This window comes from Gloeobacter violaceus PCC 7421 (assembly GCF_000011385.1).
In the GTDB taxonomy this organism is placed as follows: Bacteria; Cyanobacteriota; Cyanobacteriia; order Gloeobacterales; family Gloeobacteraceae; genus Gloeobacter; species Gloeobacter violaceus.
This window is the reverse complement of sequence record NC_005125.1, coordinates 3838297-4065007: the sequence shown is the minus strand read 5'-3', so window position 1 is coordinate 4065007 and position 226711 is coordinate 3838297. Positions and strand designations below refer to the sequence as shown.

At 62.6% G+C, this 226711-nt stretch carries 217 protein-coding genes, 2 tRNA genes and 2 pseudogenes (2 of these 221 running past the window's edge); 116 read left to right on the top strand and 105 right to left on the bottom strand.

All coding sequences use genetic code 11. The features are described 5' to 3' along the window. Window positions 1–1358, bottom strand: partial view of an oligosaccharide flippase family protein gene (locus GLL_RS19870; RefSeq protein ID WP_164929391.1) — the 5' portion only. It extends 127 nt beyond the left edge of the window; only the first 1358 of its 1485 coding nucleotides appear in the window; it begins with the start codon at window positions 1356–1358; its stop codon lies off the left edge, out of view. A 56-nt stretch (window positions 1359–1414) separates the two neighbouring features. On the opposite strand from GLL_RS19870, the gene GLL_RS19865 reads away from it, so the two are divergent. The 5 genes from GLL_RS19865 to GLL_RS19845 all read left to right on the top strand — a co-directional run bounded on the left by GLL_RS19865 (window position 1415) and on the right by GLL_RS19845 (window position 6911). Further along, window positions 1415–2983 (top strand): oligosaccharide flippase family protein, encoded by a 1569-nt coding sequence (locus GLL_RS19865; protein WP_011143842.1) that lies wholly within the window; start codon window positions 1415–1417, stop codon window positions 2981–2983. Window positions 2984–3032: 49 nt separating this feature from the next. Beyond that, on the top strand, window positions 3033–3743 hold the full coding sequence (locus GLL_RS19860; protein ID WP_011143841.1) for a Crp/Fnr family transcriptional regulator: 711 nt from the start codon (window positions 3033–3035) through the stop codon (window positions 3741–3743). A 95-nt stretch (window positions 3744–3838) separates the two neighbouring features. Continuing rightward, the gene (locus tag GLL_RS19855; protein WP_164929390.1) at window positions 3839–4432 is read left to right on the top strand and encodes a hypothetical protein; all 594 of its coding nucleotides are present in this window, start codon (window positions 3839–3841) and stop codon (window positions 4430–4432) included. A 296-nt stretch (window positions 4433–4728) separates the two neighbouring features. After that, window positions 4729–6258, top strand: coding sequence for an AAA family ATPase (locus GLL_RS19850; RefSeq protein ID WP_197530049.1), 1530 nt, complete (start codon window positions 4729–4731; stop codon window positions 6256–6258). A 2-nt stretch (window positions 6259–6260) separates the two neighbouring features. Next, complete coding sequence (locus GLL_RS19845; protein WP_164929389.1) at window positions 6261–6911, top strand: DUF4276 family protein; 651 nt, start codon at window positions 6261–6263, stop codon at window positions 6909–6911. 4 nt (window positions 6912–6915) lie between these two features. Here the strand turns inward: GLL_RS19845 and GLL_RS19840 are convergent, their stop codons facing one another. The 3 genes from GLL_RS19840 to GLL_RS19830 are packed head-to-tail and all read right to left on the bottom strand — an operon-like array spanning window position 6916 to window position 10612. Then, window positions 6916–7776 carry a DUF1338 domain-containing protein gene (locus GLL_RS19840; RefSeq protein ID WP_011143838.1) on the bottom strand — a complete coding sequence of 287 codons (861 nt, stop codon included), beginning with the start codon at window positions 7774–7776 and terminating at the stop codon, window positions 6916–6918. 8 nt (window positions 7777–7784) lie between these two features. Next, window positions 7785–9104: an acetyl ornithine aminotransferase family protein gene (locus tag GLL_RS19835; RefSeq protein ID WP_011143837.1), complete on the bottom strand. Its 1320-nt coding sequence runs from the start codon at window positions 9102–9104 to the stop codon at window positions 7785–7787. 11 nt (window positions 9105–9115) lie between these two features. Next, window positions 9116–10612: an aldehyde dehydrogenase family protein gene (locus GLL_RS19830; RefSeq protein WP_011143836.1), complete on the bottom strand. Its 1497-nt coding sequence runs from the start codon at window positions 10610–10612 to the stop codon at window positions 9116–9118. Window positions 10613–10721: 109 nt separating this feature from the next. Between GLL_RS19830 and GLL_RS19825 the strand changes: the two genes are divergently transcribed. Further along, complete coding sequence (locus GLL_RS19825; RefSeq protein WP_011143835.1) at window positions 10722–11564, top strand: hypothetical protein; 843 nt, start codon at window positions 10722–10724, stop codon at window positions 11562–11564. A gap of 104 nt (window positions 11565–11668) precedes the next feature. Then, window positions 11669–12336 (top strand): annotated as a pseudogene (locus GLL_RS23825) (glycosyl transferase family 1); the annotation flags it as partial. A 45-nt stretch (window positions 12337–12381) separates the two neighbouring features. On the opposite strand, the gene GLL_RS19815 reads toward GLL_RS23825, so the two are convergent. The 5 genes from GLL_RS19815 to GLL_RS19795 all read right to left on the bottom strand — a co-directional run bounded on the left by GLL_RS19815 (window position 12382) and on the right by GLL_RS19795 (window position 17231). Continuing rightward, entirely contained in the window at window positions 12382–13113 is a 732-nt protein-coding gene (locus tag GLL_RS19815) for a Uma2 family endonuclease (protein ID WP_011143833.1), read from the bottom strand. A 514-nt stretch (window positions 13114–13627) separates the two neighbouring features. Further along, the gene (locus GLL_RS19810) at window positions 13628–14212 is read right to left on the bottom strand and encodes a tetratricopeptide repeat protein (RefSeq protein WP_164929388.1); all 585 of its coding nucleotides are present in this window, start codon (window positions 14210–14212) and stop codon (window positions 13628–13630) included. Window positions 14213–14287: 75 nt separating this feature from the next. Next, on the bottom strand, window positions 14288–14536 hold the full coding sequence (locus GLL_RS23345; RefSeq protein ID WP_011143831.1) for a DUF4351 domain-containing protein: 249 nt from the start codon (window positions 14534–14536) through the stop codon (window positions 14288–14290). Between the two features lie 211 nt (window positions 14537–14747). Beyond that, window positions 14748–16547 carry an S-layer homology domain-containing protein gene (locus tag GLL_RS19800; protein ID WP_011143830.1) on the bottom strand — a complete coding sequence of 600 codons (1800 nt, stop codon included), beginning with the start codon at window positions 16545–16547 and terminating at the stop codon, window positions 14748–14750. A 108-nt stretch (window positions 16548–16655) separates the two neighbouring features. Further along, complete coding sequence (locus GLL_RS19795; RefSeq protein WP_011143829.1) at window positions 16656–17231, bottom strand: DUF2808 domain-containing protein; 576 nt, start codon at window positions 17229–17231, stop codon at window positions 16656–16658. A 288-nt stretch (window positions 17232–17519) separates the two neighbouring features. On the opposite strand from GLL_RS19795, the gene GLL_RS19790 reads away from it, so the two are divergent. Both GLL_RS19790 and GLL_RS19785 read left to right on the top strand, forming a co-directional pair. After that, complete coding sequence (locus tag GLL_RS19790; protein WP_011143828.1) at window positions 17520–18767, top strand: glycosyltransferase family 4 protein; 1248 nt, start codon at window positions 17520–17522, stop codon at window positions 18765–18767. Window positions 18768–18770: 3 nt separating this feature from the next. Then, entirely contained in the window at window positions 18771–19520 is a 750-nt protein-coding gene (locus GLL_RS19785) for a sucrose-phosphate phosphatase (protein ID WP_011143827.1), read from the top strand. 30 nt (window positions 19521–19550) lie between these two features. On the opposite strand, the gene rpmB is transcribed toward GLL_RS19785, so the two are convergent. Further along, complete coding sequence (gene rpmB, locus GLL_RS19780) at window positions 19551–19796, bottom strand: 50S ribosomal protein L28 (RefSeq protein WP_011143826.1); 246 nt, start codon at window positions 19794–19796, stop codon at window positions 19551–19553. A 121-nt stretch (window positions 19797–19917) separates the two neighbouring features. Between rpmB and mfd the strand changes: the two genes are divergently transcribed. The 3 genes from mfd to GLL_RS19765 all read left to right on the top strand — a co-directional run bounded on the left by mfd (window position 19918) and on the right by GLL_RS19765 (window position 25409). Further along, window positions 19918–23382 (top strand): transcription-repair coupling factor, encoded by a 3465-nt coding sequence (gene mfd, locus GLL_RS19775; protein WP_011143825.1) that lies wholly within the window; start codon window positions 19918–19920, stop codon window positions 23380–23382. Window positions 23383–23561: 179 nt separating this feature from the next. After that, a complete protein-coding gene (locus GLL_RS19770) occupies window positions 23562–23789 on the top strand; it encodes a helix-turn-helix domain-containing protein (protein ID WP_164929387.1) in 228 nt (75 codons plus the stop codon). 51 nt (window positions 23790–23840) lie between these two features. Continuing rightward, a complete protein-coding gene (locus tag GLL_RS19765) occupies window positions 23841–25409 on the top strand; it encodes an IS1182-like element ISGvi6 family transposase (protein WP_011140155.1) in 1569 nt (522 codons plus the stop codon). Window positions 25410–25512: 103 nt separating this feature from the next. Here the strand turns inward: GLL_RS19765 and GLL_RS19760 are convergent, their stop codons facing one another. Genes GLL_RS19760 through GLL_RS19745 form a run of 4 tightly spaced genes read right to left on the bottom strand, consistent with a single transcriptional unit; the run spans window position 25513 to window position 27890 of the window. After that, a complete protein-coding gene (locus tag GLL_RS19760) occupies window positions 25513–25794 on the bottom strand; it encodes a DUF167 domain-containing protein (protein ID WP_197530048.1) in 282 nt (93 codons plus the stop codon). Between the two features lie 19 nt (window positions 25795–25813). Then, window positions 25814–26260: an ABA4-like family protein gene (locus tag GLL_RS19755; protein ID WP_011143823.1), complete on the bottom strand. Its 447-nt coding sequence runs from the start codon at window positions 26258–26260 to the stop codon at window positions 25814–25816. 23 nt (window positions 26261–26283) lie between these two features. Further along, window positions 26284–27174, bottom strand: a complete 891-nt coding sequence (locus GLL_RS19750) for an alpha/beta fold hydrolase (RefSeq protein WP_011143822.1) — start codon at window positions 27172–27174, stop codon at window positions 26284–26286. Window positions 27175–27185: 11 nt separating this feature from the next. After that, entirely contained in the window at window positions 27186–27890 is a 705-nt protein-coding gene (locus GLL_RS19745; protein WP_164929385.1) for a DUF6816 family protein, read from the bottom strand. 59 nt (window positions 27891–27949) lie between these two features. Between GLL_RS19745 and GLL_RS19740 the strand changes: the two genes are divergently transcribed. Next, the gene (locus GLL_RS19740) at window positions 27950–28594 is read left to right on the top strand and encodes an antibiotic biosynthesis monooxygenase family protein (RefSeq protein ID WP_011143820.1); all 645 of its coding nucleotides are present in this window, start codon (window positions 27950–27952) and stop codon (window positions 28592–28594) included. Window positions 28595–28597: 3 nt separating this feature from the next. Further along, window positions 28598–30337, top strand: coding sequence for a hypothetical protein (locus GLL_RS19735; RefSeq protein ID WP_011143819.1), 1740 nt, complete (start codon window positions 28598–28600; stop codon window positions 30335–30337). A gap of 326 nt (window positions 30338–30663) precedes the next feature. On the opposite strand, the gene GLL_RS19730 is transcribed toward GLL_RS19735, so the two are convergent. Together GLL_RS19730 and GLL_RS19725 are read right to left on the bottom strand one after the other, a co-directional pair. Continuing rightward, entirely contained in the window at window positions 30664–31728 is a 1065-nt protein-coding gene (locus GLL_RS19730; protein WP_011143817.1) for an NADH:flavin oxidoreductase/NADH oxidase, read from the bottom strand. A gap of 168 nt (window positions 31729–31896) precedes the next feature. Further along, complete coding sequence (locus GLL_RS19725) at window positions 31897–33051, bottom strand: iron-containing alcohol dehydrogenase (RefSeq protein ID WP_011143816.1); 1155 nt, start codon at window positions 33049–33051, stop codon at window positions 31897–31899. Window positions 33052–33343: 292 nt separating this feature from the next. Between GLL_RS19725 and GLL_RS19720 the strand changes: the two genes are divergently transcribed. Next, window positions 33344–33913 (top strand): TetR/AcrR family transcriptional regulator, encoded by a 570-nt coding sequence (locus tag GLL_RS19720; RefSeq protein ID WP_197530047.1) that lies wholly within the window; start codon window positions 33344–33346, stop codon window positions 33911–33913. Between the two features lie 28 nt (window positions 33914–33941). Here GLL_RS19720 and GLL_RS19715 read toward each other — a convergent pair whose 3' ends face one another. Beyond that, window positions 33942–35582 carry an alkaline phosphatase D family protein gene (locus GLL_RS19715; RefSeq protein WP_011143814.1) on the bottom strand — a complete coding sequence of 547 codons (1641 nt, stop codon included), beginning with the start codon at window positions 35580–35582 and terminating at the stop codon, window positions 33942–33944. 129 nt (window positions 35583–35711) lie between these two features. On the opposite strand from GLL_RS19715, the gene GLL_RS19710 reads away from it, so the two are divergent. Next, complete coding sequence (locus tag GLL_RS19710; RefSeq protein WP_011143813.1) at window positions 35712–36500, top strand: fumarylacetoacetate hydrolase family protein; 789 nt, start codon at window positions 35712–35714, stop codon at window positions 36498–36500. Window positions 36501–36703: 203 nt separating this feature from the next. Continuing rightward, the gene (locus tag GLL_RS19705) at window positions 36704–37927 is read left to right on the top strand and encodes a dihydroorotase (RefSeq protein WP_011143811.1); all 1224 of its coding nucleotides are present in this window, start codon (window positions 36704–36706) and stop codon (window positions 37925–37927) included. Between the two features lie 35 nt (window positions 37928–37962). Here the strand turns inward: GLL_RS19705 and GLL_RS19700 are convergent, their stop codons facing one another. From GLL_RS19700 to GLL_RS19680, 5 genes are all read right to left on the bottom strand, one after another. Then, a complete protein-coding gene (locus GLL_RS19700) occupies window positions 37963–38448 on the bottom strand; it encodes a hypothetical protein (RefSeq protein ID WP_011143810.1) in 486 nt (161 codons plus the stop codon). 53 nt (window positions 38449–38501) lie between these two features. After that, window positions 38502–39110, bottom strand: coding sequence for a hypothetical protein (locus GLL_RS19695; RefSeq protein WP_164929383.1), 609 nt, complete (start codon window positions 39108–39110; stop codon window positions 38502–38504). An 8-nt stretch (window positions 39111–39118) separates the two neighbouring features. Then, window positions 39119–39406 (bottom strand): hypothetical protein, encoded by a 288-nt coding sequence (locus tag GLL_RS19690; protein WP_011143808.1) that lies wholly within the window; start codon window positions 39404–39406, stop codon window positions 39119–39121. 87 nt (window positions 39407–39493) lie between these two features. Further along, complete coding sequence (gene alr / locus GLL_RS19685) at window positions 39494–40639, bottom strand: alanine racemase (RefSeq protein WP_011143807.1); 1146 nt, start codon at window positions 40637–40639, stop codon at window positions 39494–39496. Window positions 40640–40765: 126 nt separating this feature from the next. After that, complete coding sequence (locus GLL_RS19680) at window positions 40766–41803, bottom strand: CobW family GTP-binding protein (protein ID WP_011143806.1); 1038 nt, start codon at window positions 41801–41803, stop codon at window positions 40766–40768. Between the two features lie 112 nt (window positions 41804–41915). Between GLL_RS19680 and GLL_RS19675 the strand changes: the two genes are divergently transcribed. The 3 genes from GLL_RS19675 (at window position 41916) to GLL_RS19665 (ending at window position 43953) form a co-directional block, all read left to right on the top strand. Next, the gene (locus tag GLL_RS19675) at window positions 41916–42974 is read left to right on the top strand and encodes a hypothetical protein (protein WP_011143805.1); all 1059 of its coding nucleotides are present in this window, start codon (window positions 41916–41918) and stop codon (window positions 42972–42974) included. A gap of 142 nt (window positions 42975–43116) precedes the next feature. Continuing rightward, window positions 43117–43554 carry a hypothetical protein gene (locus GLL_RS19670; protein WP_011143804.1) on the top strand — a complete coding sequence of 146 codons (438 nt, stop codon included), beginning with the start codon at window positions 43117–43119 and terminating at the stop codon, window positions 43552–43554. Between the two features lie 24 nt (window positions 43555–43578). Further along, window positions 43579–43953, top strand: coding sequence for a (2Fe-2S) ferredoxin domain-containing protein (locus GLL_RS19665; RefSeq protein WP_011143803.1), 375 nt, complete (start codon window positions 43579–43581; stop codon window positions 43951–43953). Here the strand turns inward: GLL_RS19665 and GLL_RS19660 are convergent. Beyond that, window positions 43947–44525, bottom strand: coding sequence for a Uma2 family endonuclease (locus tag GLL_RS19660; RefSeq protein WP_011143802.1), 579 nt, complete (start codon window positions 44523–44525; stop codon window positions 43947–43949). The genes GLL_RS19665 and GLL_RS19660 overlap by 7 nt on opposite strands. A 132-nt stretch (window positions 44526–44657) precedes the next feature. Between GLL_RS19660 and GLL_RS19655 the strand changes: the two genes are divergently transcribed. After that, entirely contained in the window at window positions 44658–46031 is a 1374-nt protein-coding gene (locus GLL_RS19655) for a Uma2 family endonuclease (RefSeq protein WP_164929382.1), read from the top strand. Window positions 46032–46095: 64 nt separating this feature from the next. On the opposite strand, the gene GLL_RS19650 is transcribed toward GLL_RS19655, so the two are convergent. From GLL_RS19650 to GLL_RS19640, 3 genes are all read right to left on the bottom strand, one after another. Next, entirely contained in the window at window positions 46096–46734 is a 639-nt protein-coding gene (locus GLL_RS19650) for a DUF4351 domain-containing protein (protein ID WP_011143800.1), read from the bottom strand. A gap of 329 nt (window positions 46735–47063) precedes the next feature. Next, entirely contained in the window at window positions 47064–47333 is a 270-nt protein-coding gene (locus GLL_RS19645) for a YciI family protein (RefSeq protein WP_011143799.1), read from the bottom strand. Between the two features lie 19 nt (window positions 47334–47352). Further along, window positions 47353–48933: a DJ-1/PfpI family protein gene (locus GLL_RS19640; protein ID WP_011143798.1), complete on the bottom strand. Its 1581-nt coding sequence runs from the start codon at window positions 48931–48933 to the stop codon at window positions 47353–47355. 181 nt (window positions 48934–49114) lie between these two features. Between GLL_RS19640 and GLL_RS19635 the strand changes: the two genes are divergently transcribed. After that, window positions 49115–49996 carry a helix-turn-helix domain-containing protein gene (locus GLL_RS19635; protein WP_011143797.1) on the top strand — a complete coding sequence of 294 codons (882 nt, stop codon included), beginning with the start codon at window positions 49115–49117 and terminating at the stop codon, window positions 49994–49996. Between the two features lie 106 nt (window positions 49997–50102). Here the strand turns inward: GLL_RS19635 and GLL_RS19630 are convergent, their stop codons facing one another. After that, window positions 50103–50444: a BON domain-containing protein gene (locus GLL_RS19630; protein WP_011143796.1), complete on the bottom strand. Its 342-nt coding sequence runs from the start codon at window positions 50442–50444 to the stop codon at window positions 50103–50105. A 307-nt stretch (window positions 50445–50751) separates the two neighbouring features. On the opposite strand from GLL_RS19630, the gene GLL_RS19625 reads away from it, so the two are divergent. Genes GLL_RS19625 through GLL_RS19605 form a run of 5 tightly spaced genes read left to right on the top strand, consistent with a single transcriptional unit; the run spans window position 50752 to window position 55125 of the window. Continuing rightward, window positions 50752–52362, top strand: a complete 1611-nt coding sequence (locus GLL_RS19625; RefSeq protein ID WP_011143795.1) for an AAA family ATPase — start codon at window positions 50752–50754, stop codon at window positions 52360–52362. A 13-nt stretch (window positions 52363–52375) separates the two neighbouring features. Continuing rightward, window positions 52376–52750 (top strand): DUF1257 domain-containing protein, encoded by a 375-nt coding sequence (locus tag GLL_RS19620; protein WP_011143794.1) that lies wholly within the window; start codon window positions 52376–52378, stop codon window positions 52748–52750. Further along, window positions 52750–52953 (top strand): DUF2997 domain-containing protein, encoded by a 204-nt coding sequence (locus GLL_RS19615; protein ID WP_164929381.1) that lies wholly within the window; start codon window positions 52750–52752, stop codon window positions 52951–52953. Before GLL_RS19620 ends, GLL_RS19615 begins: the two co-directional genes overlap by 1 nt. Continuing rightward, entirely contained in the window at window positions 52946–53593 is a 648-nt protein-coding gene (locus tag GLL_RS19610) for a helix-turn-helix domain-containing protein (protein WP_011143792.1), read from the top strand. Before GLL_RS19615 ends, GLL_RS19610 begins: the two co-directional genes overlap by 8 nt. Further along, entirely contained in the window at window positions 53590–55125 is a 1536-nt protein-coding gene (locus GLL_RS19605) for an Hsp70 family protein (protein WP_011143791.1), read from the top strand. The genes GLL_RS19610 and GLL_RS19605 overlap by 4 nt, the downstream gene beginning before the upstream one ends. A gap of 149 nt (window positions 55126–55274) precedes the next feature. Here GLL_RS19605 and GLL_RS23820 read toward each other — a convergent pair. Further along, window positions 55275–55377 (bottom strand): annotated as a pseudogene (locus GLL_RS23820) (cytochrome-c peroxidase); the annotation flags it as partial. Between the two features lie 1769 nt (window positions 55378–57146). After that, window positions 57147–58331, bottom strand: coding sequence for an MFS transporter (locus GLL_RS19595; RefSeq protein WP_011143789.1), 1185 nt, complete (start codon window positions 58329–58331; stop codon window positions 57147–57149). Between the two features lie 178 nt (window positions 58332–58509). Between GLL_RS19595 and GLL_RS19590 the strand changes: the two genes are divergently transcribed. Both GLL_RS19590 and GLL_RS19585 read left to right on the top strand, forming a co-directional pair. After that, window positions 58510–58752 carry a type II toxin-antitoxin system Phd/YefM family antitoxin gene (locus GLL_RS19590; protein ID WP_011143788.1) on the top strand — a complete coding sequence of 81 codons (243 nt, stop codon included), beginning with the start codon at window positions 58510–58512 and terminating at the stop codon, window positions 58750–58752. After that, entirely contained in the window at window positions 58736–59161 is a 426-nt protein-coding gene (locus tag GLL_RS19585) for a type II toxin-antitoxin system VapC family toxin (RefSeq protein ID WP_011143787.1), read from the top strand. The genes GLL_RS19590 and GLL_RS19585 overlap by 17 nt, the downstream gene beginning before the upstream one ends. 56 nt (window positions 59162–59217) lie before the next feature. On the opposite strand, the gene GLL_RS19580 is transcribed toward GLL_RS19585, so the two are convergent. The 6 genes from GLL_RS19580 to GLL_RS19555 all read right to left on the bottom strand — a co-directional run bounded on the left by GLL_RS19580 (window position 59218) and on the right by GLL_RS19555 (window position 63965). Further along, window positions 59218–60195 (bottom strand): YheT family hydrolase, encoded by a 978-nt coding sequence (locus GLL_RS19580; protein WP_407920000.1) that lies wholly within the window; start codon window positions 60193–60195, stop codon window positions 59218–59220. Between the two features lie 65 nt (window positions 60196–60260). After that, window positions 60261–60557, bottom strand: a complete 297-nt coding sequence (locus GLL_RS19575; protein WP_011143785.1) for a DUF3493 domain-containing protein — start codon at window positions 60555–60557, stop codon at window positions 60261–60263. Window positions 60558–60627: 70 nt separating this feature from the next. Then, window positions 60628–61173, bottom strand: coding sequence for a hypothetical protein (locus GLL_RS19570; RefSeq protein WP_011143784.1), 546 nt, complete (start codon window positions 61171–61173; stop codon window positions 60628–60630). A 32-nt stretch (window positions 61174–61205) separates the two neighbouring features. Then, complete coding sequence (locus GLL_RS19565; protein ID WP_011143783.1) at window positions 61206–61676, bottom strand: VOC family protein; 471 nt, start codon at window positions 61674–61676, stop codon at window positions 61206–61208. A gap of 33 nt (window positions 61677–61709) precedes the next feature. Further along, window positions 61710–62918 (bottom strand): hypothetical protein, encoded by a 1209-nt coding sequence (locus GLL_RS19560; protein WP_011143782.1) that lies wholly within the window; start codon window positions 62916–62918, stop codon window positions 61710–61712. Between the two features lie 90 nt (window positions 62919–63008). Continuing rightward, a complete protein-coding gene (locus GLL_RS19555; protein ID WP_011143781.1) occupies window positions 63009–63965 on the bottom strand; it encodes a GDP-L-fucose synthase family protein in 957 nt (318 codons plus the stop codon). Window positions 63966–64079: 114 nt separating this feature from the next. Here GLL_RS19555 and GLL_RS19550 point away from each other — a divergent pair, with 114 nt between their 5' ends. Further along, on the top strand, window positions 64080–65513 hold the full coding sequence (locus GLL_RS19550) for an undecaprenyl-phosphate glucose phosphotransferase (RefSeq protein WP_011143780.1): 1434 nt from the start codon (window positions 64080–64082) through the stop codon (window positions 65511–65513). 117 nt (window positions 65514–65630) lie between these two features. Here GLL_RS19550 and GLL_RS19545 read toward each other — a convergent pair whose 3' ends face one another. From GLL_RS19545 to GLL_RS19465, 17 genes are all read right to left on the bottom strand, one after another. After that, complete coding sequence (locus GLL_RS19545) at window positions 65631–66467, bottom strand: glycosyltransferase (protein WP_011143779.1); 837 nt, start codon at window positions 66465–66467, stop codon at window positions 65631–65633. 110 nt (window positions 66468–66577) lie between these two features. Continuing rightward, window positions 66578–67852 carry a right-handed parallel beta-helix repeat-containing protein gene (locus tag GLL_RS19540; RefSeq protein WP_164929378.1) on the bottom strand — a complete coding sequence of 425 codons (1275 nt, stop codon included), beginning with the start codon at window positions 67850–67852 and terminating at the stop codon, window positions 66578–66580. A gap of 23 nt (window positions 67853–67875) precedes the next feature. Beyond that, complete coding sequence (locus tag GLL_RS19535) at window positions 67876–69240, bottom strand: O-antigen polymerase (protein WP_011143777.1); 1365 nt, start codon at window positions 69238–69240, stop codon at window positions 67876–67878. A 24-nt stretch (window positions 69241–69264) separates the two neighbouring features. Continuing rightward, complete coding sequence (locus GLL_RS19530; protein WP_011143776.1) at window positions 69265–70089, bottom strand: glycosyltransferase family 2 protein; 825 nt, start codon at window positions 70087–70089, stop codon at window positions 69265–69267. Further along, a complete protein-coding gene (locus GLL_RS19525; RefSeq protein ID WP_011143775.1) occupies window positions 70070–71194 on the bottom strand; it encodes a glycosyltransferase family 2 protein in 1125 nt (374 codons plus the stop codon). The genes GLL_RS19530 and GLL_RS19525 overlap by 20 nt, the downstream gene beginning before the upstream one ends. A gap of 17 nt (window positions 71195–71211) precedes the next feature. Next, window positions 71212–73524, bottom strand: a complete 2313-nt coding sequence (locus GLL_RS19520; protein ID WP_011143774.1) for a GumC family protein — start codon at window positions 73522–73524, stop codon at window positions 71212–71214. Next, window positions 73524–74534, bottom strand: coding sequence for a polysaccharide biosynthesis/export family protein (locus tag GLL_RS19515; protein ID WP_164929377.1), 1011 nt, complete (start codon window positions 74532–74534; stop codon window positions 73524–73526). The genes GLL_RS19520 and GLL_RS19515 overlap by 1 nt, the downstream gene beginning before the upstream one ends. A gap of 188 nt (window positions 74535–74722) precedes the next feature. Then, window positions 74723–75562, bottom strand: a complete 840-nt coding sequence (locus tag GLL_RS19510; protein WP_011143772.1) for a 6-hydroxymethylpterin diphosphokinase MptE-like protein — start codon at window positions 75560–75562, stop codon at window positions 74723–74725. After that, the gene (locus GLL_RS19505) at window positions 75550–76932 is read right to left on the bottom strand and encodes a hypothetical protein (RefSeq protein WP_164929376.1); all 1383 of its coding nucleotides are present in this window, start codon (window positions 76930–76932) and stop codon (window positions 75550–75552) included. The genes GLL_RS19510 and GLL_RS19505 overlap by 13 nt, the downstream gene beginning before the upstream one ends. 103 nt (window positions 76933–77035) lie before the next feature. After that, on the bottom strand, window positions 77036–77920 hold the full coding sequence (locus GLL_RS19500; RefSeq protein WP_011143770.1) for an FkbM family methyltransferase: 885 nt from the start codon (window positions 77918–77920) through the stop codon (window positions 77036–77038). After that, window positions 77917–78894 carry a class I SAM-dependent methyltransferase gene (locus tag GLL_RS19495; protein WP_164929375.1) on the bottom strand — a complete coding sequence of 326 codons (978 nt, stop codon included), beginning with the start codon at window positions 78892–78894 and terminating at the stop codon, window positions 77917–77919. Before GLL_RS19495 ends, GLL_RS19500 begins: the two co-directional genes overlap by 4 nt. A 14-nt stretch (window positions 78895–78908) precedes the next feature. Further along, window positions 78909–79400 (bottom strand): hypothetical protein, encoded by a 492-nt coding sequence (locus tag GLL_RS19490; RefSeq protein ID WP_011143768.1) that lies wholly within the window; start codon window positions 79398–79400, stop codon window positions 78909–78911. Window positions 79401–79457: 57 nt separating this feature from the next. Then, window positions 79458–79721, bottom strand: a complete 264-nt coding sequence (locus tag GLL_RS19485) for a hypothetical protein (RefSeq protein ID WP_011143767.1) — start codon at window positions 79719–79721, stop codon at window positions 79458–79460. 4 nt (window positions 79722–79725) lie between these two features. Further along, window positions 79726–80463, bottom strand: a complete 738-nt coding sequence (locus GLL_RS19480; RefSeq protein WP_011143766.1) for an SDR family NAD(P)-dependent oxidoreductase — start codon at window positions 80461–80463, stop codon at window positions 79726–79728. Further along, window positions 80464–81396, bottom strand: coding sequence for a phosphoglycerate dehydrogenase (locus tag GLL_RS19475; RefSeq protein ID WP_011143765.1), 933 nt, complete (start codon window positions 81394–81396; stop codon window positions 80464–80466). It lies immediately after the preceding gene. Between the two features lies 1 nt (window position 81397). Then, the gene (locus GLL_RS19470; RefSeq protein ID WP_011143764.1) at window positions 81398–82099 is read right to left on the bottom strand and encodes an acylneuraminate cytidylyltransferase family protein; all 702 of its coding nucleotides are present in this window, start codon (window positions 82097–82099) and stop codon (window positions 81398–81400) included. Continuing rightward, window positions 82044–83021, bottom strand: a complete 978-nt coding sequence (locus GLL_RS19465; RefSeq protein WP_011143763.1) for a glycosyltransferase family 2 protein — start codon at window positions 83019–83021, stop codon at window positions 82044–82046. The genes GLL_RS19470 and GLL_RS19465 overlap by 56 nt, the downstream gene beginning before the upstream one ends. Window positions 83022–83481: 460 nt before the next feature. Here GLL_RS19465 and GLL_RS19460 point away from each other — a divergent pair, with 460 nt between their 5' ends. The 9 genes from GLL_RS19460 to pgeF all read left to right on the top strand — a co-directional run bounded on the left by GLL_RS19460 (window position 83482) and on the right by pgeF (window position 91630). Further along, on the top strand, window positions 83482–84417 hold the full coding sequence (locus GLL_RS19460; protein WP_011143762.1) for a UDP-glucuronic acid decarboxylase family protein: 936 nt from the start codon (window positions 83482–83484) through the stop codon (window positions 84415–84417). Then, the gene (locus tag GLL_RS19455; protein WP_011143761.1) at window positions 84410–85345 is read left to right on the top strand and encodes a hypothetical protein; all 936 of its coding nucleotides are present in this window, start codon (window positions 84410–84412) and stop codon (window positions 85343–85345) included. The genes GLL_RS19460 and GLL_RS19455 overlap by 8 nt, the downstream gene beginning before the upstream one ends. Window positions 85346–85361: 16 nt before the next feature. After that, window positions 85362–86366, top strand: a complete 1005-nt coding sequence (locus GLL_RS19450; RefSeq protein WP_011143760.1) for a radical SAM protein — start codon at window positions 85362–85364, stop codon at window positions 86364–86366. A 19-nt stretch (window positions 86367–86385) separates the two neighbouring features. Beyond that, window positions 86386–86865, top strand: a complete 480-nt coding sequence (locus tag GLL_RS19445) for an NAD(P)H-quinone oxidoreductase subunit N (protein ID WP_011143759.1) — start codon at window positions 86386–86388, stop codon at window positions 86863–86865. Window positions 86866–86874: 9 nt separating this feature from the next. After that, window positions 86875–87930: an LdpA C-terminal domain-containing domain gene (locus GLL_RS19440; RefSeq protein ID WP_011143758.1), complete on the top strand. Its 1056-nt coding sequence runs from the start codon at window positions 86875–86877 to the stop codon at window positions 87928–87930. 11 nt (window positions 87931–87941) lie between these two features. Continuing rightward, the gene (locus tag GLL_RS19435) at window positions 87942–89549 is read left to right on the top strand and encodes a R3H domain-containing nucleic acid-binding protein (RefSeq protein WP_011143757.1); all 1608 of its coding nucleotides are present in this window, start codon (window positions 87942–87944) and stop codon (window positions 89547–89549) included. Between the two features lie 88 nt (window positions 89550–89637). Continuing rightward, window positions 89638–90294: an ATP-dependent Clp protease proteolytic subunit gene (locus GLL_RS19430; protein ID WP_011143756.1), complete on the top strand. Its 657-nt coding sequence runs from the start codon at window positions 89638–89640 to the stop codon at window positions 90292–90294. 27 nt (window positions 90295–90321) lie between these two features. Next, window positions 90322–90915, top strand: a complete 594-nt coding sequence (locus GLL_RS19425) for an ATP-dependent Clp protease proteolytic subunit (protein ID WP_011143755.1) — start codon at window positions 90322–90324, stop codon at window positions 90913–90915. A 4-nt stretch (window positions 90916–90919) separates the two neighbouring features. Beyond that, the gene (gene pgeF, locus GLL_RS19420; RefSeq protein WP_011143754.1) at window positions 90920–91630 is read left to right on the top strand and encodes a peptidoglycan editing factor PgeF; all 711 of its coding nucleotides are present in this window, start codon (window positions 90920–90922) and stop codon (window positions 91628–91630) included. Here the strand turns inward: pgeF and GLL_RS19415 are convergent. The 3 genes from GLL_RS19415 to GLL_RS19405 form a co-directional block, all read right to left on the bottom strand. Further along, window positions 91601–92257, bottom strand: a complete 657-nt coding sequence (locus GLL_RS19415; RefSeq protein ID WP_011143753.1) for a ComF family protein — start codon at window positions 92255–92257, stop codon at window positions 91601–91603. The two genes, pgeF and GLL_RS19415, sit on opposite strands and share 30 nt — an antisense overlap. Before the next feature lie 161 nt (window positions 92258–92418). Further along, window positions 92419–92491: transfer RNA gene (locus GLL_RS19410), tRNA-His, on the bottom strand. A 152-nt stretch (window positions 92492–92643) separates the two neighbouring features. After that, a complete protein-coding gene (locus tag GLL_RS19405; RefSeq protein WP_011143752.1) occupies window positions 92644–93153 on the bottom strand; it encodes a cofactor assembly of complex C subunit B in 510 nt (169 codons plus the stop codon). A 321-nt stretch (window positions 93154–93474) separates the two neighbouring features. On the opposite strand from GLL_RS19405, the gene GLL_RS19400 reads away from it, so the two are divergent. The 3 genes from GLL_RS19400 (at window position 93475) to GLL_RS23815 (ending at window position 95608) form a co-directional block, all read left to right on the top strand. Then, window positions 93475–94563: an RNA polymerase sigma factor, RpoD/SigA family gene (locus GLL_RS19400; protein ID WP_011143751.1), complete on the top strand. Its 1089-nt coding sequence runs from the start codon at window positions 93475–93477 to the stop codon at window positions 94561–94563. 56 nt (window positions 94564–94619) lie between these two features. Next, the gene (locus GLL_RS19395; protein ID WP_011143750.1) at window positions 94620–95264 is read left to right on the top strand and encodes an alpha/beta hydrolase; all 645 of its coding nucleotides are present in this window, start codon (window positions 94620–94622) and stop codon (window positions 95262–95264) included. Window positions 95265–95365: 101 nt separating this feature from the next. After that, on the top strand, window positions 95366–95608 hold the full coding sequence (locus GLL_RS23815) for a hypothetical protein (protein ID WP_011143749.1): 243 nt from the start codon (window positions 95366–95368) through the stop codon (window positions 95606–95608). 31 nt (window positions 95609–95639) lie between these two features. Here the strand turns inward: GLL_RS23815 and GLL_RS19385 are convergent, their stop codons facing one another. Further along, a complete protein-coding gene (locus GLL_RS19385) occupies window positions 95640–96512 on the bottom strand; it encodes an NAD(P)-dependent oxidoreductase (RefSeq protein ID WP_011143748.1) in 873 nt (290 codons plus the stop codon). Between the two features lie 96 nt (window positions 96513–96608). Here GLL_RS19385 and GLL_RS19380 point away from each other — a divergent pair, with 96 nt between their 5' ends. Further along, window positions 96609–97523 carry a LysR family transcriptional regulator gene (locus GLL_RS19380; protein ID WP_011143747.1) on the top strand — a complete coding sequence of 305 codons (915 nt, stop codon included), beginning with the start codon at window positions 96609–96611 and terminating at the stop codon, window positions 97521–97523. A 318-nt stretch (window positions 97524–97841) separates the two neighbouring features. On the opposite strand, the gene GLL_RS19375 is transcribed toward GLL_RS19380, so the two are convergent. Continuing rightward, window positions 97842–99113 (bottom strand): glycosyltransferase, encoded by a 1272-nt coding sequence (locus GLL_RS19375; RefSeq protein ID WP_011143746.1) that lies wholly within the window; start codon window positions 99111–99113, stop codon window positions 97842–97844. A gap of 252 nt (window positions 99114–99365) precedes the next feature. On the opposite strand from GLL_RS19375, the gene GLL_RS19370 reads away from it, so the two are divergent. Continuing rightward, the gene (locus GLL_RS19370; RefSeq protein WP_164929373.1) at window positions 99366–99629 is read left to right on the top strand and encodes a hypothetical protein; all 264 of its coding nucleotides are present in this window, start codon (window positions 99366–99368) and stop codon (window positions 99627–99629) included. Window positions 99630–99640: 11 nt separating this feature from the next. Here the strand turns inward: GLL_RS19370 and GLL_RS19365 are convergent, their stop codons facing one another. After that, window positions 99641–100066 carry a hypothetical protein gene (locus GLL_RS19365; RefSeq protein WP_011143745.1) on the bottom strand — a complete coding sequence of 142 codons (426 nt, stop codon included), beginning with the start codon at window positions 100064–100066 and terminating at the stop codon, window positions 99641–99643. A 22-nt stretch (window positions 100067–100088) separates the two neighbouring features. Then, window positions 100089–100784 carry a DUF3120 domain-containing protein gene (locus GLL_RS19360; protein WP_011143744.1) on the bottom strand — a complete coding sequence of 232 codons (696 nt, stop codon included), beginning with the start codon at window positions 100782–100784 and terminating at the stop codon, window positions 100089–100091. 166 nt (window positions 100785–100950) lie between these two features. Here GLL_RS19360 and GLL_RS19355 point away from each other — a divergent pair, with 166 nt between their 5' ends. The 5 genes from GLL_RS19355 to GLL_RS19335 are packed head-to-tail and all read left to right on the top strand — an operon-like array spanning window position 100951 to window position 103740. Beyond that, entirely contained in the window at window positions 100951–101331 is a 381-nt protein-coding gene (locus GLL_RS19355) for a YraN family protein (protein WP_011143743.1), read from the top strand. Between the two features lie 29 nt (window positions 101332–101360). Beyond that, the gene (locus GLL_RS19350) at window positions 101361–101909 is read left to right on the top strand and encodes a DJ-1 family glyoxalase III (protein ID WP_011143742.1); all 549 of its coding nucleotides are present in this window, start codon (window positions 101361–101363) and stop codon (window positions 101907–101909) included. A gap of 57 nt (window positions 101910–101966) precedes the next feature. After that, on the top strand, window positions 101967–103085 hold the full coding sequence (locus GLL_RS19345) for an aldo/keto reductase (protein WP_011143741.1): 1119 nt from the start codon (window positions 101967–101969) through the stop codon (window positions 103083–103085). Window positions 103086–103090: 5 nt separating this feature from the next. After that, window positions 103091–103363 (top strand): DUF3288 family protein, encoded by a 273-nt coding sequence (locus tag GLL_RS19340; protein WP_164929371.1) that lies wholly within the window; start codon window positions 103091–103093, stop codon window positions 103361–103363. 2 nt (window positions 103364–103365) lie between these two features. Further along, complete coding sequence (locus GLL_RS19335; RefSeq protein WP_011143739.1) at window positions 103366–103740, top strand: hypothetical protein; 375 nt, start codon at window positions 103366–103368, stop codon at window positions 103738–103740. On the opposite strand, the gene GLL_RS19330 is transcribed toward GLL_RS19335, so the two are convergent. Genes GLL_RS19330 through GLL_RS19310 form a run of 5 tightly spaced genes read right to left on the bottom strand, consistent with a single transcriptional unit; the run spans window position 103741 to window position 108631 of the window. Beyond that, the gene (locus tag GLL_RS19330) at window positions 103741–104130 is read right to left on the bottom strand and encodes a hypothetical protein (protein WP_011143738.1); all 390 of its coding nucleotides are present in this window, start codon (window positions 104128–104130) and stop codon (window positions 103741–103743) included. 59 nt (window positions 104131–104189) lie between these two features. Then, a complete protein-coding gene (locus GLL_RS19325; RefSeq protein WP_011143737.1) occupies window positions 104190–105707 on the bottom strand; it encodes a TCP-1/cpn60 chaperonin family protein in 1518 nt (505 codons plus the stop codon). After that, window positions 105704–106291, bottom strand: a complete 588-nt coding sequence (locus tag GLL_RS19320; protein WP_011143736.1) for a ribonuclease D — start codon at window positions 106289–106291, stop codon at window positions 105704–105706. Before GLL_RS19320 ends, GLL_RS19325 begins: the two co-directional genes overlap by 4 nt. Before the next feature lie 25 nt (window positions 106292–106316). Then, the gene (locus GLL_RS19315; RefSeq protein WP_011143735.1) at window positions 106317–107456 is read right to left on the bottom strand and encodes an anhydro-N-acetylmuramic acid kinase; all 1140 of its coding nucleotides are present in this window, start codon (window positions 107454–107456) and stop codon (window positions 106317–106319) included. Between the two features lie 5 nt (window positions 107457–107461). Then, window positions 107462–108631, bottom strand: coding sequence for a pyruvate formate lyase family protein (locus tag GLL_RS19310; protein ID WP_164929370.1), 1170 nt, complete (start codon window positions 108629–108631; stop codon window positions 107462–107464). A gap of 224 nt (window positions 108632–108855) precedes the next feature. Between GLL_RS19310 and GLL_RS19305 the strand changes: the two genes are divergently transcribed. Both GLL_RS19305 and GLL_RS19300 read left to right on the top strand, forming a co-directional pair. Then, window positions 108856–110259 carry an IctB family putative bicarbonate transporter gene (locus GLL_RS19305; protein ID WP_011143733.1) on the top strand — a complete coding sequence of 468 codons (1404 nt, stop codon included), beginning with the start codon at window positions 108856–108858 and terminating at the stop codon, window positions 110257–110259. Window positions 110260–110382: 123 nt separating this feature from the next. Continuing rightward, a complete protein-coding gene (locus GLL_RS19300) occupies window positions 110383–110787 on the top strand; it encodes a hypothetical protein (protein ID WP_164929369.1) in 405 nt (134 codons plus the stop codon). Here GLL_RS19300 and GLL_RS19295 read toward each other — a convergent pair. Both GLL_RS19295 and GLL_RS19290 read right to left on the bottom strand, forming a co-directional pair. Beyond that, complete coding sequence (locus GLL_RS19295; protein ID WP_197530046.1) at window positions 110784–111476, bottom strand: response regulator transcription factor; 693 nt, start codon at window positions 111474–111476, stop codon at window positions 110784–110786. The two genes, GLL_RS19300 and GLL_RS19295, sit on opposite strands and share 4 nt — an antisense overlap. A 46-nt stretch (window positions 111477–111522) precedes the next feature. Further along, a complete protein-coding gene (locus tag GLL_RS19290; RefSeq protein ID WP_011143730.1) occupies window positions 111523–112446 on the bottom strand; it encodes a S1C family serine protease in 924 nt (307 codons plus the stop codon). Between the two features lie 140 nt (window positions 112447–112586). Here GLL_RS19290 and GLL_RS19285 point away from each other — a divergent pair, with 140 nt between their 5' ends. Beyond that, window positions 112587–113279 carry a dienelactone hydrolase family protein gene (locus GLL_RS19285; protein WP_011143729.1) on the top strand — a complete coding sequence of 231 codons (693 nt, stop codon included), beginning with the start codon at window positions 112587–112589 and terminating at the stop codon, window positions 113277–113279. Between the two features lie 5 nt (window positions 113280–113284). On the opposite strand, the gene glp is transcribed toward GLL_RS19285, so the two are convergent. Next, the gene (gene glp / locus GLL_RS19280) at window positions 113285–114493 is read right to left on the bottom strand and encodes a molybdopterin molybdotransferase MoeA (RefSeq protein WP_011143728.1); all 1209 of its coding nucleotides are present in this window, start codon (window positions 114491–114493) and stop codon (window positions 113285–113287) included. Between the two features lie 53 nt (window positions 114494–114546). Between glp and mraY the strand changes: the two genes are divergently transcribed. The 4 genes from mraY (at window position 114547) to GLL_RS19260 (ending at window position 120165) form a co-directional block, all read left to right on the top strand. Then, window positions 114547–115599, top strand: coding sequence for a phospho-N-acetylmuramoyl-pentapeptide-transferase (gene mraY / locus GLL_RS19275; protein WP_011143727.1), 1053 nt, complete (start codon window positions 114547–114549; stop codon window positions 115597–115599). After that, window positions 115592–116002, top strand: a complete 411-nt coding sequence (locus tag GLL_RS19270; RefSeq protein WP_011143726.1) for a VOC family protein — start codon at window positions 115592–115594, stop codon at window positions 116000–116002. Before mraY ends, GLL_RS19270 begins: the two co-directional genes overlap by 8 nt. 78 nt (window positions 116003–116080) lie before the next feature. Then, complete coding sequence (locus tag GLL_RS23335) at window positions 116081–118813, top strand: PAS domain-containing protein (RefSeq protein WP_011143725.1); 2733 nt, start codon at window positions 116081–116083, stop codon at window positions 118811–118813. A gap of 284 nt (window positions 118814–119097) precedes the next feature. Next, window positions 119098–120165 carry a fatty acid desaturase gene (locus tag GLL_RS19260; RefSeq protein WP_011143724.1) on the top strand — a complete coding sequence of 356 codons (1068 nt, stop codon included), beginning with the start codon at window positions 119098–119100 and terminating at the stop codon, window positions 120163–120165. Between the two features lie 61 nt (window positions 120166–120226). Here GLL_RS19260 and GLL_RS19255 read toward each other — a convergent pair whose 3' ends face one another. Together GLL_RS19255 and GLL_RS19250 are read right to left on the bottom strand one after the other, a co-directional pair. Beyond that, window positions 120227–120712, bottom strand: coding sequence for a rubrerythrin family protein (locus GLL_RS19255; RefSeq protein WP_011143723.1), 486 nt, complete (start codon window positions 120710–120712; stop codon window positions 120227–120229). A 112-nt stretch (window positions 120713–120824) separates the two neighbouring features. Further along, window positions 120825–121250 carry a Fur family transcriptional regulator gene (locus GLL_RS19250; RefSeq protein WP_011143722.1) on the bottom strand — a complete coding sequence of 142 codons (426 nt, stop codon included), beginning with the start codon at window positions 121248–121250 and terminating at the stop codon, window positions 120825–120827. A 65-nt stretch (window positions 121251–121315) separates the two neighbouring features. Here GLL_RS19250 and murD point away from each other — a divergent pair, with 65 nt between their 5' ends. Then, entirely contained in the window at window positions 121316–122707 is a 1392-nt protein-coding gene (murD, locus tag GLL_RS19245; RefSeq protein ID WP_197530045.1) for a UDP-N-acetylmuramoyl-L-alanine--D-glutamate ligase, read from the top strand. Window positions 122708–122991: 284 nt separating this feature from the next. Next, entirely contained in the window at window positions 122992–123864 is an 873-nt protein-coding gene (locus GLL_RS19240; RefSeq protein WP_011143720.1) for a M23 family metallopeptidase, read from the top strand. On the opposite strand, the gene GLL_RS19235 is transcribed toward GLL_RS19240, so the two are convergent. Genes GLL_RS19235 through GLL_RS19225 form a run of 3 tightly spaced genes read right to left on the bottom strand, consistent with a single transcriptional unit; the run spans window position 123859 to window position 125524 of the window. Further along, window positions 123859–124356 carry an HNH endonuclease gene (locus GLL_RS19235; RefSeq protein ID WP_011143719.1) on the bottom strand — a complete coding sequence of 166 codons (498 nt, stop codon included), beginning with the start codon at window positions 124354–124356 and terminating at the stop codon, window positions 123859–123861. The two genes, GLL_RS19240 and GLL_RS19235, sit on opposite strands and share 6 nt — an antisense overlap. Next, window positions 124349–124948, bottom strand: coding sequence for a hypothetical protein (locus GLL_RS19230; protein WP_011143718.1), 600 nt, complete (start codon window positions 124946–124948; stop codon window positions 124349–124351). The genes GLL_RS19235 and GLL_RS19230 overlap by 8 nt, the downstream gene beginning before the upstream one ends. A 3-nt stretch (window positions 124949–124951) precedes the next feature. Continuing rightward, window positions 124952–125524: a hypothetical protein gene (locus GLL_RS19225; protein ID WP_164929368.1), complete on the bottom strand. Its 573-nt coding sequence runs from the start codon at window positions 125522–125524 to the stop codon at window positions 124952–124954. Between the two features lie 95 nt (window positions 125525–125619). On the opposite strand from GLL_RS19225, the gene cobS reads away from it, so the two are divergent. Next, a complete protein-coding gene (cobS, locus tag GLL_RS19220; protein WP_011143716.1) occupies window positions 125620–126348 on the top strand; it encodes an adenosylcobinamide-GDP ribazoletransferase in 729 nt (242 codons plus the stop codon). Here cobS and GLL_RS19215 read toward each other — a convergent pair. After that, window positions 126345–126767: a hypothetical protein gene (locus tag GLL_RS19215; protein ID WP_011143715.1), complete on the bottom strand. Its 423-nt coding sequence runs from the start codon at window positions 126765–126767 to the stop codon at window positions 126345–126347. The two genes, cobS and GLL_RS19215, sit on opposite strands and share 4 nt — an antisense overlap. Window positions 126768–126889: 122 nt before the next feature. On the opposite strand from GLL_RS19215, the gene GLL_RS19210 reads away from it, so the two are divergent. Both GLL_RS19210 and GLL_RS19205 read left to right on the top strand, forming a co-directional pair. Beyond that, on the top strand, window positions 126890–127735 hold the full coding sequence (locus GLL_RS19210; RefSeq protein ID WP_011143714.1) for an arginase family protein: 846 nt from the start codon (window positions 126890–126892) through the stop codon (window positions 127733–127735). 53 nt (window positions 127736–127788) lie between these two features. Then, window positions 127789–129114: a dicarboxylate/amino acid:cation symporter gene (locus tag GLL_RS19205; RefSeq protein WP_011143713.1), complete on the top strand. Its 1326-nt coding sequence runs from the start codon at window positions 127789–127791 to the stop codon at window positions 129112–129114. Between the two features lie 116 nt (window positions 129115–129230). Here GLL_RS19205 and GLL_RS19200 read toward each other — a convergent pair whose 3' ends face one another. Then, the gene (locus GLL_RS19200) at window positions 129231–129473 is read right to left on the bottom strand and encodes a hypothetical protein (protein WP_164929367.1); all 243 of its coding nucleotides are present in this window, start codon (window positions 129471–129473) and stop codon (window positions 129231–129233) included. A gap of 864 nt (window positions 129474–130337) precedes the next feature. Here GLL_RS19200 and GLL_RS19195 point away from each other — a divergent pair. Next, window positions 130338–130739: a hypothetical protein gene (locus GLL_RS19195; RefSeq protein ID WP_164929366.1), complete on the top strand. Its 402-nt coding sequence runs from the start codon at window positions 130338–130340 to the stop codon at window positions 130737–130739. On the opposite strand, the gene GLL_RS19190 is transcribed toward GLL_RS19195, so the two are convergent. After that, on the bottom strand, window positions 130731–131006 hold the full coding sequence (locus GLL_RS19190; RefSeq protein ID WP_164929365.1) for a hypothetical protein: 276 nt from the start codon (window positions 131004–131006) through the stop codon (window positions 130731–130733). The genes GLL_RS19195 and GLL_RS19190 overlap by 9 nt on opposite strands. Between GLL_RS19190 and GLL_RS19185 the strand changes: the two genes are divergently transcribed. The 21 genes from GLL_RS19185 (at window position 131005) to rfbC (ending at window position 155368) form a co-directional block, all read left to right on the top strand. Then, window positions 131005–131298 (top strand): IS5 family transposase, encoded by a 294-nt coding sequence (locus tag GLL_RS19185; RefSeq protein ID WP_011143711.1) that lies wholly within the window; start codon window positions 131005–131007, stop codon window positions 131296–131298. The two genes, GLL_RS19190 and GLL_RS19185, sit on opposite strands and share 2 nt — an antisense overlap. A 64-nt stretch (window positions 131299–131362) precedes the next feature. Continuing rightward, window positions 131363–132022: a sugar transferase gene (locus GLL_RS19180; RefSeq protein WP_164929364.1), complete on the top strand. Its 660-nt coding sequence runs from the start codon at window positions 131363–131365 to the stop codon at window positions 132020–132022. A gap of 12 nt (window positions 132023–132034) precedes the next feature. Then, on the top strand, window positions 132035–132469 hold the full coding sequence (locus GLL_RS19175; RefSeq protein WP_011143709.1) for a PAS domain-containing protein: 435 nt from the start codon (window positions 132035–132037) through the stop codon (window positions 132467–132469). Window positions 132470–132529: 60 nt separating this feature from the next. After that, window positions 132530–133918 carry a UDP-glucose dehydrogenase family protein gene (locus GLL_RS19170; RefSeq protein WP_011143708.1) on the top strand — a complete coding sequence of 463 codons (1389 nt, stop codon included), beginning with the start codon at window positions 132530–132532 and terminating at the stop codon, window positions 133916–133918. A 26-nt stretch (window positions 133919–133944) separates the two neighbouring features. Further along, entirely contained in the window at window positions 133945–135003 is a 1059-nt protein-coding gene (locus GLL_RS19165; protein WP_011143707.1) for a glycosyltransferase family 2 protein, read from the top strand. A gap of 54 nt (window positions 135004–135057) precedes the next feature. After that, entirely contained in the window at window positions 135058–136029 is a 972-nt protein-coding gene (locus GLL_RS19160) for a polysaccharide biosynthesis/export family protein (RefSeq protein ID WP_011143706.1), read from the top strand. 13 nt (window positions 136030–136042) lie between these two features. Beyond that, entirely contained in the window at window positions 136043–138094 is a 2052-nt protein-coding gene (locus GLL_RS19155) for a GumC family protein (RefSeq protein WP_011143705.1), read from the top strand. Then, window positions 138091–139452 (top strand): O-antigen ligase family protein, encoded by a 1362-nt coding sequence (locus GLL_RS19150; RefSeq protein WP_011143704.1) that lies wholly within the window; start codon window positions 138091–138093, stop codon window positions 139450–139452. The genes GLL_RS19155 and GLL_RS19150 overlap by 4 nt, the downstream gene beginning before the upstream one ends. After that, window positions 139445–140647: a glycosyltransferase family 4 protein gene (locus GLL_RS19145; RefSeq protein ID WP_011143703.1), complete on the top strand. Its 1203-nt coding sequence runs from the start codon at window positions 139445–139447 to the stop codon at window positions 140645–140647. The genes GLL_RS19150 and GLL_RS19145 overlap by 8 nt, the downstream gene beginning before the upstream one ends. 23 nt (window positions 140648–140670) lie before the next feature. Further along, window positions 140671–141807 (top strand): glycosyltransferase, encoded by a 1137-nt coding sequence (locus tag GLL_RS19140; RefSeq protein WP_164929363.1) that lies wholly within the window; start codon window positions 140671–140673, stop codon window positions 141805–141807. A gap of 48 nt (window positions 141808–141855) precedes the next feature. Beyond that, a complete protein-coding gene (gene pssD, locus GLL_RS19135; RefSeq protein ID WP_011143701.1) occupies window positions 141856–142305 on the top strand; it encodes a PssD/Cps14F family polysaccharide biosynthesis glycosyltransferase in 450 nt (149 codons plus the stop codon). Continuing rightward, entirely contained in the window at window positions 142302–142778 is a 477-nt protein-coding gene (locus GLL_RS19130) for a glycosyltransferase (RefSeq protein WP_011143700.1), read from the top strand. Before pssD ends, GLL_RS19130 begins: the two co-directional genes overlap by 4 nt. A gap of 74 nt (window positions 142779–142852) precedes the next feature. After that, entirely contained in the window at window positions 142853–143911 is a 1059-nt protein-coding gene (locus GLL_RS19125; protein ID WP_011143699.1) for a sterol desaturase family protein, read from the top strand. Next, on the top strand, window positions 143908–145377 hold the full coding sequence (locus GLL_RS19120; protein ID WP_011143698.1) for a lipopolysaccharide biosynthesis protein: 1470 nt from the start codon (window positions 143908–143910) through the stop codon (window positions 145375–145377). Before GLL_RS19125 ends, GLL_RS19120 begins: the two co-directional genes overlap by 4 nt. Window positions 145378–145404: 27 nt before the next feature. Further along, entirely contained in the window at window positions 145405–146244 is an 840-nt protein-coding gene (locus tag GLL_RS19115) for an FAD-binding protein (protein WP_011143697.1), read from the top strand. Window positions 146245–146280: 36 nt separating this feature from the next. Then, entirely contained in the window at window positions 146281–147387 is a 1107-nt protein-coding gene (locus GLL_RS19110) for a polysaccharide pyruvyl transferase family protein (protein WP_011143696.1), read from the top strand. A gap of 126 nt (window positions 147388–147513) precedes the next feature. Then, window positions 147514–149487, top strand: a complete 1974-nt coding sequence (locus GLL_RS19105) for a hypothetical protein (RefSeq protein ID WP_011143695.1) — start codon at window positions 147514–147516, stop codon at window positions 149485–149487. Window positions 149488–149730: 243 nt separating this feature from the next. Further along, a complete protein-coding gene (locus tag GLL_RS19100; protein WP_011143694.1) occupies window positions 149731–152337 on the top strand; it encodes an Ig-like domain-containing protein in 2607 nt (868 codons plus the stop codon). A gap of 93 nt (window positions 152338–152430) precedes the next feature. Beyond that, window positions 152431–153630: a hypothetical protein gene (locus GLL_RS19095; protein ID WP_011143693.1), complete on the top strand. Its 1200-nt coding sequence runs from the start codon at window positions 152431–152433 to the stop codon at window positions 153628–153630. Window positions 153631–153719: 89 nt separating this feature from the next. Beyond that, window positions 153720–154703, top strand: a complete 984-nt coding sequence (locus GLL_RS19090; RefSeq protein WP_011143692.1) for a sugar phosphate nucleotidyltransferase — start codon at window positions 153720–153722, stop codon at window positions 154701–154703. 104 nt (window positions 154704–154807) lie between these two features. Continuing rightward, window positions 154808–155368 carry a dTDP-4-dehydrorhamnose 3,5-epimerase gene (gene rfbC / locus GLL_RS19085; protein ID WP_011143691.1) on the top strand — a complete coding sequence of 187 codons (561 nt, stop codon included), beginning with the start codon at window positions 154808–154810 and terminating at the stop codon, window positions 155366–155368. A gap of 36 nt (window positions 155369–155404) precedes the next feature. Here the strand turns inward: rfbC and GLL_RS19080 are convergent, their stop codons facing one another. Then, complete coding sequence (locus GLL_RS19080; RefSeq protein ID WP_011143690.1) at window positions 155405–155839, bottom strand: photosystem I reaction center subunit II PsaD; 435 nt, start codon at window positions 155837–155839, stop codon at window positions 155405–155407. A 175-nt stretch (window positions 155840–156014) separates the two neighbouring features. Between GLL_RS19080 and GLL_RS23565 the strand changes: the two genes are divergently transcribed. Together GLL_RS23565 and GLL_RS22875 are read left to right on the top strand one after the other, a co-directional pair. Beyond that, a complete protein-coding gene (locus tag GLL_RS23565) occupies window positions 156015–156101 on the top strand; it encodes a cytochrome b6-f complex subunit PetN (protein ID WP_011143689.1) in 87 nt (28 codons plus the stop codon). Window positions 156102–156107: 6 nt separating this feature from the next. Next, entirely contained in the window at window positions 156108–156272 is a 165-nt protein-coding gene (locus tag GLL_RS22875) for a hypothetical protein (protein ID WP_011143688.1), read from the top strand. A 66-nt stretch (window positions 156273–156338) separates the two neighbouring features. Here the strand turns inward: GLL_RS22875 and GLL_RS19070 are convergent, their stop codons facing one another. The 4 genes from GLL_RS19070 to GLL_RS19055 form a co-directional block, all read right to left on the bottom strand. Next, a complete protein-coding gene (locus GLL_RS19070) occupies window positions 156339–156566 on the bottom strand; it encodes a Calvin cycle protein CP12 (protein ID WP_011143687.1) in 228 nt (75 codons plus the stop codon). 105 nt (window positions 156567–156671) lie between these two features. Beyond that, window positions 156672–157226, bottom strand: a complete 555-nt coding sequence (locus GLL_RS19065; protein WP_164929362.1) for a CYTH domain-containing protein — start codon at window positions 157224–157226, stop codon at window positions 156672–156674. Window positions 157227–157274: 48 nt separating this feature from the next. Further along, window positions 157275–157970 (bottom strand): hypothetical protein, encoded by a 696-nt coding sequence (locus tag GLL_RS19060; protein WP_011143685.1) that lies wholly within the window; start codon window positions 157968–157970, stop codon window positions 157275–157277. Between the two features lie 55 nt (window positions 157971–158025). Next, entirely contained in the window at window positions 158026–159384 is a 1359-nt protein-coding gene (locus GLL_RS19055; protein ID WP_011143684.1) for a cobyrinate a,c-diamide synthase, read from the bottom strand. 191 nt (window positions 159385–159575) lie between these two features. Between GLL_RS19055 and GLL_RS19050 the strand changes: the two genes are divergently transcribed. Further along, window positions 159576–160916, top strand: coding sequence for a lamin tail domain-containing protein (locus tag GLL_RS19050; protein ID WP_164929361.1), 1341 nt, complete (start codon window positions 159576–159578; stop codon window positions 160914–160916). Between the two features lie 126 nt (window positions 160917–161042). On the opposite strand, the gene GLL_RS19045 is transcribed toward GLL_RS19050, so the two are convergent. The 4 genes from GLL_RS19045 to psbO all read right to left on the bottom strand — a co-directional run bounded on the left by GLL_RS19045 (window position 161043) and on the right by psbO (window position 165444). Then, window positions 161043–161116, bottom strand: a tRNA-Pro gene (locus GLL_RS19045). A gap of 29 nt (window positions 161117–161145) precedes the next feature. Next, a complete protein-coding gene (locus tag GLL_RS19040; protein ID WP_011143682.1) occupies window positions 161146–163473 on the bottom strand; it encodes an HD family phosphohydrolase in 2328 nt (775 codons plus the stop codon). An 81-nt stretch (window positions 163474–163554) separates the two neighbouring features. Continuing rightward, on the bottom strand, window positions 163555–164529 hold the full coding sequence (locus GLL_RS19035; RefSeq protein WP_164929748.1) for a beta-ketoacyl-ACP synthase III: 975 nt from the start codon (window positions 164527–164529) through the stop codon (window positions 163555–163557). A gap of 138 nt (window positions 164530–164667) precedes the next feature. Then, window positions 164668–165444: a photosystem II manganese-stabilizing polypeptide gene (psbO, locus tag GLL_RS19030; RefSeq protein WP_011143680.1), complete on the bottom strand. Its 777-nt coding sequence runs from the start codon at window positions 165442–165444 to the stop codon at window positions 164668–164670. 204 nt (window positions 165445–165648) lie between these two features. Between psbO and truB the strand changes: the two genes are divergently transcribed. The 3 genes from truB to GLL_RS19015 all read left to right on the top strand — a co-directional run bounded on the left by truB (window position 165649) and on the right by GLL_RS19015 (window position 169226). Next, on the top strand, window positions 165649–166527 hold the full coding sequence (gene truB / locus GLL_RS19025; RefSeq protein ID WP_011143679.1) for a tRNA pseudouridine(55) synthase TruB: 879 nt from the start codon (window positions 165649–165651) through the stop codon (window positions 166525–166527). A gap of 61 nt (window positions 166528–166588) precedes the next feature. Further along, a complete protein-coding gene (locus GLL_RS19020; RefSeq protein ID WP_011143678.1) occupies window positions 166589–168037 on the top strand; it encodes a carotenoid oxygenase family protein in 1449 nt (482 codons plus the stop codon). 187 nt (window positions 168038–168224) lie between these two features. Continuing rightward, window positions 168225–169226 carry a hypothetical protein gene (locus GLL_RS19015; protein WP_164929360.1) on the top strand — a complete coding sequence of 334 codons (1002 nt, stop codon included), beginning with the start codon at window positions 168225–168227 and terminating at the stop codon, window positions 169224–169226. A gap of 72 nt (window positions 169227–169298) precedes the next feature. On the opposite strand, the gene GLL_RS19010 is transcribed toward GLL_RS19015, so the two are convergent. Further along, the gene (locus GLL_RS19010; protein WP_011143676.1) at window positions 169299–170765 is read right to left on the bottom strand and encodes a M16 family metallopeptidase; all 1467 of its coding nucleotides are present in this window, start codon (window positions 170763–170765) and stop codon (window positions 169299–169301) included. Next, window positions 170762–172144: a M16 family metallopeptidase gene (locus GLL_RS19005; RefSeq protein WP_197530044.1), complete on the bottom strand. Its 1383-nt coding sequence runs from the start codon at window positions 172142–172144 to the stop codon at window positions 170762–170764. Before GLL_RS19005 ends, GLL_RS19010 begins: the two co-directional genes overlap by 4 nt. A 103-nt stretch (window positions 172145–172247) precedes the next feature. Here GLL_RS19005 and GLL_RS19000 point away from each other — a divergent pair, with 103 nt between their 5' ends. Next, window positions 172248–173066, top strand: a complete 819-nt coding sequence (locus tag GLL_RS19000; RefSeq protein WP_164929359.1) for a hypothetical protein — start codon at window positions 172248–172250, stop codon at window positions 173064–173066. 4 nt (window positions 173067–173070) lie between these two features. On the opposite strand, the gene GLL_RS18995 is transcribed toward GLL_RS19000, so the two are convergent. Further along, the gene (locus GLL_RS18995) at window positions 173071–173838 is read right to left on the bottom strand and encodes an HAD family hydrolase (protein ID WP_011143673.1); all 768 of its coding nucleotides are present in this window, start codon (window positions 173836–173838) and stop codon (window positions 173071–173073) included. Window positions 173839–173956: 118 nt separating this feature from the next. Between GLL_RS18995 and grxC the strand changes: the two genes are divergently transcribed. The 4 genes from grxC to GLL_RS18975 all read left to right on the top strand — a co-directional run bounded on the left by grxC (window position 173957) and on the right by GLL_RS18975 (window position 178001). Next, on the top strand, window positions 173957–174220 hold the full coding sequence (grxC, locus tag GLL_RS18990; RefSeq protein WP_011143672.1) for a glutaredoxin 3: 264 nt from the start codon (window positions 173957–173959) through the stop codon (window positions 174218–174220). Further along, entirely contained in the window at window positions 174217–175191 is a 975-nt protein-coding gene (gene gshB, locus GLL_RS18985; protein ID WP_011143671.1) for a glutathione synthase, read from the top strand. Before grxC ends, gshB begins: the two co-directional genes overlap by 4 nt. Before the next feature lie 59 nt (window positions 175192–175250). Next, a complete protein-coding gene (locus GLL_RS18980; protein WP_011143670.1) occupies window positions 175251–175562 on the top strand; it encodes a DUF6679 family protein in 312 nt (103 codons plus the stop codon). A gap of 207 nt (window positions 175563–175769) precedes the next feature. Then, entirely contained in the window at window positions 175770–178001 is a 2232-nt protein-coding gene (locus tag GLL_RS18975; RefSeq protein WP_011143669.1) for a TonB-dependent receptor plug domain-containing protein, read from the top strand. A gap of 253 nt (window positions 178002–178254) precedes the next feature. Here the strand turns inward: GLL_RS18975 and GLL_RS18970 are convergent, their stop codons facing one another. Together GLL_RS18970 and GLL_RS18965 are read right to left on the bottom strand one after the other, a co-directional pair. Further along, a complete protein-coding gene (locus GLL_RS18970; protein WP_011143668.1) occupies window positions 178255–179013 on the bottom strand; it encodes a hypothetical protein in 759 nt (252 codons plus the stop codon). A gap of 59 nt (window positions 179014–179072) precedes the next feature. After that, on the bottom strand, window positions 179073–180809 hold the full coding sequence (locus tag GLL_RS18965; RefSeq protein WP_011143667.1) for a tetratricopeptide repeat protein: 1737 nt from the start codon (window positions 180807–180809) through the stop codon (window positions 179073–179075). A gap of 109 nt (window positions 180810–180918) precedes the next feature. Here GLL_RS18965 and GLL_RS18960 point away from each other — a divergent pair, with 109 nt between their 5' ends. Both GLL_RS18960 and GLL_RS18955 read left to right on the top strand, forming a co-directional pair. Next, a complete protein-coding gene (locus tag GLL_RS18960) occupies window positions 180919–181827 on the top strand; it encodes an alpha/beta fold hydrolase (protein WP_164929358.1) in 909 nt (302 codons plus the stop codon). Between the two features lie 186 nt (window positions 181828–182013). Beyond that, entirely contained in the window at window positions 182014–182778 is a 765-nt protein-coding gene (locus GLL_RS18955) for a ZIP family metal transporter (protein ID WP_164929357.1), read from the top strand. Window positions 182779–182793: 15 nt separating this feature from the next. On the opposite strand, the gene GLL_RS18950 is transcribed toward GLL_RS18955, so the two are convergent. From GLL_RS18950 to GLL_RS18940, 3 genes are all read right to left on the bottom strand, one after another. Beyond that, complete coding sequence (locus GLL_RS18950; protein ID WP_164929356.1) at window positions 182794–184164, bottom strand: sensor histidine kinase; 1371 nt, start codon at window positions 184162–184164, stop codon at window positions 182794–182796. 751 nt (window positions 184165–184915) lie between these two features. Beyond that, window positions 184916–185800 (bottom strand): TRAFAC clade GTPase domain-containing protein, encoded by an 885-nt coding sequence (locus GLL_RS18945; RefSeq protein ID WP_011143663.1) that lies wholly within the window; start codon window positions 185798–185800, stop codon window positions 184916–184918. Between the two features lie 180 nt (window positions 185801–185980). Continuing rightward, window positions 185981–187141, bottom strand: coding sequence for a homocysteine biosynthesis protein (locus tag GLL_RS18940; protein ID WP_011143662.1), 1161 nt, complete (start codon window positions 187139–187141; stop codon window positions 185981–185983). Between the two features lie 67 nt (window positions 187142–187208). Here GLL_RS18940 and GLL_RS18935 point away from each other — a divergent pair, with 67 nt between their 5' ends. After that, window positions 187209–188945, top strand: a complete 1737-nt coding sequence (locus GLL_RS18935; RefSeq protein WP_011143661.1) for an ABC transporter ATP-binding protein — start codon at window positions 187209–187211, stop codon at window positions 188943–188945. Between the two features lie 40 nt (window positions 188946–188985). On the opposite strand, the gene GLL_RS18930 is transcribed toward GLL_RS18935, so the two are convergent. Further along, window positions 188986–189192, bottom strand: a complete 207-nt coding sequence (locus GLL_RS18930) for a hypothetical protein (RefSeq protein WP_164929355.1) — start codon at window positions 189190–189192, stop codon at window positions 188986–188988. 137 nt (window positions 189193–189329) lie between these two features. Between GLL_RS18930 and GLL_RS18925 the strand changes: the two genes are divergently transcribed. Then, on the top strand, window positions 189330–189788 hold the full coding sequence (locus GLL_RS18925) for a hypothetical protein (protein ID WP_011143659.1): 459 nt from the start codon (window positions 189330–189332) through the stop codon (window positions 189786–189788). On the opposite strand, the gene GLL_RS18920 is transcribed toward GLL_RS18925, so the two are convergent. The 5 genes from GLL_RS18920 to GLL_RS18905 form a co-directional block, all read right to left on the bottom strand. Next, the gene (locus tag GLL_RS18920) at window positions 189763–191085 is read right to left on the bottom strand and encodes a dihydroorotase (protein ID WP_164929354.1); all 1323 of its coding nucleotides are present in this window, start codon (window positions 191083–191085) and stop codon (window positions 189763–189765) included. The genes GLL_RS18925 and GLL_RS18920 overlap by 26 nt on opposite strands. A 62-nt stretch (window positions 191086–191147) precedes the next feature. Further along, window positions 191148–191333 carry a DUF6887 family protein gene (locus GLL_RS23810; protein WP_407919999.1) on the bottom strand — a complete coding sequence of 62 codons (186 nt, stop codon included), beginning with the start codon at window positions 191331–191333 and terminating at the stop codon, window positions 191148–191150. Continuing rightward, window positions 191326–191547 carry a DUF6888 family protein gene (locus GLL_RS18915; RefSeq protein ID WP_011143657.1) on the bottom strand — a complete coding sequence of 74 codons (222 nt, stop codon included), beginning with the start codon at window positions 191545–191547 and terminating at the stop codon, window positions 191326–191328. Before GLL_RS18915 ends, GLL_RS23810 begins: the two co-directional genes overlap by 8 nt. A gap of 26 nt (window positions 191548–191573) precedes the next feature. Continuing rightward, window positions 191574–192491 carry an NAD(P)H-dependent glycerol-3-phosphate dehydrogenase gene (locus tag GLL_RS18910; RefSeq protein ID WP_011143656.1) on the bottom strand — a complete coding sequence of 306 codons (918 nt, stop codon included), beginning with the start codon at window positions 192489–192491 and terminating at the stop codon, window positions 191574–191576. Beyond that, window positions 192491–192832 carry a hypothetical protein gene (locus GLL_RS18905; RefSeq protein WP_164929353.1) on the bottom strand — a complete coding sequence of 114 codons (342 nt, stop codon included), beginning with the start codon at window positions 192830–192832 and terminating at the stop codon, window positions 192491–192493. The genes GLL_RS18910 and GLL_RS18905 overlap by 1 nt, the downstream gene beginning before the upstream one ends. A 194-nt stretch (window positions 192833–193026) precedes the next feature. Between GLL_RS18905 and GLL_RS18900 the strand changes: the two genes are divergently transcribed. The 7 genes from GLL_RS18900 (at window position 193027) to GLL_RS18870 (ending at window position 205735) form a co-directional block, all read left to right on the top strand. Next, window positions 193027–193752 carry a hypothetical protein gene (locus tag GLL_RS18900; RefSeq protein WP_011143654.1) on the top strand — a complete coding sequence of 242 codons (726 nt, stop codon included), beginning with the start codon at window positions 193027–193029 and terminating at the stop codon, window positions 193750–193752. 231 nt (window positions 193753–193983) lie between these two features. Next, the gene (locus tag GLL_RS18895) at window positions 193984–195219 is read left to right on the top strand and encodes a sigma-70 family RNA polymerase sigma factor (RefSeq protein WP_164929352.1); all 1236 of its coding nucleotides are present in this window, start codon (window positions 193984–193986) and stop codon (window positions 195217–195219) included. Between the two features lie 68 nt (window positions 195220–195287). Beyond that, window positions 195288–196445, top strand: a complete 1158-nt coding sequence (locus GLL_RS18890; RefSeq protein WP_164929351.1) for a DUF1822 family protein — start codon at window positions 195288–195290, stop codon at window positions 196443–196445. Between the two features lie 162 nt (window positions 196446–196607). Beyond that, a complete protein-coding gene (locus tag GLL_RS18885; protein WP_011143651.1) occupies window positions 196608–197018 on the top strand; it encodes a PAS domain-containing protein in 411 nt (136 codons plus the stop codon). A gap of 127 nt (window positions 197019–197145) precedes the next feature. Then, entirely contained in the window at window positions 197146–202194 is a 5049-nt protein-coding gene (locus tag GLL_RS18880) for a caspase family protein (RefSeq protein WP_011143650.1), read from the top strand. A 37-nt stretch (window positions 202195–202231) separates the two neighbouring features. Then, window positions 202232–203089: a DUF928 domain-containing protein gene (locus tag GLL_RS18875; RefSeq protein ID WP_164929350.1), complete on the top strand. Its 858-nt coding sequence runs from the start codon at window positions 202232–202234 to the stop codon at window positions 203087–203089. Between the two features lie 39 nt (window positions 203090–203128). After that, window positions 203129–205735, top strand: a complete 2607-nt coding sequence (locus GLL_RS18870) for a CHAT domain-containing tetratricopeptide repeat protein (protein WP_011143648.1) — start codon at window positions 203129–203131, stop codon at window positions 205733–205735. A 48-nt stretch (window positions 205736–205783) separates the two neighbouring features. Here the strand turns inward: GLL_RS18870 and GLL_RS18865 are convergent, their stop codons facing one another. Further along, window positions 205784–207196, bottom strand: coding sequence for a glycerol acyltransferase (locus tag GLL_RS18865; RefSeq protein WP_011143647.1), 1413 nt, complete (start codon window positions 207194–207196; stop codon window positions 205784–205786). Between the two features lie 409 nt (window positions 207197–207605). Here GLL_RS18865 and GLL_RS18860 point away from each other — a divergent pair, with 409 nt between their 5' ends. From GLL_RS18860 to GLL_RS18850, 3 genes are all read left to right on the top strand, one after another. Further along, a complete protein-coding gene (locus tag GLL_RS18860) occupies window positions 207606–208343 on the top strand; it encodes a MerR family transcriptional regulator (RefSeq protein WP_011143646.1) in 738 nt (245 codons plus the stop codon). 238 nt (window positions 208344–208581) lie between these two features. Beyond that, window positions 208582–209034 (top strand): hypothetical protein, encoded by a 453-nt coding sequence (locus tag GLL_RS18855; RefSeq protein WP_407919998.1) that lies wholly within the window; start codon window positions 208582–208584, stop codon window positions 209032–209034. Between the two features lie 286 nt (window positions 209035–209320). Continuing rightward, window positions 209321–209533: a hypothetical protein gene (locus GLL_RS18850; protein ID WP_011143644.1), complete on the top strand. Its 213-nt coding sequence runs from the start codon at window positions 209321–209323 to the stop codon at window positions 209531–209533. 30 nt (window positions 209534–209563) lie between these two features. On the opposite strand, the gene GLL_RS18845 is transcribed toward GLL_RS18850, so the two are convergent. From GLL_RS18845 to GLL_RS18835, 3 genes are read right to left on the bottom strand one after another with little or no spacing between them, the layout of a single operon-like run. Beyond that, entirely contained in the window at window positions 209564–209836 is a 273-nt protein-coding gene (locus tag GLL_RS18845; RefSeq protein WP_011143643.1) for a hexameric tyrosine-coordinated heme protein, read from the bottom strand. Window positions 209837–209872: 36 nt separating this feature from the next. Then, on the bottom strand, window positions 209873–210385 hold the full coding sequence (locus tag GLL_RS18840) for a hypothetical protein (protein ID WP_164929349.1): 513 nt from the start codon (window positions 210383–210385) through the stop codon (window positions 209873–209875). Between the two features lie 32 nt (window positions 210386–210417). Beyond that, window positions 210418–211194 carry an SAM-dependent methyltransferase gene (locus tag GLL_RS18835; protein WP_011143641.1) on the bottom strand — a complete coding sequence of 259 codons (777 nt, stop codon included), beginning with the start codon at window positions 211192–211194 and terminating at the stop codon, window positions 210418–210420. Window positions 211195–211436: 242 nt separating this feature from the next. On the opposite strand from GLL_RS18835, the gene ileS reads away from it, so the two are divergent. The 5 genes from ileS (at window position 211437) to GLL_RS18810 (ending at window position 219478) form a co-directional block, all read left to right on the top strand. Continuing rightward, window positions 211437–214388, top strand: coding sequence for an isoleucine--tRNA ligase (gene ileS / locus GLL_RS18830; protein ID WP_011143640.1), 2952 nt, complete (start codon window positions 211437–211439; stop codon window positions 214386–214388). Between the two features lies 1 nt (window position 214389). After that, window positions 214390–215313: a glycosyltransferase family 2 protein gene (locus GLL_RS18825; RefSeq protein ID WP_011143639.1), complete on the top strand. Its 924-nt coding sequence runs from the start codon at window positions 214390–214392 to the stop codon at window positions 215311–215313. Between the two features lie 108 nt (window positions 215314–215421). Further along, complete coding sequence (locus GLL_RS18820; protein WP_164929348.1) at window positions 215422–215982, top strand: hypothetical protein; 561 nt, start codon at window positions 215422–215424, stop codon at window positions 215980–215982. Beyond that, window positions 215979–216407 carry a type II toxin-antitoxin system VapC family toxin gene (locus GLL_RS18815; protein ID WP_011143637.1) on the top strand — a complete coding sequence of 143 codons (429 nt, stop codon included), beginning with the start codon at window positions 215979–215981 and terminating at the stop codon, window positions 216405–216407. Before GLL_RS18820 ends, GLL_RS18815 begins: the two co-directional genes overlap by 4 nt. A 374-nt stretch (window positions 216408–216781) precedes the next feature. Continuing rightward, complete coding sequence (locus tag GLL_RS18810) at window positions 216782–219478, top strand: hypothetical protein (protein WP_164929347.1); 2697 nt, start codon at window positions 216782–216784, stop codon at window positions 219476–219478. A gap of 9 nt (window positions 219479–219487) precedes the next feature. Here GLL_RS18810 and GLL_RS18805 read toward each other — a convergent pair whose 3' ends face one another. Further along, entirely contained in the window at window positions 219488–220930 is a 1443-nt protein-coding gene (locus tag GLL_RS18805) for a glycoside hydrolase family 13 protein (protein ID WP_011143635.1), read from the bottom strand. A gap of 357 nt (window positions 220931–221287) precedes the next feature. Here GLL_RS18805 and cysQ point away from each other — a divergent pair, with 357 nt between their 5' ends. After that, window positions 221288–222112, top strand: a complete 825-nt coding sequence (gene cysQ, locus GLL_RS18800) for a 3'(2'),5'-bisphosphate nucleotidase CysQ (protein WP_011143634.1) — start codon at window positions 221288–221290, stop codon at window positions 222110–222112. Between the two features lie 196 nt (window positions 222113–222308). On the opposite strand, the gene GLL_RS18795 is transcribed toward cysQ, so the two are convergent. Then, a complete protein-coding gene (locus tag GLL_RS18795; RefSeq protein ID WP_164929346.1) occupies window positions 222309–223370 on the bottom strand; it encodes a hypothetical protein in 1062 nt (353 codons plus the stop codon). 393 nt (window positions 223371–223763) lie between these two features. On the opposite strand from GLL_RS18795, the gene GLL_RS18790 reads away from it, so the two are divergent. Beyond that, window positions 223764–225905, top strand: a complete 2142-nt coding sequence (locus tag GLL_RS18790) for an ATP-dependent helicase (RefSeq protein ID WP_011143631.1) — start codon at window positions 223764–223766, stop codon at window positions 225903–225905. Beyond that, complete coding sequence (locus GLL_RS18785) at window positions 225902–226693, top strand: PD-(D/E)XK nuclease family protein (protein WP_164929345.1); 792 nt, start codon at window positions 225902–225904, stop codon at window positions 226691–226693. The genes GLL_RS18790 and GLL_RS18785 overlap by 4 nt, the downstream gene beginning before the upstream one ends. A 3-nt stretch (window positions 226694–226696) precedes the next feature. On the opposite strand, the gene GLL_RS18780 is transcribed toward GLL_RS18785, so the two are convergent. Further along, window positions 226697–226711: the 3' end of an EcsC family protein gene (locus tag GLL_RS18780; RefSeq protein ID WP_011143629.1), read on the bottom strand. The gene runs 585 nt beyond the window's last position; the window shows 15 of its 600 coding nt (coding positions 586–600); the start codon falls outside the window, past its right edge; it ends in the stop codon at window positions 226697–226699.

Genomic DNA, 226711 nt, shown 5'->3' with positions numbered 1-226711 from the left:
ACACCGACCAGGGCGAGGCGGGGCAGATCCGGCAGCGACAGCAGCCGTGTGAGGGCGAAACCGGCCAGTGTGGCCAGCGTCCCGGCCACCGCGAGCGGCCAGAGTTCCCGCAGAAAGTTGATGCGAAAATCGCGGGCGGCCATCGCCATCAAGGCCAGGCTGGCGATGTGCACGGCGAGGCTTGCCGCCACGAAGCCCATTGGACCTATCGCCGGTACGGCAAGCCAGGTACCCAGCCACAGAAGCCCCAGCCAGCCGCAGTTGAGCGCGAAGTTGACCTGGGGGCGGCCCTGGGCCTGATACGCCTGAATCAGCGCAAAGACCGGCGCGAAGGCGAGGGAGGTGGGCAGCAATCCGTAGAAGTAAGGCAAGGCCGGTTGCCACTGGCTGCCCAGCACCGAGCGCACCAGCGGCTCGGCCAGCACGGCGAGCAGCGCGCATAGCCAGACGACTACCAGGCAATTGGCCTGCACCGAGCGCACCACCCACCGGCGCAACTGCTCAGGCTCGTCGCGTACGCGGCTCAGCAGCGGAAAAAACAACCGATCCAGGCTGAGGGGCAGCACCAGCGGCAGTAGCGCCACGGTCAGAGCCCACTTGAGATAGCCGACGGTCCGGGGAGCGAAGACCAGCGCCAACAGCAGCGGCAGCGTCGATTCTTTGAGCAGCGTGAGCAGGTTGCCCGCCTGGTAGGCAAGCCCCAATCGCCAGCTGAAGTGCACCTGCCACGGCCAGCACCAGCCGATCGGCCAGCGGCACAGGGCGTTTGCCACCAGCGCACCTGTGGCGAAGCGGGCCACCACACCCCAGGCGATTGCCCAACTGCCCCACCCGGCGATCGCTCCCCCCAGGGCCACCGCCACGAAGGCCACCGATTCGCTCACTTCGATGAGGGCAAAGCGATCGAGGGCGAGCCGCTGCTGCAGCAGCACCGCCGGAACGGCGCGAAAGGGGACCAGCAATAGTCCCCAACCCACCAGGGTGAGCACCCCCGCGTAGGGCGCGGGCCAGCCAAAATTGGCGACCGCCCACGGATCGGCCAGGGTCAAAGCGAGGGCCACCGCCAGACTCACCAGGCACTGCAGCGACCACAGACCCCGCTGTTGAGCGCGCGCGAGCGGCTCGGAGCAGCGGATGAGCGTTGCCCCCAGCCCCAAGTCCGCCACCAGCGCGTACCAATCGCGCAGGATCGCGATGACCGCGTAGAGCGCCAGATCCTCCGGCTGCAAAAAGCGCAACAGCGCCAGACCACCTACCAGCGTCAGAGCCTGGGTGACAATCTGGCGAACCACCAGCGCCACCCCACCGCGGGCCGCCTGCCTACTGAGACCTTGCGCCTGCGCCGCATCTTTCTCCACAGGCACAAAGATAACGCGAAAGCACAGTCTCTCTGCTGCGATAAGATGCCGCCAGGATGGATCGCACCCGCCGGGTATTGCTCAACGCCGTCGCCACGCTGGGAGCCCGGCTGGGAGCCCTGCTCATCGGCCTGGCCCTCGCACCCTACGCGATTGGCATCTTGGGCAGCGAAGCCTACGGTCTTTGGGCGGTGCTCAGTTCCGCCGTCGCCTATATCGCCCTGTTGGACCTGGGTCTGGGCACCGCCTGCATCCAGGCGGTCGCCACCTACACAGCCCGCGGCGAGTCCGCGCGGGTGCGGCAGGTGATCACCGCGGGGGTACTGTTTTTTGTGCTGGCCGGTCTGGCGCTCTCGCCTCTGGCGGTGGCCTGTGCCCCTGTGCTGATGGGCTGGTTGAAGTTGAGCCCGGCACTAGCGATAGAAGGCAGCCGTTTGTTCGTGCTGGTGTATGTCTGCGCCTTCGCAGCCAGTGTGGCGAGTGTGCTTGCGGCTTTGCTCGCGGGGCTCGAAAAAATGCGCATCGGTGCGCTGTTGCAAGTGGCAAGCCAGGTGGGCGGTGCGACCTCGGCCGCCCTGCTGCTGCCCAGGTTTGGTCTTTGGGCGATGGCCTTCGGGCTGTGTGTGTACCTGGCTTTGTACCTGGTGGGTCTGTACCTGAGCACCCGCCGGCTGTTTGGTCCTATCTTCACCAATCCCCTGCGCCTCGAAAAAGCAGTGCTCAAACCGCTCCTGGGTTTCGGCGGCTGGATGCAGGTCAACAACACCGCCGCCATCGTCAATCTGGAGGCGGACCGGTTGCTCATCGCCGGTTTTGTGAGCGTTGCGAGCGTCACCGCCTACGAAGTCGCCAACAAAATGGCCCTGCTCGCCCGCGCCCTGCCGCTGACCCTGTTGAGCGCGCTGTTACCTTCGGCAGCAGCGGTGGCCGCGAGCGATCCAGACAGACTTGATCGGATCTACCTGCGCACCAGCCGTTTTCTGGCCCTCGCGACCTTTGCGTTGGGAGGTTTCATCGCCGGAGCCGCCGCCCCGCTGGCCCGCGTCTGGATCGGCCGCGACTTTGCCTGGGTGCCTGCGATGACGGCATTATTAGTGGTGAGCTACGCCGTCAACAACCTCACCGGTCCCGGCACGACCTTGCTGCGCGCCCTCGGCCGCCCCCGCTACGAGTCGTACTATGCCCTCACGGGAGCGGCGCTCAACGTCGGAATCACCCTCGCTCTGGCGCCGCGCTTCGGGCTGGCGGGCATCCTGGGCGGCACCGCCCTGGGATCGCTCATCGGCTCGCTGCTTTTCCTGTGGCTCTACCACTTCGACCGGAAGCTCGGCTGGTGGGTCGCTTTGGGCAGCTGGCTGTGGCGGGTGGTGCTGCCTACGGGGTTGTCGGCGGCCACCCTGGCCGCTGTCGTCACCTGGCTGCCGGGGGTGTGGTTTGCGGAGCGGTTGGGGGGCATGGCGGTCCTGGCTGCATTGCTGGCCGCGTATGTGGGTATTCTGCTTGCTCTACTGCGGTTGGTGCGCTTCTTCGAGCCCGGCGATCTCGATCTGGTGCGCGGCTTGGTACCGGTGCGCTGGAAGGGTCTGTGCGATTGGCCGCCGGTGGTGTATCTATTCGGCGGCTGACACGGCAGGCAAACTCGGGCAGGATAGATCCGCTGAAGCGGGTCTATAGATGCAGGTGACTGTTGAGCAACTGGCGGCAGTGAGCGTATTCGCAGCCCTCACCCAGAAAGAGTTGGGACAACTGTGCTCCCATGCCCGCGTGCACATCTACCGCTCAGGAGAGATCGTTATCCACGAGGGCGATCCGCTCCCTGCGGCACTCCACGCCCTGCTCGAAGGCTCTCTGCGCATCACCCGGACCGCCGCCACCGGTAAAGAGACCATCTTCCGTGCGCTGGGGGCGGGGGAGATTTTTGCCGCCCCGGCTTTGTTCGGGGATGGGATCGCCCCGGCGACGGTGACGGCCGCGGGCGACTGCCGGGTCTTGCTCATCGAGCGCGAGGCGTTGCTTGCCGCTGTCCGCCAAACTCCGGAGATCACCCTGCGGCTGCTCGCCGTTTTCAACCAGCGCCTTCAGCAACTGCACGACATCGTCCACGGTCTGGTTTCGGAGCGGGCGATCGTGCGCCTGGCCCGCTTCGTGCAGTACGCCGCCTCCCGCCACGGCACCGAGATGGTGGACGGCAGGCAACAACTGAAATCGAGACTTTCTTATTACCAGATTGCCCGCAGTATCGGGATCACTTACGAAGAGTGCGTGCGGCTGTTCAAACAGCTCAAGCCTGCCCTCGCCTACGGCCGGGGTGGGCAAATCGCCGTCCTCGATGCCGGGTTGCTGGAGGTCATTGCCTCAGGGGATGAAGAAAACCCCAAGCGCTGAGCGGCCCTTGCTAGAGCTTCTCTCCGCAGGAAGATGAGGGCAGAATGCCATACCGCCCAGACTGGACAGGTAGACCGCTGGAAAAGGTGAGTACCGTGGCAGACAGTTTGAATTCCCAGCAGCGCAGCACGCTGCAGAATTACGTTGGCGACATGCTGGCCCTCGAGAAGCACCTGCTCGAAGCCGTCAAACACCAGCGCGAGGACGAAAACGCCAACCGTTACGCCGAGGCCATCAACCTGATCGGCAAAATCGAGGGCGTCCTGCGCGGCCACGTCGAGGAGACCGAACAGCATCTGGGTGCCCTCGGGGGCGATCCCGGTTCGGGGATCAAAGCAGCAATCTCGACGGTGGCGGGGATTGCCGCCGGGGTGATCGATCGGGTCCGGCCCGTCAACACCGTCTCAAAGATGCTGCGCGACGATTATGCGGGCCTGGGGCTCGACGCTATCGGCTACACGATGCTGCACACCACCGGTCTTGCTCTCAAAAGCGCGGCCACGGCGGATCTGGCCCTGCGCCATCTGACGGATCTCAGTCCGCTGATTGTCGAGATCAGCGAAGTAATTCCCCTGGTGGTGGCCAGGGAACTGGCGGACGACGGCGAAGCTGTGGACAGCACCGTCGGTCCCGAGGCTGTGCGCAATACCCAAACGGCCTGGAAAAACGAGGTCGTGCGCAACCACTGAGGCCGGCTGCGGGCGGCCTCAGGTGGCCGAACCCACGGTGAGTGGGTCTGCCGATGGTGACGCGGGTTCGCAAATCTGGTCACGATCCTCTTCGGGTGGCTCCGTAGCTGGCCATTCCGTGTCTGTCTAGGCAGATTCTCATGAGTTGGTCGATGGCAGATCCCGAGTGAGCTTTTGAACGGTCCGCCGGGCTGCCGACCTTGGAAACCTTTTAGCTTCCCAGCGGTACTCTGCGAGTTCACGCTCGGAATTCTTGCCGCAGGCGATAAAATCTGAAGGATAGTGCAACATTTTCGTTGCAAGTAACTCAGGACATCCCAAAGATGCTCACTCGGCTCAAAATCTCCGGATTCAAGAACTTGGTAAATGTTGATGTTCGCTTCGGCCCTTTCACATGTATAGCCGGAGCAAACGGCGTCGGCAAATCTAATTTATTTGACGCGATTACTTTTCTAAGTTCATTGGCTAGCTACTCTCTAATTGAAGCGGCCCTTCGAGTACGTGACGAGGGAGCGAGGACAGCAGACTTGCGGAGTATATTTCATCGAGTTGGCGATAGGCATACCGATGAAATGTCTTTTGAAGCGGAAATGATAATCCCTCCGATTGGCAGCGACGACTTAGGCCAAGAAGCAAAAGCGAGTACCACGTTCGTTCGGTATTCGCTCGCTCTTGCATACAGGGCTGAACATCCTTCAAGACCACAGGGCACGATCGAGGTTTTGAGTGAGGAGTTAACCCATATCAATGTTAGTGAAGCCCCAAAACATATTCTTTTTCCACATAGTTCGCAACACTGGCGTCGCTCTGCAATCACAGGACGACGCACCTCATCTTTCATCTCTACAGAGGGCTCAGGCAAAGATAGAATCGTTAAATTACATCAGGATAAAATACCAGGTAGGCCCTTCTCTCGGTCTGCTGCAAGTCTCCCAAGAACTGTACTTTCTACAGCGAGCGCAGCCGAGTCGCCAACCGCTTTATTAACCAGAAGAGAAATGCAGTCCTGGAGCTTGTTGCAGTTAGAACCGGCAGCTTTGCGTAAACCTGATGAATTCACATCTTCCGCAAGGCTTGGCTCAGACGGCTCACACCTAGCAGCAACCCTGGCCCGTCTCGAACGGACGAGTGGAATCATTGAAGGCGAGACCGAAGAGACCGCGAGATCGAGAACTTTTGCGCAAATTGCCAATCGACTTTCCGAGTTAATCGATGATGTCAGAAGAATTTGGGTTGATCGAGACGACAAGAGAGAGTTGCTAACTGTCCATGTCTCCGGCCGTGACGGTACACCTCATGCTGCCAAATCTCTTTCTGATGGAACGTTGAGATTTCTGGCACTATCTGTACTTGCTTTTGATCCAGAAGCCAATGGAGTGCTCTGTTTAGAAGAGCCCGAAAATGGTATACACCCTGAACGCATTCCTGCCATTTTAAGGCTTCTTGAAGACATTGCAACGGATCCATATGAAGAAGTTGGCAACGACAACCCTCTACGACAGGTGATAATTAATACCCATTCTCCTTCCGTAGTGGCACAAGTTCCAGATGACAGTCTGGTGGTGGCTGAACTTAAAGAAACTGTTGAGAAAGGTGATCGATTTAAACGGGTATGCTTCAGTTGCTTGCCGGATACTTGGAGAGAGAAAGCCTCTGAGAAACCAAGCATCGTTTCACGAGGTCAGCTGTCGGCGTACTTAAACCCTGTTTCTGTAGATACTAAGGGGTCAAATAATGGCTCAAATAGATCTCAAAGTAAACACAAAGTACGCCGTGTAATGGATAGAGAAGATTTGCAGTTGCTCATTCCGTTTTCACAATCATAGGTATGCAAGAGCTGAAGTACACGCTGCTATCAGACGGCAGTTCGGATCGGGCACTGATTCCGATATTGTCCTGGTTACTTCAACAGCACCTATGTGACATTTCTATTCAAGGACAGTGGGCCGACTTGTCTAGATTAAGCACAAGGCCAAGAACTTTGGTAGAAAAAATTGATAGAAGCATCTATTTGTACCCGTGCGATATTCTATTCGTTCACAGGGATGCAGAGCGCGAACCTTTGCAGAAGCGGCTTGAAGAAATAAATCGTGCTGCTGCAAATTGTAACACGCTTTGTACTCCTGTAATTCGGGTCATTCCTGTAAGGATGCAAGAAGCCTGGCTTCTTTTTGATGTGGCTGCTCTCAGGTATGCGGCCGGCAATCCATCGAGCAATGTACCTCTGGAGCTTCCAGGGCTTTCTCAAGTCGAATATTTGGCTGATCCAAAGCAAACCTTACACGACTTATTGCGGAGTGCGTGTGGGTTGCAAGGGCGAAGGCGGATCAGGTTTGATCCTAAACGGGCAGCTGTCCGCGTCACAGAATTTGTCGAGGATTTTTCTGCGCTTCGTGCACTCCCTGCCTTTCAAGCTCTTGAAGAAGAAGTGAAGCAGTTTGTCGCGATTAAAATGCCATCGCACTCGATAATCGCTTGAATCATTATTTTCGGGTCATCTCGAAGAGATTCTTAGCCTGCGGACCCAGGAACCCTTCGAAGCGCTCCATCCGGCCCGGGGCGACTTCGATTGGTCCGCGCTCGGCGATTTCGTAGTAGGCGTAGGTCCAGGGGATTTGCACCGGTTTGCCTGTGGCATCCTCGCGCACCGTGGCAGGCTCGCTGACCGCTTTGGTGGCGGTCTGCCTGAGGCCGCTGCCCCAACTGCCCTCGATCTCGCTTTTCATCGGTACTCCGAGGGCTGCCAGCCCCCGGGCGGTGCTCTCGATATCCGGGTAGGCAGCGGTGTTTTGGCGGTTGATGTAGCCGGTGAAATGGTTGACGGCGTACCCGTGCAGCAGCACCCAGGCGCCGTACTGGCTTGCGGCGTTGACCGCCTCGACGGCCGAGCGCAGTGGGGGTTGCCAGGGGCGATCGAAGACTGCCTCCAAAGCTTCCGGTGTGTCGGCCCGCTCGACTAGCTTTGCCCCCGCGACACTCGCGCGGATGATCCCGGCTGCGGGTTGCGGCAGGTCATCTACGACGAGTTCGCTTACGAACAGTTTCGGCAGGTCGAGGGCGTCCTGTTCGGGGTGGCGGTAGTGACGGGCGTACAGCGATTGGGTCGGGAAGACGTATTCACCGGCTGCTTCGTAGCCCAGGGGAAGCAAAAACCGCTCCAGATAGCCGAGGCCGAAGTCCTGGCCGTCCAGGATCAGCCTAAGGGAGCGAAAGGCAATGTGATCGTTGGCGAGCGTGCCGCCCGCCTGCTCGATCATCCGCTGGTAAGTGCGGGCGTAGGCGACCCGCGCCTGGTACTTCGCCCATAGCTTCGCCCACAGTTGTTGTGCCGCAAGAGCGTTCATTTATCTGTCTATTGCTCCTCGAAGATTTGACGGAGTATGTCGAGGGCGACCCGGACCTGGTCGGCGTCGATCACCAGCGGCGGGCAGAAGCGGATGGCCGCCTTGCCGCAACCCAGCAGCAACAGCCCCCTGTAAAAGGCCAGATCGACGATCTGGTCGCGCCGCTCGCGATCGAGGTTGCCCGCCGCGTCGAATAGATCGACGGCCACCATCAGGCCCTTGCCCCGAGAAGCCGAGACAAAGGAGAAGCGATCGGCCAATTGGCCCAGCCCCGCCTGGAGGACACGTCCCATGCGCTCGGCGTTCTCGATGAGCCCCGCTTCCAAAAGCTTGAGCGTGGCGTTGGCGGCGGCACAGGCGACCGGGTTGCCCCCAAACGTCGTCGCGTGTGACCCGGCGGGCCAGGTCATGATCTCGGGCCGCGATAGGATGGCCCCCAGGGGCAGGCCGCTCGCGATGCCCTTGGCGAGGGTGACGATATCGGGCTGGACCCCCCAGTGCTCGATGGCAAAGAGCTTGCCGGTGCGGCCCATGCCCGCCTGCACCTCGTCCACCACCATCAAGATGCCGTGGCGGGTGCAAATCTGGCGGATGCGCTCATGAAAGCCGTCCTCCGGCACGATATAGCCGCCTTCGCCCTGGATCGATTCGACGACGATGGCCGCTATCTCTTCAGGAGGCAACACCGCCGGGAACAGTTTGTCTTCGAGGTAGTCGAGGCTCGCGTGGGTGCCGTAGGGAATGTGGCTGATCCCGGGTACCAGCGGGCCGAAACCCTGGCGCTGCACGGCCCTGGAGCCGGTGAGCGACATCGCTCCGTAGGTGCGGCCGTGGAAGGCTCCCAAAAAGGCTACTACCTGCTGGCGGCCGGTGTAGTAGCGCGCCAGCTTCAGCGCCCCTTCGTTCGATTCGGCGCCGGAATTGCTGAAGAACACCCGGGCGCGGGGGCGGCCTGCCGCCGTCGGGAAGGGAGCGCGCTCGCACAGGGCCTCAGCCAGTTCAGCCATCGGTTCGTAATAAAAGTCGGTGCCCGACATGTGCAGCAGATTGGCGGCCTGCTCCTGGATGGCGCGCACGACCACCGGATGGGCGTGGCCGGTGGCGGTGACGGCGATCCCGGCGGTCAGATCCAAAAAGACGTTGCCGTCTACGTCTTCGAGCATGCAGCCTTCGCCGCGGGCGGCCACCAGTGGGTAACCGCGGGTGTAGGAAGGCGAGGTGACCGCTTCGTCGCGGGCAATAAGGGCCTGGGCGCGGGGGCCGGGTAGAGGTCCCACCAGGCGCGGGACGCGGGGCAAAGAAGCCTCTTTGGTGGGCAGACTGAGCATCGGGGTAGTCCTCACGAACGGTTGTCGATCTGGGCGCGCTGTAGTTGACCGGAAAAATCGACGTAGACGGTCTTCCATTCAGAAAACACATCCAGCACGGCGGCCCCGGCTTCGCGGTGGCCGTTGCCGGTTTGCTTGACGCCGCCGAAGGGCAGGTGCACCTCCGCCCCCGTGGTCGGTCCATTGATGTAGGTGATCCCCGCCTCGATGTCGCGGATGGCCCGGAAGGCCCGGTTGACATCGCGGGTGTAGACCGAGGAAGAAAGCCCGTAGGGCGTGTCGTTGAGCAATTCCACCGCTTGCTCGAAGGAATCTACGGTCATCAGCACCACCACCGGCCCGAACACTTCCTCGCGGGCCAGACGGCTGGCGGGGGGCACTTCATCGAGAATCGTGGGCTCAAAGAAGTGGCCGTGGACTAGTTCCTCGGAGCGGACCGGTTCGCCGCCAAGCAAGATCTTAAGCCCTTCCTGGCGGGCAATCTCGATGTACTCGTGCACGCGGCTCAGTTGGCTTTCGTTGATGAGCGGGCCGACTTCGGTATTTGGGTCGATGCCGGGACCGAGGCGCAGTTGGCGGGCCTGCTCGATGAGCTTTTCGGTAAAAACCTGCTTGATGTCGCGGTGCAAGATCAGGCGGCTGGTGGCGGTGCAGCGCTGGCCGGTGGTGCCGAAGGCGCCCCAGAGCGCTCCTTTGAGGGCCAGTTCAAGATCGGCGTCCTCCATGACGATCTGGGCGTTCTTGCCCCCCATCTCCAGGCAGACGCGCTTGTGGGTGCGGCCGCACACCGAGGCCACCTCCGCTCCCACCACCGAAGAACCGGTAAAAGACACCAGATCCACCCCCGGGTGGGCGACCAGCGCCCGACCCGTTTCCTCGCCGGTGCCGTGCACGAGATTGGCCACCCCGGCGGGCAAGCCCGCCTCCCGAAAGACGTCGATGAGGGCTGTGGCACAGGCGGGGGTGTCCTCGGCGGGCTTGAGGATCACCGTGTTGCCGCAGACCAGGGCCGGAAGGGCCTTCCAGCAGGGAATAGCGACAGGAAAGTTCCAGGGAGTAATTAGGGAGCACACCCCCACCGGTGAGCGCACCGACATCGCGAACTTGTTGTCCATTTCGGAGGGGGTGGTCTGGCCAAACAGCCGTCGCCCCTCCCCAGCGTAGTAGAAGGCGCAGTCGATCGCCTCCTGCACATCGCCGCGCGCTTCGACGATGGTCTTGCCCATCTCGCGGCTCATCAGTTGGGCCAGCGCTTCTTTGCGCCCGCGCAGAATCTCGCCGATGCGAAAGACAATCTCGGCCCTAGCCGGGGCGCTCACCAGCCGCCAGCCTCTGTAGGCTTTGCGGGCGGCAGTGACGGCGGCCTCGACGTCGGCCGCGCCCGAGCGCGGAAAAGTCGCCACCACTTCGCGGCGATCGGCAGGGTTCAGGTCTTCGAGCGTCTCGCCCGATTGGGCGGGTTGCCACTGGCCGTCGATGTAGTTGAGGCAGTGGATGGGTGTGGACATCATTTTTATGCACCGGGCCAAAACTTTTCTATAGTAGCGACCGGACCCGCCAAACCCGAAGCTTGCGAAAAACACGTTAATGTAGGCACGGAGTTGCCCCGACAAGCCCATGCCCGCGCCCCGTCCCCAGCCCATCCGCATCAACGGCAAAAACCGCGTCGCCGAGGCGTTGCGCCAGAGCCTCGAAAGTTCGCCACTACTGATCGCTTCGGAGGACGAGGCTGCTTCCGCCATGGTCGAGGTGCAGGACGGTCGCTTTGTCTATGTGCTGGACGGGCGACCTCTGGGCGCGGCGCGCTTCGCCGGGATGCGCCCGGAGCGGGGGGCGCTCGTCACCCTCGAACACCTGGCGGGCTACCTCAACATCCGCAACCTCACCAACCGCTACACCAAACTGAAGGACGCCCTCGCCGTCCAATTGAAGCGTCTGACCCGTGAAGCCGGCAAAGACAAGCCCGGCGAAGCCGAGCCGCTGCCGATGAACGGCGATTCGACCGTAATCGCCAGCGGCCGTTCGCTGGTGATTGAAGTCACCAACCAATCCCCAGTGCCGCTTTATATCTACATCGTCGATCTCGATCAGGATCTGCGTTTGGCGCCTTTGCACCCGCTTTCCGGCTACGGCAAACCGACCAAACTCGGCGAGACCCTCAAAATCGGTTACGGTCCCGAGGTGATTATTACGCTGAGCGCGCCCAAAAACCAGCCCGAAGGGTACGACCATCTGGTGATCGTGGGTTCGGTGGGAGCGGCGGATCTGAGCAACATTTCGCTGCCGGCTTTGGGCGAAAAACCGACTGCTGTCGACGACCTGTTCGGCACCGGCTCGCGCTTCGACCGGGACTTTCGCACCGCGCTGACCGGCCAGGTTCCCGACGCCGCCACCGCCCTCGACCCCAAGGACGACTGGACCGCCGTGCACCGCACCGTAGCGGTCAAAAAAGCCGGATAGGGCGATCAGTCTCGGCGCCTATCTTTAGGAAGTGGGGCAGCCCGTTTGGCCATGGTTTGTCCCTCACCGAGAATGTTAGGCATGGGGAATCTCTATCTTGATCGATGCGCATTCTTTTTTTGCACCCCAATTTCCCGGCCCAGTTTCGCCGCCTGGCAACCGCCCTCGCGGCCGATCCCCGCAACCAGGTCGTCTTTGGCACCAACCGGGAAGAAGGCGAGCTTCCCGGCGTCCACAAAGTGCTCTACGGTCCGTCGCGCCAGGCCCATGCCGAGGTGCATCCCTACCTGGGCGGCTTTGAGAACGCCGTGCTGCAGGGGCAGGCGGTCTACCGGTTGGTGAACCGTCTTAAAGAATTTGGATTTGTCCCTGACCTCGTTTACGGCCACTCGGGCTGGGGGCCGACCCTTTACATCAAAGACGCCCTGCCCGACGCGCGGCTGGTCTGCTACTTCGAATGGTTTTACCGCGCCCACGGGTCGGACGTCGATTTTGACCTGTCCGACCCGGCGAGCCCCGACACCCTGGCGCAGTTGCGCATCAAGAACGCGCCCATCTTGATGGACCCCTTGCCGCCTGCGATCTGGGCATCTCGCCCACCGTCTGGCAGCACTCGCAGTTTCCGGCCCCTTTGCGATCGAAGATCGCGGTTTTGCACGATGGGGTGGATACGGATTACTTCCGCCCCCGGCGGAGTCGTCTGGCGCTGCCCCGGCTGGGCCTGGATCTTTCGGAGGTGGAGGAGTTGGTCACCTACGTCGCCCGGGGCATGGGGGATGCAAAATAAAATCCGCACTGCGTCAGGTTCCTTGCGGCTTCAGTTTTCGTCGGGCTCGATACCCATCGCCCGCAGCCGGGCGGCCAGGCGCTCGGCACGCTGTCGCTCTTGCTCGGCGCGTTGCTGTTGCTGTTCTGTGAGTCGCTTCTGAGATTCGGCTGCTTCCTCGGGCGTGGCCAATCGGTGACCCTCTCGGTCGTACCAGTACAGCCACTCCTGGGTGCGGCCTTCAAAGCGACCCAACTCGTAGCCGATCCCCAGCTCAAGTTCGGGTATCCACACGGGGCAGCCCGGCAAACGTTCGTAGGCCCCATCGGTGAGCCGATACAGCTCGAAGCGCTCGTGCCGGTCGCGCCTGGTGTAATTGGGGTTGTAGACGAGGTGGTAAAGCACGCCAAGTTCAGCGTACTTGGCCATCTTGGCGTCGTACTCGCCGCCGGGGGTTTGAGAGACAATCTCAAGCACCCATTGTGGAACGATATTGTTCTCCTGCCACAGCACGTAACTGAGCCGCAGCTGCGGAGCGCGCCGGTTGCGGTCCACCCCCAGGCTCAAAAAGGCGTCCGGGACCAGCGGCGGCTGCTTGGGGTCATAGTAGACGCCCATATTGGCGCCAAAAAACCAGTCGGTCCGCTCCACCCACAGCAGCGCCAGAATGGAGCGCAGCAGGGCGGGAATGAGGACATGCAGTTCGTTGTCCACAGGCTTGCCGTCGGAATCCGGCAGTTCCTCATCGGTGGGCAGGGGCTGGAGCGGATTGTACTGGACCACGGCAACTCACTCGGTCGCGCTTTGAGAGCATCTTAGCCAAAGCCCCGTTCTCAAGCGTGCAATCCCGACGCAGTGGCCTCAGGCCGGCAGAAAAAATCGGGCGATTTCGAGCCGCGTCCAGGATCCGGCACCACGATAGTTACATCCGGCACAGGCTCGCCGTGATCGTCTGTGGCGACAGGCTTGTTGTCCTGAACAATCAGAGCCTTGGGAGAGGTGAGAACCCGTATGCCGTGATAAAGCTGCGGCATTTCCAACACTGGGCGGGGTTCCTGTGTCGCCATTTTAAGGAATGAAAGCTTAGAGATCTGCAGATGCAAAATGGGCGTTTAGGGAACTTGCCGGTTGCAATGTTTGGCCAACGGTCTCAAAAGCGGCCCAGCATCTATTTATTTTGAGACGCCACTTCAAAAATGAAGTGCACAGATTGAAAGGGTTCCCTGGAGAGACCCATAGAGGTATCCTGACGTTTACCAGACTGAAAGGAACCCCTATGAGCTACAGCCAGCTTACCTCAGCCGACCAGCCGCAGGACTTTGTCGAGGTTGCCCTGCGCCTGTTTGTGCAGGGCGAAATCGCCCTTCTCGGCAAACCACCGGGCGGCGGCGGCGAAGTCCGCCGCCGCTCCCACCTGATCCCCGAGTTTGTGGCGGGCGAGGCCGCGGTTGGAATACACCTCCGCGTAAGCCGGGTCGAGGCGCAACGCCTCGTCGTAGCTCTCCAGGGCCTCCTGGTGCTGCCCGAGGCGGTAGAAGGCATTGCCAAGTTTGCCCCTGGCGCAGGCATCGGAGGGACGCAGGCGTACCACCCAGGCGTAGTCTTCGAGCGCCCCGCTGGTGCTGCCCATCCGGCTGCGCATGTCGGCGCGGTTGAAGTGGGCCTCCGCGGAATCGGCGTCGAGCCGAATGGCGTGGTTGTAGTCTTCGAGCGCCCGCTGCGCGACGCGCAGACGGGCAAAGGCGTTGCCGCGCTGGCAGTGGGCCGATGCCGATTGCGGATCCAACAGGAGCGCCTGATTGTAATCTTTGATTGCCCCCTCGTAGTCGGCGCTTTTGAACTTGGCCGCACCGATCTTGAGCCAGTCCTTCGCATCGAGCATCGCGGCACCAGGATAGTCATTCTTCTCTATCCTCGCCCCGCCGCCCACGCCAGGCATAGCGTGGAGTAGTATTTCTTAAGGATCCTGCGGGAGCGCCTGGGGTTGGCGCTCGTTTGGATTCTCACCTGAAAGCATCTGGAAAGTCTCTAGATCCGGGGCATCGATCAAGGCTAGGCCCAGACGATCCAATGCGTCTCCGTCGGTAATCGTCTGTAAGCTTGTGCGCAGGTCTTGCGGCAGCGGCCCAAACTTGCGCTCCAGTAGGCGCAGCAGCAATTGAAATTTGCTCTGCTGAACAGCCTCCTGCCAACCGCAGAAAACCACTAGAGGCAACTGAGAAAATTTATGCAGCCGTGAGAACGCTTCGAAGACGCACTGCTTGTGGCCCGATTGCGCCCGATCACAAAAGCCCGGGTCTTTCGCTGGGGAACCGGGCTTGTCCGGCTCTCGCCATGAAATCTGCTCTGCCGGTGCTTACAGCTGATCACGGCTGGAGGGCTTGGATATTGGTGTGGATGTACGGCTGTGCCGCTGACTAGCGGTTCGAGGAGATGTTGATCGATTCGTTGATGTTGCGGGTGGTGCGCTGACCTTCGCGTTCGAGGGCCACCTCGATCGTGCCGCCCGGGACGTTGATGTTTTTGCCGATTTGCACGGTCGCTTCGTAGAAGCCGGTGGTGATTTCCTTCATGGTGATCGGGCCGGTGTAGCCCAGGATGCGGAAGGTGGCCTTGCCGCCGCCGTCCCCCTCAAGCGAGACCGTGAGCACATCGCCGCTGTGGAGCACCCGGTTGGCCGGATCGACGCTCACCTGGCGGATGCGCAGGCGATTGGGACGCTGCACCGGGTCGAAGGGCGAAGGCGGGCTGAACAAATCGCCGCTGCTGCGGCGGGTGATGATGGGCGGGTTGCCGTAGCCGGGGGTGCCGAAGGTACTGGAACCGGGAGGGCGGGTGCCGTAGTAGGGGCTGGTACCGAAGCTGCCGCCGAGGCTGCCGGGGGAGCGGTTGCCGTAGGGACTGGTGCCGAAGCTGCCGCTGCCGGGGCCGGCGCCGTAGGGGTTCGGGTTGCCGTAGCCGCCGCGGGTGCTGTAGCTGTCAAAACTGCCCGAGACACCCGCATTGTTGTTCGGGGGCGGGGCGGGCGGGAAGCCGTCGTCGTCGTAGGCGGGGCGGGGGCTGCTGCTTGGGGCGGCGGCTGAACGCGAGCCGTAGCTGTCGTCGAAGCCGCCGGCGCGCCGCGCCGAGCGCGAGGGCATCGGAGGCAGCTCGTCGTCGGGGTAGGTGTCCCGGGGAGCCTGGGCGGTGCGGGCATTGCCCACCTCCAGCTTGGCGATCCGCTGCGCCTGGGTGGTGAGGCCGCCCCGATCGAGGCGCACCGTCACCGTCGGGTTGATAATGGCGTCTTTGTCGGTGACTTTGTAGGTGCCGGTGTATTCGCCGGGACTACTCTCCTGCATCGCCACGTCGGTCGCCAGATCCGCCAGATCGAACTTGGCCTGGGCGCCGGGGGTGCCCTTGGCCGTCACCGTCACCGCCTGGCCGGGGGGGACTTTGGCGTCCGGCTGCACCTGAATCGAGGCGATCGTCGGCCGCTCGATCTTGATCTGAGCGACCGGGGCCTCCACAGCCGCCAGCTTCTTCTGATAGACAAGCGACTGGTGCATCAGCACCGCCACCTCGCCGCGGGTGAGCACATCGTCGGGGCCGAGCTTTTTGGCGTCGGGCACGTTAACTACCAATCCCGCCTGGGCGGCGGCGGCGATAAATTCGCGCCCCGCCTGCGGTACAGAAGCGGTGTCGCTGTACAGACCCAGCCAGCTTTCGACCGCCGGTTTGGAAGGTGCAGCCAGCTTGAGGGCGCGCCCGAAGATGGCGAGCGCCTCCAGGCGAGTGAGATCGCCCTGGGGCTTAAATAGATTGCCCGGATAGGTGGACATCACCCCGGCCTGCAATAGCGCCTGGACGTTGAGATAATCGGGGCTGTTTTTGGGCACGTCCTTGATCGGTGTGTCCTTCTTCTTGGCGACGGGCCGGATTTCAAAGACGTTCGTGAGCCAGCGGGCCAGCTCGATGCGGCTCATCGTCGCATCGAGGGATTCCCCCAGGATGATGAGATCGCTTTTGCTCTGCACCGCCTCGGCGTAAGGCTTCGTCCAGCGCACGTCCAGCTCGTCGCTGGCGGGGGCCGACGGGGCCGGGGCGAGGGAGGGTAACTCCGGCGGCGGTGCGCCGTCGGTTGTTGGGGGTGCCGCGGGCTCCTGGGCAAGCACCTGGGAGATGCCCCCGCTCAATCCCAGCCACAAACCCACATGTACAACCCAGTTGCGTTTCATGGCTTGCTATCCGTGCACTACCTGACTGATAGTGTAGCCAGACAAAAGTGCGGCGGCAGGGTTCCCGAAGGCAAGAAATCGGGTCACGGCAGGGCCGCCAGGACAACCTCAGAAGTTTGTCCCGACATTGAGGCGGGCAAAGCCCAGAAACTGGCCGCGCGGCGCGTCCCCGGCCGGATAGGCGACCACGTCGAACAGATAGGTGGCCTCGACATCCGGGTTGGAGGCCATCCACTCGATATTGACGGTGCTGCCGGGGGCAACCGGCTCATCGAAGGTGACCGCCAACTGCGACCCTTCGATGCGGGCCACGGAGGAGACGGCATCGCCGTAGCGCAAACCGGTGCCGTCCCCGACACGCACCCGCACCGGCATCGTTCGGCTGGAGGTCATCTGGGCCACCGACACATCGCCACTGCCGGGTACCGGCGCAATGACGTCGCAGTTGAGGGGATTGGCCAGACCGATGACGACCCGTCCCAGGGCAGTGTTGCTTTGCTGTGGAACCTGGATGCGGACGTTGTAGGTACCACGGGTATTGAATCCGCGGTCGACCAGATCCTGACCGACCAGACGCGGAATGTGGTCAAAGGCGGTCTCGCCGTCGGCAAACTGAATGGCACCGGCCGGAACGGCGACCAGCACCCCGAGGGCGGCAGCAGGGACAAGTGCGCGGTACATCATGGGGACACTCCTTGAATCGACTCCAAGTCGGCTCGCCCGGGAAGCTCGCCTCCGGCAGGACGAGCGCTACTTTCTTTACCTATTCTTAATCCTGATAAGGCAGCGACGCCGCCACTTCCCCCTAAAGAGAGATGGGACGGGTTCAATCCTGCCCATACGCAGAACGGCCTATTTGGAACGGTTCGACCATTTCAGCCCTGGGGCAGAAGAATTGCATGCATCGCGTGAGCCATCCTATAGTCAAGCTACCAAATAACAAAGCAACGACAGGCGTCTCGGAGATTATATATGTACGGACGGATTGCACTGATCTCTGTGAATGGCGACCCCTCGGCGGTCATCGGCGCAGAGGAAGCAGGTGGACAAAATGTCTATGTTCGAGAGGTCGGCAAGCATCTGGCAAGTCTCGGCCACCAGGTAGACATGTTCACTCGCCGTATAGATCCGTCACAAGAAGAGGTCGTCGAAGAAGCTCCCAACTGCCGCACGATCCGCCTCGCCGCCGGGCCTTTGGAGTTTGTGAAGCGCGACGACTTACACAGCTATATTCCCCATTTTGTGGAAAGCTTGACGGCCTACGCCCGGCGCCACTCCTACGACGCGGTACACACCCACTATTGGCATTCGGGGATGGTGGGGCTGGCACTGCGCGAGAAATTGGGTATACCCGTGGTACACACTTACCACTCCCTGGGTGCCGTCAAATACATGAACGTCGCAGAGATTCCCGCCTCGGCACAGCTGCGCCTGAACGGTGAGCGCCGGATTCTGGAGCAGGCGGACCGGGTCGTGGCCACCAGCCCTCAAGAGGCGGAGCATATGCGCTCTTACGTCTCGCGCAAAGGCTCGGTGGATGTCATTCCTTGCGGTGTAGACATCGGCCACTTCGTGGAGACCGATCGGGCCGAGGCGCGGCGGGTACTCGGCTGGGCTGAGCAGGAGAAAGTGGTGCTCTACGTGGGCCGCTTCGACAAGCGCAAGGGGATCGAGACCCTGGTGCGCGCGGTGGCCCAGATTGAGGAACCGGTGCGTCTGGTCATCGGCGGCGGCTATACGCCCGATCGCGGCGACGGCGTCGAGTTCGAGCGCATCCGCAGTGTAGTCGAGGAGGTGGGTCTAACCGGTCGGACCGAGTTTACGGGCCGCATCGACCAGGCGGATCTGCCCAACTATTACACGGCAGCGGACGTGTGCGTGGTGCCAAGCCACTACGAACCGTTTGGTTTGGTGGCCATCGAAGCGATGGCCTGCGGCACACCGGTGATCGCCAGCGCGGTAGGTGGGCTATGCTACAGCGTCGTCAACAACGAGACGGGTCTGCTGGTACCGCCGCGCGATGCCGAGCGCTTCGCCGGGGCCATTCGCCGGGTGATTACCGATGCCGGGTTGCGCGAGCGGTTGTCGCTCGCCGGTGTTCGCCGCATCCATGACCACTTCACCTGGGCCGGGGTGAGCCGCCAACTCGGGCGCCTTTATGCGAACCTGGCGGCCCGTCGGGTTTCTAATCGCCCGCAAAAGCAGCAGTCTGTGGCCTGATCGATGGCGAACCTGCCTTTTTTGTTCGTCAGCGATCTCGACGACACCCTGGTCGGTTCGCTTCCCGAGGACCGCGAGGCGCTGCGGGTGCTCAACGCGGTCCTCGCCGAACCCGAGGTCACAGTGATCTATGCCACCGGACGCTCGCCTGCTTCGGCTTTGACCCTGATTGCCGAGGCCGAATTGTTGATTCCCGATGCCCTGGTGACTAGTGTCGGGACGGCCATCTACTATTCAGAAGATCCCGACAGGCCGGATCATCGGTGGTGGGAGCTTCTGAAGGACGGATGGCAAACGGAGGCAATCGAAGCTGTCGCCGGGCTTTTCCCGGAACTGTGGCCCCAGCCTTCGGCTGAGCAAGGCCCGTTCAAGCGCAGTTATTTTCTCGATCCCGCCCACGCTTACCGCATCGCCGAACTCGAAGCACAGTTACTAAAGGCGCAGTTGCGAACGCGCGTGGTCTACTCCAGTTTTCGCGATCTTGACATCCTGCCCGCCAAGGGCAACAAGGGATCAGCGGTGCGCTACTTGCAGGAGCGCTGGAACTTCGACAGTCGAAATACAGTGGTCTGCGGCGATTCCGGCAACGATCAAAGCCTCTTTGAGACGGGCAACCTGGGAATCGCCGTCGGCAATGCCCGTAGCGAGCTGGTCGCGTGGATGACGGGGCAGCCGAAGCTGCCTATCTACGCTGCGAAGGGCCGCTGTGCTGAAGGCATCGCCGAAGGATTGCGCCACTGGCAGCTTATCTAACCGGTGCGGCGCGCAATCGTAAGCCTTGATTTATTTCACAACGTATTTGCTTAGATCCAGACCCGCTTCTTTGGCCAAAGCGTGCAGGCTGCGGTGCTCAAGGGTCTTGATCGCTTTGGTCGAGAGCTTCAAGCGCACGAAGCAACCCTGCTGATCGTCCCAGATCCGCTTCCATTGCAAGTTGGCCATCTGCAAACGCTTGTTGCGGCGGTGGGAAAAAGAAACGCTGTAGGCGTTGTTGGCTTTTTTGCCGGTGAGCATGCACTTGCGCGACATCGTCCGCACTCCGGATTTTGAACACAATCGCTAATTATTACACACCAGGAGGGTTCGCCGCACGGGTGTCGTGGCCGATGGGCTCAACGTTACAATAGATTGCCGATGCTGCCTGTCGTTCATGCCGCTCACCGCCCTCATCCAGAGTCTTAGGGGTTCTCCGTTTCTTGAGGAGATGTCCCAACGCCTCGGCAAAGCCCTGCCTGTCCGGCTGCAGGGCGGCAACCGGGTCGCCCGCGGCATTGCCGCCTCGGCCCTGGCCCGCCGCCAGGGCACGCCACTTTTGGTCGTCACCGCCAATCTTGAGGAAGCAGCGCGCTGGAGCGCCCAGCTCGAAGCGATGGGTTGGGGTTCGGTGTACCTGTATCCGTCCTCAGAAGCGACCCCCTACGAGCCTTTTGATCCGGAAGAAGAAGTCACCTGGGGACAACTGCAGGTGCTTGCCGAGCTGACCGGACGCAGCAGCGCCCACTGGGCGATCGTCTGCACCAGCCGGGCGCTGCATCCCCACCTGCCGCCGCCGGAGTATCTGGCGGAATATTGCCTGTCGCTGGAGGCGGGTGCGGGTCTGTCGATTGAGAAGTTGACCGGCGAACTGGTGCGGCTGGGCTATCTGCGGGTGCCCCAGGTCGAAGCCGAGGGCCAATTCTCCCGCCGCGGCGACATTCTGGACTTCTTTCCGGTTTCTGCCGAGATACCCGTGCGCGCCGAGTGGTTCGGCGACGAGTTGGAGCGCCTGCGCGAATTTGACCCGGCCACCCAGCGCTCCCTCGATGCAGTGCAGCAGGTGGCGATTACCCCGGTGGGCTTCGGGCCGGTGGTCCTGCCGGAGTTGCAGCTGCGGCTCACCCCGGCGCGGGTGGCCGAGTTGCCCAATAGCTGGCAGGAAGTCGTGCGCACCCAGATCCAGCAGGGCCAGGCTCCCGAGGGGTTGCGCCGCTGGCTGGGGCTGGCGTTTGACCAACCGGCCTCCCTGGTGGACTATCTGCCGGACGCGCTCACCGTCTGTGTCGATGAACCCGAGCAGGTGCGCTCCGCCGAGCACCGCTGGTGCGAGCAGGCCGAGGAGCAGTGGTCCCACCAGCCGGTGGGACCGGGGCCGCTGCACACCGATTTTGCGGCGATCACGGCGTCCCTCGGGCGCTACGCGCTCATCGAGATGCGCGAACTGGTTGCCGAGGGCGAGGCGTTCGGTCTGGGGGGCCGGCCGCTGCCGAGTGTGCCTCACCAGTTCGGCAACCTGGCGGAGCACCTGCGGCAGTACCGCGCCCAGGGGCTGCAAATCTGGATGCTCTCGGCCCAGCCGAGCCGGGCGGTGGCCCTGTTGGGCGATCACGACTGCCCCGCCCAGTTCATCCCCAACCCGCAGGATCTGCCCGCCATCGAAAAGGCGCGCTCCACCCGCACGCCCATTGCCCTCAAGTACTCGGGCCTTGCCGAGATGGAGGGGAGCATCCTTGCCACCCTGCGCGTCGTGCTGGTCACCGATCGCGAATTTTTTGGACAGCGGGTGCTCGCCACGCCCAACTTCGTGCGCAAGCGCCGCCGGGCCGCCTCCAAGCAAATCGACCTCGACAAGCTCAACCCCGGCGATTTCGTCGTCCACCGCAGCCACGGGATTGGTCGCTTCGCGAAGCTCGAGAAGCTGACCGTGAGCGGCTCGGCGCGCGAGTACCTGGTCATCGAGTACGCCGACGGCATCCTGCGGGTGGCGGCCGATCAGATGAATTCGCTCTCGCGCTACCGCTCCACCGGTGGAACGGTACAGCTGTCGCGCATGGGGAGCAAGAGTTGGGAGAAGACCAAGCAAAAAGTCAAAAAAGCGATCCAGAAAATCGCCTTCGACCTGCTCGATCTCTATGCCCGCCGCGCCCAGGAAAGCCGCATTCCCTTTCCGCCCGACCAGCCCTGGCAGCGGGAGATGGAGGAGTCCTTTCCCTATCCGCTCACCCCGGATCAAGCCCGCGCCATCCAGGAAGTGAAAATCGACATGGAGTCGGAGCGGCCTATGGACCGGCTGGTCTGCGGCGACGTCGGCTTCGGCAAAACCGAGGTGGCGATCCGGGCCGCCTTCAAAGCCCTCACCTCGGGTGTCCAGTGCGCCGTGCTGGTGCCCACCACGGTGCTCGCCTCCCAGCACTATCACACGTTTAAAGAGCGCTTCGCTCCCTACCCGATTTCGATCGGTCTACTCAACCGCTTTCGCACCGCGAGCGAGAAAAAAGACCTGCTCGCCCGCCTCGCCACCGGCGAACTGGATCTGGTGATCGGCACCCACCAGCTGTTGGGAGCCGGGGTGCGCTTCCAGAATCTGGGGCTGCTGGTTATCGACGAGGAGCAGCGCTTCGGCGTCGCCCAAAAAGAAAAAATCAAGACCCTCAAGACCCAGGTGGACGTGCTCACCCTCACGGCCACCCCGATTCCCCGCACGCTCTACATGTCGCTTTCCGGGGTACGCGAGATGAGCTTGATTACTACCCCGCCCCCGAGCCGCCGCCCGATCAAGACCCACCTCGCTCCCTACGACCCCGAGCATGTGCGCACGGCGATTTTGCAGGAGTTGGGCCGGGGCGGCCAGATTTTTTATGTCTACAACCGCATCGAAGATATTCAGGATGTCGCCGCCCGCCTGCAGGCGATGATCCCCACCGCCCGCGTCTGCGTCGGCCACGGCCAGATGGAGGAGGGCGAACTCGAATCGACGATGCTCGCCTTCAGCGGCGGCGAATTCGACATTCTCGTCTGTACGACGATCATCGAATCGGGCCTCGATATTCCCCGCGTCAACACGATCCTGGTCGAGAACGCCCACCAGTTCGGTCTTTCCCAGCTCTACCAGTTGCGCGGCCGGGTGGGCCGCTCGGGGGTGCAGGCCCACGCCTGGATGTTCTACAAGCAGGAGGAAGCCCTCACCGACGAGGCGCGCAAGCGCCTGAGAGCCATCCAAGAATTTACCCAACTGGGATCGGGCTACCAGCTCGCCATGCGCGACATGGAAATCCGCGGCGTCGGCAACTTGCTGGGGGCCGAGCAGTCGGGCCAGCTCAACGCCATCGGCTTCGACTTGTACATGGAACTATTGGAAGAGGCGATTCAAGAAATCCGCGGCCGCAAGCTGCCCAAGGTCGAGGACACCCAGATCGACCTGCGCGTCACCGCCTTTATCCCGGCCGACTACATCCCGGATCTCGAACAGAAGATGCGCGCCTACCGCCAGGTGGCCGCCGCCCCCGACCGCGCCCAACTGCAAGCTGCCGCCCTTGAATGGACCGAGCGCTACGGCCCTGTGCCCCCTGCCGCCCAGCAACTGCTGCGCGTCATGGAACTGAAGCAGGTGGCCCGCGCCCTGGGCTTTGCCCGCATCCGCCCCGAAGGCACCAACATTGTGCTGGAGACTCCCATGGAGGCTCCCGCCTGGGAGCAAATTCACCAGGCGTTGCCGGCGGAGGTGCGCGGACGCTTTTTCTTTCAGCCCGGCAAAGTCACCGTGCGCAACCTGGGTGTTCTCCCCAGCGCCCAGCAACTCGAAAATCTGGTGCAGTGGCTCGACAAGGTGCAGTTGCCGTCGCTGGAGATGGCGGGATAATCTCGCTTAAGCAGGAAAAGCCAATTAAACATCGGACTGGAGAAGAACCGTCCAGGTTTCGATCCACTCTTGGCACTTCTCTCACCAAGTCGGCGACCGTCCCTCCGCCAGCCGCTCCGACAGCCTCCGACAACGCACTGGCGCCCTTGGCGAACCCTGGCGAAGCACTGGCGGGACTGATGGCGATCCTCGATGGACTGGGATACCGGCGCGAGCGGCAGCAGCCGGCCGCCGCGCTCGGCGAGAAAATTCTGCTCACCCTCGGCGAGGCCCAGGCGCTCACCGGTCTGAGCCGCGATCACCTAAAGCGAGCCATCGCCGCCGGGGAGCTACGCGCTGGAAAGCTCGGCCGGGCTTGGCGCATCAAGCGCTCGCGCCTAGAGCATCGGTCCAGAACCAGCAGTTGACGGTAGAAGCCGCATCCTCTTTTCTGGAGACGACCTCTACCTCCTTCGCCTATGCAGCCTTCTGTCTGGCAGCCGCCAGTGGAACCCTCACCCGCTGAGCAGGCTATCCTCAAGCGTATCCGTCGCGCCAAGCTGTTCGTTTTCCTGCGCCGCATCCGCCATCAACTCTTCGACGCCGCCTTCCAGAGCGAACTGGCCGGCATCTACAAAGACAGCCCTTGCGGTCAGCCGCCCATCCCACCGGCTCAACTGGCCCTGGCCACTGTCTTGCAGGCCTACACCGGTATCTCCGACGACGAGACCATTGAAGTGCTCACCATGGACCGCCGGTGGCAGATGGTGCTCGACTGCCTCGATTGCGAGGAAGCCCCCTTCGGCAAAGCCACCCTGATACGCTTCCGCCAAGCGCTCATCGCCCACGGCCTCGACCGTCGCCTGATTGAGCGGACCATCGAGTTGGCCACCAGCGACGGCGGGTTCGGCTCACGGGCGTTGCGGGCGGCCCTCGATTCGAGCCCTTTGTGGGGAGCCGGGAGAGTCGAGGATTCTTTTAATTTGTTGGGCCATGCAATGCGCAAGGCATTGAGGATCATGGTGTGCCAGACGGGGGTGGGACTGGCGCAATGGGCTGAGCAGACAGGCACCACACTCGTCGCGGGCAGCAGTTTGAAGGCTGCCCTGGACATCGATTGGAGTCAACCGGACGAATGTGCCGAAGCTCTGGGAAGGCTGCTCGGGGCGCTCGAATCGCTGGAAAGTTACTTGGACGGGCAAACTCAACCCCCTCAGGCTGGGGTCGCACGGTGTCTGCAAGCGGCCGAGCAAGTCCACCAGCAGGACGTACAACTCAACTCGCGCGGACAGTTTGTCCTTCGGCGTGGAGTCAGCCGCGAGCGGCGCATCAGCATCGAAGACCCCGCGATGCGCCACGGCCGCAAAAGCCGGGCGGTGCGCATCGATGGCTACAAGCGCCACGTGCTCAAAGACATCGACAGCGGCCTGGTGCGCGCAGTGGGCATTACTGCGGCCAACCGACCGGAAGCGGCGGTGACAAGGGACATCGAGGCGGACCTGGAGCCTCAGCGGGTGAAGTTGATTGAACTGCACATCGACCGGGCGTATCTGAGCAGCGAGTGGGTCAGACTTCGTCCAGAAGACTTGCGTATTTACTGCAAAGCCTGGCCGGTTAGAAATGGGCCGTACTTCCAGAAGACGGCCTTCGTGCTCGACTGGGAGGCGATGCGGATTCGTTGTCCACAGGGCGTCACCCAGCCTTTTGAGGTGGGTGGGAAAGTGCGGTTTCCGGCCGCGCGCTGTCGGCGCTGTCCCCTACAGGAACGCTGCACGACCAGCCCCAAAGGTCGCAGTGTCTCGATCCATCCGGACGAACTTCTGCTGGTCGAGTTGCGCGAACGCCAGCAGACAAAGGAGGGTCGAGCGAAGTTGCGTGAGCGCGTGAGTGTCGAGCACAGTTTGGCGCACATCGGTCAGTGGCAGGGACGCCGAGCCCGTTACCTGGGCGTGCGCAAGAATCTATTCGATTTGCGTCGGGTGGCGGTGGTGCACAATCTGCATGTGCTAGCCCGACAGGAAGCCGCTGGGCGTTCACAGGCGGCTTAGGTTCTGGACCGATGCTCTAGGGCAGCTTAGCATCTCAGGTAGGATGAGCTTCCAGTTGGGAATTAAGTTGACTGCTTTTGCTATCCCTTTCGCGACTTACTGCCTACGAGAGTTTTTGCAAAGCGACAAGTAATAAGTCAGCAGGAGCTTCGATGCGGATTTTTTTATGACGTCCTTGCTGGCCCTGAACAAGGCTTACCTGTCGGCGGGGTACACCGAAAAACGCGGCGATCAAAGCGACGCACTCGGCATTGGCCTTACCTTCGACCGGCGGGGCGGCAAGACGCACTTTGAAGGCGTTCTGCTGCCAGCCCACCACCTCAGAACAGCTGGCGCGCGGCTGAGCCCAGACAGTGAGGGTGATCCCGCCTGCATCGACACTCACGGCTCCGGGCGGGAATGCCTCAGGGTCGGGCATCGGCGGAAGCGGAGAGCGCACCTTTTTGGCTGACCCAGGCGGTGAGGATGTGGGAGAGCAGCCCGAACGGGCCGAAAAATAGACACAAAATTAGCGAGTGGATCGTCCAGACTGCCGTGCGTTGACCTTCGAAGTAAATCCAGCGGCCGACGAATAAATCGAACACCAGATAATGTACCCAGCCCGCGGCGGCTCCCTGCTCGGTGCCAAAAAAGCGCGCGATGTCGGCAAGTTTTGGGTTGGACATTGCCTGGAGCGATTCGGTGTTGAGGCTTCCCGCCACCAGGTAAAGATATACCAGCGCCAGGGCGATGAAGGGTAGATAGGAGGCCATCACCCTGCGAGTCACCTTCCAGTTGGGAGCGACGATCATCAGCGCCCAAAAGGGCAGCACGAACAGGTTGGCCGCGTCAAACAGCAGCGAAACGGTCATGGGTCAGTCTGCGAGCACCAATTTCATTGAAGCGCGAATCGTAAAATGTGCCCGGCGGTAATGCCGGGACGCTCGATCTGAGGAACGTGACCGCAGGCGCCGATCCAGACGAGGGCACTATTTTCGATGGCTGCCAGGAACTTGAGGGCGTCGGTAGGTGGAATCGACTCGTCGCGCTCACCCCAGAGAATCAAGGTCGGTTGGCTGACCGCGCGGATCTGCTCCTCGGCGATGCGATAGCCGCCCCGGGCATTGAAATCGAGGATCGCCTCGCGCCAGTAGGGCATTTCCATGGGCAGCGAGGCGCAACGGATGAGTTCGGCAGTGGTGTGATCCCCCACCAATTCACTCCAGCCCAGGGCCGCGAGCCGACGCTGGCGAAAATACTCAACCGCCGCTTCGCGCAGAGGTTCCGCCAGACCCGCAAGCCAGGCCGGTGGACCGGTGAAGCCGGTGCTGGCGATGAGCACCAGTTTCTGCACTGCCTGCGGGTGGTTAACGGCAAAATCGACCGCCGCCGCCCCGCCCATCGAAGCGCCCACCACCAGCACCGGCCGCCGGATATGCGCCTGCCAAAAAGCGTGCAGATGGGTCTGGATTTCGGCCCGTCCGTAAGCGGCCCCGCTCTGACGCTCAGTGAAACCGAATCCCCACAGATCCACCGCCCAGGTCGGATGCCGCTGCCCCAACCGGGGCAGCACGAAGCGAAATTCAAGCGCAGAGCTGTCGAAGCCGTGCAGCAGCAAGATAGGCGGGTCGTCCGAACCGGCCGCGAAGGTCCAGGCGGTCTCGGCCGTTTGGGGCAAAAAAGGCACCGATACCGGGTCGCGCTGAAGGGTCTGCAACAGCCCGATCGAAGCGGGGTCGCGCAGCAGGGCGGCGGCGGGGGGCAAAAAAGCGGGCAGCGTCTGCATGGCAAGGGGCCTTAGGGGATAGAACGATTGAATTCGAGCCGGTAGCGGTAGACGGTGACGGCGCGGCCTTTGGCGTCGAAATAGGCCGGATCGCGCGGGTCGAGGTAGACCGCCGTGATTTGCTCAGCAGTGATCCCCGCCCCCTGCCGGGTATAGAGCGTCACCGTTTCGATGGCGCGCAGGTTGGGCACGCGGCTACCTGTAAATGTCTGCTGGTAAAATTCCGCCACCTCGAAGCGGTTTGCTGCGGGCTTCTCGCTGTGCCGCCGCAGTGTGACCAGTTCGCCGCGCCGGTCGCCTTTGAGCGCGATCACCTGGCGGTTCGGCTCGTCGGGGCGCACCTCCACGCCCAGCACGTTGGCGCGGCCGAAGTACGCCTCGGCGATTGAACGATTGTTAAAAGCCAGATCCGCCACCACTTGCTGGCGCCGGTTGCGCACGAAGCGCGCTTGAAAATCTACGGGTTTGCCTTTGAGTGTTTGGCTCGCAGCAAAGGCCTGGCGGTTGATTACTGTTTCACCCTGGGGTGCCGCCAGGTCCGCCAGCGTCGTGCGCACCCGCCAGGTACCCGCGAACCAGTCCGGATAGACCAACTCCCCCCGCGCCGCCGCCAGATTGAGTGCCTCGCCCACGGCCGGAAAAGCGCGCACCCGCTCGGCCAGGGGAGTGGCGGCGACCGGAACGGTCCACGACAACAGCAGCAAAATCCACAACAAAGGCATTGCGTCGGCGGTAAAGCTCAAGGTAGCGTCGGGGGGCCGCCAGGAAGAGCGCGATGCCGCCCACCATTGCCAGAAGCAACGGCCTGACCACCGCCATCATTATCTTCGCCGTGGAACCATCCCGGCAGGCGGATTTGCTCGCCAACATCGAACGGTTCTTGATGGCCACGGTCCAGTACCAGGCCGGTTTCGTCTCCGCCACCCTCCACAAAAGCCTGGACGGCGCCCGCGTGGTCAATTACGCCCAATGGCGCACCGAAGCCGATTACGACGCTTTCGTGCGCAACAGCGAAGTGCAGGCCGCCACCGGCTGGCTATCGCTGTTTGCCCCGTCCGACAGCCGCCTGTACGCAGTGGCGGCTTCTGAGCCCGAGAGTCCCGGCACAGTGCTGGCCCCGCATACGGGTGTGCTGGCCGACGTGGCCGTGTTCAAGACCACCCCCGACACCCAGGAGCAGGCGCTGGCAATGGCCTGCGAAGCTATCGATCTATTGCGGCTGCGGCCGGGGTTCGTCTCGACCCATATCCACCGCAGCTTCGACGGCACGCGGGTGATCGGTTACAGCCAGTGGCGCTCAGAAAGTGACTTTCGCTCGGTGACAGGCGATCTGCCCGCCCCAATCCGCAAGCTGTTCGCCGCGGCCGAGTACGAAGCCCAGCCGGCGCTGTTCGATGTCGCTCTCGTCTGGCCGAACTGAGCGATGCCGGATCTCACCCCGCGCACGATTGTGCAACTGGTGGCCCTCGACGAGACGGGCGATTCGTACTACCGGATGCGCTGGCCGGCGGTGCAGCTGGCCGCCCAGGCGCCGCACTGGCGGGTCATCAATCTGGATGCGACCGCCAGCGAGCGCTATGTCTGGGCGGAGATGGCCGACCTGCTCGTGCTCATCCAGTGCGCCGACCCGGACATGCTGCCGGTGATCGAGAAGCGCCGCGCACAAGGCAGGCAGACCCTCGTCGAGTACAACGACAACCACTATGACCCACCGGTCTGGTCCCCGGCGGCGGACCAGTGGGCCTCGCCGTTGTTGCAGCAAATGTACGAGCGCTTCATGGTGCACGGCGACGCCCTGGCGGTGACCGGCCCCGGCCTGGAGCGGCTGTTCAGAAGCAAAACCACCAAACCGATCCACATCCTCAAAAATCACTTTCCCGAAGATCCCCTGCCCTTTGCAGCGCTCCAGCAGGCCAAAGGCAACCAAATCCGGCTCGGGTGGGCAGGCTCACTCGGGCATATGGCGGATCTGCTGGCGGTGATGCCGACCCTCAAAAAACTCCTGGAGCGCTTCCCTGAGATCAAGCTCTGCCTGATGGGCAACGAGGCGATCCCGTCGCTCATCCGCGTACCCGAAGCGCAGCTCGAATTTCGCAAGTGGGGGACCATCCACGACTACTACGCCTTTGTCAAAACCCTGCACATCGGCATCGCACCCTTACAGGACACCGGCTACAACCGTTGCCGCAGCGACGTCAAAGCGGTCGAACTCGCCGCGCTGGGGGCGGTGCCGGTTCTGCAGAACGCCCTTCCCTATCGGGATTTTCTGAGCGAAACGGGGCTCGTGGGCTTCAGCAGCCTGGATGGATTGTTCGAGCGACTGGTGGGTTATTTGCTCCACCCGGCCGGTTTGGAAGCGGACGCCCGTTGCGCTCACCGCTACGTGCAGGCGCAACGGCTCGCATCACAGCGGCGCGAGCGCTACGAACTGTACGCAACTATGCTCGCCGCCACGCCCTCGAAGTACTTCTGGCCCCAGAGCGCCGGTTACCACGAAGTTTCCGGGACACCCGAGCCCGGCACCCCCTCGCAAAAATTGCTCCAGCACGGGCGCAACCTCTGGCAGCACGGCGCCCACCCGGCCGCTTTGCAGGTGCTGGGGGGTGCCGTCCAGGCCAATCCTTTTCACCCGGATCTGGCGCTCGCCGAGCTGCGCTTTATGCACCTGGCCGGACTCGCCGACGTTCCCGCCCGCCTGAGCGCCTATGCGCAGCGTTTTGCAGAAGATGCGCGCTTTGCTTTGTTTGCACTCGCCATCGAAAAAAATCTCCACAAGCGCGCCGGTTTGTGGAGCGACCTCGCCGAGCGGCTCGCCGGTTTGCCGCGCTGCGCGGCCGATTTTTACTTCGAGCAGATCTCCAAACTCTTTCTCAAAGATCTGCGCGCCGATCCCGGGATCTATCTCGAAGCGGGCGAGTGCTGGCTGCGGGTGTACCCGGGGCGGGCCGACCTGCGGCTCGAAGTGGCCCAGGCGGCGGAGCGGTGCGGCCGGTTCGCCCAGGCCCAGGACCATTACCGGTGGCTGCAGGGTGCCCTGGCGCTTTACACCGACAACCAGGCGTTTCTGGGCGGCGTGAGCCCGAAGACCGTGGCCGCCTGGAGTGCTGCGCTGCACGGCCGTCTGCACAGCGACTGGAGCCCCGCCGGGGAGGACATCTACTAGGTAGACACGCCGCTCATGATGGATAGAGGCGCTTCAGTTTCTTGCGAGCCTCCTTCGTCGTGAACCGCCAGTGAATCTGCACTTTTTGCCGATTGCGCTCCTCCTCCCACGCACCGTATGAGCAAGCCGGGGTGTGGAGGTTCAGGTTATCGAGCACCACATGGATCTTGTGCGCTCTTGAGAAGTGCTCGTCGGCCCATGCCCGTTAAGCTTGAGAAAGTTTTTTTAGGGTCCGGCGCACGCCCTGGCGGCTGATGGCGTCGACGTTGAGACCGGTATAGCGCAGGCGATGCTACCCGTCAATCACCCTGTGTCTGCCTACTGGCTCACGGTTTGGCCCGCTGGTACTGTTCGGGCCAGGGACCGGGAGCGCGCAATTCGACCGCCGCTTTGAGGGGCCAGTAGGGATCGCGCAACAATTGTCTGCCGATGAGCACCAGATCCGCCTGACCGGTGCGCACGATGTGGTCGGCCTGCTCCGCCGAGGTGATCTGCCCGACAGCGCCGGTGAGCATGTCCGCCTCAGCCCGGATGCGCTCGGCAAACCTGGTCTGGTAGCCCGGCCCCGCCGGGATGCGCACGCCAGGGATAACTCCCCCCGAGGAGCAATCGATCAGATCCACGCCGCTGCGGGCGAGTACCTGGGCCAGCAGCACCGACTGCTCGAGATCCCAGCCTCCCTCCGTCCAATCGGTAGCCGAGATGCGCACAAAAAGCGGCAGGCGCTCGGGCCAGACACCGCGCACCGCCTCCACCACCGCAAGCAACAGCCGGATGCGGTTTTCAAATAGTCCCCCCCACCGGTCCGTGCGCCGGTTGCTCAGGGGTGAAAGAAAGGAATGGAGCAGATAGCCGTGGGCGGCATGGATTTCGAGCACCCGAAATCCGGCTGCCAGCGACCGCCTTGCCGCCGCAGCAAACGCCTGCACAGTCGCGGCGATGCCCGCTTCATCGAGCGCTTCGGGCACCGGATACCCTGCGTCGAAGGGGAGGGCACTCGGGGCGACGCTGTCCGCCCAACCGCCCTCACCCTCGGTAAGTGGCCCGCCGCCTTCCCAGGGACGGGCTGTACTCGCCTTGCGCCCGGCGTGGGCAATCTGAATCCCGGCCACTGACTCCTGGCGATGGATAAAATCGTTGATCCGCCGCAAGGGCTCGATGTGCGCGTCGCTCCAGATGCCCAGGTCCTGGGGGCTGATGCGCCCGCGCGCTTCGACCGCCGCCGCTTCAAAAATGACCAGACCCGCCCCGCCCACCGCGCGGCTGCCCAGGTGAACGAAGTGCCAATCGTTCGCCAGACCGTCGATGCTCGAGTACTGGCACATCGGCGAGACGGCGATGCGGTTGCGCAGGGTGATGTCGCGCAGGGTCAAAGGTGCAAACAGGTGCATAGCGAATCCTGAGTGAGAGGTTTTGAAAATACCCGCAATCAGGAAGCATATCCTGGCTGCGGCAATGGACCAGAACAGTTCCAGTCGCCCAGACAACCGCAGGCCGACCGAAAACCCAATACGACGGTTCCCAACCCTGACGCCTGACACCGGCAACCTGACACCTGCCTAAACGCTGAGGGCCAGGACTTTGTCGACCGCCGCCGGGTCGATGTCGCCGTGCTCGCCGAGGGCAACCGCACCACGATTTTCGAGACGCTCGACGATGAGCGGGATCGTCTCGGTGGGCACACCGTAGTCGCCCAGGCGTGTGGGCACTCCCACCGATTCGAAAAAGGCGCGGGTGCGCCCGATGGCCGCGTCGATGCGCTCTTCTTCGGTACCGGTGGTGATCCCCCAGACCCACTCGGCGTACTGCAACAACTTGGCGCGCTTGCTGTCGCGCTTGAGGGTGAGGACACTCGGCAGCACGATGGCGAGGGTGCGGCCGTGGTCGATACCGTGCAAAGCGGTCAGTTCGTGGCCGATGGTGTGGGTCGCCCAATCGTGGGGAACACCGGCACCAATCATGCCGTTGAGGGCCATGGTGGCGCACCACATAAAATTGGCCCGCGCCGCGTAGTCGGTGGGATTGGCCAGGGTCTTCGGTCCTTCCTCGATGAGCGTCTTGAGAATCGCCTCCGCCATGCGGTCCTGCAAAGGCGCCCCGACCGGATAGGTGAGGTACTGCTCGGCAACGTGGGTAAAAGCATCGACGATGCCGTTGCCGATTTGCTTGGGCGGCAGCGAGAAGGTGGTCTCGGGGTCGAGCACCGAGAAGACCGGCATGACCAGGGGACTGCCGAAGTAGAGTTTCTCCCGGGTGGCGGCCCGGGTGACCACCGCCGTGCCGTTCATCTCGGAACCGGTGGCAGGCAGGGTGAGCACCGTTCCCAGGGGCACGGCAGCGGTGATCGGTGCCTGCTTGGCCAGGATGTCCCAGGGATCAGCTTCGAAGCGGGCGGCGGCGGCGATAAACTTGGTGCCGTCAGCCACCGAGCCGCCTCCCACTGCGAGCAAAAAGTCGATGTTCTCGGCGCGGACCACCTCGACTGCTTTGAGGAGCGTCTCCAGGTGCGGATTGGGCTCGATGCCGCCGAACTCGAAAACCGTGTGGCCGGCAAGGGCAGCTTTGACCTGGTCGTAGACGCCGTTGGCCTTGATGCTGCCGCCGCCGTAGGTGAGCAGGATGCGGGCTGTAACTGGAATCTCCGCAGCCAGACGGGCAATCTGACCTTTGCCGAAAAGAATCTTGACCGGATTGTAGAACGTGAAATTTTTCATAGGGCTGTGGCTTGCTCCAGAAGGTCTCGAATAGACCAGTCGTCTCAACTGCCCTCAGATTAGACCAGTCGTCTCTGAAAAGTCAATCCCGGCGGCCAAGATTCGCGTCTGCCTGCTGCAAAGTACTGACAGAGAGTCTTTGGGCGGGGGAGTGTGCTTGCGACCCTTGCAAAAATGAGACGACCAGTCTAATTTAGAGGGAGATTAGCGATTGATGGAGCAGCCCTACCTGCAGCCCATGACCAGAAGCGTAGAAACCACCGGAACTGCAAAAATCAGGGAAACCACGCGGTTGACCCTGATTCGTACGGGGCTGGGCATTATCCGCGAAAAGGGTTTCAACAATTCCGGCCTTCAGGAGATTTTGCAGGCGAGCGGCGTGCCCAAGGGCTCGTTTTATCACTTTTTTGCCAGCAAAGAAGATTTTGGCCTGGCCATCATCGAATACGACGCGGGCGAGCACCAGCGGGAGATGGAGCGCTTTTTAGGCGATACTTCCTGTGGTGCCGTCGAGCGGTTGCGCCGGTACTTTGAAGCCAAATGCCGCTATTTCGAGTCGCGCCGGCACCGCGAGGGTTGTCTGCTCGGCAATCTCGGCCAGGAGCTTGCCGATCAAAACGAGACCTTTCGGGTGCGCATCGAGCGGTTTTTTGCCGATTGGTGCGCGGCTCTGGCCGGTTGCCTCAAAGAGGCCCAGAAGGCGCGCGAGATCCCGGCGCACCTGAGCCCCGACAGCCTTGCGGCCTTTCTGGTCAATAGCTGGGAAGGGGCAATCACCCAGATGAAGATCACCAAGAGCACCGAACCGCTGCAGTTATTTATGGATTTTGTCTTCGGAATGCTCCTTAAACCCTCTTCCTGAGTGCACCAGGGAGCGCAGGCCAACGGCATTAGACCAGCCGGTGCACAAGGATGCTCTCGAAGTGAAAACCTTCAGCGTCGTCCGGAGCCGTTTTTTCGAGTAAAAAGTGACCCTCGCGTCGTTCGAAGGCCAGCGTGGCTATCTGATTGTCGAACCAGGGTTCGTGGTGGGTCAGCTGCCAGGCGACAGGTGGCGGGGCGACTCCGGCCGCGCGGGATAAGCGTTTGCCCACCGATTCCGCCCACCGCGACCAGGCGATCCGAAAAACGGTGCGCTCCCGCACTTCGAGGGCGTTGCGCATGGGTGAGCACACCGCCTGGTAGACAGCGCTCTGCACTGCGGCGCTTTCAAAGGCGGCCCGCGCCAGGTAGGCATGGTGCACATCGCCGGAGAGCACCACCATCGAAGCCGGCGCCCGGCCGCGCTCACCGGCCGCCACCGAGCGCAACAGTCCGACCAGGCGATGAAAAGAGGCTTCGAAGGCGGGCCAGTGCTCCAGATCGACGGCACGGCGCAGTTTTTCGGAGAGTTTCGCCGCCGTCTTGCCCCAGGCGCCTGCGCACAGCGCTTCGTTCCAGGCTTCCAGATGGTGAATTCCCGGCGCCATCAACAATGGCAGCGAGGTGGCAATCAGCAGGTGCTCACAAGGAGCACTGACCTGGCTTTCGAGCCATTGCCATTCCTGTTCGTCGAGCATCGAGCGCTTGGTGCCCTCCACCACTCGCCCCGCCCGCGCGTCGGCCACCACCAACCGCACTCCCCCAAAGCTGCGGCAGTAGCTCCAGCGCGTCCCCTGCACCTCCCGGTCGCTACGGAAAGCAAATTTGCGCAGCAGCGGCCCGGCGTCCGCCTCCGCGCGCACCCGCCCAAACAAACTATCCGCCTCCAATTCCGCCGGTGCGAGATTGCCCAGGTGCTGATAGATCCAGTACGACATGAACCCCCCTACGATCCGCGCGTCCCACCAGGGTTTTGCGCGCATCTCGGCGACCCACGACGCAGAGATGTTCCAGTCGTCGTGCATGTCGTGGTCGTCAAAAATCATCAGCGTCGAAACCGTCGAGAACAGCCAGCGCAACACCGGGTCGCTCCAGGCGTCCCAGTAGAGGTGCGTGTATTCCTCGAAATCGGCCACCTGCTCGCCCGGAGGCGTTTGGGGATCGCGCCGGGAGCGGATGAATTTGCGCGTCTCGGGGGAGACTTCATCGGCGTAGATCTGATCTCCCAATAGCAGTAGCACCTGCGGCCAGGTATCGGGCGCTTCGCGGGACATGCGAAAAGCGAGGGCGTACAGGGCGTCGATGCCCCGCCCGCAACCGTCCGCGTCCTTGGCAAGGGTGTAGGGGGGGGCGTGGGGCAGGGTCACCCGGCAGGAGCCGAAGACCAGCTTGAACGGACCGGCCGGATCGAGCGTGCGGACGGCGCTTGCCGGAAAGGGCGAATCCGGCGCCGGCCAGACTTTGCGGTCGTCGAGACGCACTTCGTAAGGGTATGCCCGACCAGGCTCCAGGCCGCTCACGCAGACCACCGCGTAGTGGTGACCCTCGACGTGAAAGGTGCGAGTGGCGTGGCCGAGCACTTCGACTGTGCAGGGACCGTCCGTCTCGACCCACAAAGTCGCGTCGCTCTCGCCCACATAGCGCAACAGTGGCCCAAGCAGGAGTTTCATGGCGGTTGGTGGTTGGTTGGGTGGGTGGGTGGGTGCGCTCCTTCAAGATGCCATACCGGCCGTGAGCCGCGTTTCCGCCGGTGGTTGGGGTGTGATTGAATGCAAGACATAGAAATTCTCAGCCGCCCGATGCACACCGTGCGTTTTTGCCACCCGCAGCTTCCCGACCACGCTCCTCACTACGGCCTGTTACACCCTGCCGGGACTATCGAGCGGCTCGACGGTGCCCCCTGGCTGGGGGGACAACCCACCGGCATCTGGTTCGATGTCGAGCAAGGACAACTGCTCGCCCCCTGCCTGCCGGGCAAAATTGTCTGCGTCGGCAAAAACTACCGCGATCACGCCGCCGAGATGGCCCAGTTGCGCGGCGACGCCGGGGTGCCTCCTGAACCGCTGCTCTTTCTCAAACCCCCCTCGGCCCTCGCGGCTCCCGGCGAATCCATCGTCTATCCGCCCCAGTCGGAGCGCGTCGATTACGAGGGCGAACTGGCTCTGGTCATCGGCCGCACCTGCCGCCGGGTGCCGGTGGAGCGGGCTCTGGATTATCTATTCGGCTACACCGCCGCCAACGACGTCACCGCCCGCGACCTGCAGGGCAAGGACAAGCAGTGGACCCGCGCCAAGGGTTTCGACAGCTTCTGTCCTTTGGGGCCTCTCATCGCCACAGAACTTGCTCCCGACGCCCACCTGAGCACCACCCTCAACGGCAAGACCGTCCAGTCGAGCAGCATCGACCGGATGGTCTTCCCGCCTGCGGTTTTGATCTCCTACATCAGCGCGGTGATGACCCTGCAGCCGGGGGATGTGATCCTCACCGGCACCCCGGCGGGGATCGGTCCCATGCAGCCCGGCGACGAGGTGGGCGTCACCATAGACGGCGTCGGCACCCTCACCAACCCGGTCGTCCGTGGGCTGTGAAGCAAAAACAAAACCAAAGACCCAAGCGGCCGGTTGCCCGCGGACGTTATCCTGTTTGAAAAAGCCGAAGTTATCGAACCCATCATGGTCAAGCTCGTCATTTTGGTTATTGCCATTGCCTTTATTCCGCTGGCGCTGTTCTTTGCCACGCGCAACGGCTTCTACAACACCGATCGCTACCACGGCAACGGTTCCGCCCACTAGTGAGCCGCGTTCTCTTTCGGCAGGTCCGCAGACTCGATCCGGATACCGGGACCGACTCGATCGCCGATTGGCTCTGGGACAGTGCGACAGGTCGGGCTGAGCCTACGGGCGATCCCGCCGTCCGGGCCGACCGCGCGATCGATGGCGCCGGCCGCTTGATTCTTGCCCCGACCCTGTGCGATCTGTACGTCCGCTCGGGCGAGCCGGGGCACGAGGAGCGCGAAGATCTCGCATCGCTCGCCGCGGCGGCGGCGGCCGGCGGCTACAGCCAGGTGGCGATTTTGCCCCACACCGAGCCGCCTGTCGACGACCCTGCCCAGGTCGATTTTCTGCGCAGGCACTTTCCTGCAGGACCGGTAGAAGCCCTGGTACTCGGGGCGATCAGCCGCAATTGCGCAGGGGAAGCCCTGGCGGAAGTGAGTAGTTTGCTGGAGGCGGGCGTGGTCGGCTTTACCGACGCGAGGCCGCTCGCCAACTGGGCGCTCCTGAGGCGCTTTCTCGATTACGCCGCGGTGCTGGAGCGGCCGGTGCTCGTCTGGCCCTGCTTTGCTCCACTGGCAACCGGGATTGCCCTCGAAGGCGACTGGGCCATTCGCCTGGGGCTTGCGGGCCGCCCGCCCCAGGCCGAGGGCATTGCCCTGGCCGGTGTACTCGAACTGGTGCGCCTCACGGGCACAGCCGTGCACCTGATGCGCCTCTCCACCGCCCGTTCCGTCGAGATGGCGGCACAGGCGAAGGCCGACGGGTTGCCCGTCACCGCGAGTACTACCGTTCATCATCTGGTCCACGCGAGCCCCGATTTGGCCGAGTACGACCCGAACCTGCGCTTCGAGCCGCCCCTGGGCAACCCGGCGGATCGCGCGGCCCTGGTGGCCGCTCTGGAGGCAGGGATCATCGACGCGGTCGCCTCCGACCATACCCCCTGGACCTATGAAGAGAAGACGCTTCCCTTTTCCCAGGCTCCCCCCGGTGCCATCGCCCTCGAACTGGTTCTACCGCTGGTGTGGAATCTGGTGCGAGAGGGCCGACTTACTCCTTTGCGCGCCTGGGAAGCCCTCAGCAGCGCACCGCGCCGCATCCTGGCGCTTAAACATCCCCAGGTCCTCGTGCTCTTCGACCCGGACAAGACCTGGGTTCCCGGAACCGACACCCTCCACAGCCGCTCGCTGGCGACCGCCTGGCTGGGCCGAACGGTGCAGGGCAGGGTACTCGAAGTCTTTTGATGGCACCTGCGAATATCAATGCACGTAAACCCGCCCTATTTCGGTCGAAAATTCAGTTTGATCTTGTGAGCAGATTGGTCTTTGGAACTTCCACCCACGATGATCTGGACTCCCGCTTCCTGGGTGATTTCGATACCGACATCGATACTGGCGCCATCCAGCTTGAACAGTGGTAAAGCCGCCCGCCGAGCCTGATCCATGGCAGCCGACAGCTCAAAGATTTTCTGCGCCAACTGCTCACTGGGTGCTTTACCCAGTTCCAGAATGCCCGCCGAGGGCACCAGGGTCAAAACAAACTCGTACACCCTGGTTCCTGTCCGCTCCATCGAAGCCTTGATCGGCATGAAGGCGACATCAAAGTCACCTCCTGCCTTTGCTTTGGTCTCTTCGACAAGCTTCAAATGCAGTTGGGCCGACTGCAGCACGATTCCCAACTCTTGATTGCTGCGCCTGCGCACGATCGCCAGGGCTTCTTGGATTTGTTCGATCAGTTGAACAACCTGTGCGTCCAGTTCCGCCATTGAATAGCTTTTGCTCCTCCAGCGCTCGGACAAGGACCTTTAGGGGCACCCCATCAAGGAACGTGCCGAATTCTCTGCTTGTTGTTGTTTGCCACGTAGGCCGCCTGGATGGCGTTTCTGCGGTATTTGAGTTTGCCCTGGCTAAAGGCATTGCTCAACCTGTCCCACTCATAGGCCAGATCGTTGACGACCTTGGCGGCGGGATCCCCTTGCACGAAGGCGGCTACGGAATCGATGACGACGTTGCGAAACTCGCTTTCATTGTCCTTTTCAAAACCAAAGGGTCGATCGTAGCCGATGTACTCGCCATGGCTGAATCGGTTGGCGTAAGCCGCCCCCAAACCGGTTACAGACCAGCAGCAGCAGGCGTAGACCTTGCGGCCGCTCAAAATATTGACCGAACTGCTATCGACCAGCGGTATCGAGGGGCGGTTACCCAGAGCCGGCAGCGCGGTCCATTCATCCTGCAGACCATGTCCGCAGTAGACGACATAGTCGACGCACTCGACGGCATCTTGCAGAGACAAGCCTCCCCTGCACAGGGCTGTTGCGTCGAGCAATAGACAAATGTGGCCCAAGCCGATCAGATCCGCCTGCAAAGTTGCAGCCCATGTGCTGGTGGAATAGGAGCCGCAGTCGTAGTTTGTCGCCAGGACCAGCACACTCGCCGTCATCCCTGCCCGTTCGCCTTGATAGCACGCGAGACCGCATCGACAGGCCGTTCCTCGGCTCGACGCGCCTGTGCGAATAAAAATCGCAAAAAGCCCAGGCCGAATTCGGTACGCTTTTCGACTTCATAAAAAAACTCGACAGGTGTCAGCGTTCGTCCCATCTCGACCAAAAAAGGCCGATTCGACCCAGGATGGCCGTAAGCCCATTCACGCAGGTAACTGAGAACACCTTCAAGTTCGTCGGGATCAAATTGTGCCTCATCGTACCCAGGAAAATCGTAGGTCATGGTCTTCTATCGCTCCACAGTCGGCAGACCGTAGAACAAAGCTACCACAAGCGCCAAGATGCCCTTCTTTGTGGTAACTGGCGGTCGCTAAACGTTAAATACCGGTGCCGTGGAGCGCACCACCCGTGGCAGGCGGTGCTTAAAACCGCAAAGAATTTCGTAAGCAATGGTACCCAGGGGGTCGGCCCAGTCGGCGGCGCCGATTGCTTCGTTGCCGTCGCGGCCCAGCAGCGTCACCACATCGCCCTCCTCCACCGCGCTCAGGTGGGTGCAGTCGATGACGATCTGGTCCATGGTGATCGCACCTACCTGGGGAGCCCGTCTCCCGTGCACCAGCACCTGCAGTTGGCCCGAGAGCCGCCGCGGCACCCCGTCGGCGTAGCCGATGGCGACGGTGGCCAGGCGGCTCGGGGTCGGGGTACGCCAGAAGTGGCCGTAGCTCACGCCGGTGTCCGCCGGCACTTCCCGCACCTGGGTGACCCGCGCCCTGACCTGCATCACCGGCCGCAGTTCGGCGGCTCCATAAAATTCGGGGGCGGGGTAGAGGCCGTAGAGGGCCACACCCACGCGCACCAGGTCGTAGTGCAATCCGGGATCGCCCAGGGCGGCGGCGGAATTGGCCAGGTGCACACACTCGGGACGCACCCCGGCGGCTTCCAGTTCGCCCAGCACCCGCTCGAAGCGGCGGTGTTGCTCGCCCAGGGCGGCGGAGTCCGGCTCATCGGCGGTGGCCAGGTGCGAGTAGACCGAGGCCACCTGCAGGCGGGGTAGCCGGTAGGCCAGGCGCACAAATTCGACGGCATCCTGCCAGGGTGCGCCCAGGCGGGTCATGCCCGTGTCGATTTTGAGGTGCACCGGATGGGGAGCACTCAGGTGTTCCGCACAGACGAGCACCTGGCGCGGCGTGCAAAGCGTCGGTTCCAACCGCCAGTGCTCGACTGCGGCAACTTCGGCGCCGGTGTGGATGGGTCCCAGGACGACGATCGGACAACCCAGGCCGCTCTCGCGCAACTGCGCACCTTCTTCGAGGGTGGCCACCCCCAGGCAGGCGGCCCCCGCCTCCAGGGCGGCGCGGCCGGCACTCAGGGCGCCGTGGCCGTAGGCGTCGGCTTTGACCACCGCCATCACCCGGCAATGGGACCGCAATCTTTGTCTGATTTGTTGAACATTGTGCCTGAGGGCATCGAGGTCGATCTCCACCCAGGCGCGTCGCGTCGCATCAAACCCGTCCACTGCTCACTCACCCACCTTGGCGCGCCGGGCAAAACCCGTTTGTCGCGCGATCTTGGATGTCAGTGTAACAGCAGGTCCATCAGGGCGATCTCCACAGGCAGAGGGAAAGGGCCATCCCCCGGTTCCTCAAGCCAGACACTCCGACCAGCGGGCCTTGAGCGCCTCGCGGTCAAAATCCTTGCCGATGAAGACCGCCTGATTCTTGCGTGCGCCGTCCCAGGTTTCGCGGTCGATGCGGATGCGGCTGCCCACCAGGTGAAAGATCACTTTTTCCGGCGACTCCGCCAGCCACAGGATGCCCTTGCCTCGAAAAACACCCTGGGGCAGATCTTTGAGGAACTGCTCGAATTGCTTGGCGGCAAGGGGCCGCTCGGATACCAGCGAGATCGAGGTAAAGCCTTCCGCCTCGATGTGGTTGTGGTGGTGATGGTCGTGATCGTGGTCATGGTGGTCGTGGCTATGCCCGTGGTCATGCTCGTGGTGATCGTGGCCGCAGTCGGGACCGTGGACGTGCCCGTGCTCCTCCGTCTCGGCTTCGGCGAATTGCTCTTCGAGCTTGAAGACGCCCACATCGAGGATCATGCGTAGATCCACTCGGCCGTATTCGGTGCGCAGGATAGGACCGTCCTCTTTGAGTTCGCGGATCTGCCCTTCGAGCCGTTCGAGCGCTTCGTGTTCGACGCAGTCGGTCTTGTTGAGCAAAATAATATCCGAGTAGGCGATCTGGTTGGCGGCGGTCTCGGAATTGAACAGCGTCGGGGCAAAATTCTCGGCGTCCACGACGCCGATGATGCCGTCGAGGCGGGTGACGTTGCGCAGTTCGGGACCCAAAAACGTCATCGCCACCGGCAGCGGATCAGCAAGGCCCGTGGTCTCGACCACCAGATAGTCGACTTTTTGATCACGCTCCAGAATGCGCAGGGTGGCCTGCACCAGGTCGTCGCGGACGGTGCAGCAGATACAGCCGTTCTCCAGTTCGACCATGTCTTCTTCGGTGGAGACGATCAGTTCGCTGTCGATGCCGATATCGCCGAATTCGTTGACGATTACGGCCGTTTTGATGCCCTGGTTGTTGCGCAGGATGTGGTTGACCAGCGTCGTCTTGCCGCTGCCCAAAAATCCGGTGATTACCGTGACAGGTAGGCCACGCTCTTGAATCTGCATGTGGGATTCCTCAGGGTGCTTCGCTTCGCCCTCTCTTTAGTATGCACCGGCCCGCCGTCGCTTCGCAGACCGCCCCCGGCGGTTACCCTGAAAGGGTCGCGCGGCACCTTCGATGCCCCTCAAGCTCTGCCTGTACAGCTCCGCCCACGGCTTCGGCCATACGACCCGGCTTCTGGCGGTGGCTAGCCGCCTGCGCGAACTTGAAGCGCACTCGCGCATCGTGCTGCATTCCCATGTGCCCGACTGGCTGGTCGCGGTGCACATGGCCAAGGGCCTCGAACGGCGCGGTACGCTCCTCGATGTCGGGCTGGTCCAATCCGACAGCTTCACCACCGACCGGGACGCCACCCTCGAACGCATCCGCGCCCTGCGGGCGCGCTCGGAGGAACTGGTGTGCGCCGAGCGCGAGTGGCTGGAGCAAGAGGATTTCGATATCGTCCTGGCGGACATTCCGCCTCTGGCAGGCAGGCTTGCGGACGCAAAGCGGCCGGTGTGGGGCATGAGCAATTTCGGCTGGGATTTTATCTACCGCCATATCGAAGACGAACGCTTTGCGCCGCTGGCCGCCTGGTCCGCGCAACTCTACCGCGGGTACTCGGGATTGTTCCGATTGCCCTTTGCCGAGGCGATGGACGCCTTTGCCGCCGTCGAGCCGGTGCCCCTGGTGGTCAACGAAGCGCGCTTCGGGCGCGACCACGTCCGCCACAGGCTCGGGATCGCCCCCGATCGGCCCACCGCCTTGATGACCTTCGGCGGTTTGGGGATGGCTGCTTTTCCGGCTGAGCGGGTGGCCGAGCACCCCGACTGGCAGTTCGTGGTCACCGCCGCCGCTCCCCCGGCCCCCAACCTCACGACGGTCGAGCCGGGCGCCTGGCGGCTGATCGAACTACTGGCAGCGGTGGACCTGGCCATCATCAAACCCGGCTACAGCACCGTCGCCGAGTGCTGCGCCCTGGGTCTGCCGGTGGCTTGCCTGGCCAGGCCGGGATTCGCCGAAGCCGATCTCCTCATCGACGGCATGTCGCGCCTGATCGATTGCCGCGTGCTCACCACCGAAGCGTTCTTGGCGCAGAGGTGGGACTTTCTGGACGGCTCGCTCGCTTGTCGTCCCCCGGTCCCGGCCCATGGCGCCCAACAGGTGGCCGAACGTCTGCTTGCAGTGGTGCGCTGATGCGGATCCGGGGGTGGTGCGTTCCCAATTGTTCGGAAGCGAGTAATATTGCGCATAGGGCAGGAACAATGGATCACAATTCCATCTGGGCCGGTCCGACCGCTGGATCCCACACACTCACCACTCACTGCACTGGATCGCTATGGGTTTTGAAAGGCTGTTTGCTGCACAGTGGCGAAGTCTGGGTCTGTGTTGGCGCCCGCTGCTGTTGCACATCGGCGTCTACGCCTTGTTGTGTGTAGTGTTGAACCTGACCTTCAGCGGCAACGACGTCTGGCAGTACCTCGACCGGATGATCCTGGTCATTGGTGTCGCCTCGGCGATGATCCAGGCTGGCGGCTTTGTGGCCCGTTTGCTCTGGCTCGGGGTGGCCATCGGTGAGGCGGGCGGATTAGTATCGCGCTGCACGGCCCTGGTGTTGCCGCAGGTGCCGGCGGGTCTGGTGCAACTCGCTTACGCCGGTTTGCTGCTCATTTTGTTTTTGTTGCTGGCGCGCTCCTCCAGCGGCGACGGCGGGCTTCCCACCCTCACCCCCGATGCGCCCTTGAGCCCTTCGCGCTCCCCTCTACGGTTACGCTAGAGCCAGTTGCAGGCACTTGCTGAAATGGGCTCGAACTTGACCGAGGTGGCCAGGAATCTCTCCATCGGTTCCTACCGCCGGCATTTGTTTTTGTGCGCCGACCAGACCAAACCCGCCTGCTGCGATAAAGCGGCAAGCCTGGTCAGCTGGGACTATCTCAAAGGGCGGCTCAAAGCCCTGGGACTCGACCGGGGCGAGGCGGCCGTCTTTCGCACCAAGGCCAACTGCCTGCGCGTCTGCCGCGATGGCCCGATTCTGCTGGTCTATCCGGGTGGTTTCTGGTACCACAGCGCCACCCCTGAGGTGCTCGAGCGCGTCATCCAGGAGCACCTGATAGGCGGGGTGCCGGTCGCAGAATTTCTGTTTGCCACAAACCCTCTGCTGGAAGAAAGTCACTGACGGCTGGAGCCACCCCGGCGAACTTCGCGGGCGCGATCGAAAATTTGCAGTGCACTCAGGCTCAGCCCCGGGGTCATCGGCTCGGCGAGGGGAGTCGCATTCTGGTAAACGGTTTTCTGGTTCGGGCTGAAGAGGGTGACTGTCTCGGCGCGCGGATCTACAACCCAGACGCTGCCCACACCTGCCTGCAAATAGTCGCCGGCTTTTTCTTCGAATTCTTTGGAGGTCTGGTCGGGAGAAATGATTTCGACTACCAGGTCCGCAGGCACCGGGCAGGGGGCATCTTCGTCCCACTCTCTGCCTAAGCGCTCGTAACTGACATAGGTCAGATCCGGTACCGGCACCCAATCGACGCCGCGCCGCCTCAAAACGACGGCCCATTCCGGCCCCAACCTGCCATGGTCCATCGCCCAACCGTCCAGCAGTTGGAGCAGCACCCTTTGCAGCGAAGCGTGAAAAAACTGAGGAGACACTTTGGCAACCGCCTGTCCGTCTACCAGTTCGAAGGCCGTCTCGCCCTCGGGCAGGGCAAAAAATTGCTCCAGTGTGAGATCGCTGCGCGTCGTTGCCATGCTTCCATACTAGACGTGGAGACTTCACAAGGTTTTCTGGTGCGTACCCCTTCTGCGCGCCGGTTTTGCGAACAGGCATCCGGGGACTGGTACTACCTGAAACACCTGTTGTACTGCAAGCGGGATAACACGATGAGTAGCGAACTATTTGATGAGTATGTCGAGCACGGTCCGGAGAACAAGCTGGAACTGATCGAATCGCGTCTTGTGGTCGGCAATTCGCTCCTCGGCAGTCGGCTTTTGTTGCGACAACTCCTGCAAGGCTGGAGCCCAGCTGCCGCGGTGGCCCTCGCTCCTGTGCAACTGTGGTTGCAAGCGTTGAAGATGCGTTACGGAGTGACTGTAGGCAACGACGACATTGCCGACCTTTCGTTGCACAATATCGGATACGAGCTTGAGGATTTAAGGGGTGGGTACAGAGGCGATGAACATAGTCACAATGGCGTCCGCCAGTATTTGAATACCAGTTTGTTCCGGGTTGCCCGGGAAGTCGGAGGCAATGCCCTGGGCCGCGATTTTGCAATGCGTCTGGGTGAAAACGGCTTCACACCGGATGCCATGTTTTTTACCGGCACAGGGCTCAACCGTTTGTGCAATTATTACCTGAACGGTCCGGCAGAGCTTGTAATCGAAGTTTTGCGACCTGGCCACGAACATGCCGATCGCGTTATCAAACGCAACTACTACCAAGCGGCCGGTGTACCGGAATATTGGATTGTCGATCCCCGTTCTCGGAGCGTCGAGTTCTGGAGTCGACGGGATGGCGTCTACTTGTCCCAATTTCCAGATCGCGATGGCCTGTATCGCCCCGGCAGCGTTGCCGGATTAGCATTCCGTCCAGAACCGCTATGGCAAGATGCCAACTGGTATGGTGGCAGTCTGGAGGAATTGTTCTTTCTCGAAGGCTCCCAGCAGCCTTTCGAATCTATCCCTCACATCCAAGAGGGAGCGGGATGGGGCAGTCTACCTTTTGTGCCGGATTTGCAGTTGGAGCCGGCTCCCATCGGCTTTGACCAGTACATCAGCTGGTGCCCGGAGGCAAAATTCGAGTATTGGGAAGATAGACCGCAGATCGGTGGAGCCGCCGGAGTCCGCAACCTCCTCGGTATGTTGTTGGCAACGTTCGGTCTTGTCGACGTTCTGAATGTACTACCACCCCAAAGTTGGATTGAGGCTCTGCAGGAGCGCATCGCCCAGGAGCAGCAGGATACCGAGCATAAGGCCCAATGGTGGCATCTGGTCCGCCAGGCCGCCGCGATGCTGCGCGAGAACTTTGGGATCGTCAGGTTGGGAGTGATCGGGGATCTGGTGCGGTCCCAACCTCTCAATTACTGGTCGGACGTTACCCTGGTCGCATGGGACGCGCCGCAGCAGCGGGAATACGAAATCTACCAGGCTCTCTCGGGACTTGGTGACAGTCCGCAGATGCGCTTACTCGATGCGGAGCGCGGCTTCAAGACGGCAGAGGAGCAACAGGCAATTGCTGAACAGTTGGTGCCCCTGTGAACAACAATCTTCAAGCCCGTTTGCCCTCCACCTGCCTTGGCGAAGGTAAGTTGAATCGACCGGACTACCGCTCGCTCAACCACTGGCTGAGCGACTCCGGGCCGTTAAAATCCAGCAACGCTTCGCCTAGCCGCTCCAACTGATCAACCGACAGCCCTTCGACTTGCTCGCGCTCAGAAGCTTCCAACGTTCCTATCCGTCGCACCAGCTGACGGAGCACAATATTGCGGGCCTCCTGCGCTCGGCCTTCCTCGCGGCCTTCCTCACGACCGCGCTGTTCGCCCTCGCGCAAAATGCGTTGGTAAATCACAGACTCACGCATCAGTTCCTCCCGCAGCAGCGCATCGATGATTGCTTCCGAGAAGCGTAGACCCGCCAGAATCTTTGCATACCCCAGCGTATTCGCCCGCAACCCCGGTTCTTCTATACTACCGATGCGCTCTGCAACCCGCTCCAGAAGTGCTTCGGCTGAATCTGTCCGGGCAAGGGCGGCCAGCGGCAGCAACGCCGGGCGCTGCAATAGCGGCACCGGATCTTTTTCCCACAGGCGCACCACCCGGTAGCGATGTACCATCCGACCGGTACGGTACTCCTCCTGGATCGTCGTGCTCACTGAAGGTCGCTTCAAAAGAACGATAAACTGCTCGACCTCGCGCAACGGCTCCCGGTACAGCCGCATCAGGCGGATATAGTAGTCGGCCATACGCAACGGCAGGGGCGGATCGGGTCAAGGCCCAGTTCTGTGGGCAGGACAGTGGTCTGGCGGAGGGTACGGCCTAAAAGCCAGGAGGCAAAAGCGAGCGGATCTTGCCGGGCAAGTTCTTTGCAAGCATCGTCGTAGGCCATGGACTTATCATGGGACACCCGGTGTCGGAACTGAAGCTATTGCTCCAGTCGGGTGCAGGCATCCCGGCGGAAGAACCAACGATTGGAAGCGGTGCGGGTAGCTACAGGCAAGCTACATCCCGCGTTGCCGTTTTTGCTGTTCTCGTGCGATTTCTCCGGCAAGCGCACCGGCACTCGGCTCCGGCATCACCTGCGCCAGGGGCGTATGACGGTCGAGGCGAAAACCTGACCCGAGGCGGTATAGGGCTCCTTTGCAATAAAGCGCTCCGCCCCGAGCGCATCGGCCGCGTCGATCACCAGTACCATCACCTCGGGCTTGCCCTGCGCATCGATGGTCGGCCCACCAAAGACAATCATTTCCCGGTGATCACGGATGTACTCAAGATGCCGCAACCGCAGCGCCATCCGGGCGGGATCGCTGTCTTTGCGCAGGGTGCAGAGGATTGCAAAGCGCATTGATGTTCTCCCTAGCTAGTTATGGCCGCCGGTACCCTGCAATCCCAACATCGAGGCGCACAATGCGGCCCGGCTGGACGGCATCCGCGCTCAAAAAGCTGACCCCGCCGTTGGTAGTCACGTAGAGCGATCGGTGATCTTCGACTGTGCGTCCAAAAGCTACGGCCGTGCTGCCAGTGAGTCCCTGTTCTGCCTCGGCCACGACGCTCACCCGCCGGTCGGGGCTGATCCGCACCACGCTGCTGTAGACGTGGGTGGTGCCGAAGATATTGCCCTCGATATCGAAGGCAAAATCGTCGAGGTTGAGGTTGGTCATAAACACCTCCAGCTCCCCCGGCGAATAGTCAACACCCAGTGGGACACGGAGGAGCATCTGCTGCTGCGTACTGGACACGTAGAGAGTGTCGTCGTGAATTTTGAGTCCGTTCGCCCCCGGAAACATCGGTACCGGATGGAAGGGATCTTTTGCGTGGGCCAACCGCTCGTGGCTAAGCCAGAGCGCCGCCGTCCGAGCCGCCAGATCCACCTCCCAAATGGCACTTTTGTAGGAGTCGGCAACCAGATACCGCTCACCCACCAGATGGGTCAGTCCGTTCAGAAAGACCGCTTCTTGCATCTCAATCCAGCACTCGACTGTGCCATCTAGACCGACCCGGTAGAGCGTCTGAGTCTTACCCGCGGAACCGGCCACGAGCAAGCTGCCGTCCGCAGCAAAACCGATGCCTGCGGCGTTGCCGTCCAACCGGGCAAGTTCCGCGATGTCTCCCTGCGGTGAGATCCGGAAGAGGCGGCCGTCGTCGTAACTGGTCACGAACAGATCCCCGCCCTCGCCAATGACAATGTTTTCCAAGAATGTGGGCACAGGGAAAGTAGCGATCTCCTGCGCTGCTGCTATCTGGCGGGGCACCGCCGCAAACTCGGGTTGCAGCGCTTTGTCGAGGGCGGCGACGATCGCCCGGGCGATGCTGGTGCTGGAATTGGGGTTCTGGCCGGTGATGAACTGTCCGTCGCGCTCGATATGATCGGCCTTGTTTTCGCGGGCAATGAAATGCGCCCCCAACGCGCGCAACCGGTCTTCGAGGATGAAGGGCACTTCCTTGTCGAGTTCGGCCGCCACTTCCTCAGAAGCGGTGTAAGAAGTCAAGGTCACTCCCGCGACCAGGGGCGCGCCGTCGGGACGTCTGGCACCCACCAACCCGGCCGGGCCGTGGCAGATGGCGGCAATGATCTTGCCCGCCTTATAAAATTCGGTGAGCAGACGGGCGAGATCCGGGTTGTCGGGCAGGTCGAACATGGGACCATGCCCGCCCGGCAGGAAGATGGCGTCGAAATTCTCCGAGGCCATACCCGCCAGCGGCAGGGTCGCTCGCGAGGCTTCGATCGCCGCTTGCCACTGCTGTTGCTGCTCAGGAGTCGGATTGCTGCGCGGGTCGACGGGCATCGCTCCGCCCCTGGGGCTTGCCACCGTGATCCCGATTTTGCGGGCGAGCAGTTCCATGTAGGGGACCGCGAACTCCTCAAGCCAGACCCCGGTCGGTCGGGGGTCCGGCCCTTCGAAGCGATCGTGGCTGCTGGTGACCATCAAGATGGTTTTCATCATTTTTCGGTCTTTGTACCGGCAATACCCGGCTATGGAGATAGAAACACGCCGGTGAGATCCACAGTATCCAGGGGTGGTTACCGCCGTCTTGCACGATCGTCCGCCTACAGCAGGCACCGCGCTTTTTCTGCAAAGCTGGGGGGCGCTGTAGAATCGATGCGTCCCGGCAAGAATAGCATCGATGGCTGCCCCCATACCCGGAGAATTCGAATACGATACCGAGAGGGCTCCGGTCCTCACCTCCAAACGGATACACGGATCCACCGGGATTGAGGTTGTCGAAGCGCTCTGTCCGGCGGGCGAATACCGCCACGGTGCAGCGGCCGCTTTCGTCTTGCGGCTGGTCCGCCGGGGACATTCTCCCGCGCGCCTGGAACTGGGGGCGGGAGTGTTCGATGCCTACACCCGTTCTGGTGACTTGCTGTTCAATCCGGCCGGGACGGCAACCCGGTTCGCCATCGAATCACAGCGGCAGATGCTTATCGTTTCGCTGAGCGAGGCGCTCGTACTGCCGCTTCTCAATGAACAGGGGGCCAATCCCGGGGACCTTGGCCCCTTGCTGCAAAGCCCGCTGCGCAGCGGATTGCTCACCTCGCTGTGCCTTGCGCTGGGCGAGGAGGCCGACAACGGCGGGCTGCGGGGTGCAACGTTCGCAGAGGCGACCGTTACCGCTGCAGTGGCCGAGTTGTTGTTTCTGGCGAAGCAACCCGTCGGCACCGCCGCGCCCACGGCCCCAGTTGCCCATCGGACAATCGCCCGCTGCCTGGAGCTTATCGAAGCGCGATTGGCCGAACCGTTGTTGCTATCGGAGTTGGCCCAGAGTGCGGGGATGGGGCGGAGTGCATTTTTGGGTGCCTTTCGGGCGGCTACCGGGCAGTCGCCCCACCAGTACATTCTTAGGCGGCGGGCGGAGCGGGCCGTAGCGCTGCTGCGCTCGGGAGACCTGCCCCTGGCCGAGGTGGCTCTGCTGGCCGGTTTTGCGCACCAGGCCCACATGACCAATGTCCTGTCGCGCCTTTACGGCCTGACGCCCGCCCGCATCCGCAACCGGGAGGACCGATGAGGTCCGGCTTCTCACTGTTCAAAAACCTGCACAAATAGGACCGGGGGAAAGAGCTATGGCCCTCTCCCCCAGCCTCATCATTTCCACAATGCTCGACCCACCGGAATTAGCCGACAGTCACCTGATTGGTCTCGACGGCCGTGGCACCGTTGACGGTCTTGGCCACGGTCACCATCTTCGTGAGGATCGCCTGGCTGGGCACTTTGCCCTTGAGCACGACGGTGGTGCCCGTCTGGGCCACGTAGAGCGTGTCGACATCGTCAAGTTCAGGATCGTTGTCGAAGGCGAGCGCGACGCGCTTGGCCAGGCCGCTTTGATCGTACTCCCCGTTCAAACCGACGCGCTCCGGCGGCACCGGCTCACCGGTGGGCGTCTGGGCGGGCTGCGCAGGTGCCTGGGCGGTCTGCTGCGGTTTTTCCAAGCCAAAAAGACGTTGAAGCCATCCCATATTGCACTTGTCCATGCGTAACTACCCAATCAGCATAGTAACCGTCCCCACCGGAAAAATGCCCCCCAGGACAGATATGAACATGTCGGGAAACCCTCGTGGATACATATGCATAGCTACATACCCATGGGTTGTCCAACGCACCGGGTACCCGGAAGGGCCGCGGGCCGTGGATGGGCCGCGACTGGGAGCGATTGGCTTGCAGGCTGACACCGTGGCGCGGATCGTGGGCGGCCTTCCGGGTACCGGGTTGCCCCTAGAATGAACGGGGGCACGCCCACCGTACCGCTTGCAAACCGCCGCTTCGATGTCCGATCTCCGCTTGACCGCCTGGGACTACGGGGGCATCGCCGCCCACCTCGGCCTGCTCATCCGGGCGCGTTATCCGCTGCTTTACATTGTCTCGGCGGAGGAAGGACCGGTAGAGGAGGTGCTGGAGCAGGTGGCGACCACCCTGCAGCCAACGCGCAAGATCCGCCGCTGGGACGTGGTGGCCGGTTGGGAGGATAGCGGCCAGGCCAAGGGTTCGGCCATCCAGGCGCTGGAGCAGGTGCGCGCCGCCCCGGACGAAGCGGTGCTCTTTGTGTTGCGCGACTTGCACCCGCCTTTGCTCAATCCCACCCTCGCCCAGAATTACCCGGTGGTGCGCGCCCTCAAAAAGCTCGCCATCGATCTCAAAGACAAGCGCAAGACGGTCATCGTGCTCAGCCACACGGCGGCGGTACCCGCCGAATTGCGCGAGGAGATGGTAGTCATCGACTTTCCCCTACCCGGCCCCGCCGAAATCCGCAAAATGCTCAAAGCCGCCGTGCCGCCCGCGCAACTCACCCTCCAGGGACTGGCGGAGGAGCAACTGGTGCGCGCCTGCCTGGGGCTCACCCGCACGCGCATCCGCCGCATCCTCGCCCGCGCCCTCGCCGAGCGCGAAAAAGTGAGCGAAGCGGACATCGATCTGGTGCTCGAAGAAAAAAAACAGTACGTCCGTCAGAGCGAAGTACTCGAATTTTTTCCGGCCCGCGCCTCCCTTAGAAATATCGGCGGCCTCGAAAACCTCAAAGCTTGGGTGCGAGAGCGGCGGGGCAGCTTTGGCGAAGGGGCGCGCCGCTACGGCCTGCCCAACCCCAAGGGGGTGCTGCTGGTGGGCATCCAGGGCACCGGTAAGTCGCTCTCGGCGCGCACGATCGCCTGCGAGTGGCGCATGCCGCTACTGAGGCTCGATGCCGGGCGCCTGTTCGGCGGCCTGGTGGGCGAATCGGAGGCGCGGGTGCGCCAGATGATCCAGATTGCCGAGGCGATGGCCCCCTGCGTGCTCTGGGTCGACGAGGCGGATAAAGCTTTCGGCGGGGTGGGCGAGAGCGGCGCGGGCGATTCGGGCACCAGCAAGCGCGTCTTCGGCAGCCTGATGACCTGGATGCAGGAGAAGACCGCCCCGGTCTTCATCGTCGCCACCGCCAACAACGTCCGGGTGCTGCCGGCGGAATTTTTGCGCAAGGGCCGCTTCGACGAGATTTTTTTCTTGAACCTGCCCAATACCGCCGAGCGCCAGGCCATCTTCCGGGTGCACCTGGAGCGCCTCAGACCCCAGCGCCTGCGCGAATTTGACCTTGTGGCCCTGGCCGGCCACACCCCACAATTCAGCGGTGCTGAAATCGAGCAGGCGATCGTCGATGCGATGCATCTGGCCTACAACAGCAGCCCGAGCCGCGAATTCTCGATGGAAGATATCTTCCATAGTGTCGAGCAGAGCGTGCCCCTCGCTTCGATCGCCCGCGAACAGATCGCCGAATTGAAGCGCTGGGCCGCCGAATCGGGGGCGCGCACCGCCTCGATCGACACCGAGCTGAGCCAAGAAATCCGGGCCATCGCCGCCCGCCGCGGCCTCGACGCGCTCGAAATCGACGACACTGACCTTGGATAAGCGACACCGGAACATGTCCCACTTCACCACCGTCCGCCTCGAACTGAAAAACCGCGCCGTCCTCAAGGCCACCCTTGAGCAATTGGGCTTTACGGTCGCCCTCGACGCCGCCGTGCGCGGCTACAAGGGCGAGACCACCCGCGCCGATCTGGTCGTGCGCCGCCCCGGCGGCTACGACATCGGCTTTCGCCGGGTAGGCGACCACCTGGAGATGGTGGCCGACTTCTGGGGTGTAGGCAGCAGCGCCGAGCGGCTGCTTGCACCTATCCGCCAGCGCTACGCCCGCAACGTGCTTATCGAAACGGCCGCCGCCCAGGGCTTTACGGTCGAAAGCGAGCAGGTGGGCGAGGCGGGCGAGGTGCGCGTCGTGATCGCAAGGTGGGCGTGATGGCCGAGTACCAGCGCATCGAGTACGTCATCGGCAAAGACGGCAAGATCACCGAGCGGGTCAGCGGCGTCGAAGGCGGGCACTGCACCGAGATAACCGCTGAGCTTGAGGCCGCCCTGGGTCGGATCGAACGGCGCGAGAGCGACGGTGCGCCGCCCCTCGAAGGCGAGGTGCAACGCCGACTCGACCAGGGCCATGCCTGAGCACTGCGAACCGCTGTTGCGCAGCTTCATGGAGGCGGTGGGGATCGGCAGTTGGCGGGGATTGGCCAGGCAGGCCGGGGTGTCGCCCGCGGCGGTGGGTGCGGTGCGCCGGGGAGAAGCCTTTCGGCTCAGGGTGGAGACGGCCCAAAAGCTTGCCGCCTGTTTGGAGGTGGAGCCGGCGGCTTTTTTGCAGACCTTCGCAGGGGTACACCTCGAGAGCCGTGCCGAGCGCGAGTGCGGGCAATGGCGCTCAGAATGCCTGCGGCTGCAGAAACAGCTCGAAGCGCAGCAGGCGGTGGCAGAAGCGCATTTTCGCCGTGAAACTCTCCAACGGCTGCTGCCGCTGCTCATCCAGGCGCCGACCCTCAGGCGGGCCGCCCAGGGCAACCCGACGCTGGGAGCGGCGGGCGCCCTGCGCTTGCTCTCGCCGCTGGAGGGCCTGCTGGCCGACTGGGGCTTCGAACCTATCGGTGCTGTCTGGGAGCCGGTGGCCTTCGATCCCGAGCTGCACCTGCCGGACGCGGCGGACATCGCACCGGGCGAGACCGTCTACGTGCGCTTTTTGGGCTACCGGGACCAAGCGGAGGTGCTCTGCCGGGCGAAGGTGAGCCGGACGTTGCCCGCGGGGAGCGGATCGTGAGCATCGTCGCCGTCGATTTCGGCACCTCCAACACGGTGGTATGCCTCGAAAACCGGGCCAGGGGCACCCCCGAAACCCTCGTCTTTCCGTTTAGCGCCCACTACCCGGGCGGACCGCCCCTGGTGCCCTCGGCGGTCTATATCGACAGCCGGGGCGAAGCGCTCATCGGCCGGCCGGCCGCCGCCGCCACCGACAAAAGCCGGCTCTTTCGAGGGTTCAAGCGCGACCTGTCCCAGGAATTCGAACCCTCGCCCCGGCTGGTGGACGGAGCGAGCTACACCTCGGCGCGGGTGGGCGAAATCTTTTTGGATCGTCTGTACGCCGCCCTCAACGCCCAGGGCGTCCTGCCTTCACAACTGATTTTGAGCGCACCGGTCGGGGCCTACGAACACTATCTCAACTGGTTGCGCGAAGCCTGCTTCCGGCTTGCCCTTCCCGAGCCGCTGGTGGTGGACGAATCGACGGCGGCGGCGCTGGGGTACGCCATCGAGGCGCCGGGAGCGCTGGTGCTGGTGGTCGATCTAGGCGGCGGCACCCTCGATCTCTCGCTGGTGCGCACAAGCCCCCTGCCCACAGGAGCGCGCGAGCAACGGGCGGAGGTGATCGCCAAATCCGACCGGCCCTGGGGTTGCGGGGGCGCCGATATCGATCAGTGGATCGCCGAGGATTATCTGGATAGAGCCGGTCTTACCCGCCGCAGTATCGGCGAAACCGCCTGGCAGAATTTGCTCCTGGTAGCCGAAGCGGTGAAGATCCGGCTTTCCGCTCAGCGCTTCGCCGCCGAGAGCTGGTTTGACGAGCAGAGCTTCGAGACCCACGAGTTGCGCCTCGATCGCGACGGCCTGGAGGCGATCCTGGAGCGGCAACAGCTCCTGGATCGCCTGCGCGAGGCGGTCGACGAAGTGCTCGATCAGGCCTACGGCCGGGGGGTGGCCAAAAAGGAGATCGCCCACGTCGTGCTGGTGGGGGGCACCGGCTTGATCCCGGCGGTCCGCAAGCAGCTAATCGGCCTGTTCGGCCGCGAGAAAGTCCGGTTCGGCAAACCCTTTGAGGCGGTGGCCCACGGCGCGCTCACCCTGGCGCGCTACGGCGCGGTGGAGGACCACCTGCGCCACACCTACGCCCTGCGCCACTGGAATCCCTATGCCAAGGCCTACGAATACCTGCCCCTGTTCACAGGCGGCACCCCCTACCCGGTGGCGGGCGAACCGATTTTGCTGCAGGCCAACGCCGCCGGCCAGAAGGAGGTGAGCCTGGTCCTGGGCGAATTGAGCGCCGGGACGACCACCGAAGTCTACGAAGATGCCGCCGGCATGCTGCGCACCCGCCCAGGCAGTGCCGACGGCAGCTTCCGGCCTTTGGGCAAACGCAATCAGGTGAATTTCACCCTCGATCCGCCCGGGGTGGCTGGGGTGGACCGCTTGGAAGTGCGCTTCGCCGTCGATGGCACCCGCACGCTGCGGGTGACGGTGCGGGATCTGTCCACCGGCCGGTTGCTCGTCGACGAGCAACCGGCCGGCCGGCTGAAATAAGCGCTCCTGCCCCTAGTCCAGGCCGTAATCCTCCTTGAGCGAGCGCATAAAGGCCGCGAGCGCCGCCACATCGTCCTGCACCAGGGCGATGCGCCCGATTTCGAGATCGGCATTGCGCACTTGAGCGGCACGGGTCTTTTGCGAGAACGACCGATAGAATTCGGCGACTTCTTCGAGCGTGCCTTTGCTGCCGTTGTGCAGGTAGGGAGCCGAGTCCGCCAGATCCCTGAGGCCCGGAGTCTTGAAGCGGCCGAGGGACTGGGTGAGGGCGGCGTCTTTACCGCTATTGGGCACTTTAGCCAACCCCATCAGTGCTTCGAGCTTCTCGGGGGGCACCTTGAAATCGGGATTGAGATAGACGTTCCAGGCTCCGAGATCCGCCAGGGCCGGGTTGGCCGAGTCGGCGGGCTTGCGAAAGACACCCGAGGCGTTGGGGTGAAGGGAGGTCGGGGGCAAATAGGCGTCGTAGTTGGTGTTGCGTTCCTTGAGTGCAGGGATCGGCAGATTGGCGAAGGCCCCTTCGCCGTGGGCGTCGTCGTACTCCTGCTGGCTGGCCCCGGTGTTGTGCAGGCTGAAGTCGGTGAATTTGGGTGCTACGTGGCAGACCATGCAGTTGCCCACCTTTCCCTGCTGCAACTCCGTGGCACCGACCGCGCGGCCCTGCGGTTCGGCCAGGAAGATCTGCAAGCCGACCAGTTCCTGCGCCCCAAAGGCAAAGGGTTGATCGCTCAGCTCAAAAGCGCCGTCCGCGGGTGTCACAAAGCGCGGCTGCTTGAGATTGGCGAGAAGCCCCCGCAGGCGGCGGCTGTAGGCAAGGTCCGATTCGCCGGGGGCGGGCCGGCGCGGCAGGCCGTTCTTTTGCAAGAACACGTCGTAGGGCGAACCTGCGAAGGCCCCTTCTTCGTCGCGGGCAAAGAACAGCGAATCCATGTAGGCCGCCATCAACCGGCCGACCGCGTAGAGAATCTGCTCGTCGGTCGCTCTGGCGACATCGAGGCGGTAGGACTCCGGCAGCACGAAGCGCGGATCGGGGCTCTTGCCGGCCAATACCAGCGCGTAGGCCCCGCCGTTTTGCTGGGCAAGTTCGCCCTGGCCGTTGTCGTTGCGGACGATCGAGGCGACGTGGCGGATGGCGGCCTGGCGCTCGGTGAGTTTCCAGCCGAAGTTGCGGTCCGTCAGGGTATCGGCCACCAGTTTCTCCAGATTCGGAAACTGGCCGTCCAAGTGATAAAGTTCCGCCGGGGCGGTGGTGTTGAGGGCCAGATTGACCAGGGAGGGACTGTTGCGGACGGTGACCTTCTCGCCGTCCCCCCGGTCCGGCACGGGGCTGCGCACGGCGAAATCGGCGTAGGTGCGAAACCCGCCGCCCGGGGTCTCGGCGGCCTGCGATTCGAGATGGCATTGCCTGCAACTCATCGATTTACCTGCGAAGGGACCGGCAATCGGTCCGTCGGGGGTCATCAGGGTCGCCACCACCGGATCGCCGCCACCGGGCAACGGCTCGGCATTGGCATCCCCGCCGCTATTGGCAAAATAAAACTGAGCGAATCGCGTCTCTTCAAATAGCCGTTCGCCAACTAGAACTTCCGCAGGTTCAGCCTCCTCAGCTTCGGCACTTTGCCGCGCGGGGGACGGCGGTTGCGCACTGATATCCATCGCTTTTGCAAAGATTCCGGCGGTGGCAAGCAGCGCCGCCAGACCCACCAAGCGCAAGGCGTGGGAATTGAGTCGAGTCATTCGATTGTTTCTCCTTCGCAGAGCGATTCCCACTGCCGATTCATCGAGCGAAATCGGCGAGTGATCGCGTAGAATTACCGCGCCTACAGATCTGACCGCGGCGCATTATTGAACTTAGACAACGAGTATCTTGGGGGACGCTCGGCAGAGTCTACCACGATTGTTTGCCGAGACTCGCAATATATTCACTGATTAAGGGGAGGCAACCGGCGCAGCCAAAATCGATGACATATAGATGCCTTGCAAACCTCTCGCTGTGCTCAATTAGGTTCCAAAATCACCTGTTAGTTTCTAACTCGAACTATTCCCGATAGGACCAGCAGGAGGGTTGCGGCCAGGGCGCAGCCTCCCCCGACCACAAACGGAGCCGCACCACCCAGTCCCTGCCACAGAGCACCCGCCAGCAGACTCGCAGGCAGCAGCGCCACTCCCGTGGCCAGGTTAAAAAAACCGAAGGCGGTGCCGCGCAGATGGGCCGGAACGCGGTCGGCAATCAGGGCGGAGAGGATGCCCTGGGTGATGCCCAGATAGAGGCCGTAGAGGGCAAAAAGCCCCCACACCTGCCAGGGGAGGGCGGCAAAGGCAAACCCCAGGTACACCAGTGCGTAAAGCAGCCAGCCGGCCGCAAGCAACCCCGGCCTGCCGATGCGGTCCGACAAGACCCCCACCGGGTAGGCGCTCAGGGCGTAGACAACGTTCATCACCAACAGCAACAGCGGCAGCAGCGCCGCGGCAACTCCGAGCTGCTGCGAGCGCAACAGCAAAAAGGCGTCGCTGGAATTGCCGAGGCTGAAGAGCAGCGCTGCCAGCACCAGGAGCCAGTAAGGGCGGCCCAGCGCCCCCAGATCCGCCCAACGCAACGGCCGATTCAGCCGGGAAGCGACCGCCGGCCTTTCCGGCTCGCGCACCCCGAAAACGAGCAAGGCCACCGCCGCAAACCCGGGCACCAGAGCCACCAGAAACACCAGCCGAAAATTGTCCCCCGAAGCGGCCATCAGAACGGCGGCAACGAGCGGTCCGATGCAGGCTCCGACTGTATCGAGAGATTGGCGCAGTCCAAAAGCCGCTCCGCGCAGGGGCGGCGGGGTTAGATCCGCCATCAGTGCGTCGCGCGGCGCCCCGCGAACGCCCTTGCCCAGCCGATCCGCGAAGCGGGCCACCAGCACCCAGACGGGGCTGGTGGCCAAAGCGAAAAGGGGTTTGGCCGCTGCCGAGAGGGCATAGCCCGCCACCGCCAGGTTCTTGCGTTGGCCAAGATAGTCGCTCAGGGCGCCGGAGAAGACTTTGACCAGCGAGGCGGTCGCCTCGGCGATGCCCTCGATCATTCCCAATACCAGGACACTTGCGCCCAGCTCGGCCACCAGAAACAGCGGCAGCAATGCGTGAATCATCTCGGAACTGGAATCGGTCAGCAAGCTGACAAATCCCAAGATCCAGATGGGACGGGGAACGCTTCCCGGCAATTTCATCGGTGTGCTCCCGCGGTGGTGATAGTCGCGCTCCCGTCATAGCGCATTGGCGGATACAGGCCGATGTCGCCGGGCACACGCCCCATCATCGGGGTACTGGACCTTGTGGCCAAACTTGCCGCGAAGCACTCAAGATAGTATTGTGACTATAGTCACATGACCATACAGGAGGCTTCCGATGGCGCGCACCCCCGAAGAAATTTCTGCGGCCGACTTTAAGGCCCGGTGCCTGAAACTGATGGATCAAGTCGAGCAGGAGCGCACGGAAGTGGTGATTACCAAGCGGGGCAAGCCGGTGGCGAAGCTGGTCCCGTTCACGGCAGAAGCACCGTCGGTCTTCGGATTCATGGCCGGCACGGGGGTCATCCGGGGCGACATCGAGGCTCCCATCGGGGGTCCATGGGATGCCGAACATGATTAAGGGGTATTTGTTGGATACCCATGTTTTTTTGTGGTTAATGCTCGGCTGCGCGCACCTTAAGGAGGCTCCAGTACGAACCCTTGCATCCGCCGCCGCGTCGGGGGGGCTGCGGGTGTCGCCGATCACCTGTTGGGAAGTCGCCATGCTGGCTGCTCGGGGTCGCGTCCACCTGGGGATGCCCTGTCAGGAATGGATAGCCCAATCCCTGAGTGCTCCCGGTCTGTCTGTGCTGGACCTGTCTGCCCAGATAGCGGTGGAGGCGGCCGAACTGCCGGGCCAGTTTCACGGCGATCCGGCGGATCGGATATTGGTCGCTTGCGCCCGGGTGAAGAACATCGCACTGGCCACAAGAGATGCCAAGATCCTCGCCTATGCCCAGGAGGGCTATTTGCAGGTTCTGCCTTGCTGAGCAAACCCTGCGGCGTTGGTCTGCACCCCAAAATGGTCCAAAAGGAGCAGACCCCCCTAGCGGGCAGCGGTCAGCTCATCACAAAATTCCAGTGTGCGGTTGAGGGCCCAAAATTCGTCTTCCTCGCCACTGGGCCGGCCGATATGGGCGACGTGGCCGCCTTGAGCAGTGATCACCAGGCGCGCGCAGCGGTTGGCGGCGCTGCGCTGCTCCAGTTCGCCCACGATACGCGGATCGAACATCGGGTCGTCGGCGGCATAAATAATCAAATGCGGCAGCGCCAGCTCTTCGAGCAGATACAGCCCGCTGGTTTTGCGGTAGTACTCCTCGACCGAGGCAAAGCCGTAGTAGCCAATCACCATCTCGTCGTCAAAGTCGCGGATGAAGCGAACTCGATCGAGCACTCCGGCCGGAACGGTCTCGGGGTAGAGTCGCAGGCGCCGGGCCACCTCGCGGCGCAACTCCTGCACCAGGGCCTCTTCGATCAGCCGACCGGTCCAGGTTTTTTGCAAATTGGCAAGGGACCAGTTCGATTCGAGGTTCGGACAGAGGACGACCGCTCCCGCCAGGACGTCGCTGTGCAGATCGCGGGCCGCCTTCAGCGACCAGAGGACCAGCTGCCCCCCGAGCGAGACGCCGAAGGCGACGGCCGGCGCAGCGCATCCCAGCGCAAGTGCCTGCTCGGCGATGCGCACGATATCTTCACCGTCGCGCCAGCCGTCGGAGGGCGGTACTGGCGAGAGTTCCGCCGTCTTGCCGTGGCCGCGCCAGTCGTAGAGCACCACGTCGTAGCCGCGGGCGTAAGCCTTGCGCGCCAGATAGTGCACGTACCAGCTGCCCTCCAGCGAACCGACGATCCCATAGCAACCGATGAGCGTTCCGCGCGGGCGGCCCGCTGTCTGGCGGGCGTAGCGCCCGGCAATCGGCACCCCTTCAGCTCCGGCAAAGACGTGTTCTTGCCACGGCGGCACCGGCAGCGGCGGCGCCAGGGGCGAGCGCTCGCCGTACTGCTGCCAGGCGTTGCTGTGCAGCAAGCTCACCGCGATAGTTTGCACAAAACCGTCCTGAAAGTACCAGGGAGCGCGGTAGGGTCGCATCGTCAGGCTCCGGGGCGGCGGGTTTCCTGGGCCAGATAGCGCTCGAACAACGCGTTCTCTTTGCGCGTCTCCAGCCGCCACAAAAAGACCATCAACGCAATCACCCCGGATTGCACGGCCAGGTTGGTGAGGCTCACCGGCAACTCCCGCCCCGCCAGCACCCGAAAAAAGGCGACGAAAAAGCCGACCACGCCGCTCGCACCGAAGGCCAGATACAGCCCCAGCCGCAGCTTGCGCCAGGGATGGCGCGATTCGACGCGCAGCGAAGCCCGACGGCGAGCGATTTCTTCTGCGTTCATGGCGCGCTCGTAACGGAACTTTACCAATTATGGCTGGGAAGCGTCGCCATGGCGCGTCCGCAAGCCGGGCTCAGGTGTCGATGCGCGACTGGGTAGGCTCGGTGAGCACGTACTGGTTGAGCAAACGCACCAGCAGGGCGGCGGTAAAACCGACTATCAACAGCAGCGCCAGACCGACCAGCGAGATGAGGGTCGAGAGGAGCAAATTGGTCACAAAGGGCGGAATAAAGCGCAGGAACGGCCCCAGGTAGGAAAAAGCAACCAGCCCACCCACGGCCACCGCTGTGTAAGTGCCCACGAAGGCGGCGGCTAGGGCCGCACCGGCCCAATCGACAGTGACCAGAGCGACCACTAGACCGAAGGCTACCCCGGCGGCAAGCCAGCCGACCGGGAGATTGCCCAGCCGCAGCCAGAACAGCGCCGCCACCAGAAAGCCGGTGCCGACGGTGGCCACCAGGGCGCTGCCCACGCCGATACCGGCGGCCACCGGAGTGCTTGCCGCCCGGGTGAGGGTGCGGATGGAGGCGCCCGCGTAGGCCCCGAGGGCGGTTCCGGCGAGGGCGGCAAGGGCGATGCCGAGCAAGACGAGCGGTAAAGAGGTGCCGATCAGGTCCATGGGCGTCTCACCTGAGAGCTTCGTTGTCTATGTTAGACTTCCGCTCCGCTCGCCGGTGGATTGCAGCGGATTTCGAGCATGAATCCGTCCGGGTCAAAAAAATAGATGCCCCGGCCGGTGGGACGGCTGACCGGTCCGTGGTCGATGGGCACACCGTGGGCCAACAGCACCGCCACTGCCTCGTCGAAGGCCTCCGGGGCGATGTCGAAGGCCAGGTGGTTGGCGCGGGTGAAGGCTTTGTGCGGATCCGGGTCGGGCGGTCCCAGTTCGGGCTCGAAGAATAGATCGATGACCGTGCCGTCCGGGGTGACGAAATTAGCAATTTTGCCCGCCGCCACCTGAGCGCGCAACGTCGAGGGTACCGCCTCGCCCGTGAGTTCCTCCAGGCCCAGCACCTCTGCGTAGAAGCGGCGCGAGGCGGCCAGATCCCGCACGTTGAAGGCGAGATGGTGCACCCGGCGCAGCGCACCGGGGGTGAGCACTTTTGCAGATACAGCGGACACTGGCGGGGCTCCCGAGACAGTTTGGCCACTACCTTAGCCGCTGGCGAGAATATCGAATAGTTCGCCGCTGCTCAACTCTTCTGCAAGGGCAACCAGACCGGAGCGCACCCGGTCCACCTCCGCCGTCCCGCCGCCGGTCAGCACCTCCATCCACAGCACGCCCGCCATCGCCACATCCACCTGCTCGACGCGCTCCCCCGCCTGGTAACCCAGCCGGATCGCCTCCACCAGGGATTGCTGCGCCGCTGTCCAGTCTTGTTGTTGACGGTGCGCTTCAAAAAGCGACAGCAGCGCGTGGCGCAGCAGGCCCACCGCCTGGGCGCGGCGAAAACACTCGCACGCCTGCAGGTACTGCGCCTCGGCCACGGTCCACTGCCGGCTCTGGTAGGAGATGTTGCCCAACAGCAAATACCCAAGGCCCAACTCCGAATCTTCGCCCAGCCGTTCGGCCAGGCGAATGCCCTGGGCGCACAGACTCTCGGCTTTGTTGGTGGCGGAAATTTCGATGAGCAAGTTGGCCTGGCGCAACAACTGCTGCAACAGCTCCGCTTCCCGGTTGGTCAATTCCAACAGTGCAATCGCCTGGGCGCGGGCGTAGATGGCCGCCTGCAGATCGCCGTTTTCTTCGTGCAGCTGGGCGAGCTGGTCCCAGGTACCCACCGCGCTGGGGGCCGACTCGGCTTCTATAAACGCCCGAATCGCCAACCGCAAACTCGCCATCGCCTGCTCCAGGTGGAGCGGTTGCTGCAAAGCGGCCATCTGGGTATACGTGCGGCCTTCGAGCAGCGAGCGCGAGAAGCCGGCTTCGAGCGCACTGCACAACAGCAGCACCCGCCGGCAGTAGACCATCGCCCGGGTGGGCTGTTCGCTGCGCTGCAACAGCAGCGCCCCTTCGAGCAGACAGTGGATTTCGCGCACCGGCAGATGAAAGCGCCAGGCCAACTCTCGGGCCTGCTCCAATTTCTCAAACGCAAGACCCAGTCCTGGGGAGCGCTCGTGGGCCAACCCTTTGGCCGATTCGACCACCAGTTCGATCAGATGCTCGACCACCGGGGTGTAGCGCCGCTGGAGCGCCTGCCAGTTTCCTGTTGCCCGCGGCAGGCTCAAATCCAGCACCATCCCCAGACCCGGATCGGGCGACTCGCTGTGCTCGAGGTGAGCCGCGAGCGCAGCGAGCGCGGCCGGCTCGTCAGGCTCCTGTTGCACTGCGCTCCAGAGCGCCGCGAGTTCGGTCGGTTCCATAGTTGGCCTGTCGATAACGGTAATCGTGAAAAAAAAGCCCGCGCCTGGCGCGGACCTTCAGAAAGTTCCTATAGATGCAAATAGATAGCGCTAGACGAGGCTCAGGCGCTCGCCGTGGCGGGCGTACCATTCGAGGGTGCGCCGCAGGCCCTCGGCCAGGCCGGTGCTGGCGGCAAAGCCGAACTCGGCGCGAGCCCGGGAGGTGTCGAGGCAGCGGCGGGGCTGGCCGTTGGGCTTGTCGGTCTCCCAGAGAATTTCGCCTTTGAAATCCATCAGCTCGCACAGCATCTCCACCAGATCCCGGATGGAAATCTCTGCGCCGGTGCCCAGGTTGACCGGCTCCGCTCCGTCGTAAGTGCGGGCGGCTTCGACGATACCGGCCGCCGCATCATCGACATAGAGAAACTCCCGCGTCGGACTGCCGTCGCCCCACACGGGCAACGTCTTCTGTCCCGCCTGTTTGGCCTGGGCGATTTTGTAAATGAGCGCCGGGATGACGTGGGAGCTTTTCGGGTCGAAATTGTCCCAGGGGCCGTAGAGGTTGACCGGCAGCAGGTAGATGCCGTTGAAGCCGTACTGCGCCCGGTAGGCCTGCAACTGCACCAGCAGGGCTTTTTTGGCGACGCCGTAGGGGGCGTTGGTCTCCTCGGGGTAGCCGTTCCAGAGATCGTCCTCGCGGAAGGGCACCGGGGTGAACTTCGGGTAGGCGCAGATCGTGCCCACACAGACAAATTTGCCCACACCGGCTTTGTAGCTCTGGTGGATGAGATGGGTACCCATCATCAGGTTGTCGTAGTAGAGTTCGGCCGGTTTTTCGCGGTTGAGGCCGATACCGCCCACCTTGGCCGCCAGGTGGATTACCAGGTCCATGCCTTCGACGGCCCGCGCGCAGGCGTCCGGCTCGCGCAGGTCCAGTTCGCCCGAGCGCGGGGTCACCAGGTTCTGCGCCCGGGCGCCCCGGGCCAGCAGTTGTTCGACGACGTGGCGTCCGAGAAAGCCGCCCGCGCCGCTCACCAGGATCTTGGCGCGCTCGAAGTCCGTTTGCATCGCGAAGAGGCCCCTCTCAGGTCGTAGATCAGTGTACCGTGCGCGGCCGTGGGCGGCCGAGTTTACCAAGCGGGCGGGAATGTCGTAGCATCGGTAGGTCTTTGAATACGCAGGATGCGCCAACAAACCGTACCCCGCTTCGGACGGCCCTGGCTGGAGGGTCTGGCGAACGGACTGACTGTACTCATTGTCGTCTCGACCCTTTGTTGGGATGCACTATCGGTGTTGTTTGCCTACTGGATGGCCTACGAAGTACGCGCCTCCAGTCCCAATACGCTGTACGGACCGGAATTTTATTGGGCGCTCGCGCAATTTAGCGTGATTTCCACACTGCTGGTCTTTGCCGCTTCAGGCCTGTACCGGGCACCGGGCTATCAGTCGCGCTTCGACGAAGTGGCCAAGGCACTCATCGGTCTTGTGCTCGCCTTTGCGATCGTGGTGGCGGGGGTGTTTTTCTTCCGCGAGGCTTCTTTTTCGCGCTTCGTGCTGCTTTATGCCTGGGCAGTGGCGGCGGTGTCGATCGTGGCGGGGCGGTTGGCGCTGCAGCAGATCAACCGCAGCCTCCGGGGGCGCGGCTTCGGATTGCAGCCGGTCCTCATCGTCGGCACCGGAGCACCGGCCGAATCGCTCAAGGCGTTGCTGGCGATGAATCCCCAGTGGGGTCTACATCTGGTCGGTCTGGTGGCCGAGGAGCCTGAGGCGGCGGCCGCAAGCGGTGAGGTGATTGCCTCGGTCGCGACGTTGGGACGTTACCTTACAACCCACGAGGTGGCCGAAGTCTGGGTGGCGCTGCCCGACTACCCACGCAGGCAGCTGCTTGAACTGTTGCAGGTAATTACTGCCGTGCGGCCGGTGCAGATCCGGCTGGTGCCTGGCATTCTCGAGTATGTGACCGCCCGTATGCAGGTGGATGTGCTAGGGGGAACGGCGCTGCTCACGCTGCAGGATACGCCGCTCAGACGTGCCTCCAATCGTTTTACCAAGCGATTTCTGGACATTGTGCTCTCCGGGTTCGGCCTGGTACTCGGGGCTCCTCTGCTGGTGCTGATCGCTGCGGCGGTCAAGTTCAGCAGCCCGGGACCGGTGTTCTACAAGCAGGAACGCATCGGCCGCGACGGGGCCGTGTTCTGGATTTATAAGTTCCGCACGATGCGGGAGGGTGCCGAGGGGCAAGGACCAGGTTGGACGACCCGCGACGATCCGCGCCGCACAGTGGTGGGAGCGTTTTTGCGGCGCACCAGCCTCGACGAATTGCCGCAACTTTGGAACGTACTAGTGGGCGAGATGAGCCTGGTTGGTCCCAGACCCGAGCGGCCTATCTATGTCGAACGCTTCAGCCAGGACATTCCCAAGTACCCCGACCGGCATCTGGCCAAGACGGGGATTACCGGCTGGGCGCAGATCCACGGCCTGCGCGGCGATACTTCGATTCCCGATCGGGTGCGCTACGACCTTTATTACATTGAAAACTGGTCGCTGCTGCTTGATTTGCGCATTATTTTGGTTACGGCCTTGCAAGTAGTGTTCCACCCCGAGGACGCCTATTAAACTGGACACGCCAAGTCGGCAACAATCTCTTCAGCGCAGGCCACACCCCCAAAGAGAATTAAAAGAAGGATTATCGGCAAGTTGCATCGGGCTGCTCACTACCCATCAGAAATCGGTTCAGTACAGTAGTTCGGGGTGCCTTGTAAAAAATTTAAACGCGGACACAGTATGTAATAATCTCAAATAGTTGAACGGCGAGCGAGTACTGGCTCTCTGATACTTGTGTATAGCTGTTGCCTGGGGATCGAACAAAACCCGAAACCCGTTTCTCCAGGCATTCAAGCAAAGATTGACATCTTCAAAATATAGAAAGAATCGCTCATCGAAAAGACCGTATTTTGAAATGTAGTCTCCAGAAACCATCATAAATGCGCCAATGCCCCAATCCACTTCACAGGGTATTTCAAAGTTGTATAAGTGCTCGTAATAATAACTGAAGGAGTAAAGTTTACGCTGAAGTTTTTCACCGATAAGGCTGCGCAGCAGAAAGTAAGTAAAAGTCGGAAAAGTTCGAACTGAAGGCTGGACAGTATGGTCAGGATAGAGCAATTTCGGACAGACAATTGCTACATCTCTCGACGCGACTAGAATACCGTGAAGCTTTAGAATGGTCTCCGGTTGAAAAACAACGTCTGGATTGATAAGAGCGTATACCTGGCTTGGAAAGTACTCGACGGCAAGATTATTGGCCTTGCCAAACCCAAGGTTGTTACTTGAATTGATCCCGATAAAAATGTCTGGATAGGCTCGATGGTAGTGATCGACAATCAAAGAGCAGCTGTCAAGCGATGCATTGTCTACAACAACAAGCCTGCCTCTCGATCCATAATGATGGTGGATTGTCTGCAGGCAAGACTCGATCGAATCGGTCAGTGTCTTCGCAGAATTATAGGTGACGATAACAAAAGTTATCTCTTTGAAAGGCTCGATCTGAAGCGACGGCTGACGGCTCATCAAAACTCACGTGTGTTGGTAGCAAACATTCGACAAATCACGAGTAAGTGTCTACGGACATGCAGGCACTTACTCGCAAGCAAATGGATCAGTTCCCTGTATCAGTTTCCTCAAAGACGTTGAGACTTTTGTGGAGACTTACTGACGAAAACTTTGTAAAGAGTGATGCCGGAAGATGTATTCCGACAGCCGTTGTTTTCCAGTCGAACATTGTCAGCTGCTAGAAAAATACAAGACGAGAAAAATCCACCAAGGCTTTGTCCACAGTCTTCGATCTGGTTGTTGCGGATAACAATGCCTTCAGATTTCGAGAATAGAACTCCGATTCCTTCGGCGTGGATATTGCGGATCTTATTACCCTCTATCAGAATGTCTTGAGGGAAATCGGCTGGGTTTTTGGGATCCAAAATGCGTCGAACATTGTAATCACTTGCAATTACAATGCCTCCATCACCCGAACCATCGATCGTGTTTCCCATTATTTTTACTCTCGATGTGCCAGCATTGATATTGATATTTTCGAGAGAGCGCCAGCCCACGAGTGTCACACGATCACCAGCTTGCGAAGGGTAGGGCTGTCCCTGCCGATCAACGAGAGTAACAGTGCGCTTATTACCGGTACCCTTCACAGTTGCAAAAACTGTGCCTCCCAGAACGCCTCCCTGGGGAGGCACGACTTTGTCGTTGAGCCGTATTCCTTGCCTGGCAGTGGGGTAGGGCAAGGAAAATTCAAAGGTGGATTGGCCTTGCACAGCAGTAAGCGTCGAAACATGACTGGGGTTAATGAAGTTATTTCTCAGAATTTCGCCGTCTTGGGACCAACGTGTCTGTAGATTGAATCCGGTGACATCCTTAAATTGATTCTCAATGACGGAGAACTGCTTAACTGCGCTAACCTCTACGGGTGCACCCTGGGAAGAACCCGCTCCATTAAAAACATTGCGAGAGATTGTAAGCCCAGTGGCACTGTTGCCCAGGATGTAGTGACCAATATCGCCAGAAAAAGAACTGCCGGTTACTCGGGTGCCTGGGGCAGAAGTGACGATACCGTATTTTACTTTGCGGTTACTAAAAACGAAGTTTATGCCTTCGATGGCAACGTTAGGCGCCCGAATCGAAAGTAGCGCCTCAGTCCCAGGAGCAGCTACCAGTTTGCCGCCACCAAAGATCTTCTGGTTCGCGGTGGTAACGTTTAGGTCTTTCGTAAAGTAAGTTTTCTTCAGTACAATATTTTTGCCCGACTGCAAAGCCTTTTGGAGGCTTGTAGTGTCATCTTTGACGCCATCACCGGCCGCCCCAAAATCCTCTGGAGACGCCTCGGTTTGGGTTGTTTGACTGAACGACCGTTCGGAAACGACTAGTAGCATCAACAGAAAGACAAACATCCACGAAATCGCTCTTTTACTACTCATGTCACTCTAGCTCCTTCAACGAATCGATCTTGCCCAGACAGAACCTTTGGACTCAGCTTTTCGTAACGAAGGCTCAGCGACAATATTCTAAAAATAGCGACCTGAAATATGATCGGTAGATAGAACCAAAAATTAACAAAGAACGAAAGCAAAGCGCAGAAGTAAAGAACCGCGAACGTACCAAGTTCGGTGAATGAAGGTGAGTTTTGGATTCGGCGGTAGTACCTGACCGTTAAAAAAATCGCCCCACCAGTCAGCAGCCATGTCCCGGTATAACCGGCATCGTAATAGACTGGAAACAGATAGGAAGAAACATTGAAGTAAATTACCTCCAGATAGCTCTCCCGTACAATCGACGGTCGCAAAAACGACGGGATCAGATTAATTACTGAAGTTCCATCAAAGTACGGTGCCTGGGACAAATTGATCAGATTATCGAGATTCAGAACGTTGAAGTAGCTGTAACTGTACAACCAAACAAATGGATTGGGAATAAACTGGTACTCGGATTTAATACCCGCAAGAACCTTGATGTCGCCACTACGAAAATCGCCAAGAACCGAAAAAGTTACAAGGAAGACCGCCGAAAGAAGCACAATACGTGTCAAGGGTATGGGTTTCTTTACAATTCCATAGAGAACTATTGCCTCAACAATCAACGACAAAACATTTTGCCGTGTCACAAATAGAACAAAAGTAAAAATGACGATAGCAAAAAATACAAGATAGCCTCTCTTCCCTGTAAGCAAATACGTATAGAAAGCAAGGAGGGCAAACGCATTCGCGTACGCACAGTAAAAACCGTAAAGCCCGTTAACTCCGAAGCTTAAGTAACCTGTATCTCCTTCGGTGATACCCTTGACAAGGGGAATATATCCAGCGATTGCAATGTTTACGGTAGTCAGCAAGAAGAACAGCAAAGCAAACAGTCTGAACCAGTCTTTTTTTATGGCCGCTACTTTCCACTCTTTCTTCCGCGACTTACCTTTTGGAAACAATCCAAACGTCGAAGTGGCAATGATATCGAAGAAAAAGGCTAACCAAATATTTGTGAGAATGAGTAGGTAGGTCTCCTTATTTGGGATTGTTGAGTAAATACTAATATCCAGGCTTGACAGTCCCACAATTGCAAGCCAAGGTAGGACAAATGCTACAACCGGATGCAAGTAATTCAATCGATGAAACAGAACAATCATTGTCAAAGCAATGATTGCACTTACGTAACCAAATTCTACTGTCGCGAAAGGAGACAGCCAGTAGAAAGCTACCACAGCTCCAAAAATTGATACTAATATCGCCTTGAACGATTGTTGGCGGCCTAACCAATTGGCTGCTGAAAAAGCATCGCTTATTGACGACATTCCACATCCTGTTCTGAAGAAGAGCTATTTTTTGTTTCTTAACAGTTGCTGTACTGCTCTAATTTTTGCTTTTTGCCTCGAAATAAGGAAATATACGCTGACATTTCGTGCGAAGCTCAATAGTGACGTAACCAGTCCGAGTGCATTCTTTTGGATTAGTTGCATCTCATGAAATGCTCGCATTGGGTTTTTGCGGCTTGTTCCATCATCGGCGCAGAAGGATACCACCCTTTCTAATGGCACAAAGCGAGTGCTGTTCAGCCAGAGTCTTAGGTTTAGTTCATAGTCAGCACAAATAGCATATTTCTCGTCGTAACGCAGCCCCATTTGCCTTAGTAAACGTGCTGAGTAAAAAGCTGACTGATGATGGACTGTATTATACATTTTTATGGAAGAGCTGACGTGAGAGATATGAACTTCTCCAGTGTCGTAGACCACAGTGCCAAATACACAGCCAGCTGCTCCACGTAGGTGAGGTGCGATGTCCGCGATTACATGTTTATCATGCAACAAATCATCTGCGTTCAAAAAAAACAGCCAATCTCCCCAAGCCAACTCAATCCCTTTATTCATAGCGTTGTAAATCCCTATATCTTCTTCGCTACGCCAGTAGGCAATGCTGGAATTGTAGTCATGAAGCAACTCAATTGTTCCGTCTTTGGAGCCTCCATCTAGAACAATGTGTTCCAGATCATTGGATGTTTGTTGAATGACACTTGTAATCGTTTTTTCGAGGGTTTTTCTGCCGTTACGTACTACGGTGATAATGCTTACTAGAGGTCTTGCTTTTACTGTCTGGGTTAGACGGTAGCCTCCTTCCGGTGAATTTTTAGAAGAAAGCGTGTCCATGCCTGTTGCCACCAAGAAGCCTTAGTTTTATATCACTCAACCTTTTTTTTGCTGCTGGACTGTTTAGTATTGAATCCATATTTATCAATAGCTCGAACGAGTTACAGCAGCGTAGGTTTTGTAGCAGTTTGCGTTTGCGCAAAGTCCCTTGTAGACCATACAAAAAATCACGCTTTGCTTTCAGGTAAACTGACATTTTTTTGGATATCAGCACCCAATACATAAAGGAAATTATCTCGTATAAGAGCTTTTCATGAAATGTCAGGGCCATGATTAACCAGGGTGTATTCTTTAAGTACACTCGATCGGCATTTAGGATAGAGTAGTAATTCGGAAGGGTACCCGCTTTGCTCATCGAGCTTGAAACTTTGTGCTCAATAACAAAGTCCGGCTCCAGCAAGATTTTGTACCCAGCTATCCGCGCTCGGTAAGAAAGGTCAGAATCTTCGTGGTTGATAAAAAAATCCTCGTCGAATCCCCCCACCTGAGTTAGCATCTGTGTGCTAATCAACGCCCCCCCTCCACAAAACCCGAAGACTGACTCGCGCGCCGTGACAGATCCCATAGGTTCCGCCTGGTGTCTCTTGTAGAACTTCCCTGGATATAAACACCCGTCTCCTGCCGAGTCGATAATCGCTGTCCCTGCTACGATAATCTTCGCTGCTATGGCGCCAATATCCTTATCCGTGGTAAACGCGTCAAGGGCTGCACACAGGCTATGCGGCTTGATCTCAGCATCGTTGTTCACAAGAAGCACGTAGTCGAAGTTGCTTCTCAAGGCGTAGTTGAAGGCAACGTTTATACCTCCTGCGAAACCCAAGTTTTCACCGTTTTGAACAAGGTAGATCGACATGCCTACATCGGCCGCCTTCTCGAACTCGTCGAGCTTGTATGTCTTGAATACCTTGGTACCGCCGCGATTCTGAACGTATTTTTCGAGAATTTCAAAGGAATTATCTCTAGAGTCGTTGTCCATGATGAGGATTTCCAAATGAACCATCTCGGGCAAGCGACACGACAACAATGATTCAAAACAATGAATTGTGTCCTCTACTCCTTTCCAGTTGAGAACAGCTGCGAGTATCCTTTTGACTTCAGCGGCCATGGATGCAATGTCGATTGTTATTTCTTACGTTGTCGGGTACCAGTCTGATTCTTGTCCGGTGTAGGTTGACCGTAGTAGTGGTAGTAATGCTGGGTGTAGTAGGAACGTCCTTCAGCTTCTTTTCGCACCCCGTTGGCGACAAAACCAACTGGTACTAATGATGCGGAGCGCAACCGTTCAAGGGCGCTCAAGACACCACCCCTTCTAGCCACTTCTAGACCAATCACGAAGACAAGACCATCTGCGCACTTTGTCAGAATAGTGGCATCGGCCAAGCCAATCATAGGGGGGCTGTCAATGATCACCAGGTCATATCTTTCACCCCACTGCTTTACTAATTCTTTCATGCGTAGTGAATCGAGCAAGGCTACAGGATCGGGCGGCAGGGGACCGGATGTCAGGACATGGACATTTTCGTCAATCTGGTTGACACAATTGCTCCAGTGCATCTCCCCTGCGAGCACTGTCGAAAGGCCGGGGCCATTTGACAATTCGAGTTTGTTGGAAACCGTGGGCCGTCTTAAATCGGCATCTACGAGTAAAGCTTTACGGTTGAGACCGCCTACTACCTTGGCCAAGTTGGTTGCAACGGTACTTTTACCTTCCCCAGGCATTGACGAAGAAACGACAAAAACTTTGAGCTTCCGATCGGAACTCAAGAAGCGCAGATTGGTCAGCAGCGATCGGAAAGCTTCCCGCAGCATCGATTTTTCTAAAGACGACTTTGGTAGGTCCGGCTTTTGCCTTTCCTTGGAAAATTGGGGTTGGCTGCTCGCCTGCAAATCCTCTTCTTCTGTAAATGGAATTGCTCCAAGCAACGGCAAGTTGAGTAATTCTTTAGCCTGGCTGATTGACTTGACTCGGTCATCGACCGATTCCAGCAGACTTGCTATCCCTAAACCGAAGACAAGGCCAAGCAGTGCACCGCCTCCGAGGGTCAATAGCGGTTTCGGCCAGATCGGTTTTTCGGGAATTGCAGCCGGTTCGATCACCCGCCATGGTGACAACTCCTGTGCAGCTTGAATTCGTAATTCCTGTAACCTTTCGAGTAGCCGGTTGAGACTGTTTGAGGCAAGATTACTATCTCGCACCAATTCTTGATACCGCTTCGCTAGGCTCGGTACAACTTTAAATTGACCGATCATGCGGTTTTTGACATTTTCCAGACCTGCAACTCTAGCAGTTTGAACTCGATAAGCATTTTCTGCTTTTATGAGCTCCGCCGCGAGATTGACTTGTAGATCACCGAGGCGATCTGTAATCCCTTTTGGCGAACCTGTGTTGTTCACGCTGTCAGCAATGCTGTCCTGCAAGGAGGCACCGCCGGAGACGATGGCTGGGACTGTGCGATCACCCAGAATTTGCTGGGCTTGGCTGGCCAGAACTTGGCGCAGCCGGTCGCGTTTCGATTTCAGGCTCTGGACTGCCGGATAGTCGTCGCGGAAACGCGCCTGCTCAAGAGCTAGTTGGGTTTCTACTTTTTGCAGCTGGGTCAGGTTTTCCTGGTATGGGCCGTCCTTGCTTAATGTTGCCGACGCCAGCGCCTGACCTGGAGAGATGCCTAGTCTCTCACTCAATGCCCAATAATGCTCCTTGCTAGCCTCCAGTTCCGCTTTGGATTGTTCGTAGTCACGGTTGAGGGTATTCAAGGTCGCAGCTAGTTCCGTTCCCTGCACTTGCGGATCCAGAATGCTGTACTGGCGGCGGAAGGTGCGTAGTTGTTCCTCTGCGCGTTCAACCTCTTTGCGGACAGGGGGCAATTCGTTTTCAATAAAGGCAATAGCTCCATCGAGCTTCGATTTTTGTATCTCAAGGCTGTAATCAATGTAAGTGCGCGATAGTTCGTCGAGGATGGCTTTGACCACTTGTGGATCTGTGTCTTCGAAGCTGACGACGGCGACTTGCGTTCGCTCTTCTCGGATAATCTCGAGACGCTTGGTGATATCCTCTGCATCCTGATCGAGAAGTTCTGGAAATTTTGGACGTAGCACCCGCAGAGCTTTCTCGATCAAGGGTCGACGCAGCAACACCTCAATCTGGGTGTTGATATCGGCCGAGTTGCTGGCAAAATAGCTCATAGGGCTGGCTTCATCCGCCAGCACCTTCGGTTGGGAGTTTCTGTCCTCAAGCAGCAGAAGCATCTCGCCTTCGTAGACGGGATTGCTCAAAAATGTATAAGCCGCCGCCAGAGAGAAGGTGGCAACGAAGACCCCAATAAATGCGTAGCGTCGGCGCCATATGGTCCTGGCGTACGTTTGCCAATCGAAGCTCGACTCCTCAACGACTTGTGCGGGCTTGTCGACGGGGTCTGCAAACGGCTGTTTTGTCATTAGCGCAGTGCTCTAAATAGGACGACGACGTTGGCAAGCTGGGTAAAAGGCCCGAGAACCGTGCTCACCCCATTAATTACATCGCCACCAAAGGAGCGTCGCACGACAATCATGTCGGATTGCCTGAGGGGAGGGTTGAGCTTGATGTCCGTAGGCTGCTCAAGACGGGCGTTGACTACGCGGCGTGTCACCGTACCGTCGCGGTTGGCACGGACGAGTTCAACCTGGGTCGGATCGGACAAATTCGTAAGTCCTCCGGCACCTATCAGGGCACTGGTTAAAGGGGCGCCGCTGCGAATTTTAACCGAACCGGGTTTTGCGACCTCGCCAATGACCTGCACTTCAATCTGCTCGGGGGAAAGACTCGATTGGGCAACCACATCGTAGTCGTAGTCCGGCTTGCCTTCTTCGGAGCGCGGGACCAAAATCGCGTCTCCATCTTGGAGATTGGGGTTTTGTGAGACATCCCCGTTTTGCAACAGTGCCCACAGATCAAGATTGCGCCGGACGGTCGCTCCCCCTGGCAGTCGCCGCACAAGGGTCACCTGCCGGACATTGGCACGCTCGGTTAAACCAGCAGCCTGAATAAGGGCGGTGCTGACCGTGATCCGGTTATACAGTGTCGCAGGGCTGGTGCCTCCAGAGAAGGTGACACTCTGTACCGGTTGAAAGGTATAGGGACCCGGCCGGTTGACCTCCCCACTGACGACAAGGGTGATGGGTCGCGGGCGCTCGACGGTCACATCTACCCGCGGGCGCGCCAGATAGGGACGGTAAAGTTCCACCAGCCTTTGCGAGAGTTGCTCCGCTGTAAGGCCCTCGGCCGCTATGCTGCCAATCAGCGGCAGCGAAAGGGTGCCGTCCGGCAGCACAGTCCTGGCACCGGATATTTCGGGAACGTCGTAGAAAGTTACTTGAAGGCCGTCTCCCGGCCCTAGACTGTAAGTCGTTTCGGTGAGTTGGGCTGCAAAGTTCGGTACCCCGAAGGACGGCGTCGGCTGCGCGAACACCGGCAGGCAAGGCCAGCTTGTAAATACAAGCAGCCAGGTTAGAGTGCGATGCAAGTCAGAAACGAAAGCACACTTCATGGGTTGGTAAGCCTTTGCAAGGTTGTCATCAAAAACCAATCGACAGATTTACAACTCACTACAGGGTACACCCTCATCTTCTTGCGGCAGCCCTTTACCGCTCACAAGAGTTAACTGCGGACAAAATTGTCCAACGAAATTCGGGGCAGCAGTTCCAAACGACCTCCTTCTGTACAGTTTACGAGCTTTCTGCCCGCCGTCTCGTAAACCACCAGAGCAAGGGAGTAAGCAGCTTCGCTATTGGGCAAGTCCGGCAGTTGCCATTTGACACCGCCGGCGAAGTAGTTGGGATCGAAATGGTTGTCGTCCCTTTTACCTGCTATGACAGTCTGATTGGCTGGGCCTGTGGTAGTGAAATTGTGATCGCAGCCGATCAAAGCGACTTGCCGGAAACCTATATGAAATGCGAGTTGCATGGCCACAAACGTCACGGTGGAGCCCTGGTAAATACTGATTGAACAATCTCTGGCGAACTTGCTCTGGCCCGCTGAGTGCAACATCGTCACATTGTCCCTTGCCCGCACGTCCTTAAGGGCTACTCGGTCCAAGAACAAAGGAATGTCCGTCTGGTTGAAAAAGTCGGCGTTTTGCTCAATGACGAAAGGATTGACAGATACAATACAGGAAGGACGAAATGTAGTTTTATCGAACAAAAGATTAATCTTATTGAGCCCGAAGGTGAAATAACCATCAAGCATGGACAGATCCGACTTTAACAAGCTAGGTCCGTTGCACAAAATGACAGCTTTTTTGTCGGCATACTTGTTTTTCCAGGCGCGAAGCTTAGCCCGCGAACGCCAGGATTCTGGGTTGAAATCCCAACGCAAGCGATTGAGTAATTCAAAGGCTGCGAACCGGTAAGGATTGAGGGTTGCACTCTGAGAAAAACCATCACTATCAGGACTGCTTTGTCTCACATTTTCGACCTTCTGCGTGCTCATCCGTTCCATGTTTTGCTCAACATCGGAAATAAAAATGACCCCAGTGAGTAGACCAGTGTGACCGAAAGGGGAACCAGGGATGTAGACTTCTCGAAAGACCACAGCTGCAGGTGGAAAGCTTTGTAGGAATGGGCAGCAGAATACCAGGAGTAAAAGCCTAAGTAGCCAGCCAGCAAGCCTCCGGGAATAGCATATGCGCCAACAAAGTTAAACGTTGCAAGGCTGACCGCCATAAAAATGGCACTGTGAACAAGAGCCACTGTGTGCCAGATGATGTGATTTGTGGTTGTATACAGCTGCAGGTGCATAGCGCCGTAGCGCTCGCAAAAGAAAACCAGGCCCATCAAAGCCCAAAGTTGCGGTTCCACGAAGCTGGTCTGGCTATCGAGTAACTTGAGCAGCGGCCCAGCAGAAGTTCCGATGGCCACAAATCCAATACTATATGCCCAGTATGAAAGCAACATGCCGCGGCGAGCGACATACACCTGTTCATCGAGTTTGCCCTCGCTGCGCAGGCGGGCAAGCAGAGGGGTCTTGCTGTAAAAAGGCGCCTGAGAAAATTGACTGACCGCCTGGATAAGGCGAAGGGCGATGAGGTAGGAAGCTACCTGCTGTACCGGTCCCCACTGGGCGTACAGCAAATTGCTCACCTGAACCAGACCGCCGGTGAGGGCGATGCCCACCCCGCTGCGCCAGGCACTCGGCCATACCGCCTGGAAGATCGGCCCATCCAGGCCCTGGTCGCTGCCGTAGAAAAAACGTCCTTGCTTGACGACACTGCACAGCCAGCGGTTGCGCAACGTTGCAATGACTAGCCAGATCTGGTTGGCAACCACTAGCGCTAGCAAACTCCCATCTACGAGCATCACTGCAGTGCTGGTTATCACCGCACCCACAGAGGTCGCGATTTCCCAGCGGCGCAGTAGAGCGATCTGGTTGATGCCCTGCAAATAGGCGCTGTAGGCATTGCCGCGGAAAGTGATCGCAGTGGTGGCGAGCACCACCGCCCACGCAAGCCAGGCCTCGGTGCGATCCGGCAGAGCTTCGATCGGCTTGTTAAGCGACCAAGTACCGAAGGAGGCAAGGGCGATCACGGATACAACCGTAAGCCGCCCATAGACAGTACCCATGGTGGAGCTGATGCGGCCGATCACCTCCCAATCAGGCTCACCACTGCCGTGAACGCGCTTGGGGTTGCGAAAATCCACAAGGTCTTTGGCGCCGCCCATAGCAAAAGCAATTACCCGCGAGAAGGTGGAGGCGAATCCCAGATCGGCGAGCATCTGCAATCCAATAATGCTGTTGAGCAACGACCAGACGACCACCTGTTCAGCGCTGAAGCGGGCCAGCACCAGTGGAAAAACAGCGACCAGACTCAATGTGCGCGCCGCAAAACTGCCCCAAGTCGTGATCGTCGGTGAGTGCCATAGCCTGAGCGGCAAACCAGCAAGGGAAAGGCGGGCTGTCGGTCGCACTGTGGTTTTAGTGTCTGAGTAGGGGACTGGTAGGCGGAACGACGAGCAAATCGCACCATCCGTCTCCGTCTGCAAGGCCACGGAGGTACTGGACAAAAGCCTGACAGTGTTCCGGGTCCAGCGCATCGTCCAGCACTGTAGAAAGCGAATCTCCCCGAAAGCGGGTGCGTTTGGGCAACTCCGCAACGACGTAGCGCTCTACCAGGTTTTTGAGGTGCATCAATGGATCTGTACCCTGAGAAGCCAACCATTTGGGGGCAAATTCGGTGCGCACCAGCCAGCGATTGTGCGAGCGCAAAAATGCGTCGGCACCCTGGAACACTCTTTCTTCAAAGCCCTGGGTGTCAACTTTAATATACGCAAAGGCATCGACAGCCACCGATTGCAGCAGCTCGGTGACGGTGGTGGCCGCCGCCGCGACAGTTTTCCAGGCCCGGGCCGGGGTTGACTGGTGGTCTTCAAAGACCCGGTTGTCCTGGCTACCCGCCAAATTGAGGGAAAACGGCATCCGGCCAGGCCGATCGGAGCACACAGCATCAACCAGTCGAAAGTTGCAACCTGCAGCTTCAAGATTTTGCTTTAAATAGGGCAACAGAGTGGGCGACGGCTCGACGGCGATAATTAAGCAACCGGGGTTACGGGCGGCATGAGCCAGGGCCGTAAATCCATAGTTGGCCCCCACATCCAAATAGACAGACGGGCGGAAGCGCGCAACAATTTCATTTTCGAGGGGACAGAGCAGGTCGCCGAAGTAATGTTTTTGATGGTAGGCAAGCCCGCCCGGATCGCGTGGATCGATGGTGAGCTTGAATTTGCCAAAATCGACGGTCTCACATGTAGAGACAATCCGCTTCAGGTGCCTATAGGCTTTGTGAGCCAATGGGTAAATCATTTGTTTGGACGTGTCCTGGATTCGGGGGCCAACACAGCGGTGTTGAAACGGGAAGCAGGAAGATCTGCGCTGTAGGTATTCATTTGGGGATAGCGGCTTGCAAGGGCTGTGCGGTTTGCGTGCAGGCGCTGATAAAGCCTTAGAGAGGAAGCTACAAATCGCAGAGGATTGCGCAGCAGCAGTTGCAACAGTTCGGTAGCCTGGGGAGCCAGTTCTGCAACAGCCCCTGCGTGCACAATGTGCTCGTTCTCGTATAACTGGCGGCTACGTTCGGTTGGTGGGTACGCCGGCGGCAGCAGGCCCTCGGGATCACGCACCAGAATGTTGACCCCATTCCACCAGCCCTCCTGCGCCGCGCGGCGTTGCGCTGGCGTCGCGTTGGCCGGATGACAGGCGGTGTAGGCATCAAAGACCAGCTTAAACTCCGGATGGGTCATCAAAAAATCGCGGTTGGCCTGGCGGACGTGGCGGTAGTTGCTGTCGTCCACCACGATCACGGCGTCGCGATGCAAATGGGGTAGCACCAGTTCCAGGCACATCAGCTGGCTGCGGTAGTCGTGGGGGCCGTCCACAAAGTACACTCCGACCTTGCGCCCGCCAGTAGTCTGGGCAAGGCTCTCCAAAGCATCTTCATAATCTTTGTTGATGACCGTAGCATTCCCGACGGCGAGTTTTGCCGCCCGCTCCCTGACGATGCGCAGGTTCTGCCCCTCAGGGTCAAAAAAGGCAAAATTGTCGATTCCGTAGCATTGCAGTGAGCGGCAGGCGCTTGCCACCGACAGCAGGGTCAATCCCTGAAAGACGCCCACTTCCAGGTAGCACCCGGCGCTGTCGCGCTCGAAAAGCAGGGCCAGCCGCTGGAGAGCGCCGACAAGTTTGTCGCCGGAAAAACCGGTCAACACATCCTTGCCCGCTTGCAGCAGTGGGCCTTCCGACTGGGCATCGCGAATGGCCAGGGCAATCTGTTCGATCATGGGTGTCATCGTAACTACTGGCGACCGAGGTGGGCAGAAAGGCTTCCCGTTGCCCTGCGTACCCGGGCGGCAAGTCTGGCCTTCAATGAGGGCTGTTTGATCTTGCGCTGTGGACGGGAAGGGTTGTAAATCGATTCGATGAGCGCAATCGTGGCACGCTCGCGGGGCGAGCACGGCGTTTCGCGCACAAACAGATAGTCTGCCTGGGAGGCAAAGGAATTTTGATAGCCGGTCCAACCGGCAACACGAAAACCACGCTCGGCCAGAAAGGTTTTGATTTCGTTCTCTAGAAACATCCCCTTGCAAAGGGGATAGCGGTTAAGTTCCAGCTCCAAAGCTAGGCAATCCTCGCGCAGATACTGCTCGGCTCCCTGCAGAACAAAGCCTTCGCCACTTTGGGTGTCACTTTTTAGAAAGGCGAAGTCGATTTTTCGCTCGAGCGAGCGGTAGAGTTCCTGCAGTATGGTGTCGAGTTTTTTGACCTGACAGGGAATCTGGCAAGTCACCTCCGAACGTTCGAACCAACTGCGGTTGAGCTGAGGATCGCCCTCTTTGGCGATGCGCTAATAATTTTGCCGCACCCAGTCAATATTTTGTTTGAGCAGCGAGGAACCCGTGCCGTGGATGCCCGAGACATGAAATGTCGCCTCGCCATCGAAGTTCCACACCGCGCAGTCATAGCGCAACCGCTTGCCGGTCAGTTGCGGCGGTTCGTTGAGCTCGAAGCTCAACACCCAGTCCAACTTGTCCTGGTGACCTTGCCAGGGCAGACCAAGGCCGCCCACTGCACCGATATCGATAAGGTTGATTTTAGGAGTAGCATGCATCGCTTTAAACCGGGTCGTGCAGGCGGTGGCTGATGCCGCCGTCGAGGTCGAGGGCTGTTCCGCTCACAAATGCTGCCTGCGGCGAGGCTAAAAACAACGCCGCACGGGCTACTTCTTCGGGTTCGGCAATGCGGCCCAGCGGGTGCATGCGGGCCAAATCCCGCCACTGCTGGTCTTTGCCCTCGAAGCCGGCTTTGAGCATCGGTGTAGCCACTGCTGCCGGGCAGACGGCGTTGACGCGCACGCGCGCACCAAGATCGACTGCGAGGCTGTGGGTGAGCCCCACTAGGGCGGCTTTGCTGGTGGCGTAGCTGACGAAGCCGGGTTTGGTCGCTTTGGCGTGCACGCTGGCGATATTGACCACCGAGCCGCCCGCCCGCTCCAACTCGCCAAGCAATCCCTGGATGAGCAAAAACGGTGCCGTCAGATTGACATCGAGGGTCTCACGCCAATCGGCCAGGGTGATTTGCCCGGTTGCACCGAGCCGTTGGACAGCGGCGTTGTTGATCAGGGCGTGGAGCCCCTCAGGGGGCAACTCGGCGCGCAATCGGTCCAGAAAGTCATCCCGGTAGCTCTCCTCCAGACATAGTTTTTGCAAATCCACCGGCACGAAGTGATCGCACTCGCACTCACCCTCCTGCACATCGAGAGCCACCACCCGGTGGCCGGCGGCCTTGAAGACCGAGCAGAGCGCCCGTCCGATACCGCCGTTGGCGCCGGTGATCACTGCGGTCGTCGGCACTCAGTCGATCCCCAAAAAACCGAACAGCAGCGCCATCGCCTTGAAGCTTGCGCGCTCGACGGCATCGGCGGTGTTCGAGGCGTTGTGGGAGCCGAAAATGCAGCGCTCGTGAGCGCGCAGGGGCGAATCGGCCGCGAGCGGTTCCACTTCGAAGACATCGAGAGCGGCCGAATGCACCCGGCCGCTTGCCAGGGCCACAATCAGCGCCTGCTCGTCGATGAGCGGTCCGCGGGCGACATTGACGACGCGCACACCGGGCTTGGTCAGCCCAAACGCTGCGACCCCGAGCATGTGACGGTTTTCGGGGGTGAGGGCGCAGGTGAAGACGATAAAATCGGCCTCGCCGAGGCGCTCGGGCCACAGGGCCGGCTCGACCGCCTCAGAACCCGCCTCCGGGACATAGCGCGGGTCGTAGGCGATGACGCGCATCTCGGCTGCGACAAGACGCCGGGCAGTGGCTTTGCCGATATCCCCAAACCCGACCAGAGCGACGGTTTTGCCCGCCAGTGAGACGCCGCAGGGCTTCGGCCAGCCACCGGCGCGCACCTCCCGGTCGACAGAAAACGTCTCGCGCGCCAGGGCCGTCACGTAGGAGACGGCCACATCCGCCACTTCGGCCCCGAACATCGCCGGGGTGTTGGCAATCGGAATGCCCAGAGCGCGGGCGGCGGCAAAATCGACGTTGTCGACACCCACGCCCCACTTGACCGCCGCCTTGAGCCGCCCGCGCACTCCGGCTGCGAAGACTGCCCGCGTCGCCGGGTCGTCGCCGATGATCCAGCCGTCGAAGCCGGGCAATAGATCGACCAGTTCAGCAACCGAGAGTGTCTGTACTACCGGCGGGCAATACACCTCGGCCCCTCGCGCTTCGAAGTGGTCTTTAAAGTGCTCGATGCGCCGCAGCATCGGCGGGCAGGTGACCAGGACGCGCATTTTAGACAACGGCAGGGTACAGGGTGCGGGCGATCATCTCGGCAATGTCCCAGCCTTCTTGATCGTCGATGTCGGCGGACTCGCGCCGGGGCGTCTCGAACATTGTCGGCCGCGTACCGATGCGCGCCCGGGTGGCGGCAAAACTCTCGGCACTAAAGATATAAAGATTGGAATTTTCCTCGAACCAGGCTTCTAGATCCTGGGTGCGCAGAAGTTTGTCCGGATCGTGATTGACGGGGCTGCCATCAGCCCGGTAGAAGCGCGTCTGGAAGCGGTTGACTGCAAAGAGCGAATCGGCGCGACCGGCGGCTTTGGCTTGCTGGTAGGCGGCAAGTGCCCCGCGAATGGTCTGGGCGCTCAGTAGCGGATTGGTCGTGTGGGTCATGAGATAAATATCGGCGGGCACATTCGCGACATCGTCTTCGAGTACCAGGTTCATGCTCACAAAATCGCCGCAGATCTTGGCTTTGCGATCGCGAATCAGGACTCGCTGGGAGTTCACCAGACCGTGTTCGGCCAGGATCGCCCGCGCGTCGGTGTTGATGACGACCTGGTCCACTTCCGGCATAGACAGGAGCGTATCGAGGATCCAGCGAAACAACGGTTTGCCGTTGAAAGCCCGGAAGTTTTTGCCCGTCACCCGGGCGCTATGGGCTTTCATGGGTAGCAGAGCGACGATCGACGCGGGTGGCGATGGCGGCATGGTTCTCTCCTGGAGGGACAGCCGCGGGGGTCGGACCGGCGGGCTTGCCCGGGTAAAAATAGCGTTCTTTTTTGGCCTTGGAGAGTTTCTGGTGTTCGTGGTTGCCACGGTAGGAGCCCCAGAACTGCATCAGGCGGAACATGAAAATCTCGCCGGCCAGATCCCCCAGCCGCCCCTGAACCAGGGCGCGGGTGCCGTCGAGCCACAGAGCGCTCAATAGATACCGGCCAAAATCAAACAAACTGATGTGTACCTCCGGCAGGATGTGCTGTAGGGCAATCGCCTCGCGCTCGTAGCGTCTGCGCACCTGCGCCCATGATTCGTGGTGGTGGTGGATCACCGGCGCCTCCGCCACGTAACCGACGCGCAATCCGGCCGTATACAGGCGCTTGGCCAGGTCCATGTCCTCCAGACCGGTGAGCGCTTCGTCGAAGCGGTAGCGCTCCCAGACAGAAGCAAGCAGGGCGGCATTGGCGTTGTTGCAGAAAAACCCCTCCTGGGGAAGGCAGCTGGTGGACGCAAAGAACTTGGCAAACAGTTGGTGCTCGCTGAAGCGGGTCGCTTCGCCTCCGACCTGGCGACCGTAGCACAGGGGCATCTGCTCACTCACCGGGGCCACTAGGTTGGCAAGCCAACATTCGTGCACGGGGATACAGTGCCCGCTCACAAACACCAACACCCGGCCATGGGCTGCCGCGCAGCCGATATTGAGCGAGCGGCCAAAGGAAAACTCGGCTTTAGGAATAAACTCCAACCGGCAGCCGTGGGCGCGGGCGATAGCGACGGTGTCGTCGGTCGAGCCTGAATCGACGACAATCACCTCACAGGCAAATCCATCGGTGCGCTGGGAGGCGACGGCTCCGAGCAACTGCGGCAGATAGCGCTCTTCGTTGAAGGTGCGGACAATGACACTCACCAACATGGGCTTTTCCGAACAAAAAGCGGCATTTAGTTGAAGACGATCAAGGCAGCCTGCCGCCGCTGTAGCCCGATTCGACCAGGAAAATACCCGCGTAGAGTAATCCTGGATCTCAATGTCCGCCAGGCGAGGTGAAACACTCTCAAGCCGTGGGGAGAGAAGGGGAGCGACCGCAGACGCCGGGAGAGCTTTTTGACTTTCATGTCAGGAAAACCTGACCATCCCGGAGCCCATCCACAAGCATTGTTACAGATTTTGCGCAAACAGCATCACTGTATTGGCGTGATTTGGCCCGCTCGCCGAGGTGCAAAGCCTCCCGGGCCAGGAGCGAGGCTACAGGCTCTCAAGCTCCAGACGGCAGTGCAGACGCCGCCCACACCCACCAGGTTCACCGGTGGGGAAAAATCGGCAGAAGGCCGCTACCGATGAGCTAGCATGACGTGCGATGCCAGGGAAGATGCCAATGCGTGTTCTGATTACAGGGGGGGCAGGGTTTATCGGATCGCACCTGTGCGATCGGTTGGTCAAAGCCGGAGACGAAGTAATTTGTCTGGACAATTATTTTACCGGGGCGCGCACCAACATCGCCCACCTGCGCGATTGCGCCAATTTCGAATTTATCCGCCACGACGTTACCGAACCGATTCGCCTGGAGGTGGACCGGGTGTACCATCTGGCCTGTCCGGCTTCTCCGATCCACTACCAGTACAACCCGGTCAAGACGGTCAAGACCAGCGTGCTGGGAACCCTTAACATGCTGGGCCTCGCCAAGCGGGTCAAGGCGCGCATTTTGCTCGCTTCGACCTCCGAAGTTTACGGCGACCCGCTGGTGCACCCGCAGAACGAAGATTATTGGGGAAATGTCAACCCCGTGGGCATCCGCAGCTGCTACGACGAGTCGAAGCGCCTCGCGGAGACCCTGATGATGGATTATCACCGCCAGAACCACGTCGACATCCGGATTATCCGCATCTTCAACACCTACGGCCCCCGCATGAACGAGGGGGACGGGCGGGTGGTCAGCAACTTTTTGTTCCAGGCGCTGCGCGGCGAGGCGCTTACTATCTATGGCGAAGGCAAACAGACCCGCAGCTTTTGCTACATCGACGATCTGGTGGAGGGGATGATCCGCCTGATGGACAGCAACTATATCGGCCCGATGAACGTCGGCAATCCGGACGAATTTACGATTCTGGAACTGGCCAATCAGGTGCGCTCCCTGGTCGACCCGCAACTGCCGGTGCTCTTCAACCCGCTACCGTCGGACGACCCGCGCCAGCGCTGCCCCGACATCGGCCGGGCGCGGCGGATTTTGGGCTGGCAGCCGACGGTGGCCCTGGGCGAGGGGCTCGCGCGCACAGCGGCGGATTTTCGCGCCCGGCTGATGCAGCATGCGTGAACCGGTGCCCCCGGCCTTTGAGCATTTGAGCCTGGCGGAGCGCATCTTTGCCACGCTGGCGCTGATCGAGCGCCGGGGCTTCTGCGTCGAGTTGGGCTGCCTGGCGGGGTGGCTGGTGGGCGGAGCGGTGGCGGCGGGCGAACTGCGCGCCGCCGTCGAGCGCACCGAGGGCCTGCACATCAGTGGCGACCTGGTGCACACCGACCGGCTCGATCCGACTGCGGTGCGCCGCGCCCTGGAGCGCCAGCAGGCCCACCCGGAGGCCGCCCGTCGCTGGTGGTCCACAGTCGAAGCGTACGTCGAACAGTTGGTGTCGCACTGCCCACAGATCCGCTGCGTGGCGCTGGCAGGCTCGATGGCCGCGGGCGGCTTCGTCGAGACCGACGATGTCGATTTCAATTTGTTTGTCGAGGACGACACCCGCTACACCACCTACCTGCAGGCAAACGTGATCGCCCTGGGTTTTAGCGCCCGCCACCGCAGGCGGCCCACCGACGCCCACACCCGTCGGCCGTTTTTGCCCAAGCTCATGAGCATCAACGTCATCTGGGCCGACGGTGAAGTGCGTCCGTTTGTGCGCCAGGACGGGGCGATGGCGTTGGAGCTGTTTTTGAGCCGACCGCTGTGGGGGGACGATTACTACCGCAGTGTGCTGGGTTGCAACCGCTGGCTCGATGGCTATTTTCCGCAATTTGGGGCAGCGGATTTTTTGTGCCCGGCAGCCCGGTCGCACCGGACGAGTCCCTGGTGCCGCTGGCGCGAGCGCTTCAGCTACGCCGCCGCCTACGCGGGCTGGCGGTGGGTGATGTGGACGCGGCGGCACAACCCCGAAGCCCTGGCGCGCGTCGAACTGGTGCGCAAGTACCAGCACCCCTACGCCCTTTTCGGTTCCTCCGACGCCGGGGGCGGGGTAGACTGCGTAAAGTAACCCGCCAGGTGCTCGGATGGCTCCGCTGGTCTGCAACTACTACGTCACCTACAAGTGCAACGCCCGTTGCCACTTTTGCGATATCTGGGCGCTGACGCCGCCGCCGGAGTCGAGCTACCAGACCATTTGCGCCAACCTGCGCGATCTCAAGCGCCTTGGAGTCAAGTACGTCGACTTTACCGGCGGCGAGCCGCTCCTGCGGCCCGATATCGTCGAACTTTACGCCGAAGCCAAGCGCCTGGGCCTGATGACCACCCTAACCACCAACACGATCCTCTACCCCAAAAAAGCCGAGGCGCTGCGGGGGTTGGTCGACTTTTTGAATTTTTCTTTGGACGGTCCCGACGCCGCTTCCCACAACCAGTCGCGGGGGGTGGACATCTTTGAGCGGCTGATCGAATCGGTGCATCTGGCGCGCGCTCTGGGCGAGTACCCGACGCTCAACTTCACCGTCACCGCCCAAAATTTCGCCCGCATCGGCGAGGCGGCCGAACTGGCCCGCGGCCTGGAGGTGCGCGTCTGGCTCAACCCGGCTTTTACCGCCCACGAACATTACAACAGCGCCAAAAATCCGACACCCGAGATCGTGGCGGCCATCCGCGGCGCGGCCGAGGGCTACCGGGGGACGGTGGGCTACAACCGCGCCGCCCTCGCCTTGATCGAAGCCGGGGGCAACGACACCGCCAAACCCCGCTGCAAAGCGGTCGATGCGGTGATCGTCATTTCCCCGGACGACAAGTTACTGCTGCCTTGTTACCACTTCGCCCAGCACGCGGCTCCCATCGGCGGTCGGCTTTACGATCTCTACACCGAAGGCGAAAAAGTCCAGGAGTACCGGGCTTCCCAGGGCAAGCTCAAAGTCTGCGAAGGCTGCACAGTCTGGTGCTACTTGATCCCGAGCTTTTTCAAGGGACTCGACCGCTACACGCTCCTCAACGGCTTCACCTATGCCGACGAGTTCTTTTCGCGCCGCCGGGGGCGGCGCGGGGTGGCCGCGCGAGCGGTGCTACACTCAAATTAACAATTCATTGCCCGCCGGTATGCCTCTGCTCAACCTGGTGCTCGACAACGGCAGCCGCTTTGTGGCGGATGTCGAGAAACATAGTTCCATCGCCCTCTGGGCGCCCCCCGAGGGTGGCATCGAAGGCAACTACCAGCGCCGGTTGCGGGGAATCGGCTACCGCACGCAGATCATTACCGCCAAGGGATTGGGGGATATTTCGCGTTTTTTGCTCGAGAGCCATGGCGTTCGCCCGGCCCATCTGGGCAAAAAGGACAAGCGCGTATTTACTTTGCCGCCGGAACTGGCGATCTACATGGACACACTGCCGGCGAGCGCCAAAGGTTTCGTGCTCTGGATCATCGAAGGCAAAGTGCTCTCGCTTTTTGAGCTGGAGTCTCTGGTCGGGCTGCCGGCGGCGGTCCCGAAACTGAAAGTGATCGTCGAGGTGGGCAGCGACTACAACATCCGCTGGATGCCGCTGGAACAGGCGGTGTCCAAGATGGCGGAGGGGCGTTAGAATACGGACGTGGAATGCCTGGCCCGTCCCTATGGTTCTTTAGCTGCCGGTAGCTGGTTCAAGCTCATTGGAGGAGCCAGTCTCCAGAATCTTCCGACCCTGTCCAATCTGGCACTTGTGTACACCCTGGCCGGGGCGGACTGCATCGACGTCTCCGCCGATCCGGCGGTGATCGCGGCAGTCGGTGAGGCAATGGTCCATGGTCACCGTTTGGCGGGCTTCTCCCCGGATGCGGGGCCGTTTTTGATGGTGAGCCTCAGCGATGGAGACGATCCCCATTTTCGCAAGGCCCATTTCGATGCCGAGCGCTGTCCGAGCGACTGTCCGCGTCCCTGCCTGCGCATCTGCCCGGTGGACGCCATTGCCGCGGGCGGCATCGAGGCCTTGCGCTGCTACGGTTGCGGGCGTTGCGCACCGGTCTGCCCGCTGGGATTGATTGAGTTTCGCGCCTGGCAGGCCGAGGTGGCCACCATCGGTGCGCTGCTTGCGGACTGTCCGGTGGATGCCGTCGAGATTCACACCCACCGGGGCAACCTCGAAGGTTTCAAGCGGCTGTGGAGGGGGCTTGCGCCCGTGTTGCCCCGCTTGAAGCTGGTGGCGGTGAGCTTTCCCGATGAACCGGGCATGCGTGAGCACTTGGCGGACCTTTGGGAGGTGATGCGCGCCGGTCCACTCTCGGATGCCGCCCGTTCGCACATCGTCTGGCAGATAGACGGCATACCGATGAGCGGCGATCTGGCCCGCGGTACGGCCAGAGCCTCGGTGCGCTTTGCCCGCGAAGTGAGTACCTGGCGACTGCCGGGGTATTTGCAGCTGGCGGGGGGCACCAACGACGCGAGCGTCGAACTGGCCCGGGCCGCCGGGCTGGCAATAGGCGGCATCGGCTACGGTTCCTATGCCCGCCAACTGGTCCAGGCTGAGACCGAAACGGGTCCGCTCGCCGAGGAGCCCGAGCGCTTGCGACGGGCCGTGGAGCAGGCCCGAGCGCTTGTCTGCCAACTCAAACCCCATCTTCAACAGGAGGGTGCCGCCCCATGGCTTACGACGACACCGCAACTTCGATGAATCACAACGAAATGCGCGTCACCGACGACCTGGAGAAGCTTCTGGCCATCCTGCCGGTACCGCTGCAGGAGCGTCTGCACGCCCACGAGCGCCTCGACGAACTGGTCGAGGTGGTACTGGATCTGGGACGGCGGCCGGAGGCGCGCTTTCGCGAAGGCAGCGATTATCTTTCCGAGATCCCGGTCACCCAGGACGAACTGGACGGGTGCACCGCCCGGGTGGGCGAATTTTCCGGCGACAACCGCGCGGGCATCGAGCGGACCCTCCACCGCATCAGTGCGATGCGCAACCGCCACGGCAAAATCATCGGTCTGACCTGCCGGGTGGGCCGGGCGGTCTTCGGCACCATCGGCATGATCCGCGATCTGGTCGAATCGGGACGCTCGATTTTGCTGTTGGGTCGCCCCGGCGTCGGCAAGACCACCGCCCTGCGCGAGATCGCCCGCGTGCTGGCGGACGATCTGCACAAACGCGTCGTGATTATCGACACCAGCAACGAAATCGCCGGCGACGGCGACATTCCGCACCCGGCCATCGGCCGGGCGCGGCGCATGCAGGTGGCCCGACCCGAGTACCAGCACCAGGTGATGATCGAGGCGGTCGAAAACCACATGCCCGAGGTGATCGTCATCGACGAAATCGGCACCGAACTGGAGGCCCTGGCGGCGCGCACGATCGCCGAGCGCGGCGTGCAACTGGTCGGTACCGCCCACGGCAACAAGCTCGATAACCTGATCAAAAATCCGACCCTAAGCGACTTGATTGGCGGCATCCAGACGGTGACCCTGGGCGACGAAGAAGCGCGCCGCCGCGGCACCCAAAAAAGCGTGCTCGAGCGCAAGGCGCCGCCCACCTTCGAGATCGCCGTCGAGATGCAGGAGCGCTACAAGTGGATCGTCCACAAGGATGTCGCCGAGACGGTCGACTACTTGCTGCGCGACCGCAAGCCCCTGCCCGAGACCCGTGCCCTCAACGGCGCCGGCAAAGTGAGCGTCACGCGCGAACTCTCCGAGGCGGAGTGGGACGAACCGCTCACCACCCGCACCGGCTCCTGGCACAGTCCGGTGCCGGTGGTGCCTTTGGGGGCGATGGAGATGGAGGCCGATTTTGACGGCAGCCGCGTGCGCATCTATCCCTATGCGGTCTCGCGCAGCCACCTGGAGCGCATCGTCAACACCCTGGGCTACCCGGTGCTGCTCACCAAAGAGATCGACGAAGCGGACGTGGTGCTCGCTTTGCGCTCCCATGTGCGCGACAAGGGCAAAATCGCCGCCGTCGCCCAGAACCGCCAGATCCCCGTGCACACGGTCAAGGCCAACACCATCCCCCACATCACCCGGGCGCTGCGGCGCATCTTGCAGATCGACGAACCCGGCATCCCGGGCGATCTGGACGCCGGTTTATTCGGTTCGCTCGATTCGGAGGACGAACTGGAGGCGATGGAGGAGGCCCGCCTGGCGGTCGAGCAGATCGTACTGCCCAAGGGCCAGCCGGTCGAACTTTTGCCCAGAGCCCCGCACATCCGCAAGATGCAGCACGAACTGGTGGAGCACTACCGGCTCAAATCCGAGAGCTTCGGCCAGGAGCCCAACCGAAGGCTGCGTATCTATCCGGAGTAAGTCCCAGGGGACTGTCAAGGGCGGATCTCCGCACCTGCGGGGGTCCAGCCCAGCTGTTATATTGGCAAAAAAGGCTGGGGAGTCACCAATGAGCGAACTTGCCAACTACGGGCCTGGTGCGATCCGGGCCGCTTACTCCGGGGACTACGGCTTTCGCACGCCTCCCCCGGACCTGCCCTCTTTGCTGCTCAACGAGCGCATCGTCTATCTCGGCACCCCGATTAACGACGTGGTGGCCGAACTATTGATTGCCCAGCTGCTCTATCTCGAGTCGGAGGACAACGCCAAACCGATCGAGATTTACATCAACAGCCCCGGCGTGGCCGGCTTCGAGACCAGCGCCTTCGCGGTCTACGACACGATGCGCCACGTGCGCATGCCGATCAAGACCATCTGCTTGGGCCTGGCGGGCGGCTTCTCGGCGCTGCTGATGGCGGCGGGCACCAAGGGTCAGCGCATGAGCCTGCCCAATTCACGCATCATTCTTTACCAACCCTACGGCGGTGCGCGCGGCCAGGCCACCGACATCAACATCCGCGCCCAGGAACTCCTCACCACCAAGCGCACCCTCAACCAGCTGCTGAGTATCCATACCGGCAAGACCGTCGAGCAGATCGACAAGGACACTGAGCGCCTTTTTTACATGTCCCCGCAGGAAGCCGTTTCCTACGGCCTGATCGACAAGGTGCTCGAACCGAGTGCGAACAAGCTCGCCAAGCTCAAAGCGGTCGGCGCCCCGGTCTAGTTGAAGCCACCTCAAAGGAGATTTGCCATGCCCATCGGTATTCCCAAAGTTCCCTACCGCCTGCCGGGTGGCCAGAGCCAGTGGATTGACATTTTTAACCGTCTGGCCCTCGATCGGATCATCTTTTTGGGCCGCGAGGTCGACGACGAAATCGCCAATGCGATCATCGCCTCGATGCTCTACCTCGACTCCGAAGACCCCGAAAAGGACATCTTCCTCTACATCAACAGCCCCGGCGGTTCGGTGTCGGCGGGGTTGGCCATCTATGACACCATGCAGCACGTGCGCGCCGACGTTGCCACCATGTGCGTGGGTCTTGCGGCGAGCATGGGTTCCTTTTTGCTCACCGCAGGCGCCAAGGGCAAGCGCACCAGCCTGCCCCACTCGCGCATCATGATCCACCAGCCCCTGGGCGGCGCCCAGGGCCAGGCCACCGACATCGGCATCCAGGCCAAAGAGATCCTGTACACCAAAGATCGCCTCAACCAGATTCTCTCCGAACGGACCGGCCAGCCTCTCGAGCGCATCGAGCGCGACACCGATCGCGACTTTTTCATGTCCGCCGAGGATGCCAAGCAGTACGGCCTGATCGATCAGGTCGTCCAGCACCGCCCGGTCTGAATCTGTGTGGCAGTTGATTGAAGATGGACCGTGGAGCCGCTGGCAGTGCAATTTGCTCTGCGATTGGCCCCACGGTTTTTTCACGCGCCACGCCCGGGGGGCGCCCCCGGGCGAACTGGCCTCGGCCCTTGGCTTGGAGCCGCACAGAGCCTATCGCCTCAAACAGATCCACAGCGCCCTGGTGCACCCGACGCCGGTGGAACCGGACGCATCGGGGGATGCGCTTTGGACCGGACGGGCGGGTGAATCGGTCTGGGTGGGAAGCGCCGATTGCACGCCGATTTTGCTGGCCGACCCGGTTTCGGGGACAGTCGCGGCCATCCACGCCGGTTGGCGCGGCACCGCCCAAGCCATCTTGCCCTTCACGATCGAGCAGCTGCGGCAGGCGGGGGCGGATCCGGCGGACCTGCTGTGTGCGATGGGGCCGGCCATCAGCGGCCGGGCTTATCAGGTCTCAGAACCCGTCGCTTTCGAGGTGACCGGCACGGTAAAGCAGGCGGAACTGGCTTTGCTGCCGGACGCTGAGCTTGGGAAGGTGCGCCTCGATGTGCGCGAAGTCAACCGCCAGCAGGCGTTGCAAAGCGGTCTGCGGGCCGAGCGCATTGCCATCTGTCCGGCCTGCACATTCAGCTCGCCCGATTGGCTCCACTCCTACCGGCGCGAAGGGGGGGGCAAAATTCAGTTCTCAGGCATTGGCCCGGGGCTTGCGGTCTAACGCCGGTCGGGCGACGACTGCGGCCTGGACCGCTCCGCTTCCTGCCTTGACCAAGGCGGCGGCGCAGCGCGCCAAGGTCGAGCCGGTGGTACAGATGTCGTCGACCAGCAAGACCGGTCGTGCTGCAGGTGCAGCACCGACAGCAAAAGCCTGCTCCAGTTCTCGGGCCCGCCGCTCGGGGTCGAGCCCGTGTAAAGCGGGGGTGGCGACGATCCGCCGCAGCCCATGGGGCCGATAGATAAACCCGGTGCGCTTGCAAAAGGCGCGGGCAATGCGATCCGCCTGGTTGTAGCCGCGCTGGGCCTGCCGACTCGGGTGCAGGGGCACAGCCACCACCTGAAAGTCGTGCGGCGGCTTGTCTTGATTCAACCACCAGCGCCCAAGGCGCTCTCCTAACCAATCACCCAACTCCGGCCGCTGTCCGTACTTGAGCACTTCGAGGGCGCGTCGAAGCGCACCGGTGTAGCTTCCCCAAGCATGAACACGTACAGAAGCGCAGATTTCTACCGGCGACTGCGGACGGCGGCACTGCTCGATGGCCGAACCGCAACCGGCGCACAGATAAGTGCTGGCGCGCCGGTCGCACAGAGGGCATCGGTGAGAAAATAGCCAAAGTTTCACAAGCATCAGCGCGGCTGCCCGTTCAATCTAGTTGGCCCTATCTTTTACGGTCCCCGGAAGCCAGTCTGCCGAGCGAAAATTTTTACCACACAGATCTCTAACCAAATGGCGACGCTCCCCTAGCAGAAGCAAGCTAGCCTAAAATTGTGGGGACAAGATTAGTGTAGGGCGGACGATGGGACTTGAACCCACGAATAGAGGATCCACAATCCTCTGCCTTAACCCCTTGGCTACGCCCGCCGCGGTCGGCCATTTCCTATGCTACCACTGCTCTCCCCTAGTCCCGCAAGGGTCGCATTACCAGATGTTAACTGCTTAGTGAACAGGTGAAGAAGCCAGTGTATAATGCTACATTAGAAGATTGCAGGATGTGCAGTGCAGAACGGGTGAGGTCAGCCGTTAACGGTTTCCAGAGTGTCCTTCAAGACCAGGATTTCGTCACGGTGAGCCTGGATGACCAACTTTGCGCCCTGGGAGGTAGCGACGATTCGGGCAACCACTTGTTCGGGACGTCGGGCTCTGCTCCAGTAGAACAGCCCCGCCAGGGGACTCAGCAGGGGCAACAGGGCAAAGGCCCATCCCCCTGCAGGCAGCAAAACGGCAAGCACCAGCGCCAAGCAGATCAGACCCAAAAGCGCAAGGAGCGTCAAAAACACGGCCAGAAAACGGCTTGGGGCGACCACGCCCGAGAAGACCAGACGGCGCTCCTGCTCCTCGACCAAGCGGTAGGACCGACCTTCGAGGTAAGCGCGCAGAGAGTGGGCGAGTTGCTGCGGCTGGGAACTGAAGTCCAATTCTGCCTCTTCGGTACGATCTTTGACCGAGGCGCGCAGGAAAAAGAACAGTCCCACCAGCATCAGCAGCGTCAGCACAAGGGTCGAGAGGATGGTCACCTGCTGCATGGCTACTATTATCGCCCCGGGAAAACCGTTTTGCCCAGTCACCCGCTTGTTTAGACAAAGTCTTTTCTTGGACTTGATATTAGGGGTATAATAAAATTTGAGAGGTTAGAGAGCAATTGAACTTAAGCACATGCACTCAAGATAGAGATTTTTGGCCGGTCTCCCCCGGCCCACAGTCGGGGAATGCAAAGCAGGAACACGGCGGGCCGCTTCGATGGTCTAGACAGATAGAGCGATGGCTCCCACGGGTGTGCACCAAACCGTTTCCAGTTTCCCCGGTTTGTTTTCAAGGCAATCACGTTACCGAAGGTTGAACGAAAAATGCACATTGTCGATATCGATAGAATGGCGACCCCGGACGAGCTGGAGGGGGGTCCGGACCCGGTGCTTGATCCCCAGACGCTCGAAGCCTTTGTGCAGGTGGACATCACTGACGAACGTCCGGCTCGCCCGGGTAGCTCCACGGATCTGGTGCGCGTTTACCTGCAGGAGATCGGCCGCGTGCCGCTGTTGGGTCGCGACGAAGAAGTCGAACTGGCCCAGCAGGTCCAGAAGCTCATGAAGCTCACGGCCCTCAAAGAGTCGCTCCAGACTTCTTTGGGCAGCGAATACAGCGACGAGCAGTGGGCCGAGGCGGCCAAGGTCGGCCTGTTCGAACTCAAACGACAGGTGCTGGCCGGCAGCCGGGCCAAAAAGAAGATGATCGAGGCCAACTTGCGTCTGGTGGTCTCGGTGGCCAAAAAGTACCAGAACCGCGGTCTGGAGCTGCTGGATCTGGTGCAGGAGGGCACGCTTGGCTTGGAGCGGGCGGTCGAGAAATTCGACCCGACCAAGGGCTACCGCTTCTCGACCTACGCCTACTGGTGGATTCGCCAGGGGATCACCCGCGCCATCGCCACCCAGTCGCGCACCATTCGCCTGCCGGTGCACATCACCGAAAAGCTCAACCGCATCAAGAAGACCCAGCGCAAGCTTTCGCAGAACCTGGGCCGCACGCCGACCATCTCCGAAATTGCCGAAGAACTGGAAATGGAGCCGGCCCATGTGCGCGAGTTGATGAGCCGCGTGCCCCGCTCGGTCTCGCTGGAGACCCGCGTGGGTAAGGACAAGGATACCGAACTGGGCGAGTTGCTCGAAGCGGAGGAGGTCTCCCCCGAAGAGAGCGCCGTCCAAGAATCGCTGCGCCGCGACGTCAAAGAGCTGCTCGACGATCTGACCCTGCGCGAGCGCGATGTGATCACGATGCGCTACGGGCTATTGGACGGCCGCACCTACTCGCTCTCTGAGATTGGCCGGGCTCTGGATCTCTCGCGCGAGCGCGTGCGCCAGATCGAATCGAAGGCGCTGCAGAAATTGCGCCAGCCGCGCCGGCGCGCCAAGGTGCGCGATTATCTGGAGCTGATGGAATAAGCCCTGCGCTCAGGGTGTTACATTGAGGGCCGTCCCGTCGGGCGGCCCTGCTTTTTATGCTCAAATGCGACACCCTCGAAGCCTCCTGCGGTGCTCCGCAGGCCACCGTGTTTATGCTGCACGGCCGGGGAGCCGATTGCACCGACCTGGTGCCCCTTGCTGAAGCTTTGGAACTACCGGGGGTGCGCTACTGCTTCCCGAACGCCCCGTTCGGCGTCGAAGGCTATAGCCCTGGCAGCCAGTGGTACGCTTTCGGCCCGAAGCACGCCGAGGGGGTAGCCCAAAGCGCCGTGTTGCTCAAAGCGCTGGTTGAACGGGAGCGCGAAGCTTGTCCACAGTTGCCCTACGCGTTTATGGGCTTTTCGCAGGGGGCGGTGATGGCCCTAGGTGCCGGTCTCCTTTTCGAGCCGCCGCCCGCTGCGATCGTCGCCCTCAGTGGATATCTATTCGAGCCTGAGGCGCTCTGGGCGAAGCGTCCCCGGGATCTCGCCCCGCCGGCTGTCCTGATCGCCCACGGCAGTCAGGATCCGATCATCCCGGTGCGGGCCGGCCAGGCCGCCGCCGCCGCCCTGGCCGGTAAAGGTTTCCCGGTGCAGTACCACGAATTTGCCATGGGACATCAGATCAACCAGGCCGAAATCGAGCTTGTGCGGGACTTTTTGCAGCACACCCTCGGTCTGAGGGCGGGTAAAATTCAGTAAACCATGCCTCAGGCGGCCTGCCGACGCGCTGATTGCGGCGCGATTGGCCGGATTTGCGCGCCTACGACCCGCTCGCCGCCGCCCGCACTCTGAAAACTCCAATGCTCATTCTCCAGGGCGAACGCGATTACCAGGTGACCCGCACCGATTTCGAGCTTTGGAAACAGGCTCTGGCTGGGCGGTCGAACGTCAAGTTCAACCTTTACTCGCAGCTCAACCACCTGTTCATGGCGGGCGAGGGCCAGATTTTGCCCTCGGAGTACCTGACGAGCAGTCACGTCGTGCAGGTTGTCGTCGATGATGTAGCTGATTGGATCACAAGCTCGGCCGGCAAACGGCCTTAAAACATCTTCTTTGTTGGTCTCCAACCGCTGCTCACGGTCCTTGCCAGTACAGCTGGGCTACACCGGTCATGTTGTCTTCGCCGTACCCCCGGCTCATCGCTTCGCCAAATACGCTTCGGGCAGCTTGGGTCAGCGGAGCGCGCGCCCGGTGCGCTGCAGCCATATTCTGCAAGTAACCGAGATCTTTCTCCATCAGGGCGCTTGGAAATAAGGGCGCGTAATTGCCCACTGCCATAGCGCTTGCGGCACCTCTGGCCGCGGGGCTGCAAACGGAGGTCGAGCCAATGATTTCGACAGCCCGGACCTCGTCGATCCCACAGTGGCGCAGCAGTGCGATCAGTTCGCCCATGGCCGCCACCTGTACTCCTAACAGGGCGTTGATTGCAAGCTTGACGGCAGCCCCGTTGCCAAGCGGTCCGGCGTGGTGGACTGTCCCACCCATGGCGTTTAGTATCGGTCCCGCCTTCGCAACCGCACCGGCGTCGCCGCCGACAAGAAAAATCAGCTGCCCCGCCTCCGCCTGGGGCCGGGAGCCCGAGACCGGAGCGTCCAGCAAAGTCTTCCCCCTTGCCTGGAAGTGTTCAGCAAGCTCCTGCACCCCGGCGACACTCAGCGTCGAGCTTTCGATGGCCACAGCATCTGCCGGAAGACCTGCAAGCGCCCCGGTCTCAAAATCGAGCCAGACGAAGCGCGAGGCCGCGTCGTCGCGGACCATGCAAACGGCAAAATCGACTTCCTCCACGGCCGCCCGAGGAGTCTGGGCGGCTTTTGCTCCCATTTCGGCTAGCGGAGCGGTTTTCTGCGAATTGCGGTTCCAGACGGTCACTTGATGACCTGCCTTCAGTAGCGCTGCGGCCATACGCGAGCCCATGGCACCCATTCCCAAAACGGCGGCTTTCGACATGTGCTTGCTCCGTTGCTTCTCGAAGCCATCCTAATCCTGTGCATGCAGACAAATAAACTAGGATCCAAGCATTGTATTCGTGCAGCTAATGCAGCAATGGAAACCGAAGCGTTGCGTCTGTTTGTCGAGGTGACCCGTCGCGGCAGCTTTGCCGCCGTCGCCAGAGACCGCCGTATCGATCCGTCGCTGGTGTCGCGGGCGGTGGCTTCGCTGGAGCACGATCTGGGTGTGCGTCTGTTGCAACGCACCACCCGGCGGCTCGCCCTGACCGAAGCCGGGGAGCGCTACCTGGGCCGCATCGAGCCTCTGGTGGACGAACTGGACCGCGCGCGCGAAGCAGTCCTGGTCCTCAGTACCGGTCCTATCGGCACATTGCGCCTCACTGCCTCGGTGGCTTTTGGTCAAAGATGCCTGGTGCCGCTGCTGCCGCAATTGCGCTCGTCATTCCCGCAACTCAGGCTCGAACTGCTGCTCACGGATGCGAAGCTCGATCTGGTAGGCGAGCGCATCGACCTGGCGATCCGCCTGGGACCTGCGGTCCCGGGCGACGGGGTCCGCGTCAAATGGTTCGACACGCACTACCGAGTGTGTGCGAGTCCGGCTTATCTGCAGCGGGCACACTCCCTGCGCGATCCCGCCGAATTACCTGCCCACAGGTGTCTACTTTTTGCCCTGCCGGAATTTCGCTCGCAGTGGCGCTTCCGGGATGCCGAGGGAATCGTGAGCGAAGTGCCCGTCGACGGCGATATCGTCATCTCCAACGCGCTCGCGCTGCGTGAATGTACCCTGGCGGGCATGGGACCGGCGCTGTTGGCCCACTGGCTCATCGACGAAGATATCGCCCAGGGGCGGCTGGTGGACTTGTTTCCGGCGTATCGGGCGAGTGCGACGGATTTTGAGACTGCCGCCTGGCTGATTTATCCGAGCTGGACCTTTCTGCCCTACAAGGTGCGGGTTGTAGTCGACTTTTTGAAACAGTACCTCGCGGAACTGCAGCCAAGGCTTGAATGATGTCGAATCCGCAGAGACAGGCGCGCAAAGGCTCGGCAAGAGAACTGCCGACCCTCCGGCTTACCGGGTTGCTCCCGGCCTTGACCGCCACCGCCCCGGCCATCGGCAAGCTTGCCGTATCGTCCCCAGCCAAGCTTCTCGGCGCAGTTGCCACGCAAAGCGTGCACGCACCGGAAACGTCCGCCCATCCCACCCACCGAACCCTCCCGCCCACCGGGCCGTCGAGTCCGGTGGGGTGTCGGGAGGGGTACACCCGCGAGGCGGGGAGGCGGGGAACCCGAAGGGGGTCCACAGACTGTCTTGCCAAGCACCGAATGGTCATAGCAACGCTTCGATGGCGTTGCACGCTCCCGCGACGCCGTCTTCGCTCTGGATGCGGCTCGCCACCGCTGTCGCTTTTTTAAAAGCCGACTGGTCCTGCACCAACTCTCCGAGGGTGCGGGCAACGCGCTTCCCTTCGTAGGACCGACGGGCAATAACGCGGGCCACCCCAAGGCGACGGGCGCGTTCGGCGTTGTCGGGCTGATCGTGGCTGAAGGGTACAACCACCATCGGTCGACCGGCGCGCAGGACTTGGGCGGTGGTGCCGATGCCCCCCTGGTGCACAACGGCGAGGGAACGCCCGAACAGCTCCGAATAGGGCGCGTACTCGCCCACATGGATGCGCGAAGAGGCGAGGTCGGGAAAATCGATTTTCGGATTGCGGCCCACCAGCAGCACTGCCCGCAACTGCAGCGCCTCCGCTGCCGCCGCGCTTTCTTGGTAGAAGTTCCCCGCAACCCAAACAGCGGCCGACCCCAGGGTGAATACGACGGGCGGCTCCCCGGCATCGAGAAACTGCGCAAGCCCCGCGTCCAGGCCGCTCTGCCCCGGTTCGGCGCGGTCATAAAAAGGAAACCCCGTCACCTGCGTTCTGGGCGGCCAGTCCGGTTGCGGCTCGGCCAGCACCCGCGAAAACCAGGCCAGTGTGCCGTGGGGCGAAAAGGGGTGCATCAGCGGGTGCCGCTCGCTTTTGGGCAGGCCGGCCCGGCGGCGCAGGTTCTCGATCGGAGCAAGCCAGCCGTCGGCCACCCCCTCCAACAGCCGAAATAAAACGGCGTAGGGAAGCGGTCCGAGAAACCTTAACTGCGCAAGCCAGGGTGCGATCGGCAGCACCGGCGGGTCGTAGCACGACAAAAAGCCCATCGGCTGCAGGCCCACCGACAGCCACCGGATGCCCAGCTTCTGCGCCACAATCGGCACCGCGAAGGCCAGAGGGTGACCGACAATCAGATCCGTTCCGTCGCAAACCGCGAGCAGGCTCTCGTAACTTTGCTCCAGATAAGGCAAAAACAGCGAGCGCACCACAAATTCGGTACCCGTGCGCAGATCCATCGATCTGCGGATAGCCTGCGGATCGTCTTCGAGCAGACCCAGATCCGGGGGCACCGGCTGAAAGGCGATCCCCTCCTCCTCCACCCTGGCGCGGTAGTTCTGCGAAGTGGCGAGCACGACGTCATGACCACGCCCCTGCAGACCGAGGGCGACCGCCAGGAACGGGTGCAGATCCCCCAGCGAACCGTAGGTGACCAGGACAATCCGCTTAATCACTGGGATAGCTGTACAACGACGTCAACTCCATTTATACGGATTCTTATTATCAAGGTGCAATCTGTCAATCCAACACGGGGCAACGGAGATTGCTGCTCTTTCCAGGTTCTTCACAATCGAATGCTTAGCTGGAAAAAACAGCGAAGTCGAGAGTTCGGACTTTGCCGACCGAAGCCTGTGGCCCGCGGCGCACCCCGAGCGCGTGTCCGGGTTCGGGCTACACCCACCAGCACTTCAGGAGTTGAGAAGCTGATGAAACGCGCATTGCTGACGGTTGCCCCGGCAGTGGCATGGCTGGCTCTATCCGCCGCTGCCAGTTTTGCTGAACCTGCCCCGATTGTCTATTCGGGCGAGATACAGACGAGATCCTGGACGGCCGGCGAACTTTTTCTGGTGCGCCATCCCTACACGAACGTGCTTGAAAAAAGTGCGCGGGTGCAGGTCCCAGGCAAGACTATTCAGGAAATCAAAGATCTGCAGCGCACCCTCAGAGAGCAAACGAGCACCCGCGCCTAGCTGTTGTTGAATCAGGACGCGGCTTTTTGCCCTGCTTTGAGCAGCAAGTCGGGGTAGCGGTAGCTGTAGTAAAAATAGCGGGCGTCGTCAAAAGGCTGCAAATTCCAACCTGCCTGCTGCACCCTCTGGTAGTAGGCGAGAAACTCCTGCAGTTCCTTGCGTACCTCTTCATCGAGGGTTTTCTTTTGCTCCAACAGGGCGCCGCGCTCGGCCTGCTTGGTGGAGCCGACGGCGCGCTTCAACTTGAGGTTGGTGTTCTCGATTTCGGCCACCGACTCGTCGATTTTGTAGAGCAACGCCCGCGAGGCTTTTTGGGCGTCGCGCTCGGAGGTAACGGTGATCTGCCCCTGCAGCGGGGTGCGCACTTGCACGCTGCCATCGGAACAACCCACCACCAGCGCCAGCACCAGCGGCGCCACCAGATACCCCAACCGCATAGGAACCTTCAGCAAAAAACCTTCAGGATCCTAGCAGGAAAAGATTCACCGAGGCCCAGAACAAGCCATCCACCAGCAGCGTGCTGAAGACCGCACCGCCAAAAGCCCACCAGTGCAACTCCCGCGAACGCGTTGCCCACGTGGTAATGGCCATCAGCACCAGGCATGTCCCGGCGGCCGTCACAGCACCCAGAGGGGTGTGCATCTGCGCAAGAGCGGCGGGCAGCACCCGCACCAGATCGACGCCGCTGTCCTCGGCCACCATCATTCGCTCCCACCAGGGCATCAAGCCCACCGCCATGCAGTAAAAATCTGTGATGCAGGTGCCCAAGAACGAACCGAGAAAAAACAAACTGCCCACCCGGAAGTAACCGAAGGCCAGGGCCGCCAGGGCAATGGGCACCGGAATCGCCTCCACCGGCAGATGCAGCATCGGGTCGGTGCGCAGCCAGCCCCAGTACAGGCTGCCCGCCCACCAGCTGAGCGTAAAGCCGAACAACAAGTCGCCCCAGACCTGAAAGCGCGTGCGCGCCCACAGCCACAGGCTGAATCCCAACCAACCCAAAGTCGCAAGCAAACTCACCGCCGGGGCGACCCGCACCAGGGGCGCCTGGAAGAACACCGGCACCGACACCAAAAAGACCGATACGGCAAACACCTGCCAGCGGGAAGGCTGCAAAGCGAGCGGAGCGGCGACGAGGCGGTCGAGTAGGAGCACGGGCTTTACAGGTTGGGGTCTTTCGTAACCAAGCTTAACATTGGTCTCACGTTCCAGCGCATCGAATCTGTTGTCCGGCGGCGGGATAGTGTCCGGCGTCATCTAAAAAGCGCCGCTGGACCGGGGCCGCAGGGATACTGTACCGCATCCCCTCCCCGGGTATGCGATGGATCGGCGGCACCGCTTCGCTTTACAGGCAGAAATATGGGTGGCCGACCACCTGGCGGCGCAGGGAGGGCTGGTGCTCGCTCGGCGCTGGCGCTGCCGGGGGGGCGAGATCGACTTGGTAGTTCGGCTGGGTGGGGTGCTCTGCTTCGTCGAGGTCAAAGCCCGCGGGGGCAACAGTTGGGACAGCGCCGGATGGGAGGCGGTGGGGGCGGTCAAACAGCGGCGGCTGCTTCTGGCCGCGGCGCTCTTCCTGGCTGCGCACCCCGAATTGGCGCGCTCCGTGTGCCGCTTCGACGTGGCGCTGGTGGGGCGCGACCCGGGCGGTGGCGTGCGGTTGGTGGCCTATATCGCCGGTGCTTTTGAAGGCAGCGGGCGCTAGGATCGAGCCGCAGCGCTTGGGAGACCCTGATGATCAAGGTGCTCGTGCCTTTGGCGGAGGGCTTCGAAGAAATCGAAGCGGTGACGATTATCGACGTGCTCAGGCGCGCGGACATCGAGGTGACGGTGGCCGCCCTGGCGGACCTCGCGGTGCAGGGTTCCCACGGGATCACCTTGGTGGCTGATACGCGACTGGATGAGATCAATCCCCTTACCTTTGACGCAGTGGTGCTGCCGGGCGGACCGGGGGTGGCCAGGCTGCGCGCCGACGAGCGCGTCCGCAAATTGCTTTTGGAGATGCGCGCCGCCGAGCGGTGGACCGCGGCCATCTGTGCCGCCCCGACGGTGCTCTCGGACGCAGGTCTGCTCGCCGGGGCGCGTGCTACCAGTTACCCCTCGGTACGCCCCGAACTGACCGTCGGCGAGTACCTGGAGACCAGCGTGGTCGTAGACGGGCGGATCGTCACCAGCCGGGGTGTCGGAACCGCGCTCGATTTTGCGCTGAAGCTGGTGGCGCTTTGGGAGGGCGAATCCAAAGCCCAAGCGCTGGCGCGGGCCATGGTGGTCGGCAGCCCCTAAATTCCCGAACGGCCGAGGGTCGCATACATTAGGTAAGAACCATCGGGATCGCTCCGCGTGCTTTACCGTCGCTTCGGCAAAACCGATCTGCGCCTGTCGGTGTTCACCTTCGGGGCGATGCGCTACCTCGACTCCAAAGAAAACGCCGTGAATACCGTCAAAGAAGCGGTGCGATTGGGGATCAACCACCTGGAGACGGCCCGGGGCTACGGCGAGAGCGAAAAATTTTTGGGGGCGGCCTTTCGAGCCGGTGTGCCTCGCGACAAAGTCTACGTCACCACCAAGATCCCGCCCACCCCGGACGGCGAGACGATGCGCCGGCAGATCGAAGAATCTCTCAGCCGCATGGGGATCGACCGCATCGACATCTTCGACCTGCACGGGATCAACACCCGCGAACATCTGGAGCTGTCGGTGCGCAAGAACGGCTGCCTGGAGGCCATCCGCCGGGCCGTGGCCGAGGGGCTCATCGGCCATTTGGGCTTTTCCACCCACGGCCCGCTCCCACTGATTCTCGACACGATCGCCACGGGCGAATTCGAATCGGTCAATTTGCACTATTACTACTTCAACCAGCGCAACGCCCCGGCCATCGAGCTGGCCCACCGCCTCGACATGGGCGTGTTTATCATCTCGCCCACCGACAAAGGCGGGCAGCTGTTCAAACCGCCGGCCCGCTTGGTTGAGCTGTGTGCTCCCTACACGCCCATCGCCGTCAACCACCGCTTTTTGCTCTGTGATCCGCGGGTACACACGTTGAGTCTAGGGGCGGCAAATCCGGCCGAATTTGCGCCGCACCTGGTGGTGGCCGACATGGGCGGCCCCCTCAGCGAAGCGGAAGCGGCGATTATTGCCCGCCTCGACCGGCAGTTCCGCGAGATCCCTTCGGCCTGCGAGCAGTGCTACCAGTGCCTTCCCTGTCCCGAAGCCATCCATATTCCCGAGGTGCTGCGGTTGCGCAATCTGGCGGTGGGCTTCGAGATGGACGACTTTGCCCGCTACCGCTATAACATGTTCGGCAATGCCGGCCACTGGTTTCCCGGCACCAAGGCCAACGGCTGCACCGAGTGCGGCGATTGCCTGCCGCGCTGTCCGGTCGGCCTCGATATTCCCGCCCTGCTGGGGCAAACCCACCAGATGCTGCACCAGGGCGAACGCAAACGCTTGTGGGGTTGAGCACCATGCACCAGACCCATCCGCAGTACCACAAAGACCGCCAGGCTGTGAACCAGCTGATGCAGGACGCACCTGGCGATTACCCTCTGGCCGAACTGGCGCGGCTGTTGATTCGCTATCGGGGCTTTCCGGGGGCCGAGGACATTCAGCGCGACCTGCAGGGAATGCTGAAGACCTGGCAGCTCACCGAGGAAGCACTCTTTGAGCGCACCCGGCTTATCCACACCAGCCGCCCTGTCTACCGCAACTCCGACGCTTCCCAGGAAGACTGGTTCTGACGATGCACCTGGTGCGCTGGCCGTTCGGGTTTTGTCTGGCGCTGACGCCCGTTGTCTTTGTGCCTCCAGACTTTGACCGCTGGCACCCCATCTACCGGGAGGCGATCCTCGCCCACGAGCGCGTCCACCACCGCCAGCAACGCGCCCTCGGGCTGGTGCGCTTCTGCTGGCTCTATACCTTCGATGTGCGCTTTCGCTGGCGCATCGAGCGGATGGGCTACGAGCGCGAGATGTACGAACTGGCGCGCCACGGCCTCAAAGTGCACCCCGAGCGCTATGCGCGCACCGTCTCCTCATCTTTGTACTGGGGGATGATCGACTATGCGGAGGCGCAGCTGTGGGCTGAGACCTTCGCCCACTCGCTGCGCTGGCGATAGCTAGGGCCTGAGCACCGTGGTCCACAATCGGCGCTTGGCGTCCCAGAACGGGGCGTTGGTGCGGCCGATGATGCTCGGCCCCCAGTAGCGGCGCGAACCGTCCACCGTAAAGATGGTGATCACGTCCCCTTCGCCCAGCACAATCGGCCGGTCGGCCAGGGCCAGACGGATCCCCTCGGTACCCCCTTCGCCGGGGGCAAAATCCCAAAAAGCGCCTTCGAGCGAGCCGTCCGCCTTGGTCACGACCACTCGCACCGGGTAGGGGGTCTTGTTGCCGACGCGCACTTCGCCGTTGCGGATCGCTTTGGGTTGGGCGAGAGCCATTCCACAGCCGAGCAGCACTGGAAGGGTGACAAGTGCCGCCACTTGCACCGGGTTGAGCCGCGACATAGCGCGCTAGGATCCTTTGACGCCTGGTAGAGTCGATCTTCGCCTATTTTTTGGGCAATTCAAGCGCCCCCGGGAGGAGTTTCGCGGCGGCGCACGACGGTCTGGATGCGCAGGATGCGTTCGGCGATTTCGGCCGCCGCTTCGAGGGCGCAGGTCTTGACCGCCAGCGGGTCGATCACCCCGGCTTGCCACAGATCGACCACCTCGCCGTTCTCGCAGTCGATGCCCAGGTGCGGGTTGGCGGTGCGCTGGTGCATCGCCTCCAACTGGGCAACTTTTTCGAGGGCCGAATAGCCACTGTTGCTCACGATCTGCTCCAGGGGCCTGCGCAGGGCGGCGGCCACCGCCTCGATGCCGTAGCGCACCACCCCCTCGGTGCGCGCAGCCAGGGCGCTCACCGCCCGGCGGCTCGCCAGTTCCGCCACCCCGCCGCCCGTCACCACCCCCGAGGTGAGGGCGGCCTGCAGCGCGCTGCAGGCGTCGACGGCGACGCGCTCCAGTTCGGCGGCCACCTCGGCGCTCACCGCACCGACGATCATCGCCGCCAGGGGCTCCCCACCCCCGGCGCTGAGGACGAGCTTCTGGGAAGGGCGTTCGTAGCGCACCGTCGCCTTGCCCAATACCGGGGCCAGGGCGGTCGCCCCCCGGGCCAGCTGGCCCTGGCGCACCGGCACCGCGCCGCTGAAGCCGGCCGTCCGCTCGCTGTCGCGGCGCAGGATTCGCTGCAGGGCCACGATCCCCGCCTCGGCCAAGAGCGGTTCGGCCGTTGGGGAAATGCTCTTTTCGCACACCAACAGCACCACCCCAGCCTCGACGAGGACCTGCACCCGGCGGCGCAACTGCTCCTGGGCTTCGAGGTAGCGGGCAAACCCCCCCTCGGTGGCGAGCACCTGGGCATCGAAGCTCTCGGATTCGAAGGGGTCAGAAAGTACCAGCACGCCCCCAGTCCGGGAAAAACCCTCCGGCGGCAACTGCAGCGGCTGCTTGGCAAGGACCAGGCCTTCGATCCAGCGGTGGGATTCGCCCACGCGGGAGCTGACCAGTTCGCCGAGGCGCACGCGCCCGGCGCGCAGGCGCTCGAAGCCGATGTGGTTCGCCGCCTCCCAGACGATCCGGGCAATGGCCTCGTCGCCGCGCGCGGCGATGCGGGTGACAGCCGGCACCCGCGGATCGGCCAGGTCCGTGACAGGCACAGCGGCGCTGCGCAGAGCGTCGAGGGCCGCTTGCACCCCGGCGCGCAGACCCGCGATCAGCGCATTGATGGCGATGCCCTGCTCGACGCGCTCCAGGCAAGCATCGAGCAGCGCCCCAGCCAGGACCGTGGCGGTGGTGGTGCCGTCGCCGACGCTGCGGTCCTGGGCCTCGGCCACCTGGATGACCAGGCGGGCGGCCGGATGCTGGGCGTCGAGCTGCCCGAGGATTTCGACGCCGTCGTTGGTGAGGGTCATGCGGCCCGCATCGTCCACCAGCAACACGTCGAGGCCCTTCGGCCCCAGGGTGCCCGCCACGGTCTCGACGATCGCCCGCACGGCGGCAATATTGGTGCGCAGCACCTTCAGGTGTCCCTCGGCGGTCACACCAGCAACCCCTCGAAGCCTTCGTTCTCAGGCTCCACCAGCGCCCGCATGTGCTCCCAGATGTGAAAGGTCACCCACGGGTCGAGGGCGGCGTAATCGAGCTGTTCGGCCGTGAGCGGCCTGAGGGCCCAGTTGCTCGCCTGGTAGCGCTTGTCCAGTTCGATGCCCAAAAAGTGTGCGCTCAGGGCTTTGAGGGAATTGCGCTCGAGGGCACCGCGTCTGGATGTGGGGATCGACCGCGCCATCTGCAGCGTGCAGACCACCGAGCGCGCTTGGGCGGCTCCTCCCAGGTAGGCCAGGTCGTAGGGAGCGTTGTGGATGAGCTTGACAATTTCCCAGTTGCGCATGGTCTTCTCGACAAAGGCTGTGAGGTCCACCGCGAAGCAATCGATCACCGAGACCGCCTCGCTCGTCCCGTCCCAGACCTGCAGCAGCGATACGCGGTTCTTGCCGGTACTCACCTGGTGCCAGTGGGCCGTTTCGGTGTCGACGGCGAGGACTTTGCGGGTCTGCCAGCGATCGACCAGTTCCGACAGCTGGGCCGTTTCGGTAACTAGAACATAGGGAACCTGGTGGCGACCCATAGACCACAATCCTTTACTTGATACTTTACCCGGCGGGATGCACGTCGCCCAGGGGAACCGCCCGCCCGGCCCCGGTCACCGCGGGCAAATTCCCCGGCGCCCCGGTACAGCGTAACCAGGCGAGCAGCGCAAAGGCCATCGCCTCTTTGAAGTCCGGATCGATGCCGGCTTCGTCGCTGACGGCGACGCGCGCCGGGGCGAGCAATCGCCCGAGGCGCGCGCGGATATAGCCGTTGCGTGCCCCGCCCCCGCACAGGAACACCTCATCGGGAAGCCGGGGCAAAAAATCGCGGTAGGCCCGTTCGATCGAGCGCACGGTCAGTTCGCTCACCGTCGCCACCCGGTCGGCCACCGGCAGATGAGCGCTCTCCTCGGCCAGCCGCCGGGCGCGCGCGTAGCCGAAGTACTCGCGGCCGGTCGATTTGGGGGGCGGCCGGCGAAAGTACGGATCGGCCAGCCACCGCTCCAGGCAGTCCCGGTCGACCGTGCCTTGCAGCGCCAGGCTGCCGCCCCGGTCGAAGGGTTCGCCCAGGGCAATCTGCACGGTGCCGTCGATGAGCAGATTGGCCGGGCCGGTGTCGAAGGCGATCACTTCCTCAGGGCCGCCCCCGGCGCGCAAGTAGGTGACATTGGCAATACCGCCCAGATTCTGGATGCAGCGGTCGCGCCGGGCGTCGCGCAACAGCAAATAGTCGAGGATCGGCACCAGTGGGGCACCCTGGCCACCCGCCGCCATGTCGCGGGTGCGAAAGTTGCCCACGGTCGTCACCCCGGTGCGCTCGGCGATCCAGGCGCCGTCGCCCAACTGCAACGTGTGTCCCGCTGCGTTGTCGGCCGGGGGCTGGTGATGAACGGTCTGGCCATGGGAGCCGATGCAGGCGATCTGCCCGCAGCGAAAGCCCGCCTGCTCGATAAGTTGCAGGGCGCAGTCCGCAAAGGCGAGGGCGACATCGCGGTGCAGCGCACTCACCTCGGCCACTGGAACGGGTTTGCCCTCCGCCAGATGCAACAGCCGCCCGCGCAGCCCTGCCGGGTAAGGTAAGGCGAGCGTGGCAAGGGTTGTTACCGCCGGCTGCTGCGCGCTGCCTGCAATTTCTACCAGTGCCCCGTCCATGCCGTCTAGCGAAGTGCCGCTGATCAGCCCGACCGCCAGCGTTGGATCCACGCGCCTTACCTTTCGAAGCTTCCCAGCAATTGTAGAAGTACCTGGCGCCGTCCGAGCGGGCTGAGGCTGTGCAGATCTACCGCCCCTTCGGCAAGTTGCACGGTCAGATGGGCAAACTTGTTGGGACGGGTAAGGGTCGAAAGCAATGCTTCACGGCCAAAGACGTTGATTCCCAGGTGATCGCCTTCCGGTTGCCCGTCGAGCCAAAGGCCCAGGTTCTCGACTTGCTCGGTGCGGGTGGCGCCCAAAGCGTCGGGACTGAAAGTGTGGGCCAGACCCGTCTGCGGCAGCGGTAGTGCTCTGGCGTAGCGCAGCGAACTGGTGTCGATGGTCACCTCGCCGCAGAAGCGCCGGAACGCCCCGCTCAAGGCCGCCGACCAGAGCACCAGCAGGTGCGGTTCGGCGGCCGGTCCCAGGTTGTAACAGGTGTTGACGAATCGAAAGTCGGTGCGGGTGACCAGCGGCCTGCCTTCTGGGTCTACGCCCGCAGCCAGGGGCAGGTACAGTTCGCTCAGCGTCGGCTGGGGCAACCGCAACTTGATCATCAGGTCGTCTACCAGTTCCTGGGCTTCTTCTTCGACCAACAAACCGCGAGCGAGGTCGCGCTGGAAGTAAACATCAAAAAACGTGTCGAGACCAGTGACGCTACGGCGCCGGCCAAAAAGCGGATCGCGGGTGGCCAACAGCGCCAGATACGTCCACTGGATAGCCTGCTGGGCGGTGGCCGCCGGTCTGCCGATATCGAGGCCGTAGCAACCGGCGAGCGCTTCGACCGTCTCGACGGCCCCCAACTGCATGCCCAATCGGCGCAATCGCTCCGACCCGTACAGGGCCAACTGCCGACAATCGCTCCCCACCGGCAGCTGCTCGACATCGAGCGGATCGATCAGGCCATAGATCAGTTCTTCGCGCCGATCGAGGTAGTCGGCGCCGAACGCGCCTGCCGGGGTTCCGCCTGGACCGGCACTGCGCCGGGCGGTGGCCCGCGCCGCCTGCTGAAGCATCTGCGCCTGCACCCAGAGCGCCTGGGTGCGCTCGGTCGGACCGGTCAAATCGCTGTCGTCGCCCAGGTAGGGGTCGCAGTTGGCGGCAATAAAATTTTCGACATCGGTGCGCACCTGCCAGTTGCCTGGTCGGAAGCCCTGCCAGGGATCGGCGGGTATAGGTTTGGGCACAGCTCTCGACACCGTAGGAACCAGCGCAACCGATGCCCCCAGTATCGAGAACATCGCCCCGAAGCGACCGGCTTCCCAACGTAATTTGAAGAAATTTGAAATCGGTTTGAATAAGTTCTTATTTCTTAGTGATCCCTGGGGTTGGGGCAGCAATTTTGCCGCCATGCCCCCTGCGCAAGTCCACTTCCTTGCAGTACCTTTGTTTAGAATCATTCGGAAGGGGCATGGCCGTAGTGCAGCATTGGACCACCGGCAGTTTTGTCTGGGGATTTCTTGAATCTCTGGCATTTGCGGATGCGCCGCTTCAGCGCTGGTGGCGGGCGAGCTTGCCGGGCCGGGTGCAGCAATGGCTGCTGCACTGGGCCGCAAGCGGCATGGCGGCGCGGGTGGCGGAGCCGGTGGCCATGGGAGTGTTCTGCCTGCTGCTGTTGATTTCGCCTTTTGTGCCCACGGCGGCGGTGGGTGCGGTGCTGGCCGTGGGTCTTGCTTTGGTGGTCCTGCTTTTCTGCGTGCGCGCCCGGCCGCTCTCGCCGCTCGCTTTGCCGGTATCGGCCTTTTGGCTGAGCGGCTGGGTGGCGCTGATCGGCTCGCCGCGATTGCTGTCGAGCCTGGATGGCTGGTTGAAGATGACTCTGTACGCGGCGGGCTTTGCTCTGGGAGCGCACCTGCTGCAAAAGCCGCTTTATCGTACCCTGGCGGTGGGCACTTACCTGGCAGCCACCCTGCCGGTATCGATCTATGGGTTATTGCAGTACGTGAACGGTGCCCCGCCCCTGGCCACCTGGGTGGATCCCGAGTCCCCCCTCGCGGACACTACGCGCGTTTACAGTTTTCTGGGCAACCCGAATCTGCTTGCGGCCTATCTGATCGCCGCGATCCCGCTCGGGGTGGTGGGGGCGCTGGTTTGGAAAAACTGGGCAGCCAAGGCGATGGCCGCCCTTGCCGCCGGGGCGGGGGCGCTTTGTCTGGTGCTCACCTACTCGCGCGGCGGCTGGATCGCTCTGACGGCAACCGTTCTGGTGCTGGCGGTTCTGCTGTGGCCGTGGTTGGCCGAGCGGCTGAAGCCCGAGTGGCGGCTCTGGGTGCCGGTGGTGATCCTGGGGACGGTGGCAGCCGCCCTGGTGGTGGCGGTGGTGGCGGTACCGGCGGTGGGCGAGCGGGCTTTGAGCATCTTCGACGGCCGCGACGATTCGAGCAACAACTTTCGGATCACCGTTTGGGGTGCGGTCTTCGAGATGATCCGCGCCTACCCGCTCACCGGTATCGGCCCCGGCAACCTGACTTTCGAAGCGATTTATCCGTTTTTCCAGCGCCCCAAATTCGATGCGCTGAGCGCCTATTCGATCGTGCTCGAACTTACGGTCGAATTGGGGATCGTCGGGCTTCTGGCTTTTCTGTGGCTGGCAAGCGCCATGTTGGTGCAGGGCTTCACTGTCTGGGTGCGGCGTGCGGAACCGGTCGGGGCGCTCTGGTGTGCTGCCGCCACCTGTGCGGTGGTCGGGCTGTTGGTCAACGGTCTGACCGATACCGTCTGGTTCCGCCCGTCGGTGCAGGTGGTCTGGTGGATGCTGTGCGCCCTCATCGGCGCGGAATACCTGCGCGCCGCCGGTCAGGCCGATCAAGATTGAGCTTCGACAGGAGCAGGCAAAATTGTGCAGTGATTCTGCTGGGGAACAGCAGTGCCTGGCTTTGTTCGCTTGCCGCGGGGTGTGCAAGAATGTCTCTACCCACGTGCGCAGGGAGCGACGAAGATGCGAACGGTGTACACTCTGGTGTTTGTCCTGGCAGGGGCGCTGCTGGTGCCTGTCACCGCCTCGGCCCAGATCACCACCACGCCGGGTGCAACGAACGCCGCCGGCACGACCACCACGACCGGTACCACGACCAGCACGACGGCCGCGCTTTTTATCAATTCGACCGTCTCGACCGCTCCTCCCGTCTACGCCGGTCCGGTGCAGCCGGGGCCGACCTACAACGGTCTGAGCTCCAGCGGCGTCTACAACTCCAATGGCACGATCGTTCCCGGCACCAATGCTCTCAGTAACGGCGTCTACTCGGGCCTGCCCGCCCCGACACCAAACTTCAACTTCACCGCCACCAGCGGCGGTACGCTCGCGCCGACCAACGCCCAGGGAACGACCCAACCGACCCGCTAGAGCATAATCAGTCCCCGCCTGACGCCCAGGGTGACAGCTTCGGTGCGGCTTGTGGCCTCGAGCTTGCCGAAAATCGAGCCGATGTGAAATTTGACGGTGTGTTCGGAAATTTGCAGGCGGCGGGCGATGGTTTTGTTGCCGAGGCCCTCGGCGAGCATCGAGAGCACCTCCACTTCGCGCGGTGTGAGGGGCTGTTCGGGCGCTTCGGTGGGTGGGCGCGGCTGGCCGGGTAGAGCGCAAAGCATCGCACCCAGCAAGTCGGGATGAATCGCCACCAGCGCACCCGCTGCCGCTGTGATTGCGGCGGTGATCTCACCGGCGGTGGCGGTGCGCGGCAGCAGGGCACGCACGCCGGAGCGCAGCACCTCGGCCATCCAGCTTCCTGCGGTTTCCTCGGTGAGGATGACCAAAGAGACAGCCGGGACGCCCTCTCCTTCGATTGGAGATGGGACAAGACCGGGAAGCCAGTCGAGCACTGCATCGTCGGCGTCATCTTCGAGGTCGACCAGCACGACCTCGGGCTGCAGTTCCTCCAAGAGTTGCGGCAGCTCGGCGAGGGAAACGGGGTGACCGACAACAGTCAGATCCGGGCTGGCCGCAACCAGGGCGGCCAGCCCGGCGCGCACGACAGCAGCATCGGCCGCCACCGCCACCCGAATCATGCCGCACTCCGCCCGCAGGCGATCCAAAATCCTGCCGCCTCCAGACTTTCTGCTTGCTCTGGGTGCCGGGTATTCACGTCCCTCTCCGCAGCCGTTCGCCGACAGTGACGGACACCTCGACCAGCTGACCGCCCCGGACGATCTGCACCGGTACGCTCTTGCCGACCCGCTCGGGGGTCAACAGGGCCAGCACCTCCTCGGTGTCCCCGACGGTGTGGCCGTCGATCCCGATGAATACATCGCCCAGCAGCACACCGGCGCGCTCGGCGGGGGCGTCCGCTTCGAGGTTGACGACGATCACCGCACCCGTACCGGGCAAATTGAGGGTGGCGCGCAGGCTGTCGGGCAGGCGCACCGGCTGCATGCCGATGCCCAGATAGCCGCGGGCGACCCGCCCGGTGGCCAGCAGCTGGTCCACCACCCGATCGACGGTGGCGGCCGGAATGGCGATCCCGGTGCTGCGCGAGAGCGCGGCGGTGTTGATCCCGACGATGCGGCCTTCGGTGTCCACCAGGGCGCCGCCGGAAAATCCCGGAAACAAGCTCAGATCCAGGCGGATGAGCCGGTCGATCTGTCCGCCGCGCCAGGTGCGCCAGGGACCGCCCACGTTGCAGACGGTGCCGAGGCTGGCACTCAGGCCGTGCTCGCCCGGGCGGGCGAGGGCGAGAGCCAGATGCCCGACTTTGAGCAGTTGGGCATCGCCAAAGGGCACCTCGGGGGCGGGGGCGTCCGCCAAGCGCAACACCGCCAGATCGGTGCCGGGATCGCGCCCGGCCAGCGTTGCTGCCACCGTGCGCCCATCGTGCAAAGTGACCGTTATTTCGTCGTCGCGCTTGAGCAGGTGGTCGGCGGTGACGACAACCCCTTCGCGCCAGAGCACGCCGCTGGGCGTGCTGCGCGCGTGGGTGTCGACGGCGACCACCGCCCGGCCGGCCGCTTCGACGGTATCAGCCAGGGCGTTGGAAAAAGCTAGCAAAGCACCTGTCGGTGAAGTCATGGTGGGCTCCGCAATGCGAGTGAGACAGGCTGGTGGCTGTCCTGTACTTCAAGCTTGTCGTACCGTGGAGACGGATACCATCGGCGGATCGGCTAGCGGCCACCCGGAAGATTGGTTAGGAAGTGGGGGAGACCAACAGCATGGCGGAGCGCATCACCATCGACTCGAAGGACGGCAGCTTCGGCGCCTACGTGGCCAGACCGGGTGCGGGCTTCGGCCCCGGCCTGGTGGTCATCCAGGAAATATTTGGCATCAACGCCACGATGCGGGCCATCGCCGACGCCTTTGCCCGGGCGGGCTACATCGCCGTGGTGCCGGATTTGTTCTGGCGGCTGGAGCCGGGAGTTGAACTGATTGACCAGGGCAGCGATCTCGAAAAAGCCTTTGGACTCTACAACGCCTACGACGAAGATCTGGGCGTCACGGATCTGATTGCCGCCCTCGGTGCCGTCCGCCAACTGGAAGGCTGCACCGGCAAGGTGGGCACGGTGGGCTACTGCCTGGGAGGCAAACTCGCGTATCTGATGGCCACCCGCTCCGACGCCGATGCCAACGTCAGCTACTACGGCGTCGGTATCGAACGCAACCTGGAGGAAGTGGGCAACATTTCCCGGCCACTGCTGTTGCATATCGCCGGGGAGGACGAACTGGTCGCCCCGGCCGCCCGGGGGCGCATTCTGGATGCCGTGGCGCAAAATCCGCTCATCACCACCTATCTCTATCCAGGTCTGGGCCACGCCTTTGCCCGCGTGGACGGCACCACCTATCAAAAGGAAGCCGCCGAGCTGGCCAACGGCCGTACCCTCACATTTTTGAGCAGCCACCTGGGCTAGAGCTTTCAGCGGTTCACCAGTTCGCCTACCACCAAAACCGGCACCGTCTCCCCTTCGCAGGCACCCGTCACCCCGGCTTCCAGCCAGGCAAAGGCGTTGATGCCAAGCAGGCTCACCAGGTCGCCGGAGTTGTCGGTGCGGTACGGAGCAAAGCGCCAGACACCGGCTTCGAGGGCCAATTGGCCGCGCAGGTAGGCGCGCCGGTCGCCCTTCGAGCGCACCGGCGCTTTCAGTTGCGCCGTTACCACCGGGTAACGCCAGCGCTCGGGCGGGTAGCCCATGAATTTGCGGATGGCGGGCCGCACAAACTGCCAGAAGCAAAACAGCGACGAGACCGGGTTGCCGGGCAGGCCCCAGATGAGTCGGCTGCCCAGCCGGGCGAACATCAGCGGTTTGCCCGGCTTCATGTTGATCTTGTAGAGCACCACCTGCGCACCCAACGCTTCGAGCACCTGTGGGGTGTAGTCAAATTGCCCGACGCTCGCCCCGCCCGAGAGCAGCACAAAATCGGCATCCAGGGCAGCCAGCAAGCGCATGCGGATTGCCTCGGGATCGTCGGGGGCGATGCCCAACGCCCGGGGATCGCCCCCCGCCTCGCGCACCTGGGCGACGAGGCCGTACTGGTTGGAATCAACGATGCGCGCCCCTGCGAGCACCCCGTCGATACCCACCAGTTCGTCCCCCGTCGAGACGATCGCCACTGCGGGCGGGCGGTGGGTGAGTACGAAGGCGCGCTGGGCCGCCGCCAAAAGGGCAATTTCGCCCGGCTGCAGGACTGTACCCGGCGGCATCAGGGGTGAGCCCGCTTTGTGAAAGGCGCCGCGGTAGCGCACGTTCGCTCCGGGGGCAGGGAGCTTTTCAAACGTGAGGGTGTCTCCCTCCAGGCGGGCTTCTTCTTGAATGAGAACCGCGTCGGAGCCCTCAGGGAGCACCGCCCCGGTCATGATCCGGGCGGCCTGCCCCTCGGCGAGGGGATGGGTGGGCATCCGGCCCGCCGCGATCGTTTCAACCACTTGCAGCTTCCCAAAACCGGTATCGGCGGAGCGCACCGCGTAACCGTCCATCGCCGAGTTGTCGTAGGGCGGAAAATCTGTGCGCGCCAGGATGGTCTCGGCGAGCACCCGGCTGCAGGCAGCCAGCAGATCGACCCGCTCGGGGGCGCCGACCTCCACCGCTTCGAGGATGAGCGCTTGTGCTTCTTCGACGGAAATCATAAATATGATGTAAGGCGCTGCCTTCTAGCCTAGCGCCAACCCCAATCCACACCATGGAACTGGTTTCACGCCCTCCTACAGGCTGGCTCTCCGCCCTCGCGGCGGGCGCTATCGTCAGCGCCGCCATCGCCTGGCTCGCTCCTGCCCAACTGGTTGTATTCGGCCTCACGCTGCTGCTGGTGGCCCTCACCGGCTTCGCGGCCGTGCCTTTACTGCGACGCTGGAAGGCGCGGCAATTCATCCGCGAGGACGGCCCCCGGTCGCACCTCAAAAAAGCGGGCACCCCGACGATGGGGGGGATCTTTTTTATTCCCTGGGCGCTGGTGGTGCCCTTTGCCTTTGCCGGCTGGAATCCGGAACTGATCGCCGCCGTCGCCCTGGCCACCTCCTACGGGTTGGTAGGCTGGATCGACGATTTTCAGATCATCCGCCGGCAGTCGAATAACGGCATTACCCCCCGCCAGAAGATGCTGCTGCTGATTGGCGCCGGGGTGGCTTTTTGCCTTTTTCATGGCCTGAGCGGCCACGGCACCGCCACTTTCGGCCTGGGAGAGTTGGGGATTTTGTTCTGGCCGCTGGCGCTTTTAGCCCTCACCGGCACCGCCAATGCCGTCAACATCACCGACGGCCTGGACGGTCTGGCGGGGGGAACCGGCGCCATCGCCGCCACCGTCCTCGGGTTGATTGTGATCGCTACCCACCCGGCGCTCGCGGTGCTCTGCTTCGCCCTGGCCGGCGCCTGCCTGGGGTTTTTGGTCCACAATCGCCACAAGGCCACGGTCTTCATGGGCGACACCGGCTCGCTCGCCATCGGCGGAGCGCTCGCGGCGGTGGCAGTCTTGAGTGGTCAACTGGTCGCCCTTGCCCTTGTGGGGGGGGTCTTTGTGGTCGAAGCCCTCTCGGTGATCGCCCAGGTCGGTTACTTCAAAGCCACCAAGGGACCGGACGGCAAGGGCAAGCGCCTGCTGCGCATGGCCCCGCTGCACCACCACTTCGAACTGGGCGGTCTGCACGAGACCCAGGTGGTGGCCCGCTTTTATCTGGCGGGGGCGTCGTTGGCCCTGCTCACCTGGTGGCTGCATACAGGATGGCCACCCAGTGCCTGAACCGATGGACATCTACTCCAGCAGCGGCACTTTGGCCGCGCTCACGGTCACCAGCCTTGCGGAGTCGCTGCGATGGTACAGGGATGCCCTCGGTTTCGAGGTGGTCTCGACGCTGCCCGGAAGCGACGGCCTGCCGGTGCGCGCCCGCCTGCGCTGGGCACCCAACGCCGAGATTGTCTTGCTCGAGCAAGATCCGGCTGTCCGGCTGGAGGGCGAGCGCGGAATCGGCTTCTCGGTGACTTTTTGGGCGGCAGGCCGCGGCGTCGAGCCCATCGCCGAGCAAGCGCTCGCCCACGGTGCGGATATCGTGGGCGAGCCGCGCGATCAGCCCTGGGGCCTACGCGAAATCACGATCTACGATCCGGACTGCTACCGTCTGGTCTTTGCCGAACCGCTCGCTTGAGCAAACTCCCGCTGGAGAAAGATTTCGATAGTTTGCTCTTCGCCCAATATTGAGGGTGGACCGTCTACGTATACGAATGTGGACGGCGTAGTGAGCGTCATGAAGCGCGCAGCGACGGGCAAATTTATCCAACACTGGGCCGGGGAGTGCAAGCAACGGGTGAATCTATCGCTCACGGCGACCGCCTGGGAACGGTTGCGGCGGCAGGCGGCGGAGCGCGGGATCTCGCGCTCGGAGATTGTCGAGCAATTTGCCCGCGCTGAGGAGCCGGACGATTCGAGTTTGGAGCGGCGGGTTCTGGATCTGGAGCGGCAGAACGAGCAATTGCGTCGCGAACTGGAGCAGGCCCGCGGCGAAGCCGCCGAGCGCCACCGGGTGGAGACCGCCTTGTGCCGCAGCGAGGCGCGCTTTCGGCAGCTGGTCGCGGAGAATCTGATTGCCATCGGCTTTGGAGACTGCGCAGGAATGATCGTCGAGGCCAACGACGCTTTTTTGCAATTGGTGGGCTACAACCGCGAAGAACTGGCGGCGGGCCGGGTGCGTTGGGCGCAGATGACCCCGCCGGAGTATCGCGAGCGCGACGAGCAGGCCATGGCCGAACTGGCGAGCACCGGCGCGTGTCGGCCCTACGAGAAGGAGTACATCCACAAAGACGGACGCCGTGTACCGATTCTCATCGGTGCCACGCTGCTTGAAGGCGGAGAGAGGGTCGCCTGCTTTGTCTTCGATCTGGGAGGACACCGGCGCGCCCGGGCGGACCTGGAGCGGGCGAATGAACGGTTTCAACTGGCGGCGAAGGCGGCGGGCTGTTTGGTTTACGACTGGGATCTCGAGGCGAACCGCGTCGAGCACGCCTACGGTCTGCTCGAGCTGCTGGGCTACAACGCCGAGGAAATCAGCGAACCTGCCCACCTCTGGTGGGCGGAGCAGATTCATCCCGACGACCGGGAGCGCGCCAACGCAGAAGTCTGGGCTGCTCTTCAAGACGCGGAAATGCCGAACTACGCCATCGAGTACCGGGTCCGCAATCGCCAGGGCCACCACATCAACGTTTGCGACCGCGGCGTTGTCCGCCGCGCCCCCGACGGCCGGGCCATCCGGGTGGTGGGCTGCACCCTCGACCTCAGCGAATCGAAAAATCTCGAAGCGCGCGTGCGCAGCACCGATGAACATTATCGTTTTCTGGCCGAGTCGATTCCGCAGATCGTCTGGACTGCCCGGCCCGACGGTGCCCTCGACTACTACAACCGGCGCTGGTACGACTACACGGGCCTCACCCCCCAGCAGAGCGAGGGCTGGGGGTGGCAGCCGGTACTGCACCCGGAAGATCTAGATCGCTGTCTGAAATACTGGCGGCAGGCAGTGGCCACCGGTAGCTCCTACGAGATCGAATACCGCTTTCGGCGGGCGGGCGACGGCGCTTACCGCTGGCACCTGGGCCGGGCGTTGCCGATGCGCGACCGCGAAGGACAGATCGTCAAGTGGTTCGGCACCTCCACCGACATCGACGATCAAAAGCGGGCGGCAGCCGAATTAGCCGCCCGCGAGCAGGCCCAGCGCTTTTTGGCGGAGGCCGCCTCGATTCTGGCTTCCTCGCTCGATTACACCGTGACGCTCGATCGCGTAGCCCAGTTGACGGTGCCGCTGCTGGCCGACTGGTGCTCGGTGGACATGGTGTCCGAAGACGGCGGCATCGAAAAGTTGGTCATCGCCCACGTCGATGCCCAAAAAGCGCTCCAGATCCGTGAGTTGCAGCGACGCTACCCCTTCGACCCGCGGGAGGCAAGCGGGGTCGCCAATGTCCTGCGCACTGGGCGTTCGGAATTCTACCCGAAAATTACCGACGAACTGCTCATCGCCATCGCCCGCAGCCCGGAGCATCTGGAGCTGTTGCGCAAAGCCGGCTTCAGCGCGGCGCTGCTGGTGCCGCTGACCGCCCGCGGCCGCACCTTCGGCGCTATCACCCTGGTGATGTCCGACTCCGGACGCCGCTACGGCCGGACGGATCTGGCCCTAGCCGAAGACCTGGCCTGCCACGCGGCCATCGCCATCGACAATGCCCGGCTCTACCATCAGGCCTGGGAGGCCAACCGGATCAAAGACGAGTTTCTGGCCACCGTCAGCCACGAACTGCGCACCCCGCTCAACGCCATTTTGGGCTGGACCCAAATCCTCCGGCGGCGCAAGCTCGATGCCGAGTCCCAGGCGCGGGCGCTTGAGACCATCGAGCGCAACGGCCGGGCTCAAAACCAGCTCATCGAAGACATCCTCGATGTCTCGCGGATCATTACCGGCAAGCTCAAGCTCGACGTGCGACCGCTCGATCTCGCGGCGGTGATCGAGGAAGCCCTCGACTCGGTGTGCCTGGCCTCGGAGGCCAAGCACATTGCCCTGCACTGCACCCTCGATGCTGAAGCGGCCTCGGTTAGCGGCGACCCGGCCCGGCTGCAGCAGGTGGTCTGGAATCTGCTGTCCAATGCGATCAAATTCACCCCCGAGGGCGGTCGCATCGACGTGCGCCTCGCAGCCGACGGCGCCAGTGCGCTGCTCAGTGTGCGCGACAGCGGCGTGGGGATTACCCCTGAAGCTTTGCCCTACATCTTTGAGCGCTTCCGCCAGGCCGACGGCTCCAACACCCGTGCCTTCGGCGGTCTTGGACTGGGTCTGGCGATCGTGCGCCACCTGGTCGAACTGCACGGCGGCACCGTCACCGCCCACAGCGACGGCCCCGGCCGGGGGGCTTTATTTGCTGTCCGCCTGCCCCGGCGGCGGCCGGGCGGGGATCGCGCCGAGGGTGGCCTTGCGGCCTAAATCGATAGGCCCGATCGATGCGTCGGATGGTTGGTTGTACCGCCGATTGCTGATACTATCGCAATAGATCTTAAGAATCTGCCTGACCTGCAACCTGCCGCACCCGCGGGAGTACTCTTTGCAAGCGGAGGGCAAGGTCACTGCGGGTCTACGTCGGCTGGGCCGACAGCTTCCATCCCTATCCTGAACGTTCGGGTTCGTGGCGCTTTCGCCGCTTCGGCGGCCGGAGGCTCACTGCGCTGTGCCCAGCTTTCGGGGTCAAGCAACCGCAAGAGGAGTGAGCGTTGACGATCGATACGCCGGCGGCGGGCATCCGCACGCACAACCGCAAGTTACTGCGCCAACTGGAGCGGGTGACCTACCGCGAGGTGCTCAGTACCATTCCCAAAAAATGCTTCGAGCGCGACACCCTGCGCGGCCTGGGGGCGGTGGTCCTGCACCTGGGGGTTCTGGCCGGTTCTTACGCGCTTTTTGCCGTCTCTCCGATCTGGCTGGCGCCGCTCTTTTGGGTGTGGATCGGCACGGTGCTGTGGGGCAACTTCGTGCTGGCCCACGACTGTGGTCACCAGTCCTTCTCGCCCTACCGCAGGCTCAATGCGCTGGTGGGCCATGGGCTGCTGCTGCCGACGCTCTACCCGTTTCACAGCTGGCGGATCATGCACAACCGCCACCACGCCTGGACCAACCACCAGGACAACGACAACAGCTGGCGGACGATCGCCCCCGAGACTTACGCGGGTATGAACGACTTCAACCGGTTTTTTTATCGGCATGTCCACACCTGGGCCTGGTGGTTCGCCTCGGTCATTCATCTGTTCATCTTCCACTACGACCAAAAGAAATTCCTCCCCCAGGAGCGGCCCGAGGCGCGCTTTTCGATTGCAGTGAACGTCGTGTTTGCAGCGGTCGCCCTACCGGGCTTGTTCTGGCTCACCGGTTTTGGGGGGGTGCTCAGTTACTGGGTGCTGCCGTGGCTGGTCTTTCACTTCTGGCTGAGCACCTTCACCCTTATCCACCACAACCATCCGGACATTCCCTACTTCCCGGAGGGCGAGTGGACGCCGCTGAAGGCGCAACTGTTCGGCACGGTCCACTGCGAGTACCCCTGGTGGGTCGAACTGGTGGCCTACCGCATTGGCGTGCACATCCCCCACCACCTCTCGACGGCGATCCCGTACTATCACCTCGACGAGGCCCACGCCGCCCTCAAAGCCCGCTGGCCGGAGTACGTGCACGAGGCGCGCTTCACCTGGCCGTATCTCAAATCGATCGTCACCACCTGCCACCTGAGCGGTCCGGAGGGCTATCATCTGCCCATCAAACGCGCCCGGGTCGTAAGGGGCCGCAAATAAAAGCCCCGGCGGCTCAAAGCCACCGGGACCAACAGAAGAGGTGTAGCTATCGAATGGGGGGTTAACCCTGGCGGACCGCTTCGAGGGCGTCAAGGTAGCGCTGGGCGTGGGCCTTCTCGACGGCACCGAGGGCGCCGAACTGCTTGGAGGCGCGCTTGAGCATCTTCAAGAAGCGCTCGGCATGCTCGCGCGACTCCTCGGCCTGCTCGGCGAATTCCGCCGCCGCCGCCTGCTCGTGCTCGGTAACCGCCTCCTGCTGAAAGGTCGGGTACATCTCGTTGGTCTCGTACAGCTCGCCCTCGGCCGCCAGCTCCAGGAGCTTCTCCACCGTCAGGGTGCCGGGCGGATGAACCAGGCGCAGGTGGGCAAAGGCGTGGCCGGTCTCCTCCTCAGCGGTCTTCTCAAAAAGTTTGGCCACCTCTTCGTTGCCCAATTCGCGGGCGACCGAGGCGAAGTAGAGATACTTGCGGTTGGCCATCGACTCGCCTGCGAAGGCGGAGTGCAGGTTTTCCTGGGTCTTGCTGGTGTTGCCGTTGGTGGTGGTCATGGTTATCTCCCTGGTGTATGGCGTTGCAAACTAGAACAAGTCTTAAATAAGAATCGTTCTATGACTGGTCCCTGAAAAAAGGTCGCCTGGGCGACCTTCTGGGAATAGTGGATTACTGGCCGTGGCTGGTGGCCTGGCATTGGCGGCAAACGCCGCGCACGATCACTTCGACATTTTCGATGTGCGGATAGCGCGCGGCGATCGGGCTGAGATCCAGCGACCGGAACGACTGCCAATCGATATCGTCGAAGCGCCCGCACACGCGGCAAATAAAGTGATGGTGGGGTTCGATGTTGGCGTCGTAACGCAGCACCCCCGCCTCGTGGGTGACTTCGCGCACCAGCCCGACATCGCGCAGGGTGCTGAGGGTGTTGTAGACGGTAGCCCGCGAGGTCATCGGCAAATTGCGGTTGAGTTGCTCGACCAACTGATCGGCGGTGGGGTGGTCCTCGGTCTGCTGCAAAAAACGCAAAATCGCGTAGCGCTGGGGGGTGACCTTCAGACCTTTTTGCTCAAGTAGCACTGCGGGGTCGACCATCTTGCCTGTCCCGGCAAAGGGCCGGGTTTGCGATTACAAATTTAGAATAGATCTAATTTGAGAGTGTGTCAAGATCGGTTGGCAAAAATACCCGTACACTGGCGTGGCGATGGTGCGAGGTGGTGCCCTTTATGGCGGCGGTAGCGGTGGTCGGAGCGGGCAAATCCGGGCAGGCGGCGGCGCGGTGGTTGGCGCTTGGGGGAAGACGGGTAGTGCTCTGGGATGGCCGCGACAGCGAGGCATTGCGGGTAGTTGCCGGGGCATTGGCTCCGTTCGGTGTCGAGGCGGTGCTCGGCCGGGAATTCGTGCCCGAGGAGCCGGATTTGAGCCTGGTGGTGGTGAGCCCCGGGGTGCGTTGGGATCATCCGGGCTTGGTGGCGGCGCGGGCGCGGGGAGTCACGGTGACCGGCGAGGTGGGCCTTGCCTGGGAATCGCTCTCGCATCGCCGGTGGCTTTGTGTGACGGGCACCAACGGCAAGACGACCACCACCGCCCTGGTTGGCCACATCCTCAAGACGGCCGGTTTGCGGGCACCGGTCTGCGGCAACATCGGCCGTCCCGTCACCGACTTGCTGCTGGAGCCCGAAGATTACGACTGGATCGTCGCTGAATTGAGCAGCTTTCAGATCGAAAGCGCTCAGGGGATACGCCCGGAGGTGGCGGTGTGGACGACCTTTACTCCCGACCACCTCAATCGCCACGGTACCCTGGAGCGCTACGCGGCGATCAAAGCCGGGTTGCTGATGCAAGCCCGGCGCGCCGTGCTCAACGGTGACGACGCCTACCTGGGGGCCCGACGCTCCGCCTGGCCCGACGCCTGGTGGACGTCTACGCAAGCTCCGGCGGCGGTCAGTCTCGCCGGGAAAGACATTTGCATCGAAAACCGGCCTGTACTGCCGGTGAGCGCCGTGCGCCTGCCCGGGGCGCACAACTTGCAAAACGTGCTGATGGCCGTGGCCGCCTGTCATCTGACGGGAGTCGGCGACGCAGCGATTGCCTCGGGTGTGGCGAGCTTTATAGGGGTGCCCCATCGCCTTGAAGCAGTGGGCGAATACCGGGGAGTGCGCTTTATCAACGATTCGAAGGCCACCAACTACGACGCCGCTCTGGTAGGGCTCACCGCCGTCCCGGCCCCGAGCGTGCTCATCGCCGGCGGTCAGGCCAAAACCGGCGAAAGCGGACCGTGGCTCCGGGCCATCGCCGAGCGCTGTGCGTCCGTGGTCCTCATCGGCGAAGCGGCGCCGCTGTTTGAAAAGTGGCTTCGAGCACAAGATTATCGGGCCGTCTACACAGCCCATACCCTGGAGCGGGCGGTGCCTATGGCTTTCGAGCAGGCCCGCGCCCAAGGGGCACAGTGCGTGCTGTTTTCACCCGCCTGCGCCAGCTTCGATCAATTTCGCAATTTTGAGGAGCGGGGCGATCGCTTCCGCGCCCTGATCGCCGCGCTCGCAAGCTAGGACGGGTCGCGCTCGATGATAAAAAGCAATGCCGCCGCCGCCATAAAGGGCACCACCAGGGTGGTGATGATCACCAGGGCCGGGAACACGTTGTAGGACTGCATGGTAGACCTCCTGCCGGTGCTTCAGCCTCAGAGTATAGCGCCTCGGGCGGCGCAGGCCGTCTGCTTTACAACTTGTTAAGAAGCCGACGCGCCAGCCCGGCGACTGCGCTCTTGACCCGGTACCGCCGCCTGTGGCATGCTCCCCTGAGCAGTTTGGCAAGCAAAGTTCAGGAGGAAAATATGGAGCCCCGTCATCCCGAGCACTGGTCGATCCGCATAGCCCGTCCAGGGCGCGAACCGGTGATCACCGACGTGAGGCCGGCGGCGGCAGTATGCGCGGCGGTGCTGGCGCTGGTGGGGCTTGTTGCGGGAGTGCGTCTGGCGCTTAACCATTTCGAGCGCACCGTGAGCGGCTTTGAGCGCACGGTGACCAGTGAGCGCGAGCGCAACGCGGCACTCGAGGTGCAGGCGGGCCGCCTATTGGGTAAGCTCGAGCAACTCGAAGCGGAGGTGCGCTCTTTGCAGCGCCAGGCGAACCTCGCCCCCACCATCGACGCTACCGGACAGGGCGGAGCGGGCGGCGCCGAACCGGGGGCCGGAGCGGGAATGATGCTTTCGATCGCCAATTTGCGCCTCGACAAACTCTCAAAGGCGATGCGCGCCAAAAAGACGATCGCCCTGGCCCTGGCGGAGCGCTCCGCCCGCCCGGCGGGATTACCCGTGGTGGGTGCCCGCCTTACCTCGGGCTTCGGGCCGCGCCGCGATCCGGTGATGGGTGGCGTCGAATTGCACAGTGGCCTCGATTTTGCCGGCCCCTACGGTCTGCCCATTCGCGCCACCGCCCCCGGCCGGGTGAGCCGGGCGGGCTGGGGTAACGGCTGGGGTCAGCATATCGTCATCGATCACGGCTACGGCTTTGAAACGCTTTACGCCCACCTTTCGCGCCTCGAAGTGCGTGCAGGCGACAGCGTGGGGCGCGGCGAAGTGGTGGGCCGCATGGGCAGCACCGGCCGCTCCACCGGCACCCACTTGCACTACACGGTCTACCTCGACGCTCAGGCGGTCGATCCGAGCCCGTACCTGGGCGAAGCGCCGCCTGTTCCGGCGCTATGACATGCCGATCACGTACTTGCGCCACTCTTCGTTAATGCCGCCGCGCAGGTGTTTGGTGATCTCGAAGTGCAACGAACTATGGGGCCGGCGCGGCATGGTGGTCAGGGGCATGGCCGCCTCCTTGGGGGTGCGGTTGCCTTTTTTGATGTTGCAGCGCACGCAGGCGGTTGTCACGTTCTCCCAGGCGTCCTCTCCCCCCTTCGACCGGGGCACGACGTGGTCGATGGTGAGATCCTCTTTGGAGCCGCAGTACTGGCAGGTGTGACCGTCGCGGTGCAACACGTTGCGGCGGGTGAGGGGAATTTCTTTATAAGGGACCTGTACGTACTGCCTCAGGCGGATCACCGTGGGAAGCGGAAAACTGCTTTTGAGGATCCTGCCGTTGTGCTCGACCTGCTCCGCCTTCTCTTTGAGCAACAGCACCACCGCCCGACGCCAACTGGTAATATTCAGCGGTTCGTACGAAGCATTGAGAACGAGCACTTTACCCATATATGGATGTTAGAGCAGTGCTGTACAAGGTTTGCCAGATCTTAACATGTTGTCGAGCGAACCACGGCACGGTCATCGATACACGGCTGCGCGCTTTATTTTTTGGCGGCGGTCGCCTGGGCAGCGGCGGTAGCGCAGGCGGCGGCGGCAATTGCAATAAAGTCGGAACGCCTTTCGCAGCAGCGGGCGGCGGCGAATCGGGCATGGGTGCGGCAGGTGGCTTCCAGAGCACCCCGGGCACAAAAAGCCGCTCGCCCATCCGGCAGCCGTTCAGCTCAAAAAGCACCTCGCCGCGCACGCGAAAGCGCGCCGCTACCTCCGGGAAGCCTTCGCCCGGCTCCGGACGGTACAAGATGCCGTCGCGCGGCAAGATCACCAGCGCGTCGCCGTTGCGCACGGGCCGCTTCTGGATGGCGGGGTTCGCCCCCAGCACGGTTTCGAGCTTAAGGGCGCGGGCGCGGGCGATCGAAGCGGCGCTCTCGCCCCTGGCGGCAGTGTAAGTTTCAATGGGCAAGCCGCCGCAGGCTGCCTCCGGCTGCACCTGGGCCAGCGCCGCCCCCACCCCAATCGCCACACCCCAGGCCCATTCCATCGGCTAGTTTTGCGGTGAGTCGGCTTCGTGCCACAGGCGCGTCAACTTCAACCGCCAGACCTGCAGCGTCAGCTCGCGGTCCTCGCGCGTCGACTGCAAGGTGCCGAGCACCCCTTCGTCGTAGAGCCGCTCCAGTAGTTGCAACGCCTCTTCGAGGGTCTTGGCCTGGTCCTGCAGGGCCACCACGATCTGGCGCAGCTTGGCGTCGGCCAAATCTTCAAAAGCTTGCTGGAACCCCCGATCGTGCAGTTGTTGCAGTTGCTCGACGGCCGCTAGGAGATCTTCGCTGCCGATCGTGGAGAGGCGGTGCTGGTACATGCCCCATAACAAACCGTTCTGAAAGGCAAAGCGCGCCTCGCGGGTGCGGTCAAAATTGGCTTCCAACAGCTGCGCGGCCAGAGGCATCGCCTCCTCCTGGGGCACCAGCGGAATCATCATCCGCAGCCAGTCGCGCTCGACGCTGGTGAGCACCAACAGCCGCCACTGACCGGTTTCGATCTGCCACTGGCCGGGGGCCATCTCGCTGAGGGTGCCGCCGGCCACTGCCAGGGTCTGTTGCAAGGCCGTCAAATCCAAAGGGCGCCACCAGAGAATATTTACCCAATTTTACCGCCCGGTAGTCGAACGGGCCTGCACAGGAGACACTGTAACCTGACCTTTGCCCTGATCCAATGCGCGACTGGCTTGCCGCTTTGTTGTTCTATACCGCTTTACCATTGCCCCTGGGCCCGGTGTCCTTCGATCGCATCGCCCGCTGGCTGCCGGCGGTGGGCCTGGTGGTGGGCGGCCTGAACGCCGGGGTGTACGCGCTGCTGTTGGCGCTGGGGTTTGCAGCCCACCTGGCCGCGCTGCTTGCGGTCGTGGCGGGGTTGTGGATCACCGGCGGGCTGCACCTCGACGGGCTCATCGACACCGCCGACGGTTGGGCCGCAGGCCCCGAGCGGCGTCTTGCCGCCATGGCCGACAGCGCCGTGGGTGCCTTCGGGGTGATGGCCGCCGTTGCCCTGTTGGCCGCCAAGACCTCTGCCCTGGCCGATCTGGCCGGTGCTGCCGCCCCCGCGGCCCTGGTGCTCGCGGCGGTCTCCGCCCGCTGGGGACAACTGGTCACCATCGGTTGGTTTCCCTATCTCAAAAGCGAAGGCAAGGGCAAGTTCTTGAAGGACAACACCCACTGGCCCGCCGACGGCTGGTTCGGTACTGCCTGGTGGCTGGCGAGCCTGATCGCCCTGGGGAGCGTGTACCCGGCGGTGGCCCTTGCCGCCGGAATCGGAGGGGCACTCGGTGCCCTGCTGGGCGGAGCGCTCGTCGCCCGCCGCTTCGGCGGCCACACCGGCGACACCTACGGAGCGGTGATCGAAGTGGGGGAGGCGGTGGCGCTGGTGCTTGCCACCCTCGTCTAACCGACCTGGGACAATCCCGCCAACGCCCTGAGTTTGCGTTCGCTGCGCGCAGTGGTGACGTGACCCGTCGCTGCGAACCCGGTAGAGAAGAGCGGTTCATCGGCAGGCGCATCGCTTACCGGAGTGACGATCGGCTGCCAGACTTCCTTGAGCACCAGGCGCTGAAATTCGCGATCGAAACTGAGGCGAGGTTGACCGCGCCGCTGCCAGCAACGCAAAATTTGACCGACAGAGGTCAGTTTGTAGCGGCCCTGGTGCAGCGATTCGACGATGGCGAGCAGTATCCACTCGCGCCCGTACTCCACCTCCCAGTCGGCCAGCACGATCCCCAACCGGCTGGAATTGAACTCGAACCCAAAGGAGTGCAGTACTTCCTTGGCATCGGTATCCTGCAATACAGGCTTGTTAGGAGTGAACATACGTTAAGGCATTTTTAATTCCAAGTATTTTAACACCGTTTTGCAAGGATGTTATCCACAAAACAGAGAATTGGTACCGCCCAAACTGCTAGGCTTTGGGCGTTATCGACGAGGGTAGGAGCATGGTCCAGGCGAGTGCCGCGCGCCGGGCGAAAGTGGTGTTGATCCCGGTGGTTTCTGAGGGAGGGCCGGAGGCAGCCCAGGGTATCCAGGCTGTGCTGGAGGCCAGCCTGGTCATCGAAGCATTCGATGAAGAATTGCGCGCCGATCCGTTCGCGGTCGGCATCGATGCGATGCGCGCCTTTTGGGACGAGCCGCCCTTTGCCAATGCCGAGCAGGCGGTCGGGATTGTGCTCGACCACCGACAGTTTGCCCTAGTGCTGGCGGGGGAGCGCACCCTCAGCCTCGGAGCGGTGCGGGCCGCCTGGAAGCGCCACCGCGATCTGGCCGTGGTGCAGGTGGCCGCCCACGCCCAACTGCGCAGCGAGGTCGAAGGCGATCCCTACGGCCCCTGGTGCCTGGCGGCCCGACTCGGAGACTGGGGGTTGCCGGTGGTGCAGGTGGGGGTCCGCTCCCTCAGCCGTGCGGAATGGGATTGGTACGAAGCCCAGGGCCAGGATCGCCACCGCATCTTCTGGTCCCGGCAATTTCGCGCCCACTGCCCGGAGGCCCAAAGTTGGGATGTGCCCGAAGTGCTCGCAGCGATTGAACCCGAACGCCCGCTCTATTTGAGCATCGACATCGGCGGCCTCGACGCTCCGATGGCGGCGATGGCCGAGCACCCCGAGCCCGGCGGACTGGGTTGGTTCGCGCTGCTGCGGCTTTTGCGCGCGCTTTTCGAGCGCCACGCAGTGGTGGCCTGCGACCTGAGCGGCTTTGGCGCCGAGGCTTCCCCGGCCGCCAGTGCCCCCCTCGCCCGTCTGTTGCACAAGATCGTCGGCTACAAGTTTTACGGCGGCCGAGGCTGACTTGACGGCGGCTATCCGCGGACGCCATGCTGTGCCCAGCATTGGGATGACCTATGAACCGCGAAGCCGGAATGCCTCTGCATACGCGTATATTTATCGGTCTGGCCGTCGGGCTGGGGCTGGGGCTGCTGTGCAACATTGTGCTGCCCGGTGACCCGCGCGTGCAGTGGGTGGTGGCCAACGTCGCCTACCCGGCGGGCCAGATCTTTTTGCGCTCGATCTTTATGATCGTTATCCCTTTGATTTTCACCGCCATCGTGCTGGGAATAGCCGATCTCGGCGACATCAAAAAAATCGGCCGCATCGGCCTCAAGACACTGCTGTTTACGGTCGTGATTACCGGCATCTCGGTGCTCATCGGCCTGACGTTGGTCAATACCGTCAAGCCGGGTGTGGGTCTATCTGAACAGAGCCGCACCGCGCTGATTGGTGCCCTTAGCAATAACGAAAAAGTTTCGGGAATCGTCACCTCCGCAGGCGAGGCGAAGACACCGATCCAGACGCTGGTCGAAATTATTCCCCGCAACCCGCTTGCCGATGCGGTCTACGCCTTTGATCCCGAATACCGCGGCGGCGGGTTGCTGTCGGTGATGTTCTTTTCGGTAGTCTTCGGTGTGGCGCTTGCCGTGAGCGATCCCCGGCGCACCGCACCCCTGGTGCAAGGGTTACAGGGGCTCTACGACGTGATCATGAAGATCATCGAATTTGCCATGAACCTCGCACCCTACGGCGTGGCGGCCCTTATCTTCACAACAGCCTCCCAGCTCGGTTTTGAAGTCATCCTGGTGTTGCTCAAGTACGTGCTGGTGGTGATCGCTGCCCTTGCCATCCACCAGTTTGTCACCTACGGTCTTATCGTTCGTTTTTTCGCTCGCCTCAATCCGCTCAAATTCTTTCAAAGCATCCGCGAGGTGATGCTGACGGCTTTCTCCACCAGCTCCTCCAATGCCACGCTGCCCACGGCCATCCGCGTCAGTTCCAACGAACTCAAACTCAACCGCGACATCGCCAACTTCGTGCTGACCGTCGGCTCGACCGCCAACCAAAATGGTACAGCTTTGTACGAAGGAATCACGGTTTTGTTTCTTGCCCAGTTCTACGGTGTGGAATTGACCATTGGCCAACAATTGACCGTCGTGCTCTTGTCTATCCTGGCCGGGGTGGGCACGGCGGGCGTTCCCGGCGGCTCGCTGCCCCTGGTGGTTCTGGTGCTGCAGACAGTCGGAGTGCCTGCCGAAGGCATCGGCATCATTCTGGGGGTGGACCGCATTCTCGACATGTGCAGAACCGTGGTCAACGTCACCGGCGACATTACCCTGGCCGCCTGTGTCGATGCCAGTGAGAACAGGGCCTCCGCCAAAGATACCGGTGTGGCCTGAGAGCCGCGCGTATCGGTCGCGTCCGCCGTACGCACCTCCCCCACGATCGCCTCCCCCGGGTGTTCCCTCTTACTTTAAAAACAGAAAATGGTATTGGCCTATAAGTACCATTTTCACTAAAAGACTGGACAAGCTTGCGTATGTTGCTTAAGTATTGTTCCATAGGCAAGTTCAAATCGCCCAGTGAAAGCTGCGGTTTCTGCCGAGGTCACCCGATACAGCCTGTGCAAGTTTTTATTGGTTAATTCATCGATTACTTCTTGAACAGGAGCTAGATCGAGTCCATCTGTTTTCTTCGTTGCATTACAAACTGTCTTGTATTTACTGGCAACACCTTGTTGATCTGCCTTCCTACGCATGTTCTGTGATTGCTCCGTGTCCTTCCAAAACGTAAGAGGTGTGTTGTGCGCCGAGGATTCCTAGATAACTTCCTACTCCGTTTGTTTCTAATCGGTCTACATCGGCTTCTTTGTTCTGATGGGCAGCGCCTTTGTGTTGGGCCTGCTGCACTGCAGGAGGAGCCGCAGACGTGTCAGGTATAATTTATTTTTGGCCGCGGATGGCTTGCTGTCGCTAAAAGTCCCGCCCCAGGGGGCTGTCCATAGCCTGTGTTGAACTGCGTTGCAGGCGGTTCGGCCGATAAATCATCGCATTTTGCATCCGTCGACTGGGCCGTCATCATCGCAGAACCCTCCTCTCGGTGGGACCCTGTCGTCTATAACCGTTGCTTCGTCCGCCCAGATTGAACACCTTTGAGTGCGCTGGGCAGGCAAGTTGACCGAAGCTTTCGGCAGATTTTCTGCTCGATAGGCTCGGCGCAAGCGTTCACTCCAATAGTTTGCAAACCAATCCATAGAGTTAAATCATTCGGTTGTTTTCTTGCCAAACTAATTACCCTCAGTCGTTGGCACTTCACAAACACCGGCAAAGAATAGTACTTAGGTGCTAACTTCGCTATAGTACTGGACAAAACGCGATTTATTGATTCAGTATTATCGCAAGGAGACAGGCATAGTTGGCATAGGATTCCAACCCGCTCTTCGACAGTCTTTGCGAAATTTTATCGACTTGCATGCCAGATTTGGGCGATGCCTGTCTTGCAAAGCATGCGCCGTTACTGCCTATTGGCGAGCGAACGCGGCATCGATTTTTTGTCCCAGACGTTGATTGAATTGCCACGTAAAAGATTGGCCATTTGTCCCTTTCCGACACGAGGAGTAGTCATGCCCGGAAAAAGAGCGCACTACGCCCGAGCCCTCGCCGCCAAGTGTCCCTATTGCGGACAGCGCGTTCATCGCCTCAACAGCCAGAAGTTTTATTTGCAGTCGGAGGAGAGCGCGGACGCCGATGCTCCCGACGCCGATGCTGCGAAAACCGAGGCCCAAAAGGTCACCCCGGACCGCAGTTGGATCGAGGAATTCTACTGTCCGGAGCACGGCCGATTATGGCTTCACATCGAGCGCCTTGCCGATGGAACGGTGCGTTCCCGGCTACCGGAGGCCTCGGAGTGGAAAAAGACGAAGCTCACGATCGACCCCGACCACATCAATCCCTCCGTCAGCGCCTACACGCTGCGCCACAGCCGGCAGGCCAGCCCACGCCTGCTGCAGCGGTATTTATCCTGATTTGGGCAAGACTAGTTCGCACTTCTTGAATTCTCGGTATCCTCGTCGGTTCAGATTGAACACCAGCTGAGTGCGCTGGACCGGCAGGAGGGAACTTGCATCCGCATGGATGGGGTTCCAGAAGTGCGCCGGAAATCTCTTTTGCCGAAGGGGAGTCAGCCGACGGCTCTTTCTCTCGACACCGCCCTTGCAGTTGGACATTTTGATGCCCAATGCCGCCCCGAACAGGCGGTTTTTTGCTGTTTTTGCCTTGGAGGAAATCGCCATGCAAACCCAAGCGTACCTTTTTGATCTGTCGGAATATCAGTGGCAGTTGATTGCGTCGTACATTCCGCCTGCCAGGTTCGGCGGCCGGCCGCGCTCCGCCGACACCCGCGCCGTCGTGAGCGCCATCTTTTACAAAGAGATGACGGGCTGCCCCTGGCGGCAACTTCCGGCCGATCTGCCGCCGTGGCCCACGGTGTATGCGTATTTTCGCCAATGGCAGGACAGCGGTGTCTGGCGGCGCATCTGCAGTGTGCTCGACACACGCTTTGCGCGGGAAAGCTCCGCAGCGTAGCCCGAAACGGCAGGCGCATCGAGTAGGGCTAGGTATTGATAATTACTGTACTCTCACACATCCCATGGAAATTCTCACACGCAAATCCGAGTTGCGCGGCTTTGCTCCCTCGCCGGCGAACAAGCGCCTTCTCGATACGTTGGCGGCCCTGGTGGGCCTGGTGTTGCTGGCGCCCGTGTTTGCCTGCATCGCCGTGGCCATTCGTCTCGATTCGCCCGGTCCGGTGTTTTTCCGCCAGGGACGTCGAGGCCTGGGCGGCCGGACCTTTCGCGTCTGGAAGTTCCGGACGATGGTCATCGACGCGGAGGCCCAACTGAGTCGCTTGGAGCAGTTCAACGAATCGGAAGGCGGAGTGCTTTTCAAGATGAAAGACGACCCGCGCATCACCCGTCTGGGCCAGTTCCTGCGGCGCACCAGCCTTGACGAGTTGCCGCAACTGCTCAATGTGCTGGCAGGCGAGATGAGCCTGGTGGGACCGCGACCGCTGCAGGAGCGCGACTGCCGCAAAGCCGGCGCCGGTTTTGACAGCAAGCGCCTCGCTTTGCGCCAATCGGTCCGGCCGGGAATCACCGGCCTGTGGCAGGTGCGCGGCCGCAGTGAGCTGAGCTTTGAGCAGATGTTGCAACTGGATCTCGAATATATCGACAACTGGTGCCTCAGCCAGGATCTGGCGATTCTCTGGCAAACCGTTGTCGTGGTGTTGGCTAAAAAAGGCGCCTACTAGGAAAAACCTGCCATGAACGATGTGCAACCCGGCGATTGGCGCACCCGCTATCTGCTTGAATGCATTCCGCAAATCAGTTGGATGGCGCGTGCGGACGGCTGCTTCGAGTGCGGCAACGGCCGCTGCTTGGAGTTTACCGGTCTGAACCTGGAACAACTGCGGGGCTCGGGCTGGCGCTCGGTGGTGCACCCGGAGGATCTGGGCCGATGGATGGTGCATTGGCAAGCCGCGGTGCGGGTCGGCGAACCTTACCGGTTGGACTACCGCCTGAGGCGCCGCGACGGTGTTTACCGCTGGCATCTGCTGCTGGCTCGACCGGTCTACGACGGCGACGGCCTGGTGATCCGCTGGTTCGGCACCTGCACCGATATTCACCGCTACAAACTTCTCGAATTGTCGGTGCACGAGCGCGAAATTGGGCCTGGGCTTTCTGACGACCCTGCCTGACAGCGAGCCGACCTGATTTGTCCGTGTCCACATTATTTATGCCCATCGCAAGGAGCATCCATGAAAGTAGGGGTTATCGGCACCGGTTACGTCGGCCTGGTCACAGGCGCCTGCCTGGCCACCATCGGCCATCATGTCGTGTGCATGGACAACAACACCGCCAAAGTCGAAGGCTTGCGCCAGGGCGTCATGCCCATCTACGAACCCGGGCTCGACGCGTTGGTCGCCGCCGCCGTCGCTACGGGGCAGCTGCAGTTCACCACCGAGATGGCCGAGACCGTTCGCCCGAGCGATGTGGTCTTCATCACCGTCGGTACCCCCTCCAGGGCGGACGGCTCACCGGATCTTTCTGCCGTGCGCGCCGTGGCCCGCGCGATCGGCGCCCACCTCGACGGACGCTTTCGGGTGGTGGTGAATAAATCGACCGTGCCGGTGGGCTCCGGTAACTGGGTGCGCATGCTGGTCGAAGACGGCGCGAACCTCGCCGCCGCCACCGCCGGAAGCAGCCACTACACGGGTAACGGTCTGGCGGTGCTCTCGCCTGGGGAGCCGCCGAACTTCAGTGTGGCGAGCAACCCGGAATTTTTGCGTGAAGGCAGTGCCGTCTGGGACACCTTCAACCCCGACCGCATCGTCATCGGTGCGGAAGATGTCAAAGCGATCGCCGTCATGCGCAAGCTCTACGCTTACTGGCTTGCCCCCGAGCAAGCCGATCGCGAGCCGGTGCCGATGGTGGTGACGGACTTGGCCTCCGCCGAGATGATCAAGTACGCCGCCAACGCCTTTCTGGCCACCAAAATCAGCTTCATCAACGAAATCGCCAACATCTGCGAACGGGTCGGTGCCGATGTCACCCGCATTGCTGAAGCGATCGGACTCGACAAGCGCATCGGCCGCTCGTTTCTGAACGCCGGGGCGGGCTGGGGCGGTTCGTGCTTTCCAAAAGACGTCTCGGCCCTGGTCTCGACGGCGGCTGAGTATGGCCACGACTGCGAGTTGCTGAAGGCGACCTTGTCGGTCAACGAGCACCAGCGCCAACTGGTGATCGAGAAATTGCAGCGGGAGCTGCGCATTCTCAAGGGTCGGACGGTGGCGCTGTGGGGATTGGCCTTCAAACCGCACACCGACGACATCCGTTGCGCGCCGGCGTTGGCGGTGGCGGAGCATCTATTGAATCTCGGTTGCCGGGTGGTGGCCCACGACCCGGTGGTGACGGCGGCCCAGGTGCAAGGTCAACTGCCGGACTTGCAAGTGGCGGGTAGTGCTCTGGAGGCTGTCCAGGGGGCCGATGCGCTGTTGGTGATGACCGAGTGGCCCGAGTATACGCGGGTGAATCTGGGGGTGGTGGCGGCGGGACTGCGCCAGCCGGTAGTCATCGACGCGCGCAACTGCCTCGACCCGCAGCAGGTGGTACAGGCGGGTATGCGTTACTCGGGCGTCGGTCGCTAGCCACAGGCATCAAGGGAGCGAAATCCATGACGATATTTAGGCAAGCGCGCTTTCCGGTAGTCCATCGGCCACCTTCCAGTGGCGGCGAACCGCTGGTCAGCGTGCTCATCTGCAATTACAACTACGGCCGCTTCGTCGGTGAAGCGATCGACAGCGTCCTGGAGCAGACCTATCGCAACATCGAACTCATCGTGGTAGACGATGGTTCCACCGACGACTCCCGCCAAGTCATCGGTGCGTACAGCGGCAGGCTGAGGGCCGTCTTTCAGCAAAACGGCGGCCAAGGCGCAGCCTTCAACAGCGGACTGGCCGAGGCCCGCGGCGAGATTGTCTGCTTTTTGGACGCGGACGATTACTTTCACCGCGAAAAAGTTGCCCGGGTCGTGCGGGCTTTTGCCGAGCACCCCGAATGGGTGCAGCTTGCCCACAACTGGATTTCCGTCGACATCGACGGCCGGCCGATGGGCCGCAACCCGGTGCGGCGCTTCACCCGCGGCGATATCCGCACGCTGCTGTTGCGCTGGGGCCGCTACGGTTGGGGGATCACCTCCGGACTGAGCTATCGGCGGGTGGTGCTCGAACAGGTGCTGCCCATCCCCAAGCGTCCGCGCGCCGCGGATACCTATCTGACGGCGACGGTGCCTTTTTATGGCCAGGTGGGCGGGATCGCCGACCAGCTGATGTACTACCGGGTGCACGGCAAGAACCGGCGCGCCCGCAGCGACAACCTGCCCTACCTGCTCCAGCAGCGCGAGGACACCTGCGTCTGCATCAACACCGCTGCCCGCGACTCGGGATTGGCGGAGCGCTTCGACATCCGCTGCGACGGAGATTATCGGGGCTTCAAGGCCCTCGAAAGCGGCGGCGGCTCCTGGAGCGATGCCTTCGGAATTTGCTGGTTGTCGCTGCAGGAATTTGCCGCACTGCGGCGCAAGCCGGCCGAAGCACTCGCCAGACTCGCCCAGCGCCTCGGTTGTGTGCTGTTGCCGCCCGAGCAGTCCCGGGGGCTGTTGCGCCTCGGGTTGCAGGGCTATGTGCGCTCGCGGCTGTTCGGTGCGCAGGCGTCTTCGGGAAAAAGCTCCTGAACTTTCCGCCAGGACGAACCACCCAACCGCTTCATTTATTCATGAGGAACAGTCATGGTCAAACGCTTTGCTGCCGCTCTGCTCGCCGGTGTGCTGGGCGGCGCCTGCCTGGCTCCCGGAGCCGTCGCAAGCACCCTCAGCGCCTTCGACCGGATCTCGGTGATCGTCACCAACGGCGAAGAATTCAGTTCCCAAAGAGGCGGCCGCGGCGATGAAGGCTACCTGGTCGGCGCCGACGGCAACATCTTTATCTACCGCCTGGGCAGCATTGCAGCTGCTGGCCGCGAGGAGGTCGAACTGCAACAGGAGATCACCGAGCGCCTGCGCGAGTACTTCAAGGTGCCCGAGGTGACCGTGCGCCTGATTGGTGTCAGCCCAATCAACGTCGATGTCGCCGGAGCCGTCTACCGGCCGGGGCTGATTACCGTCAAAGCCAACGGCGACACCCCGAGCGGCGCTTCCTCGCGGACGGTCTTCAACGCCATCCAGAGCGCGGGCGGCGTGCGGCCGGACGCGGACCTGTCGCGCATCCGCCTGGAGCGCGCGGGCCAGTCGCTGGTCCTGCCCCCCGGGCAGGACGCCCCGGTGATCTACGGCGACCGCGTCATTATCGATCGGCTCGCCGCCGGTCAGGCGCCGGTCCTGCACGTCGCCACCCAACTGACCCCGGCAGAAATTACCGTCTACGTCTCCGGCACCGACGCGCGCGAAAACCAGGGACCGGTGAAGGTCAAACCCGGCACGACCCTATCGGGGGCGCTGACCGCTGCCGGCATCTCAGGAGAATCCTACCTGCGCGAGGGCCGCAAAGTGGCGCTCATCCGCCGCGACCCGGTCGAAGGCAAGCGCGAGGTGACCTCCTACGACATTGCCGGAGTGATGGGCGGTGAGAGCGACCCGCCCTTGTGGGACGGCGACGCGATTGCGATCACCGCCGGTCCTTCCCAGAACACGATGGGCTTTTTGGACATGCTCAGCCCCCTGCTCAATCCTTTGGGATTCATGCTTCGCGCCTTTATCCGCTGACGGAGAAACAACCATGCACGTAATTCAGGTTCTCAAGCGGCACTGGCGGCCGTTGCTGGTGCTCAATGGCCTGGTGCTGGCAGCCACGATCGGGGTGGCCTGCTACTACCCGCGCACCTGGACGGCCACCACCCGGATCATCCTCCCCAGTACCAACAAAAATGCGGAAATCAGCCTCGGGGCTTTGGGCGAAGTGCGCGAGACCGGCACGTCGTTTTCGAGTGAAGTGAACGCCCTCAAGGTGCAATCGGCAATTCTGACCAGCAGCGAGGTACTCTCCAAAGCCTGGCAGGCCGACCCGCAGCGCGAGAAATATCCGCAACTGGGTAGCTATGAGAAGTTGTTCAAGGCCGTTCCCCAAAGCCAGACGACGATCCTGGCGGTGGAAGCCAAAGGCAATGCGCCCGAGGTTGCCGAGGCGCGGGCGGACCTGGTGGTACGCTCCTACGTGGCCCGGCTGGAGGAGTTGCGCAATGCCTACGCAGCTTCGCGCGACACACTGTCGCAAAAAGAACTCGATCGCGCCCGCCGCGAACTGACCCGGGCGGAAGCTGCCCTGGCCCGCTTCAAGCGTTCGACCGGACTGGTCAATACCGATCAGCAGACCGGCGGGTTGGTGGGGGTGATCAGTTCTCTGACCACCAGCCAAGCCCAGGCCGTCGCCGAGGGCACCGCCGATAAAGCGCGCGCCCAGATGCTCACCGCCCGCCTGGGCATGGATGCCCCCCAGGCGATGCGCGCCCTGCGCCTGGGGGAGAGCAAAGAGTACCAGGCGATGCGCCTGAAACTCAGCTCCCTCGATACGGCCCTGGCGGAGGCCAGGGGGCTCTACACCGAAAAACACGCCCGGGTGCAGTCGCTGCTGGTGCAGCGCGAGGAACTGCAACGCTCGCTGCGCGAGCTGTTGGCGAAGGTTGTTCCGGCAAGCCGCACCGAGCGTGCCCTGGACGATTCGCTCGCCGGCGGCGGCAACCGCGACAGCCGCATCGACTTAATTTTGTCGCTGCTTGAAGCCGAGCGCGCCGCCGAGGCCCGCTCACGCCAGAGCGCCCAGTTGGGCCGCACCATCGAGCAAGCCACCGAGCGGCTGAGCGCCATCTCGACCCGCCAGGCGACCTTGCTGGATCTGCAGCGGCGCTACGAACTGGCGGAGGCGGCCTACAAAGCGATCGTCGCCCAGATGCAGCAGGCCCGCCTGAGCGCCTTCAACGCCTTCCCGGATATCGAAGTGCTCGATAAAGCCTACTCCAACCCGAAAGAAGCCAACCCGAGGACGCTGCTTATCGCCCTGGGCGGGCTGGTCGCCGCCGTCTTCGGCAGCCTGGGACTGATCTTGCGCAAAGAAGCGATCAATCCGCTCCTGGGCCCCAAGGACCTGCAAAGTGTCGAATTGCCGGTGCTCGCGCGCCTGCCCCGCACCAAGGGCTTGTTGCCGTCGGGCGATCCGCCCCGGCTCGAATCGCGGCAGCTCGCCTCCACCGTCAGCCTGATGGATCTGCCCAACCGGCGGCTGATGATCACCAGTTCCACCGCCGGGGAAGGCAAGACGACCCTCACCCTCGGGCTGGCCAACGCCCTGGCGGAAATGGGTTTTCGGGTGCTGCTCGTCGATGCCGATTTTCGCCAGGCGAGCCTCAGCCGTCTGCTGGGCCATGGTCCCCAGGTGGAGGGAACCCAGGCGGAGCCCGTCTCGGTCATTGCCGATCTCGATCTGGTACCGGCGCTCGCCATCGAGGACACCTCGACCGCCTTTTTCGTCCAGGGTGGTTTCGAACGTTACCTCGACGATGTGCAGACGGACGGCTACGACTACGTGCTGGTGGATAGCCCCCCCATCAGCCTGACCAGTGAGGCGGCCTTGATGATCCCGGCGGTGCGCAACGTCTTGTTTGTCGTCCGCCCCGGGGTGAGCGGCCGCGACGCGGTGAGTGAGAGCCTCGATCGCCTCGTCCGCCACAATGCTCGTCTGGTGGGGCTGGTGGTCAACGACGTGACGACCCGCCAGGAGGGCTACCGCTACAGTTACGGGCGCTATGGGCGGCAGAGCCTCGAGGTGGCCCCATGAACCAGGCCGTCTCCACCGCCATCCGCCGCCGGCCCTGGCAGGAGATCAAACTGCCGGGTCTGGGGATCAGCTGGTCGATGCTCTCTGCCGCCGAGCGGCTGGTGATGCTCTATATCGCCCTGCTGCCGGCCTGGTGGGTGAGCGGTCTGTACCGCTATATGCCCGCTTTGACCCTGGCGGGGGTGCTGTATGTCACCATTCGCCGGGAGGGCCGCTGGCCCTTTGGGCGTCCGAGTCCGGCGGTGGTGGCCCTGCTGGCCTTCGCCGGTTATCTGTTGCTCTTTCCCGCCCTGGGCGGCACCCTCGCGCCTGGTTTCATTCTGCAGACGGTACTGTTTTATGTGATGCCGGCTCTGCTGCTCTGGTGCGTCCAGGGCAGCGGCGTCAAAGTCCGCTTCCCGGTGGCTGCCTGGGCACTTTCGGTGAGCGTCCTGCAGATGGTCTTGATCTGGTTGGTCTTTCACTTTGTCCTGGGGGAGCCCAGCTTTACCCCGCCGCGCACGCTGCTTGCCACCCTCAACGACAAACCCACCGACTACGACTTTCACGATTACGGCGAGGGCAGCGGCAAGGCGAACTACCTGTACTTCTACAGCGCCGGGGATCGGGCCTTCGCCGGGTTGACCCGCTACATGTTCTTCTTTTTGACCCCGGAAATCTTTGGGCTGGTGGCGGGGTATCTGGTGCTGGTCGCCCTGGATCTGAAAAATCGCCTCTGGTCGCTGGCGCTTTTGGGCGGCAGTTTGTTCCTGCTGCTGCTCAGCGGCTCGCGGGCGGTGCTGCTGGCGATGCCGCTGGTGCTGCTGTTGCGCTACGCGGTTTCACTGGGTAAAGAGCGCGGCCCGGCACTTTTGTGCATACTGGTGGCAGCGCTGGGCTTTACCTGCCTGGCGGTGCCGCCGGTGACCAATTTTCTAGTCGACACGACCGTCGGCACCGTCGAAGCGGCCAACGACTTTCGGGCCGGTTCGACCCGCGTGCGCATGCTCATCTACGAGCGTACCCTCGATCGTATCCCCGATGAGCTGTGGACCGGCCACACCGAGCCGGGCGAGCCGGTGTTTTCCTCCTTCAGCCTGGGCCGGGTGGGCAGCCATAGTTTTATTTTGGGCAATCTGCTCTACCGCTCCGGGGTACTGGGCACGGCCCTGTTTGTCCTCTTCTGGTCGGCGCTGTGCTGGTGGTTTTTTCGCACCCGCCGCGGACGGCCGCTTTCGAGCTTCGGGCTGTTGCTGCTGCTGGTATTGCTCTCGCCGCTGATGGTCTTCGGCTCCGAGCTGGTGGGCATGCTCATTTTGCTTGCAGCTACGGTCTACACACCTTCCACTTCTTCCCCAGGAGGAACCCGCCGTGGATAAACCCTCGGCCCTACCACGCAAATTGTTGATCCTGCCTGGTTATTGCGATTCGCTCGGCGGCACGATGGTGACGCTGGAGGCAATCTTGACGGGATTTCGAGCGGTCCGCGCCGAAGGACAGCTCTGTGTGCTGGTCCGCGCCGGCTCGTTTATGGAGCAGTACCTTCAGGAACGGGGGCACACCTGCGTGGTGGCCCTGCCCTCGGCGGACCAACCGCGCTTCTGGCTCGACGCCCTTGGGTGGGCGATGGCCCAGCCCAGCGATCACCCGCTGCTGTTGGAGCACTGGGTGGATCGGCGCATGCTGCCCTTGCTCGCCTCGGTGGCTTTGCGCCTGCGCTTGAGCGGCAGGCTGGTGCTGCACTCCTGCCACGATCTGGCCCTTTCTTTTCAGCCGTTGGGTTTCTGGGCGCGCCGACTGACCTTCGCGTTGCTCGCCCCCCGGGTGATCTGCAACTCGCTCTATACCGCCAAGCACGTGCGGGCGCTCATGCCTCGGATCGAAGGAATTTTGCACCCGCCTATCGACACCGAGCGCTTCAGCTGCCGGCCTGTCCCGGTTGTACCGCCGGAACTGCTGCCTATCCTCCGCCCGGGGGTGCGGTTGATGCTTACCCCTTCGCGCATCAGCTCCGCAGGCCGGATGAACGACAAGAACCTGCGCGCCCTGCCGCGGGTGCTGGCCAGCCTCAAAGCCGCCGACCGACACTACCACGGGGTGGTGGTCGGCGACGATTTGTCCCCCGGCAAGGTGCAGACGCAACTGCTCATCGAGCAGGCCGCCCACGAGGGGGTCGGCGATCGCTTTACGGTGCTGCCGCGCACCACCGCCATCGAGCGGTACTTCCAGTGCGCCGATGTCGTGGTCACCCTCGCCCCGCGCGAGCCGTTCGGGCGGACGGTGGCGGAGGCGGTGGCCTGCGGGGTGCCCGTCGTGGGCAGCAACAGCGGCGGTATCCAGGAAATTCTTCACCACTTCGCCCCCGAGTGGACGGCGGATCCCGCCGATCCCGCCCAGGTCGCCCGGACCATTCTCACCGTGGCGAGCGACCCCGCCACCCCCGAGCGGCTGGCCCGCGGTCGGCGATGGGTAGAACAAAACTGCAGCGCCGTCCACTACGCCCGCCGTCTGTTGGCCCTTACGAATCTGGCCGCCGGCGAGGACCGTCCCGTCCCGTCGCTCACCCGCCGCTGACCCACCGACAGAGAATCGCCCCGATGCTGACCAAAACCCAGTCCAGGCTCCGCGAAGTGGGTATTTACCGCCGGGTCTACCCGCTCGCCTCCGAAGCGTTCATCACCGAACAGGCCAGCAGCCTGGTGCGCTACCGGCCGACGTTCATTCTGTGCACGCAGCTGGCAAACGCCGCCTTCCCGAGCGTCGCCCTCAACCGGCGCGACCGGTGGGGGCTGCGCCAGGCGCTGTTTTTGCTCACCCGCTCGCCGCGCTTATTTGAAGGCCGCGATTTTGGACGATTGGATCTGCTGCACGCCCACTTCGGACCGGACGGCATCTACAGCCTGCCTCTGGCCGAGCAACTGGCCATTCCGCTGCTGGTGACCTTTCACGGCTACGACATTACCGTGAAGCGCAACTGGCTGGCCTTTCGCAGCCCGCTGTTCTATCAGCTGATGCTGCACGAGCGGCAATTGCAGCGCAAGGCGGCGGGCTTCATCGCCGTCTCCCGCTTTATCAGAGCGAAGTTGATAGCGGGCGGCTACCCGGCGGAGCGTGTCGTCCAGCACTACATCGGGGTGGACACCGCCAAATTTGCCCCCGGCTGCGAGCGGCCCGCCGAGCGCTATATTCTCTGCGTCGGGCGGCACACCGAGAAAAAGGGCCTCGACACGTTGCTTGCCGCCTTCGCCCGCATCGCCCATCGCCACCCCGACGTCTCGCTGGTGCAGGTGGGTACCGGTGCCCTCACCCGCCAGTTGCACGCGCAAAGCGCCGCCCTCAGGCTCGCGGGACGGGTGCGTTTTTTAGGAGCCTTGCCCCACGCCGAAATCTTGCGCTGGATGCGCGGGGCGGAGATCTTTGCTCTGCCCAGCCAGACCGCCCGCGACGGCGACAGCGAAGCGCTCGGCATCGTCTTCAACGAGGCGGCGGCCTGTGCCGTACCGGTGGTCTCCACCCGCCACGGCGGCATCCCCGAAGCGGTCCTGGACGGCCAGACCGGATTTTTGGTCCCCGAGCGCGACAGCGCAGCACTTGCCGAGCGGCTCGAAACCCTGTTGGCCGACCGCGCCCTGGCCCGGACGATGGGGCGCCGTGCCCGCGAGTTCGCCTGCGAGATGTTCGATATTCGCAAACAGGCCAAAAAGCTGGAACTCATCTACGACAGTCTGAAGTAGAACCGTTCGGCTTGCAAAATAGTATTTCTAATCTGCGAGGAGGTTGCGGTGAAGATACTGCTGGTCTGCAATCCGGGTGGGCATTTTGCGACGATGCAGTCGTTGCGCAAGTTCTGGTCGGCCCACCAACGCGAGTGGGTCACCTACGAGCGCTTCGATACCCTGCAGTTGCAGGAAAAAGAACAGGTGCACTGGGTGATCAAGCAGGAGGCTCGCGAAGTCTGGCGGGCCTTCGCCAATTTTGGCAAGGCCCTGGCCATCCTGCGCCGGAGTCGGCCGGAGCTGATCGTCTCCACCGGTGCCGGTCTGGCGGTGCCCTTCGTGTTGGCGGGCAAGCTGCTTGGGATCAAGACCGTCTTTATCGAGAGCATCTCCCGCGCGGAGGATCTGAGCCTGAGCGGCAAACTCATCTACAACCTCGTCGATGAATTGTACGTGCAGTGGCCCGAGTGCACTGTGCGCTACCCGCGCGCCCGTTACATGGGAGTAGCAATATGATTCTGGTGACGCTGGGGACGCAGTTTTTTCCGTTCGATCGCTTGGTGCGCTGGATCGATGAACTGTTGGCGCAGGGGGTGATCGACGAACCGGTACTGCTGCAGCACGGAGAGACCACCCCCACTCGGCCCATGCATCCGCTGGTGACGGCGATCTATTCGCTCGAAATCGGCGAGATGCAGGAGGCGGTGCGCCGTTCTTCGCTGGTGGTCTCCCACGCCGGGCAAGGTTCCGCCCGCATGCTGGCCCGCCTCGGGGCGCGCTTTGTCCTGCTGCCGCGGCTGAAGCGCCACGGCGAGCACATCGACGATCACCAGTTGCTCTTTGCCCAGGCCGTCGCCCGCCTCGGTGTGCCCCACTGCACCAGCCGCACCGAACTGGCGCGCTATATCCTGCAGCCGCCCGCCCCCTTCGAAGGCGAATTGTTCAAAGCCCCTTCGCTGGCCGACCACCTGGTGCTGCGCTTCGGCTAGAGGGGCCTTCCCGGCAAGGTTGCCTGCTTATCCAGTCCCGATTACCGCCGTTCCACACTTTTTGAGCATTGCCCATGAACCCGCTCGCGCGCGTCCTGCCTTTTCTGCCGCCCGAATTTGCCGAAGCGATCCACTGGCTGGGCTGGGCTACCGATCATTTTTTCCCCCTCAAGATGGCGGCGCTGCTGGCCCTGCCGCTGGCGATCGCCAGCGCGATCCTGGTGCTGCAGGTGCACGTCGCCCGCACGCACAGCTGGCCAAAAATTTGGGCCGACCTGCGCCAGGCCCACCAACTGACGCCCTCGTTTCGGGTCGAATTGGGGCTGATGGCTCTGGGGATGGTGGGCATCGTGGGCTGGGCCACCGCCCTGGGCGATCAGGGCCGCCGGGTCACCCAGGGCGCGGTCGCCCAGTTTCTGCATCAGTTCTACCCGGAGCAGTGGACCCTGGCCGCTTTGGGTCACCGCTCCTTTGGGGGCACCTTGCTGGCGCTGGTGTTCTACATCGCGCTGTTCGATCTGATTTTGTATGCCTCCCACCGCATCAAGCACAGCCGGCTGCTCTGGGACCTCCACAAGATCCACCACTCGCCGACGTCGTTCAATCTGGTCTTTGCCGTCTACAACCGGGATCGATCGATTATCCCCACCTACGCGCTGCTCGATTGGATTCCTTTTGCTCTGCTGTTGCCTTTGGGCACGCCGGTGGGGGAGGCGACGATCTATTTCGCCATTTACAAAGTCCTCGACAAAGCGCGCAATATCTGGATCCACATGCCTTTTTACACCAGCTTCGGCTGGCTCGATTACCTGTTCGTCTCGCCCGCTGTGCACCAGTGCCACCACGGAGCCGACACGATTTACCACGGCAAGAATTTCGGCTCGCTGCTGTCGGTGTGGGACGTGCTCTTTGGCACCTACGCCAAACCGCCGGCCGAGCCCCCGGCCCTCGGTATCGGCGAGGACGGCGAGCGGTTGCACCGCAACCTGTTCGCCTTTTTGTGGCTGCCAATCCACGATCTGGGCCGCACCTGGATGCGCACGGCCGGATCGCTATTGCCCGCACGGCGTCCTCCGCCGAAAATGGCCGCCCCGGTGCTGCCTGTCCCCTCGAAGGAGCCTTCCCTCAAATGAACTTGCGCCAGAAAGCCGTCAAAGGTGTGGGTTGGTCTGCCATCCGCAACCTGGGCAGCCAGGGTATTTCGCTGGGTGTCTACTTTGTGCTGGCCCGCCTGCTGGGGCCGGAAGCCTTTGGCCTGGTCGCCCTTGCAGCCATCTTCGTCTCCTTTGTCCAGATTTTCCTGGAACAGGGTCTGCCCCAGGCGATCGTCCAGAGGTCGCAGCTCGAAAAAGCCCACCTGGATACGGCCTTCTGGGCCAACCTGGCGGTGGGGACACTGCTGACCGCGCTGTGCTTCGCCAGCAGCGGTCCGGTGGCGAACTTTTTCCACGAGCCGCGGGTGGGTCCGGTGGTCTGCTGGCTCTCGTTCAGCCTGTTCATCGGCTCGTTCAACGCTGTGCAGCAGGGCATTCTGACGCGCGAATTCGCCTTCAAGTCCCTGGCCATTCGCTCCTTGATCGCCACTGCCGTCGGCGGGATCGTCGGCATCGCCATGGCACTGAGCGGCTGCGGTGTCTGGAGCCTGGTGGGACAGCAACTGGTCAGCCAATTGATCGGGGTGGTGACCCTGTGGCAGGTGAGTTCGTGGCGGCCGGGTTTTGCCGTCTCGCTCAGGCACCTCGGCGAACTGCTCAGCTTTGGGGTCAACGTGACGGCGTTCAACTTGTCCAACTTCTTCAACCGGCGCGCCGACAGTTTTTTGATTGGCTACTTTCTCGGTCCGGTGGCCCTGGGCTACTACACCATTGCCTATAACATTCTGCTGGCGATGACCCAGCTTTTGACGGCGACCACCACCCAGGTGGCCCTACCGACGTTCTCACGGCTGCAGCACGCGCCGGAGCGACTCCTCTCGGCCTTTTACACCGTTACGCAGTTTACCAGTCTCATCTCCTTTCCGGCCTTTCTGGGGGTCGCCGTTCTCGCCCCCGAACTGGTCGCGGTCTTGTTCGGCGAGCAATGGACCGCCAGTGTGCCGGTGATGCAGGTGCTCTCGTTGGTCGGCATCCAGCAGTCGGTGTTCTTCTTCAACGGCACGGTGCTCATGGCGATGGGCAAGCCGTCCTGGCGGCTGTGGCTCAATGTGCTTAACTCCATCGTCGGAGTGGTCACTTTTGCCGTCGCCGTGCCCTGGGGGATCGTGGCGGTGGCCGCCGCCTACGTCGTCAGGGTCTACTTGCTCTCGCCGGTGGCCCTCTGGGCGGTCAACCGGTTGATGCCCATCGATCTGGGCAAGTACCTGCGCCAATTCGCCCCGGCCCTGGTCAGTTCGCTGGGCGTGGTCTGTACCGTCTGGGCCGTCCGGGTGTTGTTTGGGAGCGTGCTGCCGCCGCCGGCGCTGCTCACCCTGGCCAGTGTCGTCGGGGCGGCGGTCTACGCCCTCGCCCTGCGGCTGAGCGCGCCGGATCTGTTCGCGCGTGCCCTCGATTATGCGCGCCTGTTGGTGCCGCTCGGTGCGGGCAGCCGGGCGCCGTCTTAAGCGTCGTTATTTTGGAGTGCCTTGCATATGGTCGCCGTTACTGCCTTCGACACCAGCCAACTTTCGACGTTCCGAACCCACCACCACTTCGAGCGCTACGGTGAATTCAAAAGCGCCGAAGAATTCGCCGAGTACTGCCGGTGGGCGGACGGACACAGCGCCCGGGTTTATATTCTGGGCAACGGCTCCAATACCCTGTTTGCCCGCCCCTCGGTGCGCTCGCTGGTGCTCAAAAACAGCCTGCCCAGAACGATTCGATCGCTGGGCGACGGTCGGGTGGAAGTGTCCTCGACCGTGCAGATCAACGAAGTGCTGAACTATTGCTATCAGCACGCCCTCGATTCGTTTTACTACCTGGCCTCGGTGCCCGCTTCGATCGGTGGGGCGCTCGCGATGAACGCCGGCCGGGGCAAAACCCACCACTGCACGATCTACGATTTTGTCGAAAGCGTCACTTACGTTCACGAAGGTGCGGTGCAGACCCTCTCGAACGCTGAGATCCAACGGGGTTACCGCAGGACGATGTTCACCGGTATCCAGCGCAGCTTGATCCTCAGTGCGGTTCTGCGCTTCGACGCGGCGCACTTCGAGCACAATCCGCTCACCGAGAGGCGGCAGTGGGCCAAAGAACACCAGGATAATACCCTGCCCAACTGCGGCACGGTCTTCAAGTACGCGAGCTACCCGATCATGAACCGCCTGCGCGGTCTGCGCATTGGTGATGCTTACTTTTCTTCGAAGACGAGCAACTGGATATTGAACAAATCCAGCAGCAGCGCTCCGATTCTCACTTTGATCAAAGTTGCCAAAGTCCTGCATTATCTAAGTTTCAAAAAGATCGACCTCGAAGTGATTGAAGTCGATTAGCGGTTGTTTTGCATTCTTTTCGAGGGATCACACAGCATGAAAATCGGGATTGTCACGTTCCACCACACTACCAACTACGGCGCCACTCTGCAGACGTATGCGCTGTGGAAGAGCCTGAGCCGCCAGGGACACGCAGTCGAAATCATCGACTATCAACCGACCGCAGCGGTCAAGTACTACCTCAAAGAGTTTCTGCCCGGCCGGCCGGTGCTCAGCAACCTGCAAAAGGCCTGGAAGATGAGCGCCTTCTTGCGCTCGCAGATGCGTCTGGGTGCGAAGACCTGCTACACGCGCGAACAGCTGAAGCGCCGCCACGGGCAGTACGACGCGGTGATCTGCGGCAGCGATCAAATCTGGTGCATCGACGCCTTTCGTGGGTACGACCCGTCGTTCTTTCTCGACTTTGTCGATGGGCGCACGACACGCAAAATCAGCTACGCGGCGAGCGCCGGTTATACCCGGACGCTCGGGGAGCGCCAGGGGGCCATACGCGACCTGTTGGCAGACTTCTGGGCACTTTCGGTGCGCGACGCCAATACCGCCGGTCTTGTCGAGCGCGAATGCGGGTTCACCTCGACCCACGTGCTCGATCCGACTTTTCTGGTCGATTATGGCGAATTCCTCGCGCAGCCGACGGCGGGCAATTATCTGCTCATCTACAAGATGGGTCCGATGTCGCGGCCCGAGGAGCAATCGATCCTGGCCCTGGCAAAAGTGCGGGGATTGAAAATTGTCTCGGTGGGCTTCGAGCACCGCATCGCCGACCAGAACCTGATCGGCGCCGGCCCGGTAGAGTGGATCAATGGTTTTGCCGGTGCCCGGTTCGTCTTCACCGACACCTTCCACGGCACGATCTTCTCGATAATCTTCCGCAAACCTTTCTACACTTTTATTTCCAAGAACAAGGCGGCCAAGATCGGCGACTTGCTGCACAACCTCGGCCTCGCCGAGCGGATGATCGACGCCCAATCCGAACCGGTGGTCGATTTTGGAGATCTCGATTACACCGCCGTCAACCCGCGGCTTGAAGAGCGCATCGCCGGGTCAAAAGCTTTTTTGCGACAGGCTCTGACCAGCGCCAGACCGATTTTGCTCCCGCGCCCCCACCCGGCCGCAGTGCTCTACCGGCCGGCGCTGGGCTGAAGCGCCCAACCCCTCCACCGTGTCGATGCCGAGCGCGGCGACAGCCTGTCCGAGTTTTGCCCTGCACCCTTGACCCGCCCCGGTGTCGGCCGGGGGTCCCATTCATTTCGTTAGGAGAGTCGAGCCATGTTGAAACGATTGGGTTGCACCTTGCTGGTGCCGCTATTGGCCTGTCTGCAGGCGGTGCCCGGTTCTGCCGAGCCCCGGCCGGCGGCTGTCAGGGCCGCCGCCGGCGGCAAGATTCTGGTGGAGACGCTCGCCCCCGACGCGAATGTCGTCAAAGGGCGCCTCGTCTTCAGCACCGTCAACGAAGAGATTCGCCCGGCCAAAACCGTGCGGATCACCAATACCGGCACCGCCACGCTGCAGGTGAACAGCCTCAGCCTCGGGCAATCGCTGGATATGGTCAATGCCGTCGCGGGCCGCTCGAAGGACCACACACGGGAAGAGGATTTTATCCTGGTCGATCCGCCCGCCCTGCCCCTCGCGCTCGCTCCGGGGGCATCCTACGACCTCGCGGTGCAGTATGCCCCGCAGCGGACCGCCACCTTGCGCAGCTCCGGGCAGCCCACCCACACCGAAGATGGCGAGAGCTACGCCGCCCTCACGATCGCAAGCAGCGATCCGAAAGCCTCGGCAGTCGTCGTCGGCCTGGCCGGGATCAATGCCTACGACTTCGAAGGCAACAACGAAAACTCCCTAGCCGAGATTGCCCGGGCTTTCGGCTGGACCGTCGACATCGGTTCGGAAAAAGGCGACATCGGCGGGCAGAAAACCCTAATGGGCGATGAGGTCTACTCGCCCTACTGGCTGCGCGCCGACACCAACCGGCCGGTGTTGCTGTGGCCCCTGGCCCGTTACTCCGGCCGCAGCGACAGTGCCGGCGGTTCGCAGCGGTGGGAAGCGAAGGCGGGCAGCGGCGGCAACCTTTACCAGTTCGCTGGCCGGGAGCAAGACGACTCGCCGGAGGGCTGGGAGGTGCCGGGCAGCGACGATCTCAGCGGTGGCGAAAACCAGAAGGTGCTGCTGAAAATTCTGCCGTTCAACAGCGGCAGCTACAGCAAGACCAACACGGTCCCCAGCCAGGATGCCGTTGACTTCAAACCCTCGGCGGCCTTCTCGCTCAAGAACTCCGGCGGCGGATCTTCCACCGACGACAGTCTCAACGGCGCAGATCAACTGCACAACTGGCGGCTCTATCCCGTGCGCGACGGCAACGGCCAGTTGCTTGCCAACACCTGGCTGGCCGCGCAGGACAACGGCATCGACGGCGAGTTCACCAAAAATTTCGACTACAACGACGCCGTCTTTTTGTTGACCAATGCCAAACCTGAGCAAGCTGAACTCGATCCGGCCGTGCCGGCCGCCGCTCCGGGCGCCGCGGCCGTCAAACTCTACTTCAGCTCAACCTACGCAGGCACGCTCACCGACGACAACGGCGATACCCTCGGATTCACCGATGTTCAACTCAACGGACAGGACGGTTACACCCCCACCAATTCCTACCGCCCCGATCTGCTCGATCTGACCCGCGGTGATCCCGGCACCCTCAAGGTCACCTCGACCGAAGGGACCAACGAGGGAGATTCCAACTCGTTGGTCAATGGCCTACAACTCAAATTCGACGGGCGCAGCACCAAATTCAAGGTCTCCGCCCGCCTGCTGGGACCCTTGAGCCAGATCAACATTCCCAACCAGCGCGCCGGGATCATGCTTGGCCCTAACCAGGACAACTACCTCCGGCTGACCGCCTCGGCGCGCAGCAACGGCAGCCTGGTGCTGCAATTCGTCTTCGAGCACAAAGGCGATCCCGTCTATGTCGGGTCGAGCGTCTACATCCGCGATCCCGATAAACTCCAGTACCTGGAACTATTTTTGCTGGGCGATCCGAACGCCGCCCAGGTGCAGGCCGCCTACCGGGCGGTGTACACCACCGGCGAGGACAGCGGTCAGGTGGCTCTGGCCACGCCGGTCACCCTGGCGGGCGGTCAGGTCGGTCACTTCTTCGCCGCCCAAAGCAAAGCGGGAATTTTTGCCAGCAGCAAGGATGCCCCGGCCATCACCATCACCTACGACAACTTTGCGGTGAGTGCCAACTGAAGGGCGAACCCGGGCGGCTTCGCACGGGTTCAAAAACAAACCCGCCGCGCAAACACAGGCAACTGCATTTGCGCAAGAATGTACATTTCCCCTGTTTGGGGGGTATATAAGTTGGATGGAGCAAAGTAGCATCTCGGTGGACTTCGCCTTCCGGAAAGTATACGTCGCTCAGACGGCTCCAAAATGGACCCACTCGGGCAGTCATCTTTTCAGATTTAATCACAAATTCCACCGAGAACTATTATGCCGACATTTCAGCCGCGGGCCGGGCGTCTGGCCGCGGGCGGATTCATTGTACTTGTGTTGTCTTTTTTTCTGGTAAGCCCGGCTGCGGCCGCTCGCAACTGGTGGGTGTTTCTTTCACCCACCGAGGCCGAACTGCTCTACAAAGCGGCGAGTTTCAGCGCGATTAAAAGCGAAGTGGACAACGACTATCTCAACGGTCTGAGTGAACCTAAGACCTGCCTGGATACCCGTTCGCCGTGGGTGCAGCAGATGGCCGCCGCCCAGGAAATGCTCTCAGCCACCTACCTCGCCCTCAAATGGGGCAAATACGGCGGTGCCGACAACAGCGAACTGGACGCCTACCGCGAGCGGATCGCCGACAACTGGAAAGCCATCCTCGAAGCCGGACCGATCGACCTCTGGCAGGACAACTTCGACGGTGTCACGCGCCAGTTCGTCGCCGGCGGCTGCGATTATACCCAGTCCTACCAACCGGGCTGGTACGAGGGGGACATCGCCCTGCGCTTCTGGATATTTGGCGCTCTGCCTTCTTATGATGCGGTGCGCGACGAGCTGAGCACTTCCGAGCGCGAGGCGATCGACACATGGTTGCGGGGATTGGCGGACCAGCTGTGGTCGGGTCGCGATTTTGGTCGGGAGCACAACCGGGGGGCGAGTGCAGTGGCCCAGGCGCACGTGATTGCCCTGGTGCTGCAGGACCGTTCGCGCTTCGAGTCGTACTATTCGCATGCGAGTGGGGGGTTGAAAGATTATTACCGGCAGATGAACTACGCTCCGCTGGCCGGGTGCGACTTTCCCGAACGCCCGGGACTGACCTCTGAACTGGCAAGCCGCGACGGTATTCACGGTGTGCAAACGGTGATGCACAGCTTCGGCGCGCTCGCGGTGATCGCCCACGCGGGGCACATGGGGGGCAACGTCGACTGGAACATCTACAACACCACCCGGGATCCGAATCTGCTGGCCGGTGTCCTGGGTACCTGGTACGACATCGAAGAGGCCTTGCGCGATGAATTCAACTCCTATATCGTCTGTCTGGAAAATGAGACAGATGCTTCGGAAAGCTTCGAGGACACGAGCCTCGACGAGCGCGTCTGGGCGCCGCTGGCCTTTTTTCAGACCCGCTTTCAGAATGTCGATTCGTGGGGACTGGGCAACCTGCGCGCCTTGAGAAAGGAGCGCGCTTCGCTGCACGCCCAGAACCGGCTGGCCAACCAGAAGCCGACCGTCGAGCTGACCGCGCCCGCCTCCGGCGCAAAATTGACGGCACCGGCCACGGTCACCCTGAATGCTGAAGCCCGCGACAATAACGGTACTGTGAGCAAAGTCGAGTTTTTCCGCGACAGCACCAAAATTGGCGAGGACCTTGCCAGCCCCTACTCCGCCACCTGGAAGCTCGCAGAAGCTGGAACCTATGCGCTGAAGGCCAAAGTGACCGACAGCCAGGGTGTCACCGCCGATTCCACCTCCCGGACGATCACGGTCTCCCAGCCTTCGGGGTTGTCGGTGTACCTGGTACAACCCCTCGACGGGGCGTTCGTGGCCGGCGGTTCGGATGCGAAGCTGCAGGCGGTGGCCGCCCACAGTTCCGACAGCATCAGCAAGGTGGAATTTTATCAAGGTTCCACCAAACTCGGTTCCGACTCGGCAAGCCCCTACTTCTACACCTGGGTCAAGCCCCCGTCGGGCAGCTACTCGTTGACGGCAAAGGCGATCAGCAGCACTGGGGCCACAATCACCTCCAGTGCAATCGATCTGAGCGTCGGCTCACCCAACACTGCGCCGACGGCGAATATGGTCGATCCGGAGGACGGCGCCCAGCTAACGGCTCCCGCGACGGTCAGCCTCCACGCCGAAGCCGACGACAGCGACGGCACAATCAGCCAAGTCGAGTTTTTCAGCGGCGGCGTCAAACTCGGCCAGGACACCACATCGCCTTACTACTTCAGCTGGAAGGGCATGGCGGCGGGCAAGTATTCGATTGCGGCGGTGGCCACGGACAACCGGGGGGCCGTGTTTACCTCCGCCGCGGTGGGTGTCACCGTGTCGCTGCCGACTCCCTGGCAACTTAAAGACATCGGCAATGTCGGCCTGACCGGCAATGCGGCGTTCAACCCCGATAGCGACACCTTCACGATCAAAGCCGCCGGGGCGGACATCTGGGGCGATGCCGACGGCTTTATGTATGTCTACCAGCCCATCTCGGGCGATGGGCAATTGGTGGCGCGCGTTTCGAGCCTGGGCAACACCGACAGCTGGGCCAAAGCGGGGATCATGATCCGCGACGGCTTTACCTCCAGTGCCCGCAACGTGTTTGTCGGTCTCACCCCGAGCAAAGGCATCACCTTTCAGTACCGGACCAAGACCGGCGGAGACAGCGGCTCCAAGACCGTCGCCGGCTACAAAGCGCCCTACTGGCTCAAACTGGTGCGCACCGGCGACACGATCAAAGGCTACTACTCCAGCAACGGCGGCAGTTGGGTCTGGATCGGCACCCAGAGCATCCCGATGGCGACGGACCTGTTCATGGGTCTGGCCGTCACCAGCCACGACAGCGCCGAGTTGACGACGGCTGCTTTCACCGATGTGAGCGCCAGCAAGTAACCTCGCTCACACGAGAACCGAAAACGTTGAAGCGCCGTCTTGGCTACCGAGGCCGAGGCGGCACCATTTTTTGTCGCTACGTGGGCTATACCGATGCGCTTGTTCCTGGTGCTTCCGTTGCTTCTGTCATTGTGGGCCCTCCTGGTCTGCCCGGTTCAGTCGGCGTCCACCGCGGCCCGCCGCTGGTGGGCCTACTTGAGCCCGGCCGAAGCCCGGCAACTTTATACCTCTCCTGTCTTTGCCGCGATCAAATCCGAGGCCCAGAGCACCTATCTGGGAGGCTTGCGGACCCCCAGAACCTGCTTGCACACGCGTTCGCCGTGGGTGCAGCAGATGGCCGCCGCCCAGGAAATGCTCTCAGCCACCTACCTCGCCCTCAAATGGGGCAAATACGGCGGTGCCGACAACAGCGAACTGGACGCCTACCGCGAGCGGATCGCCGACAACTGGAAAGCCATCCTCGAAGCCGGACCGATCGACCTCTGGCAGGACAACTTCGACGGTGTCACGCGCCAGTTCGTCGCCGGCGGCTGCGATTATACCCAGTCCTACCAACCGGGCTGGTACGAGGGGGACATCGCCCTGCGCTTCTGGATATTTGGCGCTCTGCCTTCTTATGATGCGGTGCGCGACGAGCTGAGCACTTCCGAGCGCGAGGCGATCGACACATGGTTGCGGGGATTGGCGGACCAGCTGTGGTCGGGTCGCGATTTTGGTCGGGAGCACAACCGGGGGGCGAGTGCAGTGGCCCAGGCGCACGTGATTGCCCTGGTGCTGCAGGACCGTTCGCGCTTCGAGTCGTACTATTCGCATGCGAGTGGGGGGTTGAAAGATTATTACCGGCAGATGAACTACGCTCCGCTGGCCGGGTGCGACTTTCCCGAACGCCCGGGACTGACGCGCGAACTGAGCTACCGCGACGGAGCCCATGGCATCCATCCGGTGATCCACGGTTTTGGGGCGCTCGCGGTGGCCGCCCATGCCGCCCGCACCGGCGGGAGCGCCGATTGGAACGTCGCGCGCACCGGCGATCCTGCCGGGTTGCGGGCTGTGCTCGACACCTGGTATGCCATCTCAGGCCCGCTGCGCCGCCGCTTCACCGCCTATGCCCATTGTCTGGAGCGCCGCTCCGGAGCCACCACCACATTCAAAGAAGCGGCCCTCGACGGGCGCTTGTGGAGCCCGCTCGCCTTTATCGAGCCGCGCTTTGCGCAAGTGGCCAATCAAGGCCGCGGCAGCAGACGCCTGCTCTGGCAGGCGCGCTCGCGGTTGTTTGCCCGTGACACCCGATAGCCACAGCATTTCTGTTCTGTTTCCCACTGTCCTGCGAGATTGGCATCGTTTTTGCTTTGTCTACCCGTCAAACATCCTGGAGGAAACCGATGAAAGCATTCGTGCTCGCCGCCGGCAAGGGTACGCGCCTGCGCCCCTTCACCGACGCCCTGCCCAAGCCGCTGATGCCCGTGATGAACAAGCCCGTCATGGCCCACATCCTGGGACTGTGCCGCAAGCACGGCCTCGACCAGGTCGTTGCGAACCTGCACTACAAAGGCGAAAAGATCAGCGAGTATTTCGGCAACGGCTCCCAATACCAGGTGTCGCTGGGCTACTCCCGCGAGGAGCAACTGTTGGGCACCGCGGGCGGTGTGCGCCGCCAGGCGGACTTTTTGGCCGGCGGCCCCTTTCTGGTCATCTCCGGCGACGTGATGACCGATTTGGATCTGACCGCCCTGCTGCAGTTCCACAAACAATCCGGCGCCGTGGCCACCATGGCCGTCAAAGAAGTCGGAGACCCGAGCCGCTTCGGGGTTGTGGTGAGCGACAGTCACGGCAAAGTCGAAAGTTTCCAAGAAAAACCCATCCGGGGCACCGAGCGCTCGCGGTGGGCCAACACCGGCATCTATGTGCTGGAGCCGGAGGTGTTCAATTACATCCCCGAGGCGACCTTCTTCGACTTCGGCAACGACCTGTTTCCGATGCTGGTGGCCGAGGGAGCACCGGTCTTTGCGATGCGCACAGGAGCCTACTGGTCGGATGTCGGTACCCTGGCGCAGTATCTGTACACGCACTGGGAATTGTTGACCCATCCCGAGATTGTCCAGCGCATCGGCGAAGGGACGGTCGTCGAACCGGGGGCGGTGATCTCCGACCAGGCGCTCATCGGCCGCCACTGCACCATCGAAAAAGGGGCGCGGGTGCTGGGCTACAGCTGCGTGAGCGACGGGTGCGTGATTCGTGCCGGCTCGGTCGTGGTCGACAGTGTGATGTGGACGAGTGAGCAGCTGGGCGAGCGGCTCAGCGGCGACCTGGTGCGCTCGATCTGGGGCGACGGCAAGCACGTCTGCCTCGGCATCCCCAACCTCTAGTCGCTGCGAAGTGGGCGCTGCGCCCGACCCCGATCCTCCCTTGCCGCCAAATTACGGTATATCTGGTAAGGCTCCAGCTGTAAATGCACACAGGGGAAAGTCGGGTGCAACGCATCGAAACCGCGCTTCCGGGCGTCTATGTGATCGAACCGAAGGTCTTCGGCGACGCCCGCGGCTATTTTTATGAGTCCTACCACCGGGCCAAATTCGCCGAATTGGGAATCCCGGATGAGTTCGTGCAGGACAATTGCTCGCGTTCGGCGCGGGGCGTCCTGCGCGGTCTCCACTACCAGTTGCGTTTCCCCCAGGCCAAACTCTGCCGGGTCGTGGAGGGCGAAGTCTTCGATGTGGCCGTTGACATTCGCAAAGGCTCTCCAACCTTCGGCCAGTGGGCGGGCGTGGTCCTCTCCGCCGAAAATAGGCACCAGATCTACGTTCCGGCCGGTTTTGCCCACGGCTTCGCGGTGCTCTCGGAATCGGCGGAATTTCTTTACAAATGCAGCGATTTCTATCATCCCGAGGATGAGCAGGGAGTGCTCTGGAACGATCCGGACATCGGCATTCCCTGGCCGGTGGAGGCCCCTGTTCTCTCGGGTAAGGACCAGAAATACTTGCCGCTCAACCAGACGGACCCGGAGCGGCTGCCGGTGTATCACCAGAAATAATGGGCACGGGGGCACACCGAAGGGTGCCCCCCGCTTTTACACGTCGAAGGTTTCTTTGCCGGTGAACTTGACATCGACCGGGTTAGGATTGTCGCCAATTTTGCGCGGCACGTAACCGACCACCTCGCGACCGGGATTGGACTTCTCCGAGGGGACGCCGTCCATCGGGAAAATCAGCACCTGTTCGCCGTTGGGATAGACCCGGTAAATCTTCGAATCGCGAATTTTGAAAGTGGAGACCAGCTGCCGGTGCAGGGCGTGGCACTGCTCCTTGCGCGCCAGGTACAGGACGTTGGTGCCGGCGACCATCGTCGCCGCCCCGCCGGTCGGCATCTCGAAGACCTGCTCCTCTTTGCTGTTCCAAACGATCAGATATTTTTCTTCGATCTGGGCTTTGCGGAGCAATCCCCCGGTGCTGCCACCGAACAAAGGCGTGCTGCCGCCGAAAGGCAATTCCTTGACGTCCGCCATAGCGTGGTTTCTCCTCGGGATATTGCGTCATGATAGGTCGCCCCAGATCGCGCTGGCAAGGGCGCGACAGGCGCTCGAACCACCGGCGGCGTAAAGAAATATGTCGATGGATCGGCCGTGTGTTGCCCGGTTTGCAACTGTGGCATGATGAGTCTGTAACGTTCTGTATTGCTTGATGGACCCCACCGTTGGCTGGATTGCTCTGTTGGCGTTTTTCGTCGTCTCCATCGCGCTGGTGGTGTGGGGACGCAACGGTTTTTAGACAAGCATGCTCGAACAGATTCTGGTGGTGTTGCTGTTTGTGATGCTGGCGGCGATCACCGGCGGTGTCGCCTACATCACCTGGGTTGATTTTCGCGACAGGCGTCGGCGAGCCGCTCCCAAAGCGCCCCAGGCGTCTCCCCCGGCCCGCAGGCGCAAGGCCAAACGCTGAAAATGCCATTTAAAACAACAAGGGGCAGGATCACTCCTGCCTCTTGTTGTTGAGATAGTGCAAAATTTAGTCTTCGTAGATGCGGCACTCGGCGGCGTCGGGATTGTCGGCACAGTAGCTCTGCAAAGAATTCATCTTTTTGTCTTTGTCGCCCGCGTGGGAGGCGGCTGCCTGCACTTCTTCGACAGCGTCCCAGGCGGCTGCGCACTGGGCGGACCCGTCGCCGTTGATCGAGCAAATTTCCTTGGCTTCGGCCTTTTCCTGTTGAATCAGTTTGTCGTAGTTGGTCGTCATGGTTTCGCCTTCGTGAATGCAGGACGGATGGATAGCCCTGTACGCCCCTCAGTATCGCTGAGAGTTCCGGCTCTCTGAGCTATTCATAACATTTTTTTGAAGGTTTCAGCCTGTCTCCGGAGGGGGAGAAATCAGCTCAGAAAGAATCTGGGCGTAGCTTTTGACCTCCTGCCAGGTGGGGTCGAGCCCCAGCCGCTCTTCCCAGGTACGCAGTCGGCTGAGGGCCGCCGCCTGGTCGGAGGCCAGGATTTCCAGTTCTACAAAGGGTTCTTTAGGCAGTGCGTCGAGGTCATCCAGCACCACCTCCGCGTCCTCACCGAGCTTCCAGACCGAGCGGGTCCGCCGCATAGCGGGTAGAGCGTCGGTGGCGATCAGTTGCACCAGCGAGCGGGCGGCCTCGAGCACCTGCGGCGAGAGGGGAACTTCGATCTCCCGGCGGCTGCGGATGCCGTCGGCGCTCAGTTGGGTCGGTCCTTTAGCGATGAGCTTGAGGCTGTCGCCGCTTGCACGCAGTCGCAGGTAATGCTTCTCGGGGCTGGTAAACCCGTGCACGTCCTCCTCGCGCAGCACCCGAGGCGGGCCGTAGCACTCAGTGAGCTTGTGTTGCAGGGCGTCTCGCTGCGCTCGGGGCAGGCGGTACTTTTTTTCGACCTCGAACATGGGTGTCGGGTGTCGGGTGTCCGGTGTCAGTATCCCCCGAAACCGGACCTACGCGCAGGTCGCCGGCTGCCGGGCGCGGTCGACCGCCGCCAGCAACGCGTCGACCGGAACGTGGCGGCGCATGCCGTCCGCTACCTGCTCGATCAGCGGCGCGTCGACTTTGAGCAGTTGGCGAGCCTCCGCCTCGCAGGCCTGCTGCCAAAACCCGGCACCCACGGGGGAACGGCCCTGGGCTTCGAGTCCGGCGTCGATGAGCGCAGCCCACTGTGCCAGCGTGCGCAAATCATGACCGGCTCCCACCGACTTACCGAGCACCAGTTCTTCGCTCACTTTGCCGGCCACCAGCACGGTGAGGGTGCGCAGCAACTGTTTGGGATCGCCTGGGTCGGGGTGGTGTTGGAAGTAAGTGGCGCCGCAGTGCTGGTGGAGGTAACTTGCCGCCGGGGTAAGCGCGTAGCCTGCGACCGGCACCCCAAGGCGGTGGGCGACGATGAGGTGCCCCGCCTCGTGCACCGAGGCCACCCGCCGCCAGATAGGCCACTCCACCCACTGGTTGAAGCGCAGGTGCATCCGACCGGCGAGCCTGACCCATACGGGCCGCATCAGCCGCAGTGCGCCAATCACCGTGACTACCAGCAGGGCGGTCAGCTCGATCGGGCACTGCCACATCGCCCAGAACAAAAAGCTCAGCACCACGGCGAGCAGGCCATCGGCGACTACTTCCCGCAGGATCGATAGGAGCACCCGGGCCTCCGCTCAGCGCAAACCGTTTGGCGACTATCCTATCAACCGGTGGCCTTCAGAAGCGGGCCGGGGTGGATTTTCCCTCGAAAGCGACCGCCAGACAGCGGCGCACGAAGCGGCGGGCCGCCCACGCCTGGGTACCCCAGTGCAGGTGCAGATACGAAGCGTGCAGATTGCCGCGCACCCAGCCTTCTTGCTCATCGTCGTCGAGTTGCCACAGCGGCGCGCCCGGCTGGGGTTCCATGCGCGAGCGGTGAAACAGGTGGCCGCGCAACTGTCTGCCGGCTTCGACGGCGCAGGAACTGTGCAAAGCCGTGGCCACCCGGTAGCCCAGTACCGTGCGTTTGCCCATCCAGCAACTGGCCTCCAGGATGCCCGCCATCGGGTGGGAGCGGCCCTCGGGGGTGCGCAGCGCTTCGCCCAGCACCATCAACCCGCCGCACTCGGCATAGAGGGGCACCCCACGGGCCACCGCCCCCCGCAGTCCTTCCCAGAAGCGGGTTTTTGCGCTGAGTTCGCCCGCGCACAGCTCGGGAAAACCGCCTCCCAACAAGTAACCCCGGCAATCGGGCCACTCGCCGGCCAAAGGCGAAAAGGTCTCCAGCTGCGCCCCCAGGGCCGCGAGCAATTCCAGATTGTCCTGGTAGTAGAAGCTGAAGGCCCGGTCGCGGGCGACGGCGATGCGCACCGGCGGCAATGGCTCCGCTTCCCAGCGCGCCGGGGCGGGGGCGGTAGGTTGGATGGCCACCAGCGGCAGCAATTTCTGCCAGTCGAAGGAGCGCTCGGCGAGGGCAGCCAACTGCTGCTGGGTGCGCCGAAAGTCGGACAGTTCCTCCACCGGCACCAATCCCAGGTGGCGGTGCGGCAGGGCGATCGTTTCGTCTTTGTAGACGGTTCCCAATAGTTCGAGACCCTGGCTGCGCACAGCCTCAGAGAGGATTTGGGCGTGGCGCTCGGAGCCCACCCGGTTGAGGATCACCCCGGCGATGCGCACGCGCGGGTCGAAGCGGCGAAATCCGTAGAGGGTGGCCGCCACCGAAAAGCCGGCCCCCGATCCATCGATGACCAGGATCACCGGCAAGCGCAACAGGCGGGCGACGTGGGCGGTGCTGGCAAAATCGCCCTGACCCGCCCGTCCGTCGAATAGCCCCATTACCCCTTCGATCACGGCCGCCTGCTGGCCCCGGCAGTGGTGGTGGTAGGTGGCGCGCACGAACGGTTCGTCGGTCAAAAACAAGTCGAGATTGACGCAGCCCTGGCCGGTGACGGCGGCGTGGAACATCGGGTCGATATAATCGGGGCCGACCTTGAACGAGCGCACCCGCAAGGCGTGGGCCTTGAGGTAGGCAAGCAGAGCGAGGGTTATCGTCGTCTTGCCGGTGCCGCTCGCCGGGGCTGCAATGATGATCGCCATAGAGCCTGTCGTCCGGTGAAAAACCGCTCTTCAGTCTATGGGCAAAATCCGGGTGGCTGCCACGTTGAACAGGGAGACAGGTGGTCCAAATTGTTGCGCACCCATGGCCGACCCGGCATATTCTCGCTGCAATGTCGCTAGAAAGAGGCAATGGCGGTGAAATATATCCACCGTGCGGGAGGCGGCAAACCATGACTATCTATCAAAAGCTCTGGGACAGCGACGAGAACCGATTCACAGTGACTCAGCGCAACGAGGCGGGCGAATGGGCCGACCCACAGGCCGAAGTCTTCCTGGACGCGCAGGTGCGCGCCAGCGGCAAGCGCAGTTTGGATCTGGCGGCCGGACCGCTGTTTGCAAAAGTGGAGGAGGCCAAACTGCGCAAGCCGACCTACGCGGCGTTTATTGCGCTGTTGGACAACTATGCGACCACTGCCCGGGTGGCGGAATCCTACGACTCGGGCGAAGAAGAAGAAATCCAGGACTACCTGGAGGTGATCCGTGAGACGGTCCCGGTGCGTCTGGCGCGCGAGTACATCAATGGGGATCTGGGCCGCAACCTGAGTGAGGTGCAGTTTATGGCCGCCTTGCGGCGCATCTGGTTTGAGCTATTTACTAACTATTTCCAGGGCAAATCCCAGGAATATTGCAGCGGTTTTGAGCACGTATTCGTAGGCGAGGCCAAGTACGACACGCGCTTTGGCGGGGCTGAAAATTTGGGGGAAATTTCCGGCTACCACAACTGGATCAAGTTCTTTCTGGATGAAAAGTTCGGGCGGGTGAATTTTTTGGGCTATAAGTACGATCTGCGGGGTGAGGAGACCCCCGACAACCCGAACGTCGTGACGCTGCAGATGGAATGGGAACTCAAGAATATGGGCGGCGAAACCCTCGCCCGCCTTTTCAAGAAAAAGGGCGGCTTTTTCGTGGGCACTAGCCCGGAGTGCGAAATCGCCATGGGAACGGTTGCCTTCTACGAAAGTGAACAGGGTCTATTGCGCCAGGAAAAGCGTCAGACAACGATCAACGGCGCGCGCTACAACCTGGTGCTCTACCGCAGCACGACCCCCCAGGGCAGCCGCGGCGATTTTATCCGTTCGTTTTACCCCGAATTTTTGGGCGATGAGGATGGGCGCGAGGTTCCGATGGATCGCACGGTTGTCCGCCCGCGCGCCGCGGCGCGCAAAGCCGATGGGCCGCTGGTGATCGTTGCGGCGCTGCCCAATCCCGGACGGGGCGATTCCGACGAAGAGTGGGTGGAACTGCAAAACGTCTCAACCCAGCCTATCGATCTCACGGGTTGGCAACTGCGCGACCGAGCGAATCGTCCCGAAGCGCTCACAGGCACGATTGCTTCCGGTGAGACCCGTCGGGTGCTCGTGACACGCGCGCGGCCCGATACGATGCAACTGGGCAACCGCGCCGGTCTTATCGCCCTATTCGACGCCCAAGGCGAACTGGTGGCCGCTGTCGACTACCGCCGCACCCGCTCCGGGCAGGTATTGCGCTTCGAGGGGGGGCAGGGGGGCTAATTGCTGCCGGTGATGCGGGTCGTAGCCTGGGTTTCAACGATCCGGCCCAATTAAAGAAGGCCGAAAGCCGTCCTGAAAAAGCAGAAAAGCTGCCTCTTCAGCAGCTTTCGGCATTTGAAATTGGTATCGGGATGACAGGATTCGAACCTGCGACCTCTTCGTCCCGAACGAAGCGCGCTACCAAACTGCGCTACATCCCGTTGCGCTTAATCAGCCTATCACAGCCCAATTATCGGCGGGCAGGCTGAAACTCGGTCTGGCCGGTGCAGGCGGCGGGGTAGCGGATGCGCTGGTGGTTCTGCTCCTTCCAAACTTTGACAAAGGTTTTGGCTATCAAGGGCAACTCTTCTTCTTTAAGATCCGAGTCTTTGAGTTGGCCCTCGCGCCAGCGGGCCGCGAGGATGCGCTGCACCATCGCCACCGCCTCGGGCTCGGTGACGTCTTTGAGCGAACGCAGGGCCGCCTCGCAGGCATCGGCAAGCATCACCAACCCGGTCTCGCGCGATTGGGGCGTCGGGCCGGGGTAAGTAAAGTCTTCGTCGCGAATGTTTTCGGCGCCCACTTCTTCGCAGGCCTGGTGGTGGAAATAGGCGATGCGGATGGTGCCCTGATGTTCGGGAATAAAACTCTGGATCACCTGGGGCAAACCGTGGCGGCGGGCCAGTTTGAGACCGTCGGTGACGTGATCGCGGATGACGGCCGCCGAGCGCCAGGGATCGTCCAGTTGCAGGTGGGGGTTGGGAAGCCCCATCTGGTTTTCGATAAAGTAGCGGGGGCGGACCATCTTGCCGATGTCGTGGTAGAGGGTGCCCGTGCGCACCAGATCGGCGTTGTCCCCCAGGCAGCGGGCGGCAGCCTCCGCCAGGTTGGCGACAAACAGGGTGTGCTGGAAGGTGCCGGGAGCCTCGGTGGCCAGGCGCTTCAGCAAAGGCTGGTTGGGATTGGCCAGTTCAGAGAGGCGCACTGGCGTCACGACATCGAACAGCCGCTCCAGATAGGGGCTGGCCCCGAGGGCCACGATGCTGCAGACCAGGCCGCCGCCGAACATCTCGCCCGTGTGAATGAGCAGTTCGCGCCAGTCGTAGCCCGCCGGGAAAACCAGATTGAGCAGGGCGTAGACGCCGCCCTGGACAGCGGCGGCGAGTACCCCCAAAAAGGCCATCTCCTCGCGCGAGCGCAGGCGGCCCACCTGCACCGCCGCCACCAGACCGCCCGCCAGCACCGGCCAGAAGATCGCCGGCGGCAAAGCCAGGCCATACCAGAAGGGCACCGCCAGGGCCAACAGGGCAACGCTGCCGCGCAGCGAGCCATAAAAGTTGCCCAGCAGCAATCCGGCGGCGATAAAGGGCAAAAAGCCTCCCCAGCCCCAACTGTTGCCGATGATCACCCCGATAATCGCCGTGCCCAAGGCGACCACCAGCGTCAGCAGATAGTCGCGCTTGCACAGACAGGCGCGGCCCAGCCGCTTGTCGATGCCCAGAAAAGTCGAGAAGGCGACAATCTGGATCACCGCGAGCAAGCCCAGTTCCGGCCAGTTGATCCCACGCTGGGTCAGATCGAGCTGATCGAGAATCGCAAACCAGCGGGGGGTCACCGTATCCCCTTTGTCCAGCAACACCTGACCCTTTTGAATCTTGATGCGGATATCCTCGACGTTCTGAACGCTTTGCTCCGCCTCGCGCAGGGTCTGGAGCGGGTCGACGCGCAGATTGGGTGTGAGCACCGAAAGCACCAGATCGGTGGCGATCCGGCGCTGGAGAATATCAAAATTTGCGGGCAGTTGGGCGGTGATCCCCTTTTCGCGCAGCTCCGGATCGAGTTTGGGAACGATGCCAATCGCCAGAAGCCGACGGGTGACCAGGCGGGCCTGGTCAGCTACGTCCTGCCACTGGGCGGGAGTCAGCCCCAAAAGCCGGTCCTGAAAGACGATAGGGGCGGTGCGCAGGCGCGAGAGCGCTTGACCGTAGGCCAGACGGGAGCGCTCAATCGCCACGATTAAATTATCGAGTTCACCGCCCTCGCGCCGATTACTGAGACTGGCAAGGATCTGACGATCGAGGGTCGGCAAAGTCTCAGCTAAAGGTGTGCCTGGGGAGAAGGCCAGTTGCTTGAGGCGCCGCCAGCCCGCCTGGGGCATCGCGCGCAGGTACTGCTGAGCTTCGCTGGTGAGGATACCGGGATTGAGGTAGGGCAGCTTGCCGGCAGTCGCGACGATCTGATCGCCCTCGGTGAGCAGGTCGTCGAGGCGATCGCGCACCTGGGCATCTACCAGCGGATCGTAGTCGTACACCTTCACGGCGGCGCGGCTCGCCTCGCGGCGGGCTTTTTCGGTCTCGGAGCGGTCGGTGACCTCGACGGTGCGCGGGGCGACGATCGCCCGATCGACGCGCGTCCCCACCGACAGTCGCGGCTCGCTGTAAAAGCGCACTCCCAAAACGGCAGTGAGCGACAGCACAGCCAGCAGAAACCAGACCGGCGCGTCCAGTACCGGCCTATAGAAAGCCAGCCACTTCAAAGAACCGCCGCGCCACGGACCAGCGAACAGAGAGTGGCTCATGGGCAACTCCCACCCGGTGCAAGCAGCGTTCCAAATTTTCTGGCCATGGCCTTCAGCCTCGTTGCCGTGTCGTGAAACTCACTACAGCCGTCCCCAGCGCGCCAGCAACACTCCCCAACTCAACCCGGCGCCGAATCCCGCCAGGACCACCCGGTCTCCCGCCCGGATGCGTCCATCTTGCACCCACTCCTGCAATATCAGCGGCACCGAGGCGCTCGAAGTGTTGCCGTAATCGGCGAGGTTGCTCGCCATCCGTTCGGGGGCAACGTGCAGGCGGCTTGCGACAGAGTCGAGGATGCGCTGATTGGCCTGGTGCAGCAAATACGCTTTGACCTGTTCCGGAGCCACTCCGCAGGCGGCCAGGGTCTTTTCGATCAAATCGGGCACCGCCTCGACGGCAAAACGATAGACCTCCCGGCCATTCATTGTAATGGATGCAAAGCGGGCGCGCGTGGCTGCCATGTCAGCCGCCAGCGGCACCGCCTCCGCCGTGCAGTGGATATTGAGGTGGCCCGCCCGGGCGCCGTCGGTGCGCAGCTCGAAGCCCAAAATACCCTCAACCTCCCCCGCCTCCAACAGCGCCGCCCCGGCCCCGTCGCCAAACAACACGCAGGTGGCGCGATCGGTCCAGTCGGTATAGCGCGACAAGGCATCGGCTCCCACCACCAGCACCGTGCGGTAGGTTCCTGTGCGTACAAACTGGCTCGCCGTGGCCAGGGCAAAGACAAAGCCCGAGCAGGCGGCAGTCAGGTCAAAGGCGACGGCGCGCACGGCCCCGATTTCGTGCTGTAGATGGGCGGCCCCGCCGAACAGGTCGTCGGGGGTGGAGGTGGCCAGGATCAACAAGTCGACGTCGAGAGGAGAGCGGCCTGCCTGGGAAAGGGCGTCGGTGGCGGCGCGGGCGGCAAGCTGGGTGAGCGACTGGCCGGGGGCTAGGATGCGCCGGGAGCGGATGCCGGTGCGCGAAGCGATCCACTCGTCTGAGGTGGTGACCAGTTCACTGAGGTGGTAATTGGTGAGGACCTGTGCAGGGACAGCCCCGCCCACACCCGTCATCTGTACCGCGGGCAAGCGTCTCCTCCGAAAAGCACTCCCTCGATCATAAGGTCAAAGGGGACTCCCCCGCCAAAATGCGCAAAAAAGGAGCCCGAAGGCTCCTTTGCCATAGTGTGCGCCCCGCGGAGCAACGGGAAGTTAGCTCGCGCTCTCTTTTTTGGGCTTGAAGGTGCCGATGAAGCGACCTTCGACATCCACTTCGCCGGGCAAAACCGCCAGACCCGAGGACTGCTTGCTTTTGAAGCTGCCGGCGATCTCGCCGGTTTGGGAGTTGACGCTCTCGATGCTGAGGACCATCCTGCCCTCGCCGGTTTCGCGCGCCCGCGACTCTTTGGTGGCTTCGTCGTAGGCGGCACCGCTGTTGGCATAGGTCGACTGGGAGTTTTCGTAGCCGTAGTCGGTGCCCCGACCGCGCGAATCGGTGTAACCCAGGCCGCGCAGCGACGGCACCACCAGCTCGCCGGTAAAGTCGGTGGAGGTATCCACGACATTGCGGGGGGTGGCCGACACGGCGTCCAGACCGCTCGCACTGAAGTTGAAGGCGATACGCTCGGAGCCCACCTGCAGGGTCATCTGATAAGTGTTGCGCCCACCGGTCACTTCCATGGCGGGCTTGCCCTGCGCGTTCTGGTGCAATTCGGCGATCACCGGACCCAGAGGAGCGGTCTGCCCCCAGATAATCTTGGCAGGGCGGCCCTCGTAAGCAATTTTCTTGGGCTGCAAACACAGGTCGTACGCCTGGCGGACTTCACCGGCCCGCAGTTCGAGCGGCGCGCGGTCGCCGGTGGGCTTTTTGCACTCGATAGCGTAGCCGAACTCGGTCGACGACGCGCCGGGTGCACGATCGGAGCCGCAACCGGTCAGCGAGACTGCGCTGATCGCGACCAACCCCAAAACAAGCGCTGAGTGCCTCATCTCGAAAAATCCTCCCCGCAGGTACGGTCCTGGGCGCAAAGGGCAATGAAAAATGGACAAATATTGCAAATGGTTGCAATAGCTCTCATATTCTAAAGCACTGATCCCCGTTGAGCAACCAAATTGTTCGCCGGGATCGAGCTGTAATGGGAAGTGTGGCCCATCGGTTCCGGTTCCATGGCAAAGCGCTGCTCAGGCTCAAGTTTGGAAGGATTTCTCAACCTCGACAAACCCGCGGGGCTGACCTCCCACGACTGCATCGCCCGGCTGCGGCGGGTGCTGGGCGAGCGGCGCATCGGTCACGGCGGCACCCTCGATCCGGCGGCCACCGGGGTATTGCCGGTGGCGGTGGGTCGCGCGACGCGGCTGTTGCGCTTCTTGAGCGAAGGGAAGGTCTACCGGGCGACGGTGCGCTTTGGGCTGAGCACCGACACCGACGATCTCGAAGGCAACATCCTCGCCGACGCCGGTGCGGCCGATCTCGATCTCGGCCGCGTACAGGTCCACCTGCAAGCTTTTCGCGGCACGATCTCCCAGGTGCCGCCGCGCTACAGCGCCATTCACCAGGAGGGCGAACGGCTCTACGACCTGGCCCGCCGGGGGGTGGCCATCGCCGAAATTGCCCCGCGCACCGTCGAAATCCAAGCGCTCACGGTGCTGGACTGGTATCCAGGCCACTACCCCGAGTTGCAAATCGAGATCGCCTGCTCCACCGGCACCTACATCCGCTCGATCGCCCGCGATCTGGGGACGGCTCTCGGCACCGGTGCCACCCTCGCCCGCCTGCTGCGCACGCGAAGCGGGCCGTTTGCCCTCGAAGCGAGCCTGCCGCTGGCGGCGGTCGAAGCGGGATTCCAGGCGGGCACCGTGCCGCTCATCGGACCGCGCACTGCCCTGGCTCACCTTGCCGCGGTGCATCTTGAACCACCGCTCGCGGCGCGCTGGTTGATGGGCCAGAGGGTGCCGGGCGATTGCGAGGGTGCTTTCGCACAGATCTGGGAGTGCGAGACGGATCGCTTTTTGGGTGTGGCGGCTTGTGAGGCGGGTTCCCTGCAGCCGCTGGTGGTGCTGCCGACGCTTTGAGCGCACAAGGCCGAGGGTTTGTTAACATTTGAAACGAACTGTTTGCCGGAGGCGAGCCGCCATGACCGCCGCCCAGGATTCGCGAAGCCCGTATGCGTCGGCCGATTGGGCCGGAGGGTACCGCACCCTTGAAGCCGAGCAGGCCTATGTCATCGACGCTATCGAAGGCACAATTCCGGCCGAGCTTACGGGCACTCTCTTTCGCAACGGCCCGGGCCGCTTCGAGCGCGGCGGGGTGTCCTACAAGCACCCGTTTGACGGCGACGGCATGATCTCGGCGGTCCGCTTCGCGGGCGGCCGGGCTCACTTCCAGAACCGCTTCGTGCGCACCGAGGGCTTTATCCAAGAATCGGCGGCCGGGCGGATTCTAAGCAAAAACGTTTTCGGCACCCTCAGGCCCGGCGGATTCTGGGCAAACGCCTTCGACTTCGGCTTCAAGAACGTCGCCAATACCGGCGTCGTCTACCACGGCGGCCGGCTTCTGGCGCTTTGGGAGGCCGCTCCTCCCCACCGCCTCGACCCGGCGAGCCTCGAAACGTTTGGCCTGGACGATCTCGCCGGGGCCCTCTGCGGCGGCAAACCCTTCGCCGCCCACCCCCGCCTCGATCCTGCGACCGGCGATTTGATTTCCTTTGGGGTGCGCACCGGCCTGCAGACGGTTCTGTATATCTACCGCCTCTCCCCCGACGGCGGCGTGCGCGTCGAGAGCGAGCACACCGTGCCGGGTTTTGCCTTCGTGCACGATTTTGCCCTAACCGAGAACTACTGGGTCTTCTTCCAGAACCCGATGGCCCTCGATCCGCTGCCGTTTGTGCTGGGTTTCAAGGCGGCCGGGGAATGTCTGCGCCTCGCCCCCGGCGAACCGACGCGAATACTGCTCATTCCAAGAAACGGCGGGCCGGTGCAGACGATTGCCACCGAACCATTCTTTGTCTTTCACCACGTCAACGCCTTCGAACGGGAGGGCCGGATCGTCGTCGACAGCATCCGCTACGAAGAATACATCACCACCCAGGAGGACCGCGATTTTCGCCAGACCGACTTCAGCCGGTTGCCGGAAGGCTGGATCTGGCGCACGCAGATCGACCCGGTCAAAGGTCGTGTGGAAGCCCGACCCCTACTCAGGCGCTCGGCCGAATTTCCCCAGGTGCATCCCGATCGCGTCGGGCGTCCCTACCGCTTCGCCTTTGCCGCCGCTGTCCACGCGGAGGGCGGCAACGCCCCTTTGCAGGCCATCGCCAAACTCGATGTCGAAACGGGTCGGGCGGAATTTCACAGCTTTGCCCCGTCCGGGTTCGTCAGCGAACCGATCTTCGTGCCCCGCCCGGACGGTACTGCCGAAGACGACGGCTGGCTATTGGCGATGGTCTACGATGCCCGGCGCGACAGGAGCGATCTGTGGATCCTGGACGGCCGGGATCTCACCTGCCTGACCCGCCTCGGCCTCAAGCACCACGTCCCCTACAGCCTGCACGGCACCTTTGTTCCCGAAGTGTTTGTCCATTTTTGAATTGCGAACTTGCCAGGCCGCGTCCCGGCCCCTGACGGCCTCCAAGGCCCGCGCCTGCGCACTTGTAGACTGGAACTGGATCCCATCCGATGGAGTCTGTACAGCGGGTACCGGCTGAAGCTTGCATACATTTGGCGTTATCGTACTACCTGTAGACAGGCCCATGCGTTGGTTGGAAGTGGCAGCCATGATGATGTCTTTCGTGCGTTCGTTGTTGCTGTTCAGCGGTTTGATGGTCTATTCGGCGTCGGTGGGCACCGCTGCGGAGTTGCCCACCGGCCGGCTTGCCCGCGAAGCGGTTCAGGCCCAGTGGAAACTTCCGCGGCTCAAGACCGACGGCACCGTCACCGTCAAAGCGAAGTTGCTGTCCGACGGACACCTGATCGATCCCCAACTCACCCTGGGCGGTCCCCTCGCCATCGAAGGCGGAGAAGCGGCCGAGCTGACCCGCCGCAGCCTGGAGGAGGCGATCCGCCGGGCGGTGGTGGACACAGCCTCCCGCGGCCCGGTGGAATTTACGCTGCAGATCCGCTCCAGCGGCCGGGTGCCGGGGTGCTTTCCGCTGCGGGTCGCTCTGCCCGTCGCGCTCAAAGATACCCAGGAAACGATTCCTGAGGTGTTGTTCAAAGGTCTCGAACAAGGCCTCATCAAGTGGAACGCGATGGTGGTGGGCTACGCCGAGGGCAAATTGCCGGAGCCGCTGGTGGTGGTGCCCTCCCCCGAACAGGCCGATGTCGTCGTCGAAGCGTTTGAAGATTATCCCGACTACAGCAGCTACTTCATCGACGAGCGCAGCGGCCGGGTCGTGGTGCGCATGCCCTTCAAGCGCGATGTCGGCGCCTGGGTGACACAGGGCTTTCGTTGGTGGCACCCCGAGCAGATTACCCAGCAGACGATGTTCCAGTTGGGCCGTCAGATGGGACTGGGGCTTTCTGAGAACAACACCAACGTCCTCTACCCCGACCAGTCGCTCACCATCGTCACCAGCCCCCAGAAAGGGCTGGGCGTCGGTACCAGGAACGTACAAACAATCATTGACGGCAATCTCGTCAACGAGTACGGCGGTGGCGACCGCACCATCACCAGTTTTCAACTCGAAGACGCGGGTGATTTTGTGCGCACCCGCAGATGCGCCGCCGAGCGCGCCCCTGCTTCACCCAACGTGATCAATCGCCCGGAAACACCCTGAAAGCGACTTCCGGCTCGATGCCGGCGGCGTCAGGCTGAGTGAGCGCGCCCGCCGTGCTTTGGCGCGGCGCGGTTACTTTCCGGCAACTCCCGTGGGACGCACCAGGCTCGCCCGGCCAAGATCGAGGCGCTGGAAGGGGATCACCTCGATGCGGGAGGCGCGTTCAGCAAAGCGCTTGCGCAGGTCGGGCAGAAACGCCTTGGCGTTGCCCACCAGCACCACCGATTGGTTGGACTGCAGATAGCCCGCGGCAAATTCCTGGACTTTGAGGGGGGTGACCGCCTCCGCCTCGCCGATGAAGGTGTTGATCTGCCCCAGGGGCAAGCCGTAGAGGGCGAGGGTGCCCACCTGGTTCACCAGGCCGTCGATCGTTTCGAGCGAACGGGCGAAGCCGCCGGTGATGACCGCCTTGCGCGGCTTCAGTTCTTCAGCCCCTGCAGGTTGACCCACCAGGCTTGCGAGGGTGTCGATCACCACCTGGGTGGCCTCGGCGGCTTTGGCGTGATCCACCAGGGTGGCGGCGACAAACGGCCCCGGCTCGCGGCGGCCCACCAGGCTGGCGCCGGCGCCGTAGGACAGTCCCCGCTTGATGCGCACCTCGGCATTGAGCCGGCCCGAGTAACCGGTGATCACGGCGTTGGTGACCACCCCCAGGATGTAGGCCGGATCGGCGCGGCGGAGTACCGCTTTACCCACGGCCACCGCCGTGCGGCCCGCCTCGGGCTGATCGATCACCACGACGCGCGAAGCGGTGTCGCGTTTATCTGCGGGGAAAGCCGGAAGTGGGGCGGCGGGTTTGGCCCAGTTGCCGAAGACGCGCTCGGCCTCGGCAAAAGCTGCTTCTGGGGCGATGTCTCCTCCGAGCACGAGCACGGCGTTGTCCGGCCGGAAGTAAGTGCGGTGGAAGCGCTCCAAGTCGGCGCGGGCGATGGCGCCGAGCGATGCGGGGGTGCCCTCGGCCGGTTGACCGTAGGGGGCTTCGCCGTAGATCAGCCGCTGCGCCACCAGCTGCGCCAGGGCCGAAGGATTGCTGTAGGCCAGTTGCAGATTGCTGATCGCCTGGGTTTTGGCCCGGGCAATTTCAGCGGGGGCAAAGGCGGGGGTGCGCACCACCTCGGAGAGGATGGCGAAGGCCCGCCCGAACTGGGGTGTGGTGGCGCTCACCTCCACGCGGGTCGCATCGAAGCCGGCACCGGCCTCCAGCTCCGCTCCAAGCGCGTCGATGGCCTGGGCAATCTCCAGGGCGCTGCGGGTCTTGGTGCCTTTGTCGAGCAGGTCGGCAGCCAGCGAGGCGATGCCGGGGCGCGCGGGCGGATCGGTCTCGCTGCCGCTTTTGACAATCAACTGCGCGGCCACCAGCGGCACGTTCGGGCGCTGCACGGCGATCACCCGCAGGCCGTTTGCGAGGGTGCGCTCGACCGGGGTCGGGTAGCTGACCGAAGGGGGCGGCCCCGGAGGAGGCGGGGTCTGCGTCTGGGCGGTAGCCGCCGTTCCCGGGGCCAGGAGCATCGCCGTCAGCGCCCAACACAACGTTTTCATGGCGACTTGCGCTCCTTTTTGGTGGGTCCGGCCGGTTGCATCGCCCGGGGCAGGTAGTCGATGACGGTGCGGTTGGTGGGCACCAGATACTGGCGGGCGACGCGCTGCACGTCCTGGGCGGTCACTTTCTCGATCTCTTCGAGGGCGGTGTTGACCTGCCTGGGATCTCCGCCTACCAGGGTCGCAAGCACCAGTTCGGTGGCGCGGCTGTTGGCCTGCTCCCGGCCGCGCACCAGTTCAGCAATCAGTTGGGTCTTGGCCTTGGCCAGTTCCGCTTCCGGTACCGGCACTTGCTGCAGCTTGCCGATTTCGCCGTCGAGCAGGGTGCGGGCCTGCTCGGGCTTTTCGCCCGCGTTCAAGATGGCGTAGACCACAAACAGCCCCGGCTGCTCGCGCAGATCTGCGCTCGCGGACACCTGGGAGGCCACCTGCTTTTCGTAGACCAGGGTGCGGTAGAGCCGGGCGCTCTGCCCTTGCGAAAGCACATTCTCCAGCACATCGAGGGCGGCCCGGTCGGGACTGGAGCGCGCCGGGGCGTGGTAGACCAGGGCCACCGCGGGCAGCGGCACATTGGCGCCGTAGTGGGTCGTGCGCCGCTCGGCGCTCTGCTTGGGCTCGACGGCGCTCACCCGCGGAATCGGCCGGGAATTGTTGGGTACTGCGCCAAAGTACTGGTCGATCCACCGGTTGGCCTGGACCGGGTCAAAGTCCCCCACCACCACCAGCGTGGTGTTGTCCGGCTGGTAGTAGGTGCGGTGGAAATTCTGGACATCTTCGAGGGTGGCGGCGTTCAGTTCGGCCGGATTGCCGATCACCCCCCGGCGGTAAGGGTGCACCGTGTAGGACTTGCTGTCGAGCAGTTCGAAGAGCATGCCGTAGGGACTGGCCAGCACGCGCTGGTCGTACTCGCCAATCACCACCTGCCGCTCGGTCTTGAAGTTGGTCTCATCGACGACGAGCGACCCGAGGCGGTCGGCCTCCGCCCACAGAAGCGTCTCCAGATAGTTGGAGGGCACCACTTCGAAGTAGTTGGTGATGTCCTCGGAGGTAAAGGCGTTGTTGAAGCCGCCCACATCCTCGGTGAGCCGATCCAGGGTCTCCGGTTTGGTGTTGGCCGTTCCCTTGAACATCAGGTGCTCAAACAGATGCGCAAAGCCCGAACGGCCGGGCGGGTCGTCCTTGCCCCCGACCCGGTAAGCGACCTGGATGGCCACCGTGGGCGAGGTGTGATCTTCCACCAACAGCACCCGAAGCCCGTTGGCCAGGGTGCGCTCGCTAAATTGAACCGGAGGCAGGGGAACAGCCTCGCTCTCAGCCCGCACCGCCGCCCCGAGCGACAGCGTCCCGGCCAGCATTAGGCCCAGCAAAAAACGGCCCACGAAAAGCTCCGTCAAGTCCAAAACGTTATCCCACCGACGGGGGGCGGTGTCAAGAGTTCCCCTGGTGCATCTGCTAGAATTTCGCACACATGGGATTTGGGCGATGTCGCTTCTTGAACAGGGTCTGAGTGCCTTTCAGTTGCAGCAGTACACCGAAGCGCTCTATTACTTCCAGCAGGCGTTGCCGGGGGAGCGTTCGGCGAGCGAGCGCGAGCGGGTGCGCATGTGGATCGCCCGTTGCAGCCTGGCGTTGGGCCGCGAAGAATTGTTGCTCACCCATTGCTCGCAATTGCTCGGTTCCGCCGACGCCCAGGTGCGCGCCTTTGCCCGCTCGGGCCTCAGGCTCTACGGTCTGGCCCACCCCGGTCCGCTCGGGCGCATCGAACCGCGGCCGGGCGGGGTGATTGCCGCCGCCGCCCGCATCTATCTCGATCGCTTCTGGCAACTGGTGCCGGGCAGCCTGCTGGCCGGGGTGTGGGTGGTCGCCCTCAGTTGCCTGGCCATCGCTTGGGGTGCCCTGACGCTCGGGCGTGTCGGCTTTGGGGGGATGGCCGACACGACCCTGCACGGCGCCCTGTCGGTCTGGGGATGGCTGTTGGCACTGGTGCCCGCGGGGGCCTGCGCCCTGCTGGCCTTCGACCGTCTGCTCGCGATTTTGGTGAGCCAGCGCCATGTGGTCCTGGGTGCCGCGGGGACCTCGACAGCGGCACCCAGGACCCTTGGGGCCGCCGCTGTCTGGCGGTTGCGCCTGGGGTGCCTGGGGGCGGCGCTTGCGGCGTTGGGGGTGCTGGTGCTGCTGGCCCGGGTGCACTGGTGGGCGGCGGGGGTCGCGGCACTGGCTTTGCAGCCCTGGTTGCTCAGCCTCTGGCTGGTGCTGGAATTGGTCCTGTCCGGGGGCGAGCAGACCGCGGGGGAGCGCTGAGCACTTACTGGTGGCCGTGGACGCGGCGCACCAGGTCGAGGTCGACGTACTCGGCCCCGGCCGGGTCGCCGTCGATCAGCTCAAACGGCTCGCCGGGTTCGCCGAGGCGATCGACCACCAGCGCCGCCCCGCCGAAGTCGTGGCCGCGGGTGTAGTCGTTGGTGGTGACGATTGTTTTGAGCTTCGCACCCAGGGCCGAGCGCAGACCGTTTTCAGAATCTTCGAAGGCGACGCACTCGGCGGGGTCGAGGCCCATCTTCTCGAGCACGTACAAATAAATGTCCGGAGCCGGTTTTTTGGCAGGCACCACGTCCCCGGCGCCGATGCACTCGAACAGTGCCGCCCCTTCCTCCCCGAGGGTGCTCGCCAGCAGGGCGGTGACGTTGTCCGGCGTGGTGGTCGTGGCGATGGCCAGGCGCAGCCCGGCGGTGCTGGCCGCTTTGAGCAGGCGCTCGACCCCCGAGCGTAGCGGGATGCCGCCTTCGGTGAGCATGCGCACGTAATGGCGGGTCTTGGCGGCGTGCAGCCCGGCCACAAATCCTGCCAGGTCCGGGGGAGCTTCAAATCCAGAGTGGTAGCGCTCCAGAAAGTGGCGGATGCGCTCTTTGCCGCCGGTGACGGCGAGCAGTTCGCCGTACAGCTCTACCGACCAGTTCCAGTCGAGCCCGGCCTCGGCAAAGGCGCGGTTGAAGGCGACGCGGTGGCCGTCGCGCTCGGTATCGGCCAGGGTGCCGTCGACGTCGAACAGCAAGGCGCGCAGTTTTTCGCTCATCGGTCTTCTCGTAAGGCGGGTTGCTGCTCTTCAGTGTCCTACGGCTTGCAGCGAGGCAGCCCCATTTCCGACGGAAGTTACAATGGTGGCAAGGGCGAACGCCCATTGGAGGCCTTTGATGAACCCCAAGGTTGAAATTTATACCTGGCAATTCTGTCCGTTCTGCATTCGTGCAAAGGCTCTGCTCAAGCAAAAAAGTGTAGCCTTTAGCGAATACGCCATCGACGGCGACGAGGCTGCGCGCTCGGCGATGGCCGAGCGCGCCGACGGCAGGCGCAGTGTGCCGCAGATATTTATCGACGGCAAGCACATCGGCGGTTGCGACGATCTATACGCCCTCGATCGCTCCGGCCAGCTCGATCCGCTGCTTGTCGCTTCATGAAGATTCTTTTTATCGTCGATCCGCTCGAGACCCTTAAACCCGGTCACGACACTTCGGTTGCCCTGATGCAGGCCGCCGCGCGCCGCGGCCACAGCGTTTGGGCGGCGGAGGTGGGCGATTTGCAGGTCCACCACCACCGCGCCGCCGCCCAGGTGCGCACCCTGACGATCCATCCGGGCCGCACGCCGTTCTATACGGTCGAAGCCGTCGGCTTTTACCCCCTGAGCGAAGCCGACGTCATCTGGATGCGCAAAGATCCGCCGGTCACCTCCGCCTATCTCTGGGCCACGCAGGTTCTCGATCTGGTCAACGCCGGACGCGGCGACGGGCGCACGACTTTTGTGCTCAACCGGCCCTCGGGATTGCGCAACGACAACGAAAAGCTCTACGCCCTGCACTTTCCCGACCTGGTCCCCGAGACGCGGGTCTGTACCCACCGCCAGGACATCCTCGATTTTGTCGATATCCACGGCCGGGCGGTGATCAAGCCCCTCGACGGCAAGGGCGGCGAAGGAATTTTTCTGCTCGCGCGCGCCGATCGCAATCTCAACGCGATCATCGAGGCGAGCACCGCCTACGGCACCCGCCATGTCATGGTGCAGCGCTACCTCGAAGAATCGCGCCAGGGCGACAAGCGCATCGTGCTTTTGGCCGGTGAACCGATCGGCGCTCTGTTGCGCGTTCCGCGCGAGGACGACGTGCGCGGCAACATGGCCGCCGGGGGCCGAGTGGTCAAAACCACCCTCACCGAGCGCGACCGCGAAATCTGCCGGGTGGTCGGACCGCGGCTGGTGGCCGACGGCCACTACTTTGTCGGCATCGATGTGATCGGTGCTTACCTCACCGAGATCAATGTCACCAGCCCGACTGGAATCTGCGAAATCGATGTGCTGGATGGTGTAGTGTTGGAGGATGAAATCGTCGACTGGCTGGTCGAATATACACGCCCCGCACTCGCAAGGAACCTCTAAATTGTTGCAAGCCACGGCATACAAACCTTTGTACAATTGTCGGCCTTAGGGAGGTCCGTATGTTGCATCGCAAGATTTACCAGCTCTCCCGCGAAGGGACAGAAGTCTGGATTTACCTGCGCGATCAAGGGCGTTGGTTGGAGCGAACGCGGATCATCGAGGTCGAAGGGGATCTCGTCACCGTCCGCTACGAGACCGAAGACGACGACGAAATCTGCGCCTGGGAAGAGATGGTCCGCCTGGAGAGCATCGGCTCGGTCACCCGCCGCCTCTCCTCGGTCCCCCGGGGCCGCACCAGTGTCAGCGACCTGCTCATCTCCGACGACTGCCCCGAGGCCGAGCGCATCCAGGATCATCACGTCTCCGATTGACAGGCGCCGCCCTTCGTGAACGCCCAGCCCCGCGCCTCGTGCGGGGCTTTTTGCCGGACCACCCCCATTTTGTGAAAAGAAAATGAAATGGGCGCGGATCCGCGTGATAAAATCTTTCTTAAAGTTGTTCATCTTTCTTGACAAAGATCCGCCGCCCGGGGTGGGGTGAACGGCGGGTTATTAGATCCAAACAGATAGGGAGAGTGTATGTCCGGGCTGCGCGTGGGCGGACTGGTTTTGGGTTGCGCGTTTTCGGTTTCGATTGCGGCGGCGGCCGAACCTCTGCCGCCTGTCTCCACGCGGGCGGGCGACCTGGCCCCGGCTGAATGGAACCGCATTGCCCAGGCGGCCGGGTCACAGGTTGCTCCTTCTCAGCCGGTGGCCCAGCAGGCGGGCGAGACCGAAGCGGACCTCAAGGATGAACCCATCGATCTCGACGAGGTGACCGTCACCGGCACCGGTCGAGCCCGGCGGCAGAGCGAGACGACCACGCCAATTTATATCATCGACCAAAAAGAAATCGAGCAAAAAGGCTCGCGCACCCTGGGAGATGCGATCCGCAACGTGCCGGGGGTGACCACCAACATCTTCGGAGCCGGCTCGGATGTCCACAACGGCTACTTTATCCGCGGCGTGCCCACCACCAGCACGGCCATCCTCATCGACGGCCGTCCGATCACCAACCTCAACCAGGAACACTACGATCCGAGCGAGATTCCCGTCAATAATGTCGAGCGCATCGAGGTGATGCCTTCCGGGGGAACGACCCTCTACGGCAGCACGGCCCTGGGCGGCGTCATCAACGTGATCACCCGCAAGCCCACCCGGCCCATCGAAGGGCAGTTGTCCGTGGAATTTGGCTCCTACGGCTACAGCAAGTACGGCGCCTACTACCAGGGCAAAAGCGGACCGGTTACCTACAATTTCAACTACGAGAACTTCAATACCCTCAACAGCTTTTTCTACCGGGTGGAGCGGCCGGTGGGCATCTTGAGCGGTACCCGGCCCAACGGCGATGTCAATATGCGCTCCTACAACCTCGATGTCGGCTACGAAATCGACGCGCGCAACACGATCACCCTCAACACCTACTTGCGCAATTTCGCTAAGGGCATCTCGCCATTTTCGATCGTCGATACCCGTCAGAACGTCTTTGGCGGCCAAAGTGCCGAGCAACTCGGGCTCAACGCCGATCACCAATCGCGTTTGCTCACCGACACCTGGGGTATCGGCCTCACCTGGGACAGCAAACTCGGTCAGGGCAACGATTCGAACCTGCAATTCCGCGTCTCGGTGGACCGGGCGCTCAACCGTGAACTCGACCGCATCGGCGACGATTTCAGCACCGAGATTTATCTATTGGGACTGCGCGGCAGCCACGCCTGGCAGGTTTCTCCCGGCTGGGGCATTACCTACGGCTTTGACTTCCTGCGCGAAATCGGCCGCTCCGGGGTGACGACGATTGCGACGGGAACCAGCACCACCGATTACGATACCAGCCTCGACCGGCCCGCCCTGTTTTTCCTCAACGACTTCAAGCTGGCGAGCAACGTCACACTCACCGCCGGGGCTAGGTACAGCATCACCAGCCAGTTCGGCAATTCCTTTGATCCCAACATCGGCATCCGCTGGCAAGTCGCTCCCAACTTCGCCCTGCGCACCAACTTCAATCAGGGATTCAAAGCGCCCAACTTTCACGATCTTTACGGCAAAACCGTCCACAAGGGCAACCCGAACCTGCTGCCTGAGCGCGGTTCATTTTTTGACGCCGGCATCGATTGGCAACCAACACCCACCACCAACTTGCGCTTTACGACCTTCATCGCCAACATCAGCAACTTGATGTCCCTCAACCTGGCAGACCCGCGCTTCGCGGATTTTGCCTATTTCCAGTCGCTGGGCTATATCTTCAACGACCGGGTGCGGGTCAATTATCCGTCGGTTTACAACACCGGCTTCGAGATGGGTTTCAACTGGCGGATGGCTCCGAGTTGGGAATTCTTTTTGACCAATACCTACACCGACTCGCGGGTCGTAGAGGGGTTGCGGCCTGAGATCAACCAGACTCAACAGGCGCTGGTGCCCTTTTTGATGGGCCGTGCCGGATTCAGCTACGAAGATCCGAACGGCTTTCGCGCGGCTGTCTTTGCCAACGTCGTAGGCGGTCGCTCGGTGGACACCTACCACGTCGGGCCGGGGGATGCCGAGGCGTTCGACCCCGCCGGCAATCCGATATTTATCTCCCATATCGCCAAATTGCCGCCCGGCTCGCTGCTGCCCGGCTACACGACTGTGGATCTGTCGCTTCGGGTACCTGTGGCCCAGGCCATCGTCTTGAACGCCTATATCGACAATCTGCTCAACACCTATTACGAGCGCTCCTACGGCGGTCCCGCCCCCGGCACCAATTTCCGGGTGGGCTTGAAGACGACTTTTTGATGGCGGCAGGGCCGCTATTCGGTGTCGTATCGAATCCGGGTGAAGCGGCAGGGTTTGAATCGGACACAGTCTTTTTGGCCGCTCTTTGGTTTGGGATGGGCGGATTTCCAGTGCGTGCACGCTTTGCGTGGCGACTGCGGCGAGGAGTGTGGACGGCAGCGGCGGAGCCGGGCCAAGGGCGCACTCCTGCAAAAAAGACGGCAGGCCCGTGTGAGCTTGCCGTCGGAAGGTTTGGATTTGTCCTGGTGTAGATCTACGGAGCAGGCGGGGGAGTGGTCGGCTCGGTCACCGGCGGGACGGTCGTCGTCCGGGTGCGCACAACCTCGCCCGCTTCGTTGGTAAGCGTCTGGGTGCGGGTGGCACCGCCCTCGGGGTTGCCGGTGACGGCGGTGTCGACGGTGCGGGTGTTGCCGCCGGGGCCGGTGATGGTGCTCTGTTTGGTGAGACCCGTGCCCTGCTCAAAATCGGCGTCCGTGGTCTTGGTGCGAATCACCTCGCCCGCTTCGTTGGTGGTGGTCTGGGTGCGGGTCAGACCACCGTCGGGATTTTTGGTCACCGTCGAATCGACGGTGCGGGTGTTGCCGCCGGGGCCGGTGATGGTGCTTTCTTTGGTGAGACCCGTGCCCTGCTCAAAATCGGCGTTGGTCGTCTTGGAGCGCACGACTTCGCCCTGGTCGTTGGTGAAGTTGGTCGTCCGGGAGCGGCCGACGCCGGTCTCGGGGTCGTAGGTGGTGTTGACATTGCGATCGACTCCGAGGGTGTTGCCCTGGGGACCAGTGTAGGTGCCGTCGTAGGTCTTGGTCACACCCTGGCCGGGGGCATAGGAGCGGTCGCGGGTGCCGTCGAAGCTGCCCGGACGGTTGAAGTTGGCCGGACGGTTAAAACCGGCGCCTGCCCGATTCAAGCCGGCACCGCCGTATCCGCCGCCGCGCCCCCGCCATTGGGCTTCGGAGGGAGTGGCGGTTGCCGCCAGCAAAAGCAGCGCAGCGGCGAGAGGGAAAAGCTTCTGCATGAAATACAACGCCTCAGTGCGTAGAACGAACTATTGGACTGGCTGCCGCCCGTGATCGTTCAAGGGCTCCCCTGATCGGTGTACTTGCCAAGCAACCCTTCGACCCGCTCCCGCGCCGCGGGGGGCAAGCCGGCCGCCTCCAAGGCGGCGTCAAATCCGGCGTCGAGGCGATTGCGCAACACGACCAGCAGGCCCGCCGGCTGTCGCCAATCGCTGACCCCCAGTCGTTCCAACAGCAGCATGGCGGCGGCGGCCTGTCCGACCGCCGCCTCGGGCTGCTCGACGCCGACGAGCGCTTCGGCCAGCGCCGCGCGCAGGGTGCCTTCCCACCACAGATCGCCGAGTCCCCCCGCCAGGGTCAGCCCCTGCTCCAGCAGCGCGACGGCCTCACCGCCTTGGGACATCCAAAGCCGCAGGCTGCCCAGTCCCGCCAGGGCGACCACCTCGGCGGGGCGCTCTTTGGCCCGGCGACTCAGTTCCAGTCCTTGCTGCAGATAGTGCTCCGCTTCGCCGTAGCGCTCCGCGTCGAGCACCTCCTGAAACTGGAGCGCCTGAGTGCGGGCATTGCCCAGGTTGGCAAGGGCGTGGGCCTGCCCCGGCAGATCGCCGCTCTGGCGCGCGTAGACCAGGGCCCGCTCGAACAGTTCGACAGCCGCGTCGAACTCGCGCAGGCGCAGATGGGTGCTGCCCTGGTTGACCCAGTGGGCAATCCACACGCGCGCTTCGGTGAGGTTGTCCGGGTCCGCCAGTGCTTCGCGGTGCAGCGCCAGCGAGCGCGGGTAATCCCCCAACAGCCGGGCGGTGTATCCCAGCAAATTGAGTACCTTCGCTTTTTCGGCGGCCATCCCGTCCGCGCGCAGCGGTTCGCCCAGATAGGTGAGCGCCGCGCGCAGGTAAGGCCCGTCGAAGACGGCCAGCAGTCCACCGTAGAGCGGAAAATAAGGCTGGGCGGCAAAGGCGCGCAGGATCTGCAGGGCGTTTTGAAAGCTCGCTTGACTCAGTGCCTGCCGCCGCACCATCGCCTGGGCAAAATCGGCCCAGAAAATCGCGAAAGTCAAAAATGTCGAAGTCAGAACCTGCAGGCGGGCCTGCTCGCCCAGGTTGGCAAATCGCTGCTCGAAGGAGCGCACCAGATGACGTTCGATGCGCCGAAGCAGCACGGTCAGTTCGATCCAGGCCGTTTCGTCGAGTTTGTCGGCGGCGCGAAAGTTGCCCGCGCTCTCGCCGCGATCGAGCGCCTCGAACAGCGCCCTGAGCTGCCCCGCGGGCAAGCGGCCCGCCCAGGCGCCCCAGGGACCGGTGCGCACAAAACCGAGCGGTTCGCGCCCGGCGGTGTAGAGCCAATCGAGCAAATTGGCCTCCATCTGAAAGTACAAGGCCAACCCCCGGCGCAGACCGGCGGCCAGACGCGAGGGCTCCTCGCCGCGCTTTTCAAGCAGTGCCGCTACCGTCTGCCACTCGTCGTCGGTGAGGGCAAGCGGACCGTTCGGGTCCATGCCCGCAAGCAGCAGGCCCGGCCACCCGTCCGGGGCCGCTTCGGCCAGATCGCGGGTGTAGGCGCGCAGTTGCATCTGCCGCCGGTTGGCGCTCTGCAGTTCGCGCCAGATCCGGGCAATCAGCTTGAGGGTGCGCGCGGTACTCGACTCGGCGGCCGTCGAAGCGAGCAGCTGCTCCAGATAGGCGTCGAACTCGCCCCCCATCTCCAGCAATACCGGCTTGAGCAGGTGGGCAATGGCCTCTGGGGAACGGGCCGAGCGCGCCCGGGTGATCACAGTGTCGAAATATTCGTTGCCCATCGCCGATTCTCCCAGCCCAGAGCGCCATCCTAGCTTCCGGCTTCCCCCACGCCGCAGCCCGTGGACGGGTAGAATCAGAAATAAATCTTCACGACCGACAGGAGCCCGGATGCGCGCCGATCTCAAGCCCCCCTCGACCACCGAAGCGTACTGGACCTGGCGGGGCCATCGCATCTGCTACTGGGTGGCCGAGCCGAATGCCGCCCCTGAGCGCCCGCCGATCGTGCTGTTGCACGGCTTTGGCGCCTCGGCGGGCCATTGGCGCAAAAATATTGCCGAACTGGCGGCCCACCGCCGGGTCTATGCCCTCGACTGGCTGGGTTTCGGCGCTTCGGCCAAACCGGCCCTTCCTTACAGTCTGGAGCTGTGGGAGGCACAACTGGTCGATTTTTGCACTGAGGTGGTCGGTGCCCCGGCGGTGCTGGTCGGCAATTCGATCGGCGCCCTCGAAGCGCTGATGGTCACCGCCCGCCACCCCGAGCGGGCGACGGCCACGGTGCTGCTCAACTGTGCAGGCGGGCTCACCCACCGCCCCGAGGAACTGCCGCTGGTCACCCGGCCGGTGATGGCGGCGATGCAGATGGTCCTGCGCGTGCCCGGTCTTGCCGAGCGCTTTTTTGATTTCGCCCGCTCCAAACGCAACATCCGCAACACCCTGCGCCAGGTCTACGGCAACGCCGAGGCGGTCACCGAAGAACTGGTCGAACTGCTGTACACTCCCTCGAGCGATCCGGGTGCCGCCGCCGTGTTCGTCTCGGTGCTCACCGCCGAGGCCGGCCCCCGTCCCGAAGAACTGCTGCCCCTGGTGCGCACGCCCCTACTGGTCCTCTGGGGCGACAAAGACCCCTGGACACCTATCGGCCGCGGTCGCACCTTCGCCCGCTACGCCCCCCAGTCCCAGTTCGTGGCCCTCGAAGGTCTTGGCCACTGCCCCCACGACGAGGACCCCCGGCGGGTCAATGCCGCTATCCGCGAGTGGCTGGCGACCACCGAGTGCCTACATGACAATCGGGCGTGAAATTGAGACGGTTATTGCAGAAATGTCTTTTTTTCCGATGCGACCGCTGAGCGTCCGGGGCAGTTGTAGGGTGCTGTCCAGCCGAAACTTCGGGGCTCTGAGCGCAACCATTTTTCAACTTTTAGAGAATGATTTTCAATTTTATTTTCTTTATGATGGGGACTGCCCGCCACCGGATCCTCTACGTTGTCTGCGATTGTCCTAAGTTTGTTCGCCCTGGTCGCCACCCTGATGGGGGGGGCGCTCGTGTTGCGCTTCAAGCAGTTGCCGCGGGAGTTGTTGGCTTTTAGCGCCGGCACTTTGATTGCGATTGCCTGCCTGGACCTGTTGCCCCACAGTCTGCAGGTGTGCGGTCCCTATGCTGTTCTGGGCGCTCTGGCGGGGTATGGTGCGCTGCACCTGTGGCACCGGCTGGTCCATTTGGGGGCCCACTCCCACGCGGAGGACGCCCTGGCGCTTGCTGCCAAACCGACGCTCGTCGGGGCGGCAGCGCTCATCGTCCATAAACTTTTCGACGGCGTCATCCTGGGGGTCGGTGCCGGCGGGGGCGAGGCCCTCGCGCTCGGGGTCGGTCTGGCGGTGGTGACGCACAGCTTCTGCGACGGCGTCACCACCGTCACCCTGGTGATGCGCGCCCGCTCGGAGCGGGGGCTGGCGGGAGGGTTTCTCGCCGCCAATGCCCTGGCGCCGTTGGCGGCGGCCGTGTTGATCGCCCGGTTGCCGCTGTCGCCTCCGGCGCTGGGGTGGTTGCTCACCTTTGTGGGGGGCACGTTTTTGTTCGTGGCTTTTCACGATTTGCTCCCGGCTGCTGTACAGCCAAAGGCCACTCTGCAAGCGGCAGCCGAGGCGGCAGACGCCTCGCTGCTTTCGCCCGCCCAAACCCTCGGCCTGGGTAGCGCTCTGGCGGCCGGGGCGGTCTTCACCTGGGCAATTACCAGTCTGTTGGGATGAGGCAGCCCCCCGAGGTCAGCCGTCTTGCCGGTGGGTTTGCGGCGCGAGGGGCAGCACGAGCGTGAACGTGGCGCCGTGGCCTGGGGTGCTCTGCAGGCGCACTTCGCCGCCGTGGGCCAGGGCGATCGAGCGCACGATGGCCAGACCCAGGCCGTTGCCTTCGGTCTGACGATGGCAGCTTCCCCGCTCGAAGCACTCGAAGATGCGCCCCTGGGCTTCGAGGGGCACGCCGGGTCCGCTGTCGCTCACCCACAGGTGCACCCGGCCGTCTACCAGGCTGGAGCCGATGGCGATGCGGTCCTGGTGGGTGGTGAATTTGACGGCGTTGTGGGCGAGATTGAGCACCGCCTGGGTCAGGCACTGGCGATCGGCGTGGACGCGGCAGCCGGAAGCGGCGGAGGGCAAATGCCACTGGCGCCGCCCCAGCCCGCGGGCCTTGGCGAAACACTCGCGCGTCAGAGCGTCCACTTCAAGTGGCTCCAGATGCAAGCCATCGTGCCGCTCCAGGCGGTCCAGCAGCAACAAACTTTCGACAAAGCGGTGCATGCGGCCCAATTCGTCGTGGACGATGTGCATCGTCTCGGCGCGCTCGTGGGGGTCGTCGCCGATGAGTTCGAGGTGCCCACGGATGATCGTGAGCGGTGTGCGCAGTTCGTGGCTGACTTCGTTGACAAAGTGGCGCTGCGTTTGAAAGGCCCCCTCCAGGCGGCCGAGCATGGCATTGAAGGCACAGGCCAATTCGCTCCATTCGTTGCTCTGTTCGTGCAAGTGCACCCGCCGGGTGAGATCCAACTCGTCGATGGCGCGCACGGTGCGCAGCAGCTGTTGTAGGGGAGCAAGCACGCGCCCGGTCCCGACCCAGACAATCACCGAGGCGAGGGCGAGCGCCAAGAGGAAGATGACCCCGATGACGGCGAGGCACTGATCGAGAAACTGGCGCTCGCAGGAAACGCAGTGGGCCAGAACCAACCCGCCGCGCGTCCGGCCCGCCGCATTCAGCGGCTCGCTCAGATAGACATAGCGCTGCCCGTCGGCGGTCACCACTTCGCTGCGCTGCGGCAGGCTCACCCCCGCAAGCCGCCTGGTGAGGGGAGAATCCGGTGCGAGCAAGGGCGGCAACGCCCGCGGGCTGGCTTTATGAAACGCTCCATCGGCAAACGTGAGATAAAACGTATTCTGGGGTGGAATATTGTGGGTCAGAAATTCATCGAGAACTCCCGTAAAAGTCTCCCTGGCCACCAGAAGCCGGCCTCCGGGTTTGCTTCTGGTGGCCAGCGCTCGAAATTCAGCCGCTTCCTGGGTGAGGGACGCTTCAATACGATCTTCCAGATAGAAAAAAAGCACCTGGTCAATAAGCAGACCGGAGGCTGCCCCAAAGAGGATCATCAGCAATATGCACCATGCAAGTAGCCGCAAACGCACCCCGAATCGGCCGAATAGGCCCCGCGGGCGAGAGAGCTTGAAGCCCCCAAGACTGTACCCCCAAGAGGGCATCGGCCGGCCGGCTCTTTGCACTGCGCCCGACACCTGAAATGAGCGGTCTCGGTGATGGACGGGTCGATTTTTAAGCATGGTTCTCAGTACCTAAGAAGTCTGATGAGCATCAGGCATCGCCTATGACCGGGCCGGGTTGAACAGCAACCACGACCTGGGGCCACCGTCTTGAGACTACCCACTCAAACCACGGAAACAGCATCTACCATTTATCCGGGTATACGAAGGACGGACGGCACGGGGGTGCTGCAACAAAATTCCTTCCGGATTTGCCGATAAAAACTTATTAGACCAAGGGCAAGCATCGACCATGATTGATTGCATCTGCAATGTATGCGGAGATTTCCGCATTGGGTTACCTCGAAAAACGTTCACCCAGGGGCGTACTCCCATGGATCAACCGCACTACCCAGGCAATTTAGCAAGCTACTGCCTGGGCACTCCTATTCCTAATTTTGAAGAAAAACTAAAATTCTGGAACGAAGAATGCGCATCGCTTAACAAATGTTTGTCAATGCGATTGACTTACGATAGAGAAATACCGATAGTGGCCGTGGACACGGCGAATCGCTCCGTTTTGCATCGATACGGACGGGAGTGCCCGAAAGTCTCCCAAGGTTGCCAACCCCGATGCGCTCTGCGCTCAGGGGTTCGGAGGCGCGTCCGTTTGCAACAGACGGTGCAGGGGGCTTTTACCCGCCCGCTGCCGCCGCTGGAAGCGCCCCGGCAGCAACTGGCGCAACTGGCGCATCAGTTGGCCGACCGCTCCGGCGTTGTGGGCGCGGCTCAATTCTCCCACCAGCCACAACAGGGGAGCGGCACCTCCCGAGGGCGCCAGCCCGATGTCTCCACCCCGATTCACCAGCGGGATGGCCGAATAGAACAACCGGTAGCGGGCACCCATCTCGTCGAGGGGTTCGGTGAGCGCCTGCAGCCGCCGCTCGATGCGCTGGCGCTCGCGCTGGCTGGGCTGCTCGCCCGTGGTGCCGTCGGCAATCAAATCGCACTTGGTGATCACTAGGGCGAAGGCGTACTTGAGGCGGTTGAGCTGTACCAGGGTGGCAATCGCCATCACCTGCACAATCAAGTCGCGCAGATCGTCGAGGTAGGTGTGGCTGTGCACGAGGGCCTGCCCGTCGATGCAGACACAGCAGCCGTGGGAGGTCAGCACGATCTCCCGAAAGGCGGGGTTGGCATTGTGGCACGCCTCGCCGGGCATGTCCCGCAGCCGGAAGTCGCACACCGCCGACGGTCCCCACAGCCCCTGGCGCATCAGACTGAAGTCGAAGTGGGTGATTTTCATGGTTCCCGGCGGGTACTGGCCGTTGCGGACAATGTAACCGAGCACCTTTTCGATATTTTCCTGGGACTGGTAATCTTTGCAGTCAAACCACAGCGGCAATTTTGCCTGGGAGGGATGGCAGGCGTGCAGCTCGGCATAACTGCCCGCCAGAAAGACGGTCTTGCCCACACCCCGCTGGCCGAGGCTGAGCAAGTTGAACGCCCCTGTCGTTTCTTCTGAAAGCATGTACAAACCTTTGATTGTTGGCAACGTCCACGGGTGGATACCAAATCGATGGGGGGAACCTCTATATGAACCCAATTTTTGCAGTGCCAAGGTGAAAAATACACCAGATATAAATGCAACAATTTATGAACCGATTCGGCACAGCCACCGGATCCGACGTTCCCGAGAGGTTTTTTGGATTCAGCTGAGCAACGGTCGCTCCTGGGCCAGGAGCGGACGCTCGGCAGGCAGGGATGCGACCGGTTGGGTCAGCTCGAAGCGACCGGAGGCGATCCATTCTTTGAGCACCTGCGCCACCCGCAGCGAGAAGGCGGTGCTCGCCAGGGGGGCGGTGCGGACTTTTTGGCCCTCGATGGTGATTTGGCCGCTTTTGAGTTGGGCATAACTCACCAGTCCGAAGGTGGGTCGCACGCGCCGGGGGATCGAAAAATCGATGACCGGGGCGACCAGGTCGCCGTCGGCAAGACTCGCGGCGGCCACGACCGTCTCGTCGGTGACCGGCAGGGGAATACCCACCCCCAGCATCAGCGACGGACCGTAGTTGTAGAAGCGACAGCCGCGCACCCAGAACGGATCCATCTGCTTGAGGTCGCCGATCAAAGCGAGGGTGGCGGCGGGGCCGACGGGGGAACCGTTCGGCAGTCGTTTTTGGGAGGGAAAGTGCTGGGTGCCCTCCCAGGCGATATAGCCGGTGCCCCCGCCCAGGAAGATGCGGGTGCCGATGCCCACCGAGCGCAGGAGGGCGTCGTTGAGCAAAGGGCTCAGGGCACCGACGCTCGCGTAGACGGCATTGCCCAGGCGGGGCTGGAGCGTACCCAGATAGGTATAGAGCGGCCGATCCCCGCCGTTGACCCCGACGATAAAGTTCTGATAAACATTGCGCGGATTGAACAGGTATGCCTGGTTGATGGCGGCAAGCTGGATCTGGCTTTCATAGTCGCGGCGCGGGTAGCAATCGGCAGGTAGTCCCGTTGCCCGCAGGCGCACCGACCGGCCCGCCACCAGTTCGGCAATCACGTGGCCGCCGCCGTAGTCGAGGCTTTCGCCCATCTGGGCCGCCCCCAGGTACAAGTCGACCGCCCCGAAGCCGCAGTAGGCTTCTACGCCGTTGAGCCAGGCTTTGGCGAGGCGAATGGGCGGGTCGGTGTGTCCGATGTTGAGAATCGCCCCGGACGATTCCATCGGCTCGAAGGTGCCGGTGGCGATCACATCCACCTCGGCGGCCACCGCTGTCACCCCGGCGGCACGAACGGCCGCTTTGAGTTCGGCCGCGGTAAGAACCCGCACAGTTCCCCGGCGGATTTTGGCGTTGATCTCGTCGATAGAGCGTTCGGTGGCCATGGTCTATTATGCTGGCGGCTTGGATGCGGCTATGCCGGGCGGCGGCCGCAGGGGATAAGCTGGCTATATGGCCAGCTCGTCTTTGTCTCAGCTTTACAGTTACCTCAAGCCGCACCGGGGCAACCTGCTCCTGGGGGTCTTCACCCTTTTGATAACCAACGCCCTTGGGGTGGTGATTCCCTGGCTGCTCGCCGAGGCGATCGACGATCTGGGGCGCAAGCTCACCAGCGGCGGATTGCTCTACTACACGCTGCTGATTTTGGGGCTCGCCACGGTCATGGGGCTCATCCGCGTCTGGTCACGGGTACTGCTGTTCAGCATTGGCAGGCGCGTCGAATTCGACCTCAAAGGCCGCATCTTCTCCCACCTGCTGCGCATGTCCCCTGCGTACTTCGCCCAGAACCCGGTGGGGGACCTGATCAACCGCGCCACCAGCGACGTGGAGAACGTCCGACGGCTTCTGGGCTTTGCCCTGCTGAGCATTATCAACACCTTTTTTGCCTATACCCTGACGCTGCCGGTGATGCTCGGCCTCGATTGGACGCTGACGCTGCAGTGCCTCGCGGTCTATCCGCTGATGTTTTTGGCGGTGTGGCTTTTTTCAGACCGGCTGCGCAGCGAGCAGATTGCCGTACAGCGCGGCCTCGATGGCCTCAGTTCGCTCATTCAAGAGGATATCAACGGCATCTCCCTCATCAAGGTCTATGCCCAGGAAGAAAACGAGCGCCGCGCCTTCGATCAAAAAAACGGGCAGTTGCTGAAGGCCAATTTGAGCCTTGCCCTGAGCCGCAACTTGATCTTTCCCCTGTTGGGCGGTTTGGCGAGCGGCAGTTTGCTGGTGTTGCTGTGGTTTGGGGGACCGCGCCTCGCGGAGGGCAGCCTGACCATCGGCGCCTTTGCCGCTCTGGCCATTTATATCGAGCGTTTGGTCTTTCCGACCGCACTCTTGGGCTTTACAATCACCTCCTACCAGCGCGGCCAGGTGAGCATCGAGCGCATCGAGCGCATCCTTTCGGTGGCTCCTTCGATCGTCGAGCGCTCCGATGCGGTGAGCCCCGAGCCGGTGCGCGGCGCCATCGATGTCAAAGCGCTCACCTACTTTTTTGAAGACAGCGACCGGCCGGCCCTCGACGGGGTCAATTTCCACGTCGAGCCGGGCGAGAGTGTGGCGATCGTCGGTGCGATCGGCTCGGGCAAATCGACCCTGGCCAACGCCCTGCCGCGCCTGTTGGAGATTGCCCCCGGCCAGGTGTTTCTCGACAGTGTCGATGTGACCCACCTGCGCTTCGACAGCTTGCGCACCGCCATCGCCTACGTTCCGCAGGAGAGCTTTCTGTTTAGCGCCACCGTCGAGGAGAATATCCGCTACGGTCGCCCCGACGCAAGCGAGCAGGCGGTGGTGGCGGCGGCCAGGCAGGCGCGCATCCACGACGAGATCAGCGATTTTCCCAGAGGCTACCGGACGCTGGTGGGCGAGCGGGGGATCACGCTTTCCGGCGGGCAGCGCCAGCGCGTCGCCCTCGCCCGCGCCTTTTTGATGGACGCACCGGTGCTGGTGCTCGACGACTCGCTGGCGAGCGTCGACAACCAAACCGCCGAAGAGATTCTCCAGCACCTCGCCCGCCAGAAGCGCACCCTCTTACTGATCACCCACCGCCTGAGCGCCGCTGCCGCCTGCGACCGGGTTCTGGTCATGGAGCGCGGACAGATTGCCGAAAGCGGCTCCCACACCGAACTATTGCGCCGGGGTGGCCTCTACCGCCAACTGTGGGAGCAGCAGGAACTGGAAAAGGCGCTGAGCTAAAGCCCAGCGCCCCGAAAATTATTCAGTTGTTTCGCCCCGATTAGCTGCCGGGTAGGCGCTTTTGGGACCGGTCGCGTCTGATTAGCCAGATCACACCGCCCACCAGCGCGATAGGCAGCGCGTACTGGGCCAGAAATCCCAACAGCCCCGCCACGAAAGCCAGGGGCAACACGACGATCTTGAGGGCGGTGCCCAGAACCACCAGAGTGAACAGCACCAGGGCCAACTTTAGGAACAGCGACAGCATTGGTTTGCCTTGAGTAAGCTCAATCGAATTTAGTCTATCAGTGTTAATTTGTCTGGTGCAAGCACTCACCGTACTGCCGAAATGATTATTCATACAGGTGGTGTGGTTCGATAGAAAGGGCAAGCGGGGTACGCAACGTGAGACGGATATTTGTAGCTGGATTGGTGCTGGGGTTGGTGGTGGGGTGTGCTGGGGGCGAGCGGCCTGCCGAGACCGCTGCCCCCCAAAGCAGCCGGGGTCAGGTGGTCGGGGTACGCACGGCCCAGGGGGTGATCTTGCAGGTCAAAACGCTCGAACGCCTCTCAGCCGAAGAAGCGAAGTTGACGGTGCGCATTTTCAACCCCGGGGCGGTGCCGCTGCCTCAGAAGGTGGGGCCGGAGTATTTTTTTGTCGGTTCTAACGAGGGAACTGAGCTGCCGGTGCGCTCGGTGGACGCTCAGAAGACGACCCTGACCCAAAAAGAACTGGTACCCCGCGAAGCAACCGAAGGCGAGCTGTTTTTGAAACTACCCGGGCCGGGGGCGATGAAGCTCTACTACGGCGAGACGCCCGAAATCAATATCTTCGTGGTCAGAATTCCAGCGGCCGAAAGTTGAGGGCGTTTCCGCGAGTGTCGGTCTGCACCTCGCCTGCTTCGAAGGCCACCCGGCCCCCGACCACCGTGAGCACCGGCCAGCCGGTGAGCGACCAGCCTTCAAAAGGACTCCAGCCGCATTTGCTCGCCATACGCTCGGCGCGCACCGGCTCATAGCGCTCCAGATCCACCAGCACCAGGTCCGCGTCAAAACCGGGCCGCAGCGATCCTTTGTTGGGGATACCGTAGGCTTTTGCCGCCCCCCGGCTCATCCAGCGGACAATTTGCTCGAAGTTCACCTCGCCGCGCGCCAGGGCCGTGAGCATCAAGGGCAGCGAAGTCTCGACGCCGGGCATCCCGGCCGGGGCTTCGGCGTAATCGCGGTCCTTTTCGCTCAGCAGGTGCGGGGCGTGGTCGGTGGCGACAAAATCGATGAGCCCCGAGCGCAACCCCGCCCACATCGCCTCACGGTCGGCTTCCGAGCGCAGGGGCGGATTTTGCTTGGCGCGCATGCCGATCGTGTCGTAGGCGGCCGTCGAGAGAAACAGGTGCTGCGGGATCACTTCGGCCGTCACCCAGGCGGGTTTGTCGGCTCTCAGCAATTCCAGTTCCTCGGCCGCCGACAGGTGCAGGATGTGCAGGCGCCTGCGGTAGCGCCGCGAGAGTTCCAGGGCCTGGGCGGTGGCCAGGCGCGCGCACTCGTTGTCGCGCAGTTGAGAGTGGACATGGGGGTCGCTGCGCCCGGCAAACAGCCGCGTGCGCTCGCGGATGCGCGCTTCGTCCTCGGCGTGGACGGCAATCAGGCGGGGCACCTCTTTGAAGATGCGCTCAAGGGCTACCGGATCGTCTACGAGGAGATCGCCTGTGGAAGCGCCCATAAAGATCTTGACGCCGCAACTGAGGCCCGCCGCCTGCTGCAACTGTTCGATATTGTCGGCGGTGGCGCCCACGAAAAATCCGTAGTTGACCACGCACTTGCTCGCCGCGCGCGCCAGTTTGTCTTCGAGGCGTTCGACGGTAGTCGTGGGAGGCGAAGTGTTGGGCATCTCCAAAAACGAGGTCACGCCGCCGCGGGCACAGGCCCAGGAGCCGGTTTGCAAATCTTCTTTGTATTCTTTGCCCGGCTCGCGAAAGTGCACCTGCGGGTCGATCACCCCCGGCAGCAGCACCCGGCCCCCGCCGTCGATTACCCGATCGGCGGGGGCATTCACCGTGCGGTCCACGGCCGCGATAAGCCCGTCGCGGCAGAGCAGATCGCCCACATAGAGCGAGCCGTCGTCGAGGACCATGCGCATATCACGCAGCAGCAGCGAGCCCATCAATACCACTTCCTAGTTCATCAAGGCTTCACCAGCATACTGGGGGGCGTGGGAGCATCACATCAGTGGGACTCTTCGGATTGAGATTTCAATGAATGTAAGGCTTCCCAGACTCTGGAGAGGGGAGTGGTATCCCCCGGGGGCAACGTGATGCTGGGCCTTTCGTACATACGCATCCGAAAAGCTTCCCAGGCATTGGTGTCATTGCGATGTGACTTTACGTATTCGTAAAGTTCCTTGTCAGTCATCTTCTCGTGTTCCATAGAGCGTCACCTGCCCTTGGGGAGTAATTTCGATGTACACCGTATCTTTCGGACCGGTTTGTCTTTGGCTGTACCCGGCGGTAATGCAAATGCTGCCGTCGCTGTCGATGACAATGACCTCGATAGGGCGATTGTAGCGTTCCGTCAGTTCCCGGCATCGCAAGAAAAAAGCCGGCAATTGTTCCGGAGTGGGAGACATTCGTAGATTTCGGTTGAATGTATTTCCTAACCACCGTCCTCTTCGCGCAGTCGGCGGGTCATCAGGGCTGCGAGCGCTTCGGTGGGGGGGCGCAGGCCGCCCAGGACGGCGCAGATTTGATCGGTAATCGGCACTTCAAGCGCGCTGCGCTGGGCGTATTCGGCGAGGATGGCGGCGGTTGCCACCCCCTCGGCGGTCCCTTCGAGACGCTCAAGAACAGCTTCTAGAGATTGGCCTTTGCCCAGGCCAAAACCCACCTGGTAGTTGCGGCTCAGGGGACTGTTGCAGGTAGTGAGCAAGTCCCCCAGACCCGACAGACCGTAAAAAGTCTCGGCAAGTCCCCCCCAGTGGGTGCCTACCCGGATCATCTCGGCCAGACCGCGGGTGATAAGGGCGGCCTTGGCGTTGGCGCCCAGGCCCAGGCCGTCGCTGACCCCGGCGGCGATGGCGATTACGTTTTTGAGCACGCCCCCCAACTCCACACCGCGCCAGTCGGCACTGGTGTAGACCCGGAAGCGTTCGGAGGCCAGGCATTGCTGGATGCGTCCGGCCGCCTGGCCGTCGGCGCTTGCCACCACGGTGGCCGCCGGCAGCCCGGCGCGAATTTCAGCAGCCAAATTCGGTCCGGACAGCACCACCAGCGGATGGTCGGCAAAGCGGGCCTGCCAGAGGCTGGAGGCGGGGCGGGCCGTGCGGCGATCGAGCCCCTTGGTGGCGTTGACCACGATCACCCCCGCAGGCAGCCCAAGGGCTATTACCTGATCGATCACCCCGGCCACCGCCGCCATCGGCAGACAACTGAACACTGCCTCCGCCTGGGCCAGAACTTCACCCAGGGCCAATGCTCCCGAACGCGACCACACCCGCACCTGATGATCCTGGGCCGCAGCAAGGTCCGCCAGGGTCGTTCCCCAGGCGCCGCCCCCGAGTACGGCAATGCGCATCAGGGTTTTTCGGATGGAACCGTCTCGCCGGCAGGAGCGGGGCTGATAATCTTCGGGGTGATGCGCACGTCGGTGCGCCGGAAATTGTTGATCGCATCGTCGAGGCCGCGGTCGCGGTCGCGCTTGTATTGATCCATATTGCGGACGGAGCCCATGTTGGCCTGGTGGATGAGATCCATCATGTTCAGGCCACCGCCGGGGGTGCCGAAGGTCGTGTCTCGCTCGGAACCGGGCTGCGGCTGGCCGGTCGGGGTGTTGGGCGTCACAGTCGAAGTCGATTGGGCTTCGGCCGCCGCCGCATTCAATACCAGCAGGCCCAACAGACAAAGAAGTAGGCGCATAGAACTCACCAGCATGAGGCGACTTGGAACTATCATACGCACGAGACGGTGGTTTGGGGCAGGCGTCCGTTTGGACCGGAGGACGCATTATTACTTTATACAATTCGTGGCTGGACCCCTGGTACAATCCCTGGCTGATTTTCGCATTGCCGTCCGCACCCAAGGCCCATTGCCCTTTGCCACAGGAAATACCGATGAACCCAGCACACTCCCAGCGTTCCTCTTTGGTCCGGACCCTCGCGCTTTTGGCCGCGACCTTTGGGCTCGGGGCCGCCCTCTCCCCCGCCTGGTCCCAAACCGCTGTGCCCGATAACCTCGGTTCGGGCCTGAAGGAACTGGTGCAAAGCTACCTCGGCGCACCCGAGCGCTTCGAGCAACTGCGTTCCAACCGGCGCCTGGATTTTCAAGGCGATCGGGTATTGGTGGTGATCTACCCCGACGGGCGGGTGCCACTTGCCCAACTGCTGCCGACGCTTCAAAAACTGGGTGCCCAGGTGGTGGCCGTCAATGCCCACTACCGGGCCGGGGCCATTTCCGCTTATCTGCCCCTCGGGCGCGCCGCCGAGGCGGGCCAGGCGGCCGGGGTGAGTGCTGTCGCCCTCTCCCATAAGCCGGTCACCAGCGTCGGCCTCACCACTTCCCAGGGAGCCGTGGTGCACACACCGGCAACGGCGCCGGCAGCACCGATCCGAATTTCTTTCGCATCGGCCTCGGGGGCAGCGGCGTCACCCTCACCGCCATCACCTCCGCCGGACCAAGTGCGCCCGCCGCAACGCTCACCCTCACCTTCACAAGCTTCAACTCCGGCGACACCCTCAACTTCGGCATCGACCGGGATCTGGCCACCGGCGGCTTCGGCAACTCCGCCGACCCCCTGGCCGGCGCCACTTTCACCGCCACGACCTCCACGGGCACCCTGAGCGGCACCTTTGCCAATACTATTGGTAGCGGCTACACGCCCTTCGACGGTTTTGGTCTGGTCGACGCCCAGGCGGCAGCCGATTCGCTGCCTTAGTCCAGTGTCGGGCTGCGGAGGAGCACCCGCTGCTTCGCAGCCTTGTTCAAGTTTTCCGAATTTTTTCATATTTCTTCTATCGCAAAAAGTCGACTCAGGTAGAGTATGGATGCTCTCCCTCACCAAGGAGGTCCGTGTGAGGAGCCCCTTCCCCTTCTATCGTCGCGCAGAAATTGTTGAACTTTTCTCGACCTATTTGAGCTGGAACATGGGCCGTCCGGCGGGCTGGATCGCCGACGCCCAGCTGCAATCGAGTATCGAACACTCCCTCGGCCGCCTTGCGCAGGCGGATGCCTCGCGACGCTTCTGGGTGCTGTACTGGCATCGCATCTGGCAGGACGACCAGACCGTCGGTGCTGAGGCGCGCCGTCTGGCGGCGCGCCACCTGTGCGCCTATTTGCAGGAAGCCTGTTACCGGGCGGCCCACCGGGCCAGTACCCGCTTTACCAGTAGCCGTTTTGAGGTGTTCGATTTGTTTCAGATCGGCATGCTCAAGTGCGATCGGGTTTTGCGCGGTTTCCAGCCGGAACGCGGCGACAGCCTCGACAATTACGCCATCTCGGTCTTCCACAGCATCATCGGCGAAGCGTTGCGCCAGCATCAAGAAGCCGACATCAGCTCGCCTTGGGCGCTGTTGCGGCGGGTCACGCAGCGGTTTTTGTGCGCATCGCTCAAGCAGGTGTCCTACGATGAGCGCGCCATCCGCTGTTATGTGCTCGCCTGGATCTGCTTTCGCGAACTGTACTGCCCGGCACCCCGGCGCGATTCCGCCCGGCTTGCAGACCCGGATCCGGCCACCTGGCAGAGGGTCTGCGCCCTGTACCACCGCGAAAGCATCGGCCAGGGCCTGGCCGCCGGAGCGCCGCCCACCCCGCAACTGCTCGAGCAATGGCTGCGGCAGTGTGCGGTGGCTGTCCGCGCGGCGCTCGTTCCGGATATCCGTCCGCTGGGGGGTGCGTCCGGGGACGGCACCTCCCTCGACCGGCTGGAGACGCTGCCTGTCGTCCAGCAGCCGTCCGAATTCGAGCGACTAATCGCCGAGGAGCAAGAACAGGAGCGCGAGGCGTTGCGCGAACGGCTCAACGCGCTTTTGGGCGAGGCAATCGTCCGAGTGCAGCCGCAGGCCGACCGGGAGCTGTTGCGGTTGTACTACCAGGGTGGGATGACCCAGAGCGAGATTGGCGAGCGCTTTGCCATCAGGCAATGGACGGTGCACCGCCGCCTCAAGCGCCTCAAGGCACAATTGCTCGAACAGCTGGCCCCACGCTGCGCGCAGGTTCTGCATAGGCCGCTTTCGCTCGCCCTACTCGAAGCTATAGGCACAGTTCTGGAGGAGTGGCTGCAAGCCTACCACGGCGACCACGGCGAATAACCGCGTCGATCCTTGCGATGGCCGTCGCCGTCCTTTTATCTGCGGTATCACTTACTTGCGTTGTACCCATGGATTCGAACGACCTCTGGCTTGAAGTATCTGCAGCGGGACAAGAAGCCGCCCGCCAACGCGCCGAGCCGCTCGGCACCCCGGCGGCGGTCTGGCGGGCTTATCTGGGTGGGTTGGCGCTGGCGGGGGTGTTGGACTGGTTGGGTGAGGCGGGCTGTGCGGCCCGGGTCTGGCCCGGGGATGATGCCCTGCCAAGTTTCTGGCAATGGGTGGCGGGGACGGCCCTCGCCGTCGGCGAGCGGCGGCTGCTGGTGGTTGCCGGCGAAGAACCGGCGGCCGACGAACTGTGCGTGCCGCAGGAGTGGATAGATATTCCCACCTGGGCGGCGGATTACTACCTGGCCGCCCAGGTGGCGCCGGAGGCGGGAGCGGTGCAGCTTTGGGGTTTTATCAGCCACCGCCGCCTCAAGGAAGTGGCCGTTTACGACGCTCAGCGCCGTCAATACTGCCTGATCGCAGGCGATCTGGTGCGGGAGATGGCCTGTCTGCCGGCCGCTCTGCACCTCGAGCTGGCGGAGCCGACCCGCGCCCCGCTCGCCGCCCTGCCGACCCTGCCGCTGGGCCAGGCCCGGCAGTTGCTGACCCGGCTGGGCGATCCGGCCCTCTCGATGCCCCAGTGGACGGTGCCGTTTGGCCTATGGGGGGCGCTGATGGCCCACGGCGGCTGGCGGCAAAAACTGTACGAGCTGCGTCAGGGCCTGCCTGAACAGCGCTCGGTACCCGACTGGATTCAAGCGGGTGTCAGCCCGCTTGGCGAACTCGCAGGCTGGCGGCGCTGGCGGCTTCGGGCCGAACCGGAGGGTACCCGTGCCCGCGGACTCGCGCCTGGGGCACCGTCCATGGGCGTGCTGCTCACGCGTCCTCTGCGCATCGCCGGAGGCGACTACGAACTGCAACTGCAGCCTGTCGAATCGCCGGATGTTCCCGTCTGGCGGTTCGAACTGCAGGCGGCCGAAGCCGGCGCACCGATCCCGTCCGGCTTCGTGCTGCGCCTGTTGGCTGAAGACCTGCAGGCCTTTGTCAACAACGAGGATAGTGCCGAGCAACCCGTCGAGCGACTGTACGTCGAGGTGGCGGTCGACCCGGGCGACGCCCTCACCTGGGAAATCGAGCCGGAGCCGGAAGGTTTCGACCGGGAAATTTTGTGGTTGGCTTGAGCGCCCTGTCGCTTTCATCGACGGCAAATATGTAAAAAATTGTGGCTGAGATCCGCCCAAAGGTGCGGCTTAAATCGATTTTTCGTTGCAATATCCCATCCGAATATGTGGCCGCCAGGTGGCGTTGATGGCTATCAATGACGCTGGGAGGTAAGTTCATCAATGTTCGACGACTGGCGCATCCGATATCTTCTTGAATGTCTACCACAAATTGCTTGGACTGCGAGGGCAAACGGTGCTCTCGATTGTTGTAACAAGCGAGCCCTGGACTACACGGGCATGAGCGGAGAACAGCTGCAGGGTTGGGGGTGGAAGGCGGTTGTCCACCCGAAGGATCTGCCCAGTTGTCTACAGCGTGGGTACAAAGCCACGCGCACCGGCACATCGTACGCTATGGAATATCGATTGCGCGCCGGCGATGGGAATTACCGGTGGCACCTGATGCAGGTGCAGCCGATCCGCGACGCCGAGGGCCGAATCGCTCAGTGGTTTGGTACCTGTACCGATATCGACGCCTACAAGTCCTGTATCCGGCCCGCGTCCGACGGCGAGAGCGGACAGCACGAAAGCTAAAACCGCTTTTCTGTGCATAGATGTTCTGGGGGTTGCCCTACAAGCAGGCAGAGTGCAGGAGAGGCGGAGCCGGGAAGGCCCGGGCGATGCCGCGCCGAAGGTACGAAAGGTACGATAAGGAGAAGCGATGCCGCCGTTGGGTCTGCGCACCAGCCGAGACGACCGCCTGCAGCAGGCGGAGGTGGGAAGGCTCTGGATGCTGATGGTCGGCATCGATACCTACGCAGATCCCGGGCTGGGAGGGCTGGGGTGCGCCGTCTGCGATTGTCGGGAACTGGCCGCGGCCCTGGCGGAGCTCACCGGCCGCTTCGAGCGGCGTGTGGAGTTGGTGCACCACGGGCAGGACGGACGATCGCCGCGGCTGGAGGCGGTGCGCGCCAGTCTGGCGCAACTGGTCGCCGAGGCGCAGCCTGAGGACACGGTGGTGTTTTATTTTTCCGGCCACGGCGTGCTCGACCGGCGCTGCACCGAAGTGTTCTTTTGCCTGGCCGATACGCGCCTGGGTGCTCTGGAGCAGACCGCCCTCGGACTGCCGGAGTTGCTGGGATCCCTGGCCAGTTGCCGTGCGCATCAGCAGTTGCTCTGGCTGGACGCCTGCCACAGCGGCGCCGGGTTTGTCCCGGCCGGAGCGATGCAGGCCGACGATGCGGCCGGCCGACTGGTGGCGGCTCTGCAGCGGCATGCCCCCCAGCGGCGCAGTCTCTACGCGCTGCTTTCGTGCGACGCGGGCGAGCGCTCGTGGGAGTTTCCCGAACTGGGCCACGGCGTATTCACTTACTATCTCATTCGCGGTCTGCGCGGCGAAGCGGCGGACTGCCAGGGTGTGATCGATATCGACGGCCTGTACAAATTTGTCTACTACCAGACCCTGCGCCATATCGATCAGATCAACAAACAGTTGCGCCTGTTGAACCGCCAAAAAGGGCGCCGGGGCGAGATCGAGCGCTTTCGACTCCATTCTCTACAGACACCCAAGCGCTTCGTCGGCGGGGTGGCCCCGGTGGTGCTCGGCCGCGCGCTGCGGGCGGCAGGGGCTTCGCAGACTCGCCGAGCGCTGGTGATCGAATCGCCGGTCGGTCGGGGCGTGGGCGTGAAACTCAGCCGCGAACTGGCCCGCCTCGGTCGCTTCGACATCCGCTACTGGTCTGCCGAATCCGCCCCCAGGCAGTGGCTGGCCCGGCGACTGGCGGGCGATTCGCCGGTGGCGCGGACGGTGCTGGTGTACCTCGGGGGGCGGGTCGTCTGCACTGGGGCCGGGGATCTGCATCTCGATCTCGGCGGCACCGCCGTGGGCCTGTTGTGGTTGGGTCAGCAGATGCAGGCGGGACGCCCCGACCGGCGCATCTGGGTTTGCGACTGGGTCGTGGAGCCCGAGAACCTGGAGGCGGTGCGCCGCTGGATACAAAGCCAGCAGCAGCCGCAAACCCTTGGCTTGTGCCTGATGGCCGGGTTATCGGCACCCGACGAAGCGGGGCGATTCGGGGAGGCGCTGGTGACCACCCTGGCCGCCGCCGCGGCCGGATTGAGCGCGGCTGAATGGATAGCCCAATTGCAGGACCAAACTGCCGCAGAGACCACGCACTTCGAAGGCTGGCTTTCTGGGGTCGAGGGAATCGTCGAGGTGCTCCCCGGCGATTCGGCGGCACCTTTTGACACCAGGATTTGCCCTTATATGGGGCTGAGGGCCTTCGCAGAAGCGGCGGCCCCATTTTTTTACGGGCGCGGTCCGCTCGTGGCCCGGCTGCTCCATGGGCTGCAGGAGCGGTCGTTTGTGGCGGTGGTCGGCGCGAGCGGCTGCGGAAAATCGTCGCTGGTGCAGGCGGGGTTGATGGCACAGCTGCGCCAGGGGGGCATGATTCCAGGCAGCGGGCGCTGGCGCCTTTGCACGATGCAGCCGGGCACCCACCCGCTCGCGAACCTGATCGCCCGGCTGGGGGAATCGGGGGCGATGGGCGCCGGCGAGACGGAGCGCCGGGAGTTGGAGGGGTTGGTGTATCTGGGGGCGGAGGGATTTGTCCGCTGGCTGCGCACCCGGCCGCAGCCGGTGCTGGTGCTGGTGGTCGACCAATTCGAGGAGCTTTTGACCCTCAGTGCCGCCCTGGAGTGCGACCGATTTGTCGAACTGGTGCTTGGCGCCCTAGAGCATGCGCCCGATCGCTTCAAGCTGGTGATCACGCTGCGGGCGGATTGTGCCGAGGGCGCTTTGCGGTTGCGGGGATTGCACCGGCTGCTGGAGCGCTCGGTGGTCTACCTGTCCGCCGAACTCAGCCAGGCCGACTACCGCGACATTATCCTCAAACCGGCCGCCCAGGTCGGCCTGCAGGTGGAGCCGGAACTGGTGGAGGTGCTGCTGCGGGACCTCGAGCGCAGCCGCGGCGAACTGGCGTTGCTCGAATTTGTCCTGGAGCAGTTGTGGGAGCGGCGCGCGGGCGGTTGGCTCACTCTGCGGGCCTACCGGCAGCAGATAGGCGGCATCGAAGGCGCCCTGGAGCGCAAAGCCGAGGAGGTTTTCGGCGCACTCTGCCCGCAGGCCCGCGCCTGCGCCCACTGGCTTTTTCTGTCGCTCACCCAGTTGGGAGAAGGCATGCCCGACACCCGCAGGCGGGTGCGCAAGGCGGATCTGCTGGTGCCGCGCTACGGCCCGGCTCTGGTCGAACAGACGCTTAAAGCCTTCAGCGACGCGCGTTTGATTGTGATTGGCACCGAGGAAAACAGAGGGCAGGCCGCCGGCACCGGCATCGAGCGCGGCGCCGCTGCCGACGATGACATTGCCGGGGCCATCGAGCAGCTGCATGCCGAGGTGACCGTGGAGGTCGCCCACGAGGTGCTGATTCGCAACTGGTCGACTTTGCGCTGGTGGCTTGAGGAGAACCGCGCCAGATTGCGGGTGCAGCGACAGATCGAGCAGGCGGCGCACCTGTGGTTGCAAAGCGGCCGCAGCGACGAATTTTTACTCAGCGGGGCGCGGCTGGCCGAGGCTGAGGAGTTGCACCAGGGCTGTGCCGACGAGCTGACCGCCACCAGCAACCGCTTCATCGAGGCGTGCCTGGCGCAGCGGGCAGCCCTGCAGCAACGCCAGCAACGCGCGCTGGTGCGCACCAGGCTGGCGGCCGGGGCGATGGGAGCCCTGGCGCTGGTGGTGGCGGTGTTGGGCGGGGTGCTCTTCAAGCTCGTGGGCGACCTCCAACACAACGAGATCGCCACCCATACCGCCTACGCCCGCAGCTTCTTGAGCACCCACCGCGGGCCGGAGGGTCTGCAGGCCGCCCTCCGGGCCGGCAGACAGCAGTTGCAGACCCTGTCCGCCGACACCGGGCAGACCCGCCAGACAGAAAGCATCCTGCGCGAAGCGCTCAGCACCGTTCAGCAGTGGAATCGCATCGAGCATCCGCAGTGGGTGACAAGCGTCGCCTTCAGTCCCGGCGCGGCGCTGCTGGCGAGCGGCAGCGTCGACGGGCAGGTGCGGCTGTGGCGTCCCGACGGCACCCTGGTGCGCAAGATAGCGGCACTCGCCAGCAGCACCGATCACAAACCCAACCTTCAGGTGCGCTTCAGCCCCGACGGCGGGCTGCTGGCGGTGGCCCGCGACGACGGTATCGTGGCGCTGCAGCGGTCCGAGGGCGGACCGGTGACGACGCTGCGCCATCCGCGCGGTGTCTACGACGTGCGCTTCTCGCCCGGGGAGGCGACCCTGGCCACCGCCAGCTCCGACGGTTGTGTGCGTGTGTGGAGCATCGAAGGCCGGTTGCTGCGGACCCTGGCCGATCCCGGCAATCCGGTATTTGCCCTGGCCTTCAGCCCCGACGGCGACTTGATTGCCGCCGCCTCGGCCGACGGCGCCATCCGGTTGTGGCGGCGCGACGGCCGCCTGGGCGCCACGCTGCGCGGTCACCGCGACTGGGCGCTGGCGGTGGCTGTCAGTCCCGATGGGCGCGTCATCGCCTCCGGCGACCGCACCGGGGCGGTCAGGCTCTGGAGCCGGGAAGGCCACGGGCTCAAATCCCTGCGCGGCCACAGCGAAGCCGTCTTTGCGGTCGCCTTCAGCCCGGACGGTGCGCTTCTGGCCACCGCCGGCTTCGACCGCACCGTGCGGCTGTGGCGGCCCGACGGCACTCCCGCCGGGGTGCTGCAGGGCCATAGTTCCGACATCACCTCCCTCAGCTTCGGTGGCGACGGCCAGACCCTCGCCACCGCCAGCCTCGACCGCACCGTGCGGCTGTGGCGGCTGCAGCCGCCCCTGCGCCGAACCCTCTATGGCCACACCGACGGGGTGCTGAGTGCCCGCTTCAGCCCGGATGGGGCGCTCGTAGCCAGTGCGGGCGACGATCGGACGACTCGCCTGTGGAGCCGTGACGGCAAGCCGCTGGCAATCCTGCGCGGCCACGCGCAGGCGGTGATCGAGGTCGCCTTCAGCCCCAAGGGCGATCGCCTCGCCACGGGCGGCGGCGACGGCACGGTGCGGCTATGGCGGCGCGACGGCACCGCCCTCGGGCAGTTGAGCGGGCACAGCGGCCCGGTGCACTCGCTGCACTACAGCCCCGACGGACAAATCCTCGCCGCCGCGGGCGAGACCGTTCGCCTCTGGAATGCGCAGGGGATATTGCAGGCCGCCTTTGGAGGCACGCCCGGAGGTGTGCTTGAGGTCGCCTTCAGCCCCAAGGGCGATCGCCTCGCCACGGGCGGCGGCGACGGCACGGTGCGGCTATGGCGGCGCGACGGCACCGCCCTCGGGCAGTTGAGCGGGCACAGCGGCCCGGTGCACTCGCTGCACTACAGCCCCGACGGACAAATCCTCGCCGCCGCGGGCGAGGAGGGCATGGTGCGGATTTGGGAGGCCGACGGCCTTCTGCGGCAGAACTGGGCCGCCCACACAGACTGGATCGGCGCGCTCGCCTTCAGCCCCGACGGCCGCACCCTCGCCACCGCCGGGCACGATCGCCTGGTCAAGTTGTGGAGTCTTGACGGGACGCTGCTCAAAGTGCTCGAGGGGCACACTGCCCCGGTGACGAGCGTCGGATTCAGCCCCGACAGCCGGACGGTGATTTCCGCGGGCCTCGACAAAACCGTGTTGCTCTGGAATGATTGGCAGCTCGATATGGCGGGCCTTGTCGCCCGCGGCTGCAATTGGCTTGCAGCCAGTTCCGACAACACGCCCAACCGCCCGTGCAAATATTGATTAGTCGCCTGTGCCGAACCGGAGCCAAAGACCGCCTATGCCCGTACTGCTTTATCGACTTGCCTGGGGCCTGCTCGCGATGAACATGGCCTGGCGGGGGTGGGAAGCGCCTGCGGCGGCCGGGGAAACCCCAAAAACTCCCCGACCCGCCAGGGTGACGCCTGGCGAGCGCCCGGTTCAAAAACCGGCCGCGCCAAGTCAGAACTTCTTCAAGCTCGTGCGCACGCGCGATCGCCGCCTGCCGGCGCAGCGGGTCAGGCACCTGCGCTCGGCGGGATGCGATCTACCGGTGCCGGCGCCGCTGACCGCCCTGGCGCCCAGAAGTTCGCCCGGATTGACCCAGGCTGCCCATCCCACCTTCCTCTGGCACCTGCCGACGGTGGGCGCCTCCGCCCCGCCGGTGCTGTTTACCCTGGAATCGCGCGAGGGGCACCTTCTCTATCGTGCCCACCTGGACACCAACGGCCTTGCCCCCGGCGTCGTCGCCCTCGCTCTGCCGTCCGAGGCGCCGCCGCTGGCCCCGGGCCGGGATTACCACTGGTCGGTGACGCTGCTGTGCGATCTAGACGATCCCTCGGCCAATGTGACGGTGGATGCCTGGGTCAGCCGGGTGGTGCCGGGCGTTGCCTGGAGACGGCGGCTGGAGCAGGCGCCGCCGGCGGCACGGACCGCTTTGCTGGCCGAGGACGGCTACTGGTACGATCTGCTGCCGGCGCTGGCAGCGCTGCACCGCACCGCAACCGGCGCACCACTTGCCGCCGGGCGCTGGCAATCGCTGCTGCGCTCCGAGGGACTCGATGTGATCGCCGGTGCCCTGCCCATACCGATGTTCACAGGGATTGCGCAATTTCCTGTGGCCTTGAACCAAATTTCTGCTCCGAACGTCCGACCCTAGACCCGCGGGTTCATCTATTCCCCTCCTGCGCCCTGAGCCATGGCCGCATCCGAGTATCAGCCGCCCCACCGGCTTGCAAGAGGGCTGGCGTCGCTGGCGGCGGTTCTGCTGCTGGTGAGCTGTCCCAGAGCACTTTTCGCCCAGGACCAGGCCGTGGCCGAAGCGGACCGCCTGAGCGCTCAAATTCAATCGTTGCAGGCGGCCGGGCGGTTCGCAGAGGCGATCGTTCTCGGTCGGCGGCGGCTGGAATTGCTGGAGCAGACGCTTGGAGCGGAGCATCCGCAGGTGGCCGACAGCCTCAACAACCTGGCCGTTTTGCACGGGGTGCAGGGCGATTACACCGAGGCGGAGGCTTTGTTCGAGCGGACGCTCGCCCTGCGCGAGCGCACCTTTGGCCCGACGCACCCGCTGGTCGCCAAGGGTCTCTATGGCCTGGCGATGCTCTACGGGGCGCGCGGCAACCTCACCGAAGCGCAACCGCTCGCCGAACGGGCCCTGGCCATCCGTCGCCGGACCCTGGGTGCGGACCACCCGCTGGTGGCCAAGAGCCTGCACGGCCTGGCGATGCTGCTGATGGCCCGCGGCGCCGGCGATGCGGCGGCAGAAGGGTATTTTCTGGAGGCGCTGGCGGTCTGGAAGCAAACCCTGGGCGAGGAGCACCCGGAGGCGGCCCGCAGCCTGCACGGTCTCGCGATACTGTGCCGGTTGCGGGGCGAAGTCGAGCGGGCCGAGGCGCTGTTCTTGCGCGTTCGGGCCATCTGGGAAAAAGCCTACGGTCCGGACCACCCGGATGTGGCCCGCAGTCTGCACAGTCTGGCCGGGCTCTACCTCGATCAAGGCCGCCTGGACGAGGCGGAACCGCTGTTTCGACGCGCCTTGGCCATCCGCGAAGCCTCGCTCGGGACGAACCACCCCGGTCTGGCCCAGTCGCTGCAGGGTTTGGCACAGCTCGCGGTCCGCCAGGGGGAGCCCGAGCTTGCCAGAACGTCGATTGCCCGCGCCCTTGAGATCCAGGAGCACAATCTGGCGGATTCGCTCGCCGCGGGTTCAGAACGCCACAAGCGCGATTACTTGCAGGTTCTGGCCGCTGCCGCCGACACGGCCATCTCGCTGCACCTGCGTTCTTCCCCCGCCGACCCTGCCGCCGCCCGGCTGGCCTTTGCGACCGTCCTGCGGCGCAAGGGCCGTATCCTCGATGTCCAGAGCGGCAGCCTCGCGGCATTGCGCGCGCACCTTGCCCCCGCCGACCAGGTGCTTCTCGACCAATGGACTACCGCCCGCACGCGGCTTGCCACCCTGGCTTTCGGGGTTCTGGGCGAGGACGCACCGGTATCCGCCGCCACCGGTGCGGCGCAGTCTTTGCAGCGCGAAGCCGAACGCCTCGAAGCCGCCCTCAGCCGCCGCAGCGCCGAATTTGTCGCCCTTTCCGCTCCGGCCGACCCGCAGTCGGTACAAAGGCAGATTCCAAGCGCAACGGTCCTGGTGGAATTGATCCTCTACCGGCCGCTCAACTTGCAAGCCACCCGCTTCAGTGAGCAGTTCGCCGCGCCGCGTTACGCGGCCTACCTGTTCGACGGACGCGGCGCACTGGACTGGGTGGATCTGGGGGAGGCCCGGGCGATCGACGCGACAGCCCAGGTCTTTCGCAATGCCGTGCGCAACAGCGCCCTGCCGACAGCCGAACTCAAGGCCGCCGCCCGCCGGCTCGATCGAGCACTGATGGAGCCGGTGCGCGCCAAACTCGGCGGGCGGCGAAGGCTGCTGGTCTCCCCCGACGGGGCGCTCAATTTGATCCCCTTTGCTGCTCTGGTGGACGAGCACGGTCGATTTCTGGTGGAACGCTTTACCATCCAGTACCTCGGTTCCGGCCGGGATCTGTTGCGGCTGGCCCGCCCGGCCACTCTTCGCCACCCACCACTGTTGATCGCCAATCCGGATTTTGACCGGGCGGATGCCGTTGTCGATCGCCTCGCTGCTGCGGGCAAAATCGACACGCGGGCTGGAAAGTTTGATGCACTCGGTTTTGCGGCCCTCCCTGCCACCGCCAAAGAAGTCGCAGCCCTTGCCGAACTGCTGCCGGACGCACGGGTGCTCACCCAGGCAGCGGCCACCGAAAGCGCCCTCAAGCGCTCGTCCGGCCCAAGCATTCTGCACATTGCCACCCACGGCTTCTTTTTGCACCCGACTGCCCAGGCGGAAAATCCACTCTTGCGCTCGGGGCTGGCCCTGGCGGGGGTAAACGTCCGTAAAAGCGGTGGTGACGACGGTGTGCTCACCGCCCTGGAGGTGGCCGGGCTCGACTTGCGCGGGACCCGACTTGCCGTGCTCTCCGCCTGCGAGACGGGACTTGGGGATGTCGAGAGCGGTGAGGGCGTCTATGGTCTAAGGCGCGCCCTGACCCTGGCGGGAGCCGCAAGCCAACTGGTGAGCCTCTGGCGGGTGGAGGACACCGCGACCAGGGATCTGATGGTCGGTTTCTATCGAGAATTGCGCGCCGGGGCAGGCAGTGACGATGCGTTGCGCCGGGTGCAACTGACCATGCTCCGTAGCCGCAGTTTCCGCCATCCCTACTACTGGTCGGCCTTTATCCCTTCCGGGGACTGGCGGCCCATGGCTGAATTGTTTGCGCGGCCGGGGCGGCGCTAAAACGTGTACAGCGGCCAGCCGTTATCCGTGCAAGTGAAAAGCGCTCTACTAGTCGATGAGCTTTTCAAGAGCCTGCTGTAGATCCCCAGTCAGACGCTGAACGGCCTGCCGGGCGGCCGAGCGGCTGGTGTGATAAACAGACCAGCGTTCTGTGACTGAGATGGGCTCTCCGACAGAGATCCGCGCCTGTCGCCAGCCCAAGCGGGGCCTGCGCGGGTTTTTTTCCCCTTTGATGCGCGAAACCAGATCAAAAAGAATCAGCGTCGTTTCGGCAAAGCGTTCGGCGGTCGGCCGCTCGCGCACATAGCTGCCGGTGACGGCCACGAAGCTCTCGACCAGACGCATGTGCTTGACCGGCAGAATGGCCGCTTGCGCCACCCAATCCGCCAGATCCTGCTCCAGCCGGGAAAGCCTGCCCAGAGCCAGCAGATCTTCCCGGTAGGTGTCTATCCAGCCCGCCTCCTCCAGCTTGCGGCACCGCTCGGCGATCTCGCCGGTAGATGCGATGCCGAAGTGCCGTTCGGCGGTGCGTAGAGCTACGTCGAGCAGTGCCTGCAGACGCAATGCCAGTTGTGGGTGGGGATCGCCCGTAAGGTCTGCAATCTTTGGGCTCAATTCCTCTAGTGGGCGATGGTTGAAGCGGCTATAAAACTTTTCCATCGTGTCGAGCAATCGTTCAGCAAGACGCAGTAGCCGTGCGTAGAGCGCTTCTTCAAAGCCATCCCGGGCGCGCGGATCAAAAGGTGGAGCAGGCGGCAAGCCGCAGTCGGCTTCCAGGCGGCCCATCAGGCGGTCCAACTGTGCCCAGGGCGGCTTAGGATAACGGTATTGAACGCCAATCGGCACAATCAGCACTTCCTGGGAGCGTTGGGCTCTGCGCAAATCATCTACGCACCAGAAGCCCAACTGGGCGACCCCAGGTTCCAGGGGACTGACGATTTCGCTGTGGCCGTTGGTCGCCCCTTCCGGAGCGATGGTGATCGGCATGCTGCCGTTTGCAAAAAGTTCGCGGGCAGCGCGAATAGCGGTCCAATCGAGCGCCCGGCCGCGGTGGATGGGCATTCCCCCCAACCGCGAAAAAAGCCACTCCAGCCAGTTGCCGGCCCACAGCGGCATCCCTCGGTCGTAGAGAAAGTGCGTGTGCAGGGGAAGTTGGAGGGCGATTTTCTGCCGGCGGGCCACCCCGGGCAGAATGCGAGAAAACAGATACATTAAGGACATCGGATCATCGACTTCGGGGTGGCGAAACGCCATCAAAAAGCGAACCTCACCCGCCTGAAACCGCTGATAAAGCTTGACCAACCCTTCGGCATTTACCGCCTCAATCCGGGCGATGCCCGCCGGCAGCCAGGGCCGTGTGCGAACGCGCAGCAGGAACGGCAGCACCCAGTGCGAGGCCCGCACCACCCCCAGGCTGAGCCGTTGGGGGACAAATTCGAGGCGTGGTCGGACGTAACGCATGGCGGCACCGAGCCCGGGAACGGATTGAACAGTCTAGGAGAGCACCGACACGATTCGGCCGATTGCCGCCGGATTAATACTGATACTTCTGGCCATCTGCCCAAAATGGGTCGACCGCCCAGGATTGACGGCTAGGGCAGCAAGGGTGTGAACAGACACCGCGAATCGGCCACTGGTCGGCACAGCGCGATCTCCAGGCTGGACGGGGCTACCCACATAATTACCGATTTTGGGACGGGGAGGTTGATTGCAGCAAGGTGTGATCAGGAAAAACCACGCCAAAGCGAGAGCATTCCGCGCAGTCCGGATGGGTTGGTTGGAGTGACCTCTTGATCCTCACGTTGCGTCAGGACATAGGCTGAATTTGCAGCGTTCAATCCGCCTGCAGAGATCCACTGGAGGATGCCCTATGCAAGCCCCACCCTGGAAAGTCGGCGAACTGGCCCGACAGACGGGGCTTTCAGTGCGCACGCTGCACTACTACGACGAAATCAGCCTCCTCTCGCCTTCGCATTACACAGAGGGCGGTCATCGTTTGTACTGTACTGGCGACATTGCCCGCCTGCAGCAGATCAAATCCCTCAGGCAGCTGGGCTTTTCTCTAGATGAAATCCGCACGAGTTTGGAGCGTTCCGACTGCTCGCCGCTCGAGGTTCTTCAGCGGCACATCGCCCATGTAAAGGAGCAGATCGAGTTGCAGCAAAGACTGTGCACTCGCCTCGAAGCGATTGCACAGCGACTGCGCACGACGGAATCCGTCGGCGTTGAAGACTTTATCAATACTATCGAGGCTATGAACATGCTGGAAAAATATTACACGCCCGAACAACTCGAAGAGCTGCAACAGCGCAGACAGCAGCTCGGCGAAGAACGTATCCGTGCGGTCGAGGCGGAGTGGCCGACGCTCATCGCCAGGGTCCGCGCCGAGATGGACCGAGGCACCGATCCCGCGGACCCGACGATGCAGCAGCTGGCGCGGCGCTGGCAGGAATTGATCGAGGAGTTCACAGGCGGCAACCCCGCCATCAACAAAGCCCTGCGCACCATGTACTGGCAGGAACCGGAACTGAGAACCCAGGGTGGACTCGATCCCAAGATTTTTGAGTACGTCTCGCGGGCAATCGCGGCGGCAAAGCCGAAGGAGTAAGCAACAGGACCAATGCGCCATGCACTCGTTTTCGCGCTTTTTCCCTATCGACACCGGCGTGAGCCCGATGACCCTGAAAATAGTTTTTTCTAGGTACGGACTACCGATCTGTTGCCATGGAAGCAAGGACCATCGCTTTCTCTCTACACTATCAATGAGTTCGTTGGATCTTCGTTGGATTTTCGTTGGAACAGATGCTAGCATGTGATTCTAGCCGAGATGTTTTTATCTTTTGGTGATGACCTTGCAGACGGTGATTCCGCTTAGCTCCCAGTCGGACCTGGACATGCAATCCGGTCCATTTTGGACTTCTTTTGAGCAATTCCGCACCTCCGGCCAGGCAGGTTTGCTCCCCATCGCTTCGGGTGTAGTGGGCACACTGATCACGAAGTCCGGCCAGTACCGTATTCTTGCTGAAGACGATTTTCAGCGCCTGTACGGTCTCGCCCGTGAGACCCGTCGAATCCAAAGCGGCTTGCGTCTGGTGATGACCGCGGCCCAAGCGGTACGGAGGCACCCCGAAGATGCCACGATCAGCACGCTCGTCCAGGCAGTGTCTCTGGTCGGCGATAGTCCTGTGCTGCCTACTGTCGAACGGTTCGAGCCATTGTTGCCGGAGGGGACCGAGGTCGATCCGGATGACGAGGTGATCTTGGATCCAGCTGCGCTTGAAGGCTCTCTTTCCCCTTGAACGTTCCACAAAGTCTTGAGGAGCTAGGCAATTGAGCAAGGGATCGTGGAGGAAGGCGATGACCCTTTCGTATTGCTGCAAGGTGACATCGTCCGCACAGACGCGGCCTTCCTGATGGGCTCAAGGGTGGTCGGCAACCGATTTGTGATAGCCAGCTCCACTTGCGATTTGATGCCGAAGCGGTGCGTACACGCACACTTGTTCCGAATCGTTCCAATTGAGAGTACGGATCCCAACGCCAAAACACTATTTAGGTGAGCTTTTGAAGTTTGATTCGACAAAACGAATGTATTTACCCAGGTTCAAGGGTGACGGGCCGGGTATCCTGGGCCATGCCATCGATTTCGACGGCATCGCGCAAGTCCTCCTGGAAGATTTACTGCTTGCTGCCCGTCTTGCGAGCCTCAGTCTCGTAGGCTGGCGGGTTTTCGGTTCTTTGCTGCGCAATATCATGGCCAGGGCAGGAGACGACGAAGTGCGCTTGCGCACCATGCCCTGACCCTGGCACTTTGCAGTGCACGCTCGGTCTCTACCTGCGCCAATAATTGTTGGCAGCAGCGATAGTCGCAAACTCGGCAGCGACGACCTGGCCGACGGCAATCAGCATCATCGCGTCGTTGCCGTAGACCTCGCGCAGCTGTTTGCGCTTTTCTTCGTCCGGCTGAGTGAGCTTGATGATCAGACGCGCCATTTTCACCGCCAGTTGCCTCCCCTCTTCGGCAGTGGCGGTAATCAGCGTATTGTCCGGAACAAGGGTGATCTCGGCGGGAACGACGTGGGGAATCGCGGTGGCATTACTCATCGGTTTTTCTCCTCAAATGGGTAGGTGCGCTCGGGCTTAAGGCGAAGGGACGGTTTCGGCACAGAGACACGGCGCGCTCGGGGCTGTGCTGCGGCTGCGCGCCCCAACCACGAGCACCAGGCACAGAGCGGCAAGGACCGCCTGCCATTGCTTGCGGATCGCTTCGTCCTCGACCACCTCAAAAAATCCGACCAGCCGGGGGATCGACAGTTCCAGGGCCGCAGCCGGGACGGTGCTGTGCAACTCGACCAGGCGATGGAGGCTCTCCTGGTTGTTAAGGAAACCCACCACCCAGCGGGCGGTGTGGTCGGGACTGTCGGGGACGCGCTCCACCCCCAGTTCGCTTTGCAGCCAGTCGTAGAAAGCCGGAAGCTTCTGGATGAGAAGCTCCCTGGCCACGGGCAGCGATTGGCGCAGCAGGTCGATATCGAGACACGCGAGTTTGCAGCCGAAGGCGGGCGATTCGACCAGTCCGGCCAGATCCAGGGCAAGCAGTTGCTCGACTTGGACTGCGGACAGTTCGAGGTGTTGGGCAAAGGTGTTACGCATGAGAAATCCTTGTTGAAAGGTTGAGCGCCGGGCTAACCGGCGACGGCGCACAGGACGATGTAGGCCAGATCGGCGCGATAGCGGGAAAAGACGCCGCGCATTGCCAGTACCCGCTCACGCAGGGCAGGCCGGGTGGCCACGTTCCAGAGAATCCGGGCGGTGCCCGCGATACCTTCGTCGCGCAGCACCTGGGCGGGGGTGAGCAGGGCCATCGGACCGGTAAGGTGGTGGCTTACCCGCAGATCCGCCCGGGCGGACTCGGCGATCCAGCCCCGCTCGCTCAGCGGCGCAGCGTTCACCCGGATCACCCGCGACAGTTCGCGGTGGATCTCCTCCTCGCGCCCACCCACGGCCACCTCGTGACTCAAGAATTTGCCGCCGGGTTTGAGGTGGTTCGCCACCGCCCGGAGAATATTGGCCTTGGCCGCGGGGGGCTGCATGGTGAGAATGGCCTCCGCCAGCACGTAGTCGAAGCGCTCGTCGATCGCCTCCAGGCGAAAAATGTCGCCTTCGACGATCTGCACCAGATGGCCGAGCCCGGCGGCCCGGACGTTGGCGCGAGCGCGCTCGACGCTCGCAGGGTTCTTCTCGACGCCCACCACCCGCACCCCAAAGCGGCGGGCCAGGTCGATGGCGCTGTGGCCAAAGCTCGAAGCCAGCTCCAGAAGTGTCTGGCCAGGCTGAAAGTCGGCCCAGACCAACAGTTGCTCGGTGGCAGATCGGCCCCCCGGCCGCAAGGTCTGCTTGCCCGCCACCGCCAGGATCTGGTAGCCGGGGGCGGTTTGCATGTTGAATGTTCCGCTGGTCATGGGTGTTGTCTCCGTTGCGCAGCTGTCTGTACTCTCACAGAGCCCGCGGCCCGGCGTCCTTGAGCTAGCTCATAAAGGCGCCCTGCCGGGTGGGGATGTTGTGCTTGCGGTCTTCGCCATCCCGTGGTGACAAGCGCGAAAGTCTTGCACAAAGGCACATCTCGCAATCGGCCCCGCTGTCGGCAGGGGCTGCCCTCCCCTAAACTGAAGAAAAGATTGCGCTTTTGTTAGGAAACCACCCCGTGACCCAGACCCCCGTCGACTACAAGCAGACCGTCCGCACGCCCAAGACGGATTTTCCGATGCGGGCGAACGCCTCAACCCGCGAGGTCGAGATTCAGCGGTTCTGGGAAGAGCAGGGCATCTACGGACGTCTTGCCCAGGAAAACCCCGGCGAAATTTTTATCCTGCACGACGGGCCGCCCTACGCCAACGGCGAGCTGCACGTCGGCCACGCCCTCAACAAGATCCTCAAGGACATCATCAACCGCTACCAGCTGTTGCAGGGGCGGCGGGTGCGCTACGTGCCCGGCTGGGACTGCCACGGGCTGCCGATTGAACTCAAAGTGCTGCAGGATCTCTCCCAGGCGGAGCGCTCGCAATTGACGCCCCTCGATGTGCGCACGCGGGCGCGCGATTTCGCCCAGCGCACCGTGCAGTCGCAGTGCGCGAGCTACAAGCGCTTCGGCGTCTGGGGCGATTGGGATCACCCGTACCTCACCTTGCAGCCGGAGTACGAGGCGGCTCAGCTCGGGGTCTTCGGCAAGATGGCCCTCAAAGGCTATATCTACCGGGGCCTCAAACCCGTCCACTGGAGCCCCAGTTCACAGACTGCTCTGGCAGAAGCAGAACTGGAGTACCCGACCAAGGACGACGGCAGCCCCGCCCACACCTCCCGCTCGGTCTACGTCAAGTTCCCGCTTATCTCCATCGCGGCACCCGAGACCGCCACGGTGATGGCCGCCGAACTGCTGCCGCGCCTGAGCGCTTTTCACGACCGCGAAGAAGAACTGATCGATGCGCTGTTGGGTGAGCGCGACGACCTTCCCGAGATCGCCGTAGCCATCTGGACCACAACTCCCTGGACGCTGCCGGGCAACCTGGCGGTGGCGCTCAACGGCGAACTCGACTACGCACTGGTGGCAAGCGACGAGCACGGCCTGCTCATCGTCGCGGCTGAACTGGTGGAGCGGCTGGCAGGGACGCTCGCCACCCGCTTTGAGACGATTGCCACCTTCAGAGGCCGCGAACTGGAGGGCAGCCTCCTGGCTCACCCACTCTTCCGCCGCACCAGCCCAATCGTCCTGGGCGATCACGTCACCACCGAATCGGGCACAGGGGCGGTGCACACCGCCCCCGGCCACGGCAGTGAGGACTTTGAGCTGGCCCAGCGCTACAACCTCGGGGTGCTCTCGCCGGTGGACGATTACGGCCGCTTCACCCGCGAGGCGGATAGCGACCGCCGCGAGAACCTGCCGGTCTTTGCCGGCAAGGCGGTGCTCAGCGACGGCAACCAGGCGGTCATCGAAGCGCTCAGCGCGGCGGGAGCGCTGCTCAAAGAAGAAGCCTACGTCCACAAATATCCCTACGACTGGCGCACCAAAAAACCGACCATCTTTCGGGCCACCACCCAGTGGTTCGCCTCGGTCTCCGATTTTCGCCCCCAGGCACTGAGCGCCATTGCCCAGACCGAATGGATCCCCGCCAGCGGCGAGAACCGGATCACCGCCATGGTGGCCGGGCGCAACGACTGGTGCATCTCCCGCCAGCGCGCCTGGGGACTGCCGATTCCGGCCTTCTACTGCGAAAACTGCGCCAACGTGCTGCTTACCCAGGAGTCGGTCGAAGCGGTGCAGGCGGCCGTGCGCGTCCACGGCTCCGACATCTGGTGGCAAAAAGAAGCAAGCGAGCTGCTTCCCCCGGGGATCGCCTGCGCCCACTGCGGCGGCACCGCCTTTCGCAAAGAAAAAGACATCATGGACGTCTGGTTCGACTCGGGTTCTTCGTGGGCCGGGGTGCTCGGCCGGCGGCCCGAGTTGCACTACCCGGCCGATGTCTACCTCGAAGGATCCGATCAGCACCGCGGCTGGTTCCAGTCGAGCCTACTCACCTGTGTGGCCACCGAGGGCACCGCCCCTTACAAAACCGTGATCACCCACGGCTTCACCCTCGACGAGCACGGCCGCAAGATGTCCAAGTCTCTCGGCAACGTCGTGGACCCGAAACTGGTTATCGACGGCGGGGCCAATCAGAAGCAGCACCCCGCCTACGGGGCGGACGTGCTGCGCCTCTGGGTTGCCTCGGTCGATTACACCAGCGATCAGCTAGTCGGCCCCAGCGTGCTTGCCCAGATAGCCGAAGTGTATCGCAAGATCCGCAACACGGCGCGCTACCTGCTGGGTAGCCTCAACGACTTCGTACCGGAGCGCGACCTGGTGGCCTTCGATTCGCTGGGCGAAGTCGATCAATACCTCCTGCACCGCCTGAGTGTGGTGCATCTCGAAGTCACCCAGGCTTTTGAAAGTTACCAGTTCTCGCGCTTCTTCCAGACCATCCAGAACTTCTGCGTGGCGGATCTGTCGAATTTTTATCTGGATATTTCCAAAGACCGCCTCTACATCAGTGCCGAAGTGTCCCTGCGCCGCCGCAGCTGCCAGACGGTGCTCTACCGTGTGCTCGAAAGCCTCACCCGGCTGATTGCCCCGGTGCTGCCGCACCTGGCGGAGGATATCTGGCAGCATCTGCCCTACCCCAGAAGCGACGCTTCGGTATTTGAGGCAGGTTGGCCGGTCGATCACTCCCAGTGGTTCCAACCGCTCACGGTCGATCGTTGGCCAGGGCTGATTGTCCTGCGCGACCGGGTGAACATCGCCCTCGAAGCCGCCCGCAACGCCAAACGCATCGGCTCCTCGCTGGAAGCCAAAATTCGACTGCACGTCGAAGACCCGGCCCTGACGGACGAACTGGCCCGCCAAAAAGACGAGTTGCGCTATTTGTTCATCGTCTCGCAGGTGGAACTGCTGGACGAACTCCCGGCCGAGGTGTCCGTCGAGGAAGGGGCGGCGGTAATTGTACTCGATGCGGACGGTCAAAAGTGCGAGCGCTGCTGGAACTACTCGGTCCATGTCGGCGAAGATGCCGAGCACCCGACGCTGTGCGAGCGGTGCGTCTCAGCTCTGGCCGGGGCGTTCTAGAATGTCCAACGACGCCGGAGACCGGGTCTTTGCAGTCCTGGTCAACTGGTGTAACGACGGCGACACGCTCCGGGCGGTCGAGTCGCTACTGGCGCAGAGCTTGCTTCCAGAGGTGGTCGTGGTGGACAATGCCTCGCCCAATGGTTCGGAAGCACGGCTGCGCGAGGCGCTCGCGGGCCGGGCCACCGTATTGCAGAGCGGGGCCAACCTGGGCTGGGCGGGCGGCTGCAATGTCGCGATCCGTTATGCTCTGGCCCTCGGAGCCCGGTACGTATGGTTGTTCAACAACGACGCCACCGCCCACCCGACCGCCCTGGCCGCCCTGGTGGATGTTGCCGAGCGCCATCCGGACGCCGCCGCCTGCGGCTCGCTGATCTACGAGCAAGATCGGCCGGAGGTGGTCTGGTTTGCCGGCGGGGCGGTCTCACTCTGGCGGGGGGTGACCTGGCATATCGGTCGCGGCCAGACCGATCGCGGCCAGTTTGGCGGCCCGCCCCGGCCGGTGGCGTTTTTGACCGGCTGCAGCCTGCTGGTGCGCCGTGCCGCCTTCGAGCGGGTCGGGCTGCTTCCTGAAAAGTATTTTCTATACTTTGAGGATGTCGATTGGTGCCTGCAGGCCCGCCGCCGGGGCTACCGGCTATTGTTCGTCCCCGAGGCGCGCGTCTGGCACCGCGAGGGTTCTTCAGCGCGCGGGGCCGACGGCCTCTCACCCACCCACGCCTACTACGACGCTCGCAACAATCTTTACTTCATCGACCGCTGGTGCAGCCCCCTGCAGCGCATCACCGCCCGCGCCAACTTCGCAGTGCGAGTTGGTGGCAAAGTACTGTTATGGTCCTTGTTGCGCCGACCGCAGCGCGCCCTCATTGCCCCGCTTATCGCCGGGGTGCACGACTTTCGAGCACGCAAGGGTGAACGTCCTTGAGTCTCGGTGGAACCTAGAAACATCAGCTGCGCACCGTCACAGGCATCCCTTCCCAAGCCAATTTCGCCCCTAAGATTGAAGCAGACCTTTTGTCTTGTGAGCTTTTCCATGGATCCCGCCGTTTTGGCCACCCTGTCGAGAGAAGTGACAGTATTTTTATCCCCTTTTCTGCCTCATCTGTTGGCCCTGACCAAGGATGCCGCGAAGCAGGCCGCCGAAGCGGCGGGCAAAGCGCTGGGGGCCGATGCCTGGAGTCAAGCGAAAACGCTGTGGAGCAGGCTCTGGCCAAAGATGGAAGCTAAGGCCGTTGCTGTGGAAGCCGCGCAGGATGTTCTAGCTGCGCCGAACGACCAGGACGCTCAAGCCGCTTTGCGCCAGCAAATCAAAAAGCTGTTGAACGAGAATCCGGAACTTGCTGATGAAATCGCCCGGTTGTGGGGACAGGGCCAGAGGAGGCGGACTGTGACTGCCAATGGAGAGCGCTCCGTGGCCATCGGCGGCAATGTCAGCGGCAGCAACATCGTCACAGGTAACAACAATACCGTCGGCAGTCACCAGAACCATGACCAAGCGGGCGCTCGACTCGAAATTGTCGATGGTCTGCCGCTCGTCCACACCCAGGTCGATGAAGACTTGGTGGCTGCCCTGCGCAAACTGCGCGAAGGGTGAGACTTCTTATCGACACGAATATCCTCATCGCCGGGACTGTACCAGGCCATCCGGCGCATGGGCGGTGCCTACCTGTCATGCAGGGCATCATTTCGGGAGGCGATGAAGGATACGTCTGCCTCCAATCGCTCAGCGAGTATTTCCGGTTCATGACCGGCGTCGCGCGGCCGCAACTGAGTCCCAAAAGCGCAGAGCGTGCAATCAAGCAACTGCTGGCCAATTTCAAGGCCGTAGGTCTCGATGAGACGGATCACCTGGCAGTGTTCACCCGCATGGGCGCGTTGGGTCTGCATGGCGCCGTTGTGTATGACGCACTCATTGCCCGCGCCGGCCTCAAAGCTAGGGTGGACTGCATCGTGACACTCAATGCTCAGGACTTTCTGCGCCTGGGAGCGGACGTTGCGGCCCTGGTGCAAGTGCCGTAAGTAGTGCCGGTGTCGGCTGTCGCCCCTGGCCCTTCACCGGGAAAGGGCTTTTTCATGGAGAGTCGCACCAAAAATTACTATTATAGCTGTCGCCACTTAGGCTAGGACTTTTTGACCATGTCCGAGTTCATAGGCACTTGATCCATGTGTCCTAAGGATCTAGGCGACAGCTATAACAATGATCGCAGGAACGTCAAGCGCAAACGGCTGCGCTCCAACACCGCTGCGGGCGGTGCTGTCATGCCTATGGGGGCTTACAGATTCGCCATCCCCCCCCTAAAAAACCGGGTGTCCTGTTGCCGGGGCACAGAACCGGGCAGTGCGCTCAGGCCGCACAACCGCAGCAGGTGGCAGGCGTCTCTAGAGGTGGAAGCATGTCCAGTAATTCCCAAGATCAAGGTGGTGACGGTACTGGCGGCACCCCGCCGCAACCGGACGATAAACAGCATCCCGACATGGGTTTGGGTATGCGGGACCGCTTCCCCCTCGGTCAACAGGGGGAAGAAACCGCGGTGTTCGGTCGGCGCGGGCTGGGGGGACCGGCCCGGGTGTTCGACGGCCGCAACAAGTACGAAGAAGTCGACGCAAAGCTGCAGGGCGACAGGGAGCGTGAGGCGACCCTCAAGCAGGAGAAACAGGAAGTTATCAACCGGGCGAGCGCCAACTTGAACCTGACGAGCGTCGGTCTGTCCTTTGGCAACTACCTGGACGCCCGCAAAGCCGGAGACGGGGACGAGGCCGCCGGCCATCTGCTCAATTCGAGCGGCCGGGTGATGAATACCCTGGGCTATCGGGGGACCGACCTGCGCAACCCGGCGCTCAACATGAACCCCTGGACCGCCAAACCTTCCGACGAGGTCAAATCGATCACCGGCACCGGCGGCGGCTCGCTTTTTATGGGGCTGGGCGACGGCTTTCGGGCCCACGACGCTTTCTCTGAAGGCAACTATGTCCGGGGAGCGGCCTACACGGGCTCCTCGGCGGCTTACACCACGCTGGGGGTCGGTAAATTAGCGGCCCAGGGCGCCAAGAACAATGCCCCCGGCCTGGCCAACACGATCGCCAACGTCCTCGGCCGCACCGGAGATGTGGCCAAGAATGCCGCCCACGTCGAAGGGCTCGGCTACGGGGTGGGCAGTCTGGCCAACATCGGCGTGGGCATCAGCGAACTGACCGACGGCCAGTGGAACGGCAAAGACGTCGAAGCGGGCCTACGCATCGCCGACGGCATCGGCAGCGGCATCAAAGCCGGCGCCCAGTTCATCCAGGCGGGCACGATGCCCGCCTGGGCGACTTCGGGCATCGCCAGGATCGGTCAGGTGGCTTCCAACATGCCCCTGTCGGGAGTGCTGGGCCGCGTCGGGGCGGGGGCGGCGGCGGTGGCGGCCTCACCGGTGGTGGGCACCGCCGCCGCCATCTACACCGGCGGTCAACTGCTGGTGGGCGACGCGATAGACGAGACGATCGGTGCGCTCTGGAACGGTGTCGTCGTCGGGGGCGGCGGTGCCGTCGTCGAGGGCGTCGTCGATGCGGTGGGAGCCGTGGACCTGAGCGACGGCCTGGGCTGGGACGACGGCCAGGCGGCCCTGGGTCAGCTACAGGAGGTTGGCAGCGATCTGCAGACCGCCGGAGCGACGATGTGGGAGGACTTGAAGGTGGCGGGGGAGCACGCCGGCGAGAACTTCATGGGCCGCATGGAGTTTCTGCGCGACGCCGGGGACTTCGTCGCCGGCGGCCTCGATGAGACCGTCGCCGCCTTCGGGGTCAACAGCATCGCAGCAGGGCAGCAGTTGTGGACCAACGGCTCAGAAGCGCTCGACGCAGTACAGCAGGGAGATTGGGGCGGCGCCTGGCAGCAGGTGCAGGAGGGCCTCGGCGGCGCCTGGCAGGACTTTACCAATGGCGATACTTATCTGGCGGCGGCGGCGGATGTCCAGCAGGACAACCAGAACCTGCTCGACTTTGGTGCCCAGGCCATCGATACTGTCGGCAATTTTCTATCCGGCATCAACCCCTTCGCCGATCCGCCACCTGCCCCGGTCGATCCACCGCCGGTCGAACCGGTGCCCGCGCCGGAGCCTGTGGCCGTGGAGGACCCGCCGCCAAGCACTGCGACCGACGACCCGGACAGCGATCCAGCTACCGATCCGGCAAGCGATTCAACCACCAATCCGACGAGCGATCAAACCACCGACGATCCGGCCGATGATCCAACCGGTTTGATCGAGCCGCAGCCCGAACCCTTCCCGTCGGTCGAGCCGCTCACCGAACCTGAACCCACACCTGTTCCCGCGCCGACGGACCGGATGGAGCCGGTGGTTCCTGCACCTCAACCCGCTCCTACCCCGGTTCCAGTTCCCCCGCCGGTGCCAGTTGCTCCGACGCCGGAACAACTGGCCAACCCCGACACCAACCTGAGCGAACTGGTTGAAAGCGGTGTGATCACCGAGGCAGAGCGGGCGGAGGCGCTGTTGGATGAAGCCCGCAATCGGTTGGAGGCGGAGGGGGAGTTTCGCGAAGGCACCCCACCCGATGCGCAGCAGATGGAGGATAGTGTCGAGGACGCAAACGGCCTCCAAGATCCGCAACTGCCCGACGGCGAGCAGCCGGCAGATCCCGAAGGCCAGAGCCCGGAGTATTTCTTCGACGACAGTTTCACCCTACCCACCGAAACGCTCGAAAATACTGAAGCCGAAGCGTCGGCGGATCTGCTCGAAGCGCCTGTCCAGGATTTTGGCTTCAGCGAGGACCTGGAGGCTCTGCAGGACAGTTTCGAACCGGTAACAGACGATCCTTCAGGCTGGTTGGAGCCACAGCCTGGGCAAACTGGCGAAGAAACCTTGCAGAGCGATCCTGAGGCACAACTGCTGGAGCAGCAGGCCGAAGAACAAGAAGCGCAACAGCAGGCGGAACTCGAAGCCCAGCAAGCAGCAGCAGAAGAAGCCAGGTTGCAGGCGGAGGAAGAAGCGAGGCTTCAAGCCGAAGAAGAAGCGCGCATCGCAGCCGAAGAAGAGGCGGCCCGACTGGCGGAGGAAGAAGCCCTCGCCGCCGAATCCGAAGAAGCGGCGTAGTACGTCTATCTACCCCAGCACCAGACCGCTGCGGGCCGGCAGGCTCAATTCCAGATGCCCTTCGGCGGCTTCCACCTGGCCGGGACCGAAGAGCACTTTGCGCGGGTAGGTTTCCCCAGGCGCTTCGAGGGTGACGCGCGCCGGTTCGGTCCCGGCGTTGACGGCCACCAACAGCACTTCCGCCTCCAGGCGGCGCTCGAAGACATAGCACTGGCCGGAGGCATAGACGCTTTTGTATTTGCCGATGCGCAGCGCTTCGTGGCGGTGGCGCAGGGCGATCAAGTCGCGGTGCAGCGCGAGCAGTTCGCCGTTCCACTGCGATTCGGGAGGAAAACCCTGGCGCGAATCAGGGTCGATGCCGCCGGGCAGGCCCACCTCGTCGCCGTAGTAGATGCTGGGCGCCCCGGGAAAGGTGAGCAACAGCAGTGTCGCCAGTTCTACACTCGCGCGGTCGCCCCCGGCGATGGTCAGTACCCTGGCCGTGTCGTGGCTATCGAGCAAGTTGAGTTGCGCCAGCTGGATCTCCCAGTCGTACAGCCCCAACAATTTGTCGATTGCCTCTTTGTACTCAACGGCGAACAGCGCCGGGTAGGGCCTGTAGGAACGGTCCTGCACGTACTGCACCTGGACGCGATCCCCGGCCGTAAAGGCGATGGTCGGGGCGGCAAACAGATAATTCATCACCCCGTCGAACTGGGTGCCGTCGAGCCACTGGCGGGCATCCTCCCAGATTTCGCCGACGATGTAGGCTTCAGGATTGATTGCCTTGACGCGCTCGCGAAATTCCTGCCAGAAACCTTCCGCCTCTACACAGGCGGGCACATCGAGGCGCCAGCCGTCGATACCCGCTTTGATCCAGTATTCGGCAATCTCCATAATGTACTCGCGCACCATCGGATTGGCATGGTTGAACTGGGGCAGGGCACGGTTGTTGTCCCAGCAGGCATAGTTGGCGGGCTGCTCGACATTGTAGGGCGAGAGGGGCCAGCCTTCGATCTTGAACCAGTCGAGCCACGGGGAGAGTTGACCATTTTCAAGGATGTCGTGGAAGAAGAAAAAACCGCGGCTCGCGTGGTTAAATACACCGTCGAGCACCACTTTGATGTCGCGGGCGTGGGCGGCATCGAGCAATGCCTTGAACGCCTCGTTTCCTCCCAGCAGCGGATCGACTCTATAGTAATCGTGGGTATGGTAGCGGTGGTTACTCGCCGATTGAAATATCGGAGTGAAATAGATGGCGTTGATGCCCAAATCCGACAGGTAATCGAGTCTTTCGATTACCCCCCACAGATCGCCGCCTTTATAGCCGTAGAGGGTCGGGGCGGCTGCCCAATCCTCGAAGGAGACCGCCTGCAACAGCTTTTGTTTTAACTGCTGGGTGCGGGAGAAGCGGTCCGGAAAGATCTGATAGAAGATAGCGTGCTTTACCCAGTTCGGTGTGTGAATCTGCATAGGTGTGTTTCCTTGAAATCTCGCTTGACTCTCAGAATTGGACAGACTTGCAAGCACTTTGGACCCCTTGCGATGAATCGCAAGCCGGTTTGCCCCACCAGCCGCGGTCGCTTTTGCGCGCCTGAAGATTGCGGTCTGAGTGCCAGCTTGCACGGCCACACCGATCAAGGATACGTCCCGGTGTTTTGTGTCGAAACTCTCGATCGGGAGTTGTTGGTCACCGCGGGGTTCCTGCAAGCCCGATCCTGTCCCCGCTAGCCGGCCAACAGTGGTAGGCTGCGATCGGTGCACGCCTTCGGCGATCCGGGCCGCCTTGCCGTCCTTTGTCCGGACCACTTCTATGGAGCTTGAGGCTCGATGCAAAGCTTGACACTATCTACCCAACTGATTCAGCAGGTCGTCGATCTCGCCAGGCGGGCGGGAGCAGCGATTATGGAAATTTATAACCAGGCGGATGTCGGTACAGTCTACAAGGAGGACAACTCGCCCCTGACCCAGGCGGACCTGGTGTCCCACCGGCTGATTGTCGGCGAGCTGACCAAACTGACCCCGGATCTGCCCGTGCTCTCCGAGGAATCCCGCTCGAAGCCCTATGAGGAGCGCCGGACCTGGTCGCGCTTCTGGCTGGTCGATCCGATCGACGGCACCAAAGAATTTATCAAGCGCAACGGCGAATTCACCGTCAACATCGCCTTGATCGAGGACGGCGAGCCGGTGGCGGGGGTGGTGCACGCGCCGGCCGTCCAGACGACCTACTGGTCGGCCCGCGGCCTGGGCGCCTTCAAGCAAACCGCCGCGGCCGCGGCCCAGCCCATCCGGGCGGCCGTACCCGCGAGCGCCCCGATGCTGGTGGTCGCCAGCCGTTCCCACAGTGGTGCTGAGACCGAGGCATTTCTTGCCAAACTGCGCGAACTGGGCGATATCGATGTCATCTCCATCGGCAGTTCCCTGAAACTGTGCCTGGTGGCCGAAGGGGCCGCGCACCTCTATCCGCGCTACGGCCCGACTATGGAATGGGACACCGCCGCCGCCCACAGCGTCGTGGTCGAGGCCGGCGGCACCGTCACCAACCTCAAAGGTGAAACGCTCCAGTACAACAAAGCCGACCTGCTCAATCCGTATTTTGCCGTGCTGGGCGATCTGCCCCCTGAACTGAGAGCCCAGATCGTCGAACGGCTCTGAGTGTATCTGCAGTCGCTTCAAGCGCGGGGTGCCAGAAGTGCCCCGCGCTACTTTTGGTCCAAATGGACCCAGTCCATGCCGGGGGCACTCATCGGCACCCGTTTGTGCAAGATGTTCCCGCGCACCGCTTTACAGGTCACGCTCTACTCGATTTTGATCGTGGTCGGCTGGCAGCTCATCCACAAAGTCTGAGCGCTCAATTGGCCGGACCGAGGCCGGTATCCGCACGGTAGATGGCCGTGGCCTGGCTTTGGGGCTCGATGTAATCCAAAAAGTACACAAACGGTCCCAGTTCGGTGATGTAGACTTCGGGATCTTTGCGCACCCGTTCGGTGGTGTCGCTAATCCGGCGATAGAAAGCAGACGTCGAGTCGATGCCGGCAAGCCAGATGTCGGTGGGGATCGTTTTGCTTTTTTGATCCCGGCTGGTGGAGGTGACCATAAAAATATAGGATTTGCCGTTGTGGACGAAGACCTCCGGTGACCAGAGGTACTCGCCTTTGGAGGGGGGATCGACGGTATAGATCTTCTTCCAGGTGCCGCTGGTCTTGCGGTAGACCCCGATGTTGGTCTCATTGATGAGCACAAAAAACAGATATTCGTTGTTGTACTCGGGGGCTTTCCACATGATGATCGTTTTTTTGACGCCCGCATCGAAAGTGAGTTGCTCCAGAATCTGGGTATCAACGTTGTAGAGGAATCCCTGCCGGCCGGTGCCCACTTTTTGGGTGAGCACGATAGAGCGCATGCCTTCTACCCAGCGTCCACCGGGCGGCTCTGAACCGGGCACTTCCGCTTCGCTGTCCGGGTTGTCCAGGTGGCGCCAAAACGTCACCAGTTTGCGCTCTTCATTGCGTCCGACATAACTAATCCTGGGCTGCCCGTCGCCCTCGTCGAGGCTGCCCAAAGGGGCATAACGGCCACTGCCGGCCTCCAGCAGACCGGCGGTCCAATTGCCGTTGTCGAAGCGGGCGCGGGCGAGAGCCAGGCGGCCCTCTTCGTATCTGGTGTAGACAATCTGAGCACCGGAGCTGGTGTAAACCCACTCCGGACCATTGCCGACCAGTTCGGTCGGTGCGGCTCCCGTATCGATCAGAACGCTCTGGCCGGAAGGTGGGGTGAAATTGCCGGTCTTGGGATCGACTTTGCCAATCCAGACTTTCCCCTGATTGTCGACCCAGGTAAAGCGATCAAAAGCCTGGTCGAACTCAGGGTCAATCAAATCGATGTCGAGATCGGAGACAAGAACATCCCCCACGGCAGACTGCGCAACAGCCGACACCAATCGATACCACAGCAGCGCACCAACTACTACAACACCAACAACAGCAGCAACGAACACGCGCTTAATGAGCATCGGAACCTCTCATGGGGGGAGTTGCTTGGGCTAATCAGACAGAAAAGCGATTTTATATTTGTCGTGCCGGCTGCCGAATAAAATTGACTATAAAGAAAAATGCCACCCGTTTAAGCAACAAAAAGCCAGAGTAGAACTTCCGAATTATCAATGGTTTTGAGCAAAAAATGAATAAACTTTCACCTGAGTGAGTATTCCCGAATAAGTATCTGCTGAGCAGGTGTACCTGCAACGGGGGCTGCAGACGCAGGCACAGTTACCGTATGCTAGGGACATCTGTCCAGGGGAGGGCCAATGCCGGCGTACGAAGCAACCTTACGCCCGGCCCAGCGGGAGGTGCTGCACTACAGTGGGGGGCGGCTGGGCATCTCGGCAGTGCCGGGCAGCGGCAAGACTTTCACCCTCGAAGCGCTGATCGCCGAACTGGTGATTCGGCGGGGGGTGCCTCCCGAGCGCATCGGCGTGTTTACCTTCATGCGCTCCTCTCGGGCCAATTTGACCGGCCGCATCAACCGGCAACTGTGGGAAGGGGGGGTGGCCGGTCGGTTGGAGGCTTTTACCCTGCACTCGCTGGCGCTCAAGGTGCTGCAGCACTTTCAGGGGCAACTGGGCCTGGCGGCGATCGATGTGCTCGAAGGCTATGAGCAGGAGCGCTTCATCAGCCGTCTTACCCAGGCCTGGCTGCGCAACCATTCCGAAATCTGGGAACCGCTTCTGCCGCCGACTGCCGAGGCGGAGCGCGCCGCGCGCAACCGCGCCGCCTTTGGACGCGGTTTCAAAGCAATGTGCCGCGAGGTGATCCGCACCGCCAAAAACTACCGTCTCCCCCCGCAGGCGATCGAACCTGTGCAGGCGGGTTTTCTACCCTGGGCCTTGGGCATCTACCGCAGCTACCAGGCGGAACTGCTGCGCGCGGGCAAGCTCGACTACGACGATTTGGCCTGGCGGGCGGTGGATCTGATCGAGCGCGACGCCGGGGTGCGCGGCGAGGTCGAAGGGTGGTACGACTACCTGTTCGAGGACGAGTCGCAGGACAGCTCGCCCCTGCAGGAGCGTCTATTGGATTTGTTGAGTGCCCGCAGCGGCAATTTGGTGCGGGTGGGCGATCCCAACCAGAGCATCATGAGCACTTTTACCACCGCCGAGCCGCGCTTTTTTCGGCGCTTCTGCCGCCTCAGCCGGCGGGTCGTCCTCGAAGAATCCAGCCGCTCCGCTCCGATGATCATTGCGCTTGCCAACGCCCTGGTCGACTGGGCAGCTTCCGACCATCCCAACCCCAGCCTGCGCGGCGCCCTGGTTCGCCAGCATATCCGCACCGCGAGCAGCGGTCCTGCCAATCCCGGCGACAGCGAAGCCGCCCTCCACTTTGAAGTGGTGTGCGGTCCGCCCGAAGAGGAGCTTGCCTCTGTGGCCCGCTGCGCGGCCGAAGCGCTGGCGGCGCGCCCGGAGCACAGTTTTGCGGTGCTGGTGGGTACCAACGAACTGGGTGCGCAGGTTCTGCGCCAACTGCAGCGCTTTGCCGGTGTGCGTACCCTCGATCTGTTGCGCAGCAACCCGACCCAGCGCGAACTTATCGATCGCCTGCGGGTGATGGCCGAGTTTTTTGCCCAACCCTCCTCGCCGGTGCGACTGGCGGCGGCGATAGAATCGCTGGCGGACTGGGCGGGGCTGGGGCGCCGACAAGTCGCCGGCGCCCAACCGCGGCTGCTGCGCATTGCCCCGGAGAAGCTGTTGTTTCCGGTTTTCGGTTCGGAGATAGCCCTGCCGGTGGCTGCCGAGGAGCGGGCCGGTTGGCAAAAGATTTGCTCCACCCTTGCCGGGTGGCTGCTGGCCACCCGCAGCCCCCGGGCGGATAGTCTGCGGTTGGTGGTGCAGACCCTCTACCGCAGCAGTGCGGAAATCTACCTGGGGCACTACGTGGTCGATCAGCTCGAACGCACCCTCGGGGAGCGGCCGGCCGTCGACTGGCAGGAAGTTGCCGACGAGATCCGGGCCATCCTCGACGGTTCGCTCAACAACTTGCCCTCCGAGGCGTTTCACTTCGCCCCCGAACCCGGAGCGATCACCGTCGCCACCGCCCATCGGGCCAAGGGGCTCGAATGGGACGAGGTGTTTCTGACCGGGATTTCAGCTTACGAATACCCGGTACTGCGCGAGGATCGGCCGGTGGGACTCTATTTTCTGGATGGCCTCGACATGCGCGCCGAGGCCCTCTCCGAACTGCGCGCCAGTGCCCGTCTGCGCCGCGGGCACACCTCGGCGACCGAGCAGGCCTTTTTGGATCTGGCGGCAGAGAAGCTGCGGCTGCTGTACGTCGGGATCACCCGCGCCCGCCGGCGGTTGGTGTTGAGTGTCGCCACGCGCGACCTGTTCGGCCGCGAGCAGAGGCCCTCGCGCCTTTTCCAGGTGCTCCAGTGCTTCGACAGCCGCCGATGAACGCACCGGTCCTGTTGTCGGCCCCGGCCCTCGACGCGGCCGAGCGCTGTGCAAGGCTGTTTCGTTATCTGTACCTCGACCGCCTCGGCGGTTCCGGCGAGGGCTTCGAGGCGTCCGAACAGCAAGGGCAGGCGCACCGCAGATTTTGCCGGCTGGTGGAACTGGCGGCTCAGAACCGGCGAATCGAGCCGCTGCTCGCCGCCGCTGGAGCTCAGGTGCAAATCTGGTGGGAACGTTTTACCGAAAGTCCCCACTCCCATCCCCAGGGACAGCCGTTCTTTGAGTACCCTTTATGGGTGCGGCTCGGCTCCTGGCGAATCAGCACCCACCTCAACCGGCTGAGCCTCCACGAAAAGCAGCTGACCGCCTTTATCTGGAATACCGATCTCGAACGCCCCGAGGATGGCGACTTGCTGGAGGATTGGCAGCTGCGGCTGGCCAGGACCATTCTCTGCCTGGCGGGCGAACGCCTGGTGGGGGGCAGGCCCATGGATCCCGCAGACCTGCGGCTGGTGGTCTGGTTTGCAAACGCACCGGCCCGGCCTTACACACTGAACTACAGCCCACCCGCTTTTGAGGCGGATCGCCGGGTACTGACCCTGGCGCTGCAACGGCTGGAGCGTTTTGCCGCAACCGGCTACCCGATGAGCGCGGATCTGCAGGTTTGCTCCGGTTGCCTTTTTCGGACCCGCTGCTATGGCCTGCGCCCCGAGGGTCCGATGCCGTTTCGGAGCTGGGAGCCGCAGGATTTTGCACCGCTCGAACCGCAAATCGACGGCCCTGCCTGAGGATCAGGCCGCTGTGGG

Bases quoted from the DNA above. Each gene is read 5' to 3' on its own strand.
- GLL_RS19050 (WP_164929361.1), top strand. From the start codon at position 159,576: ATGACTATCTATCAAAAGCTCTGGGACAGCGACGAGAACCGATTCACA.
- GLL_RS19665 (WP_011143803.1), top strand. From the start codon at position 43,579: ATGGGCTCGAACTTGACCGAGGTGGCCAGGAATCTCTCCATCGGTTCC.
- GLL_RS18805 (WP_011143635.1), bottom strand. From the start codon at position 220,930: ATGCAGATTCACACACCGAACTGGGTAAAGCACGCTATCTTCTATCAG.
- gshB (WP_011143671.1), top strand. From the start codon at position 174,217: ATGAAGATTCTTTTTATCGTCGATCCGCTCGAGACCCTTAAACCCGGT.
- GLL_RS19795 (WP_011143829.1), bottom strand. From the start codon at position 17,231: ATGATGTACCGCGCACTTGTCCCTGCTGCCGCCCTCGGGGTGCTGGTC.
- GLL_RS19255 (WP_011143723.1), bottom strand. From the start codon at position 120,712: ATGACCACCACCAACGGCAACACCAGCAAGACCCAGGAAAACCTGCAC.
- GLL_RS19755 (WP_011143823.1), bottom strand. From the start codon at position 26,260: ATGACCGTTTCGCTGCTGTTTGACGCGGCCAACCTGTTCGTGCTGCCC.
- GLL_RS19535 (WP_011143777.1), bottom strand. From the start codon at position 69,240: ATGTCGTCAATAAGCGATGCTTTTTCAGCAGCCAATTGGTTAGGCCGC.
- GLL_RS19110 (WP_011143696.1), top strand. From the start codon at position 146,281: ATGAAAATCGGGATTGTCACGTTCCACCACACTACCAACTACGGCGCC.
- cysQ (WP_011143634.1), top strand. From the start codon at position 221,288: ATGCAAAGCTTGACACTATCTACCCAACTGATTCAGCAGGTCGTCGAT.
- GLL_RS19100 (WP_011143694.1), top strand. From the start codon at position 149,731: ATGCCGACATTTCAGCCGCGGGCCGGGCGTCTGGCCGCGGGCGGATTC.
- GLL_RS19770 (WP_164929387.1), top strand. From the start codon at position 23,562: ATGGCGATCCTCGATGGACTGGGATACCGGCGCGAGCGGCAGCAGCCG.
- GLL_RS19350 (WP_011143742.1), top strand. From the start codon at position 101,361: ATGATCAAGGTGCTCGTGCCTTTGGCGGAGGGCTTCGAAGAAATCGAA.
- GLL_RS19520 (WP_011143774.1), bottom strand. From the start codon at position 73,524: ATGACAAAACAGCCGTTTGCAGACCCCGTCGACAAGCCCGCACAAGTC.
- GLL_RS18960 (WP_164929358.1), top strand. From the start codon at position 180,919: ATGCGCGCCGATCTCAAGCCCCCCTCGACCACCGAAGCGTACTGGACC.
- GLL_RS19125 (WP_011143699.1), top strand. From the start codon at position 142,853: ATGAACCCGCTCGCGCGCGTCCTGCCTTTTCTGCCGCCCGAATTTGCC.
- GLL_RS19475 (WP_011143765.1), bottom strand. From the start codon at position 81,396: ATGCGCGTCCTGGTCACCTGCCCGCCGATGCTGCGGCGCATCGAGCAC.
- GLL_RS18935 (WP_011143661.1), top strand. From the start codon at position 187,209: ATGGCCAGCTCGTCTTTGTCTCAGCTTTACAGTTACCTCAAGCCGCAC.
- GLL_RS18980 (WP_011143670.1), top strand. From the start codon at position 175,251: ATGTTGCATCGCAAGATTTACCAGCTCTCCCGCGAAGGGACAGAAGTC.
- GLL_RS19450 (WP_011143760.1), top strand. From the start codon at position 85,362: ATGGCTCCGCTGGTCTGCAACTACTACGTCACCTACAAGTGCAACGCC.
- GLL_RS19445 (WP_011143759.1), top strand. From the start codon at position 86,386: ATGCCTCTGCTCAACCTGGTGCTCGACAACGGCAGCCGCTTTGTGGCG.
- GLL_RS19540 (WP_164929378.1), bottom strand. From the start codon at position 67,852: ATGTTTGTCTTTCTGTTGATGCTACTAGTCGTTTCCGAACGGTCGTTC.
- GLL_RS19395 (WP_011143750.1), top strand. From the start codon at position 94,620: ATGCTCAAATGCGACACCCTCGAAGCCTCCTGCGGTGCTCCGCAGGCC.
- GLL_RS19415 (WP_011143753.1), bottom strand. From the start codon at position 92,257: ATGCTTGTGAAACTTTGGCTATTTTCTCACCGATGCCCTCTGTGCGAC.
- GLL_RS19250 (WP_011143722.1), bottom strand. From the start codon at position 121,250: ATGGTCGACCCCGCAGTGCTACTTGAGCAAAAAGGTCTGAAGGTCACC.
- GLL_RS19190 (WP_164929365.1), bottom strand. From the start codon at position 131,006: ATGGCGATTTCCTCCAAGGCAAAAACAGCAAAAAACCGCCTGTTCGGG.
- GLL_RS19065 (WP_164929362.1), bottom strand. From the start codon at position 157,226: ATGTTCGAGGTCGAAAAAAAGTACCGCCTGCCCCGAGCGCAGCGAGAC.
- GLL_RS19575 (WP_011143785.1), bottom strand. From the start codon at position 60,557: ATGAACGCAGAAGAAATCGCTCGCCGTCGGGCTTCGCTGCGCGTCGAA.
- GLL_RS19300 (WP_164929369.1), top strand. From the start codon at position 110,383: ATGCGAACGGTGTACACTCTGGTGTTTGTCCTGGCAGGGGCGCTGCTG.
- GLL_RS19715 (WP_011143814.1), bottom strand. From the start codon at position 35,582: ATGAAACTCCTGCTTGGGCCACTGTTGCGCTATGTGGGCGAGAGCGAC.
- GLL_RS19380 (WP_011143747.1), top strand. From the start codon at position 96,609: ATGGAAACCGAAGCGTTGCGTCTGTTTGTCGAGGTGACCCGTCGCGGC.
- GLL_RS19545 (WP_011143779.1), bottom strand. From the start codon at position 66,467: ATGAGCCGTCAGCCGTCGCTTCAGATCGAGCCTTTCAAAGAGATAACT.
- GLL_RS19165 (WP_011143707.1), top strand. From the start codon at position 133,945: ATGACGATATTTAGGCAAGCGCGCTTTCCGGTAGTCCATCGGCCACCT.
- GLL_RS19115 (WP_011143697.1), top strand. From the start codon at position 145,405: ATGGTCGCCGTTACTGCCTTCGACACCAGCCAACTTTCGACGTTCCGA.
- GLL_RS23565 (WP_011143689.1), top strand. From the start codon at position 156,015: ATGGACCCCACCGTTGGCTGGATTGCTCTGTTGGCGTTTTTCGTCGTC.
- GLL_RS19140 (WP_164929363.1), top strand. From the start codon at position 140,671: ATGCTGACCAAAACCCAGTCCAGGCTCCGCGAAGTGGGTATTTACCGC.
- GLL_RS19020 (WP_011143678.1), top strand. From the start codon at position 166,589: ATGACCGCCGCCCAGGATTCGCGAAGCCCGTATGCGTCGGCCGATTGG.
- GLL_RS23815 (WP_011143749.1), top strand. From the start codon at position 95,366: ATGCTCATTCTCCAGGGCGAACGCGATTACCAGGTGACCCGCACCGAT.
- GLL_RS19560 (WP_011143782.1), bottom strand. From the start codon at position 62,918: ATGGAACCGACCGAACTCGCGGCGCTCTGGAGCGCAGTGCAACAGGAG.
- GLL_RS19070 (WP_011143687.1), bottom strand. From the start codon at position 156,566: ATGACGACCAACTACGACAAACTGATTCAACAGGAAAAGGCCGAAGCC.
- GLL_RS19485 (WP_011143767.1), bottom strand. From the start codon at position 79,721: ATGCATGCTACTCCTAAAATCAACCTTATCGATATCGGTGCAGTGGGC.
- GLL_RS19120 (WP_011143698.1), top strand. From the start codon at position 143,908: ATGAACTTGCGCCAGAAAGCCGTCAAAGGTGTGGGTTGGTCTGCCATC.
- GLL_RS18975 (WP_011143669.1), top strand. From the start codon at position 175,770: ATGTCCGGGCTGCGCGTGGGCGGACTGGTTTTGGGTTGCGCGTTTTCG.
- GLL_RS19305 (WP_011143733.1), top strand. From the start codon at position 108,856: ATGGCCGTAGTGCAGCATTGGACCACCGGCAGTTTTGTCTGGGGATTT.
- GLL_RS19595 (WP_011143789.1), bottom strand. From the start codon at position 58,331: ATGAAATTGCCGGGAAGCGTTCCCCGTCCCATCTGGATCTTGGGATTT.
- GLL_RS18970 (WP_011143668.1), bottom strand. From the start codon at position 179,013: ATGCAGAAGCTTTTCCCTCTCGCCGCTGCGCTGCTTTTGCTGGCGGCA.
- cobS (WP_011143716.1), top strand. From the start codon at position 125,620: ATGCGCGACTGGCTTGCCGCTTTGTTGTTCTATACCGCTTTACCATTG.
- GLL_RS18820 (WP_164929348.1), top strand. From the start codon at position 215,422: ATGGATCCCGCCGTTTTGGCCACCCTGTCGAGAGAAGTGACAGTATTT.
- GLL_RS19740 (WP_011143820.1), top strand. From the start codon at position 27,950: ATGCCGCCCACCATTGCCAGAAGCAACGGCCTGACCACCGCCATCATT.
- GLL_RS18875 (WP_164929350.1), top strand. From the start codon at position 202,232: ATGCCCGTACTGCTTTATCGACTTGCCTGGGGCCTGCTCGCGATGAAC.
- GLL_RS18905 (WP_164929353.1), bottom strand. From the start codon at position 192,832: ATGCGCCTACTTCTTTGTCTGTTGGGCCTGCTGGTATTGAATGCGGCG.
- GLL_RS19570 (WP_011143784.1), bottom strand. From the start codon at position 61,173: ATGGACCTGATCGGCACCTCTTTACCGCTCGTCTTGCTCGGCATCGCC.
- GLL_RS19130 (WP_011143700.1), top strand. From the start codon at position 142,302: ATGATTCTGGTGACGCTGGGGACGCAGTTTTTTCCGTTCGATCGCTTG.
- GLL_RS19340 (WP_164929371.1), top strand. From the start codon at position 103,091: ATGCACCAGACCCATCCGCAGTACCACAAAGACCGCCAGGCTGTGAAC.
- GLL_RS19630 (WP_011143796.1), bottom strand. From the start codon at position 50,444: ATGGGATGGCTTCAACGTCTTTTTGGCTTGGAAAAACCGCAGCAGACC.
- GLL_RS19210 (WP_011143714.1), top strand. From the start codon at position 126,890: ATGGTCCAGGCGAGTGCCGCGCGCCGGGCGAAAGTGGTGTTGATCCCG.
- GLL_RS18880 (WP_011143650.1), top strand. From the start codon at position 197,146: ATGCCGCCGTTGGGTCTGCGCACCAGCCGAGACGACCGCCTGCAGCAG.
- GLL_RS18915 (WP_011143657.1), bottom strand. From the start codon at position 191,547: ATGTCTCCCACTCCGGAACAATTGCCGGCTTTTTTCTTGCGATGCCGG.
- GLL_RS19785 (WP_011143827.1), top strand. From the start codon at position 18,771: ATGGCGAACCTGCCTTTTTTGTTCGTCAGCGATCTCGACGACACCCTG.
- GLL_RS19465 (WP_011143763.1), bottom strand. From the start codon at position 83,021: ATGTTGGTGAGTGTCATTGTCCGCACCTTCAACGAAGAGCGCTATCTG.
- GLL_RS19335 (WP_011143739.1), top strand. From the start codon at position 103,366: ATGCACCTGGTGCGCTGGCCGTTCGGGTTTTGTCTGGCGCTGACGCCC.
- GLL_RS19615 (WP_164929381.1), top strand. From the start codon at position 52,750: ATGGCCGAGTACCAGCGCATCGAGTACGTCATCGGCAAAGACGGCAAG.
- GLL_RS19610 (WP_011143792.1), top strand. From the start codon at position 52,946: ATGCCTGAGCACTGCGAACCGCTGTTGCGCAGCTTCATGGAGGCGGTG.
- GLL_RS19170 (WP_011143708.1), top strand. From the start codon at position 132,530: ATGAAAGTAGGGGTTATCGGCACCGGTTACGTCGGCCTGGTCACAGGC.
- GLL_RS22875 (WP_011143688.1), top strand. From the start codon at position 156,108: ATGCTCGAACAGATTCTGGTGGTGTTGCTGTTTGTGATGCTGGCGGCG.
- GLL_RS18920 (WP_164929354.1), bottom strand. From the start codon at position 191,085: ATGGGCTCGCTGCTGCTGCGTGATATGCGCATGGTCCTCGACGACGGC.
- GLL_RS18835 (WP_011143641.1), bottom strand. From the start codon at position 211,194: ATGACCAGCGGAACATTCAACATGCAAACCGCCCCCGGCTACCAGATC.
- GLL_RS18940 (WP_011143662.1), bottom strand. From the start codon at position 187,141: ATGGCCACCGAACGCTCTATCGACGAGATCAACGCCAAAATCCGCCGG.
- GLL_RS18840 (WP_164929349.1), bottom strand. From the start codon at position 210,385: ATGCGTAACACCTTTGCCCAACACCTCGAACTGTCCGCAGTCCAAGTC.
- GLL_RS19035 (WP_164929748.1), bottom strand. From the start codon at position 164,529: ATGACGGGTGTGGGCGGGGCTGTCCCTGCACAGGTCCTCACCAATTAC.
- GLL_RS19495 (WP_164929375.1), bottom strand. From the start codon at position 78,894: ATGATCGAACAGATTGCCCTGGCCATTCGCGATGCCCAGTCGGAAGGC.
- mraY (WP_011143727.1), top strand. From the start codon at position 114,547: ATGGAACTGGTTTCACGCCCTCCTACAGGCTGGCTCTCCGCCCTCGCG.
- GLL_RS19105 (WP_011143695.1), top strand. From the start codon at position 147,514: ATGTTGAAACGATTGGGTTGCACCTTGCTGGTGCCGCTATTGGCCTGT.
- GLL_RS19235 (WP_011143719.1), bottom strand. From the start codon at position 124,356: ATGGGTAAAGTGCTCGTTCTCAATGCTTCGTACGAACCGCTGAATATT.
- GLL_RS19240 (WP_011143720.1), top strand. From the start codon at position 122,992: ATGGAGCCCCGTCATCCCGAGCACTGGTCGATCCGCATAGCCCGTCCA.
- GLL_RS18910 (WP_011143656.1), bottom strand. From the start codon at position 192,491: ATGCGCATTGCCGTACTCGGGGGCGGCGCCTGGGGAACGACCCTGGCG.
- GLL_RS19430 (WP_011143756.1), top strand. From the start codon at position 89,638: ATGAGCGAACTTGCCAACTACGGGCCTGGTGCGATCCGGGCCGCTTAC.
- GLL_RS18790 (WP_011143631.1), top strand. From the start codon at position 223,764: ATGCCGGCGTACGAAGCAACCTTACGCCCGGCCCAGCGGGAGGTGCTG.
- GLL_RS19635 (WP_011143797.1), top strand. From the start codon at position 49,115: ATGGCTGCCCCCATACCCGGAGAATTCGAATACGATACCGAGAGGGCT.
- GLL_RS19625 (WP_011143795.1), top strand. From the start codon at position 50,752: ATGTCCGATCTCCGCTTGACCGCCTGGGACTACGGGGGCATCGCCGCC.
- GLL_RS19470 (WP_011143764.1), bottom strand. From the start codon at position 82,099: ATGCCGCCATCGCCACCCGCGTCGATCGTCGCTCTGCTACCCATGAAA.
- GLL_RS19640 (WP_011143798.1), bottom strand. From the start codon at position 48,933: ATGATGAAAACCATCTTGATGGTCACCAGCAGCCACGATCGCTTCGAA.
- GLL_RS19825 (WP_011143835.1), top strand. From the start codon at position 10,722: ATGCCCGCGCCCCGTCCCCAGCCCATCCGCATCAACGGCAAAAACCGC.
- GLL_RS18865 (WP_011143647.1), bottom strand. From the start codon at position 207,196: ATGCGTTACGTCCGACCACGCCTCGAATTTGTCCCCCAACGGCTCAGC.
- GLL_RS19185 (WP_011143711.1), top strand. From the start codon at position 131,005: ATGCAAACCCAAGCGTACCTTTTTGATCTGTCGGAATATCAGTGGCAG.
- GLL_RS19865 (WP_011143842.1), top strand. From the start codon at position 1,415: ATGGATCGCACCCGCCGGGTATTGCTCAACGCCGTCGCCACGCTGGGA.
- GLL_RS19555 (WP_011143781.1), bottom strand. From the start codon at position 63,965: ATGCAAACGGACTTCGAGCGCGCCAAGATCCTGGTGAGCGGCGCGGGC.
- GLL_RS19860 (WP_011143841.1), top strand. From the start codon at position 3,033: ATGCAGGTGACTGTTGAGCAACTGGCGGCAGTGAGCGTATTCGCAGCC.
- GLL_RS18900 (WP_011143654.1), top strand. From the start codon at position 193,027: ATGAACCCAGCACACTCCCAGCGTTCCTCTTTGGTCCGGACCCTCGCG.
- GLL_RS19835 (WP_011143837.1), bottom strand. From the start codon at position 9,104: ATGCTCAGTCTGCCCACCAAAGAGGCTTCTTTGCCCCGCGTCCCGCGC.
- GLL_RS19585 (WP_011143787.1), top strand. From the start codon at position 58,736: ATGCCGAACATGATTAAGGGGTATTTGTTGGATACCCATGTTTTTTTG.
- GLL_RS18825 (WP_011143639.1), top strand. From the start codon at position 214,390: ATGTCCAACGACGCCGGAGACCGGGTCTTTGCAGTCCTGGTCAACTGG.
- GLL_RS19845 (WP_164929389.1), top strand. From the start codon at position 6,261: ATGCAAGAGCTGAAGTACACGCTGCTATCAGACGGCAGTTCGGATCGG.
- GLL_RS18860 (WP_011143646.1), top strand. From the start codon at position 207,606: ATGCAAGCCCCACCCTGGAAAGTCGGCGAACTGGCCCGACAGACGGGG.
- GLL_RS18945 (WP_011143663.1), bottom strand. From the start codon at position 185,800: ATGCTTTCAGAAGAAACGACAGGGGCGTTCAACTTGCTCAGCCTCGGC.
- GLL_RS19370 (WP_164929373.1), top strand. From the start codon at position 99,366: ATGAAACGCGCATTGCTGACGGTTGCCCCGGCAGTGGCATGGCTGGCT.
- grxC (WP_011143672.1), top strand. From the start codon at position 173,957: ATGAACCCCAAGGTTGAAATTTATACCTGGCAATTCTGTCCGTTCTGC.
- GLL_RS19725 (WP_011143816.1), bottom strand. From the start codon at position 33,051: ATGAAAAATTTCACGTTCTACAATCCGGTCAAGATTCTTTTCGGCAAA.
- GLL_RS19095 (WP_011143693.1), top strand. From the start codon at position 152,431: ATGCGCTTGTTCCTGGTGCTTCCGTTGCTTCTGTCATTGTGGGCCCTC.
- GLL_RS19670 (WP_011143804.1), top strand. From the start codon at position 43,117: ATGGGTTTTGAAAGGCTGTTTGCTGCACAGTGGCGAAGTCTGGGTCTG.
- mfd (WP_011143825.1), top strand. From the start codon at position 19,918: ATGCCGCTCACCGCCCTCATCCAGAGTCTTAGGGGTTCTCCGTTTCTT.
- GLL_RS18890 (WP_164929351.1), top strand. From the start codon at position 195,288: ATGGATTCGAACGACCTCTGGCTTGAAGTATCTGCAGCGGGACAAGAA.
- rpmB (WP_011143826.1), bottom strand. From the start codon at position 19,796: ATGTCGCGCAAGTGCATGCTCACCGGCAAAAAAGCCAACAACGCCTAC.
- GLL_RS19215 (WP_011143715.1), bottom strand. From the start codon at position 126,767: ATGTTCACTCCTAACAAGCCTGTATTGCAGGATACCGATGCCAAGGAA.
- GLL_RS19355 (WP_011143743.1), top strand. From the start codon at position 100,951: ATGGATCGGCGGCACCGCTTCGCTTTACAGGCAGAAATATGGGTGGCC.
- GLL_RS19040 (WP_011143682.1), bottom strand. From the start codon at position 163,473: ATGAGCCACTCTCTGTTCGCTGGTCCGTGGCGCGGCGGTTCTTTGAAG.
- GLL_RS19840 (WP_011143838.1), bottom strand. From the start codon at position 7,776: ATGAACGCTCTTGCGGCACAACAACTGTGGGCGAAGCTATGGGCGAAG.
- GLL_RS19155 (WP_011143705.1), top strand. From the start codon at position 136,043: ATGCACGTAATTCAGGTTCTCAAGCGGCACTGGCGGCCGTTGCTGGTG.
- GLL_RS19645 (WP_011143799.1), bottom strand. From the start codon at position 47,333: ATGCGCTTTGCAATCCTCTGCACCCTGCGCAAAGACAGCGATCCCGCC.
- GLL_RS19590 (WP_011143788.1), top strand. From the start codon at position 58,510: ATGGCGCGCACCCCCGAAGAAATTTCTGCGGCCGACTTTAAGGCCCGG.
- GLL_RS19320 (WP_011143736.1), bottom strand. From the start codon at position 106,291: ATGGGTCGCCACCAGGTTCCCTATGTTCTAGTTACCGAAACGGCCCAG.
- GLL_RS19675 (WP_011143805.1), top strand. From the start codon at position 41,916: ATGCCCCTCAAGCTCTGCCTGTACAGCTCCGCCCACGGCTTCGGCCAT.
- GLL_RS19180 (WP_164929364.1), top strand. From the start codon at position 131,363: ATGGAAATTCTCACACGCAAATCCGAGTTGCGCGGCTTTGCTCCCTCG.
- GLL_RS19525 (WP_011143775.1), bottom strand. From the start codon at position 71,194: ATGGCCGCTGAAGTCAAAAGGATACTCGCAGCTGTTCTCAACTGGAAA.
- GLL_RS19090 (WP_011143692.1), top strand. From the start codon at position 153,720: ATGAAAGCATTCGTGCTCGCCGCCGGCAAGGGTACGCGCCTGCGCCCC.
- GLL_RS19285 (WP_011143729.1), top strand. From the start codon at position 112,587: ATGGCGGAGCGCATCACCATCGACTCGAAGGACGGCAGCTTCGGCGCC.
- GLL_RS19055 (WP_011143684.1), bottom strand. From the start codon at position 159,384: ATGGCGATCATCATTGCAGCCCCGGCGAGCGGCACCGGCAAGACGACG.
- GLL_RS18845 (WP_011143643.1), bottom strand. From the start codon at position 209,836: ATGAGTAATGCCACCGCGATTCCCCACGTCGTTCCCGCCGAGATCACC.
- GLL_RS19205 (WP_011143713.1), top strand. From the start codon at position 127,789: ATGAACCGCGAAGCCGGAATGCCTCTGCATACGCGTATATTTATCGGT.
- GLL_RS19530 (WP_011143776.1), bottom strand. From the start codon at position 70,089: ATGGACACGCTTTCTTCTAAAAATTCACCGGAAGGAGGCTACCGTCTA.
- GLL_RS19160 (WP_011143706.1), top strand. From the start codon at position 135,058: ATGGTCAAACGCTTTGCTGCCGCTCTGCTCGCCGGTGTGCTGGGCGGC.
- GLL_RS18995 (WP_011143673.1), bottom strand. From the start codon at position 173,838: ATGAGCGAAAAACTGCGCGCCTTGCTGTTCGACGTCGACGGCACCCTG.
- GLL_RS19655 (WP_164929382.1), top strand. From the start codon at position 44,658: ATGAGTAGCGAACTATTTGATGAGTATGTCGAGCACGGTCCGGAGAAC.
- GLL_RS19660 (WP_011143802.1), bottom strand. From the start codon at position 44,525: ATGGCAACGACGCGCAGCGATCTCACACTGGAGCAATTTTTTGCCCTG.
- GLL_RS18950 (WP_164929356.1), bottom strand. From the start codon at position 184,164: ATGATCCTCTTTGGGGCAGCCTCCGGTCTGCTTATTGACCAGGTGCTT.
- GLL_RS19730 (WP_011143817.1), bottom strand. From the start codon at position 31,728: ATGCACCTGTTTGCACCTTTGACCCTGCGCGACATCACCCTGCGCAAC.
- GLL_RS18850 (WP_011143644.1), top strand. From the start codon at position 209,321: ATGTATTTACCCAGGTTCAAGGGTGACGGGCCGGGTATCCTGGGCCAT.
- GLL_RS19010 (WP_011143676.1), bottom strand. From the start codon at position 170,765: ATGAAAACGTTGTGTTGGGCGCTGACGGCGATGCTCCTGGCCCCGGGA.
- GLL_RS19765 (WP_011140155.1), top strand. From the start codon at position 23,841: ATGCAGCCTTCTGTCTGGCAGCCGCCAGTGGAACCCTCACCCGCTGAG.
- GLL_RS19735 (WP_011143819.1), top strand. From the start codon at position 28,598: ATGCCGGATCTCACCCCGCGCACGATTGTGCAACTGGTGGCCCTCGAC.
- GLL_RS19620 (WP_011143794.1), top strand. From the start codon at position 52,376: ATGTCCCACTTCACCACCGTCCGCCTCGAACTGAAAAACCGCGCCGTC.
- GLL_RS19425 (WP_011143755.1), top strand. From the start codon at position 90,322: ATGCCCATCGGTATTCCCAAAGTTCCCTACCGCCTGCCGGGTGGCCAG.
- GLL_RS19690 (WP_011143808.1), bottom strand. From the start codon at position 39,406: ATGACCTACGATTTTCCTGGGTACGATGAGGCACAATTTGATCCCGAC.
- GLL_RS18810 (WP_164929347.1), top strand. From the start codon at position 216,782: ATGTCCAGTAATTCCCAAGATCAAGGTGGTGACGGTACTGGCGGCACC.
- GLL_RS18870 (WP_011143648.1), top strand. From the start codon at position 203,129: ATGGCCGCATCCGAGTATCAGCCGCCCCACCGGCTTGCAAGAGGGCTG.
- GLL_RS19150 (WP_011143704.1), top strand. From the start codon at position 138,091: ATGAACCAGGCCGTCTCCACCGCCATCCGCCGCCGGCCCTGGCAGGAG.
- GLL_RS18965 (WP_011143667.1), bottom strand. From the start codon at position 180,809: ATGGGCAACGAATATTTCGACACTGTGATCACCCGGGCGCGCTCGGCC.
- GLL_RS19455 (WP_011143761.1), top strand. From the start codon at position 84,410: ATGCGTGAACCGGTGCCCCCGGCCTTTGAGCATTTGAGCCTGGCGGAG.
- GLL_RS19175 (WP_011143709.1), top strand. From the start codon at position 132,035: ATGAACGATGTGCAACCCGGCGATTGGCGCACCCGCTATCTGCTTGAA.
- GLL_RS19830 (WP_011143836.1), bottom strand. From the start codon at position 10,612: ATGTCCACACCCATCCACTGCCTCAACTACATCGACGGCCAGTGGCAA.
- GLL_RS19015 (WP_164929360.1), top strand. From the start codon at position 168,225: ATGATGATGTCTTTCGTGCGTTCGTTGTTGCTGTTCAGCGGTTTGATG.
- GLL_RS19750 (WP_011143822.1), bottom strand. From the start codon at position 27,174: ATGCAGACGCTGCCCGCTTTTTTGCCCCCCGCCGCCGCCCTGCTGCGC.
- GLL_RS19680 (WP_011143806.1), bottom strand. From the start codon at position 41,803: ATGCAGATTCAAGAGCGTGGCCTACCTGTCACGGTAATCACCGGATTT.
- GLL_RS19435 (WP_011143757.1), top strand. From the start codon at position 87,942: ATGCGCGTCACCGACGACCTGGAGAAGCTTCTGGCCATCCTGCCGGTA.
- GLL_RS19510 (WP_011143772.1), bottom strand. From the start codon at position 75,562: ATGGAACGGATGAGCACGCAGAAGGTCGAAAATGTGAGACAAAGCAGT.
- GLL_RS19290 (WP_011143730.1), bottom strand. From the start codon at position 112,446: ATGACTTCACCGACAGGTGCTTTGCTAGCTTTTTCCAACGCCCTGGCT.
- GLL_RS19500 (WP_011143770.1), bottom strand. From the start codon at position 77,920: ATGATTTACCCATTGGCTCACAAAGCCTATAGGCACCTGAAGCGGATT.
- GLL_RS18855 (WP_407919998.1), top strand. From the start codon at position 208,582: ATGACCTTGCAGACGGTGATTCCGCTTAGCTCCCAGTCGGACCTGGAC.
- GLL_RS19790 (WP_011143828.1), top strand. From the start codon at position 17,520: ATGTACGGACGGATTGCACTGATCTCTGTGAATGGCGACCCCTCGGCG.
- GLL_RS19405 (WP_011143752.1), bottom strand. From the start codon at position 93,153: ATGCAGCAGGTGACCATCCTCTCGACCCTTGTGCTGACGCTGCTGATG.
- GLL_RS19650 (WP_011143800.1), bottom strand. From the start codon at position 46,734: ATGGCCGACTACTATATCCGCCTGATGCGGCTGTACCGGGAGCCGTTG.
- GLL_RS19365 (WP_011143745.1), bottom strand. From the start codon at position 100,066: ATGCGGTTGGGGTATCTGGTGGCGCCGCTGGTGCTGGCGCTGGTGGTG.
- GLL_RS19550 (WP_011143780.1), top strand. From the start codon at position 64,080: ATGCGCCAACAAACCGTACCCCGCTTCGGACGGCCCTGGCTGGAGGGT.
- GLL_RS18930 (WP_164929355.1), bottom strand. From the start codon at position 189,192: ATGCTGTCGCTGTTCCTAAAGTTGGCCCTGGTGCTGTTCACTCTGGTG.
- GLL_RS19400 (WP_011143751.1), top strand. From the start codon at position 93,475: ATGCACATTGTCGATATCGATAGAATGGCGACCCCGGACGAGCTGGAG.
- GLL_RS19460 (WP_011143762.1), top strand. From the start codon at position 83,482: ATGCGTGTTCTGATTACAGGGGGGGCAGGGTTTATCGGATCGCACCTG.
- GLL_RS23810 (WP_407919999.1), bottom strand. From the start codon at position 191,333: ATGACTGACAAGGAACTTTACGAATACGTAAAGTCACATCGCAATGAC.
- GLL_RS19080 (WP_011143690.1), bottom strand. From the start codon at position 155,839: ATGGCGGACGTCAAGGAATTGCCTTTCGGCGGCAGCACGCCTTTGTTC.
- GLL_RS19800 (WP_011143830.1), bottom strand. From the start codon at position 16,547: ATGAAACGCAACTGGGTTGTACATGTGGGTTTGTGGCTGGGATTGAGC.
- GLL_RS18885 (WP_011143651.1), top strand. From the start codon at position 196,608: ATGTTCGACGACTGGCGCATCCGATATCTTCTTGAATGTCTACCACAA.
- GLL_RS19710 (WP_011143813.1), top strand. From the start codon at position 35,712: ATGCACACCGTGCGTTTTTGCCACCCGCAGCTTCCCGACCACGCTCCT.
- GLL_RS19330 (WP_011143738.1), bottom strand. From the start codon at position 104,130: ATGTCGCGGCTCAACCCGGTGCAAGTGGCGGCACTTGTCACCCTTCCA.
- GLL_RS19230 (WP_011143718.1), bottom strand. From the start codon at position 124,948: ATGGAATGGGCCTGGGGTGTGGCGATTGGGGTGGGGGCGGCGCTGGCC.
- GLL_RS19000 (WP_164929359.1), top strand. From the start codon at position 172,248: ATGTCGCTTCTTGAACAGGGTCTGAGTGCCTTTCAGTTGCAGCAGTAC.
- GLL_RS18785 (WP_164929345.1), top strand. From the start codon at position 225,902: ATGAACGCACCGGTCCTGTTGTCGGCCCCGGCCCTCGACGCGGCCGAG.
- GLL_RS19200 (WP_164929367.1), bottom strand. From the start codon at position 129,473: ATGCGTAGGAAGGCAGATCAACAAGGTGTTGCCAGTAAATACAAGACA.
- GLL_RS19195 (WP_164929366.1), top strand. From the start codon at position 130,338: ATGCCCGGAAAAAGAGCGCACTACGCCCGAGCCCTCGCCGCCAAGTGT.
- GLL_RS19700 (WP_011143810.1), bottom strand. From the start codon at position 38,448: ATGGCGGAACTGGACGCACAGGTTGTTCAACTGATCGAACAAATCCAA.
- GLL_RS19385 (WP_011143748.1), bottom strand. From the start codon at position 96,512: ATGTCGAAAGCCGCCGTTTTGGGAATGGGTGCCATGGGCTCGCGTATG.
- psbO (WP_011143680.1), bottom strand. From the start codon at position 165,444: ATGAGGCACTCAGCGCTTGTTTTGGGGTTGGTCGCGATCAGCGCAGTC.
- GLL_RS19810 (WP_164929388.1), bottom strand. From the start codon at position 14,212: ATGCTCGATGCGAAGGACTGGCTCAAGATCGGTGCGGCCAAGTTCAAA.
- glp (WP_011143728.1), bottom strand. From the start codon at position 114,493: ATGATTTCCGTCGAAGAAGCACAAGCGCTCATCCTCGAAGCGGTGGAG.